We start from the raw sequence: 174,160 nt of genomic DNA on the forward strand, positions 1-174,160 counted from the left end.
TGAAATAAGGATAATTCCATTTGGATGGAAAGGATACAGGAGAACACGTATGCCAAACTTTACTTTGTAATGATCAATAAAATGGATAGCATACCCCTTAAAAAACAATGTTTTTTTCCAAGGGGGTAGTATGCCTATTTTTTCATTACAAAGGAACCGAGCAACCCTGTAGTCTCAATGTGTCAGGAGGTCCTTGTGCAGGATCTCCTTTTTTATTTATTTAAGAAATTTCACATTGTACAGCGAAATATCCAAATAGACGCTTGCGTACCTTTATCTTAAGAGGTGAAGGATTAATGTTAACTATTACGTTCCGCTGGAAGCTTTCTCAATTACCAGAACGAACTGTCAAGAAGCACTGTAAAATGTGTGGATCGATATCTGTTTTTACGGATACAACTGTACGAAGGCATAACGCAAATGGAAAAAATATTTATCAATATGCAATTTATAAATGCGAAAACAATCATACTTGGAATAAAAAGTTAGCTATTTATAAAACGTTCTCAGAGCATGTTGTTGAAATGGATGACCAGAAAGAGGAATTTCTAATTTTGTCAACGATTGCGATATCTAGCTTAGCAGAACAAGGAATAAAGATAATACACATTGTACTGGATGATGCGGTAGGAAAACATCGAATTGATAAAGTGCTTGCAAACCAAATTGAGGATTGGAGCCGATCACAGATCATCAAAAAAATTGAAAAAGGTGTGATTCAATTAAATGATCAAATCATTAAACCTAGTGCAAGATTGTCAAAGGGTGAATGTATTACTATTTTCATTGATTAAAAGATTAAGTACTCTGATTGGAATCTTAAAATAATTGCCTAATGAACAATGCCATTTCTAAGTGCAGAGGAATCTGTCCATAGGAATGGTTTTTTTAGCTGTAAAAAATTGTTTGAAAAATTCAGTCTCGTATCATTTTTAAAACCTAGAATGAAGACAAAGGAAAGGAGTGTTATAGATGAGGATGAAAAAAATTAGCCTTGTTGTAGTTCTTATATTAGCGGGTTTTGTTACAAATGACGTTGTCGTACATGCAGACGATCATAAACATGAAGATAAAAAACAAGAAAAGTATAAAAAATATAAGGACTATAAAGATGATGATGATGAGAACTATTACTATGACGATGAAGAAGAAGGTGAAACTTACTATTTTCAAGATGCTGTAAGTGCAAAAGGGACTTGGAATATTTGGACTCGAACAGTTGCAGCAGATAAAGAAGTATTACCTTTTACAAGCTCTCAAAAGGTTACGTTCAAGGTAGAAGGTACAAATAAGGAGCTGAGCTTTTTTATAATACCAAAAGACGGGGAATTCTTTGTGCCAGGAAAAGCAGTAGCTCAAGCTTTAGGAGCAAAAGCAACCTTTTACAAAGCAAGTAAGATTTTAAATATCCAACATCAAAAAAATGAATTGATTTACCGTGCTGGAACTAACGTTGTATATGATAACAATGTGAAAGTACCATCACCTGCACAAGCGTTTTATGTGAATGAAGAATTATATGTACCTATTAGTACAATAACGAATGGCTTAGGTTATATAGCTGAATGGCAAGAAAGTAACCAAACGTTTGTCTGCCAGCCAATTACGAATTAGGGGGAAAGCACTATGAAAGATCCGAAAAAAGCTAAATGGGTATTAGGGGCAACGGGGCTACTTTTATCAGCAGCCATACTATCCCAAATTAACAGCCCAGCAGAAGCCGATTCTACACGCACAAATAATGTTCAGGAAGTAGATCACGGAAGTATGACAAAAAAAGAAAAAGAACTAGTACAGCTAGATTGGACAAACTTTGAAGTGACAAGGCAACCTGCTGTCAAAAGCGAGCGCAAAACGAAAAGAACTTAATGGAGTGGGTCGTGTGGATACACTAACTTTACAAATAATGAATACTGAATTTTATATTGCTATGCCAAAAGGGGCTCATTTCGTATGGAAAGAAAAAGCAGAGAATTGGCTTCAATACGTAGCAAAAGAATGGTCAAGATTTCAATCAAATAATGAATTATCACAACTTAATAATTTAGAAATTGGAAAAACGCTCCGCATTAGTTCGTTCCTATATGATTGTTTAATGCAAGCGGATCGGTATTACCAATTTTCTAATGGTTTATTTTCTCCCTATCTTAAACGTCAATTAGAACATCATGGCTACTATCATTCTTTCCCATTTGATTCAACTAAAAGGAAGACATTTCAAAACAAACCGCTAATGGCAGAGCAACCATTTGAATTTCTAGGTGATGAGCACATACTGAGGGTGACACAGCAGGAAATTGATTTAGGTGGATTTGCTAAAGGGTATGCAATTGAAAAATTGGCGAATTGGCTTGAACAAGAGATATCGCCTGAGTTCGGACTAATAGACGGGGGAGGGGATATGAAAATGTGGTCTTCTGGGGAAAAGACCTGGACAATCGGTGTTGCAGATGCCTTGGATATCGACAAGGAAATTAGCTCGATTAAACTGAAAACAGGCGCCATTGCTACATCCAATCGGGTTTATCGAAGCTGGATGCAAGGAGCAATGAAGAAACATCATGTATTAAACGGACAAACAGGTGAAATCGCAAATACAGAAGTATTACAAGCTTCAGTCGTAACGTCCTCTTTATGTGATGCAGAGGTTGGGGCGAAACTTTGCTTTCTTATGGATGAGCGTGAATTGCAGCAATGGTTCGAAAATAATTGTCAACAAAGTGCCCGTTTCATTGTTAAAGAAGCGCAAGCAGGAAATTGGAAAATGACAGGGGTGAAATAAATGATCATAAGTACGTGGGAATGGATTCGATTATTAGGGTTGTTAGCGTATTTTTACTTTACAATTTCCATTATATTTGGTTTGTTGAGAAAATCCTCATTTATTAAATCACATAAAAATTTAATTTATCATATTCATCAAAATGCGGGGTGGCTAGGGTTAATTACCGTAATCGCTCATATGGTAGTGCTTTTAATCGATCGTTATGAGCCTTATAGTATAGCGGGGATTTTAATTCCTTTCTCAGCTAACTATAGGTCTCTACCATCGGCCCTTGGAACAATCGCATTTTATTTGTTTTTAATGGTCATCATGACATCAGATTTATGGATTCGAACTATGAATCGCTCCTTATGGAAAAAACTTCACTTTCTTGTGTTACCAGCATGGGTATTATCACTTGTTCACGGAGTGCTTATAGGAACGGATACAGAAAATACGTTGATTATAATGTTTTATGTAATTTCCGGAGGGATGACCATGTTAGTACTAGTTATAAGAACATTAAACGGGTTCATGAAAAAAGTAAATGTTTCAATGTTACACAATAATTAACTAAAATCGGGGCTGTTTAAAAAGCCCCGATTCCTTATTAAATAGGGAATTCAATATGAATTGTAGTGCTTTTATTTACTATACTTGTCGCGTGAATTTTCCCATCATGTTGCTCCACTATTGCTTTGGCTATGGCAAGACCTAAACCAGTGCCATTTCGTTGGCGAGCAGCATCACTTCGGTAGAATCGCTCGAATATTAAAGGTAATTCCTGTTCAGTAATACCGACTCCGCTATCTACAACAGTAATTTTTACAGCGTCTTGATTTTTGAAAAGGGTAAGTGTTATGGTTCCACTATTTGTATATCTAATGGCATTGTCTAAAAGAATATAAAGCAACTCTTGAACTTTTGAAGCATCGCCGAGCAGCTCGAGGTTTTCTTGGATATCAGTAGAAAACTGTATTTCAGGAGGCATAAGCCTTTGAAATTTCGAGCTAACTTTTTTGAGTAAAGTAGATAATGGAATGATTTCTTTTTGAACGGCAACCTGATGCTGATCGTGTCTTGCTAAGAACAACATTTTATCTATGAGTTCCTTCATTATTTCAGCCTCATCTTTTAAATCTGCAATCAATTCTTTTCCCAAAGGGCTTAATTGCCGTGCTCCCTCAATTTCTAAAATTTCAAGTGAACTATAAAAAATACTTAATGGTGTTCGTAATTCATGAGAGGCATCGGATACGAACTTTTTTTGTTTATCGAACGACCATTGAATCGGGACAATCGCTTTACCAGCTAGATAATAGGCCAGTAGACCGATTAAAATCGTTGAAATAAAAGTTAATACTATTAGTAAATACTTTGTCATCTGGAAAAAGTGATGCTGTGACGTCACAGATTTACCAACGATAATATAGCCTACTACAGTATCGTCGTTGAAAATGGGCTTTTTTAGAAGTAGAAAATGCTCTTCCTGCCATTCATAATGCTGTACGAGTTCCTCACTTGGATTCCTATTAGCAAATGCTTTTTCGATCTGATTCTTCAGTCCTTTGGAAGATTCATCACCATGGACAAACTTATGATTCTTTGTGTAAATATAGTAAAAGAAATTGCGATTTGGGTCATAACTTAAAGTTTTAGTGTTTGCATGAACATGTTCAAAGAAATCGTGCTCTTGCCTACCATAAAAGTCTTCCAACTCGTTTATTTGTTGATTTTCCATTAATTTTACGAGTGAAAAGTATAGAACAATAACGAATAGTGAAAATAATAAAAAGTAAAGCGTTGCATACAAATAGGATAATTTTTTTTTCGTTTTATGAAACATTAGCCTTCCCTCAGTTTATAGCCAATACCTCTGACATTTTGAATGCGTGATTTAGATTGACTATCATCAATTTTCTTCCGCACAAGCTTAACTAAAGCATCTAAAGAATTATTCGAAACATCGTAATCGTAGCCCCATATATAAATACAAATTTGTTCCCTAGTTAGTACACGTCCTTTATTGAAAAATAAATATTCTAACAGTAAAAATTCATTTTTAGTAAGATCCACTACTTCATTATTGTACAAAAACACTCGGGAATCTACATTCAGCTGTAATTGATTGATCTGGATGACCTGTTCTATCACTTTATCTTTTCTTCGTAGTAATGCGCGAATTCTTGCTAACAGTTCCTCTATTTTAAATGGCTTTACTATGTAATCGTCAGCACCACTATCAAGCCCTTTAATAATGTCCTCTGTGTCGTCCTTTGCTGTTAGCATTAAAATACTACCATTGAATCCAGTGTTTCGTAGCTCTTGACATAATTGAATACCACTAACGAGTGGCATCATCCAATCTAAAATAACAAGATCATATTTCTCAGTATGCGTATGGTCTAGCGCTTCCTGTCCATTTTCCGCTTCAGTGACATTATGAAATTCTTTCTTTAACATATGAACGATATTTCTTCTTAATCGTGCATCATCTTCTGCTAGTAATATTTTCAAGGCAGCTTCCTCCTAGTGATTATATTCAGCTAAGTATACGCTTGAAAAATGAAATGAAACTGAAAATGCTTCGTTTCACCATCTCTAATTTTAAAATTATGTAATTCATACTTCGATAAGAGTTGAAGTATTTCCTATCTATAATGTCCTTAGACATAGAAATAGGGGGACAACAATGTTTTATAAATTCATAGCATTATTAGTTTTGACAACATTTCTAATGGGGTCTTCATTTGCCGTTGTCAAATTGGGGTTGCCGTACGCATCTCCACTGTTATTGGCTGCACTCCGCTTTATACTAGCAGGGATGATAATGGGTGTCATCGTGATCGCTTTAAAAAGGCCTCATCCGACCTCAAAAGAAGGCTGGATTAAAATTCTAATAATAGGGGCATTTCAAACCGCTGGTGTAATGGGTTGTATTTTTTTAAGCTTACGTACAATTACGGCAAGTGAATCCTCTATTTTAACATTTACGAATCCTTTGCTTGTAGTCATATTTGCTACTATATTTACGAATGTGCGATACCGATTGTATCAATGGTGTGGTGTTTTGTTGGGGGCTATTGGTGTTATGATTACAATGGGTGCACAAGTTTCGTCACGATCCTTTCTGCATGCCACATTTCGATATTCATAAAAGTATTTATCGATTACAATAATACATATTTAGAAAGGAGTAAATAGTTATGGAAACATATTATGCTGTAATTTTTACATCACAACGAACAGACGAGGATGGAGAAGGCTATGCGAAGATGGCAGAAGTTATGGATGAATTAGCACAAAAACAGCCAGGTTTTCTTCGTATAGAAAGTGCAAGAAATACCGAAGGGAAGGGTATTACTGTATCGTATTGGGAATCACTAGAGGCTATTCAAGAATGGAAAGAAATTCAAAACATCTAGTTGCACAGCAATTTGGAAAAGAAAAATGGTACAAGCAATATAATGTGGAAATTTGTAAGGTTATAAAAGATTATTCTTTTATAATGTAATTCATCTTGCAATAAAAAGCTCAACTTAATCGTGATGTAATTTGAATGAATATATTATTTTTAACACAGCTCATTCGTGATGCAATAAGTAAGCTTAAAATCGAAGCATTGTTTTATCGGTGATCTTATTTTTTTGCATCACTGTTTTGGACAAATTATATCATTTAAAAGATAGCAGAGTCGAAAGGGCTGTCTAAAAACTACGAGATGTGATAAAGCATCGCGTAGTTTTTGCTTTTTTTAACAAACTTAATCATTAGTATTAAATTCAAAATATAACTTTAAAAATTTGTCTAGTATTTCCGAATTATTATCCTTTCGCCACGCAAGCGATGCTTCAATTGTATTATTTATATCCTCAACTTTCCTTTGTACTAAACCACTTAATGGATTAATTGATGACGGTAACAATGCAACTCCCATACCATTCGCGACCAATGCCGAAACAGTTTGAAGGTCATTTGCCTGGATTGTAATTTTCGGAGCGTATCCTACATTTTGGAACAGTTCCATAAACGTTTCATAATAAAATGGAGCAGCTGATTTAGTTGCCATTATAAATGATTCGTTTTCCAAATCACGAATATAAATTGATTGTTTGAAAGCAAGGGGGTGTTTCTCTGGAATAATTGCCTTTAAACTCACCTTTCGGACTGGTTTTACATAAATTTTTTTACAATTCACTGGTGCAGCTACTATACCAATGTCAATTCTTTTTTCATTTAAAGCTTTAACTTGAAGAGGTGTACTGAGTTGTTGTAATACTATTCCAACTTTAGGGTATCGTTCACGATAATTTCGAATTGTCGGAATAAGGTCTTGCACTGAGCCACTAAAGCCAATTATAAGTTCGCCTTCAGATCCTGTAGAGGTTAATCTCGTACTAATACACGCTTGTTCAACTTGATCAATGATTTGATAGGCTTTATTCTGAAACACCTTTCCGGCATTTGTTAATTCAACATGTCGCTTCGTCCTATTAAATAATCGTACCCCCATTTCCTCTTCTAATTCTCTGATTTGCTTACTTAGAGGTGGTTGTGCGATATGGAGTTTTTCTGCAGCTCTACTAAAGTTTAGTTCTTCTGCCAAAGTCAAAAAATATCTGATGTGCCTCAATTCCATTTCCTTTTTCTCCCTTTCAAACATTTATATCTAAAAGATATTAATAAGACGTTTTTTGAGTATTTCTCTTAATTATTATTATTGTTTAATATTAAGTCAAGGTAAAGAGATGGTTTTAACTTGGAGGAATGGAGAATTTCTTCTGATTGCTAAGTTAACAATTGTTGAATTTATAGGATTAATTCGAATTAAAAAAGATGAATCCGTAAATAATATTATTTATTGAAGGGCGGTAAAATATGTATCAGTTACTTGGAGTGATTGTTGGCTCTTTAATTACAGCACTTTCTTTTAATCTTTTCCTAATCCCCCATAATATTTTAAGCAGCGGGATTAGTGGGGTTGCAATTATCATTGGCATCTTAACACCTTTTAATACTGGATTAGTAAACTTTTTACTAAATTTACCTATTCTTATTTTGGGTTATGTCAAGCTTGGAAGACGATTTATTGGTTATACAATTGTATCAGTTATCACATTTTCGGCAGCGTTATATGCTATTCCCATAAATGCAGTGACAAGCGATTTTCTACTTTCTTCAATATTTGGTGGTGTAGTTGCCGGTGTCGGTATTGGATTGGTATTCAACTGCAAGGGCTCAACAGGTGGATTCGATATTATTGGGATGTTGCTTTCACAAAAAAAAGACATTCAGCTTGGCAGATTCTTAATCTTACTTAATGCAGTTGTTGTCATTGTTTCAGGATTATTCTTCGATTGGGACATTGCTTTAAACAGTTTATTATCCATTATTATTACAGGAAAAGTGATTGATACAATTCATAAAAAACATCGAAAAATAACACTAATGATTGTAACGAGCCAGGCAGGAAAAATGAAAGAAAAGCTATTATCAAATCTTGTACGTGGGATTACTTTATTGGATGGAGAAGGTGCATATACCAATGAGAAAAAACATGTATTAATGACCGTAATTTCTCGGGAAGAACTAACAAGAATAAAAAACTTAATTTCTGAAGCTGATCCACAAGCATTTGTAAATATTACGGAGTCAACAGAAGTATTAGGTTTATTTAGAAAAAGCTAAAATTGAGAGGGAATATATTAATGGAAGAGTTTAAAGAACAAAAATTTTAAAAAAGGTATAATTTAGATTTTCGTCAGTAACGGTACAACCTTTTTAAGTATAGATGTGACATCATTCGGTATTTCTGTTCGCTCATAGTACGATTATGTACTGAGTTATTTAATTTATCATAATTGTACGGTTTTTTATTTAATTGATTGAATGATAAATTTCTATTTAAATCGAGGAGGATAATGATATGAAAATGAAAACAGCATTAATTAATTGCACAGTTATAAACGGCGATATGGATCGGGAAATCGAAAAAGATATGATTATTCTCATAGATAATCAAGGCATTATTGAAAAAATTGAAAGCCGTCAAAATATAATAATTTCTAAAGAGTATGAACAAATTGATATTAATCATCAATATGTTATGCCAGGACTCATAAATGCACATGCACATTTATTTTCTGATGGAAACCCTACTGGACTATCTTTTAGTGAAGAAGTGCTGAATTTCGGAATAAAAATATTAGATACTAAATTGGGCAAGAAATTTATTTACAATAGAATGAAGAAAAATGCTTTAGTCGCATTTAAATCCGGCATAACTACATTACGCTCTGTGGGTGAATTCTTTTATCAAGATGTAAAACTGAGAGACGATATACAAAACAAAAAAGTTATTGGTCCAGATTTACTCGTCTCAGGTTTCTTTATTAGCGCTACTGGTGGTCATGGAGCCCCGTATTTAGCACTAGAGACTGACGGTCCCTGGGATGGTGTGAAAAATGTACGTAAAAATGTACGGCAAGGTGTAGATTGGATTAAAATTTGTGTAACAGGTGGCGTAACTGATGCAAAAACAATTGGTGAAGCCGGACGTATTCAATTAACCGAAGAAGAAGTACTTGCCATCTGTAAAGAAGCTCATAAAATTGGGATAATGGTTGCAGCACATGTAGAGAGTACTGAAGGTGTTAGGATTGCTTTAAAAGGTGGCGTAGATTCAATCGAACATGGAGCTCCAATGGATGAAGATATCATTTCTCTTTATAAACAAAACCCTAATGCCTTACGAGGATATACCTCACTGATTCCGACATTTCAAGCTGCTTATCCCTACGCATTACTAGATAGAAGCATAACAAATATTAATGATGTCCTGTTTGAAAATGCTAAAATTGTCTATGAAGATATGTTGATTAGTTTCCAGCAAGCAATCAAGAATAATATTAGTGTTGGAGTTGGAAATGATGCGGCAATGGCTTACGTATCACACTATGATTTATGGCGTGAGTTAGATCATATGATTCGTTTTGGTGGTATTACTGAAAAGAAAGCCATTCATTTGGTGACAAAAAGTAATGCGGAAATTTTAGGAGTTGATAAACAAATAGGTACAATCGATGAAGGGAAGAGAGCGAATTTATTGATATTACCAAATAATCCTATAGAAGATATCAAAAATCTTTCAAAGCTAAGTATGGTAATTAAAAATGGCGTTTTATTTGAAGATTTAATCATTGAAAAGAACGAAAGATTGGATCAGACATTGGATTCATTTTAATAAATCGGTTTGTTGTTACAAACTTTCTCACCTGTTTATGCAAAATAAAAGTGCAGACTTGTGCAACGTATTTGTACAGAGTCTCGCACTTTTTTAGTGCATAAAAAAGGACTTGCCAGCAAGCGAAGCCCTCTACAGCTAACCCCCAACAATTATTGTCTTTTCTAAGTTGTAACAATAACTCATTATTACTATTTACAAGAATTACACACGCCCCTGCCATAATTAGTGGACGACTGCCAACTATTTTTCTTAAATCCATAATGTATCCCATAACAATCTCCATTTATATTTATTCCTTAATGTTCCTCGTAACACCGCACACTTTACGACACAATTTAGCTGCACATCTAGCACAAAAGGGAATGCCAATCGAGGGTATTCAGACCTTGTTGGGACATGAAATATATCAAACTACCCGAGTATAAACCAAGTTGTTCGATCATGCTCGTAAGGAAATGTATGATGATTGGATGTAAAATAACCTTTTATATGAAGAGGGAGAATTGTTTAAAGAAGGCTGTGTTCTCAAAGATTGTTGCTGTTAAAACTAAAAAGACAGATTTAATCTACAAATGTAGAAAATCTGTCTTTTGGTTTGATTTTTCGTGACTCAAAAATTTAACTAAAGCACCAGGCAAAATGATTTGTTTGTCACTGAATGGTGCCAGCCTTTGTGAGCCTGGTCATTTTGTGTTTATTTATTAATTGTTTCTGTAAATGTTTTTCTTCCAGATTTTATTTTGTCTATTTCAACATTGATTTTACTAATTGATTCTTCAGTCAAGGGTATTTTTCCATTGATCTCTAATGTTTTCCATACTTTTACGTTGTTTCGATAAAGGTGTTCTGATAAACGATAAATATCAACGTCTAACTGTAACCCTGCTTTATAGGTTGTCTTTATTTCCTCTTTAACTTTTTTAATAACTCCCTTACGTATTTCATTTTCTGTTGCCTTTTTTTTGAAACCATTAAGTATAACATCGACTTTAATGTTAACCTCAAACTGTACTTGATTGCCTTTAATAACTGGTTTAACATCAAAATATTTTTCTTCCATATCTACTGTTATACTTTTATTGTTGTCTAATTTGAAGGTTAAGTCTCCTCTATTTTTTTTGTTATACATCCAGTTGATACCTCTTGCAGTATCACCTTTAATTACCCCTTCAAATCCATCTTTTGAAAGTATCCCAATCCCTTTAATTGTAGTTTCTTTTGAAGGGTGCTCCTTTGTTGTATCCCAATTTTTATCAATCGAAACGAGAGGTAAACTAACTTCATGACTAGGTTCATTTAAACCAATAACTAGATTTCTTAAATTTACAGGTTCCGTAAACACTTCTAATTTTCGGGCGTTTAATGGATGGCTTAATTTTGAATCAATTAGTGATTTATTCAAAATAGGTGTTATCAAAAGAATTTCTTTTAGTGAGTCTTGGGTAAAGTGAACATTCATCTGGTATCTTGTTTCTCTAAAGCGCAAAAAAGTATCGAAAACTGAATTAACTTCCTCGTGTTTTAAAGCCTCTTCTGTAAATATCAGATAGGTCATATGTCCCCAAAATACTTCTTGGTCAATGGAGCGATATAATTCATAAATTGCTTCCTCCATAGTTTCCCCTGTAGCATATCCAATCTCTGCAGGCGCTTCCGGAACAGAAGGTGTTTCAGATTTTGCTACGTCATTAAAGTTAATTAATTGTAGATAAATTTCGTATTGATTATCTTTAAAATCCACTCCGACCCCATTAACATAATACATTTTTTGGGGTTCTATCTCATCCCAACATCCGGATAGAAGAGGGAGTGTTACAGTTAATATAAATAAGCCCGTAATTATCCTATTCATCGCTCTCCACCTTAAATATCAATACATATTTTTTAGTTTGGCAAAAATGAAGAAAATTATAAATAAAAGGTTTTTTAAATTTTTTCTAGGGAGAGTTCATGGAATGGCAACAGAATTGGACAGCTTTTTTAAGGGGAATAAATAGCTCTTTTCAAGTATAAGGGGCGCATAAGTAGCTTCAAGGAGCCTCTATGGGCATGATTCTTTGCCCCGAAAAGCCAGCTGAATAGGGCTTGCTTCGCCAAACCAGGCCATCATGCCCACCTCTCCATATCAAGCTCTTCTTCGTTGGAATGATGGGTGATTGCCCCTTAGTCCCTATTAAATTTGTCCGAATAAGTATTGCTTATCCATCTATAAGCTCTGTCGATTGTGGGGCAAGTGGATCAGCATCTCCAACTGTCAAAAAAGTTTGAGGGTAGTTAGGTGTTATATGAACAACTTCAGGGTATATACTTTCATATTGTTTTGAGAAGAAATCATATTAATTGTATAGATTCCAAACACTACACTAAGAATAATAAATATCGGTGAGTAAAATCCAAATATCATTAAAAATGTAATCAATAGGAAAATATATACTGGATTTATTTTCTTGGTAATTGTATTGTTTATAAATGTAGACATTATAATCCTTAATAAATAAGGACCAACAACAATAAAAACACTAGTTAAAATGCCGTAAAATGTAAAACTGTAGAAAATCCCTATCAGAAATAAATAACATTTCCTAATCCAAGTAAAAAAGATTGTGCCTTTAATCTAATAGGTAATGATGAAGAAAGTTTATGGAAAAAACTTCCTTTTAATAAGCTCAAAAACATAAAAGCAATAAACGCTATAGATACAAGAAAGAAGAAGAATATAAATTCTTCATTATTAATATTACGACTTGCACGTACCACTACGAAATAGGAAGTATAACAGGTGGCCTTTCATTTGACGTTAGTATAAGTACTAATCAACAAAAGTGGCCGTTATGGGATGATAATGTATTAAACTGGTAAGTAGTTATTAAAGTAAGTTAAATTAATAAGTTAATTCAACCGTAATTGGTAATAGAAAGACAATAACCGATGCTTGAGCATTAAGTTATTGTTTTTCTTTTTAAGTAGGAGGGATATTTTGAACAAAAGTCGGTTCATAGTTGTTCTTTTGCTAGTCTTTTTAGTAGTCGGGGTAGGTACTTATACGTATTATCGCTTTAATCCAATAATTAATATTAATACTAAAATAATTGAGCTTGATGAAAAGACTCAGAAAAATTACAGTAATATAGATAAATCTCAGAAAAATAACTATAAAAAACTAGAATTTACATTAAATGTAGATTATTCCGATAATATCGATGATTTAGAAATAAACATACCCTATTCATTTCGTGAGTTATTAGGGGAAGACGTTTATTGGAACGGTTCTAGTTATCAAGATAAAGATTCAGAAAAAAATAAGATAGAATATAAAGACGAGATCATTATAAATTATAAGCAGCTTGAAAATAAGGATATCAAAGATTTATTGAGTAAAGGAACGATCACAATAACTTGGGATTTAGAGGGAAAGAAGAAAAGTAAAACATTTAATATTGGAGAAACCATTACATTTTCCAAGGCATAGTGTGTAGGTGATTGTATTAAAAACTTTGCGGAATTGAAGTGTACCCTTTGTAAGGGCATTTTGAAAAGAGCGGCAACCTTTTGAAGCTGCTGTCTGTACTTTGCAGGCGGCAGCTTTTTCAAGTTCCGTTCACTATGTGATGCACAATGGATCTCTGCGATACTTATGACGACGTTGTAATACCTTCAGTAATTTACCACAGAGTATCACCATTGACTGCTTTCCCCTTAAGGGATTTTGTTGTCTTGTTGTGTAATATTCATGAAGCTTTTTAAACGCTTCGTTTTGACGAATCAGCGGGACTATAATCTTGAATAGAGCATTTCTAAGCTTCTTTTGTCCTCGTTTAGAGATATGTTTTTGTCCCTTATGTTGACCAGACGAGCTTTCACGTAATGTTAATCCCGCTTGTTTTATAAGTTGGCGTGGATTTTCATAAAGTGAGAAGCTTCCAAAAGGTAGCACCGCATGAAAAGTCAGTCAAACTTTAGCTGATTGGGAAAAGGGAGGAATTGTATCGTTAGTTGCTACGCAAAACGTTGATGGTTTTCATAAGCTAGCAGGAAGTCAAAGGGTAGGGGAGTTACAGGGCTCAATACGCTCCATTTCGTTGTCATCGCTGCGAAAAAGCTGCTCCAATGGAAAGTTTTTTACACAAAGAGAGTTGTGTACATTGTAATGGCAATCTAAGGCCAAATGTAGTGCTTTTTGGAGAACACTTACCACAAATAAGCTGGAACAATGCAATGGAAGCAATCAAAGCAGCGGAGCTTGTTCTTGTTATCGGCACGAGCCTTGAAGTGTTTCCTGTCAATCAACTTCCAATGATGACAAAAGGAAAAACTGCTTATATTAATTTAGATATTGCGCATCATGCAGTTGAAGGAAAAGTAAAAGAAGTGTTGCAGCAATTGTCACTTTAAAAGGAGGCGCCCTTGAAACATCAAGAGGCGCCTAAAACATTTGTGGTAAAAATTCGGTCATAAAGCGTTGGTTTTTACGTAGCCATATTTTTAAAATCATACGGTGTGTTAAAAGTCGTTGTCTTTTTTGTGGTCTAGCTTTTGCCTCTATTAAACTTTGGAGTAGAGTGCATGTTTCTGTTGCTAATGCTTGAGGATCAACGAGGACGTCAAGTTTATAATCAATTAACTGAGCAGCCTGAACCTTTGCAAGTAATTGTGCAAAGCGGGTATTCATTTCTGGAAAGTTTTCTTCTAGCTCTAAGTCGATTAAAGTATATAATGTTTGTTCAATTTCAGCTTCGAGCACTTGTAATTGTTCAATGGATGGCTGTGTCAAAAAATCACCTCTAGTATGTCATAAATGCTGCTACACAAGGAAAAAGCCAAGTGTAGCGAAAAGTAAACCAAATAAAACGGTAGTACATATATAAATAATCACTTGTTTCCATTTCTTCTGTTCCAAGAGCTGCAAACATTCAAAACCAAATGTTGAAAATGTCGTATAGGCCCCTAAAAAACCAAGCCCTATAAACTGCCAAATCCAATCATTTGGCTGTAATGCAAATAGAAGGCCAAGTGCAAAAGAACCTGTTATATTAATAAAAAATGTTGCCCATGGGTATGGATGAGCAATCAATTTTCCAAGATAAAATCTGGTTAGTGCACCAAAAAATCCACCGATACCAATAACTATCATACGCTGCGCCCCTTCGCAAGTCTAAATCCTAGCCATGCACATGCTAAACCGCCAAAAACACTTATTAAAATATAAAGAATAGCTAGTAGCCACTTACTATCTTGCAAAAGTAATAGCGTTTCTAAAGAAAATGTCGAAAATGTCGTAAATGCACCTAAAAAACCAGTGCCAATTCCTAAAATAATAGGCGTACGCTTTGTAAACATAGTAAATAGCCATGCTAAACAAAAGCAACCAATTAAGTTCATACAAAGTGTTGCAATTGGAAAACCACCTGTATTTTGAAGTGCTTGACCAAGGTTATATCGACAGATGGCACCCAAAAACCCGCCGATTCCAACAGCTAAAAATGATTTCAAAGTAAAGACTCCTTACTAAAATATCTATATTGAAAAGTGTATCATGAGAGTATCAATTTAGATATATTTCTATAAGTTATATGGATTCAAATATATGAAAGAGAGCGCAAATTTAAAATGACATGATTTTGACCTCTTGAAGCGATAAAGTTTAAAAGTTAGGTGATAAATAAACAAAGTTAGGCGATGAATTTAAAAATTGTTCCGATAAAATGATTTGGACCTATCGTACTTTCTACTGCTACGTTAGCACGACGCTTTCGCGCAAAATCTGTTGGCCTAAAGCCCTCGAACGCAATTAGGTATCGCCATAATTGACATGTAGCAATTCATTGCTTTAAAGCGCTAATTATTTCCTGGAAAACGTAAAAAATAACAACGAGTTGGTTGACAAATATTTCTAAGATGTGATAATCTTCAAGAACACTATAACAAACTTAAGTAAAGGAGGGCATGACGATGTTAATTTTACCAGTATCATTTCAAATCACAACTGCATACATTGTCCATGTCCTCTAACATTTTATTTTACATTGCAATAAAAGGCATGGGTTACTCCTTGCCTTTTATTAAGAGACACATGCTCTTTTTTGGGTATGTGTCTTTTTTTGTTGCAAAAAAGGGTTGTAGTGAACATGAAAATAGGAGTGCATGTGTATGCGAAACAAAGTAGAAAAATTGATTTTCATCAAGGTATTTCTGGATAGTGGGTAGCAAAGCTTTAACAGCACTAGAGAAAGAAGGTTATAAAGTATGTTTGATGTTTTAAGTAAATTAAGCTGGTTTTTTAAGGAGTATTGGAAACAATATACAATAGCTGTCGTGCTATTAATGATTGCGAGTGGCTTAGAAGTTGTTCCACCGTATTTGCTAGGGTCAATTATCGATTTATTGACTGCTGGAGAAATGACACAAGCTCTTTTAACGAAGTATATTTTGATTTTCATATGTATCATTATTGGGGGTTATACCCTTAATTTTGTGTGGCAATTCAGATTATTTGAAGGGGCTATTAATTTAGAGAAAATTTTGCGTCGAAACCTTATGCAGCATTTTTTGCGCATGACGCCAACGTTTTATGAGAAAAATCGTACCGGAGATTTAATGGCCCGTGCGACGAATGATTTAAACGCAGTGTCGATGACTGCCGGGTTTGGGATTATGACACTGATCGATTCTACCATCTACATGGGCTTTATTATTTTTGCCATGGGTTATATGATTTCGTGGAAGCTTACTTTTTTTGCAATGCTACCAGTACCGATCATGGCCATTCTTATTCAATATTTAGGGAAAATAGTGCATGAACGCTATATGAAGGCGCAGGATGCTTTTGGTGAACTGAATGATAGTGTTCTAGAGTCGGTTGCAGGTGTGCGAGTTGTACGGGCATACGTACAAGAAAAAAAGGACGAAGCAAATTTTGCAGAGATGAGCGAGTTAGTGTATGAAAAAAATATGCATACCGCAAAAATTAATGCCTTATTTGGACCGATTACAAAGGTCGGTACTGGGATTAGTTATGTTGTAGCGCTTGGCTATGGTGCTCATTTAGTAGCAATTGAGGCTATGACAGTAGGGCAACTTGTAACGTTCAATGTTTACTTAGGGCTAGCAGTTTGGCCAATATTTGCAATTGGGGAACTTATAAACGTGATGCAGCAAGGTAATGCTTCTCTTGACCGCGTACAGGAAACACTATACTATGAGGCGGATGTTCGAAATATTGCGAATCCACAAACAATTGCGACACCAAATGCGATTGGCTTTGATGATTTAAGCTTCCAATATCCACTGAGTCAGGTGAAAAACCTTCAGCGAATTTCTTTGTCGTTGAAAAAGGGGCAAACACTAGGGATTGTTGGTAAAACGGGAGCGGGAAAAACGACCTTCCTGCGACAGCTATTACGTGAGTATCCAATCGGGGAGGGACAGCTATCGATTGATGGAGTAGATATTGCTGCACAAACGAAGGAGCAGTTACTCGATTGGATTGGTTATGTTCCACAAGATCATGTTCTATTCTCACGTACTATTCGTGAAAATATTTTATTTGGGAAAGAAGATGCTACACAGTCTGAATTGCACCAGGCGATTCGTTCTGCATACTTTGAAAAAGATTTAAAAAATTTACCGCTGGGCCTTGAGACACTTGTTGGTGAAAAGGGTGTATCTCTTTCGGGTGGTCAAAAGCAACGTGTTTCCATTGCGCGTGCTCTTATTAAAGACCCTGAAATTTTAATGCTTGATGACTCGCTTTCTGCTGTAGACGCCAAGACGGAGGCAAGAATTATTGAAAATATACAGCGAGAACGACAAGATAAAACGACGATTATTACAACGCATCGTTTATCAGGAATTCAGCATGCCGATTTAATTATCGTGCTAGATGAAGGCCAAATTGTAGAGCAGGGAACGCATGAGCAGCTTCTTTCACAACAAGGATGGTATAAAGAGCAATTTGACCGTCAGCAGCTTGAAGGAGGTGCCTCATGAGTACGAGTCAACGTTTAACACGCTATGCAATGTATTTTAAAAAGACGATTCTACTAGGATTATTTTTCTTAACAATCGCCGTCTTTACGGAGCTTGTTGGACCGTTTATTGCAAAGCATATTATTGATAATTACATGACAATTGGTCACATTGAATTAAAACCAATCACTTGGTTATTACTTGTGTATTTACTTTTAGCAATAGCTACTGCTGTTTTACGCTATTTTATGTATGTTTATTTACAGATGGGTGCCAACCGTGTTGTACAAAAATTACGTAAGGATGTATTTGAGCATATTCAAACATTGCCAATTCAGTACTTCGATACTTTACCAGCAGGGAAAATTGTAGCCCGTGTAACGAATGATACCGAGGCTGTTCGCAATTTATATGTTCAAGTACTGTCAAACTTCGTTACGAGTTTAATTTCTATTGTGGGTGTTTATATCGCACTCTTCATTTTAAATTGGAAAATGGCATTGTTAGCATTGACTATGATACCAGTCGTTTATTTATGGATGATTTTATACCGTAAAGTGGCCTCGAAATATAATGATGTCATCAGAACGAAAATTGCCGATATTAACGCGATGATTAACGAATCGATTCAAGGAATGACAATTATTCAAGCTTTCCGTCGTGAGCAGCAAATGACGAAGGAATTTGATGATATGAATAATGAGCATTATGCATATGAACGCAAGCTACTTTTCCTTGATTCTGCAACGTCCTTCAACCTTGTTAATACATTAAGACTAATTATGTTTACGGTCTTTATTTTCTACTTTAGTACACAGTCATTTACGGCCACGGAGGTAATTTCTGCGGGGACATTATATGCCTTTGTCGATTATTTAACGAGATTATTTAATCCAATCACGAATATCGTCAATCAATTTTCTCAGCTTGAGCGCTCACTCGTTGCAGGAAAGCGTGTCTTTGAAGTGTTAGATACGAACGGGGAGCCAGTGGCTGAAAAAAGTATGCCTAGATATAAAGGAAATGTGGTGTTCGAAGATGTTTCCTTTGCCTATAAAAATGATGATTACGTATTGAAAAATTTATCATTTGAAGCACACCAAGGTGAAACAATTGCCTTAGTAGGCCATACAGGGTCTGGGAAAAGCTCTATTATGAACTTATTGTTCCGTTTCTATGACCCATCTATAGGGAGAATTACGATTGATGGAATCGACATCACTTCGGTTCCTCGTCAAACAATGCGTGAACATATGGGTATTGTTTTACAGGACCCATACTTATTTACAGGTACTATTGCTTCGAACGTTAGCCTAAATAATCCTAAAATTTCACGAGAAAAAATAGAAGCCTCATTAAAGGCTGTTGGTGGGGAACGTGTTTTAGCGAACTTGCCAGATGGCTATGATGAGCCTGTTATTGAGAAGGGGAGCACACTGTCATCTGGGCAACGCCAGTTAATTTCCTTTGCGCGTGCCCTTGCCTTTGACCCGGCAATTTTAATTTTAGATGAGGCTACTTCTAATATAGATACGGAAACTGAGGAGATTATTCAGCATGCGATGGATGTACTGAAAAAAGGACGTACAACATTTATTATCGCTCACCGACTTTCTACTATTAAAAATGCCGATCGTATTCTTGTGTTAGATCGAGGCAAGATTATGGAACGTGGCACACATGATGAGCTATTAGCACAGGGTGGCATTTATGAAAAAATGTATCAAATGCAGGCGAATTCATTGCAATAATACTTAAACTCCGACAAGCTGAAAGCCTCACTTTGTGAAAAAGTGAGGCTTTCTATTTAAGATTTTACATTTTTAAAGACATTGACAAAAAAGAACAGTACTGAAATTGCTACTGCGATACCGCCACCAGATACAAAGAGCTCAAATAACCAGCGTGGTACATCTAGATGAACCATCATCATACCGACTAAGAGGAACGGCAATCCGAGATTGTAGAACCAAAATTGTGCTTTGGCCAGTCCTGTCTCGGCTGCATCTTTATATATTGAATAAATTAAACCGATTAAACCAGTAGTCAGCCAACCTACCACACCGATGTGTGCGTGTGTCGCCGTCCATTCGAGTTGAATTGTATAATGCATAAACAGTCCAAAAGCCAAAACAATCACTAAATATAAGACTGAAATCTTTATCCATTTAGCACCCATTTATAAACAACTCCTTTCCCGAAATGATTTAGCTAGCTATTACAGTTTATTCTTATCGAATAAAAAAGTTGACATATTATTTTTTTGTGAAAAATGCCGATTTTTCCTGCGGGATAAAGTGTTGAAAGTATAAAATTGCCAATTGGAGGATCTATGAAAAAGAAAATTATTTTTTTTATGATTATTTTAATGGTTTGTTGTTTGCCAATTACCTTTGTTGTGAAGGAAAGAGCTCGAAAGCAAATGATGACAACAAAAGTGAATAGCATCATAGCTGAAAATTGGAAGAACAATGAGTATAGTATTACTGTACGAGATATAGATACTGGGAAAGTACTTTACAATAGAAATGGAGATAAAATGATACGCCCTGCTTCTTCGCTCAAGCTTTTAGTTAGCGCCGCTGCTTTGGATTTATTAGGGCCAGATTATCGCTTTGCTACGAAGACATATGTCGATGGCACAATTGAAGATGGTGTTCTTCATGGTAATATTTATATACAAGGCGGGGGAGATCCAACGCTTTTACCTGTTCATTTAGAATCGTTTTCGAATGAAATGAAAAAGATAGGTATCTCGAAAATTACGGGTTCCTTAATCGGGGATGATACTTGGTTTGATGCAGATCGTTTACCAAAGGGAATTGTATCTGAAGAAGAGGATCAACCATATGCTTCGCGTATTTCGGCATTAACGATTTCGCCAAATGATCAATATGATATTGCAACTGTGCAAGTGAAAGTGACAGGCTCAAAGGTTGGTACTGCGGGTAATGTCCAGCTTGTGCCGTTTGCAAGTACTATTCCGGTTGTTAACAAAACAAAAGTTGTGAACAAGGACGAGAAAAGTACAGTGAAAATTACAAGAGAATACGGTACAGATCAAATCATTGTAACAGGTAACTTACCAGTAGATTCGCAGGAAAGTACAAATGTAGCTGTCTATCATCCAACGCTATATACACTTGACGTATTCCGAGAAAAATTAATAGCGAAAGGTATCCAAACAATGCCTATTGAAACAGGAAAGGTACCTGAGAATGCACAACAAGTAGGTATTTCATATTCAAAACCATTACAGGATATTAACTTTATGTATTTAAAGTTAAGCATTAATGGGATGGGTGATATGTTTACTAAACAACTCGGGCGAAAGTTACTTGACGAAGGAAGCTGGTCGGCTGGCATTAAAGCGATTCGTACGTATGGTAGTGATATTGGGCTTAATATGGAGCATTGGTATATTGAAGATGGTTCAGGTTTAAGTCATCAAAATCGAGTAAGCAGTATGCAAGTAAGTCTATTATTATATAACGTTCGCAATAAATCCTGGTATTCCTCATATTTAGATGCATTACCGCATGCAGGAAGAAAGGGCAGCCTTGTTGGTGCGACTTTAGAGAATCGCATGGAGGGCTATAGTGTATCTGCTAAAACAGGCTATATTTCTGGAACATATGCTTTGTGTGGCTATGTAAAAGGAAAGAGTGGCAAGTGGTATATCTTTAGTATTTTGACACAGGCCAATAAAACTTCAGCTATCCCAACTATTGATGAAATTGTCAAACAGATTGCAAATGAAATGTAAGAATGTTGAACAATATGGTTTAATTTCTTTCAGCAGGGTGTTTTTTTGGTAGCGAAAGCGAAGCGTCAGTTACAGGTGTAAAAGGGTCAGGACAATGTAAAGTTTTATTAAAAGTTAAGAGTTAAAGTAATTCGCTTGTTACATCAGTATTCTTTATAAAATGTGCAACTTTATAACGAGTTCTTTTTAAGCTGAACTAATGCAGAAATTAGTTCAGCTTTTATTTGTGATTAAAATTATATTTAGGAATATTTGTTAAAATTAATTGTAGTATAATTGTGGTGTAAAATCGTACCTTCTTCAACTAACGGGGCAGGTTAGCTGAAAGGAAAGTGTTATAAATCGAGAATTTATTCAGCAGAGAGAATTTTAAGAATAGAGGTTTTAAAATGTCAGTTGAAAGAGATAATATGGTTTCTTCTATAAAGAAAATAGTAATACCTATCCTTAGAGAGAAAGGGTTTAAAGGTTCATTTCCACATTTTCGTCGAATCAGAGAAAATAAAATTGACCTTCTAACGTTTCAATTTGACAGATATGGCGGGGGATTTGTTATCGAAGTGGCAGTTTGTCCTCCAGATGGAGTGATCCATCATTGGGGTGAGAAAGTTCCTCCGAATAAAGTTAAAGCACACGACTTAAACAACAGATCGAGACTTAATGGCGGAGAGTGGTTTAGGTATGATGCCCCTAGTGCTGATGAAAGTATTTTTGATGGTATTGCAAATGAAGTCTTGAATTGTATCCCAAAGGCAGAAAATTATTGGGATAAGATTAAAATCAAGGATTTGAAATAGTGGCGATATTCATCACATTTAAACTCGTTCTTATTCAACTAAACCAGCTAATAGAATGTCAAGAAAAACATTGATAATCAAAAAACACTTCATGTTATACTAAATAACCCTCCGAATTCGGTATGGAAGGTTTTTGTTTTATTTGAAAATTCTGTTATTAAATAGTTTCTTGGAATGGTGCTTTCGTTTTTAAAATTGCATAAATCCAGTGTAAAAGCTTATTAGCACAAGCGATAATGGCTACTTTATACGGCTTTCCTTCCTCACGTTTTAAATCGTAGAAGGCTCGTAATCGTTTGTTTCGGGCAATAGTTTCATCTGTCGTTTTCTTTTTACGGCTATCTCGAATGGAACAGCGAACGGCTGTATAAAGCATATGGCGAAGCCTAGCTGAGCCGCGTTTGGTAATGTGATTTTTCGTGCCTTTAAAGCGACCTGATTCAAACACACTGGGATCTAGTCCCGCAAAGGCTACTAACTTTTTTGGATGATTAAACCGCTCAATTTCCCCAATTTCTGAAAGTATCGTGGCCGCGATTTTTTCACCTACACCGGGAAGTGATTGGATTAATTCATATTCTTCGAGTTGTGCCGCCAATTGATCAATCTCACGCTCTAACGTAGAAAGTTGTTGGCGGTAAGCTTGAAGTAAATCAATATACATATTCAGACTGACGGGAAGGCTTTGATAAAGCGTTGACTGAAATGGGTTGCGTTCTGCAGCTACTATTAATACTTCAGCTCTTTCATGCGCCCAATTAAATGAACGTGCTTTACAATGCTTATCAATAAATTGTGCAATCTCTTCTACACCTGCGTCTAGTACTAATTCAGATGTAGGGTAGGACTGTAAAGTCCTTAATGAAATCTCTGCGTACAAATCACCAAAAACTCCTTTATACTCAGGGAAAACTTGATCAAATACAGCTTGAAATTGTAGCTTTGTTTGAACCATAATTCCCGTCATATTTTCGTGTTGCCTTGTCAGATGCCGAAAGTTTAAAAGCCGAATACCACGTTTTTTCTGAGGCTCTAAATCCTCTTTGTAATACAGTTCGCCTAAGTGATAGGCATCAATTACATCTGTTTTAGTTTTTCGTAAACTAGAGCTTTTAGCTCGGTATGAAACGAGCGGATTGATGATAATAACAATATATTCTCTAGCTTCTAAAAATTGTACAACTGGAGCATGATAGTGACCTGTTGATTCCAATACAACAGGTGGTTTTAACCCTGTTTGACGCTCTAAATCTAGTAAATAAGAGTGTAACTCTTCAAGTCCTCCCACCGTATGTTCAATCTTCACACTGCTTTTATAGGGCATTTTTTTATCCAAGAACATTTGAACCTGACTTTCACCTTTTGCGACATCCAGACCTACTACTGGATTCATAGTTTATCTCCTCCTAATGTAGTGTATTGACCGGTAACCTCTATCTAGCTTGTTATTCATATCTTCGCTTGTTATACGGGATCACTATGTCCCAACCAGCCTAATCATGTGTTAACAAGTAGAGGGCGAACAGTTTAGTTGTCGGGATCAAGTCCCACGGGTGCTTCCGTTCTACCCCGGCTACTATCAATCTATAAATTGAATAAAAAATAGTCAACCAGATTTCTCTGGCTGACCTTATAATACGAACAGGTGCTTTAGTTGAATAAGGAAAAAGAGTTACTGGAGAACAATTGCTTTAATATTGATGCCTTCTCCTACAATTAAAAATCTATTATGTTTATTTTTTTGAAATTACAGTAAACATCCCCGTCATGTTTGGTGAGTAGTCTTTAAAATCATATTTTTCATAGTACGATTCTTTACCTTGTGATGCAAACAAACCGACAAATGCCTTATCTGGGGCATTCCGATTTAAATATCCAACCAAAATATCCATTACTTTTTTTCCAATACCATTTTTCTGATAATCTGGATGAATCACTATATCTTGAATATAAAAATAGATAGCCCCATCGCCAACAATTCTCCCCATGCCCACAATTTGTTCATTATCTTTGACTGTGATGCAGTGAATAGAATTCTTTAGTGATGTTTCCACCTCTTCAAAATTCATAAAATTAGTCCATCCCACAGACTCGCACAGATATTTGTATTCTTCCAATGTTGGAATGTTATTTTTAAACTCACATTTCTTCAAAATGTATCCTCCAAGTCCTCTATTTCAACAAGTATTTAAATTCGACATTGCAACAGCTCGTACTCTCTCATTTTTCTCGGCAACTTTTAATATCAATTCCTTAATTTCTTTTTCTGTTCGCATATTTATACCTCCTAAATCTATATTATAAGTGCTTCTTCAACTAACCTCCCTCTATAAACATTGATGTATCAACTATTTCTACCACTTTGTGATGAAGTAAAAATATTTTTTTACTTGATTTATAAACAGTATTTTTAATTTATAGTTATAACTTACAATCTGAGTGTACGCTTCGCTAAAACTAATGGAAATCTCAGTAACTTGATTAATTTTATTATTCCATTTAAAATGCATAAAGGAGTCCTCCTTGTTTGATGATGGGTCAATGGTCGTTGACACTCATGCATCATACTAGAGGGCTCCTTTTCTTTCAAGACCTCGAACATCCTTCAAACAGGAATGCTGCACCGTTAGTTGAAGAAGGTACGATTTTACACCACAATTATACTACAATTAATTTTAACAAATATTCCTAAATATAATTTTAATCACAAATAAAAGCTGAACTAATTTCTGCATTAGTTCAGCTTAAAAAGAACTCGTTATAAAGTTGTACATTTTATAAAGAATACTGATGTAACAAGCGAATTACTTTAACTCTTGACTTTTAATAAAATGTAAAGGTGTCTTGACCTTTTTTCTATTCCTTTTTTGTAGTAGAAAGCAAAGGTCATTCTAATCTGCAATCTCAATAGATCATGAGATGAATGCGGATAAAGAGTGTCTAGTTTTGTAAAAAACATAGTGGCATCATATTAGTCCTTTTATCATAATGTTAGCTGACATTAAATAATCGGAATTTAATTTACAAATAAAGTAATATTGTGTGTTATTAGTAAATATTACTGTACGTCTTTTTTTCGTCCGATATGCATATAATTAGACTATATTAACTTTTTTCCAACTTAATACGTCAAAAAGTAGGGTAAATTTTTGCAAGAGAGGACTTATGTATGGAAAAAAACACAAAACGCACTAAAGAAAAAAAGAGCAAGAAGAAAATATGGCTTTGGATAGTAGGTGGCTTATTAACGATTTTTTTAATTTTTATAGGTACTGCTTATTACACTATCCAAAAAACAATGAATAAAATAAATACACCATTAATTGAAACAACGGATGAAAGTAAAGAACAAAAAATAGTGACGAAAAAAGACCCGTTTTCCGTGTTAATGCTTGGAGTAGATGAACGAAAAGATGACAGTGGACGTTCTGACACGATGATTGTCATTACCGTGAACCCTGAAAAACAAACGATGAAGATGCTCAGTATACCTCGAGACACTCGTACTGAAATTATTGGACATAATTCCGTCGATAAAATCAACCATGCCTATGCATTTGGCGGCGTCCCAATGGCAGTCGATACGGTGGAGCATTTTTTAGATATACCTATTGATTATTATGTGTTTGTTAATATGGATGGCTTCCTGCAAATTATTGACACGATTGGTGGGGTAACCATTGATAATGACATGGACTTAACCTTTGATTCCTATCATTATCCGAAAGGTGAGATAACTTTAGATGGTGATAATGCACTGATCTTCTCACGTATTCGTTATGAAGATCCTCGTGGTGATTTCGGTCGTCAAATTCGCCAACGACAAATTATTGAAGCGGTTTTGAAAAAAGCTTCATCGAAATCTTCTATATTATTAAAGGCTTCAGATATGCTTGATGTAGTAGGAGATAATGTTCGTATGAATTTTACGATGAAGGATTTAATTCAACTACAAAGTATTTATAAAAATATGGATGGGAATCTTGAGCAGTTGTCGTTTAAAGAGGGAGATGGCAAAAGAATTGATAACATATGGTATTTCATCCCTAAAGAGACCGAGCTAGAAAAAATAAAATCGGAATTAAAAGCTCATTTGCAATAAAAGAGTAACAATTTGAGTACGATAGTGGTAAACCTTTTGACAATGAGGGGAGGGAGATACATGAATGGAAGGACCCAGGTGCTTAGGTATACAGCTGTAAACAATTGCATGCAAAGCTATGTGCCTAAGCGTAAAGTTCAAAAAAATTCATTCAGTTCTGCTATGCGTCATCTACAACTATTGTGCTTAAAAATTTTCATGTGAAACATAAAAAATCATTCAGGTAGGGTGCATGCCTAGTTGAATGGTTTTTTTTATTTTATCTACTTTCAGTGGGTGTCTAAACACCTGTACCTGCCGCTACGCTTTCGGTACAAAGCCGATACCGGACACATTAGGCCTAAACATAATTGATTTATTATTTTATTTATTTGAAATATCAGAAAATTGATGTATAATTGTATTAGAAATGGTTGAAGGAGTGATTGTGATGATTATAGGTACATTTTTTTTAGCAGTTGCATTACATGTAGGTATTGTTTTAACAGTAGACTTATTAACTAATCAGCAACACTCTACTACTACGTAAAGTAACCACTCATAATCGAAAAATAAAAGAATAGAATGCATCTAGGCAAAGTTATAAAATAGCTTTGTCTATTTTTTATGAACATGAAACAATTTATGTGAAAATTCGTCCATATACTGTAGAAAATGTTATACTATAAAAAAACAGTATCGGGGAATGAGCATGCAAGAAGAGAAAACAAGTAGTTTCAAACAGGATATAATATCCTATCTTAAAATTATTGTAATTACTGCTATAGTTGTTTTAGGCTGTAAGCAATTTTTATTTGCACCGATTAAAGTACAAGGGGCTTCTATGTACCCAACTTATCATGATAAGGATATTATTATTGTAAGTAAAATGAGTAAAATTGAACGCTTTGATCAAATTGTCTTTCAATCACCAACAGAGGATGAGCTATATATTAAACGAGTGGTTGGCCTACCAGGTGATACAGTTGAAATGAAAGACGATGTTTTATATGTAAATGGAAAAGCTTATAAAGAGGATTATGTGAATCGTCAAACAAATGATCCTAAGCAATTACGAATTACAGAAAATTTCACGTTAGAGCAATTAGTAAATGAGAAAAAGGTACCTGAGGGTAAGTATCTTGTACTCGGGGACAACCGTTTAAGAAGTTCTGATAGCCGCCATTATGGCTTAATTTCTAAAGATGCCGTCTATGGTGAAGCTAAATTAACAATATATCCGTTTAATCGTTTCCATATTGGTTCAAAGTAAATTAAATAGGGACTTGCAGTGAAAAAGAGGCTACGTTAAGTAGCCTCTTTTTTTAGTCCGCTGATAAATCCTTGCAAACTTTATAAGTGGAATAATAGGAACAAACTGTTGAATTTTCAACCGTTTCTTTTATGGGGATTTGCTGTTCGCTCAGACTAGGAGAATTGATTGCTTGTTGATCGATTGAGAGCTCTTCTGTTATTGGTTCTACACCATAAAACAACAATAAAAAATAGCATACTAAACCTACTATACGCAAACAATCACCTCACAATGTTCTGTTATATTAGTATGTATGGTCAAACTTGAAAAAATATAAGTAAAATCTGAAATTTCTTTCTTTTAATATGGTTTTTTAGTAGGTAAGGGGTTGCACTTTAATGAATGAGAGTGCTATAGTGAACTAAGTTTATGGATGACAAGAAAGAAATAATAAAAAAGTGTTGTCATGCAAATTTCAATATGCTAATATAGCTAACGTAAATATTTGATATGTATAACCTCAATAATATGGATTGAGGGTCTCTACCAGGAACCATAAAATCCTGACTACAAAAATCGTGCTTCATTTTTGTAGTCAGGATTTTTTTTAACTTCTTTCATCAGTATCCAAACATTTGTAGCTGACGCTTCGCTTTCGCTACAAAAAACATTTGCTGAAAGAAGTTAAAGCCTCCGGCGGATGTCACGGAATCGGAAAGGAGTTCTTAGAGGATGTTAGCCATTATCGCATCCATGCGATAATGGCTAACTGACCTGCGTCGTGCAGGCCTATGCATAAAGCCGATTCCGGACGCAATTATGCCGAGGCATAATTCATATCTCCCTACAAAAATGAAAGTGTAACAGAAGGGTGATAATTATGAATTGGAGAGTTTACATTCTGGCCGTTACTACCTTTGCAGTAGGATTGGTGGAATTAATTGTAGGTGGTATATTACCAACAATTGCAAAAGATTTAAATGTGTCCTTATCAACAGCGGGACAATTAATTACAATATTTGCTCTCGTCTATGCGATATCTGCGCCTGTCCTTTTGTCATTAACCGCAAAAGTGGAACGGAAGCGCCTTTATCTTATTTCTTTATTTATTTTTACTTTAGGTAATCTTATGACGTATTTTAGTACGACATTCTTGATCGTCATGATTGCTAGAATTTTCACGGCGATGAGTACTGCATTGGTCATCGTCTTATCCTTAACAATTGCCACAAAAATTGTTGAACCAAGACATCGTGCAAAAGCGTTAGGGCTTGTTTTCATAGGTGTTAGTTCGGCACTTGTCATCGGTGTGCCAATTGGGATATTTGTTTCGGAAGCATTTGGATGGAGAGCTATATTTTTAGGAATTGCGCTTCTTTCAACTATATCTATGATTCTTATTGCGTTATTACTTGAAAAAATGCCAGTTGTAGAAATTGTCCCATTAAAGGCTCAAATTAAATCATTGGCGAATTTAAAAATCTTAAGTGCACAATTAACAACACTGTTTATGCTGGCTGGTCATTATATGCTTTATGCATATTTAACGCCATTTTTAGTAGAAGCATTTGATATGAATGCCTCTTGGATTAGTATCTGTTATCTAATCTTCGGAATAGCGTCTGTCAGTGGGAATGCTCTTGGTGGTTGGCTAAGTGACAAAATTGGTACTGGTAAAGCCATTCTAATTATTGTCTCTACATTTGCCGTTGTATTATTTAGTATTCCTTACACAATTATTGCTTTTCCACTCTTTTTAGTCGCGACAGTTTTATGGGGTGCACTTAGCTGGGCACTTACCCCTCCATTACAAAATTATTTAATAGAAACTGATCCAAAAACGTCTGATATTCAACAAAGCTTAAATACTGCTGCATTACAAATCGGTATATCTATCGGATCAGCTGTTGGTGGGGCTATGTTTGCTGTTACAGGATCTGCTAAGCATTTAGCGGGCTTCGGTGCCATTTTAGTTTTATGTGCTCTAGGCTGTGCCATTTTTTCTCTAAAAAGAGCGCCAGTTTCACATGGAGCTGAGTTAGGGATGAAATCGGCACATAACAACTCGTAATACACTCGATTACTTAATATCCGCAAATAAAGAAAGATAACTAAAATAAGATAATATTTGCAAGACTGGCCTATTGGGAGTCTATGCATGTGATGAAAGACATTTGGAATAGCTATATTCCAAATGTCTTTTTTTGTTCATATAGCTAGTAAGCGGAGGTTATTATGTTCGATATCGCTTCATTGTCATCGCGTTTTGTCTTGCATGAACTACCCGTAAAACCCTACTGATTCTAGTTTCACTTTATTTTATATGTTCAATATTAAACAAATATTTAATTTCTATATCGATTATTATCATACTGGAATAGGACAAGGAATAGATTGTTGTAGTTAAAGTATTTTAGGGGCTCAATAGATAGGGAGTCTGATGATTCAATACTATTTTTAGGATACATTATGTTCTCTCTGCCTAAGATAGATAATTCAAAGGGGTCTACTAATGGGAATCTAACTTGTTAACTAATAACAGCATTTTCTCAGGGATGCTGTGAGTTACTTAATTGGCATGATTGTCTAATAATTTCAAATGGAGGGGGAATCGAATGTCAGAATATCATCAACAATCATCAGCTGAAGTGATGAAAACTTTGAACGTGACAGATCAAGGATTGAGTGATTATGACGTTCAAAAGAGGCAGGAGGTATACGGCTATAATGTATTAGCGGAAGGAAAAAAAACAAGTGCATTCGCCGTTTTCTTTGGACAATTTAAAGATTTATTAGTCATTATTTTAATCATTGCTGCTTTCGTTTCATTTCTATTAGGAGAAGTAGGAAGCACCGTTGTCATTATGGTTGTCGTTATATTAAACGCTATCCTAGGTACTGTTCAGCATGTCAAGGCAGAACAGTCTTTGGATAATTTAAAAGCCTTAACCTCCCCAATTGCCAAAGTAATGCGAAATAATCAGCTAATAGAGATTGCTTCAGAAGATCTAGTCGTTGGAGATCTTCTTTATTTGGAGGCTGGCGATTATATCAATGCAGATGGGAGACTATTAGAAAGTCATAATTTGCATATCAATGAAAGCTCGCTGACCGGTGAATCAATCGCTGTGGGGAAAAGTATTGATGCTATTAAGGAAAGCAATGTAACAGTTGCTGATAAAAAGAACATGGTATACTCTGGAAGCTATGTGACAACTGGTCGTGGTATTGTCATGGTTACAGCTATCGGAATGCAGACTGAAATCGGCAAAATTGCAAATTTACTAGATACTGCGAAAGAGAAGAAAACACCGCTACAAGTAAGTTTAGATCATTTCGGAGAAAAATTAGCTTTAGGGATTACGTTAATCTGTCTAGCTATTTTCGTAATTGACCTTGTTAGAGGACGTGCGCTTGTAGAATCGTTTATGTTTGCTGTTTCACTTGCCGTCGCAGCAATTCCAGAAGCGTTAAGCTCGATCGTTACTATTGTGCTAGCTTTTGGGACACAGAAAATGGCAAAGGAAAATGCCATTATTCGAAAGCTCTATGCTGTTGAAAGTCTTGGAAGTGTATCTGTCATTTGTTCAGATAAAACAGGAACATTAACAGAAAATAAAATGGTTGTTCAAGAGGTTTATGTGGATGAAAAAGTGATTCCACATGATCAGCTATACACTGAAAATACAGTTGAGAAAGATCTTATGTTAAAGGCAATATTATGTAGTGATGCTGTGGAAAGGGACGGTAAGGAAATCGGTGACCCTACTGAGCTGGCACTCGTAAAATTAGGGAAGCAATATGATTTTGACGAATTATTAGTAAGAGATTATTATCCAAGAGTGGCCGAAATTCCTTTTGATTCAGATAGAAAGCTCATGAGTACTGTGAACACTATCAATCAGCAATCTATTATGATTACAAAAGGAGCATTAGATGTCCTTCTTCCTAAAATTGTAAAGGTTGAAACTTCAAAAGGTATATTTAATATTACAAAACAACAACGCGAAAAAATCGAAGCGGTAAATCGTGAATTTTCTATAAAGGGGTTAAGGGTACTAGCAGTTGCCTACAAAGAGGTAAATGGACATCGAGCAATCGATGTAAGAGCTGAAAAAGATTTAATCTTTGTTGGTTTAGTCGCGATGATGGATCCTCCAAGAAAAGAATCTGAAGGTGCGGTTGAAAAATGTATAAAAGCTGGTATCAAGCCGGTGATGATTACAGGTGATCATAAAATTACGGCAACGGCTATTGCCAATCAAATTGGGATTTTAAATGATCCTTCTGAAGCGATTGAAGGGCATGAAATAGAAGGCTTAACAGATCAGCAGCTTCAAGAAAAGGTTAACGATTTTTCTGTTTATGCCCGAGTAACACCGGCTCAAAAAATTCGTATCGTGAAAGCGTGGCAAGAAAAAGGGCATGTCGTCGCCATGACAGGAGATGGTGTTAATGATGGTCCTGCGCTAAAACAATCCGACATTGGTGTGGCAATGGGAGTTACCGGCACAGAGGTCGCGAAGGATGCCTCCTCTATGATACTAACGGATGATAATTTTTCAACGATTGTAAAGGCTATTGCAAACGGTAGAAGTATTTATACGAATATCAAAAACGCTATTTTGTTCTTATTATCTGGGAATGCGGGTGCCATTTTTGTTGTTTTATATGCAACAATATTAGGTTTGCCAGTTCCTTTTGCACCTGTGCATCTATTATTTATTAACTTACTAACGGATAGTTTACCGGCGATTGCAATCGGTTTAGAGCCGAATAATAAAAAAACAATGAAGGACAAGCCTCGAAATATTCATGCACCATTATTAAATAAAGCATTTACTACTCAAGTGGTGCTCGAAGGAATATTAATTGCCATTTCGACAACGGTTGCCTTTGAAATCGGATTGTCAACTGGAGATACTTTAACGGCGAGCACGATGGCATTTACAACATTATGCTTGTCACGATTAGTGCATGGCTTCAATTCTAGAGCTAAAGAATCTATCTTCGCCATTGGACTATTTTCGAATAAATATACTTGGCTTGCATTCTTAATCGGTTTTTTAAGTTTACACGCAGTATTGTTTATTCCAATGCTTACAGGTGTGTTTGAAGTTGCCACATTAAGCACCGCACAATTAGGCTTTATTTATAGCTTGTCTGTGTTACCGTTCATCGTGAATCAGTGGTACAAGCTGTTGTTTGTGAGAAGTCGATAATGAGTAATAAATATTGAAGCTCTCGTTTTGTTGAAACGAGAGCTTTTTAGTGTTAAAAACCAGAAATTTTTGTGAATGAGGCGCTTGTGTAATGAAATGAAGATATCTTACTTAAATAAGGTATAGTCTTGGACAAAATGAGGAGTTGATTTCCGTTCCGACTGGTCGCTTTGCTGCTGACGCTTTCCAAGGGAAAGCGAGTAACATAGAACAGGAACCTTCCTCATTAAAGAGAAACATTAAATTGTTGTAGGAGCTAGTAGCCAGCCTTTGTCGTTACTGAGCCGTATTAGATTTGCGCCAAGTATCGCATACCTCATATGAAGCTCACCGTATTTTGCAGTATGCTTCTTCTTCACAGACATTTCTAAAGCCTGACTGACTGAAATAACCGAAGAAGCTATATTCATCGATAAAATGGTGCTGATCTCTGTATCATTAATAGCTTTTTTCCCTCGTATATTTTTCATTTTCAATTTTCCATAGTCGATCGATGTAGTAGGGGCAAGTATCCCATTTTCCTTTAATAACGCTGTTAGTTGTTTATTTTCCTCTTTTAAACATTGCACAAAATTCACAATAATAGCCTTCAGTTTTTTATCAACAGCGTGCTTGAAAAATGCATGATTTGAAGCTATATAACCATTATTTACGCCAATCTGCGTCCAAATCTTAAAAATTTCCTTATAGCGTAAAGATGTTAGATTTCCATTTGCCAATTCCATAATTACACATCCTAACTCATGTTCTCGTTCATTTATTTGAGATTAGGATGTGTTAATAAATAAAATTCTAATCATTTTTTACAATAAAATGGGTAATCGCGATGACAACGTAAAAGGATTCACACACAGTTTTGTGTATGAATCCTTTTTTTGCTCTTTGGAAGGTGGATGTCGATAAAAATTAAAAGTTGGGTGATAAAATGTGAAAGTTGATCGATAATTTCTGAAAGTGTTCCGATAAAACTAAAGAGTTGGATGTCATTTTGTAAAAACGTTTGTCTAGGGATCAGTTTATTCGACGCCCCCAGTCGGAACGGAAATCAGCTCCACGTTATGAGCTAAGGTTTTATTCCTTTAATTTCTTTCTTTTATAGCTATTAATAGTTGTTTTTAATGCAGCAAAGTTTCCGATAGCTGCATAACCATAAAAAAAGCCCATAAATATTCCAGCAATAAGATTATGTCTATGGCTAATGAAGATAGAAATAATCAAGCCAATAACAAGGGCGACTGCAGGAACATATTTAGGCTTAACGCGCATAAATACCTTAATTAGCTGTGTAATAAGTAACACTGCTGGAACGGCTATTACAGCATCCCAAAAATTTGTATGGATCACTGGAAATAATTCCATCTTCTACACCTCTTTTAGTAATAACGAAGCTATGACTTAAAATATAGATTTTCCTTTTTATTTATTTTTATGCAATGAAAGGTGTAGAGCTTATGATGTCGAGTCATACACTCGTATGAACAATTATGATTTTTCGTTTTTTGATTAATAATATGAGCCATAAGGATTCATATAAGGATTCATATAAGGATTCATATAAGGATTCATATTTGGATAGCGATATGGCGGATATGGGTTCAAAGGCATATATTTATTTTTATGTTCATGATGAGGATCATTTTGTTGCTTTTGATCTTTTTGATTTTCAGCAGTTGATTTTACACGGTTACAATCTTTAGGTGGACCGATATATGTTGATGGTACAACAGGCGCAATTGTTTTCTTCCACTGAGTTTCATCTAAACAATACGCGTGAGCCATGACATTGGAAGGTGTAAATTTCAATATATCTGAACCTAAAATAACGTCAGGAGTTGGAGAATCAAAAATAGCCAGTAAATGCGTGTCATTCTCAGTAGCTATTTCATAATGCCACCATCCTTGCGGTACATTGGCGACTTGGCCAGGCTCGATCGGATAGTTTTTAATCTCTTTTGTAAAGGGATTAAATATAGAAACAATCGCAGCACCGGAAATACAATAAACAAGTTCTGCTGCATTTTGATGATAGTGTGGCTCTATCATCTTATTCTTACTTAGAAAAATATCAAGCAAAGATGTATTTTCTAACGTATTTAATTGTTCTACACCTAGAATGTTTATAAAATTCCGATCATCTCTTTTAAAAAGAGTGTTGTCATTGACATCAGAGGTGAACTGTGTTGACGGTGAAGTATAGTCAATATTTGAGCTAATACTTACATCCTTTCTCTAGTTAAGTTTCAATACATGTCTTAAGCACAGAATATGTACAAAGCTATTTTAGGCTTACGCGAACGCCCATTATCTGCTTTCTTACAAAAAACATGTTGGCCAAAGCCTTCGAAAGTGGGCTCCGGTTGATGAAAGAACCCTATTAGGCGCAGCCTCATTTTAAAGAACTTTATAATTTTATGTTAGCATTTTACATCCTTTAATTGGTTCTTTTGAAAAATAATGAAACTCATTGTAATGAATTCTCGTCTAATAATTAAATTATAATTTTAGGAGGTAAATAATGAATTGAAAAAAATCCTTAGTAGTTGTAACAATGTATTATTTTGCGGACCAGTTTCAGAATTAAATTTGACTGAGCCGCTATTAGAAACAGTAAGGTTCAAGAGTAAGTATTCACCCTTATAAGATAGGAGAAGATTCGACATCAAACAAATTCTCAATAATTGTTATTTTGATAAAACGCTTATAAAGAAGATTATGTGACTACTGACTATGCAAAAGTTGAAAAGAAAATTGGTGAATTTTCGAGAATAAATGTTTATAATAGCATTTACCTAACTAATTTAGTTAGGTAAATGAGTTCTATAACTGTAAGGTATATTTTAATACTCTTGGATTGGATTTTTTTAAAAAAATCCAATCTTATTCTCGTCTATTAACTGAATCGAATTTTAGGAGGTAAATAAATGAGTAGTAAAAAAATCTCATTAGTAGTAGCAACAACGTTAGTATTTTGCGGATCAGTTTCAGGATTAAATTTGACTAAACCGGCATTAGCAGCACACAGTAATGTACACGATGTAAATATTCTCCCTTATAAAATATCAGAAGAACTAACTCGAAAGATTGAGGGAGCTTCGACATCGGATGTATTCTCAGTAATTGTTAGTTTTAATAAAATGCTCGACAAAGAAGACTATGCGAAACTTGAAAAGGAAATTGGCGAATTTTCAATAAGATATACTTATGATAGCGTTATTAGTGGTTTTGCTGGAGATTTAACCAAAGAGCAAATTTTATTGTTAAACAAAAATGCGTTTGTCACACTTATTGATTTAGACCAGGTAGTAACGAATTACGATGATATCATTGTTGAATCAACTTTTAGCAAGGATAAAAATGGATGGATCGGTGGATTTTCTGACTATCCATATAAAGATAAACTTCGTTATAAGCTCCGATTTTCTCTTAAGTCACTACCTAAAGAGATAAACAATAAACAAAAAGGTCTTTACTTAAGTGGATATAATGGAAGTGACGATTTATTTATGTTTGTTAAGAAGAAATTGGATACAAATGATCGATTAAAACCAAATACAAAATATAGTGTGACGTTTGATTTCGATATTGCCACTAATGCTGGAGATAAAATAGGCGTAGGTGGATCGCCTGGTGAAAGTGTATATGTGAAAATTGGTGCAACCAATACGGAACCAATCCCAGTTTTAGATAACACGGGATTTTATTTGATGAATATTGATAAAGGGAATCAAAAAGAAGAAGGTAAAGATGCATTTATGATTGGTGACTTGGCAAAGACGACAATAGATAAGAAGTATGAGTTAAAGCCTTTTAATAATAAACAACGCCCGTTTATTGTTGAAACTGATAAAAAAGGAGAACTGTGGTTATTTATTGGCACAGATTCTGCGTTTGAAGGTGTTACGAGTATCTATTATCCTCGTATTAAAGTAACCCTAAAAGAAGTGAAAGAATAGATTAACCTGAAAAGAAACAAGTAACCTTTCACATTAAAGAACTCTAATTCCATTAGTGGTAGTAACAACGTCAGTATTTTGTGGTTTAGTTGATGACAAAGCTGTTCTTCGTTTAAGGCTTAAATAAGTTTGGTTTTCTAAAGGCAAAGAATAAGGAATACGTTATACTCGGTCAAAAGTTTAATGATTTGATGAAATGAATTAATGAGATTAAATAACAAAAAGTTTCAGTTGATTAAGGACAGGAAGAAAAAAATTAGGGGGCCAATGCCATGAAAAAAGTACTTTTTATCTCCATGCTTTTAAGTTTCAGTATAATAAGTGCATGCTCTGATAAAGAAGAAAAACCCAATGTGCCGAGCAAGCCACAAGAGGCGCAAGAATCTAACGTGCCGAGCAAGCCGCAAGAGGAACAAGAATCTAACGTGCCAAACAAGTCACAAGAAGAGCATCAATCAAACGAAAATCAGGAACCGTCCAAAACAAATAAGGGAAACACAGAAGCATCTCTTACACAGGCGGGTGTACTAAAAAATATTAAGAACCAGCTTAAAACTAATTTATCTATAACTTTACCAAAAGGGCTACCGATAACAGAAGGTACATTTTTAACTGCAACAACGAAGGCTGAAGCTAACCAAGTTGAAATACTATTTTTTGAAAGTAAAAAGTATTTGCCAATCAATGATCCGAAGCTTAAAAATTCACAGTCAGCTACTGCTATTGCAAGGCTGGTAGTAAAGCAATATCAGAATGCTAAAGAAGCAAATGAGCAAATTGCTTTTATGAACTTCAGTCAAAATGGTGGTCAAGAGGTTGATCTTGGCTATAAAATTAAAGGTTATCAGGATGCAGGAGCTGGTTCTTTATGGACTGGTTGGAATGAGGGTAGATGGGCAATTGCGACACATACACGAACAGTCAATTCAGAAGCAGGTGTAAAACTTGCAAAACAGGCAGTCCAATTTCTAGAAACACATATGCTCCCAATTCCAAAACAAAATGGTTTTGCGCGCTTAGATGTTTATGAATCAGGGAATTCAATTGTTTGGCAGGACGAAAAACTGGTCTATACGCTTGATTCAATCAAAGAGCCACTTAAAGCTCTTGAAATTGCCATAGCTTTTTACCATTAACGAATCTTAATAGAATGCTATAACCCACTTAATCTAACTAAATTAGTTAGGTAATGATGCTACGATAAAGCGCCTGTGGTTGAATCGACACAGGCGCATTTTATGTAAAAAGCTTATTTGGTATTGCCTATGAAATAGAACAACTTATAAATAGTTTCAGTACACCATTTTTGCTAATAGGTGAAGTTGCAGGGAAAATGATTTAAATTCCTAGTGCCATTACAGGAGTGGGTATTGCAGAACCAAGTTGGGATTTTGCAACATCAGAAAGTATGCTACAACACAAGATAATCCAACATATGTAAATATGAAGTAGTTTATTATACAGTAACGAATATGTATGTAAGGGGCAGTACGACGTAAGCATACATAAGATTGGAGTAAATAAATGAATACAGATGAAACTAAAAAAGGTACGATTAAATTTAGAAAAAGTCTAATTTTTAAAATGATTTTAGCTGTAGCTATCAGTTTATATATCAGTTCTCATATCTCAAATTTTATTAATGATCAAATTGATAAAGTAGATAAAATCAATGGTAGTCTTGAAGTTACCATCAATACTTTTGTATCCTTATTTATTGGAACATTCATTATTTCTTTATGTACACGATTTATAGTTATTAAGCGAATTGACAAGGTATTAAATGCGATGACATTTGCTGCTAAAGGTGACCTAACGATACGCCTTGAGGATAAATCTAAAGATGAAATTGGACAGTTATCCTATTATTTTAATAATATGATTGATAACATAGAAACAGTGATTCAAAAGGCGAAGAAAGCTTCTTTGAAAGTATCGTCTTATACAGAGGAGTTTACATCAATTGCTGATCAAAATAGTTCCTCAGTTGAGAAAATAGCCAATTTCAATAAGGGAATCGTATCTGGATCAGATGTTCAGGTGAATAATATCAGAATCGTTTCAAGCTATTAATGAAGAAATGAGAAATGTATCACATGCAGTACAAGCAGTTTCAGATGTAGCGGGTGAGACTAATTTAAAAGCTGATTTAGGGTTGTCATTAATTGAAATATCAATTGATAAAATGAACACAATTAACGCTTCTGTAAAAGAATCAACGGATGTTGTCAATGCTTTAGGGGAAAAATCACAAGAAATTAGAACGATTTTAGAGCTTATAACACGTATTACTTATCAAACAAACTTACTAGCAATAAATGCTTCTATTGAAGCAGCTCAAGCTGGTGAAGCAGGAAAAGGTTTTGCAGTGGTAGCTGATAGGGTTAGAAAATTAGCAGAAGAAGCAGGGAAGGCTACGTATGATATCAAAATATTAATTGATGACATTCTAAGCAAAACATCTAGTGCTGTTAAATCGATTAATAATGGTTCGCAATTTGTTGATGAAGGTAGAGAAGTAGTAGAACAATCAGGTGAAGCATTTAAAGACATTGTAGAGTATATTTATCAAATTAGCGTTGCTACAGATGAAGTCAAAAGTATTGTGCTAAATGTAAATAAACAAGCAAATAAAACCAATGAAGCAATTGTTGAAATTGCTGAAGTTGCAGAGGATACATCTTCAAGCTTACAAATTATTGCATTATCGATTGAGCAACAAACAGCTTCTAATGAAGAAATAGCTAGTTATGCAAGCGTATTAGATAAAATGTCAAGTGAAATAATTGACGAAATCAGTAGGTTTAAAATTAAACATAACTAAAGGTAGTATAGTATTGCTTCAAAATACATATCAAATGATATTTAAAAAAACTGAATGCTAGATTCAAGGGCACTGAAAAAGTCCATATCCTCTCACATTGCGAGGTATTCAACGATTTAATCGTTGAATACCTCGCTTTTTTCATTTGGCACTGTGATTCTACTGTTGTTTTCCGAAGCATTCCGCTCGCTTTCCGCGGACGGGCGATGAGCCTCCTCCTACGCTTCGCTTCGTGCGGGGTCTCGTCTGTCTCGCTTTCCCGCAGGAGTCGAGCGATGCTTCTCCAAACAACGCAATGTATCATACTATTATTTTAGAAGTAAATTGCCATTTCCTAACATATGGAAAAGTATCTATTCTTACAATTGAGTAAGAATAGAGAATAAATAGTTAGATAACAGTTATTCAAATATAAAGAATATCTAGTCTATAATTTAGACATCTAGTAAAAAGGAGAAAGAAAATGAAAAAAATTATAAGTTTATTTTAGTTATCGCTATTTTTATAGGTATAGGATTCGGAGTAAAACGTTATATTCAAGGACCACCACAACCGGCCAATGGAATTTTAGTTATCAGTACAGAAGAAGATGTAAATAAAGTTAAGCAGGGATATAAAAATAAAACCAAACAAACTGATGATTACAAAGCGAAGTTCATAGTAACAAAAAAAGGTGAATCAGAACGTGAGTATATGGTTATTAACAAAACTACTGCTGAACAAGTAGTTAAGAAAGGAATTATTAGAGCAAGATAAGAACCAGACAGTGTGTCTACCATTTCAGACCCTGTTAATGAAATTAAAGATTTACCTGGTTCACTAAATTTGTTCTATTCTATAAGTGATTATGATTTGATAGATAGCCAGATAGATTTGAATGGACAAATGATACTTGTAAGTTATATTAAGAATCAAATATGGGTCGGATATATGGCTATGGATTTTGTTATTCTAAATGACAAAACTTACATAAAAGATTGAGTTTTAATGATGAAAGGATGGGTCATATGGAAGTTGTACGTATGGAGAATATAGTGAAAAGTTATGGGGAAGGCAATAACAGGGTAGATGCATTAAAAGGAATTAATCTTTCTATTCAGCAAGGCGAGTTTGTCTCAATCGTCGGTGCTTCTGGTTCTGGTAAAAGTACTCTACTTCATATTTTAGGTGGTTTGGACCACCCTAGTTCTGGGAAGGTATTCATTGGGGATAATGATATTTATAAATATTCAGATAATGAGCTGTCAGTATTCAGAAGAAGAAAAGTTGGGTTCATTTTTCAATTCTTTAATTTGCTACCGGTATTAAATGTCCAAGAAAATATTGCTTTACCTACGTTATTGGATAGTGAATCTATAGATATGGAGTATTTAAATGAAATCATTAATATCCTGGGGCTTCAAGAACGTAAGGATCACTTACCTTCCGAACTATCTGGAGGGCAACAGCAACGGGTTTCAATCGGCAGGGCGCTTATTAATCGTCCGCATTTGATACTTGCTGATGAGCCTACAGGTAATCTAGATACTCGAAATACGAAAGAAGTGATGGATTTATTTAGATTCACTGCAAAGAAATACAATCAAACCATTGTAATGATTACTCATGATCTAACGATAGCATCAGCTTCGGATCGGATTATCACTATACAAGATGGTGAAATCATTTCTGACCAACGACTGACTGCGAAAGAGTCACTGACCGGAGGGAATGATTTTGATCAATAGTTATAAGCAACTAGGTACTAAGTATTTAAAAGGGAATATGAAACGAACAATTTTGACCTTGGTTGGAATCGTTCTCTCTGTAGCGTTAATTTCAACTATTGGCCTGTATATGAAAGGATCTCAACTCTCTCGAATTGAGAACATGAAGAAATTAAACGGTGTTTCTTTTCATGTTGGTATTTCAGATTACGATGAAGAAATATTAAATAAAATCAGATTTAATCCCCAAGTTGAATCGTTTGGTTTAATGTCTGAAGGGCACATCTTTCCACTTGGAGAGGTTTCTGCGCAAATGAATTTCGCGGATCATCACGCCTTAAACTTTCTAACCTACAGTCTTCTGGATGGAAAATTACCAACCAATGCTCATGAAGCAGCTATCGATTCCTGGTTAATTCCTTCTATAAAAAAAGATCTCCGATTAGGTGATTCATTCGAACTGGATGGACAATCATATAAACTGGTCGGTTTACTAAATAATAGCGAGTTTGCACAAAAAAATAAACAGGGGAGAATATTAACGTATAAAAGCGAGTTTGCTATTGGAGAGGGAAGGATATTAATAGAAATTAACGAGAAGGCAGATTTTAATGAGGTTTTAGACGAATTAAACTCAATTACTGAAGACAATAACATTGCTATTAATACTGATTTGATTCGAGCTTTGAAACCGGAATCGGATCAATCGATATTGGCTATTCTAATAGTTGTAGTTAGCATTGTTGTAATTACGACAATTGTTGTTATTTATAACGCTTTCCAAATCAGTATCGTAGAGCGAATGAAGCAGTTCGGCTTGTTGAGAAGCATCGGTGCTACACGAAAACAAATTCGACAAATTGTCATGAAAGAAGCTGCGGTGCTTGCTTTCATAGCCATACCAATTGGGATTGTATGCAGCTTATTAGCGCTTGCTATTCTCCAAGCTTTTTTCTGGATTTTATTAGACAAAGGTTCATATTCCTTTTTCAATATTGATTGGAAGATAGTATTTACTAGTTCGATTCTTACTCTGATAGCTGTATTAGTGTCCAGTTACTACCCCGCCTTTTTCGCAGGAAGAATATCACCATTGTTGGCAATTAGCAGTAGATTGTCAATAAAAAAAGAGAGAATCAAAAAACAAAATAATAAAGTGCTAAGAAAGCCTTTTTCGTTCCCATTAAGTATGGCCATTAAAAATGTAAAAAGAAATAAAAATCGTTATATCGTTACTATTTTATCAATCATTATAAGTAGTGTATTGTTTATTACTTTTTCATCTTTAATGAACATCGCATTATCATCCAAACTTGTGAACGATCCGTCCGAATCGGATCTTACAATCTATTTACAAGCAGAAAATAATGTTTCTTCTGAAAATCTGGAAGTTTTAGAACAATTAAAGTTGATTAAAAATGTATCCGAGGTTTCCGAACAAGACTTAAGTATTAAGATTGAATTGAAGGATACAAATCAATCGATCGCGACTGTTGAAGACATCCAGAAGACTATTGGAAAAAAACACGATATTGCAGTGGTCAATAACTTTGAAGAGAATAAAGCCAAAAATGAAGAAGCTCTCACCATCAAAGTTCTTGTATATGCTTTTATTGTGGTCGTCTCTTTAATTGGCAGTTTAAATATACTTAATACAATTACTATAAGTATCATGATTAGACGGAAAGAGCTGGCTGCATTAAAATCCATAGGCATGTCCCAAAGAGATTTGAAAAAAATGATTATTTATGAAGCATTGATTTACGGTTTTTCTGGAAGCTTGCAAGGTATTTTTTACGGTTGTATACTTTCATATGTTATATACACGGCTGCATCGGGTCACTTTCATGTTGAATGGTCGATTCCCTATAATGCTTGTATCATTACGTTTGCTGCAGCTTTGTTAATCAGTTATTTATCTGTTCTGCTACCGCTGAGAAGAGTCCAACAGGATAATATTATAGATACGATAAGAGAAGAGTAATACCTATGACCTGGCTACTTATAGCCAGGTTATTCTGATTCGGTGGTAAATGTTAATATGGAGTGAAAGGAAGGAGAAGATATATTTGAATAAAATACTACTTGTAGAAGACGATGAAGCTCTCGGTCTAGCCATTGAATTTTCATTAAGAAATGAAGGGTATGAGGTGATTAGAGCCACTAGTGTAAAAGAAGCGAAAAGCCAATTTAATGATAATACTTTTGACTTGGCTATTTTAGATATCAACCTTCCAGATGGAAATGGTTATGACTTATGCTTACACTTCAAAAACCAAAATAATGCAACAGCTATTATTTTTTTAACGGCTCTTGATGAAGAAGCAAATGTGGTAATGGGGCTAGATATAGGCGGAGATGATTATATAACAAAACCTTTTCGAGTTAGAGAACTTATGTCGAGAGTAAGAGTGCAATTACGCAAACAAGCTAGGGTGGAAGAAATCTCAATGATTTTAATATCTGAAAATATAAAAGTGGATATGAACCAAGTAAAGGTATATAAAAATCAAGGAATTGTTTCATTAACAAGCTTAGAATATAAGCTTTTGTTAACTTTTATGAAAAACGCTCACAAAATATTAGAAAGAGATGAAATCCTACTGAAAATAACAGATGATGTTTTTTTTGGTGAAAATACGTTATCTGTATACATAATGCGTTTAAGAGAAAAAATTGAAGATGACCCCAAAAATCCTCAGTTTATCATTACTAAAAGAGGATTAGGATATCATTGGGATAAGGATGTGAACCGAGAATAGATGATGAAAAATACCGAATTGAAAGGTTATATGATAATACTGGTGGTTTTATTTTCTCTATTTATGGTTTATCAGTTAATTTCACATCAAATATTTTACAATCATTTAAAAACGGATTCTATTACAGCCTGGGGAGAAATATCCGCCAAATTGATTGAACAAAACCCTGAGAATGAAGTAGAAATTATGAAAGTTTTAACAAGTAATTCTTCTGATTCAAGTGAGTATCAGGAGAAAGGGAGAGAAATCTTTAGGCAGTATGGATTATACGAAGATTTGGAAACGAAATTTTTTCCACTTTTAAATAACCATATTTCTAGCTTTAATCAAACAATATTATGGGGAATGATTTGTTTCGGATTAATACTGTTTCTAGCAAACTATATACAATACAAGATTATTTTCAATAAAATTAAGCAACTTACTTCAACTGCTAAGAAAATAATTGATGGAGATTACTCAGTTACAATAAATGAAAATAAAGAAGGAGAAATCGCCAAATTAGCTGTTTCATTTCGCTCTATGAAAGACATAATTAGAAAAAATATGAAGGATTTACTTGGTGAGAAGGAATTTTTAGGACAAATGTTGCAAGACATATCCCATCAATTAAAAACGCCACTTTCAACTATATCAATCTATAATGAAATGTTATTGAATGAAGACTTGCCCCGTCAGCAACAAGTTCAATTATTGCAAAATAATGAAATTCAAATCTCCAGAATGAATGTCTTGATTCAAAACTTGTTAAAAGTAGCGAAAATTGATGCCAAAGCTGTTTCATTTGATAAAGAATCTTTAAACTTGGTGGAGACCATTCATGAAGTTTTGAATCGTTTGGAAAATATAATCAATGAAAGGAATTTGTCAATTGACTGGGACGGGACGGAGGAAGTGGTGGTTACCTACGATAAATTATGGATGCAAGAAGCTTTGATGAACTTGCTAAAGAATGCGATTGAGCATTCCAAACCTGGTGATACAATCACAATTCAAGTTAATGATACACCGATTTATACAGAGCTCATAATTCAAGATTTTGGAGAAGGGATTGCTGCTGAAGACTTACCACATATCTTTAATCGGTTCCACAAAGCAAGCACTTCTAAAAAACATGACTCGACTGGGATTGGCTTGGCTTTAACTAAAGCGATTATTGAAGCGCATCATGCCTTGATTAAAGTTGAAAGTGAGAAAAATGTTTATACAAAGTTTACAATTACCTTTATAAAATTCTAAATTTTTTTAAATTACATCATATCGAGGAGTCGCTCCCTTTGATAGAATCCATATCACCTTGTCTGATACTCCAGAAAAGGATATTTCTGAAAAAAACGTACGCAATGTAGACGGTAGAGTTAGTTTTTTGTTCAACTAACAGGTGGTTAGTTGAAGAAGGTTCATTTAATTGATCAAACTTTTTAAGGAATGTTCATTCAAAAAGAAAAGAATCCATTTTGATTAATCTCTTTATTAAAATGGATTTTTTATTTACTGTAAAATCTGTGTTTGCTTTTTTGTAAAAATTTAGAAAAATGTACATTCAATGGCTTGATAATTTGTATAAAATGGTTTATATTGATATCAAATGATACATTTATCTATCAAAAATAATCACTTTATACAAATGAGGGAGAGATTGACAATGGAAAAAGGCTTGTCAGCGTTGAAGGAAGCGAGATTTAATGCAATTCTTGATGCGGCTACTATATTGCTTGTTGAAAATCCTACTGCTTCGATGAATGAAATTGCGGAATATGCGGGAATTGGCATTGCTACACTTCATCGCTACGTCGAAAGCAGAGAGAAATTGATGCTGTTCTTGGGCCATCGGGCTATACAACTGGTAAGTGATACCGTAAACCAGATTCCACTGGATGAGGAAAGAAGCGAAAACTATATCCCGGAACTCATTGAAGCGTTAATCCCCATAGGTGACAAAATCTATTTTCTAGGTCATGATGCATCTGTATTTAACAACAAAGAATTAGGTGAAGCCGAAGAGAAGCTGAGGGAACCCATACGACGCGTTATTGAGCTGTTGCAACAAAGAGGTTACTTTCAGCAAACGGTTAGCAGCGAATGGATTTTGAATACGCTTTATGCCCTACTTTTCCATACATGGGAACAGGTACATGAAGGTAATGTGCCTAAAAAATCCGCTGCAGAGCTTTTTTTAAATACGTTTTATTATGGTTTCAAAGCTAAGGATGATAATTAACATCAATAATATAAAAAGAGAAAAGGAGTGCTAGGAAATGAATCAAATCTCAATTGTAAAGGCTGATCATCAATCCATGGTCAGCGCTAAGCTAAATGTAATGGCATTGGAATACATGGCGTTTTCACTTGCAGGATCTGAGGAGGAGAACACGATCGAAGGGACATTTCGTACGCTATGGCAGCAGGAGAACAACCGCTTTAGTCATCAATATGCTTACGAAGCTCAAATGGATGGGAAAACTTTAGGGATGATTACTTGCTATCCCATACCTGTTTTAAATCGTCTTGCATGGCCCACTTTTAAACAGCTGCTTTCATTCCGAAAGCTAGACCTTGTTGCTTATAATATTCTGAATATCAAAATGTTTTATTCCATGATCACCATGAAGGAGGGAGAAGATGACGAGTTTCACATCGGAACAATCGCTTTATTGCCCGAAAGCCGGGGACTGGGGGTAGGTACCAAGCTGCTTGAGTTTGCCGAGGAACAGGCCTGCCTGCAAGGCTTTGCCAAATGCTCGCTGACGGTAAAGAAAGAGAACCATCTTGCCATTAAATTGTATCAGAGGATAGGCTACCAGATTACAGGTGAAATCAATAAACCAAAGTTATCGTTGTACAGAATGGTCAAAAATGTAGAACCTTGCAACCGTTTATAAAAAAAGTTGTACCGTATTACCCCTTTGATTAAAGATTAAGTGAAAGAAACCGGGAAGAAATGAGTGAGATTTATAATAACAATCACCTAACTAATTTAGTTAGGTAAACCAAAATTCTTCACCATCTTACTCTTAATGCAAATAAGCAAATGATTTTCATGGTATTTATTCGAGATTTAGTTTTTCATGATTCGGAAAAATATTAAAGGAACTTCTATAGTTACAATTTAGTAAGATTATATTTCAAATTGTAAGGGAACAGTTATTCATTTAAATAAAGAAAATGTTTATCTTTAAGGTAATAATAAACAATTAGACAAAAGTGAGGTAAATAATATGACTTTTGAAGAAAAATTACAAGCGTATGCAGAACTTGCGGTAAAAGTCGGTGTCAATATTCAACCAGGGCAATATTTATTAGTCAATACATCAGTGGATGCATTGGATTTCGCCCGTTTAGTTGTGAAAGAAGCTTATAAGGCTGGGGCGGGACGTGTTCATGTTAATTTATCAGATGATGAAATGGATCGAGCTTACTTTGAACATGCCTCAGATGAAGAATTTAATCGTTTCCCAGAATGGATAGTCAAAATGAATGATGAGCTGATCGAACGTAAAGGAGCACTATTAATGATAGATGCTGCAGACCCTGATAAATTTACAGGTATTTCAGCCGATCGTCTAGCTACCTATCAAAAGGTATCAGGAGCGGCTCTGAGCAACAATCGCAACGCAGTAATGAAGGATTTAATAGCTTGGTCGATGATAGCAGTTCCTTCATCAAAGTGGGCATCGAAGGTGTTCCCGAACTTAGCAGCTGAGGAACAAGTACCTGCATTATGGGAGGCTATTTTTAAAACTGTTCATATCGGTGAAGGTAATGTTGTTGAAAACTGGCGTGAACATGTAACAAATTTAGAATCTCGTGCGGCCCTACTGAACAATAAAAAATATGCGAAGCTTCACTATACAGCGCCAGGTACTGATTTAACAATTGCATTAGCACCACAGCATAAATGGATTACTGGAGGTGGTAAAACGCCAGATGATACGATCTTTATGGCTAATATGCCGACAGAAGAAGTTTATACGTTACCGATGAAACAAGGTGTAAATGGCTATGTCAGCAATACAAAACCATTAGTTTATCAGGGGAATATTATCGATGGCTTTAAACTGACATTCGAAGAAGGAAAAATTGTTAAAGCTGAAGCACAGATAGGACATGATTTATTACAGGAGCTTATGAATGTGGATGAAGGCTCTTGCTATTTAGGTGAGGTAGCACTTGTACCACATGGATCGCCAATTTCAGCATCGGGGATTTTATACTTTAATACATTGTTTGATGAAAATGCATCGAACCATTTAGCAATTGGTAAAGCTTATCCAACTTGCTTAGAGGGTGGAAGAGATTTAGAAAACAATCAGCTTGAAGCGTTAGGTGCAAATATTTCAGTAACACATGAGGACTTTATGATTGGCAGCAGTGAGATGGACATCGACGGTATTCTACCAGATGGAACTGTAGAGCCAATTTTCCGTAAAGGTAGCTGGGCATTTTAAGTTTTTGATAGGAAAAAAGGAGTGGGGCGGATGAAACGATACCTGAGTTGCACTAGTAGCAATACTCACAAAGGTATTTAGGTTTCATCTGCTTTAGCTCAGACTGAAAACTACCTGTCAATTGGAGATACCTTGGCTATCCACGATAAATTATGGATGCAAGAAGCTTTGATGAACTTGCTAAAGACATTCGTGGTGTTCGTTATGTGGAAAAATTATACGAAACATTAGCAGATTTAGAATTATCGATACATACTTTAGAAGCTATCGGCGAATTAAAAATTGCAAGGTTGTATCCGTAGCACACAATTAATAATGTTATAAATATATATTTTAGGAGAATTGAAATGAATAAACTAAATTCGTATCCACGAATAGATATTATGGATTACTTACGAGGATATGCTTTGCTGGGGGTACTTCTTGTGAATAGTTACCAGGTTTTGGGTTATTTTTCTTATAGCGAGTTACACGCTAAATTTTATGATATATTCAACGGGACATTTTACCCTATTTTATTCTTTTTATTTGGATTTGGGTGTTATCTTTTTATGAATCGATCCAATCAAAGAGTAAACAATAGATATCCTTTGTTTTTACGCAGAATCTCTTTTTTATTTGTATTAGGACTTATCCATACATTTTATGCACCGCAAGGAATTCAAGATGTTTTAATGGTTTATGCTGTACTTGGCCTGTTTATTGTAATATTTTTCAAAAGAAATAAGTGGACTAAATTAATAGTAACGGTTACGCTAATAGCCTTATCTATAGTTACAGCTTTATCTCAACCGTATTATGGTGAGAGAATAGTATGGCTAGAATTACTATCCGTCATAAGTAAGTGGCTTTCATTTATGATGCTAGGTTTTACGATGGGGCAATTTAAATTTTTTGAAAATGTCTATGGAAAATTAAAGTATATTTCGATTTTTTTAATCGTTAATATTTGTACTTATGTATCTTCATTTTATTTAAGGGGGTCAGAGTTATCAGAGTTATTTAACATTCCCCCTTCAGGATTTGAAATGCTAGAAGATTATAGTGTTGCCTTTATGATGACTAGCAGTCTTCTTATTATTTTACAATGGGACAAGGCAAAAGTGATATTAACTCCATTAAAGTTCTATGGACAAATGTCTTTAACAAATTATCTTGCACAAAGTGTTTTACTAATTGTGTTTAGTATCATAATTGGTTTTACACCTATTAATTCATTAATTGTGTGCTTCATAATCCACGCTATTTTAATTACTTTTAGTATTGTTTGGTTAAGGTATTTTAAAATGGGACCAGTTGAATGGATATTAAGATATTTCACATATTGGAGTAAAATTCCGAATAGGAAGAAGAAATCTGTTTTTAGAAACGATTTAGAAAGTGTTTAGATGTTTAATCACTATATTTAGAAGTAAAATGCATTCTAAGGAGACAGGCCAATGAATTTCTGGGAAATTGTTTTGATAATTGTAAATTTTAGTCTATTGAGTTGGATACTGTTAGTAGGTAAGGAAACAAAAAAGTGGTCTAAATTAGCATCTTTGGTTGCTATTGGAATGGTTATAATACAGCTATTGGCAGAAGGTTTTAGATGGCAGATGATTCCAGCCTATTTAACCCCAGTTATCTTGATTATATGCTATTTATCAGCTGATCGGAAAAAGGGGTTCAGAAACAGGAGTATATTCATTGTTAAGTCTTTGTTGTTGTTCATCTATATTTCTGTAGCAGTTACGTTACCCTTACTTATGCCGATATTTTCATTTGAAGAACCAACTGGCCCACATATGGTCGGTACGAAACTATATCATTGGGTCGATCAGCAGAGAAGTGAACCATATTCAAAAAATCCAACCGACCGACGTGAACTGATGGTGCAAATTTGGTATCCTGCAGCTGAAAAAAGCAAAGGGGATCGAGAACCTTATATTCGTAACATAAATGAGCTCTCCAAGGGATTGGAAAAAACATTGTCCATTCCTGCATTTGCATTCAGCCACCTGGACTTGGTAAAATCTCATTCGTTTATGGATTTACAACTCTCAGACTCAGAGAATCATTATCCCATATTACTTTTCTCTCATGGGTTTAATGGTTTTCGTAATCAAAACACGTTTGAAGTTGAGGAGTTGGCTAGTCAAGGATATATTGTTCTAGGTATCGATCATACATTTGATGCTGCAGCTACCGTCTTTCCAGATGGTCGAACTGCTTACGTACAGCCCTTCAATTTAACTGATTTTAACGAACGCGATCGCCACATCAAATTATGGAAAGAAGATGTCACTTTTGTACTTGACCAGTTAGAGAAGCTTAATCAAAACGATGAGACCGGCTTCTTTACAGGAAAGATTGATACCTCGCGTATTGGAATGTTTGGGCACTCTTACGGTGGGGCTACCGCAGCACAAATACTTGCAGAAGACTCTCGTGTCAAAGCAGCCATCGATATGGATGGCACATTGCATGGGGAAGTTTTACCTGAAAGTGGGATTGGAAAACCATTTCTGCTCATGAGTGCAGAAATAAATGAAGATTCTGATGAAGATTCCTATAAAGACAAGGTTCGCAGTGAACGTGGGTTAGCTGGCGGTGGCATGTCAATGGTCATTCCCCACACGGATCATTCAAGCTTCACTGATTTTCATTTGTTCTCCCCTCTGTTGCGGAGCCCAGGTGAAAATCCAAAGGAAGTCCATCGCATTATCAACGAATTCAGCCTGGCATTTTTTGACCAGTATATAAAACAGACGGACGATGGCTCAACCCTTAAAAGGCTGAAGACCAAATACCCGGAAGTGAATTTTAAAGTAAACCGATAACCTTATGCAGTCCAATCCATTTAGGGTGTAGTATCTCATACCAAATAAGTTTCTGTGACCTCAGAAGAAATGTCCGCATTTTCAGAGGAGATTACGACAGGTGTAATGAAAACAATGAATAAGGCTGCAAAGGCAACAGAAAGTGTTGTAGCGTACGATGGTGCTACAATCAAGATAACCTTGAAAAAGCTATTTCAAAGTTTGAGTAAATTCTACCATTATGTAATTTTGCTATCGATTATCTTTTTGAGGATGGGATTAGAAGAACACTTTTCAATGTTCTTTGTAAATCCCATTCCAATAAATGTTCCAAACTTGCTCGGCGCGCCTTCTAAATTTTTCTTCCGTATAAAAAAGTAATTCCAAAAAGAGTCCATCCATCAAACAATTAAACGAGGCTATTAAGTCATCAACCGGTTGATCCTTTATTATGCCTTGCTCTATTCCTTCTGAAAAGATTGTTTCAAGCACCTCAAAAAGCATTTCTTCCATCTCATTAAAAATGTTTTTCACTTTATCATTTAAAGTTGGAGGAAGGTAAAAAGCTAATTTTGTATATGCTGCTGTTTTTTCAGGTTGACTTAAATAGTAATTACAAAGTTCTTTCACTATTTGGTAGAGCTTTTCTTTAGCCGACCCATTTTTTAAATTGGTAATTGATCGTTTTATGTGAAGGTAATACTCTTCGAGCAGATCTTTATATACAGCCATAAACAGGTCCTCTTTGTTTTTAAAAAAAGCATATATCGATGGTGTTTTAATGCCAACTTCTTTAGCAATACTAGAAAGAGTTGCCTGATCGTAGCCTTTTTCAGCCAATTGTTTATAAGCAACTTCTTTAATCTTATTTTTTGTCATAAATATCACTTCTAACTTATTTTTTATTGTTAACCTTACTATCTGTATTTAAAAACAAGGCGCAAAAACTTATTATAAAAATACTCCTCTAACTATAATACAAAACATTTGAGTAAAACAAAAATAAAAATCAGGAATATTGTTAAGCAATAAGTTATAGAGAATACTAAATATGAGGTATTTTCTATAAAAATTTCTTATATTTATTTTTGCTTTTTCTCTTTTTGCCGTTTGGTACTCCGAGTATCTGTCAGACATATACGTAACCCACAGGCAAGGGAAAGTCCCATAGCAGAAGATTTAATTTCTATTTGGTTTTGATTAAACTAGTATTATCCCCTTTTAAGTTAAATGTTAAAAAACTTACAGTACGCTGTTAATAACATTTAACTTAAAAGGGATTTTTGGTGTGTTGTAAAAAAACGAATGATGATACAACGCCTCCAAAGATAGCTCACTGGCACCGATAGAATATCGATATCATATGGCTGCTTAGTATTTTTTACAGCTATTTACTTGACGGGAATAAGTCCAGCACTCATTTGAGTACCTGGTCTTTTTTATTTCCAAAAATTTAATCTTGCCAAAAAACAAACGTTTGTTCTAATATGTATACAAACAAGTGTTCTTACGTATGATAGGTAAAGGGGAAAATCATTGTGCCCAATAATAAATAACTGTAGTAGGAGATATCTTGGTTTAAATTGGATATAAAAGGTTTAAAAGTCCAGGCGCGATTCAATTTATGGAAGTTGATCCTTTACCAGTAGGCACATCGGCAGAAATTGAAAGTACAGATATAGTGATTAGCCAATTTTAAAAATTGCGAGAGGTAAGGAGGAAACTACGATGAGAGAGCAACTGATTAAAGCTATGCAGCGCAAACAATTAGTGAACATGATGTATGTAGCAAAAGATGGTTCCATAACAAAAAGGCGTGTAAAAGTCATTAAAATTGTTGGTGATTCATTTCAAGCATTTTGTTTTACAAGACATGCAAAACGTACTTTTTTGATCAGTAACGTTCTAGCCGTTATTCCTTTTGTTAGTAGGGGACGTGAAGTTGTATGAATTATGAGAGTATGCCCAATAGACCTATTATGTGTATCGATATGAAATGCTTTTACGCCAGTATCGTAGCGATGTTACATGGGCTAGATATTTTAAAAACTCCAGTTGCAGTAGTAGCAAATTTTGACCAGCCAGGTAGCGTAGTGCTTGCTGCATCTCCCTTAATGAAAGAAAAATTTAGTATCAAAACTGGTAGTAGGCGTTATGAAATACCTCAACATCCTGACATTAGATTGTTTGAGCCTAAAATGAGTTTCTTTATTCAAATGTCGATGACGATTACAAAATTGATTTCTAATTACGTACCAGTTGATGCAATACATGTGTATAGTGTGGACGAAAGCTTTGTTGATTTAACAGGAACTGAAAAGCTTTGGGGTTCACCTGAAGAAACGGCTAAGGAAATACAAAGGGCTATTCTTGACCAATTTAATGTACCTAGCGCAGTAGGTATGGGACCAAATATGTTAATAGCCAAATTAGCTTTAGACCTTGAAGCAAAGAAAACAGGCTTTGCTAGATGGACTTATGAGGATATTCCAAAGAAATTATGGCCTGTACGACCCCTATCCGAAATGTGGGGCATAGGAAAACGAATGGAAGCAAATTTAAATGCTATGGGAATACAAACAGTTGGTGGTTTGGCTAATACAGATCTAAAAGAATTAGAAAAGCGCTTTGGTGTCATGGGCAATCAACTCTATTACCATGCATGGGGAATAGATCTATCCAAATTAGGGGAGCCGTTAATAACAAACGGAGCTTTAAGTTTTGGGAAGGGACAAATGCTGATGAGGGATTACCATACACGAAAAGAAATCTCTGTAGTGCTCCTTGAAATGTGTGAGGACGTAATGAAGCGAACGCGGAATGCAGGTTATGTGGGTCGTACAATTAGTATTGGTCTTTCTTATAGTCGAAACGCCATGACCAAAGGGTTCCATCGATCTAAAACAATTGCAGTGCCAACAAGTGAAACTCTTGTGATGTATAAAACTTGTCTTGAATTACTGGATGAACACTTTGCAGGGGAGCCAGCTCGTCAATTATCTGTCCGAATAACGAACCTCGAAAGAGAGCATAGTATCCAATTAGATTTATTTGACGAACGCAAACCACAGCGTCAAATTATAGGACCTACTATGGATGCCATACGCCATCGGTTTGGAGCAACATCAATATTAAGAGCAGTTTCTTTCACAAAAGCTGGTACAGCTATTAATCGAGATCGCCTAGTTGGTGGTCATTTGGCATAGGAGTGATTTATTAATGATACAAGACAGAGGTAATATTAAATGGGCATCGATGATGTTGCCGGAGCATTTGGAGCTTCTTAGAGAGTACAAACAAGAGTGCACAGAACAGCCGAGAGAATTGACTGAATGGGAGCTGGAAGAACTACAGAAAACAATTGATCAAGCTTTTAATCAGCAATTGGACATAAAATTAGAAGTGTGGAAGGACTACAAAATTACACAATGGACTGGAATAATTAAATCGATGAATACTAATGAACTCATATTTGAAACACTACTTAACACGAAAAGTATTCCAATCCAAAGTATTCAATCAGCCCAACTGGATGCTGATTATTATGATTAAAGCCGATGAAAGACAGTTACTTCATAAGTATCTTTTGTTAGAGCTAGCTGTTAAATCATTGCAGGTTGACTATTGTAAATTAGAGCAGTTTAAAATGAAAACGGTATTTCTTCCAATGATGGATTCATTGCTAAAGGATCTAAGACAAGAATATTTTAGCCTAAAACGAGAACTTGCACAGCAACGTATACGAGTAGTAGGTTGGCAGTCAGTAGATGAATACTTTAGTGACGTGCAAGTTGCCACTGCAGGTAATGATGTAGTACTCCGTTATGCTAATCAAGCTCTTAAATCACAGGTGGAAAAGTTGTTGGCTAATCATATACGTGTAGCTTTAGAATAAAGACTGTTTCCTTCAACCTTTATTTATCAGCAAACGCAAAAACACTCCATTTCGAAAAAAGATTGATCAAATATACTGTGACAAGGTGTTTTTTGTTTGGAAGGGATTTGTAACTTTTTAATAGAAGATCAGATAATAAATTTTTACACATAAGGAGATAAGACTATGGCTGAAAACAAATTACTAAGAATGGACAATGTCGGCATCGTTGTAGAATCCCTTGATGATGCAATCGCTTTTTTCGAAGAGATTGGCTTGAACCTTGAAGGGCGAGCCACTGTCGAAGGGGAATGGGCTGGTCGCGTAACCGGATTGGGTTCTCAGTGTGTAGAGATTGCTATGATGGCTACTCCAGATGGTCACAGTCGACTTGAACTTTCGCAATTTCTCAGCCCACCTACTATATCAGATCACCGGACTGCTCCTGTAAACGCCCTCGGTTATCTACGCGTCATGTTCGCCGTTGAAGACATTGACGAAATGGTATCCAGACTCACTAAGCATGGTGCTCAGCTTGTTGGCGAAGTGGTTCAGTACGAGGACTCGTATCGGCTCTGCTACATTCGTGGAATCGAAGGGCTTCTAATCGGTTTGGCGGAACAACCCGGTAACAAATAAGTAAATGGCGTTTTATAAAAAGCCTTCACAATATTTGAAGAAAATTCTTATACAATAAAGGGTGCATTTGTTGGTTTTAAACGACTTTATTGTCACAACTACGAGTTCTTATTCGGCAATTGTACCAAAAATTATACGACTTTATTTTACACCGTCCGCAAATGTGGACGGTGTTATGTGTTTTTCAAACAACAGAATTGTCATTACTTATTTAACGAAAGCTCCCAGTAACCGTCTATTATACATAAGAAAAAAAGAGCTGCAAATTCCGATTCCCCTCCAATCACTCCTCTTACTGCTCTCCTAATTTTCTATAAGAAACTACACCACCGAATATACCTACAACTGCTTCCTTGGTAGGATTAATTGGAAAAAACAACGAATTATTATAGGTCATTTCTCATTTGGGTTCGCCTTTTTTATTAAATTACTAGGAAGATAGATTCAATCTCCCTTTAATAAACTGGTGCTAATTACCAATATTTGAAAATACTTAAATATTCAGATATTCGTATTAGTTTATTTGTGATAAATTGGAAATATCACACTAAACTGAAGAGTGTGACAATTGAAAATAAAGGGGGAAATGAGATTTGAAAAAGTTTAAGTTTACGAAGTTCTTAAGTAGTATTCTAGCTTTCGTTATGGTGCTTTATCTATTGGTTCCATTGTCGAGTGCTAGTGCTGAAGAATCGAAGCCATTCAAGCAGGATGGTCAAAGTGAAAGTATAATGCAACTAAAGGCGGCTATTGCTGAACAGCTAAGCTTGTCCAAAGATGGTCCAACTCTTCACGAAAGCTTACAAAATGTATCAGGCAATCAAAAAGTTGCAGTCATCGTTCATTTATCTGAAAAGCCTGTGGCACTAGAGCAAGGAATGAGCGAAGTCAAAGGCGAAGAATTCTCTAAAGCCCAAGCAAATGAAGTCCGTTCAAATGTAAAAGAACAACAAGCAGAAGTTAAAGAAGAGTTAGCTGCTAAAAATGTTCAGATGACTCAAGGATACTCATTTGATACTGTTTTAAACGGTTTTGCAGCAACTGTGAAAGCAAATGATCTCCCGAAACTGCTTACAGTAGAAGGAATTACATTAATCGAACCTGATGCAATTGTTTCCGCATCAGAAGATAATACGATGAAATCGTCGGAACTTATTAAGGAAGATCAATTAGAAGCTCAAATGAATACAAGTAATTCTTTCCTTGGTATCGAACAGCTTTGGAAGGAAGGACTTGAAGGACAAGGAATAAAAGTAGCGGTATTAGATACTGGTATTGATGTAGATCATCCTGAGTTTGCTGGAGTTTATAAAGGTGGAAAAAACTTCATTCCGAATTCAGCAACTTACACGAAGCCTCGAGCAGATAACGATGCATCGGAAACATTGCCTTCGGAGCGTCCAGCCGGGACACCTGAATTTAATGAAAAGGGAAGCGCGTTCTATACTTCTCACGGTACACATGTTGCTGGAACAATTGCAGCAATCGGAGCTAACGAATTCGGTATTAAAGGAATTGCTCCCAAAGTAGACCTTTATGCTTACCGTGTTCTTGGGGCATATGGAAGTGGAGCTACATCTGGTATTGTTAAAGCAATTGAAACGGCTGTAAAAGAAAAAATGGACGTTATCAACCTTTCACTTGGCGGGGGAGCTAACTCTGAAACGGATGCTGGTTCATTTGCTATTAATAATGCTATGATGGCTGGAACAATTGGAGTAGTTGCAACAGGAAACGAAGGTCCAAATCGTGGAACAATAGGTACGCCTGCAACTGCTCGTTTAGGAATTGCTGTTGGTAACACAACAAATCCAGAAGCAATGTATAACGGGGAAGTGAATGTTAAAGTTGGCAACTACAACTTAACAAAACAACTTCCATTAATGGGAACGACTTTCGGGAAAAATTTAGCAACACAGCTTCAAGGAGAATTTGACTTAGTTGCTGTTCCTGGAAACGGGGAAGTAAAAGACTTTGAAGGAATTGATGTGAAAGGTAAAGTGGCATTGATTTCTCGTGGCAGTATCGCATTCGTTGATAAAATTGCGAATGCAAAGGCAAAAGGAGCAGTCGCAACAATTATTCATAACTTTGCTGGTGGAACGAATGCCCCGAACATTTCAGGTACATTCCTGGGTGATTCATTTGAGTTTCTGCCAACATTTGATATGTCACAAACGGATGGCGCTGCAATTCGCGCTGCATTAGCAGGCGGAACTGGAAAAGTAAGCTTTAGTAAATTTGCTTCCACAAAGACACTGGGAGATGATGTAAACGATTCAAGTTCACGTGGGCCATCTACACCAAACTTTGATATTAAACCGGATGTAAGTGCACCTGGAACAAACATTATGTCAACGATTCCAAAGTATAAAAAAGATTTCCCTAATGCAGATTATGGGGAAGCATATGGTCGTAAAACAGGAACTTCTATGGCAACACCGCATATTGCAGGAATTGCTGCATTAGTTAAACAAGCAAATCCGGATTGGAACGCGTTCGATGTAAAAGTGGCGCTTTCTAATACAGCAAAGGTTATAGATAAAACAAAATACGATGTGTTTTCTCAAGGTGCAGGGCGTGTAGATCCTTATGCAGCAGCTCATCCGGAAATTCTTGCTTATGCACTTGATAGCGCAATTTTAGATGGAACTGGTGTAGTTACAGAAAACTTGAAAGGTACAGTTACTTTCGGTCCACAATCACTTAAAGACCGAGATATTTCTGTAACGAAACAAGTTTTAGTAAAAGATATTAAAGGGAACGGCGGCAATTATAACGTATCAATTGATGTAACAAAAACATTTGGTGATGCAACTGTTACAGTAGATCAGCCGACATTTAATCTAAATGGTGAGCAAGTTTTAAATATTACATTAACTGCTTCACAAGCTACGGCGCCAAACGGCTCTGAAATACTAGGGTATATTTACATTAGCGGTGGAGATACAGAAATTTCATTGCCATTCGCAGCTGACCTTGGCGGCGCGGCAGCAACTGCAATTAAAGATTTTAAGATTACAGAAACAGACCTATCCTTTAACGGAGATGGAGTGAAAGACTCAGCTGTACTTTCATTCACATTAACTGGAGATGTAACAACTAACTATATTGAGCTTTGGGATATTATGAATCCTGAAGGTGGAGAATACGGAGACGGCTACATTGGTTATCTACATGCAGGTACTGCGCTAGGAAAAGGCTCTTATACGCTGAATATTGGTGGGCAGTACAAACCATGGGGAACAGCGCCAGCCACAAAGATTCCAGATGGTCTGTATACAATTGACTTCACCGGTCTTGCAGCATCAGGAGTAGTTTCCGATTATGTTGGACCAATTATCGTGAAAACGACTAAACCAGAAATTACTGGTTCAGTAGCTAAAGGTGTCGCTACAGGACAAGTAACAGATAAGTATATCGACTACAATGAAGAGTTATATTTATACGATTTAGATTACAATTTAAATGACAAATTAAAAGCTTCCTATGTTTCGACGGTAAATGGCAAAGTACAAGCGCCAGTTGCCTTTGAATTAAATCAAGACGGTAGCTTCACATTCCCAGTAACAGCAGAAACAAATGCTGTATCAGTAATAATTAAAGACGCTGCCGGGAATGTTGGTGAAGCAAAGATATATGAAAAAGAAGTAGTAGAACCAGTAGTAGAGCTTTCTGTAAATCCAACTAAGCTAGACCTAACAGCTGGAGAAACTGCACAACTTACGGTAACAGAAACGTCAACGCCTGCAGAAGGTGCTGCAACAGAGGAAGACGTAACTTCAAAAGCTACTTATGTTGTTGGAGATGAAAACGTTGCAACAATAGTAAATGGATTAGTAACTGCAGTAGGTGAGGGCACGACTACAATTACTATTTCATACGGTGATAATGAAGTTACTTTAAATGTTACAGTTAAAGCACCTGTTATAGAACAACCAATAGTAACACTAGAAATTGATCAAGCTCAGGTTGAAACTAGAATAGGTAAAGAAGTTCCAGTTAAGATTACTGAAGTAACTACTTTTGATGGTAAAACAACAGAAAAAGATGTTACAAAGCTTGCAACCTACGAAGTAACGAATGATAAAATAGCTACTGTAAAAGAGGGGGCCGTAAAAGGAAAAGGTCAAGGTAATACGACGATTACGGTAACGTATGGTGAGCACACACTAACATTTGATGTGTTGGTTGTAAAGCCAGGGAATGACAACGGAAACGGTAATGGAAACGGAAACGGAAACGGTAATGGAAATGGAAATGGAAACGGAAATGGTAATAAAAATAATAATGAAGTTACCGAGGAAGAGTTATAATTAATTTAAGTTCAAGCAAAAAGAGAAATTGCACAGCGCAATTTCTCTTTTTAGTATTGCTTGGTTAGTTCGTCTTAGGTAAATTGAAATCAGTCCTGTTATTTTGATTAACAAAGTTAATAAGCAACTCTTCACCTGTAAGCTCTGTTAATATACATTTAATCAAGTGCATATAGTGATTCCCGGTCTCTAGCAACGAATTTGGCACCGTGATCGATACAGTTGAGATTGTTTTACTTCCTATAAGTAATTAAATAACCTCATGAGATTTCTCTTTTTAAAAATAAGTATGTAAATGTTTAAAAAGATTAAAAATTCGCAATAAATATAGGATTTAATAATGTAACAATATTACGATCATGTATATTTCCGCTTACTTTAACCTTTAATGATTCTGCTTTATTTAAATTAATTTCGACAGGTATAACAGAATCAGATGGTGATAAGGAGAATGCTTTTACAATACTACCATCTGAATTCATCATAGGTGAGGATCACGACATGAAGTTATCCTAACAGATACATAGGGACTCTTTAAAATTTTACGTCAATAATCGACAATTGATTGGTCTCGTTGCAAAACTTTGTAAATTAATAGTGAATATTGTTACTACCTTGTGAATATAATAGCCACATGCAGTTTAAGCTTTTAATTAATTTATTAAGGAATTAGGATGAAACAAAGGAGTGTAAAATTGTCGATTTCAAATCCTCAATACGCATTTTTAGAGGTTGATTTTCATAATCCTAATTTAACTAAAGTAGAACTAAAGGTTGAGAATATTTCCGAAGGAGTACGGGAAAATAATGAACTCGTAGGAAATACAAAAATAGCATCGAAAATAATACCACCTAATGTATATATAAAATTAAACTGGATAATAGGATTGCTCTTATTGATACCAATAGATATTTATTGTATTACGGCTTTAGTGGTATCTGAATTCTTATCAAAATAAAAAGTTAAAACTACCATTGTCTTAGGTTATTCTTAAGATCGAATGCGAAAGCGAAACAGTGTGTCATGAAGGAAAAAAGTAAGTGGTAATCAGCCCGGAATTATTTCCGTTTTTTTTGTACTTTAAGAAATCGAAAGAGATGGATCTAGGTGATGTTTACACAATAAGAAAAGCCCCAATACACACCTATTTCTAAGGTGAATATTGGGATTTTGTTTATCACTATTAACGTTTATTTTCATTTTGAATATTACTGAAATCTACTTCTTCAGCGAACTCTTCTCTGTTTTCATTTTTACGTTCTCTGTTAGCATTTTGATTTTGATTCTGCTGTTTTTTGTTGTCTTGAGTTTTATTATTTTTATGTTTATTATTACCCATGTCATCTCACCTCCACCATTAGTGTGAGAGAAAGATGATTTTTTATCCGCATAACTTACAATTAATTAGTGAAATATTTGTGATGAAACAAAAGGTATGGATATAGTAACATTTTCACCTCCACTTTCTGAGAACGCAGCCGGTAATGTTAAATCACTTGTTAGTGGTTACTTGTCTCATCTTAGAAAGTTTAATTCTTAGATTCTGATGGAACTGCAGATCCATCTGCTCAAGCAGAAAAAGACTACTAATCGTGTATATACTCGTAAGAAGAAAATGGAAGTTGATGTTCCTTATCCATCGATCGAGCGGGTTGAGTTTTATCTTGTAAAGTGGGACGGCCTTAAGATCTACCAAAGAAATGATAAAAGAACTAATTTCCAGTAATGGATTCTTTTGTTGTGCAAAGGATTGAAGATATTTTCGAAGAGATTATATAATGAAGCATGTGTTAAAATTTTTATGGAGGTGGACTATGAAGACGGAAATGATTATGACCGTAGTTTTAATTTTAGGAATGGTAATCTTAATAGACAAAATATACGGAAAAATTAATATAGAAAATTATTCTCCTATTTGGGAGTATTTTTCTAAAGCAATTCTCTATGGGTTTATTGCTAGCGTTACACTATTCTATGGAAAGGAATCGCTAAGAGATGTTAATCCACTAGAATGGGCCATCATTGCAGTTTCAGCAATAGAAGGAACAGGAAACTATATTAATTATGTAAAAGAATCAAAAAGAAGAAAAGAAGAAAAGAAGAAAAGAAGAAAAAAGAAAGACTTGAGTTAATCAAACTTAGATACATAATGGAAAATAATTCTTCAACTTAATAGAGTTGCTTATCAAAAAGGGATTGCCTATTAGCGAAGGTGGTTGTGCTGCTGCTGCGACCTTTTATTACTGTTTTATATCATGATATTTTTAGTAGCGTAGAAGTAAATGTATATGCTCAATAAAACGGAATATAATTTTAGAGGTGCCTTACTTATAGCTGGTAATATAAGTAGGGCATTTTTGTGTATTAATAGACTACTTAATTAGAAGCTTGTTTTTCTGAGAAGTTTTTTACTATGTGTTAGATGATTTTTTTCTATAGGACAAAAATTTTTTAAAAAAATTGCGTGGGGGGTAAACCTCCCTCTTCGAACAATTGTTTACGGCGTTAGTCGGAATCCACTATGATTTGGGTAATGCTAAATATGGTAGCCCAAAATATTCCTAAAGGGGTGGATGCCGTGCAAACTCGGCAAAATAATCAAAATTATCGCTGGGGTAATTTATGAATTATATTGTGAATCGTGAGCGTTAATAAGGGAACGGTTTATAGGTAATGAAAAATCAAGAGGTGAATAATTAAATGCTTATACAATTGTTGATGTATTGTGGTATTTATTGTAAATAGTTATTATTTAAACTGTTTTGATTGTCATTTTTTTGTGGTTGTGCGCGATAAATCTTATAAAATATAGTAGATTTTAAAGTTGACATATAAAAAACGCAATAATATAATTATTTAAAATAATCAAATAATTCACACTTTTCTGATAGTTAGGTAGAGGCGCGGCAGTTAACAGTACCTAATGGAGTCCGAGAAGATGAAGAAGTTAGATAGAAGGAAGTGTCGCCGAAGTATGTGATGAGTTCTCGCCATCATATACTGGGGCTGTAGCGAATAGTTGCAGGACTGTCTTCGTAAACATACGTGTTTATGAAGTTGTGCTATCTCTGTTTAGACAAACAGTGGGAATTTTAAATGGTCGATTCATTTTAAGTTTCTAGAAATGAGTAGGTCATTTTTGTGTTAGACAGATTCTTTTACACAAAGAGTCTATATTTTATTTGTCTATACATTTTGGAATCAGAGGTATTTTGGAGGGGATTTTATGGATAATACATCAACATTATATTATGAATTTTTACCGACTGACGGTCAAAAAATAAACGTGAACCCTTATAAAACAGCATTACTAATAGTAGACATGCAACATCAGTTTATTAGCCGAGACGGATTAGACGCGCAGGTTGCAAGAGAAAAGGGCATGTTTGATCAGTGGGAATACTTTTTTGATCGTATCGACAATTTAACGATCCCGAACAATAAAAAGCTTTTAGATTTTTTCCGTACTAATAAATTAGAAGTAACATTTGGTCGCATTGCTTGCCATCATAAAGATGGACGAGATCGTTCTCCTGTACAACGCCGGACAGGGTGGAACAATATTTTATTGCCAATCGGTGACCCAGGAGCGGAGATGGTGGATGAATTAAAGCCTCTTGATGACGAAATTGTTGTAAATAAAACGACAGATAGCGTATTAAGTGGTACGAATTATGAATTTTTACTGCGTAATATGGGCATTGAAACAGTAGTTTGTACAGGTGTTGTAACAGATCAATGTGTTGCTTCAACAGTTCGAAGTTTAGCTGACGCAGGATTTGAAGTTATTTTAGTGGAAGATGCATGTGCAGCTGCAACGCAACAGCTTCATGATGCTGAAATTATGATTATGAATCAAATTTATTGCCAAGTGATGAGTACAGATGAAGTAATTGATTTAGTAACGGAAGAACTATCAAAACGCGAACCAATGAATCTGTGAGAGGAAATGGACTATGAGTCAAACACCAAATGATCATACACCACAGTTAAAGCGTGTTTTAACATTAAAAGATTTAGTCATTTATGGTATTGCTTTTATGACACCGATTGCGCCAGCTTATATTTATGGCTTTGCAGCAGAGTCTACAAGTGGAATGTTGCCATTAGCCTACTTGATTGCGATGGTTGCAATGATGTTTTCTGCATATAGTTACGGTCGAATGGCTGCTGTTTTTCCAAATGGAGGGTCGACTTATACATATACCCAACGTGCTATCAATCCGCATTTAGGTTTTTTTGCAGGTTGGGCAATGTTTATGGATTATGTCTTAGTGCCACTCATTGTATTCATGGTAGGTGCTTCATATGCGAATGCATTAATACCATCTGTTCCGTATTGGGTATGGGTGTTATTAATTGCAGGTATTATAACTACTGTCAATATTCTAGGTATTGGCATCGCAGCAAAAACAAATCAAACCCTCGTTATGTTTATGGGAATTGTAGTCGTTATTTTTGTGATTTTTTGTGTAAAGACAATTGTCGGTGCGGAAAGTGATACGTCGCTCTTTACTGTTGCACCGTTTTTCAACGATGAAAAATTCGTTATGTCTGCAATTATTTCTGGTGCAACAATGGCCTGCTTCTCGTTTTTAGGGTTCGATTCGATTACAACACTTTCAGAAGAGGCAGTCAATCCAAAAGAGGATATTTGGAAGGCAGCTATTTTAGCTTGTTTAATCGGAGGACTTATTTTTATTGTGCAAGCATATGTAGCTCAGCTTGTATGGCCTGATGTTACAAACTTTAGTTCAGCTGATACGGCTTTATTTGATGTAGCGGAAAAAGCAGGTGGTGCAGTTCTTGCAACTCTTTATACGGTTGCGATTATTGTATCAACAGTGACAGCTGGTTTAACAGGACAAGCAAGTGCATCTCGTTTAATGTTTAGTATGGGGCGTGATGAGGTACTTTCGAAAAAGTTTTTCACACATTTACATCCAAAATATCAAACACCGGTATACAATATTTTATTGATGTGTGTGATTAGTGTTTTAGGAGCGCTGTTTTTATCAGCAAATTTTATAGCAGAATTAATGAACTTTGGAGGTCTGACAGGATTTATGTTTGTCAATTTGTCAGTGATCGTGTATTACTTCTTCCGTAAAAAAGAAATGAAAATAATTCGATACTTATTAATTCCAGGGCTAGGATTTGGTATTTGTTTCTACTTATTTATTAATTTATCACCGATGACATTGAAGGTAGGCTTTATCTGGCTTGCAATCGGTTTTATCTATGCTTTCATTACGACGAAAGGCTTCAAAAAGAAACCACCAACATTTACGGATTTATAAAATACCGAAAGAGCTTAGAGTAAATTTCTAAGATAAGTCAGTTATCTAGTATTGGTAATTTTTATCGATGTTAGGTACCTGATTTATTTTTATACAGGAATATCTTATACGAAAGTAAAATACTCGCAGTATAAAATATCTTTACTTACGGGTATACCCTTAACAATCCCCCACATCCTTCCTCGATGAGCTGTGTTTAGAGGAGCAACTCCACAATTCATAAGCCAGTTTGCTGCATTATCTCTCTGAGCTTTTGTTAGGTACTCCACAGCATTCAGATAGACGATCAACAAGGCCGTATGTTGTAAGGGGAGAACAAAAAAATCACCCATGTCTTGAAGAGTGATTTTTGAAAATCTATTAAAGGTATAGGTTCATAACAAACTGCTCGCCAATACGTCCCATTCTTCTTTCACCGTTATCGACAAAGCCAGCTTTTAAATACAAATTTTGAGCCGGAGTATTTTTATGATTAACGACTAAAACGACTTCATTACAATCTTTAAATTTTCTTTTAATAAATTCAGGCAGTGCAAGCATCCCTTTTTTTGCATACCCATTTCCTTGCTGTTTATGGTCAATAGATAATGCAGTAAGCAGCATAGCTTTTGGATTAGTAGAGTACTCTTTCACTCTATCAGTTGCGTGCAGGACAAAAAATCCTACAGGAACATGGTCACTCAAAATAACAATCGGATATTGACCAACCATTTCTATAGAAATCTCTTTTGGAAGGGCAGTAAATTGACTTTGTTCTTCCGTAAGGTCAAAGTCATTCAAACTATCCACATACTCTTCAGAGAAATGTACTAATTCGAGGGTGTTCGTTTTTTGCATAAAATTGCCTCCTTTTTTTATTATTCTAATACCAGAACGAATGTTCGTCAAGAGACTTGGTTTATAAACGCTTTAATTTGATGGTGAAATATAGGAAGCAATACACATATATATTTAAGGGAATGACAAACAAATTGGGGGAATGAACAATGGTTTTACTTACATATAAAGTAGAGAAAAACGAGCTAATAATGTTAAAAGAAGTTTATCAATCGGTAGGATGGAGGAACATGACGAAAACATAATAAGGAAAGTTTTTAATGCAAGTACACATCAAGTTTTCGCAGTAAAAGATCATCAAATTATAGGGTTTGCGAGAGCTCTTTCAGACGGTGTCTTTAATGCTGCTATTTATGATGTTGTAGTACATAAAGATTATCAGGAAAGAGGGATTGCCAGAACTCTTTTAGAGGACATTATTCAGCAATTAGAGGATGTTTCTTGTATTCAGTTAATTGCAACAACAGGAAATGAACCTTTTTACGAAAAGGTTGGCTTTAAAAAGTTGAAAACTGGTATGGCCATTTACAAAAATCCGCAACTAGCCGAGGAGTACTTGGAAAGTAATAATCCTTGATGAGGAAAATGTTTTTAGTAAGTCTATATTCATTACAAAAAAAGCTGTAGCGTACGGCACCGCTACAGCTTAATATTGTCTTGCTTAGGTTAGTCAGTAAATGAATTATATCATACAATACGAAAAACTAAAAATAACAACAGCTATTTATTACATATGAATTATTTAATGAAATTGTCCTTGAATCTCTAGTAGCGTCACCTTTTATGATGAATTTAGTTACTCAATTCAAAAGGTAACAATCAAATAAGCTATTGGAGGAATCTGCACAATGAAAAAAGAGCGTTTATTAAATAGAGGATTGGCAAGTTTAATGCATCTGCTCTCACTAATATTAACCTTTATTTTACCAATATTGGTATACTTAGTATCGAGGAATAATAATAAATATTTTGCTGACCATGCAAAAGAAGGGATGAACCTTCATTTTACTTTCTTCCCGGTTTTTTTATTATTAACATTTATTTCTAAAAAATGGAGCGCAGTTTCAATGATTTCTTTTGCACTTATTATTCTTGAAACAATACTAATTTTAGTTGCTGCAATTTATACTTTATATGGAAAAAAGTTTTCTTATCCCGTTATACGTTACTTTAAAGTCAATCATTAAGGAGAGAATAATTTGTGGGGAAAGGTATATTTACGATAGGTGAGCTTGTGAAAAAGTCAGGTGTTAGTATTAGAACACTACGCTATTATGACAGTATAGACCTACTGAAACCAAGTGATTATACAGAAGGTGGACATAGACTATATTCTACAGAGGACCTATCTACTTTACAAAACATTAAGTCATTACAGTTTCTAGGCTTATCGCTAAAGGAAATTAAAGATATGCTGCAAAAAAACAAGATTAAAGGTGAAATTATCTTAAAATCTTTAAACAATCAAAAACAGTTATTTGAAGCTAAAAAACTTGAAATCATAAATATATTATCCGATTTAAACCATCTTATTGAAACAGTGAAAGATGAAGAAATTATCAATATCGAGATATTTTGTGCTATGCTACAAAAATTAATGTTTGCTGAAAACACCGAAACATGGTTTAAAGAACACTTTTCAAAAGATATAACTGATGAATTATTTAGTATAAATAAATCTGAGGAAATCGATTTAGATAGAAAATGGACTAAAATTTTATCAGAAATTAAACATTTAACGTTTACAGACGCTATACCTTCTTCAAAAGAAGCTCAAGAAACTGTTAGAACACTTATACAGCTTATGAATGAAACCTTGAAAGGGAATTTAGATTTAGTTGAAGAAAAGCTACCATTTACAGAAACATTCAAATTTCCAAATCCTTTTACAGAACAGGAGCAACTATTTTTAAAAGAAGCAATAAGTATATATCAAAATAATTGTCAGGAAACGGTGGAGAATTAAAGGATAATCAAGCATGAAAACGCAGATTAAAAAAATGGATAGCATGGGAATTGCACCCTACTTGTGACTAACAAATGGGGTGCAGACCATTATTAGTTATCTGCTTTACTCTTTCTTCAGTTATCTAATAAACAATTAGCTCCCAAACTTTCATCACACTCTTCTACAATCACATTTAACATCATATCCTCTCGTACATACATATACCCAAGTACTCAGTGACACACATAAAAATACGATTCAAAACATATAAATAAAGGTGGTTTAAAAAACTCTAAAAGCATTTGTGGAAAATTAAGAAAATATTCAGTTTTTACTAAGAAAAAATATAGTATCATATTATATACTTATAAAAAAAGGAAATTAATGAAACCGATTGAATATTTAAAACGTATTGGAAGTAGGAAAGAATATTGAAGTAGGTGAGGAAATGGTACACACCATTTACATAGTATTAACAAAAACAGGTACATTATTATCAAAAGCTATAGGTATGTATACTGGAAAAGAGATGAATCATGCGTCCATTGCTTTTGATGAGGAGCTCTTTGAAATGTATAGCTTTGGACGTCGACAATTAAACAATCCTTTAAGTGGGGGATTTTTACGAGAAGATGCAGTCAGAGGGCTATTTGAAACAGCTGATTGTGTCATTTATCGTTGTAGAATATCCCATGACCAATACTTAGCCATGATGAAGATCGTACATTATATGTATTGGCATCGCGATCGTTATAAATATAATTTTATTGGGCTCTTTGGCGTTATGATGCAAAGGGAGGTTCGAAGAGAGCGCGCCTATTTTTGTTCGCAATTTGTGGCGATGCTTTTAAAGGTAGGTGGGCTGAGTGTTTATCAAAACCCAGCATTAATGACACCCCATTGCATCTCACAATTACCTTATTTAGAACAAGTATATGCAGGGAAGCTTGCAGATTATTTACAAAGTGTGCGTTCACCAGCAATGTTATACGGTTAAGGACAAACCTCGAATCACTCTAATTATTTTTTACCTTCGCTATTGATAACGCCTCGGCATATTTAGATATCGTCGAGGCTTCATTTGATGGCCACTCTAGGCCAAGGTCGATATAGATTGTCATTGGATATGATTCTTTAGTCCCGATAATTTACTCGGCATTCTTCGTCAATCAATGAACATAAAACTATTCTGTTATAAAATTAAAGGTCTTCAAGTTGGGTATTATTCTCATTGTAGTATATTATATACTTTAAAGTGGAAGCTGAAGGTTATATTTTAGTAATAAAAGTAAAATGTCAGTTATAGAAATCTACCGTCTCAATAGTTGGGAGATGAATAGAGTTTAAGCTACTTTTCAGCGGGTGTCCTAACATCCACTAAAAGGAAGTTGAAAAATACATAAGGGGGCGTTATGGATGAGTGAAGAATTAAATACATCTGGCTGGGATGCGATTGATGAGGAGTTATTAAAAATTTATGGGGAGCAAGAGCCGAAGCATTATGGAACCGTTATTCCCTATTTATTAGGGGGCGAAGATCCGCTTGAAGGAATTAGTGCATATAAGAGTGAGACACCGGTTCCGCACTGGCATTTTGTCACTTATGGATTTTCCGAGTTATATGAGAAAGAATCTGAAAATGCTGAATACAGCGGATATGGGTTTGAGTTAACATTTCGTCTTGCCCGAAAGGAAGATGAGGAGGAACCACCTGCGTGGGCGTTAAATTTGCTACAAAACATGGGAAGATATGTGTTTAATAGTGGCAATGTTTTCAGATCAGGTGATTACTTGGATGCTAATGGTCCAATCTGCGAAGGCGAGGACACGCTTTTAACGGCACTTGCCTTTACGATAGATCCCGAGTTGCCTGCTATTGAGACACCAAATGGACAAGTGGAGTTTATTCAAATGGTCGGTATTGCAGGTGATGAGCTTGAGGCGATGCAAACGTGGAATACAATGGGCGTGCTAAATGCAGGACTTGAGTATATTCCGAGCTATGTTACTGATTTATCTCGTGCATCTCTTTTACAGATTCCATCCATTGCAGAAGCGGTAGCAAAAGGAATGGAGGAAGGGGGTTCTAGTACCGGCTTTTTATTCGTAGACCAATTAGCTTGGGAGCAGGGCAAAAAGGGATTGTTCAGCAAACAATCTAATAAGTTAACACTGGGGGCAAAGCAAGCGGGAATAATCGGCAAGCTATTACGCGGACGGGTTTTAAAAGAGAGAAGTCTGACCTTAGTTAGTCAAGAATTCCGTGTTGTATTTGAGCCGGGTGAAAAATGTGGGTATAACGTGGAGGAAACGGATGTTACCATTACTTTAAATGACAAGGCAGTTAAAGAACTCACTCAAAGCTTGATGCCGCAAGAACAAGAGTTTGAAGTATCCTCTATACCGGGGCTTTCCATCCAAATTGCAAAAACATATATTAAAGATCAGCAAGGAAACGTTGTGGAAACAATCGGATGATAAAATATAGTCTCCCGCTAAAACGAACTGAAATCCAAATGATGTGCTTTGGGTTCGTAGTGGGAGATTTTTTTATTAATAGTAACGTGGAACAATCGAATCTAATGCTCCAAAAGATAAGTTTGAATGAACTAGAAAAAGAGAATTTATTATTCGCATGAAAAGACGAAGTACTACTTTAACTCCTATCTGTAAGGGGAATATCTTAAATGAAGAAACAGACAAAAAGAGCATTGAAAATCGTTGATATTGCCGAAGAGCCTTTAGAGAAATTACCATACATTACAGCTGTATCAAAGGGAGTGGGTATTTCTTATGAATGGCTTCCTGTTTATTGGGGAGAGATGCTTGAACTGCCAGAAGAGCTGGATGCGATAATTATTGCTTCTGATTTACAAGGAATCGCAGGTCATAATCGAGAAACGATAGAAGAAGCTCCAAAGCTACTGGGTGAGGAACTTGCGGAGGTGCTCTCCCTTTTGTTTCAAATCCATTTACCAGATTTGGACCCAGCCAAGGTGATGGTTTGCTTATGTGGAGATTTATACACTGATCTAACGAAAAGAGGTGCTAGCGGTAATCCTCTGTCTGTATGGAGAGCTTTTCAGAGTCAATTTGGATTTGTCACAGGCATTGCAGGAAATCACGACCTATTGACGAATAAGGAAAAAGTTGAATTGGATTCTACCTCAGGTATACATTACTTCTCGGATGGGGGCACGATCACGTATGCAAATCTTGCAGTTGCAGGGCTTGGAGGAATCATAGGTAGGTCAGATAAACCGAATCGTATGGGAGAAGCTGATTATTTAGCGATACTCAGAGACATTTTAAGACATGTTCCCGACATCCTGCTACTTCATGAAAGTCCGAAGATTAGCTCACAATGTCTACCTGGGAATCCACATATTTGGAATGAACTACAGAATGCTGCTGAGCTTCTGGTATGCTGTGGCCATGTTCATTGGGGTACACCACTAGTTGAAACGAATGATAGGTTACAGATTTTAAATGCGGATGGACGTGCTTTTATTTTCACTGCTGCGACATTAAATTAGAAAAGATTTACTTAATGGGAGAAGCTTCTCAAGCAAAAGGGTAAGACATTTGTAAGAAGTATAATATTTAAAATATGAAAGGAGTCTTAATATGGGGGCATGGGGATATAAGCCATTAGCAAGCGATGAAGGCTTGGATGTAGTAGATTTTTTAGAGGACTATATCCATAGTAATTTAGAATCAAATCATTTAGAGCTATCTGAGGTTATCAATGCGATGAAACGAAAGGGGTTTTTCGGAGAGAGCTTCGATGATATTGATTTCCTTTTCGATATAAGTGCGATGGCGCTTGCAGAGCTTTATATAATGTATCTTGATACAGGGAAATTAAATGATGCAGAAGACAAATTTGAAAAAATACACTCAATAAATGCGGATGAGGAATCATTGAAGTTTATATTAAGATATTTAACTGATATTAGAGCTGAAGTTCCAGATGCTGATGGTATTAGGGAAATCGTTGAATTATGGCGTGAATCAGAATGCTGGATTGAATGGAAATCTAATTTTCTATTCAGTAGAGTTGAAAAAGAAATTGTCCATTCTTTAAAGTGATATTGGAATGGGCATTTCATCTTTATGTAAAGAGCTTTTTTCTCTTTTGAAATCTGGTAGTTATCAAGAGAGTACAAGCTCTTTACTTTTACTACAAGGGAACAGAGCTACGCGATAGCTTATTTCTTCAGAAATGATTTTATTTCCCTCGTATACGATGTCATAATGAAATCCCCATTCAACGCAATAAGATGGTGGCGTTCATTTTTCTTTTTGATGAGAGCCCATGTTCCTATACCTATTTCTTTATTTACGCGAAGATAAGTAATCCAAATACTCTAACCTAGTAAGCCCACCTGTTTGACGGTTGAATTCATCATATGTAATATCCTCTGGTAAGCCAAATTCCGCAAATGCCTGCTTGCGGTCTTTAGCATATAACGGATGCTCCAGTGAATGTAACATTGCTTGTTCTCTGGTAGTATCAAACCATTCGACGTTGATGCCTGCATATACGCCATAATTAGAAAAACGACTTGCTGCTTTAAAAGAAGTTTCTTTTTCTGACTTACTAATTGTTCCTGTTCCCCAGGAAAGGCGGTAGCGTTTTTCTTTTCCATAATCAATGGTTATACCGTAACCAAGTGGCAACAGAATATCTGTTTCGGTTAGCGTTTTGTGTCCAATTTTTTCGTAGCCACCTCGCATAAAATGATCGTCCATGACAATCAATGTTTGTTCAGCTAATGGAGCAGATGTAATATGCTCTATATTTGGTAAGCGATTTCTTGTTTTGAATAGATAAGGTCGAATGAAAAGCGGCATCGTCATTACATTATTCCATAGGCTTTCTTCCGAAAACAAACCATCTTTTTGCATTTTGCGTAAATCCCCGACGACAAGCACATAGTCATCTGTGAATAAATCAATTTCAACTCGGAAAATATCTCCTGGAACAGCTTTATAGCGCAAGCTTTTTTTTCTTGAGAGTTTTTCCAATTTCTCATTATAATCTGGTGGTAAATTGGATGGATACTGTTGTAGCCACTCGATCAATTCCTCTTTAGTTGTTAAATTTTCCATGTTTGTTAGTGGCAATTCGAAAAGGGTTTTCGCATTGCGAGCGACGATGTAACTAGATGGCTCATTCCCTGTCCCCACGCCAGCAGAGAAAACAACCCCATTCGCTTTAACACTGGAAATATGGGTGTAATTCATTTTCTTCTCTTTACCGCGTGCAGTTTTAGGGAGAATGACTTCACGATTTCGTGTCGATATCTCCACATCCGATTCCTGATAAACCTGCTCACTAACCGAGATACGTTTTCGAATGATATCACCATCCATGCAGATGAAATAGCCACTTCGTATTTCAATCGTATCCCAATGCTCTTCTATTTGATGTAGTCCAAAAGAAGGACGGAGCGTATTTGTTAGCCAACTGTTGATATGTGCCATGAGCTTGCCTCCCATTCATGTGATAAAATTGATTAATGGATTATGTCAAGTATACTGAATGCTTTTAGCTACGAAAATATTTTATATAAAAATATCCATGAAATAGTTAATATTAATTATTTAAATTGATTGCACTGGGGAAGAAGGTAACCCTTGTATAAAGGTCGCCATGAGTTTTCTTCAACTTTGAATCTTGTCCTGAAAACTAACGATAATGCAATGTTCAACATTATCGTAAAACCTTTTTCTGCTATAATTAATGACAGTTGAGATAAGGATGATAAAGATGCAGATTGTTACAATTGAAGGCGTTCCCTATGATTGGTTGAAGCGATTGCAGGAAATTCATGCACATGTATTTGATGGAGCCAATTTACCATTAGAAAAACTTGAAAGTAAAGAGGGGCTCATTTGTTTATTAGCAGTAAAAAATGAGAATATCATAGGTTTTAAACTAGGTTACACATATCCAGATGGTGTTTTTTATAGCTGGTTAGGTGGTGTCCATGAAAAGAAACTTGGTCAAGGGATTGCCAGTCAATTAATGAAACAGCAACATGAACATCTGCAGGCACTGGACTTTAAAAAAGTTCGTACATATGGTAGGAATGAGCGAAAGGCGATGCTCATCACAAATCTTAAACACGGATTTGATATTGTCTCAACTTTTGTGGATAAAAAAGATCGACATAAAATAGTGTTTGAAAAAATATTGGAATAGGAGTTTTAACATGAAGGCATACTTAGCAAATGGATTATTTTCTTTAGGAGATCGTTTAGTTAACGAACAGCTCGCTGCGGCAATTAGAGAGGCAGTACCCGGTATCGAATTATATGTACCACAGGAGAATGATGCGATAAACGATAAAACGGCCTATGCGGATAGTTTGGCGATTGCACAAGCAGATTTAGAAATGTTGCAAAATAGCGATGTATTAGTAGCTGTTTTAGATGGTGTTGAGATTGATTCAGGTGTAGCAGCAGAAATAGGTGCATTTGCGATGCTGGATCGTCCAATCGTAGGTGTCTTTACAGATGTTCGTCAACAAGGTCGGGACAATATGATGAAAATAGAGGCACTTGTACGGGACGGAATTGAAAATCAGTTTGTTTATCGTAATTTATTTGTTATTGGTTTGATTAAGCGCACAGGAGTAATTACTACTTCCATCGTTGAAGCTGTTCAAGCTGTTCAAAAATATAAAAAATAGAAGGAGACCTGTATGCTATTATCAACAACAGATATTGTGGCGGGAAAAGAGATTGTAGAAACGATAGGTTTAGTAAAAGGTAATTCAGTACAATCAAGAAATGTTGGTCGTGATATGATAGCTGGACTTCGCAATATTGTCGGAGGAGAAATGAAGGAGTATGCAGAAATGCTCGTTCGATCCCGAGAAATTGCCACGCACGCTATGGAGGAAGAAGCAAGACGACTAGGGGCAAATGCCATTGTTGGCGTAAGATTTTCCACATCATCTGTGATGGATGGTACATCAGAGGTATTAGCATACGGAACAGCAGTAAAAGTAAAGGAATAACTGCTAAGGGCTTCAATCAACAAGGTTGGAGCTCTTTTTTATTTGCTGCTTCGGAATTCATTGGTAAAAATAAAGTTAATTCTAACAAAAGTATAGTATGTTTAGTCTGTTTAATGGTTTTTGTTGTTAATTAATATATATCAATTATACCAATATTGTAGAAAATTTATAGTTAAAAGGACTAATAGTGTCCATCTAATTTTGTATAATAGAGTTGTAACTATGAAGAAAGAGTGGGATATACGGTGGATTCACAACAAAACAAAGGCTATCGTGTCATTTCGATGTTTGACAGACTAATAGATGGTCAAGGAATTAACAAAAAACAAGAAGCATTTACACATAATGTTGGTGAAAAAACAATACAACGGGATTTGAATGAAATTCGAGCGTATTTGGAAAAAGCTAAATTGGATAGCCATTTACAATATGTTCGGACAGAAAATGTGTACAGGTTGACAAATACAGGGGAAAGTAATTTATCGAAGGAGCAAGTTTTAGCGATTGTTAAAATTCTGATCGAATCAAGAGCGCTGTTAAAATCAGAAATGAGCGATATTATAGATAAGCTTATTTCGATTGTTGCAGCTGATAAGCAGGAGTTTATTCGCAATATTATTTTAAATGAAAAGCATTTGTATGTAGATTTACATCATAAAAAGTCTCTATTGCGTTTAATTTGGGATCTGTCAGAGGCGATTCAAAAAAAGAAAATCATTAAAATTGATTATTTACGTGAAGGCGAAGCAATTCCGACAGAAAAGATTTTAAAACCACTCGCCGTTATTTTCTCAGAATACTACTTTTATTTAATTGCTTACGATAATAAGTACGAAAAGGATTTGCCCATTGTCTATAGAGTCGACCGTATACAACATTTACAAGAACTCGAACAAAAATTTCAAATACCCTATACCGAACGCTTTCAAGAAGGAGAGTTCCGTAAGCGTATTCAGTTTATGCATGCTGGCGAGCTGTTGCGTATGAAATTTATCTTTAAGGGAACATCCCCGCAAGCGGTTTTAGATCGCTTACCAACAGCAAACATAGTATCTAAAAAAGATGAGCAATATTTATTTGAAGCAGAAGTTTTTGGACATGGTATTAAAATGTGGCTATTGAGCCAAGGGGCAAACATTGAAGTGCTAGAGCCAATTGAGCTTAGAGAAGAGATCATTGAAACGATTCAATCGATGCAGGAAAACTATCGCTATATATAATAAATAAAAGCTATCCACAAATAAACGATAAAAATCCGCGTAGAATCTAATCGAAGCGGATTTTTATCGTTTAAGAGTCAATATATTTAAAAAAGATCCTCAAAAAAGGCCATATTAAAATGATCTAAAAGCTTGTAATCTTTCATATAGTTTTCCTCATACAAATAAACGAATAAATGCTTTGAGTCATCTAATCGAAGGCCTATTTCTCTTTTATCATTAATACGTAATGTTAGCCAATAAGCCTCGTCATAATCTGAATTGGAAAAATAGACTTTTCGAAGCGGCTGATTTTCAAATTGCTGCATTATTTGATTGATTGTAGCTACATCTGTAATAGTGATTGTTTTATTATCAGAGGAACGGATCAATTCAATTTCATTAATTTGTTCGATATCAAATAGTTCAATAACCTCCTTATCAAATGTTGAATCGCGAGTTAAAAATATGGTTGAAGCATATAAGATGAGAAGAGGTAATAGGATGCCGAATAATATTTTGTATCGTTTTTTCATGTTAAACTCCTTAAATTCTGAAAATTTGTACATATGTATTCTTTCCCACGCTATAATTGAGCATATACTGAATGGATAAAGGATGGCAACCAAATGACGCATAATCATGAAGAAAAAGAGATATTGTATCCAGATGGTACATTAATGTATCGTGGCGGTGTGAAGAAAAATGACTTTGGTCATGACATTTATGATGGGAAGGGTACGCTATTTGACCAAAAAGGCGAGCTTTTATTCGAGGGAGAATTCGTCAATCATATGAAGCAAGGTAACGGCATCATGTATTTAAAAGGCCAAATAATATACCAGGGCGAATTTATTCAAAATAAAAAGCAAGGTAATGGTATTTTATATAAGGGCGGTCACGTATATTACGAGGGGCATTTTCGTAATGATTTGATGGAAGGTTACGGGGTTTTATATTATGAGGAAGATGGTATTGCCCCATTTAAAGACCTTCGTGAACAGAATCCACATTTAAATCAGCCACAATATGAGGGTGATTTTGTTCATGGCATGAAGAAAGGCAAGGGAAAGCAATATTATCCAAGTGGTTTTTTACAATATGAAGGTGATTTCATATGGAATCATATGCAAGGGGCAGGAAAGCTGTATTATGGACCAGAATCGCCAAGTGCTGAGGAGCTTGCAAAGGGCATAACATCCCTTCTGTACGATGGCTATTTCTTTGAGAATATGAAGCATGGAAAAGGTAAGAACTATTCCAGACAAGGTGTACTTGAATCGGAGGGGCAATTTAAAGAGGATGCGATGACAGGACAGGGTATTCTTTATTATGCTAATGGGCAGGCTTCTTATATTGGGGAACTTGTAAATGGAGCAAAGCATGGCCGAGGAGATTATTTTAATAAAGAAGGAAAAAATATTTATAGTGGTGAATTCATTAACGATGAACGTTTACGAATAACACCAGAAATAGAACGAGAGATTGAAAAATTACAGAAGCAGCTTGATGGACTTGTAGGACTTCCTAATGCCAAGAAGGAGTTACATAATTTAATCAATTTCATAAAAATTCAAAGCTTACGTGTCGACCATGGTTTAACAAGCTTCCCAATCACCTATCATCTAGTGTTCTCCGGAAATCCAGGTACAGGAAAAACAACAGTGGCGCGTATTATAGGCCAAATATATAAGCATCTTGGTGTACTCTCTAGCGGTCATTTTGTGGAAACGGATCGTGCAGGCTTAGTAGCAGGGTATGTTGGTCAGACAGCTTTGAAGGTACAGGAAGTTGTGAATAAAGCAAAGGGTGGCGTACTCTTTATAGATGAAGCCTATTCACTAATCAATGATAGACAGGACGCATTTGGGAAAGAAGCGATAGATAGCCTTTTAAAGGCGATGGAGGATTTACGCGATGATTTAGTTATTATCGTTGCTGGTTATACAGAGCTCATGGAAGAATTTTTGCTTGCTAATCCTGGGTTTAAATCGCGTTTCAATCATTTTGTGCAGTTTGATAATTTTAGCACAGATGAGCTTTATGATATTTTTGCCATGCTATGTAAAAATAATGATTACCAGTATGAGGACGTATTTGCACACCATATGAAGGAGCAATTGCATCAAATTCCAGTCGAATTCATTCCAAACTTTTCGAACGGTCGTTATATACGAAACTTATTTGAAAAGCTCGTGACTATTCAGTCAAACCGTCTTATTCAACAGAAAGACATTACAAGAGAAGCATTAATGGAATTTACAGAGAAAGATATTTTGCTTGGTATAGCAGAAAATTTATTTGATAATACATTTTAACTCTTTCAGCGGATTCCGGACGCAATTATACAGAAGCATGATGAAAAGATGTCATTGAGGCCAAAGATTAATAAAATTTGGCCTCAGCTAAGTATAAATTTGAAAAAAGGAGAGTAAGATGAAAAAACTTTTTGCTTTTATATTAATATGCGCTTGTATTTTACCAAGGGTGATGAATATAAATATTACGATCAACAATAATATTAAAGTACATAAAAAGAATGAATAATTGACAAAAAATGAAAGTAATAGTAATCTAACTAAAAAAACATACGCAACCGTATCTTATTGGAGAGATAACATGCAATTAACGAGGGAAGATTGGATAAAAGCAGGGTTACAACAATTAGCTGATGAAGGAATACATAAAGTTCGCATCGAAGCACTTGCTCGATTGCTAAAAATAAGTAAAGGGAGCTTTTATCACTATTTTCGTGACCATCAAGAGCTGTTGGATTCTATGCTTGACTATTGGGAAGTACATGCAACAAAGCTTATTGTTCAAAGTATGGAGCACCCGGATGCCTCATTAGAACAGCTGTTACAAATTAGTTTTAATCGAGATAAAAAGATGGAGATTGGCATTTATACTTGGGCAAAATATGATCCTGTTGTTGCAGAACGCTTAGTGAATATTGAAGAACAAAGAATTTCGTGTGTTGCGAAATTGTATCAAAAAATAGGCTTAAAAGAAACTGAATCAATGAATCGAGCGAGGCTTGCTTATTTGACGTATGTAGGATGGATGACAAGGTTTGAAGAAAATCCTAATTTTGAAATTGAAAAAATGGTTGAGCTTTTAACTTCTTTCAGCGGGTATCCAAACAACCGATGAAATAGAGGGATTCAGTCTAAAAACGCCCCGTCCTGTGGGCAAAAAACATCATGCCGAGGCATAACTGATTATTCGATAATAAATGTCCCTAATAGGATTATGAAACCTGAAGGGACAAAATTTTTACTATAAACATACGCTTGTGTATGTTTTGAATTGAAACATTGGAGGCGAAAAAATGAAATTACTTTTAATAGTAGCTATAGGTCTTCTGTGGTTTATTAGTTTGTTGCATATTTATTGGGCTTTTGGAGGTCGTTGGGGTTCTACCGCTGCTATCCCTGTAAAAGAGGGTGAGCAAAAGCCTGCTTTTACTCCTAAAAAATGGGGAACATTATTCGTAGCTATTCTAATTATACTGGCTAGTGTCATTATTGTTGTTCAAGGAGGTTATTTGCAGCGGTTCCAATCAAATGTTTTATCTAAACTCGGAAGTATTGTTTGTACTTTCGTTTTCATTATTAGGGCACTTGGTGATTTTAAGTATGTTGGATTTTTTAAAAAAATAAAACACTCTCAGTTTGCTAGATACGATACTTGGTTTTACAGTCCATTATGTTTATTCTTTGGAATAGTCTATATTATTCTGTTGTTTTAAAATATAAGTTTTATATGGCAGAGAGCTTGTTTTTCGATAAAAGCCCAAAAAGTTTCGGTAAAATGAGGTTTTGTTTCGATAAAAGCTCAAATAGTTTCGATAAAGAGCGATTTTGTTTCGATAAATTTTCAAAGTGTTCAATTTGAGATTCCTAAATGTGAAAGAGTCATCCTTTAACCTGCAATAGAATATTTATGGAATAAATTGTAGGTAGGAGGATTAAAAAATTGGACGTAATAAAAAGGAAACTCAAATATTTTGTTAGAAAGCTATACACAAATCAAAAGCGTATTGAGCCATTGTCATTAGGTTGGAAAGGTGCCGCTACCGCTTTAAGTACGATGGCATTTCTAATGATTTTGATTCAAGGTAAGTTTTTATTAGATCAGCGTAGTTTTTTAGATTTCACTATTGGAATGCTCATATTTATTTTATCCGTAGTGCTAATAAGTGGTTTTATCACTCTTCTATTTAATGGAGTGAAAAAAATTCCTAGTCGATTTATATGGATACTCTTTAGTTCGCTAATATTTCTGTTGTTCTGCTTTTTCTCTTCTTCTTTGGAAGTAACTATCCTATTTATTCTATTAGTAGCGGTTGTTGTTTCTTTGTGGGGTGCATTATTATACAAATGGTTAAAGGGTAGCTATAAAAATGCAAAAAAATATCAAAAAGTTAGCGTCCTCACATGTTTATTTATATTGACTATTGGGATTGGAGCATGGAGTTATTGGTTGATTCATCCCGGGGATGCGAACACCCCAGTAGTTGTATTAAAGCAGCTGAAAACATCGAAACGGTATGACAATACTTTGCTTAAAAATCCAGCGAAACCGGGCAACTATCCAATTAGAAAGCTCACATACGGCAATCCGAATACTTATCGGGAAGTCTTTAACCAAAAAAATTCTTTGGCAACTAAAACAATAGACGCTTCCGATTTTATAGAAAAGTGGTCTTCCGTTCGCACGAAAACACTTGGTTTTGGACCTGATGAAATGCCGTTAAATGGTCATGTGTGGTATCCAGAAGGAAAAGGAGACTTTCCGTTAGTAATGATTGTTCATGGAAACCATGTGATGACTGACTATTCTGATACAGGTTACGAATATTTAGGTAACCTTCTTGCGAGTAGGGGCTATATAGTTGTATCCGTAGATGAAAACTTTCTTAATGTATCTCCCTATGATGATATGTTTTTGGTCAGTCCGCTAAAGAATGAGAATCCAGCGAGAGGATTAATATTGCTAGAGCATTTAAAGGTGTGGGAAGAATGGAACAATACTGAAAGTAATCCATTTTATAAAAAAGTGGATATGGAACACATTGCACTGATTGGGCATTCCAGAGGCGGAGAAGCTATCGCGATTGCAGCTGCTTTTAACGAAATGCAACACCCACCTAGTAACGGAAATATTCAATTTGATTATAATTTCTCAATCCGCTCGCTTATTTCTATTGCTGGGGTAGACGGTCAATATATGCCTGCAGGGAAACCACTTCCGTTAAAAAACGTAAACTATTTGGCACTACAAGGGGCGCATGATATGGACGTAAATAGCTTTGATAGCTCTAATCAGCAATATCGGATTTCTTATACGAATAAAGATGATAATATGAATGCGTCGGTCTATATTTATGGAGCCAATCATGGGCAATTTAATGAAGGGTGGGGACGAGGCGATGTAGCCGGCACGGCTAACCAACTCTTTAACCTAAAACAAATTATGCCTCGCGAACAGCAAGAAACCGTCACGAAAGTATTGATTTCTGCTTTTTTAGATAGTACGTTGAAAGAAAAGAAACGATACAAGGAGATTTTTAAAGATTTAGGTTATGCTAAAGAATGGCTTCCTGACACGCTGTATATCAATAATTACTACGATTCGCAAACTTCTTTAATTGCTACGTTCAATGAAGATATTGATCTAAACACGACCACTGTCCCAGGCGGCAAACTGTTCGGCAAGAACTTGAAGGAATGGAAAGAGGAAAAAGTCAAAATGAAAAATGACGGAGCAGATTATAGTGCCGTTCGTTTAGGTTGGGATTCAAAAGACAAATTTTCTTCAGCTTTTTATACATTAAGCCTTCCTGAGAATGGATTAGAGATAGGGCCGAACAGTTCTATCGTATTTTCACTTGCAGATAATAGAGAAGAAGAAAGAGAGAACAATCAGGAGGAACTAATTGATTTTACAGTCACTGTAGAAGACAGCAATGGTAAACGGGCGAGCCTGCCTCTTAGCTATATAGCCAAATTGACACCTGCCATAAAAGGAAAGTTACTGAAAAAACCTTTTTCCAATGTAGGTAATACGACGGAACCAGTGTTTCAATATTATGGATTTTCATTGAACGATTTTAAAGAAGTAAATCCACAGTTTGATCCATTGAAGCTAAATAAGATCCATTTCCAATTTAATTTAACCGAACAAGGGACAATACTAATGAATAATATTGGGATTAGAAATGAAAATATATGAAAATATTAGTAATAACTAGGGAGAAAGTATGGGGGGACAATATTGAAGAACCAAACGATTTACTTACTTCGTCATGGGGAAACGGAATTAATACACAAGGACGATACCAAGGAGAGCTCGATTCTCCATTAACAGAAGTGGGTGTACAACAAGTACAACAAAACGCACAAATACTGAAAAGTTTAATTGGAAATCCTAATGAATGGAAAATTGTGTCGAGTCCATTAGGAAGAGCCATGCAAAGTACTGAAATCATTTGTGAAACAATAGGATATGATGTGAAAAATGTTGAAAAAGATGAACGATTAACTGAGGTTGCTGTGGGACAATGGGCTGGGTTAACGACGAAAGAAATTGAAAGTTCTTGGCCAAATCTTTTTCAAAATACAGATGTGTATAACTGGTATTTTAATGCGCCTAATGGAGAAGCGTATGACTCGGTAGTGTGCAGACTAAGTGCTTGGTTAAAAGGCATGCAACATGTACCAAATGTGATTGCTATTTCACATGGTCTAACAGGTCGTATTTTACGAGGGATTTATGCTGATTTAAAAAAGGAAGATGCACTGAAGCTAGAAGTGTCTCAAAATATATTTTTTAAATTAACGAATAAAACAATCACAAGAATATGTTCGGATTTTGATGATGTTTATCTTCATTTATAATGTTTTTTCACGAAAGTGTAGCGACAGGTACAGAAGACTCCTACCTTTGAAGGTGAAGATGAATGACGGTAAAGTCTCCTGACGCAATTACGCCAAGACGAAATTAATTAAAGAACCTTAAGAATTTCTTCATAAATTTCCTACAGGAATATTCATAAAAGCCTCCTATTATAATGAGTGGGGGGCGTTTTTTTATGAAGAAATTTGTCGTGTTTTGTTTTATATGTGCGGTTGCATTCTTTTTTTATTATACAAATAACTTAACGGAACAAACCGAAATTGAGCTACCTTCGTTGCATAGTAAAAATGCGTTGTTGCTGAATGAAAAAGGAGATATATTATTCGAAAAAAGTGCAGATGCCATTATCTATCCTGCATCATTAACGAAAATTATGACAGCGATTGTTGCCATTGAAATGACTACTGATCTGCAGAAGCAAACAATCGTTGAACCACAAACAATTTCTAAATTTACTGCTCAAAATGCGTCCATGGCTGGCTTTAAGGCAGGAGATTTTGTGACGATAGAGGATTTATTATATGGTACATTGCTTGCTTCTGGGGCGGATGCTACAGGAACACTTGCGGATGCGATTGCAGGAAGTGAAGAATCATTTGTGACATTAATGAATAATAAAGCACATGAATTAGGGCTGAATGATACTCACTTTGTGAATGCCAGCGGATTACATGATCCTGCTCATGTCTCCAGTGTACGAGATATTAGCAAGCTGTTTCGTTATGCTATTGAAAATCCTATCTTTTATCAAATTTTGACTTCAAAAAGCTATAGTACTCATGTGCCTAATGAATTAACGATAACAAGCTCACTTTTGACGAAAATACCAGGCGGAGAAGGTGCGATATTGGGAGGGAAAACGGGATATACACCTGAAGCGGGTCTTTGCTTAGCGTCAATAATCGAAAAAGATGGAAAACGATATATATTCGTGACGACGAATGCAGATGGGCAGGCCTGGACACCACCATTCCATATTGAAGATGCTCTGACAGCGTACGATTCGCTGTAGGGAAAAATATGAAAAAATAACAACTTTTTAATTGTTTCAACCGTCTTCTTTTATAGGGAGCACGCATAAACACTTGAAAAAAGGCGTCTTGGGAGCCTTTTTTCGGGAATACATTCGATCAGTTTGATTTATAAGGGGAGGTGTATTGTAATCATTGAAAGTTTTTTAGAAAAGAATAAGCAAACAATTCAACAATATGCCGTATTTATTACTTGATTAGAGTGGAGGTTGGGCGACTCTAGGAAAAAGCCCAGCCGAAACAGAAATCAATCCTACGTTATGGCGTGTTCCATTTTTATTCACAAAAAGTAGTTGATTCCTACTATTTCCTGGCACAATCTATTAATCTATAATTAGAGTCGAATTCTATACTTTAATAGAAAAAGCACATGAGAAAAGACATCTGTGATGAAAAGGGCGGTGTAGAACAATGAAAAAAATTTTACCCTTTGCAATTATTTTGACATTTTTAATTAGTTTTGTGTTTGTAGATAATGAAGCTGCAAATGCTGGGGGTACATCTGTTATTCAATCAGTAGCTAAAGACACAGCAATTTATGAAGATCCTTCCGTAGAAAGTACCGAAATTGGTCAAATAACGAAAGGTAGTTATGTAACAGCTACACCTGTAAGTAAGAAATGGACTCAAATTAAAGTGCAACAGCTAGAGGGATATGTTGAGACGGCAGCATTAGTAAGCACGACACCTGAAATTTATTTAGTGACGCAAAAAGGCGGAACATCTTTATTTACATATCCAAGTCCAAATGCACAAAAAACGGGACTGCTTAATGAAAACAGTATTATCTTTGTATATGGATCAGCACCTGGAGGTTGGTCATTTGTTCAATATGGTCATCAAACAGGCTATGTTGCAACAAATTCTTTAAAGAAACCAGTTGCGACAACAAAACGAGTAAATGCTGCTAATGGTGCTATGCTTCGTTTAACTGCTAGCCCAAATGGCGAGATTCTTGGCACGATTGCTAATAAAACAGTCGTTCAACAGTACACAACGCTAGTTGGCTGGGCCTATGTAGAAGCTGGTGAACAAAAGGGCTATGTGAAAGCTTCTGAGCTGGCGAATATCCAAATACCTGGTAATAAAATATATAATAAAGGTGTACCAGTAGCGAAAGGGGAAAAGAAGCGTGTGGCTTTAACATTCGATGATGGGCCAGATGCAAAAGTTACCCCACAAATTTTAGCGACTTTAAAGAAATATAATGCAAAAGCAACATTTTTTATGGTTGGGCCAAACGCCTCTAAAAACTCAGCAATCGTAAAGAACGTTTATGAGGCTGGTCATGAATTAGGCAATCATACATGGAACCATCCAAAGTTAACAGGCTTATCGCCAGCAAATGTTAAACAAGAGGTTGATCGAACTAGCAATGCTATTTATGCATCCATCGGTCAATATCCAACGGTTTTCCGTCCACCATATGGCGCAGTGAATGATAAAGTTCGTTCTGTCATTACAATGCCTTCTATTCTATGGTCAATCGATACATTAGATTGGAAGCATCACAATGCTGATAAAATATTAGCGTCTGTGAAAGCATCAGTGAAAGATGGCAGCATTGTTTTAATGCATGATATTCATCAAACGACAGCAAATGGTTTGGAAAGTGTAATTCTTTACTTGCAAAAGCAAGGCTATGAATTTGTAACTGTTAGTGAAATATTACAATAAACTATAGGCAATAAAATAAGGCCGTGCAACTGTCTAATAAAGACAATTGCACGGCCTTATTGATTATTTAAATAGATTAATAGTCGTGATAATAATTGGAATACCGAATACGTCGATTAAAAACGCTCCTACAATTGGTACGACAAGAAATGCTTTTTTCGATGGACCGAAGCGTTGGACAACTGCTGACATATTAGCCATCGCATTTGGCGTTGCCCCTAAGCCGTGTCCTGCAAAACCGGCAACCATAACTGCAGCATCGTAGTTTTTACCAAGAATCTTAAATAATACAAAGATACTAAATACGACAATGAAGAATACTTGCGCGAAAACAATAATGAATAATGGAAGTGCTAAATCAGCGATTTCCCATAATTTAATACTCATTAGTGCCATAGAAAGGAAGATCCCTAATGTTACATCGCCAATTAAAGAAATGCTTTTCATGTTAATCGCTTCAGGGTTTATTTTATCCATAATATTGCGCACTAATACAGCTACAAACATTGCACCAACATAGCCAGGTAGTACGAAGCCAGTAGCTTCTGAGAATAATGTTCCAACATATGTACCTACTGCCATACAGAACGTGATGAATAATACTTGTGTAAAGAATGAATCAGATGTAATTTGTTCATTTTTATTTTCAAAATCAACTTCTTCAGTTTCTTGTTCATCTGGCGTTAAATTGTATTTACCAACTAAGTACTTTACAATAGGACCACCGATTAAGCCACCAGCAACTAAACCACATGTAGCTGCTGCCGCACCGATTGTCATGGCTGAAGAAATACCTAAGTCTTCTAATGTTTGTCCAAATGCTGCAGCGGCACCATGACCGCCTTCCATAGAAACAGCGCCAGCCATCATCCCGATTAATGGATGAATCCCCATTAGTGATGCAAGTGACACACCAATAACATTTTGCATTAAAGCTAAGAAACCACAAGCTAACCAATAAATAACTAATAATTTTCCACCAAGCTTCACAAGTTTAAAGCTTGCCCCTAAACCAATTGTTGTGAAGAAAGTAATCATAAATAAGCTTTGTAACGACGTATCAAGCGAAATTTCTATGACGTCAGTTGTCTTTAGAATAGTTGCTAATGCGGCGAACAGTAAGCCACCAACAACTGGCGCCGGTATACAAAACCTTTTTAAAAACCCGATTTTATTGATAAGCCAGCTGCCCAATGCGAATAGGGCAACTGCTAGAAATACTGTTGTAATTTGATTGAATTCGATCATTAACCATGTCTCCTAAGTAAGTGATTTAGTGCTTCATAAACAAAATAAGCACCTAATTTAATTGTGTGTCCGTTCTCATCCAGTGAAGGGTTTACCTCACAAATATCAAAAGAATGTGTATTTGGGTGCGAAGTTACTGTTTGAAGTATTGTGCGAACAGTTTTTGGATCTAGTCCAAACGGTGATGGAGCACTAACTCCTGGTGCAAATGCAGCGTTTAGCACATCCATACATAACGTTAAAAGAATATAATCATGACTATCCATAAATTGCTGAAGATCATTTAAGGTTTGCGCCATATTTTCTGGCGTCAGGTTATCTTCTAACACATAATTTACATTCAACTCATTGGCTTTATCAAATAGCTCTTTTGTATTACCGTAACGTTGTATGCCTAGAACAAAGTAATCGGCATGTGGATCCTGCTCTAAAATCTGACGGAACATTGTGCCGGACGATGGCTGTTCATCATATGGTCGTAAATCGAAATGAGCGTCGATATTGACGATCCCTATTTCTGCATCTTTAGGTAAAGCTGAGCGAACGCCTAAGTAATGTCCGTATAGTGTTTCGTGTCCTCCGCCAAGCACGACACATTGTAATTTTTTGTTTAGCAATGTTTTGACAATTTCACCGAGCTCACGCTGTGCTTCTTCTAATGCATGATTTAGACAAATAACGTTACCGACATCTATAATTTGCTGTTCATCATCAAATGTCCAAGGTAGGCTAGATAATGCCTCACGCAGAGCATTAGGTGCACTTGCTGCGCCTATACGTCCTTGATTACGACGTACACCTTCCTCACAAATAAAGCCAACAATTCCGGCATGGTGATTATCTGAAGCATTGACATCATTAATAGGAATTCTTTTTACTTTTTGATGTAAACGAAAACTACTCGTATTAGTAGTTGAATCTATACGACCTTTCCATTGTTTTTGATCTGTCATTGTATACATATCAGTATCAACTCCGTTTCCAATATTATTGTAGTGAAAATATTGTTATGAATAAATTATATATTCGCATAATTATAATATCTAATATATAATTATTATTAATCTATAGCTTTAAACTATAAATGGGAAGGGATGTTGTTGTGGATATTAAACAATTGCAATATTTTATAGCAGTTGCGGGGCAAATGAATTTCTCGAAGGCTGCTGAAAAACTGCATATTTCTCAGCCTTCTCTAAGTAATGCTATTAAAAAATTAGAGCAAGAAATTGGTTCACCGTTGCTTGAAAGGAATACGAGAAATCTTCAATTAACAGAGGCAGGTGAGCTTTTATATGAACGAGCAAAAGTTATATTGAAAAACATGGAAGTTTTAAAAATTGAAATGGATGAGGTCATTGTACGTGGTACGAGCGAAATAACGATTGGCATAATGGAATCGATTAAGCATTGGCTCCCAAAAGTTATTACAGAGTATAAAAAAGAGTACCCAGAAATGATGATTCATCTAGTAGATATTTTAGGGAGTAAGCGTGTTGAAAAATCGCTTAAAAGCTATAAAACACATTTAATTATTACAAATCAAATCATGGATGATGAGGATCTCGAAGTTAAATGCTTATATGAAGAGCGACTTGTAGCCGTTTTACCATTAAATCACCCATTAGCAGAGAAGGAAAGGTTGACGATCGCCGATTTAAGTGAGGAGCCATTTATTATTAGTACAGAGGGCTTTCAAACGAGACAAGACATTTTGGATGCATTCGCAAGGGCTGACAAAAACATTAATATACAATTTGAGATTGAACGTTTTGAGACAGCTGTGTCTCTTGTTCGTGAAAATTTAGGGATTACCATTCTACCTGAAAATTATTTAAAAGGTCCTACCGCTAACACGATTGTACAAAAAGAAATTGATTGTCCTAATTTGCGACGAAATGTGTATGTAGTGTATTTAAAAAATCGCCATCTACCTTTAGCTATTCGTCAATTGCTTACAGATATTATGGCAGTAGGCAAAACGCTTTAAAATGTGAAAGACTAATGTAATTAAGAAGAGTAACTTCTTTGAATGAGAAGTTACTCTTTTTTATCTTCACGTACTGATATTAAAAGAAGCTATTACGATTTGAATATACATATTATGATAAAATAGTTTTTGGCTTGTGTTTTATTATCGTAATGTGATGACTTATTCGCTTGAAATATTGTCTTAAGTATGAATTTTCTCTATAATTCAAATTTTTGATTAATAGACATTGATTTACAATAAATATAGCGGTAACATTTAATGTAAGAATAAAAATGAATATTCATTCATTTGTCATTTTGAGTTCAAACAAAGGGGGCTTTTTTATGAACTTTTCTTATAGCAAAAAAGTAGTAGAACTGCAAGAGAAGCTGACAAATTTTATGGAGCAATACATTTATCCGAACGAGGCAGTGTATGCTGCACAAGTAGAGGCAATGGAGGATCGTTGGGGAGCGATTCCACCAATTATGGAGGAGTTAAAGCAAAAGGCAAAAGAAGCGGGCTTATGGAATTTATTTTTGCCAGATAGCGAATATGGAGCAGGTTTGACGAATTTAGAATATGCACCATTATGTGAAATAATGGGACGCTCTTTACTTGCGCCAGAAGTGTTTAATTGTAATGCACCAGATACGGGAAATATGGAGGTACTTGTGCGTTACGGCTCAGAACAGCAGAAAAAGCAATGGCTAGAGCCGCTATTACGTGGAGAAATACGTTCCTGCTTTGCAATGACTGAGCCAGCAGTTGCCTCTAGTGATGCAACAAATATCGAGGCAAGCATTGAACGTGATGGCGATTATTATATTTTAAATGGACATAAGTGGTGGACAACAGGAGCTGGGGATCCACGCTGTAAAATCGCCATTTTTATGGGGAAACATAAAGATACTACAGCACCTATTCATGAGCAACAGTCGATGATCTTAGTGCCGATGGATACTCCTGGAGTGAAAATTGAGCGTATGCTTACTGCATTTGGCTATGATCACGCACCTGAAGGACACGGTGAGGTGACGTTTACGAATGTTCGAGTACCTGTTGAAAATATATTGTGGGGAGAAGGCAAAGGCTTTGCGATTGCGCAAGGTCGTTTAGGGCCAGGTCGTATCCATCACTGTATGCGCCTGATTGGAGCCGCTGAACGTGCATTAGAAGAAATGTGTGTGCGTGTAAGTGAGCGACACGCTTTCCATCGAGCGCTCGCAGACCAAGGTGTGATGCGCGAGCGTATTGCGGAGTCCCGTATTGATATTGAGCAGGCAAGGCTCTTAACGTTAAAGGCGGCGTATATGATGGACACAGTAGGGAATAAAGAAGCGAAAGCAGAAATTGCTATGATTAAAGTAGTGGCGCCAAATATGGCATTAAGAGTGATTGACCGAGCGATTCAAGCATTCGGTGCTGCTGGAGTAGGACCTGATACGACGCTTGCTGCACAATGGGCAAATTCTCGTACATTACGATTAGCAGATGGACCGGATGAAGTGCATCGTAACACAGTTGCTAAGCTGGAGCTTAAGAAGCATGCCAAAAAACAAGAGGAGCTGGTGAAATGACGGTACTAGATTTATTTAGCTTAAAAGGGAAAACGGCCATCGTAACTGGCGGAGGTCGTGGTCTTGGAGCTCAAATCGCACAAGGCTTTGCAGAAGCAGGTGCCAACGTTGTACTTTGCTCAAGAAAGGTTGAGGCATGCGAAGAGGTTGCGGCAGAATTAGCTGATTTAGGTGTACAAACATTAGCGCTTGACTGTGATGTAACAAAGCCAGAAGATATAGCGAATGTAGTGACAAAAACGCTTGAAACATTCGGCCAAATTGATATTTTAGTTAATAACAGTGGGGCGTCTTGGGGTACTCCTGCCGTTGAAATGCCATATAAAGCTTGGCAAAAAGTCTTCGATGTTAACGTCAATGGTACATTTTTAATGAGCCAAGCTGTTGGCAAAATAATGCTAGAACAAAAGAGTGGAAAAATCATCAATATCGCTTCGGTTGCAGGGCTTGGCGGTACACTACCTGAATTCATGGATACAATTGGTTATAACGCAAGTAAAGGCGCGGTCATTACGCTAACAAAAGATTTAGCCGTAAAATGGGGACCATATGGCGTTAATGTGAATGCGATTGCCCCAGGATTTTTCCCAACAAAAATGTCAAAGGTTTTAATTGAGCGCGGACAAGATTATTTAATGGGCGTGACGCCTTTAAAACGATTAGGAACTGAAAATGACCTAAAAGGCGTTGCATTATTTTTAGCCGCGGCTGCCTCAGATTATATTACGGGGGATGTCATAGTTGTGGATGGCGGTATGAGCTCAATCATTTAAGGGAGGGGTATAATGGATACGATACAAGTAAGGGCAAGTGAACGTATAGATGAAGTGAAATTACACTCATTTTTAAAGAGTCAATTTCCGGAATTACCAGAGGGGAAACTAGAAATTTCACAGTTTAGTGCAGGACATTCAAATTTGACTTATTGCCTAAAAGTAGGCGAATTTGAAGTGGTTCTGCGACGGCCTCCACATGGACCAGTCGCCAAAAAAGCGCATGATATGAAACGTGAGTTTACGATTATATCGGCATTACATCCATTTTTATCTGCAGTACCTAAACCGTATGTGTACGTGGACGACCGAGATATAATCGGCAGTGATTTCTTTCTAATGGAACGCAAAAAGGGTATCGTACTAGATACTCATTTTCCATCTGGCACTGATAATACGGAGGAATTAGGACGTCTCGTTTCGGAAAAGATGGTTGATTCACTTGTAGCTCTTCATGCAATACCATATAAGGAAACGCAATTAAAAGATATGGTGAAGCCAGAAGGATTTATGGAACGACAAGTACATGGGTGGATTGAGCGCTATGACAAAGCGAAAACGGCAGAACATGCTGAAGTAGCAGCGTTGACTAAGTGGTTAGAGGACCATGTACCTTCTAATGGTGAAGCAACTATTATTCATTATGATTACAAGCTTAATAACGCTATGTTTTCCAGCGATTATTCTGAAATGATGGGTCTTTTTGATTTGGAGATGACAACTGTAGGGGACCCATTAGCAGATTTAGGGGTAGCTATGAGCTATTGGATGCATGCAGATGATCCAAAAATGCTGCTATACGCATTTGGAGAACCACCAATAACGACTTTAACAGGGTTTTATACGCGTAAGGAATTCATAAACCGCTATGCTGAGAAAAGCGGACGTGATGTTTCGGCCATCGATTATTATATTACATTTGCCTACTTTAAATTAGCTGTAATTTGTCAGCAAATCTATTATCGATACGTCAACGGTCAAACAAAAGACGATCGTTTTGCACAAATGGATAAAATGGTAGCTGCTCTAATTCATCAGGCTTCCAAAGCACTATAACTATAAAAAATAACGGTTGCTTGTCCGAGCAGCCGTTTTATTATTGTCAAAACAACAGATTATCCGACATTAGTTTTTATATTATTAAGATGTATTCTCGCACCCAATTTATTTTTATAATAAAATATTCCCGTGAAAAAAATTAAGGGAGTGCGAATATATGTTCTTATTTTATCATATTTCATTAATCTAGCAAGCATTTTGGCTAAAAAGGGGAAGGTATATGCAGTTACAATAATTATTTATTGTTTTACGATAAATAATTATTGACTTGGAATGAATGACAAGATAATATGTCATTAGCAAGTTATGAACAAAGATAATTATCAAGATGGTTAAAATTGATAATTGTATTATTGTTCGGTATTTATATAGGGCCACAAACAGGCAAGGAAGATTTACTAGACAAAGAAGAACTACAAGCACTATATAATCCATTTATTGCATTTGGATAACGTGGATTCCATTTTTATTGGCTCTAATCAAGATATTACGGACTCGAACGCAGATTAATTAAAAATACTAAGTGTGTTAGCCATGATCTAAGGTGTCTTATATGTAGCTGCGTTACTTTATATTTTTTCGGTTGGTAGCTATCACGCGAATGTCCTAGATTTTATTCTTTGCAATCGTCATCTCAGTCTTTACTTCAATGCTTTCTTATTTAGTAAGAAAAGCAAGTGAGATAAAGCAGGATAATGATCTAACGATTGAGGTGTGTAAACGATGGTTATCATAGTAAATCTCGATGTCATGCTGGCCAAAAGAAAAATGGTGTGTTACAGAATTATCAGAAAAACTAGGCAATACAATGGCGAATGTTTCTAACTTGAAAAATGGAAAGGCAAAAGCCGTTAAATTTCCTACATTAGAAAAAATATGCGAAGTTTTAGACTGCTAACCAGGTGACATTTTGGAATATAGAAAAAATGAGGATAATGAATAATAGGAGAAGAATGATGAAAAAATATATACTTGCAACTTTACCGATTTTAATAGGAATTTTATGTTTATTTACGAAGGGAATTATCGGGGATGAAATACTGCCAGATGGAACACTCATAGAAAGAAACTTCTTTTTAATTCCTTTAAGTTATTTATTTTTCTTTAGCGGTATAATTTCATTAGTATTTGTTGCAATTATTTCTACCGATAAAAAGACAAATATTGTGAAGTAATATGAAAAGATCAGGTTACCAAATAGGAGCCTGGTCTTTTCTGCGTGTATTTTGTTATTCCCACGTTTGATCAAGTTTATCACTGTAAAACTTTATGGCTTTACGATAGTCTTTTATACCTTCATCATTAGTAGTGTCAACTACTGTATTTAACAAAGTTTCCATAGCCTTTGAATGTTCCCTAAGATTATAGAGAGTCATTGCATAAAATACCTTTACATGTTCGGCTTCGGGAAACTCACTTATGGCTTGTTCAAAAATACGTTTTGCCTGTTCATATTGCCCTAACGTACGATAAGTACTTCCTAACCCTACATAAGTATCTAGTAAAATTCCTGATTCGAGCCCTAGTTGAATCGCTTTTTCATAGTGGGGAACAGCGTCATTTTCTTTTCCTAATGAATCATATGTCCATGCACATTGAAATTGGTAATATCCATTTTCAGGCTCTTCTTTAACTAGTGCTACCATTAATTGATTTGCTTCTTCCAATCGCCCATTCTCCCGCAAGGTTATGATGTGTTGTAACTGTTTATCCATGTTCTTGTATCCTCTAACTTTCTATATTTTTCTAATATTTAATAATTTTAAACTACTAAATTTTTATTGTATACTTGATTCACATTTTTAAAAATTTTACTTTTCTATATTATCAGGCATTTTGGTAGAGAAAAATAGAAATAGTATTGTTCGATAAAAGGCTTTTTAAATTACATATAAAATAATAATGAGAGGTGAGGTAGGATGCTGGAGCGTTCTATGGAGAAAACACGGGAACGTAAAATAGAAAGGGAGTGATAAAGAGAAGAGCATTAAAATATGGCTCTTCGATATAAAAAGAAAAGAGGACGATTATAATGAATAGTTATCAAAGCATTTTAAATGAAGGTTTTGAATTGAAATATTGTGTGAAGGGACAAGGTAAGCCAATATTGGTAGTGGGTAGCAGTGTATATTATCCACGCTTGTTCTCGGAAAATTTATATAAACAATTTCGATTTATCTTTTTGGATCATAGAGGGTTTGTGAAGCCACCACGTGCTTTAAAGAAAGAAGATTATACTTTGGATAAAATTGTCGAGGATATCGAAGCAGCAAGACAATTATTAAAGCTTGAGGATTTTATCATTTTAGGACATTCTGGACATGCATTTATGGCGATTGCGTATGCCGAAAAATATCCTCAAAATGTTCAGAAGGTCATTTTATTAAATTCAGCACCGACAAACAGTCAGGAGAGACAGCAGCAAAGTTTTTCATTTTTTAATGAGACGGCTAATGCTGAACGAACAAAACAATTTGAGCATGATATTGCTTTGTTAGAGAATGATATTCACAATGATCCAGAGAGAAGATTTGTGCATATGTGTATTCGTATGGGAGCGCATAGCTTTTATGACTACACGTTCGATGCTGCTTATATGTGGGAAGGCGTCTATACAAATATGGATGTTATTGATTATCTTTGGGGTGTAGCTTTTGCTGAACGAAATCTAATCCAATCTACGGCTCATTTAGATAAACCTATTTTGGTAGGGTTAGGAAAGTATGATTATTTAGTCGCTCCTGTTTCACTTTGGGATGTAATTAATGATTCATTTGAAAACGTGAAGAAGCTCATTTTTGAAAAAAGCGGCCATAACCCAATGTTTGAAGAACCGGATATTTTTGATAAAGAATTAATCAATTGGATTAATGAATAGATGATGACCATTCCTCATATAGGTTTGTAATAAAGATTGATCATTTAAAATATGGTTTATTAATTTAACCCAAAATATAAAATCGCTAGAGACTTAATATAATTCTCTAGCGATTTTCCATGTAACTTCGAAGCCTTAATTTAATTGCCGCTGTATCCAAAACAGTAGCGATTATGATCCCCGCTGTATATCGAACCAAATCCTCTACAAGAAAGCCTTTGCCAAGTATCAAAGCCCCGAGCGTAGTCCCACGAATCTGATTAATCCAGTCTTCCTGATATAACTGGCTAAATTCAATGCCGAAGCTAAACAAAAGACTGAGCCAAATAGCTGTGAGGACGCTTTTACCCACTAGCAACAATCGAAATCCGAAATAGACCATCATAGCCCATAGTATGTCTCCTGCGTTCTGCGCTACAAATGACGGGAGTAGGGTACTCCAATTTCTTGAAGCTAAGCCGAGTGAAATGGTGATAACAATAGCTATCAAATAAGTTACTCGTATTTTATGGTATTGCAAGTTGATAGGTTTATGCCCATTAGTCAATAGAACCACTCTTTCGGTTGTTAATATTAATCCATTATCTCATAAATGATGTCCGAAAGAATTATCTGTATAAGCACCTTTGACGAAAGAGTACCTAATTATTTAGTTCACCATGTAATCTTCTTTAAGCAAACTGTATACTTCTAAATCTACAACACCTTTACCAGACCATACTTTAGCTTGTCTCAAAAGTCCTTCTTTTAGAAAACTATTTTTTAGGAGAATCTTTTTAGATGCTTCATTTAACGGCATTACTTCGGCCTGTATTCGATTTATATTAACTTCCTCAAATAAAAATTTGACAAGTATGTTAACCGCATCAGATGCAAGGCCTTTACCCCAATAGTCCTCTGCTAAATAGTAACCAATCGTCACCATATTCACTTTTTGATTAAATTCCATTGCTTCTATAATACCTACTAATTGATCGCTATGAGATTTTTGAAAAATGCCCCATTTAACTATGCTTTCCTTCTTGTAATCTCTATCAAAATGCCCAATCATTTTATTCACTGTTTGGATATTATGTTTAGGGATTATCCCGCAGTATTCAAATACTTTTTCATTATCATAAATTGCAAATAGTTCCTGTAAATGTGCATTTTCAATTTTTTTAGTACTAGCTTTTCGGAGTTTAATAATGGGAACTCTGCAAACACTTTTTCTTTATTCATAGCATTCTCTCCTTATTTTTTAATGAGCACAAGAACAGCAGTAAGGTTCTTCTTACTATTATTCAGTTCTTTTGGGAATTAAGAAAATATTTGTAAAAAATAAAGTAATTATGTATAATTTTACTATATTCTTTAAGAAAGTGAGTGATTAATTATGAAAGTCAGCTCTATTTTTTCATCAAACATAAATAAGGTGTGGAAGAACTAAGTATAATAGATTCTTCTGCAAAAAAATCGGAGGAATTACTTTGTATAGTTATTACGGTCCATTATGTACAGAACTTTATGATTTGACAAAACCAGTAGGATATTCTATTGGTGGGGATATTGAATATTATCTTGAACGACTAAAGGGAACTAAGGGAAAAGTGCTTGAAGCGGGGGTTGGTTCTGGACGCTTCTTAATTCCTTTACTTGAAAAGGGATATAAAGTTGAGGGAATTGATTACTCACCTGAAATGTTAGATTTATGCAGAAAACGTTGTGAAGAAAGAGGATTCATGCCAAATCTATATGAAGGTAACTTGAGCAACTTTTCAATAGACTCGAAATTTGAAGCGATTGTTATGCCTACAGGTTCTTTATGCTTAATAGAGAATTCAAAAGATGCGATGGATGCATTAAAATGTATGTATAATCATTTGATACCTGGAGGACGCTTAATTGTAGACTTGCTTTTACCTACAGACTGGCGAACAGGGGAAACTTCTTCATCTTACTATGAAATTTCGAAAGAGGAAGGAATTGCATTAGAAAGAAAAGCCGTTGAAATGAACTGGATTGATCAATATACGCTAACCGTTTTGAAATATGAAAAATGGAGAAATGGTAAATTAATAGATTCAGAATTACAAAGATTTCCGTTGCGATGGTACGGAATAGAAGAATTCCAGCACATTTTAACAAGCTTAGGTTTTTCTGATATTACTTGTTCAGCTGAATATATTTATAATAAAAAGCCTTCAAAAGAGCATTCATTAATTACATTTGAAGCTGTTCGTAAATAAGTAAACCTGCTAGATTTTAGCTAAGAAAGTAGCTAAATATCTAGCAGGTTTTTGTTTTAATCATCATTTATTTCTTTGTACTCTAAATAGAATACACTCTTGGACCTTGTCCAATGTTAAGTTTTAGACTTTTTGTACCGCTGATCGATTAATACTAAATTCATTCCAAATCGAGCCATCTTCTTTTAGCAATTCTTTTCCACTCCAAATGATGTCGTAAATGTCACCCTCGTAAGCAATGGCACGACCAAATGCAAATGAAATAAAATAGTCATTCCATGATTGGAAGAAATGGCTGCCGGCATCAGCTGCTCTCGCAATATAGCCCCATGCCTGTTCTTCGGTTAAATAACCAACTATGTAGCTCCATCTTGCAATATTTACAGCTCGGTCAAAATCCCATGCGGCAATAGTGTCCACACGGTCATAGTCTGATTTTGCAAAGGAAAGCTGCTTCATCATTACTTCTTGCGCAGATTCATAGCATTTCTGTGATTTGCCCACTTCTTCCTCTGTAAAAGTCTGGCCAGCTTTCAACGCCATAAAGAGCTCGTCATACCTTGCACGATGTCCTTCCATAAGAAGCCATTCTAAGGTTTCTACAGCCTCCTCTGGATTACTAACGTCCCAGTATGAAGAAAGACCTTCTTTCAATGTCTCGTGATCTACCTTCACTGGCAGTATCCGAGGAGACTCAGACCGGTAAAGAGCTATATTGGCACCGTAGGCAAGCAAATGCTGTTTCTCTTTCGGTAAAGGGTTAGCCGCCTCCATTTCTAACTGTGATTTTTTTGCGTTTTTCACAATTCGTTTGCTCGCAATAATTAAACCAACAATAAGTAAAACCACAACAGCTACAATAATTCCTACAATCTTCAAACTACACATTCCTTTCCGTGTTTTTATTTGGCGAAGTTTAAACAAGAATCATTTACTTCGAACAAAATACAGTAAAATTATACATTTATAGGTAGAGATATACAATGAAACTATTTTATTACTTATAGGTGAAAGTGAGGATGATATTTGTAGGTGTAAAGAATATGGCACGAGTGATTGAAAGGCACTAAAGATAGGGACATGAAGCAGAAGGTAGCTCTTAACGTTTTTTACTAGGTGAAATGGATGCGGATTTAAGCTACTTTTCAGCGAGTACTCAAACAGTCGCTGAAAGAAATTAATGCTTTAGGAAAATATAAAACCCATTTTTTTCTTGCTATATCTTTACTGTATAAAGGAAAAATATGATTGTCTACAATTCAATGAGGAAGTAGGGATTTCCATGCATGAAAATATGCACTATGGTAGCGACTTTAAATATATTCCTGCGACATCAATTTGGAGTGGTGATGGTGTAGAAGTTTTGCCTGATTTATACCAACATACGATTCAAATTGTTAATATTGTACTCTTCGGTGAACCTCATAAGAGAGAGTTCGTATTAATTGATGCAGGCATGCCAAAAAGTGCAAAGGAAATTATTTCGATAGCCGAGGAGAGATTTGGATCAAATAGCCGACCTAAAGCGCTAATTTTGACGCACGGTCATTTTGATCATGTTGGGGCGATAATTGATTTAATTGAACACTGGGGTATGCCGGTTTATGCACATTCTTTAGAATTACCTTATTTAACAGATATAAAAAATTACCCTAAACCTGATCCTAGTGTAAATGGTGGCCTACTAGCAAAAGTTTCATCCATTTTTCCGAATGAAGCGATTAACTTAGGAAACAGAGTTGAGGCACTTCCTTCGGATGGTAGTATTCCATTTATGGATGGTTTTCGTTGGATTCATACGCCGGGTCATACGCCAGGACATATATCATTATTTCGTGAAGAGGATCGAGCATTAATTGTTGGAGATGCATTTGTTACGGTTAAACAAGAGTCGCTCTACAAAGTGTTGCTACAAAAAAAGGAAATTAGCGGGCCGCCGCGATACTTTACGGCGGATTGGCAAGCAGCTTGGGATTCTGTAAAAAAATTAGAGGCTCTAAAACCTTCAGTAGCTATTGCAGGACATGGATTACCAATGAAGGGGGAAGAGCTTACGAGAAATTTGCATAAGTTAGCTAGTGAATTCGAGCAGATTGCTTTACCTAATCACAGCAAATTTCTGAATTAACATAGTAAAGGTCACTTTGCATGATGGAAGAAAAACTAGGGATGTCATGATGCCGAAGAAATTCTTTATGAAAATACTTTTTGATATTCATAAAAAAACTGCATCTCCAATTGTTAGATGTGTTTAACTTTTGGAGTGCAGCTTACATTGAGTTTGTGTGAAATTGGTATTTTCTATAAATGTTCACTTGTAAATTGTTGTATTTTTTTTGTTCATCTCAATGTTATTTTCGGGAATAATAAGCGTGAAACCTACAATAACGACGAGTCCAGTAATTAAACCATAAATAATTGGTAGTGTAGAAGTAATGCCAAAAATTATAAATGAAATAAAGATAACTAGTGAACTAGCAATTATAGAGTAGAAAGCAGCTTTACTTGTTACACGTTTCCAATAAAGGCCGACGATAAGAGGTACGAAGATAGCACCTGATAAAATTGCGTAGGCCATGTCTAATGCCACTAGTATGTTTTGAATCCATACAGAGAAAATGATGGCTAAGACACCTAAGCCAAGGATGACCATTCGCGATGTATTGATGATATCTCTATCAGTCATATCTTTTTTTACGTACACCTTAATAATATCGTTGGTGATAAGTGTCGCAGAGGCAAAAATAGCTCCTGAAGCATTTGACATAAGTGCAGAACAAACACTAGCAAGAACAAGTCCCAACAAGCCTGGTGGAAGAATTTCTAATGCAAGACTAGTAAAAGCAGATTGAGTTTCCCCTAGATTTGGAAGTAGGACAAGTGCACACATACCCACTATACTTAGTACTAGACCATATAAAACACTGTATACACCAGCTGAAATAGCACTGCTTTTCGCTACCTTTTGACTTCTCGCTGTAAATACACGCTGCCAGATGTCTTGAGAAACCATTAAACCAAAGAAGTACAATAAAAAGTATTGGAAGATTCGGTCCCAGCCGATATTTGTAAGGCTTAGATGCGCTTCTGGCACACTACTAAATAGAACTGTTAATCCTCCGACACTGTTTACGCTAAACGGGAACATAATGAAAAATACACCGATAGTCATGACAATAAATTGTATAATATCGGTTAAGGTAATACTCCACATACCCCCTAAGATAGTATAAAAGAGCACGATCCCTCCGCCAATAATCATAGAAGGAATAAGGGCCCAGCCTAGTAATACGTGAATAACATTTCCCATACCAATTACTTGTGTTACGACTACCATCAGGGTATAGATTGCAGTAACAATCGCACTAATAAGCTGAGTTCCTTCACCAAAGCGCTTTCCTAGTAACTGACTAATAGTAAAAACCTCATACCCACCAATTTTATTAACGACGAAAAGACCCAAGGCAGCTATACCAAAGCCCATCATCGAAACAAACCAAAGACCAGAAACCCCATAATCATAACCTAATGTCGTTGAACCCATCGTAGCTGCACCACCAATAATAACAGCTGCTAAACAACCAACGTGGCTGTAATACCCTAGACGACTTCCTGCGAGGACAAAATCTTTTTCTGATTTCGCTTTTTTAATTCCGATTATTCCTACAATTATTAAGGCACCAAAATAAAGAACAAGAACGAAAGTATCCAATATATTCATTAATACACCCCCGAACTTAATTCTAATTCGTATTCAGTAATTGCTTCGTCTAGCAAGGAAATTCCTAAGTCTAAATGTTCTTTATCAATATTTAATGGGGGCATCATTCGAATTACTTCTCCTTTATTACCGCTTAAATAGTAAATAACCCCTTTATGCAGACATTTCTCTAGGATATTCATTAACCCCTTACCATTGGGTTCTTGGGTTTCTGGATGAATAATTTCAATTCCTAACATCAAACCAATTCCACGAACTTCACCAATCGTGTGATGTTTTTCTTTTAAGAGTATTAATTTATTTAATGCATAGTCACCTAATATTCTTGCATTTTCTACTAAACCTTCATCTTCAAGAACGTCAATTGTAGCGCATGCGGCCGCACATGCGATAGGATTTCCACCAAATGTAGTACTATGACTTCCAATTGTCCATTGTTCCATTAATTCCCTTGAAGCTACTGTTGCGCTAAGGGGTAGTCCGCTGGCAATTCCCTTTGCAATCGCCATAATATCAGGGATCACATCAAATCGATTTGCTGCAAACCAGTCACCAGTTCGACCAAAACCAGTTTGAACTTCATCAAAGATTAATAATATTCCGTAGCGGTCACAGATTGCTTTTATTTTTTGTAACCATGCTTTTGGAGGGATAACATAACCGCCTTCTCCTAGAACAGGCTCTAAAATAACAGCTGCCACTTCATCTGGAGACACTTGATGATTAAATAAACGTTCAAAATCTTTTTCAACGCGTTCTGACCAATATTCATCATGGTTTAAACCTGCTGGTGTTTCCGTTAATTGAGCATATGGTAATTGATATGTCATGTTCGCTCCGACTGGTAAACTCTTTCTGTATTTACTTTTTGATGTAGTGAGGCTTAAGGCTCCCATCGTTCTTCCATGGAATCCTCCAAGGAAAGAAACAACGTAAGGTCTCCTAGTTACATGTCTTGCTAATTTTACGGCACCTTCAATTGCCTCTGCTCCACTATTTCCGAAGAAAAAACAATCTAATGACTGTGGAAGAATCTTTCTCAATTTCTTAGCTAATAGAATAATTGAATCGTAATTTATAATACCAATAGGACCATGAACTAAATAATCAACTTGATTTTTAATCGCAGTAATGACCTTGGGATGTCTGTGCCCTGTATTTTCTGTAGCTATACCAGAAGTAAAGTCTAGATACTTTTTACCGTCGACCCCTATATAAAATAATCCCTCCGATTTAACTACCTGTAAATTTGGAAAATCCTTCGCCATTGTGGGCGCTAATAAGCCTTCTTCATTTATGTTTTTCCAATCAATCATAAACTCATCCCCATTCCGTTGGTGTTGAAAGAATTTTCTCTTAATTCAGAAAATACGTCAAATGCCTACTATAAGAAATATTAATAGTTAAAAGATTGTTGATAAATATTATTTGAAATGGGATTCCTAAAATTGTAAATAGCTAAAGTGGAAATTAATTGGAGTTAAATACATCTCATTTTCTTAAATGGAAGTAGGAGAATTATTACTTTATAATGGAAATACATCTTTGGAGAAAATTCATTTTGTGGGAATAAGGGGAAAGTAGACGGTGATATAGATGGAACTAAGGAATTTAAAAACCTTTCAAGTAGTCGCAGAAGAATTAAATATCACAAAGGCTGCCAAAAGATTAGGATATACACAGCCAACTATTACGTTACAAATACAGTCTTTAGAAAAAGAACTGAATCACACTCTATTAACAAGAGTTGGTAAAAAGACGTTGCTAACAGCTGCTGGAAAAAAGTTAAAAGACCATGTCGATAGCTTATTTATCTTTATAGATAAGTTAGAAAAAGACATGGAAGAACTACATGGACCTTCTGGCATTCTGACGATTGCTGCCTCAGAATATTATTGTACGCAACACCTTTCGCCGATTGTAAACGCTTATTTGGAAATATACCCGACTGTGAAAATAAGCCTTCTACCACTAAACAGTGTACATGCTATCAAAAGTGTACGAGACCATGTGGCAGATATCGCCATTATTGCGAATGAGTGTAATGATATCGATATCAGTAAAACTTTTTTAGAAGAGGAAAAGGCTTTTTTAGTTGCTTCGTCTGAAATTTGCAAAGAAAGAAGTTTTCATGAAATTATAAGAGAAGCTACTTTTATCTCCTATGACTATCATTGTAGTTTCAGCAATATTATAGAACAATACTTCAAAAAAGCAGATTTTCAACCTCAGTCCACTATTATGGTTGGGGGAAGTGATGAGATGATTAAGCGTGCCGTGTTGAACGGGACAGGCTATGCGATTTTAGGTCAAAATGCTATTGAAAATGAAATACAGGACGGTTCGATAACGATCCTCCAACATGTTTCAGAATCAATAATTACATCAGCTATAAATTTAAAAGTTCGCTCAGATGAACCGAATATACTAACGTTTCATGAATTTTTACAATACGCCTGGCCAGTTAGCGATAACCTTAAAGAATCATTAGGTTAATTTGCAAAAAAAGGGAATTAGAAAATAGGAAATAAATTTTTTTAAAAAAAGAGCTGTAGCAAATAAATTTGCTACAGCTTGAATTGGTACATGCCCCTTTGATGGCGCAATATGATATATTCTATCATAAAATAATTTATTATAGCGAATTTAGATTTTTCCGACATTAAAAAAGAATTATAAAGATAATTGACAAAAAAATCAAAAAACGGTATATTCAACTTATTCAACGTTGAATATAAAAAGGTGATTATTATGACAAGGCTATTAGTTCTTGCAATGTTGGGGCTAAAACCAATGACTGGCTATGATATTAAAGTAATGCTTGAATTAAATGACGCTGAACGATGGGGTGGTGTGCTAATCGGCTCTATCTATAATGCTTTAAAGAAGCTTGAAAAAGATGGCTACATAGAGGTGGCTAGCATTGAATCCACAGGTCATAGACAAAAAGCAATTTACCAAATTACCGAAAAGGGCAGGGAGCATGAGCAAGAATTAATTATCGAGGCTCTGGAAAAATCCTCTGTAGTTTACCCTACAACTTTGTATTCTGGTGTATCCTTTGCATTTAAACTGCCAAAAGCTAAAGCTGTGGAAGCATTAGAAAAGCAGAAAAAAATTTTAGAGCAAGAAGAGCAGGCTATCAATGCTGGCTATGAGGCGAAATTGATTGCTATGCAAGGAGAACTGCCAGCATTAACACAACTGGCATTTGATAATATGCTAGAAATTGTGAAAGTGCAGACAAAATTTGTACATCAAGCTATTGATATTATGAAAAAAAATAACTCCCTCGAATGAGGGAGTTAAAAAATACCTACATGATCAACGTTGAATATACAACAATAAGTAAAGGAGAGAAAAAGTGAAAAAATTAATTAGCGCTAGTCAATTAATGAAAAGTTATAAAACTAGATGTGTCGTTGATCATATAGATGTTGATATTAATGAGGGGGAGATAGTAGCTTTAGTGGGCACAAATGGTGCTGGTAAAACAACAACTATCGGTATGCTTCTTGGCATTATTCCTCAGGACAGTGGAGCAATTAAATACTGGACATCTGAATACAAAAAGGAAATAGGTACGCAGCTTCAAACAACACCTTTTTTCGAAGGCTATTCTGTAGAGGATAATCTGAAATTATTTGCTGCATTTTATGGAGTTTCGCTAACAAAAATGCTGATAGATGAAAAACTTGCAGCTTTTGATTTATTGCAGGTGAAAAAAATGCCTGCTATTAAACTGTCATTAGGACAGCAAAAGCGCCTGGCAATTATCGTGACAACTTTGCATAATCCTAAACTTGTGATTTTGGATGAACCTTCTGCAGGATTAGATCCAAGAGGACAACGAGAAATTCAACATATCATTAAACGTTTAAAAGATAGCGGGGTTTCCGTCTTATTTTCTTCCCACGATATGTTGGAGGTAATGAATGTGGCTGACAGAGTGTTGATGATGCATCATGGAAAAATAATTGCAAATGGTTCACCTGATAGTTTAATGGAGCACTACCAAACTCAAAATTTAGAAGAATTATTTTTTGAATTGACAATGTGAGGAGTGAGAAAATGAAGGCTGTTTTCGTATTAAATTTGAAATCGAGTATTAAAGATATGTATTTACTATTTTGGTCAATATTAATGCCATTTGCTGCGATTATTGCGCTAAGGTTATTTGTACCGAGCTATGCAGGAAATTATGTAGAAGGAATCATTGCTGTGAGTGTATTTTTTTATTCGTTTATGACCACTGCTTTTATAGCGTTATCGCAAAGAAAAAGAGGTGTCTATAATTTACTTCACGCTACACCTATGCCTTTATGGAAATATATCATTAGTATTTCGAGTTCGTGGGCAATAGTTGCCATTATTTTATCTTATATCGTGCTTTTATTTTCTATCGTTATCAATCGTCTAGATATATCTTTTAATACATTCTTATATATGACACCGATTATTTTAATAGCCTCATTAAGTTTTGTTTTTTTAAGCTTTTTTTTATCAAGTCTCGTGAAGAACGAGGGACATTTAAGTATGACTGCCAATGTACTGATGATACCAATGTTACTTTGTAGCAATGCATTTTTTACAATGGAAAAGGCGCCAAACTTTATACAATATATTAGTCTGATAAATCCATTCGAATGGTTTTTAAATGGGATTAAAGCTGCATTTATAAATAACTTTAGTACATGGGGAGCATCTTTATTCCTTTTAATAGGATGCCTAGCATTGACACTTATTATTTCATTAAAAACATTCAAGTATAGTGACCAATAATTGTTCAAAGCAAATTATAGTTAAAAAACGTAAAAAAAGTAATGACCAGAACTCGAGATGGAGTCTGGTCATTTTGTTATTTGCTCCAGCATGCACAACAACTCGGTGGTGGAGTCCACTACAGGCAGGTTATTTCATTACGTTTTTTGCTTAACAGGGGTGCTCTTTTAGATGTCAACTTTATCTACAATTTTTTCTGTAGCATGTTATTTGTTATATTTCTGAAGGAATGTCTTGAGCTTCTCGAACGTAATTTGGGTATTCAAACTACCTAGTACTCCATCATAAACATGTTCAGCTTTCGGAAGATAATAGATCTCATGAGGGACATGATTCATTGAAAGTTCCTTGCCCAATATTTTAGCTTGTTCTGTTGGGACAAGACTGTCGCTCGTGCCTAAAAACATAATGGTAGGTGGTGTGTGTTCTCCAATATAATTGATAGGAGAAAGCTTTTGATAACGATCAGGAAATTGTGAAGGTGTGCCCCTTATATACTCTTTCATAACATTTTGCACATAGCCCGGACTCGGGTTATTCTCATAAAATTTTGTCATATCTGACGGTCCATAAAAATTTATCACAGTATTAATAGGTACTGATGGTACATTGGTGGACGGTAGTAAAGTTGTGTCTCCTATACTATAAGCAGCGAGCATAGCTAGATTTCCACCTGCTGAATCACCCATTAAGTTTATTTTTTTAGGATCAATTTTGTAAGTATCCGCATATTCTACTACCCATCCTATTGCTGATTTCACATCAGCTACCTCATCTTTCCATCCTGCTTGGGGTGGCATGCGATAGTCTATATCAAAAACAGTAAATCCTAATTCACTTAACCATTGTTTCAAATAAGGGGCACTCGCTTTACTACCCTCAACCCATCCGCCTCCATGTACCTTTATAACAGCTGGAGTACGTGTGTTTTTCAATTTTTCATTAGCAGGCCACATATCAAGCTTTAACTCAACGCCATCTGTAGTTTTTCCGTATACGATATCTTTTGTAAACTTTGATGATATTTCTGTTTTGTAAAAAAAGTGAGAGTAAAGTGAAACGTGAACATTTTCTTTTTTAGCATAGTTCTTCATTTCCATAATTGGCTCCACATTTAGAAATACATTTATTATCAATAGCGGAATCAACATGAATTGAGCGATTTTAGCTTTCTTCCATAAAGCAAGTATTAATAGCACTATGATAAAAAAGGTTAAGATTAATAAAAACCATGGAGAGTACAATGCAAGCGTTCCAAGGAAACCAATTACACTAAGAATATTAGTTGTATGAAAAATGGCATACGTAATCATGGCAGTAAGAAGTGTTAGTACTACTGAAATGCCTGTTAATAGCCACTGCAAAAAACCTTTAGGGCGCCATAAGGTTAATTGTTTTTGTTCCATATTTCAAAATTCCTCCATACTAAAGAATAAATTTTATCTTCGACAGCACACATCTTTCTATGAATCAAATACACTTGGATATTAAAGTGCCTTATACAATTCTCTTTCTATATAATATATATAGAGAATCAATTTTATATTTGTAAAGAGTTAATCTACAGAAGAGGGAATACTCATTCGAGTTAATGTATGGGGAGAATCTTTACTGTTTTTATTGGGTTGCCTAACTTTGACACTTAGCATTTCATAATGACCAGAACTCGAAATTGGGTCTGGTCGTTTTAGACTGTAGACAAACACAACTTCAAATCAAACTTAGCATTTTGTAAGGATGAAATTGTAGCACAGGCGTAAAAGGATATAAAGGTAGAATGTGGGATAATTTACCGGATAGATTCAAGAGGGCGAGTAGATGGGTGAAAAGTTAATTAGAATAGGAACTTCATATATTCCAGTAGCAATGTAGAACGGTCATGTGAATGGTATGTAAGTAACTGGGGGCAGAACGCTGTTACCAGAATAGTGATAAGGCAATTGATAATTTTGCCAATCAACGTTTTTTTCTTGTGAAATCCATGAACAATCAAAGCTCAAATTTTATTGACGATTAAGTGCATTAGAGACTATTCGTAAACGTTTTAACTTCTTTCAGCAGGTGTTCAAACACCTGCTGAAAGAAGTTAAAACCTCCGGCAGATATCACGGAATTGGAAAGGAGTTTTTTGTGCAAGCACAAAGCCGATTCCGGACGCAATTATGCCGAGACAGAATTGATCGATAAAGGAATTAAAGTTGAAGGAATTGAAAATAGGGGCCATGCGGGAAGAAATTTTGTTTTTTATGATGTAGACGGAAATAAGTTTGATGTGTGGAGTGAGCTGAGCCGTATTTTTAAAGAAAATTATAAGGGGGTAAAGTATGAGTAAACCTATATTAAAAGGAGTAGAAGCAATATTTATTCCAATTAAGAACCCCGAACTATCTGCAAAATGGTACGAGGAGAAACTAGGATTTTCTCTTTTATACTTAGAGGAAGGTGCTGCAGTAATGAAAATTGATGCAGAATCTCAAACTGTTGTTTGTTTAGTAAAAGTAAAAAATCATTTACCACTAAATTTCCCAGAAAATTATTTTGGGGTAGAGAAGTTCTTTAATTTTATTACACAAGACATTGAAGAAACATACCAATCATTAATTGAAAAGAATGTTAAAGTTAATGAAATAGATGGAGAAGGTGAGACGAAATCTTTTACCTTTTATGATCCAGACGGAAATCCACTGGGAGTTTGTCAATAAACTATAGAGAAACACTATTAATTGAATAGTAAATTTAAAGAGGGTCACCTATAATAAGTGACCCTTAGTAACAAAGCTTGGGAGGTGTAAGACTAAACCATCTTACATTACTAAAATATGATAAGATGTTATTCTTGCATAGTTAATTGCCTGAGAAATATTCAGAAAATATCGACAACCAACTTTAGAGGCATGAAAGATGCGGGATTTAAGTGTTCAGATTCTATCACGATGCCAGTTAATCCTTTATCCGATTTTGTTTCATGCCATTCGTCCTTCTCCCAAAAAATTGCGTCACCAGGCTGGACTTAAAAATATTGCTCTTGTTCATTTTTTACAAATCCTTCTCCCTCTATAATTAAAAGAAGCTGGGGAACTACTGCTTGATGATAGCCAATTACACCGTTTTCTTCTAAATGCATACATCCGATACTAGCTGATGCTTCAGTGTTGATAATTCGAGACATAATAAAATTTGACTTAAATTGTGTTATATTTTTGCCGTTTTCTTTAGACAATTGATAAATTTTCATTTGATGACTCCTCCAAACTTCAATTTACTTTTTCACAGCATGAATGTAGTGAATTGTTTCAAAGGCTGTTAAATAATCTTCTCGATTGTCAAAATAAAGTTCATTAATTGTATTTGGAGATAAATGCTCATAAATTAGAAAGTCTAAGTTTTCTAACATTTTTTCCATTTCTTTATAAGTAAAACATGATTTCATTGGTTCACCACTAGCTGCAGCCATTTTCACCATATTATCTACTCGATTTGAAATTCCTTTTTCAGTAAATAATTTTTCATCTGCATAATCTAATACGATGGAACTTCCAGACGGTACATTGGCAAACAAATGTTTAAGTAAGCTTGACGTTTCCTCTTTCGGTAAATAATAGGAAACACCTAGTAGACTAAAGAACGTTTTTTTATTGTCGAAGCCGTTATCCGTTAGATGTTGATAGGAAAACTTTTTGGTGAAATCCATGGAAATGTAATGTACATTACTTGGCAGCGTTATTTCAACTTCAGTCAATCTTTTCTTTTTAAACTCCTGTGTTGCAGGATGATCAATTTCAAAGATTTCTAAAATGTTTTCAAATTCAGGGTGTCTTAAGCTAAATGTGTCTAATCCTGCTCCGAGTATGACATATTGCTGTAAACCTAACATGACTTCATTGTGCACAACTTTTTCGCAATATGCTGCACGTGCCAAGGGCGTAGGGGAGAGGTGAGTTTGCACTATCCATTTTAATAACTCTTCAGTTTGTCCATTTAGTTTTTCTGCGATTTCTTTGTTAAAAAACTGGATGCCTTGAATCATATTTGTTTGAATGTCAAGGAACTCTTTTTGTGTGATTAACTCTTTTGCTAGATAGTCATCAAAAATTTTAGGGGTATCGAATTGACTATGATAAGCTCTACTAAAAGCTGAGATTAATGAAGTTAAACTGGATTCACCTTTGTTCATGCAAATACACTCCTTCAAAAAAAAATAGGATTCCCCTGGCCAGGAGAATCCTATTGTACAAATAAATATAATAAAAGTAAATTATTTCATAAAAAAACTTTTTTGTCAAGTTTTAGGTTCTTGGAAGCAACTGAATAAGAAAATCATCTTATTCAATTTTTTGGATAAATATGTTGCCGTCTGGTTGAATTTCTGCATATAAAACTTCTTGGATTGTTTTAACATTTGCCTTTTTTAATTCGTTATCTAGCCATTCTCTACTTTTTCCAACTTCCAGTAAATTTCGTGGCAATAGCTTCCCATCTGTGATGATTTCAATTGGGATAAAAGACGGAGCTGAAGGATAGATACTTAAATCAGTCTTTTGAGTGCTTTGAAATTCAGGCTTTCTCAGAATACTAAGCATGCCATTTGGTTCTAAAATAGCATAGTCAATTTCTGTAATCGAGAAAACTTGATATTGTCTAATCATCATCGTAAGGTCATCAAGATTAATTTTAGTGTTAGCTAAAGCTTTTCTATCTATTTTTCCTTTTTTAATAACAATTGTCGGTTGACCGTCAAGTAATGTTCTTGCTTTACCTGATTTTAGAGCGATGTAACTAATTAAAGTTGTAAGCGCACACCAAACAATTAAGCTAATTAAAAATTTTATGAATACAATTGTTTTTAATATTACCATATTGGCTGCAATGGAACCGATTGTAATACCAGTTACGTAGTTAAAGAAGGTTAAGTGACTTAATTGTTTTTTACCTAAAAACCTCGTAAGTGTCAGAAGAACAAAAAAGGTAATAACCGTTTGAACAACTACTTGTAAATACCCTGTGTACAAATTCCCCCACTCCTTATCTAATTCCTAGAATACCCAATGAATTTTTATAAGATACACTATATTAGCTCTTCATCATAATGTAGGGTTGATTTCCGGTCCGGCAGCATGCTTTTCTAAGGCGTCCAGTCTTATCGAAAATCAAACGGAAATTGGTTTGAAAAAATTGCTTCTCTGATTTAAGGTTTAATCACATTATTATCAATAATTGTAAATTAGTCAGACGTTTTGGTAATATAAGTATTATTTGATGAAAAGGAGAGTTTATATGGATTCTAGAATTCCTATTCCGGTTCAAACAGTTTTAAATGAATATTTAAGCCTATTTCAAAATAAAATACCGAATATACTTGAAGGGTTTTATTTACATGGTTCAATTGCTCTGAACGCTTACATAAACGGCTCTAGTGATATCGATTTTGTAACAGTTGTAAACAGAACATTAACAGAAGAAGATGCGAAAGTAATATCCGACCTTCACAAAGAATTAAATCGAAAATATAAGGAAATAGGGATGGATGGAAGTTATATACAAGTTGGAGATGTCGGAAAGAAACAGAGTGAGGTAAAGGGCTGTCTAAAGGTAAATGAAGGCAAAACAAATTGGGGTAATGATGATATTAACCCAATCACTTGGTGGGTTTTAAAAAATAAAGGGATTACCGTTTTAGGGCCGGATATAGCTACGTATAACTTCAGTGTAGATGAAAGAGTGCTGGTTAATTATGTTTTGCAAAACATGAACAGTTATTGGGCGAATAGATTGAAAACGATGGAAAAATATAAAACTATGGCATTTGTGATACCAAATAAATTAGTTGATGAAGAAGTAGAATGGTCTATTACTGGGATGTTACGACAATTTTATACATTAACAGAAAATGATATTGTTTCAAAAGTAGATGCTTGTAAATTTGCGATACATCATTTACCTGAAGAATTTCATAAAGTTATTAACGAAGCTATTGCTATTCGAGAAGGTTCAAATATACGTTATTATAATTCGAAAAAACAACGCATTGATGATACGGTTCAATGTATGGCATACATACTTAATCATAGTAATAGTATCAAGGACATGTGTCATCATGATTAAAGTTGGAGGATGACATTTGATAAAACTGATTAGAGTGGAGACCGACGCCTTCAGTTGGATCAACCACATGTTTTAGTGATAAGCATGAAAAGTTCCATTTTATCAGCTATTATCTTTTTGGAATAAATGGTAAAATTAATTAGTCTTAAATGACAATTTCATTTAGGGGGTAGATAGTATGAATAAAAAATATGTTAGCGTGATAAACAAAAAGGGGAAACCGTCTAACTACTAGTTTCCTCAAATTGGAGGGGGAAAATTATTTGAATCAGGCATTACTTATTATTGATGCTCAGCAAGAATTATTGGATGGCAATGAGAAAGAAAAAGCTGTTTTTAATAAAGAACTACTTATTAGGAATATCAATTTAGTCATTGATAAAGCAAGGAATTCCAATGTTCCAGTTGCATTTGTAAGAGATCTTGATGTTGCGGAAGGTAAAGGGAAAGGATTCGAAATTCATAATGGTATTAATGTTCCTCATGAAGCAAAGATTTTCGATAAGAAAGCAACGAATTGTTTCCATGGGACTGAACTTCTAAATCATTTGCAATCACAAGAAATTACACATGTAGTTGTGATGGGCTGTTCGACGCAGCACTGCATTGATAGTGCAGTAAGAACGGCGACTATTAGTGGTTTTGATGTCACGTTAGTTGGTGATGGGCATTCAACTGCGGACAGTGATGTTTTAAGTGCAGAACATATTATCAAGCATCATAATCATACACTGCATGGTCATTACAATGTCGAACACTTTTCTGTTGTTAGAAATTCAGAAGAAGACTTGTTTCAACCTACTCATGATTCATATAGGTAAGAAAATTATCTAAAGGCACTCATCTGGGTGTCTTTTCTTTTTATTACCTTTTTTCATATCGTAATATTCTTATTCTGCTATTTCTAAATGAATTTGTAATCCAACAGAAAGAGCAAATTTTAGTTGAGTGAAAAGAGCGATATGTTTGTAAGACAAAGTAGGAGGATATTTTATGCCAAAAGTTAATGCGAACAATATCAATATACATTATGAAATTAGAGGACAAGGGACGCCCATATTGTTTTTGCATGGGAGCGGAGCATCATGGAAAATGTGGGAGCCTCAATTTGAAGCATTTTCTTCACACTATCAAATGATTCTGCCAGATTATAGAGGACACGGTGATACAACAAAGGAATTCCCGAATAATAAATATGATCATCATATAATTGTGGAGGATATCAAATGTTTTTTGGATGTACTAGGAATTAGCAAAATTCATGTTGTCGGTGTATCACAAGGTGGTCAATTGGCTACGCTACTTGCAATAAAATACCCGACTTACGTGGATAAGCTTGTAGTTTCTAATAGTTATAGTGAGATGCCCACAATCGCGGCTAGCTGGGTACTGTCACTATCAAACTTTATATTTAGTCTACTTCCATACCACACAATTATAAATATCATGATGAAATTTTATAAAGAGGAGCCTTATACTCAACAGATTTTAAAAAAGTCTTTTTCGATTGATAAAAAGATGTTGCTTGCAATGAAAAAAGCACCATTCCCAACTCATACAGATCAATTGTATAGGATACAGTCACCTACGCTTGTAATGGGAGGCGAAGGGAAAGTTATAACAGGCGTTGATGAAGGGAAGGGATCCCGAACTATTTTTAAACATATTCACAATGCAAAATTAGCATTATTCAAAAATGCATTTGATCCATTAAGTACAATGCGCCGAGATATTTTTAATGAGATGATTATTGATTTTCTCGAGGATAAGCCTACGAAGCAATATAAGGATGTAGCTATTAGTAGTAAATAAAATATAAATGGAAAGGCGGATAGTATGACCATATATACAGTATTACTTAGAGGAATTAATGTAGGCGGGCATAATAAAATAATTATGGCAGAATTAAGAAATTCTCTTGAGCAATTAGGATTACATAATGTGAAGACATATATCCAAAGTGGAAACATCCTTTTTGAATCAGATGAAACTGAGGAGCTTTTACAAACGAAAATTCACGATAAAATTAAAGATGATTTTGGGGTATCGAGTGTAGTTGTCATTAGGACAGCAGAGGAAATACGGCAAATTATTAGTCAATTACCTTTTTTAGATGAGGTGATTTCAGAAGCGCAACTTTTATGTAAAGGGGAATGTTTGCATGTTGCTTTGCTGCCGTCAGCTCCTTCGAAAGTCAATAGTGATAAGTTTTTATCCTATGCAAACGAAAGAGAACTCTGTGTCATAAATGGAAGGGATGTGTATCTTTTATTTTATGATAGCATTCGAAATTCCAAACTAGGCAATAATCTAAAAAAGCTTGAGATTCCAGCAACTGTCCGTAATTGGAAAACGCTCATAAAGCTCTCGAGTATGGTCGAAGAAATCAAACATATGAAGAGTGAATAAAAAAGCTCTTTAGTATGCATTCGTATATTAGGATTTACAAAAATGTATAAAATCAAAAAAAGACTAGGTATTCAATTATTTTTTGAATTGACAGCTTAATAATGAGTACCCATAAATCAAAAGATTCGACATTAATAAGAATAATATGGTAAACTAGTAATGTCATGGTTAACAAATGAACACGCATAAAGAAAGCTAGGTATTCACAATTTTTTTGTGAGCCTAGCTTTTTTGTGTTGATGAATTGTAAATATAAAAATCAATAAGCTAATCTGAACTACATCTCAAATATATCATTTAATGACTCGTACATTCTGATAGATAAGATAAAATTATGTATTTGTATAAAAGAACATAATTTTCTTTTATGTTGTATATCTGTTAATGTTAAAGAAAGGGGGCGGTAAGATGAGAATTTTTGATGCACACTTTCACATTATTGATTTTGATTTTCCGATTACTGAAAATCAAGGATATGTACCACCTAGCTATGTTGTAGAAGATTATCAAAAAGAAACTGCGACTTATCCTATTGTAGGTGGGGCAATTGTATCCGGTTCTTTTCAAGGTTTTGATCAAGCATATTTAGTGAATGCTTTAGAGAAAATGGGATCTGCATTTTGTGGTGTTACACAGCTTCCATTTTCGGTGACCGATGATGAGATTATCGATTTACATAATAAAGGTGTACGCGCACTCCGATTCAATGTGAAGCGCGGCGGCTCGGAAGATTTATCGAAGCTCGATTACTTTGCGAGACGTGTATATGATTTAGCTGGCTGGCATAGTGAATTATATATTGACGCAAAAAGTTTGCCAGAAATTGCACCAACGATTGAAAAATTACCGGCGATTTCAATTGATCATTTAGGACTCTCTGAGGAAGGCTTACCTCATTTGCTGCGACTCGTAGAAAAAGGTGTACGAGTAAAGGCGACAGGTTTTGGTCGTGTAGAGCTCAATGTAGAACATGCGTTGAAATCAATTTACGCTGTCAATTCAGAAGCGTTAATGTTCGGTACAGACTTGCCGTCCACACGAGCAAAAAGACCTTTTTCTTATGCAGATATTGAACTGATTCAAGAGTTGTTTGATCCAATTTCAGCGGAAAAAATTCTTTATCAAAACGCGATGAATTTTTATTTCAAGTGAGTTTTTTTGAAACGCTTAAGAAATCGCTAATTGCCTTTCACATCAATTGTGGAAGGTTTTTATTATGCGCTTTGACAGCAATTGAGATGGACAAACAACTAAATGCCTAATGATTGTCGAAGTTTCTGATAGTTAAATAGAGTAAAAAGCTGTTATTAATGCAATATGTTCCAACGAATAGTTCATCTACAATATATTAGCAATTGTTACGTAAAAAGATTGAAAAAAGGACAACAGGTATAGAACTACACTAATTCCTGTTGTCAACAGGCTGTAAAGAGCAATGAAGCAATTATACAATCGAGATAGTTAGTTTAAACTCTGAGCATTGTTATTTTCTTTTATACAATCTTCTTTCTTTATGTTTGCAATAAATACACCTATTAAAGTAATCAAGCCGCCTGTTAGGGCCGAAAAATGTGGAACCTCACCAAGCCAGATCAACGCAATAAGAAATGCAAAAACAGAAGTTAAATAAAGTGTACTCGTTGCTTCAGCTGCTCCTGTTCGTGATGTAACAAAGGCTAGCATAAAATAGGGAATGATTGTTGGAAAAATGCCGAGATACAAAGTGACGAATGTTGCATTTAACGGCGCGTCCATAATGGCTTCACTCAAGCCAGATGAGAATAGCAACATAAAGATAGTACCTGACCAAATTGCGTACATCGTGAATGGAAGAGCCCCGTATTTTTCTACATAACGACGTTGAAAAACAAAGTATATACTTTCTGAAAGGGATGCTATTAAAACTAGGATGATCCCCGTATTAAAAACAAAGTTTCCGGTTGAACCTCCTACAGAAATAAATGCTACACCACAAAAACCAACAAGTGAACCAAGCCATCCCGATAACCCAAGCTTCTCTCGATAAAAGAATACAGCTAACAAGGCGGTGAATATTGGGGTTGTTGAAACAAGTAAACTTGCAACGCCAGCACTAATCGTTTGCTCCCCATAATTAAGCGCTACTTGATATACAGTGAATCCTAAAAAGCCAAGTAATAAAATAATTGGGATATCTTTTTGTGCAGGTAAAGGCGTTTTTGTAATAACTGCGATGATGATTAATACGAATGAGCCGACTAATAATCGTAATAGTGATATATGTTCGGGTGAATAAGCCGTCAATGCGACTCGGATTCCTGGGAAAGCTGATGCCCATAAAAGGATCATTAAGAAATGAGCAGATATAATTTTTAAATTGAATGTTTTAAACATAATTACACCTCGTTCTACTTTTATCATCCAACCGGTTAAATTGATGATTTTAATGTTAATAGGACTTTGGTAAAATTTCTTCAACCGGTTAAAATAAAAATAACCAACCAGTTCATTAAAGGGAGTACATATGAAAAAGCCAAAATACCAATTAATTATTGATTTTATTAAAGAGAAAATTGCGAAAGGGGAGTGGGCGATCGGCAGTCCTATACCAAGTCAACGTAATCTGGCCAAACAGTTTGAGGTTAATCGGAGTACAGTCATAACAGCCTTAGAGGAACTAATGGCAGAAGGACTCATTGAAGGAAAAGCAGGAAAGGAAACTGTCGTCACCAATAATACTTGGACTTTGATGGGGGCAAAATCCTCGACGAACTGGAGTGGAAATATCACTTTAGGAACGCATAAACCAAGCGTTTCTATGGTGCAGGAAATTAACGAAGCGGAATCGAATGCGAATCTTATTCAGTTGAGTAAAGGGGAGTTATCACCAGAGATGTTCCCTTTAGAAGAGATGAAAGCCGTTGTTCAAAAAGTTTCGAATCAATTGACCACTTTTGGCTATGAAGAGCCGAAAGGAAATATAAAATTACGCCAAGCCATTAGTGATTATTTAAAAGTAAGAGGAATTGAAGCTTCACCGTCGTCCATTCTTGTCGTTTCTGGTGCGCTCCAAGCTTTACATCTAATTTCAATTGGTCTCCTAAAAAGAGGTTCATCGGTATTGTTAGAAATGCCGTCCTACCTTTACTCATTGACTGTTTTTGAGTCTGCTGGGATGGCGTTGCAAGGATTAACGATGGACAGTGAGGGGATTATTATAGATTCCATTTATCCGACTAATGAAAAAGGCAAGAATATTTTATATACAATCCCAACCTTCCACAACCCAACAGGCGCATTAATGCAAGAAGAGAGGCGACAGGAATTAATGGCCTACTGTGAAAGAGAGCAACTGCCAGTTATAGAAGATGATGTGTACCGTGATTTATGGATTGACAATCCACCACCTAAACCACTAAAAGCGATGGACCATTACGGGGATGTATTGTATGTTGGAAGTTTATCCAAAACCCTTAGTCCAGGATTACGAATTGGGTGGGTAGTAGGTTCGGAGTCAGTCATTAATCGATTAGCAGATTTAAAAATGCAATCCGATTATGGATCAAGTACTCTTTCTCAGCTCGTAGCAGCAGAGTGGCTATCAAGTAATCTATATGAGGATCATCTTGATAAAGTAAGAGAACAACTTAACATTCGTAGAAAAGTTGCTTTAAATGCACTAGATAAATATTTGAGTCCTTACGCTACGTGGGACATCCCAAAAGGTGGATTGTTCATATGGGTTAAAATAAATCCAGAATATAAAGTAAAAAGGCTGTTTGAGAAAGCGTTATCCAACAATATTCTTCTGAATCCTGGTAGTATTTATGCCGAAAAATCAGGATTATTTATACGAATCTCCTACGGGTATGCTCCACTCAAAACAATTAGAGAAGGCATTTTAAAATTAAGTGAAATTATTAAACATCAATAGATTGTAATGGAGGGGTAAAATGAAATTACGAAACAAATTACCGCAAAGTGACCCGAATTTACATGTAGAACTAATTAATAATGGCTGGATTCCACTGAAAGAACCTAAAAATTTAATAAGTGCTATTTTGTTATCGACCCCTTTAATGATTGTCGCCTCAATGATTTCTATTGGGGTAATAAATATTTTCTCCAGTATTTTTTTGAGCGATTTTGGATTTTCATCTGGTGTAATCACTATAACAATTAACTTTAGTATTATTTTGTGGCTAGCCTTACTAATGATCATTCATGAATTACTTCATTTGATGTTCATTCCTAATTTTTTGAAATCAGAAAAAATATCTGTAGGGTTTACTCTGTTCGGGGCTTTTGTTATTACGGAAGAAGAGATTTCAAAATCAAGATATATCTTCATTACGGTTGCTCCTTTTATAATACTGTCAATAATTTTGCCACTAATTTTAAGTGTAGTTGGACTCTTGACAACGACATTAAAGTTCTTGGTCATACTAAACGCAATGGGATCGTCAGTTGATTTACTAAATCTTCTTCTTATAATGAAACAGGTACCGAAAAACGCAACATTAACATGTAATGGACCAAATACTTATTGGAAAAAAGCTAAGTCTGGGTAAGTCACCTTAATAGGAATAATACCGTTATAGAAAACATAAGAAAGAGGAGGAGGCAATGATAATACGTTTTTTAAAATTTCTGTTCTTTTGACATACAGCTGACACACTTCATCGATATAGTGTAGATACAGCTTGGTTAAATCTAAGCTTAGGGGCAAACACCCCGTTACACTAATTCAAGGAGTGAATAAGAATGAAAATAAGAAGTAAGATTTCGATTTATGCTATGACAGGAGCTTTATCAATAGGGATAATTGGCGGTACAACTGTTCCAACTCTTGCAGCTACAAATCAAAAGGAAACAGTAAATGTAGATAAATACAAAAATTTGGATGCTGAAACACAACAAAAAGTTGATGAAATTTTAAACAACCTAAAGACTGAACTAGCTAATTTAGGGGTGTCATTATCTTCAAAATATAATGGAAAAGGCGATAAATTCGCTAATTTAGACGACGAAACAAGAACACAAGTACAAGAGATTATGAAACAGCTTAAAGAAGGTGCCTTAACTCAAGAGGAAGCGAATACAAAACTGAAAGATCTTGGAGTAACCCTTCCAACCCATATTGGAAAAGGCGAACAATTCGCCAATTTAGATGGTGAAACAAAAACACAGGCACAAGAAATTATGAAGCAAGTTAAAGAAGGTGCCTTAACTCAGGAAGAAGCGGATACAAAACTGAAAGACCTAGGAGTAACCCTTCCAACCCATATTGGAAAAGGCGAACAATTCGCCAATTTAGATGATGAAACAAAAACAAAGATACAAGAAATTATGAAGCAAGTTAAAGGGGGTTCTTTAACTCAAGAGGAAGCGAATAAAAAACTAAAAGACCTAGGAGTAACCCTTCCAACCCATAAAGAAAAAGGCGGAAGATTCGCGAATTTGGATGATGAAACTAAAAAAGAAGCAACAAAATTAATTGAGAATGCAAAAAAACAAATGGAAGAACTAGGGGTTGATTTCCCTACAGAAAAGTATAATCAATTAATTGATTAACAATTTTCACGAGCAATAAAAAGGTCCTAAAACCCCTGTTTTACTAGGATTTTAGGACTCCTTTTTATTTAGGCTAGATCTTTCATATATTTCGTAACATTCCCTAAACAACAACTACCTTGAGGATTGTTTATCTCGCAGCCACAACGGTTTTCTTTAATATTTGCACGAATATGATCTAATGGATTTGGCGTCAATTCATTTTCTACATAGTGTTTAATTTTGTCTTTAGTCCAATCAAAACAATAACAAACAGGTGTACTTAATGAGTCATCCTTTTGATGCACAGTTATCTTTATATCAGGAAGAGTGTACTCCTTATTACTCGTATCAAAATAAACGACATGACAATCTACCGTAGAACAAAAATAGTGATTTTCCATAGCATTTATTGTTCCTAATACAGATGGTTTAAGCAATGATTTTATTGTTATTAGTTGTATATTTTTAGCTTTATTTTTACAAGACGGACAAATAATAGTGTTATTAATATTATTTTTTTTAGGGCTACTACAACAATTTCCCATCTTTGATTCACCTCGTACGATTTATTTTCTGCTACTAAAGTTTTAATAGCAAGATGTTGGTTAAAACTCTTAATATACCTTAAAGTATAAACCATATAAGAAGGTATAGGGGTAAAGGAATTGCTTCTTTATCAACAAGACAGTGAACACGAGATTATTGAAAAAATAGAAGAAATTTGAAATAATTAGTTAAAAATTGATTTTTATCAGGAGAGTGAAAAATGCGAAACTTTATAAGCGGTAGTTTGTTTATAATTTTTACTTTGTTGTTAACGGGGTGCGTGGGTGTAGAAAAAGAAAACGAAAAATCAATATCAAATACGAAATTAACCATTGAGCCATATAAGATGAGTGAAAAAGAAGAATTACTCATTAGTAAAACAGGTGTAGAGCAAATTGCATTTTTTAAGTTGGAAGGCAATTTGAAGGAAGATGATGATTTACAATTTACCGTAGAGGTGTATGAAAACGGTAAACTTAAAGAAGAGTCGCTAAGTACTTCGAATGAACCACAAACAAAGTTTGAAGATTGCATCGTTTCTTTTGGAATAAATAACATTAATGACAAGGACCATTCTTTACAACTGATAAGTGGTATACCTTCTGGGTTTGCTACAACTAATTATTCTAATAACATGACATCTTCATCTTTCAGTAAGCTAGTAAGTGAAAAAGTTACTTTAGAGAAAAATAAACCTATTTATTTAGCGGCGTGGGTAGGTACTACAAAAGATAAATTGAGGTTTGTTGGAAGCGAAAATGGTGAATTACCCGCGGGTATTGAAGAAGCTGAGTTTGCACTTTTATACAGAATTTTATGGACCAATAATGTAAAGAAATAACTTCTGTTTTTATATCTTCTTAAAAAGACAAATACTATAATATTAAAAGGAACCAAGTTATTCTACAAAATGTGTAGAATCAACTTAGTCTTAATGTAATAGTCTATATGAAAATAACATTCTTATAAAAGAAAATACTAAAAGGTGATAAATTATATGTTATTAGGATTTGAATGGTTCCCTAAAAGATGGGGGAAAAGAAAAGTTTCGGAACGTTTTCTTCAAGCAAAATTTACTGAAGAAGGTAAAGGGATTACGATTATTACATATGCTGTAGATTTATATGTACTATCTATTCCTTTACAAGTGAAAAAATATAATTCATTGTAATTTATGAGTGTCAACATATTTTGTTGACATTTTTTTATTTGAAAGGCATGTATTCAAATTGGTTGTGTTTGACTTAAAATGTGAAAATAAATAACATCCTAAAATAACAATCAACCCTCCAATCCCTTGAGTCCAAGAAATGCTTTCTCCTAAAAATAAAAACGCTAAAAGTGCCGTGAAAATCGGATTGAAATTAAGGAAAACACCGGATGTTGTAGCCCCTAATTTTTGAATACCAATACTCCAAAGTACCATACAAACAACCGTGGAGATAAGCCCAGTATATAAAAGAGAAAGAATAAATGAATGATTAACATTGGAAATGGTAAAATCCTTAAGGTTAAACGGTAATAGTACAAGAAGTCCGAATATTCCTGAATACAAAGTAGACATTAGTGGCGAAGTAGTCTTCATTGCCCATTTACTACAAACGGAATAAATTCCCCATACACATACAGCTGCAATCATCCATAAATCACCCAAATTAAAATGAAAAGACAATAAAAAATCGATATTCCCCTTTGAAAGTACGAGATGCACACCAAACAACGAAACTAGCATTGAAAGTGCTTGAAGTTTATTCATTTTTTCATTTAGAAAAATAAATGAAAAAAACGCAATAGAAATTGTATTTAATGTTGAAATGAGACCAACATTTGTCGACGTAGTTCTTTCTAATGCTAAAAATTGAAAGATATTGAACAATACCACACCTGAAATGCCCATTAAAAATAAAGGGAGAAGGGCAGCTCGAGAGGGAAGAAGTTTTTTCTCTTTCCACCATACCATTGGAAGAAGGGCTGCAATGGCAATGAGCCACCTTAAGCTCGTCAATGTTAAGGGGGAGGCATGTTCCACAAGAGATTTGCCCACTACAAAATTGCCGCCCCAAAGCAAACTGGTTAAAAGCATTAATAAAACATAGATATTCATCAAATCACTATCTCTCCTTTGATTGTTTTACGTACAATCAACTTACATATTTAATAAAAGAATCATAACACTTTTACTGTTTTAACAGTATAATATTTTGTAAGAATGCTAAAAATCAAAACAATAAAAAGAAAAATGAAATTTTGCAGAATAAAATTAAAAATAGATGTCGAATATGGTTGAAATTTCGAATAAAAAAAGGAGAGAAAAAAGTATGAGAGATGTGGAAAGAAAATTATTAGATCGTGTTGATACTCAAATACTAGATATTTTGCAGAAAGAGGTTCAGATAAGTAATGCAGAGATAGCGAGACGGGTGAATTTGTCTCCGCCGGCAACCCACACAAGGATAAAACGTTTAGAAAGTGAAGGATTTATTGACAAACAAGTTGCCATTTTAAATCCTGAGAAACTTGGATTCGATTTACTGTGCTATGTTTTCATGAGTACTAATATTCACCAAGCTAAGGAATTAGAAGATTTGGAAAATACCTTGAAAACAATGACCGAAATATTAGAATGTCATTGTTTAACAGGAGAGTATGATTATCTTTTAAAGGTCATTGTTAGAGACCGAAAAGAATTAGATAGCTTTATTAGAAAATTAAATAGAATGGGCATATCCCGTATTCAAACTAACTTATCATTAAGAGAAATTAAATATTCTACAGTCTTACCGATATCAGAAGATAAACAGTAGAAGTTCTTCAGAACAATATGTATATTTAGCTTCGTCCCAAAAATGATTTAGGTCAAAACTCAATTTTAGGAGGCATTATGAAAACATTCATATATATGGTGCGACATGGAGATTCACCAAAAGACGGGAATGAGAGAACGAGAGAATTGACTGAAAAAGGTAGGTTAGACGCTCGACGAATAACTGATATTTTACAAAAAGAAGGCATTGATACTGTTATTTCAAGCCCGTATAGTCGTTCAATCCAAACTGTTCAGGAAGTAGCTAATCAAATAGAAAAAGAGGTTATTATATTTGAAGATCTAAAAGAGCAACTATTTATTGCAGGAGATAAGCGAATCTCTGACGAGGAATTATTCCCTTTTTTACAAAAGTCATTTTCTGACCCAACCTATGCTTTAGAGGGAGGCGAGTCAAATGCTGACTGTCAGAAACGTGCTATTAAAATTTTAGAAGAAATAGTAAACGTATATCCAGGTCAGAAAGTAGTAATTGGCACACATGGGGCTGTAATGACGTTAATGATGGGGTTTTATGATAGTAGATATGATTTGAACTTTTTATTACAGACAACAAAGCCAGACATATACAGAATGGAATTCAATGGGCAAGAATTGGTCGATGTAAAAAGGTTATGGGAGATATAGGGAGAGGTTGTTGAAGTAATTCACCTTATAAAGTTAGGAAATCAGTAAGTATAGCTTTGGTAGTAGAGATAATGTTTATTACTCTAAAAGAGAAGAATGATTAAAATAACTGAAGACTAAACAATGTTAGTAGGGGTGAAAATTAAATGGATGACAAACTAAATCAGAAGTTTGAAATAAAAAATTATATGAACAAACAAATAAATAAAAATAAATATATTTTAGGTGTTGCAGCAGGTTCTGGAATGACAGCTAAATATGCAGAACAAGGTGGCGCTGATTTTATTCTTGCGCTAAATTCAGGGCGGTTTAGATTAATGGGGGTAAGCTCATTAGCAGGTTTTTTACCGTATGCCAATAGTAATGATGTTGTAATGGATTTTGCATGCAAAGAGATTATTCCTACGATTAAAAAAATTCCAGTTTGTTTTGGTTTATGTGCAACAGATCCAACAATTGAATTAGATAGCTATATCGATTTGATTCAGAAGAAAGGATTTGCAGGTATTAATAATTATCCAAGTATTGGTCTGATAGATGGGCTTTTTAGGGAAGCTTTAGAAGAACAAGGAATTACATATGAAAAAGAGATAGAAGCAATTCGCATCGCTAGTGAAAAAGGTTTGTTTACAGTAGCTTTTGTATTTAACGAGGAGCAAGCTATAAGTATGGTAGAAGCGGGGGCAGATATTATTTGTGTTCACTTAGGTTTAACGAATGGGGGATCACTAGGCGCTAAAAAGATTTTATCTTTACATGCTGCCAAAAGGATGGCTGTAACTATTATTAATAGATGTAATGAACTGAATCCAAACATTATTAACATGATTTATGGAGGTCCGGTTAATAAGCCAATAGATGTTCAGTATATGTACGATGATACTACTATTATGGGGTACATCGGAGGTTCCGTTTTTGAAAGGATTCCAAATGAACAAGCACTTATACATATTACGAAATCATTTAAGCAGACGAACGATTTTAAGTTGGATGAATTAATCAGTAAAATTACTGATGGTTTAGGAAGCCAAGAGGATTATATTAATTTTACAAAGAAGTATATCAGCTTACATTATATGGACGAAATTTCGTTGAATGAAGTGGCCGAAATATTAAGTTTGTCTCGCTCTTATTTAAGTACATTATTTAAAAAAGAAATGGGTATTTCATTTACTGAATATCTTATTAATTTTCGGCTTAATCGCGCTATCGAAATACTGAAATTTGAAAAAATACCGCTAAATAATATTGCTGAAATGGTAGGTTATCCGGATTACACTCAATTTAGTAAAATATTCAAAAAATATAAATGTGTGTCACCTAAAAACTATTTAACTTCTTTCAGTAGGTGTTTGGACACCCGCTGAAATAGAGGAACTCAGTCTAAGAACGCCACGTCCTATGGCATTACTGAAATGATCGACATCGTGTTGGCCCTCGTGCAGGCCTAAGCACAAAGCCGATTCCAGACGCGATTAAGCCAAAGCATAATTGATAATATAACAAAGAGACAATTTTATAGAACAAAAGCACATTAACTCTCCTAAAAGAAAACGTTATTATGGAATGGAGTAATAAATGTAATCGCTTTCTTATATGATTATTTTGACGATTTAAAGATCTAGAAGGGAGAGAGATGATATGAAAACAATTGCTTTGGCTGGAACATTTGATTCAAAAGGAAAAGAATATTTGTATGTAAAAGAGTTGATTGAATCTTTAGGTTTCAATACTTTTACGATTCATACTGGTGTTTTTAATCCAGCATTTGAGCCTGACGTATCAAATGTTGAAGTAGCAGCTGCAGCTGCAGAAGATATACAGGACATTGCGACAAAGAGAGATCGAGCAAATGCAACCGCAGTTCTTGCGAAGGGGATGGAAGTGCTTTTGCCGAAACTGTATGAAGAAGGTAAATTCGACGGTGTACTTTCCTTTGGAGGTACTGGAGGGTCATCTATCGTAACAACTGGTATGGGAGCACTACCAATAGGTGTTCCAAAAGTGATGGTTTCTACAGTTGCTTCTGGTAATACGGAGCCGTATGTAGGTACTAGTGACATCATTATGATTCCATCCGTAGTAGACGTTGCTGGTTTAAATATAATTTCGACAAAAATATTTACGAATGCAGTATTTGCGATTGCAGGTATGCTGAATTTTGACAATAAAACGATCGTGAAAAAAAAGCCACTGATTGCTGCAACTATGTTTGGACTAACAACACTTTGTATTAATCAGGCTAAAGATTTTTTGGAAGCTAAAGGATATGAAGTATTAATATTTCATGCAACAGGTGTTGGTGGTCGTACAATGGAGAATTTAATAGCTAATGGATTTATAGATGGTGTCCTTGACATAACGACCACTGAATGGGCTGATGAGTTAATTGGCGGTATATTAAAAGCTGGACCGAATCGTTTAGAAGCAGCTTCACGAAAACAAATTCCTCAAGTTGTATCGGTGGGTGCAATAGATATGGTTAACTTCGGTCCATTCGACTCTGTCCCTGATAAATTTAAAGGTCGAAAATTTTATAAGCATAATCCAACAGTTACTTTGATGCGCACATCCGTTGAAGAGAACAAACAAATAGGTGAAGTAATTGCAGAAAAATTAGCTTTAGCAAAAGGATACACAGCATTATTTTTACCGCTAGGAGGGCTATCTGGTCTAGATGTTGAAGGGCAACCTTTTTATGGTTTAGAAGAAGATAGAATGTTATTTGATACATTAAGAGAAAATGTTGACCAAAGTAAAGTGGAAATGATTGAAATCAATGCGGATATTAATAGTGAAGAGTTTGCACTAGCTGCAGCGGAAAAATTGATTGAATTAATAGAAAATAAAGAGAGGGATAGCAATAATGTCAAAGAGACAAGAACTATTGAATCGTTTTAAAGAAGAAATTAAAAAAGGTAATATTCTGTTAGGTGTTGGAGCTGGTACAGGAATTACAGCTAAAAGTAGTGAAGCCGGTGGAGCTGACATGTTAATTGTCTATAATTCTGGCCGTTATAGAATGGCTGGTCGTGGTTCCCTAGCTGGGTTATTATCTTATGGTGATGCCAATCAAATTGTTGTGGAAATGGGTAATGAAGTATTACCAGTTGTAAAAGATACTCCAGTACTAGCTGGTGTTAATGGAACAGATCCTTTTAAAGTGATGGAAGTTTTCTTAAAGCAGCTGAAAGAACAAGGGTTTAGTGGGGTTCAAAACTTTCCTACAGTCGGGTTAATTGACGGTGTATTTCGTCAAAATCTAGAGGAAACTGGGATGGGCTATGATTTAGAAGTAGATATGATTAGAAAGGCTAATGAATTAGACTTACTAACGACACCTTATGTCTTCGATGAAGAGCAAGCAAAGAAAATGGATGAAGCGGGTGCAGATATTTTAGTGGCCCATATGGGATTAACAACAAAAGGAACGATTGGTGCACAAACTGCATTAACTCTAGATGACTGTGTCGATCGAATTCAAAAAATTATTAATGCTGGTAAGTCTATAAATCCTGATATATTAGCAATTTGTCATGGAGGTCCAATTGCAGAACCAGAAGATGCTGCTTATGTTATTGAAAGAGTAGATGGGATTGTTGGATTCTTTGGTGCTTCTAGTATTGAGAGATTTGCTGCAGAAAAAGGAATAAAGGAACAAACTGAAGCTTTCAAAGGTTTATAATTGAAAGTATTTTCATATCAGAAGAAGATACAAAGTACCGGTTATGACATTGAAGCAAAGTTTGATTTAAATAATCTAAATAAATAAGACGAATCCAATTTGAAAAAAGATTGTTCAAATTGGATTCGTTTTTTGATCGCTTTTTATTTTAAATTTATTATTTTTTGGTATCTTTGTTGCGCTTTTTCTTAGCATAGTCTGCTTCAATGCGGATAGTTTTTAACTGTTTTGTCACGATTAATAATTATTGTTAGTGTATTTAATAGAATCGTGCTGATTAGTAAGATGGTTACAGCAAATACTGAACTACTAGTTGTATCCATAAGAGCATACCAATCCTCAATCTTAACAAGATGGTTATTATATAATAATTGGAAACTTATCGATATAGCACAAGCACTGAAACTTAAAGTGCAAAAGATTAATCTATAATTGTGGACTTTCTTATTAGTACTCAAAATACTACAAATTGGTAACAGTATTGCTATTACACCAAGTACTAGGCTTCCCAGATTAAGAAAACCGAACATAGAACATCTCCCCCTTATTATTAAAGGACGAAAGTAATTGGTAATTGTTTCTTGTTAATAATTCATGAATCATAAAGTTTGTTAGATACACTTTTTAATATTCGATTTATTTTTGAACAATATGAATAATGATTTTTAGAAAGAGGGTCTGCAAAAGTCAGCATTCTAGATGTGACTCTTGCAGCAATGATTAATGTACGATTTTAATGTAATCCATCTTTTAGCACAAAGTCTACAACAGATTTTTGTTGAGAAAGTTTGTAATAAGCATCAAAAATTTCTATAAGTGCTTTGGCTAAATTTTCATTTTTTACATCATGTTTCTCTAGTATTTGATTAATTAGAAATTCCATTGGTTCTAACATTAATCCCACCTACCTTTCTAATAGTAGGTTAACATTTAGGTATAAACATTTTCTGAACAAAATAGAAAATGCCGCACCGTCGTCACACGCTACAGCTCAGACATTAAGCAAAGGGATAATTGATCAGTTTGCAATTAATACATTATTTCATACACCATATACATATTGAGAAGAAAATATTATCGAGTGAACCAACAGGTTTTTTGAATATACTATTTGAAACTAAAACATTTAGGGAGATGGTGTTGTGAGCGAAATAGATAAACGAAACAGATTAAGCGAAGAACCATTTGCTTATCAAATAACGAAAAAAGGGACGGTAGTAATAGCATACGAAGGTAAACAAATAAAAATTGTAAAGGATAGGGAGGCTGAGCGTCTTATCGCAAGAATCAAAGAAGTTGAAGACAATCTAACAGCAGTACAGTTATTGTTAGCTAAAATTACAGGTAATTTTAAACGTGGTAACGAGAAAATTGGAAAAAATAAAAGAAAGTAACCTAAGACTTCTTAGTTTCACAATTCCGCTTACCAGTTTCTACACCTACTTCATAAATAAAGAGAATCATAATAAAGAAAAGAACAATTTTTTGAGTAGAGCTAGCTGACCAAAAGCCCAAATAATACATGAACACAAGAAAGATAGCTAAAAGAGTTTTAACAATCTTTAGCGTCATCCTGATACCTCCTATTAGTCGGATTGATAGAATTTAAAATGATCATATAGTCAGGCAGTCTTGCTGAACAATCCTTTAAATAGGCTGTTTTCTCAAAGATTGTTGCTATTAAAACAAAGAGACAGATCTAATCTACAAGATGTGTAGAATGAACTCTGTTTTTTGAAATTTTTCAAAATAAAGGGTTCTCATAAATGCGTGTAGAATATTCACAGTAATACTAAGGATAGGTGGGATGATATGGAGAATCAGGTTTGTATTATAAGTATTTACGTGCCCAATTTAAACAAAGCAATTGACTTTTATACTAATACTTTAGGTTTTGAATTAAATAAGCAGTATGGACCTAATATTGCATCACTTGTACACGGAGAGTTACCAATTATTTTAGAGGCAAACGATAATACAACCTTTAAGCAAGATAATAAAATTACAGGAGTTTTATTAGGATTGAGAACTGAAGATATTTATGAAACGGTTAAATTCTTAAAAGATAAAGATGTGGAATTTATTGTAGATGAACCAACTAATTGTCCTCCAGGAAAATATATTAGTTTCAGAGACCCCTTCGGAAATATTTTAGAGTATCTCCAATTTGAAAATATGTAACCATTTGACGAACTCGCTAGAGTTTACTCTGAAGATGTAAGTGATTATGAATGGGATTTTATAAATACAGGTGTATTTCGTTCAACGGAAACGTTAGAGTATACGGCATAAGGTGGAATAAAAGCGAAGGTAAGACCTAAAGAAGGAGCAAATCTCCGCACAGATTATGTATATTTAAGAGTAAAAAATGACTCTAATGAAAGAAGGTTATTTTAGTGGCAATAGAAGGTTTATTTGGTTTAATCATTGAACCACTCTTATGGTCATTAGTTGTTTTTTTTAGCTTGCAAACAATTATTGTTACCTTCAATAATGCTGATACAAAAGCAAAGAAATATGCCATCGTCACTAGTGTCTTAGTATTTTTATTAGTTATATCCGATGATATTATGAGAATGATTGATATTATGAGAATGTAGTAGACAAACCCAAAGAAATTTTTATTTAGATTTTCACTAATTAATTCTTCTAAGATTAAGAAACCTTGATTATCGAGGTTTGACCTAATAACGGTGCAGATTCCCATATCCCCATATCCCATCGAATATGGTGTTCCCTACAAGTGGATTATGGAAATTAGAAATATATTTTAATGATAAATTATTTGGGGAACTAGTTATAAACGTTAAAGAGAGTTAAATTATCTTCAACTAAGGTGCTTTAGTTTAATTTTTCGATTCTTCAAGACAATCTTTGAGAAAACAGCCTATAATATGATGGAAAATAATTTTACTAATCCAAAATGCAATGATAACCCAAATAATAATAAAAAGAATACCAACAAACCAATTCTTTGGTTTTCCAGATTGTTTTAACTTTTCTGCAGCTGCTTTATGATCATCAATCACATGTCGTGGAATTAATTTTAAAGCGAAGATAATTTCAAATGGTACAATTATCAAATCATCAAGAACCCTAGAATAGGAATAAAATCTGGAATTAAATCTATTGGGCAAAAGCATAAGCAACTATAAGCATAGCCACAAGGTTTGCATATCATGGGGTTCTTGGATCTTTATAAGACAAGTAAAGTACAAATGAATTTTGTTTTAATTTTTTAGCAAAGGCTTTAAACTTTGATAGTAAATTTCTTCTTATTGAAAAATCTTCTCCCATTGCTAGAAAGTATATATCATAAAAATACATCGGGAAGAGAAATACTTACTGTAGATCCAATGATAATATATAGGTTAGATTTCAGTATTTATAAATTCCATTAGCAAAGCACTTTCATTATTAATTGTTTTAACTTTTGTAAACCCGCATTTTTCGTAACATCTAATAGCTCTTTCGTTAGAAAATTCAGGGTCTACTATTATAATTTCAGCGTCTGTTATATTAATAATGAGTTCAATAAATTTACAAACCATAATTGTTCCATAGCCTTTATTAAATAGGTTAGGATTACCGATAAATTGATCAATTCCAAAAACCACTTCATTATTTAAATAGCCTAATTCTTTTAATTCTTCTGCTTGAAGTTTATAGTATTGCATAAATCCTATTGGGGAATCGTCTAACTCAACAATGAAGGGGAGAACTAGAATTTCACCACGAACGCGTGGTTCATATTTTTTCCTTACTTGTTCTATTGAAAATGGTGAATTAATATCCCCGTAAAATTCTAAAACTTCTCTCGTACTCAACCATTTAGCCATTAAACCATAATCATTATCAGTCATTTTTCTGATGTGTATTTTGTTAATATCCAAAATATGTACCCCTTTCAAAAATACTAGTATATCTTAAAATAGCAAAATTAGTCTAATACTTACTGAACTATATGATGAGATGTTAAAAATGATAAATTTGTTTAATGTGCCAATATAAAATGGTCCAAGTTTCTAAGTTTTTGTATAAAAAAAGTAAATAGACAAGTTTTTTTTCTGCCTAAATCAATCTCTTTATCTGTGGTCGGGAAGTTTCTGTATGATATCAGAATATATATTCATTTTTGTGTTAATTCCTACCCATTTATTTTTATCATCGATGTAACCTGCTGTAGCCGTACCATCATTATTTTCAGAAAAGAACACATTACCGTGGTTATATGGTTCTATGATCGGGTCTGTATCTAAATTCATTTCGGGTGAAACATTCCCTGCTGCTCGAGATGGCTCTCTTCGTTCTCGAAATAACTGTCCAATGGCTATTGCTTTCCCATCTTTGATTTGCACAAATGTAAAAATCCCATCATTTAAATAGTAAGTGTCTGCTCTTCCTAAAGGGAACGTATATTCATGTAAACGATAACCATCTAATGTACCAAGTGTTTTGAACTCAGTGTTGATTGGTGATGCGATAGCCGCTTTACGTGCTGCTTGAAGGTCATTCTGATTCAGTAATTTTGGATCAAACGCATAGTCCTTTGAGTTCACAAAAACAAATTTGCGAATGGATTCAAATTGAACGTTGTATCCCAAGGATTCAGAGACGAATCGTATAGGAACGAGAATGTGGCCATTGCTATTTTGAGCAGGTATATCCATTTGTATAGCTTTCCCATTTTTATAGGCGGTTTTGCTATTCGTATTTATTTTCAAATAATCTCCATCTTTATTTTGAACTGTGGCGACTTCAGTCTTAGGGTTATAACTATAGGAAAGACCAAGAGATGAAAGCACTCGGATCGGGACAAATAGATGGTTATTATCCATCAGAGGATGTACATCCATCTTGATAAATTCACCATTCGCAACAACTTCTATTGGTCTAACATTCTCTTCTGACTTAACTAGCGGTCCTGCACTTGCATGTGGATAATTGAATAACCCTAAACTTAAAGCCAGAAGTAAGCCTGACATAGATTTCTTCATTTTGTATTTCCCCAATCTTTTAGTATTTGCCAAATGTCATGTCGTTTTAATAGTTTTATCACAAGCACTCTGGATAGTACGAAAATCGTTAAGCCAATCGCTTATCTTTTTTGATTTTCTGCATTGTAAGAATTAGCCCTGTTAAACCAACAGTTAACGCAGGTGCAATACTAATTATAAAAAACCGCCATACACCTGTGTACAAGGATATTGTTAGAAAAATAGTAGGTAAACCAATTAATGCAAATAAAGAAGCGATTAAGGCGAATCTTTGATTTTCTTGCATTTATGAAACCCCCGTATAATTTACAAATTTATTCAATTGTATCACAAATAACCTATTTTTCGATTGTTAGAGGAATTGGAAATAGCCTCAGTGTCCGTTACACTCTACAGCTTAATGAGTATTCGCGATTCTATTTAATTCGGTTTTTATAGAGGAGGTCGAGTAACTGTTTCTTCCTTTAGTATTAATAAAATCTTAAATATTTGGGAATGACCGACCTTCGCGGCCAAGATTTCTTTGTAGTACTATATTCACATGAATTATTTTCGAATAGTTAATAATGGATAAAATACGTATAATAAGGATGCTATTAATATCAATTAATAGAATAATAATGAAAGATTGGAATGAGTGAAGTGTGGGTAAAATAAAAAGGTTAGTAGTTTGTTGTTTAATAGTAGTTATAGCAACATTCCACTTCGGTACAGGGAATAGTACTGTATATGCAAGTGAAAATAAATATGGGATTTATAATGGTAAAGTGGTAAACGGAAGACTTTACGCACCTATTCGAGCTGTTGGTGAAAAGATACAAGCGGAAGTAAGTTGGGATAAGGCAACAAAAACAGCCACTTTAATCAAAGACAAGAAAGTGATCAAACTGACACTTGGCTCTAAGATACTAAAAGTCAATAATGAGCAACTTCAAATGGATGTATCGTTACTTTTAGAAAATGGAAGCATTTTTTTACCGATAAGATATATAGGTGATGCATTAGGGGGTACAACATACTGGGATAAAAGTGAACGGTTGGCTTACTTATATTCAGACCCGTATGGGGTTTATGGGGTTACTGTTTATGCTCAACCACTGTTCTATAAGGACGGCTATAAGCTGCTGGATGAAGCCATTGCAAAAGTAAAAAATGTTTCAAACATCTCTCAAAAAAGGCAGTATTTAAAGCCATACTTCACGGATGAAATGATTAATTTAATTATTATGAGAAACTTAACCTTTACGGATATGTCCGAAAATGGAGGTTATTATTCTTATCCAAAAGACACGAATATGAGGATCAGTCGTAAGGTTTATGTATCTGGAGGAGAATTGGTACAGTATGTTTTACTTACAAAGAGAAATAATCAATGGCTAGTGGGTTCTCTTGAAGAAAAATTTGTTCCATACAGGCCATAGAATTTTGTTTACTAACTACGCTTTCATCTTAGGTCATTGACTGTCGTTTTTGAGACAGTAAGAAAACAACTTTTTACAGCCAGTTGTCGCTATATAGCAGGCGACTGGTTGTTTAGTTTCGTTTGAAGACGGATAATTTGTTAGTGTCATCGAGCAAATGATGGGGTAATTGATAAGGGGTTGAATTAGCAAAAGCTGCCGTACCTTATCTGCCCCTTACCGATAAAGAAAAGGAAACGACTTATTTTGATGGTATGAGGACGCAAGGAAATACGTATGACCTTTTGAAAAAATAAATGGCAACGACATACAACTTTATTTTAGATATGCAACAACTGAAATTCCAGAGGATTATAAACCTGAACCAGATATGCCAAGCGATGCAAGGGACGTAAAATTCCATTATGATATCACCTAATCACCAGTTTTGGATGAAAACGGGGAATTTGTTTTTAATTCTGATACATTCAAAACCGACCAATTTCTAGTTAGTTACAAAGCCGTGGGAATTGAAGCAATCGTTGCTCCGAATACTGCAGTGTTAGTGAACGAAATAAATTAAAATTAACTTTTATTCGACAATTCATTGCTAACTAATAAAACTGTAAATGTAACAGATGTATCAAAAGGAACAAATGTAAAACATGTAGCATCTTTTGCTATCAAAGAGTTGTCTATAGCTACAGGAATTTTAATCGGCATCAAACACACTTGAGAGATTTTGCGTGTGTCGAGGTCATTCAAATTCCGAATGCTTCAAGTAGCGAATAAATCAGTATGGTGTTCCAACAAATCATTTGCCGACTTATGTTGAAGAAGAATTAAAAGTGTCTTTACACATTACTAAAAGAACATGAAGTAAAAATGAGCGCCGCAAAAGCAAATACACGATTAAATTAATTAGGTCTACTAAAGATTAAAATGTCTCAAGAAAATAAAGCTTCTAGGCTGCAACTTAAACATGACATAAACTTGAATAGCGTCCACTCATTTCATTTATCAAAGTAAATTTTAACGTATAGTTTTGAGGTCGATGTTACTCTCAATAGGAGGGAGTACTATCGAAATACCCAAATGAAAAGTGTTTAAAAGCAATTTTAAACTTCTCCGAGTATTATAATCTTACTCCCCACAATCAATAATCTTGGCGAGTGGTGGAGTAGAGCAGTTAATGAAATGACAAAAAGAGATGTTCAATTATATTATTTTGCTATTCAAGGTGCATTAAACAATGAACTATATTCTCATAAAATAGTTTCTAAAATGTTTTCTGAGCTTGAACGACGTAAAAATCAGAGATAGAACATTCACATTACGTAATTTAATTATGTCTAACACCCCCATTCGGGGGGGTTCTTTCATTGGCAGGGGTGAGAAAAATGTAAAGGTATGAAAATAGTAATAGAAATCTCTCTATTATTTATGTATATTTATGGTTGAGGAGGAATATATAATGAAGAAATTTTTAGTGTTATTATGCATGTCTTTGTTCTTAGTTGCTTGCGGTAACTCAGAAGAAAAAAGTGCTTCTGAACCTGTCAAAAACCAAGAAGAAGATTCTGAAGAAGCAAATCAAAAAGTGTCTAAAAAAGAGGGAAATACAAAACCTGAAGAATCAAAAGCCCCAACCCAAATAAAATTAGGTGAAGTGATGGTTGTTAATGATTTTGCGGAAATCACTTTGAATAGCAATAATTTTGGTCAAGTTATTAATCCGCCAAATCCAGGTGATTTCTACACATACTATGAAAATAAAGAACCAAATCAAGTGTATTTAGACAGTGTTATTACCGTGAAAAGTTTACAAACTTCCGGGAAAGTTGCAAGTGATTTTGTAAGTCTAAAAATTATTTACGATGATAAATATGAATATACAACATTTTCTACGCTAGAAGAAAATGGGGGTAAAGACTTCACTTATTCAAATATTACTTATATTGAGCCATTACAAACTGGAGTGTTGCACTTTTTAGCATCTTTACCATCTGAAACAGAGAATGATGGCAAACCATTAAAAGCCGTTTTTACAATTAATGGTGAAACATTCGAACAAATAATTAGATAGATTCACCTTTTGAAGACACTCATCTCTGTTGTGTACCCCAATTTGTATCCCAAATAAGTAATGTATAACGGGTATTAAAGGATAACACTATTTTTTTAATATCTAAAATGCAAAAACCCCGCCAAATCAATATTTTTACGCTATAATGGTGGACGAGGTGAAGAAAATGTTTGTAAGTGAGAAACAAATTGAAATTCGATATGCTGAGACCGACCAAATGGGCGTGGTGTATCATGCGAACTATATTATTTGGATGGAGATAGGTCGTTCACAGTTAGTCAACGATGCAGGCTTTGAGTATGCAGAGTTAGAAAAAGATGGTTATGTATCGCCAGTGATGGATTTATCCATTTCTTATAAGGCAGCAATGCATTATGGACAAGTGGCAACGGTCCGTACATGGGTGGAAAAGCACGATCGTCTACGTACAACATATGGCTATGAAATTTTACATGAAGATGGCACGATTGCAGCTACTGCTCAGTCCGTACATATTCTAGCGCAAAAAGATACGTTACGTCCGGTGTCCTTAAGTAAAATTGATCCGGTATGGGATGCGAAATACAAAGAAATCGCACGCGAGACGAAATAGGAGAAACATATATGGAACTATTATTAGCGATAGGTGCAATTATGGCATGTCTTGGTGTCGTGCTAGGCGCTTTTGGAGCACATGCATTAAAAGATAAATTTGCGTCACCACACTACGCAGCCATTTGGGAAACTGCAGTGCAGTATCATATGTACCATTCATTAGGTTTACTGGGGCTTGGTATTTTATCGAGTGATGCTCTTTTAGGAGCTTCTAGTATGCTTTCTTGGGCAGGTTATTTAATGTTTGCAGGTATAGTGTTTTTCTCGGGTAGTTTATATGTATTAGCGGTTACAGGTGTGAAAAAGCTTGGTGCGATTACCCCAATCGGTGGTCTGCTATTTATCATTGCCTGGGTGCTTGTGGCTATTTCCGCATTTTCTTAGGCATATACACTATAAATAAGAGTGAGGTAGTTCCTATGGAGCTATCTCATTTTTTATAAAGAAGTAAAAAAATGAAACAAATTGGTCTATTTAAGCGTATTACATAATGATTAGATTATTTTAGCATTCTAGCTTATTTCAACGGTTGCTCAAACATCCGCTGAAATACAGGAATTCAGGTTGAGCACTTCACGTCTGAGAAAATACCTGAGTGACAAGCGTTGTGTGGGTATAAAGCCTGCAGACGCAATTATGTCGAGGCATATTTGATATGGTAAAATAAGTCTTAAGTATATAAGTTGAAGGTGGGAATAAATATGGGTTTATTAAAAGCAGGAGTTGGCGCATTAGCAGGTGTTTTAGAAGATCAATGGCGTGAATATTTCTATTGTGAATCACTGTCCGCTGATGTTCTTGTGGCAAAAGGTTTTAAACGTACTTCTAAACGAGGGTCAAATAAAGGTAATGACAATATTATTAGTAATGGCTCTATTATTGCTATAAATGAAGGGCAATGTATGATGATTGTCGAGCAAGGGAAAGTAGTGGAGTTCTCTGCTGAGTCTGGGGAGTATGTTTATGATACATCAACGGAGCCTTCGATTATGTATGGCAGTGATTTGTCTGAAGGTATTATGGAAACATTCAAGCAGATTGGTAAACGCTTCACTTTTGGAGGAGAACCTGCAAAGGATCAGCGTGTGTACTATTTCAATAAAAAAGAAATCGTAGGTAATAAATATGGGACACCAGCACCGGTTCCTTTCCGTGTGATCGACCGTAATATCGGCCTAGATATTGATATTGCTATTCGTTGTCATGGCGAATATTCATATAAAATTGTAGATCCATTATTATTCTATACGAATGTTTGTGGAAACGTAGAGCGTGAATTTACAAGAGATGCCATCGATAGTCAATTAAAAACGGAGCTGATGACTGCGTTACAGCCGGCTTTCGCACATATTTCAGCAAGCGGGGTTCGCTATAGCGAAATTCCGGCTCATACTGTAGCTCTAGCAGATGCCCTAAATAAAGTGTTATCAGAGAAATGGCTAGCAACACGTGGTTTAGCAGTTGTATCATTTGGCATAAGTTCTTTAAAAGCATCTGAAGAAGATGAAGCAATGATTAAACAACTACAAAGAAATGCAGTGATGCGTGATCCAGGTATGGCAGCGGCTCATTTAACGGGTGCTCAGGCGGAAGCAATGATTGCAGCATCTAAAAATGATGGCGGAGCTATGGCAGGATTTATGGGTATGAACATGGCAGCTCAAGCAGGTGGTGTTAATGCAGGACAGCTTTACCAAATGAATGAGCAAAATAAACAGGTAGCCCAGCAACAACAAACAGCGACGAACTCAGATGCATGGAAATGTGCATGTGGCAACGAAAACACTGGTAAATTCTGCTCAAATTGTGGGACACCAAAACCTGCAGAAGAAGGATGGGCTTGTACATGTGGTGCTGTCAACAAAGGCAAATTCTGTGGGGATTGTGGTGCTAAAAAACCTTCAGGAGCATTACAATACGTTTGCGATAAATGTGGGTGGCAGCCAGAAGACCCTGCGAACCCACCAAAGTTCTGTCCTGAGTGTGGCGATGTGTTTGATGAGAATGATGTTAAGTAAGGGGATGACTAATGATGCCAACGCAAGATGCTGAAAATATTAAACAAGTAAAGCTTGATTTTGACGCTGAGTGTCCATCATGCAGTGCATCTATTGAATTTAATCCCGCCTCTGGAAAGCTTACGTGTCCATATTGTGGCTATGAGACTGAAATTGCAGACCCAGAAAAGCAAGAGGAAAAAGTTGCCCAGGAAATGGATTTTGCAATGGCTGAAGAACTTGGAAATTTCAACTGGGGTGTTGAGAAAAAAACAGTTATTTGTAAATCCTGTGCGGCAGAAACAATTTATGATGCGTTACAGGTAGCCGATAGTTGCCCGTATTGTGGTTCTAATCAAGTTATGGAGGCAAGTGCTAAAAATACACTAGCACCGAACGGGGTATGTGCATTTGAAATAACAGATAAGCAAGCAGGAGAGAACTTTCAAAGTTGGATTAAGGGGAAATGGTTTACACCAAAAGCAGCAAAAGAAAGTGCTAAGCCTGATTCATTTAACGGAGTTTATCTTCCATATTGGACTTTTGATACTAAAACAAGCTCAAGGTATTCTGCAAGGTACGGTAGACATCGAACAGTTACAGATAAAGAGGGAAATACCCGAACTGAAACAGATTGGTATTCCACAAGTGGTTTTTATCAGGAATTTATTGATGATCATTTAATTAGTGCAACAGCCCGTTATGATCGAAATATGATGAGAAAAATAGAACCTTTTAATTTACTCAACAATAAAGCTTATAAACCAGAATATGTATCAGGCTTTTTATCAGAACGATACAGTATTGGTTTACAGGACGGATGGAGTCAAGCGAAGAGGGAAATTTCAGATCATCTGGAGGCACAAATTACTTCAAAAATACGTTGGGAACATAATGCGGACGTAGTATCTAGTTTACATTTCTCAACAACGCATGATGATATTACATATAAATATCTAATGTTACCAATTTGGCTTTCTTCATTCCGCTACAAAGAAAAGGTTTATCGATTTATGGTGAATGGACAGACAGGTCGAGTAGGTGGAGATGCCCCGATTTCACCACTTCGTGTAACAATTGCAGTTATCGTATCATTAATCACGATTGCGATTATTTGGTATTTCTTTATGTCAGAATAGTTATGAGCAGTATTCCTGTAGGGTTAATCCATACGTTGGAATGCTGCTTTTATCTACTTTCAGGAAATAATTGATTTAGTAGTGAATGCGTCAGCACAAAAAATAAATGGGTGAACGGCTGAATCGTTGTAGGAAATAGGATGAAAACTTCTAGTTATCACGGCTTTCACTTCCGATAGTTGCATAAATTATTATAGGAAGAAATTCTAAGGGATTTTACGCATTACTACATGAAAAAGGCGAATCCATATGTTTGTGTGGCGCCAAATAAAAATATATGTACTTAAGCAACCTATTTTATGGAAAAGTCGTTATGAAAGATGAAATGTCAAAAAAACGCAGGATTTAGAGTACGGCTGTGGTATGAAAAAGAAATGTTATATCGTCAAAGTAATAGTACTTTTATGATCTTTCTTGTTAAGAAGTGATGAACAGAACATGTGTGAAAAAAATTATTAAGCGCTAATTCATTTTATTAATACATTATCTTGGTAGGATCTTGTTAAACTTCAGGACAATTTATTCCATAAAATAACGTCATTTGAAGTTGCCAATTTACTTTAAACAAATTATTATACATTCAGAGAGCTTTTTTTATGAAATGAGCTGTGAATGTAATGTTATTCTTGGATAACATCATGTATGGAGGTTTCGACAATGGATGCAATTGAAGTGTTAACAAATTTAGATCAAATACATGGGTATTTTCAACCTATATTTAGCGCGGATGCGCATACGGTGATTGCCTACGAAATTTCCGGACAGTTACAAATTGAAGGTCAACAAATTAATTTAAAAGACTTTGTGGATAACGAAGATATTCCAGAAGAATATCGTATCGATATGGAACATAAAATTTTACACGCTGCATTAGCAAAAATAGACGAAATCGGACAGGATATTGATATTTATATTCCAAGTAACCCGAACTTACTGATGCAGGATTTCGGTGAAAGTCATTTTAATATAATTCAACAATACATTAGTGAAGAGGATTTACATCGTATTGTATTAGTTGTTTCAGAGCATCGTTTTTTAGGTGACATTAATAAGTTGCACCATGCAGTACGATACTTTACGACGTTTGGAGTCAAAATTGCTATTCAAGAAGTAGGAGCGGAGAGTCATCTAGAGCACATTGCTTTATTATCACCACAAATCTTAAAGGTCAATATTCGTGACTTAAATTATGATTCTTGGTCCGCGCAGTCAGATATGATATCAGCAATAGGTAGCCTAGCTTATAAAATTGGCGCAAATCTTTTATTTGAAGGAATCGAAACAGTTTATCAATTACAATTTGCCTGGAAAAATGGAGGCCGATTTTATCAGGGCCGATACTTGGCAAATTCTGCATTGACATTCGTTGAGAAGGATATTTTAAAAGAGCGTTTTAAGGAAGAATGCCAACAATTTATTACCTCTGAAAAGAAAATTTTGGAGGCACAATATTTTGAGTTGAAAAAGTTGAGGGAGGAGCTAGAAGCGATCGTCCATCGTGTTAAGCCTTCTAGTGACAACATCACACATTTAGAGTATCTAGCGCAGTTGTTGGATAGTTATTCGTTCCGAGTATATATTTGCAATGAAGATGGTTTCCAACTATCCCCAAACGTCATGCGTATAGATGGTCAGTGGGAATTGCAGCCTAGGGCGATCAATAAAAACTGGAGTTGGCGACCATACTTCCTACAAACAATCATTAAAATGCGCAACGATCAAAGCGGAGAAATTTCAGAGCTCTATCGAGATATCGAGACAGGAGAAATCACAAGAACATTTTCGATTGCAATTAACGAGCATGAGTACTTGTTCGTCGATCTTTCGTATGATTATCTATATGAGCATAACATTTTTAGATAGTGCTACAAATGCTTATATATCAGGGTTTCTAGGGTACAAGAATAACTTGTACCCTAATTTGTGTAAAGATGATCACTTGAATTATAATGGATAAATGAATTATTATTTTTGCAACTGTGTAACAGCAACAGCTTCTGCAAATCAATTTATGGGCAGGAAATCTTTTGATTGAATGCTTATTTTTTATGGTAAAAACATTTTTATGATGTAATTCTACCAAGGCATTTTAAAAGTATCGCTGTTAAGAGGCTGAGAAAAAAGCTAAATGTAGAGGAGAGCAAAGGAAAGAGAAAAAATTAGATATAGTAAATCTCCATCCGTTTATTTATATTTATGGAGGAGGGATTTTGAACAATGAAAAAATTATTTTTAGTACCACTAACATTGCTACTAGTTATTTTGTTAGTAGCATGTAACAAAGATAACGAAAGTGACAGTGGTAAGAAAGCCGAAAATGCTGATCAAACAGCAGAGGAAACACCATTAAAAGTCTGTGTTGGACAAGCCAATGAAAAAGTCGATTTATACCAAAATTTTCGGTATAAATCGACTTTTAATACTTAATATATAATTGAAAAACTTAATTAGTTACAATATCCAGTTTTCTAAAGTGGATTGAGAATGCTTGTGTTATTATTGTTCTTTTCCTTGAATTTCTTCATTGAAAAAGTGGATACCGGTATGTCCTCCACCTTCAGCAACCATTTCGTTTGAAGCTATTTTTGTTGGAGATGTTCCAGCTCGTGTCGCTGCTTGAGCAGTTATCCGCTCTGATATGTTTTTGTCCATTTCCGCAGTATTTAAATAGGATCCTAATTTAGTTTTTGCATTATTGAGCATACTTAATGCTTTATCACGGTTTTCTTTTTTACTAAAAAAAGATGCTATTAAAGCTAACGCTGTAATTACAACACCTGTTCTTCGTTTCGCCATTATTAACCCCTCCCCAAAATATTGTATCTGGTTCTATATTTTTTCTTTTCCCTATTTTAAGAGGACTAAACATAACGAATAGAGTACAACAACAAAATTCGCCGTGAATTTGAAACGAATCATGTCACTTTTAGAAGAAAAAGATAGTAGAGGAGAATAAAAAAACCAATTCATGTTCAATATCATTTGAGCAAGAATTGGTCTTTTTTTGCATTAAAAACGGGATGTTTTTCAGTCCCTTGTAATATATAGCATCTTTAAAAGACAATATTAAAAAGTTTTCCCATTATTGATATTGTGATTTATGAACTGTGTTTTCATTACATTCTACCTTACTAACATCCGCTGAAATATAGGAACTCAGTCTAAGAACGCCACGTCCTGTGGCAATTTTTCTGTGCGAAAGCGAAGCGACAGCAACAACACACGACTGAGTGACCAACATCACGTTGGCCCAAAGCCTCCGCGGATGTCACGGAAATTGAAAAGGAGTTCGTAAATGATGTTAGCCTAAATCATCGCATAATTGAAATAAATTATTTTAAAGGAATTCCAAGACCTAATGCAGAAGCGATCGAGACAATAGAGCTAATAACACCTAGTATACTAGTTAATTTCTCTAATGGTTTTTTAGCTTTCTCATTATCTCCATTTTCAATATGAGTTTTAAGGAGTTCAAAATGAGCTTCTGCAATTTCTCGTTGTTCATCTGCTAGGTGCTGAACTTCTTCTTGAAGCTGTTGTAAAGCATTGATAATGTCACTTGGTGGGCTAGCTATCCCTTGACTGAGTGTACCATTGTTTTCAATAGTTATATTACCTTTGTTTTCTCCAAAAGTTAGACCACCATATTTACTAGATTCACCCATATAACCATCTCCTAATATAATAGTAACTTTCCCAAGTTTTGATACTTTATCCAATACTTGATCAGAATTTTCTTTTGTTAAAATATCGATAATTTCTCTTAAACTCTCGGGTTTATTGTGTTTAGTTATCCCGACATTTTCCTTTTTATTAGCAATTTTTTTTTTGAAAAACTTTGTCTGAAATCCTCACTTAATTCAATGATTGGAATAGCGTTCAAAGGATCAAAACAATTCTCTGTACCACAATATTTGCATGTAATGGAATCGATATTTTCAAGTTCGGATTTACTAGCAGTTAAAATACTTCTACTACATTCCTCACATTGAAATTCTAATTTTATAACGAGTGCTTCTTGTTTTTCTAATTCAGATAATTGATCAATAACTAATCCAAGAGGCAAGTTAGTTATTTTTGCAATATAACTATGGTAAAATTTATCAATTTTACTGATAGCAATTACCTCAAGTGCATTATCTATTTTTTGAGAAATTTCCCATGGCTTTAAATTGCTCAATACTTTTACCTCGCAGAATAAATTTGGTAAATCAATTTTTCTCTAATATAATCCAATACAGGTTCAGACGCAAATACATTGAACTTAAATGTCTTTGTATTTACACCGATTCGAACAGAATATTCTTGTTTAACACCATCAACACTGTGTTCAAATAGTATAGATCCTTTTTGTTTGGAAAGATAAGGCTCTAAATAATTGTATAAGGGTAAACCTCTTAGTTCTCTAATACTACCTAATCCTATCGTTTCAAGACCACTTAACAGTAACAAAGTAAAAGGTGTTGTTTCTAAAATACCGGTGATATGTTCGCAATTTAAATTTTGCTCTAGAACTGATAATTCACCATTAGTATAGTATTCGTCAATTGCAGAAAGTATACTCACAATGGATTGACCCTGCGTTTCTTCAAATGTATTGACTAATCCTGCTGGTCTTCCTGTAGCATCAATCAGCCTTCCTTGAAGGGAATCCGCTAAAGTCGCAAGATTACCACCATAATTTTCTAATAAATCATACTGTTTGAATTCATATTGTTCATCAACTACTTTAGTTAACCAGGCAATTATTTTTTTTGCAACAGCTGAACTTGCTCGTACTTCAATTATTCCCTTAACTTCATCAATGTAAACTGTTGTAATTTCATGTTTAATGTATTCTCTACGGTTTGCTAAAAAGTAATCAACATTAACACCTGTTCTATGAATGAATCGCAAATAATATATTTGTGAACCTTCGATATCGGCAGCAGCAATAATGGTAGGATCAATAGGAACATTTTCGCTATTTGGTGTAACTACTGTTTCGAAAGGATTAAATGGCATTTTATTAATAATACTTTGTTTAAAACCTGTTAAATCAGTTTTATTTGTCGCCTGGTACCAAGCTAAGGAAACTGCTCCAGAGAAAATATTATCGCTAATTATTTTAAGAACATCGCTATTAGTATGCTCAAAAACATCCCATACTCTGCTAGCTAATTCATATACATTGCCATTGGTATCTAAAGTCATTTTATTACAAATCTCTTTAAGTAGAGTTTTGCTTAATCTATGCAAGTCTTGGGGGAAAATTAAAGATTTAATAGTGTTCATGTAACACCCTCCAGAATTATATTCTGTGTTCGATGAAAGTATGCATTTTGCTTAATAAATATAATAGTATATGTATTGAAAACCCAAAAAATGACAAAATAATGTTGGTTGACAAGAAAAGATGGACATATATAGACCAAGATAGATGTAATTAGAATAAAAATGTTAAAAAGTGGAATGTTTATATGGAACGTCAATTCAGTACTACACTCTAAATTAAAAAGTCACTCATTAAAAATTGAGTGACTTTACATAATTATTCAGCAAAATGAAATTAGGTTACAAAGGAGAAGCTTGTTCTCAAATGTACCCCAATTGAATTACCTTTAATTACTTTAAACGAAGAATGTTAGTCAAAGTTTTTTCCGAAAATTAAAGTATTTGTGTTAATTCTGCATTTACAAACCTTTGGGCAGTAATGAGAACCCCTGCAGCTGTTCTACCATAAACGCTATATATACCGCCAGTTTGGTTAGGAACGATTTCAACTTCATATTGAGCAGAAACACCTACACTTGGAGTTACGAATGTTGAACCGTTAGCAATTGCGGCAAATGGAGTTGTAGATAGTAATTGTCTTGCTCCGTCAAGTCTAAAAACTCTTACTACTCCAGTTAGTAAACCTCCAGTTAGATTGAGAATTTTGACACGAACGTTAGCTGCATTAGCTGGTTGATTCCCTGTATTTTCAATTGGTCCTGTAGTTAAAGGCAATTTAAATTCACCTCTTTCAAAAAATAGATTGATAATCCGCAGATTACATAATCATTGTATTCAGTTTCTATAGACATGCTCTAAACGTATTCATCAGTTTTCAATAAAAATGTAGAAATTGATATTTATATATTTCTTCTTTAGCTATCGAATGAGCTATGACTTTCTACCATTTTGGGTGTATTATATGAATAACTCAGATGAGTAACAGTACATAATAAGGCTTTTTGATAAGGCGGGGTGAGAATAATTTATTGATAGGAGTTCCTATTCTGGTATAATTAACTGCGAGAGAGGATGATCAATATGAGTAAAAACATCGTTGTTATAACAGGGGCAGGTAGTGGCTTAGGTGCAGCGCTTGCTAAAAAATATTCGACTTTAGGCTATCATATTTGTTTACTTGGTAGAACAAAATCAAAGCTTGAGAATACGGCTAAAGCGTTAACTAATGGCTATTCTATTTATGAGGTGGATGTTTCTTCAAAACAAATGGTTACTCAAATAATTCAATCTATACAAGATGATTTTGGATCCATTCCTTTATTAATTAATAATGCGGGTGTTGGCTATTTTGATAATGCTGAAAACTTGAGTGAGGATTCAGTTCATCAAATGATTGATATTAACTTAAAAGGAACAATTTTTTGCACACAAGCAGTATTAAAAGGTATGAAAGAACGTAATGAAGGAACAATCATCAATATTGTTTCAACAGCTGGTCTAGAAGGAAAAGTAACGGAATCTGTTTATTGTGCTAGTAAATTTGGTGTACGCGGATTTACCGAGAGTCTAGCATTAGAATTAAACGAAACAGCGATTAATGTATGTGCTGTATACATGGGTGGTATGAGAACAGAGTTTTGGGACGGGATATTTACTGAGGAAAAAACTAAAACATTAATGGATCCTAATGATATCGCGGATATTATTATGGACAATATAAAACCAAGAAAAGCGTTAGCTGTAACTGAGGTTGTCATTAAAAATAAACGATAACTACACAGTTTTTTCGTGCATCAGTTGCTGAAAGCTTTTGAGCAAAAATTTAAATCCTAATGGATATCATAAAAAAGATCAGTTCTTATTTTTTTGAATGAGAATCTGGTCTTTTTATGTCTATTCAAGATTTCAAGCTTATAAAGATTATCTATGCACTATACGTTACAAAACTGTCATGTTGTCATGTTTTTAGTCATGTAAAACGATTGTTGTAGTCCGAAATGCTTGATATAGTTAACGGTGCTGTTATGATAATTTATAACCTTATACCCAGCATTAATTGCTTAAAGGAGAAATGAAAATGAAAGCACTATTAAAAATCTATTTGTCTATAATTGTTACGATTGTGGCCTTTTATAGTTTAACGCCTACAATCGTAAACGCAGATGCAAATGAAAAAACTCAAATGATTGATCAATTTATTCAAGAGCAAAAGGCGATTAGTAAAATTCCAGGGATATCGCTAGTAATTGTTGAGAAGGGGAAAACGGTTTATGAAAAAGGTTTTGGATATGCCGATGTTCAGTCAAAAACACCAGTTACCTCCAATACATTATTTGAACTAGGATCTACATCGAAAGCCTTCACTGGACTTGCCATTTTAAAATTGGAAAAGGAAGGGTTACTAAAACGCTCTGATGATGTCCGAAAGTATATCCCGTGGTTGGAGTTGGAATATAATGGAGAACCTCGGACGATTACTATTAATCAGTTACTGTATCATACAAGTGGTATAGCTACGAACACAATAACAAATATTCCTAAAAGTAACGAAGAGAACGCACTTGGATTGACTGTGAAAAACTTGCTTGATCAGCCATTAAATAGACAGCCAGGTAGCTCATTTGAATACGCAACAGTCAATTATGATGTTTTAGGACTCGTTATTGAAAAGGTTTCAAAACAACCGTTTGATATGTATATCAAACAGCATATATTAGAGCCAATCAATATGAAAGATTCATTTGTTGGACTTCATCAAGTTGAATCTAATGAGATGGCGTCAGGATATAAAATAGGACTGATGAGAGAACAGGAATACACACCACCTATCTACCGTGGAAATATACCTGCTGGATATATTATTAGTAATACAAACGATATAGCAAACTGGTTAAAGCTTCAGTTAGGAAATAGCCAAATTAATGCGATTGAGAATAAAATTATTCAAGAATCGCATATTCCAGATCAATCTGTAGAGCCATTCGATAAGGATACATACTACGCAAGTGGATGGGGAGTTAGAGGAAAAGAAGATAAAAAACAATATATATTCCATGCTGGAGAAAACCCTACATTTTCATCTTATTTCATCATGCAGCCCGATGAACAAATAGGAGTAGCCGTATTATCCAATATGAACTCGAGCTATACAACTGCAATAGGGCAGGGTGTGATGGATTTATGGGAAGGGAAAACGGTAAATACTATTCATGCTGACAACTTTCAGAATTTGGATAAAACGCTGTCACTTATATGCGTTATTGTTGTAGGCTTTGGGATGTTTTTAAGCGTTTTATTGCTACAATCCTTGCAGAAGGTTATTAAAAAACAACGTATTATTGTAGCTTTAAATATGAAAAGGGCTTTATTATTAGTTTTTCATTCTTTAAGTGTTGCAATAATTATTGCACTGATCATGATGTTCCCGAAAGTATTACCTGGGGGATCAAATTGGGAATTTATTAAAGTATGGGGTCCAACGTCAATTACTGTGTTATTTTATAGTGTAATAGTGTCAAGTGTGATTTACTATTTAGTAGGTTTGATAAAAATCTTTACGAAAAAGGAAAAAAATTAAAAATGTAGAGATTTGATTGTTAAAGGAAATTATGGTAATGTGAAATTAATTTTAGGTGAGGGGGAGAATCCAAATGAAAAAAAGATCAATACGTTTTTTATCTATGGGTATCGGATTCTCAACGGCTGTTTTTTTCTAAAATGGAGTTTTTAGGGGCGAGTCTGCCCTTTTTTAGAAAAATATAAACCTAAAGGAGATTAACATGAATACTAAAATAACACGCAAAAATCCAATCCAAGTACCTAGCCCTGTTGGCAATTATAGCCATCTTACAATAATTCCTAAGGATGCAACAATGTATGCATTATCTGGACAGATTGGAGTAGGAGCTAGCGGTGAATTGCCATCGACACTATCAGAGCAGGTTAAAAATACATTAAAAAATATTCAATTAATATTAGAAGCAGAGGGACTTAACGCAAACAATGTGGTGAAGGCCAATATTTGGGCAACTGAAGAGATAGATTGGGATGACTTCGATCAACAATGGGAGATGATGTTTGGAAATCCTTATCCATCTATGACGATAGCTTATATTACTGCTTTAGGACTTCCTGACATTAAATTAGAAATTGATATTTGGGCTGCTAAATAAGCAGAGTACCGACAAAATCTTTAATGATTTTGTCGGTTTTTTATTAAAAGTGAATTTTTGGGGTAAATGATATGAAAAAAAGGCCACTTTTCCTAAGCGAAAAGTGACCAAAGAAAGATTTAATAATGATGGGGGTGTGTTTTTTGCCCAAGGTATGAGCAAGTTGGAAGCAAATTAGATACACTACCATCTTATGAAAAAGAAAAGAGGGCTGTTAGGCCTTTGTCTAAATCAACAACTGTTTTTTAGGTGTGTTTTTTAGAATTAGTAGAATTTTTAAGTAAGGAAGGTACTGTCCAATACGTACCCATGCGCCATAACCACTCAAATGGACCAAATTTAAAGAATTTTAACCAAATTTTACTGAAAATCAATTGGAAAATGTAAATGCCTATACAAATCCATAGAGATTGGATGAAACGAATATTGCCAATAAGGTGAAAAGCATTACCAATTATTAAAATCAGCGCAGTTTGTCCTAAATAATTTGTTAATGCCATTCGACCATAGTCTTTTAAAGGTGAAAGCAAAACTTGACATAAAGGACGTTGTAGTAAAAGCATTAATAATCCTACATAAAATGCTGATACAAATGGGCTAAATTGAAGCCCGATTAGTGTAAACTTTTCAATGTTTGTCACATGTACCTTAAGCTCATCTTCTGTCATTTGATCAAAGTTCACCATTGCCTCTGGGACATAATGCCATTGATACAGCAATCCCCCTACGCTAATAAAGAACATAATAACTGTCAAGATAGCTATTCTTTTACGATTGTCATGGATCTTTTCAAAAATTCGATACTGCCCAGCAGCTAATCCTAGTAAAATTAGAGGGAACGGCATAGCAATTTTGAAACCAAAATAAGCGGTTACCGCTAATAAAATAAGCCCTATAGTCAGGTTTATTTCTTTACGAACTTTGTAAAAAGGTAACGCTATTAGCCCGAATATTGCATAAATAGTTAATGCTTCTCCAGGTTGGAAATAAAAGTGTACAAGTCCGATTAACAATAAAATAATGATTCTTCTAATAAATAATAAGTAGGCATTTTCATTTTTAGCCATGGCACGGGAAATAAAAATATAAAAGCCTACACCAAATAAAAATGAAAAAATGGTGAAAAACTTACCTTCTACAAAAAGTGTTAAAAACCTATTATATGCAACATCCACAGATGTGTCTGGTAGATTAATCAACATTAATGCTGGAATATTGACTAAAATAATTCCTAATAAAGCAAATCCCCTTAAATAATCTAGTGTATCAATTCGTTTGTTTAATTCAATTGGTTTCATTTTTCTCACTCCTCATTGACAAAGTATACGGAAGTTATCCATAAAGTAGTAACGATGAATGTTACGCCAATCTTACAAAATCGTCATATAACTTTAGTCATTTTCTGGATACATAGATAAAATGTCTTTTGCTTGCTGTCGTAAAATATCGACCAATTCTTTCGGTTCTACGATTTGTGCATGCATGCCAAGTCGATAGAAAAGGGGACTAATAAAATTCAGCTCTCCTTTGTCTATAATGGAATTAATATAACCGGTGCCGTCTTCTTTGATCACGACCAATTCTTCAAGGTTTGGTGCGCTTTTGCATTGTCGCACACCTTCTTTTGATAATAGTACATGTAAACGGATAGGTTGTTTAGTTTCAAAATTGCTACTAAACCATTCCTTCAAATTTACAAATACCTTTTTGTTTTCTTCACTTTCTATAATGGAAAGTATGCGATCTACACGAAACAGTATTATTTTTTGTTTTGTGAAATCAAAGGCGGGCATATACCACAACCCATCATGAGCATACACACCAATTGGATGAGTATGTTTCGTAGTTGTACCTGATTTTGATTCATAGTGAAAATGTATATTTTTGTTTTCAATAGCTGCCTCTAAAACGTCTTTCAATAAAGGGGTTTCAATTGCCCGTTTAGGATTCCAAAACGCGATGTAAGATTGAAGTTGATCCACTTTCCTCTTTGCCTCTTCCTGAAGCGAGCCATATAGCTTATGAGAAGCGGATTGTATTTCCGTATTAAAGGGTAAATCACGGTAATAATGAAGAGATTGAAACGCAAAGAAAATCGAAACGGCTTCATCTTCTGTAAATAAAATAGGTGGAAGAAGTCTGCTCGATAGGACAGTATAGCCACCGTTCCGCCCTTGTTCTGCATAAATAGGCAAGCCCATATCACTTAAATCTAAAATATATCGATGAACCGTGCGAATCGATATATTGAATTCATCTGAAATTTCCTGAGCAGTAAATTTCTTTTTTGCACTCACAAACAGAAGGATATCTAATAGTCGTTTTGCTTTTGACATTTTCTCACCTTATTTTCATTTAATCATGCCAGTAGTTGTCATGTTTTTTGTTTAGTATAGATCTTGTTCAGTAGTTTTTCAAAAGTTTAAAGGAGATGATGTTATGTCACGAGAAATCATTTTATACATTGCAACTAGTTTGGATGGATATATTGCGAAAGAGAATGATGATTTACAATGGCTAGAAGAAGCAGAGGGGGAAGGGGATGCTGGATATTCAGACATGTATCAATCCATTGATACCATTATTATGGGTAAAAGAACGTATGATTGGGTTGTAGACCATATTGAGTCTTTTCCATATCCCGATAAGAAAAATTATGTATTTACAACGTCACTAAGTGGACAAAACGAACATGTTGAGTTTGTAAATGAAGATATTGTAACGTTTACTAAAAAGTTAAGGGAGCAGGAAGGCTCTAAAATTTGGATGGTAGGTGGAGCGGGAATTCTCGATCACTTTGTAAAGGAACAGTTAATAGATGAAATAATTATTACGGTTACACCGCACCTATTAGGTTCTGGCATTCCATTGTTCAAGGATAATAATCCATTTCAAGACCTGGAGTTAGTAAATACACAACGCTTTGGGCAAATGGTGCAAATGCATTATAAGGTGAAGAAAGAAGTTTGATCATTTATATTTAGGTGACAACCTTCAAACGTAAGTAAAAAAATAGACCAGACATATTCTATATATTTTATGTTTGGTTTATTTTTAATGTTTTTGATTGTAACGATTGTTGTTTTACCTTGTCTTCCTCAACTAACGGTACATGTTTGTTCATGTTCGATAAAAACTTGAGTAGTTTTTAATCCAATCTAATATTTCTTAAAAGCATATTCTATTAGAAATAGTGGGGTGAAATTATGTCTGAAAAAAAGAAAATTACTAGAATAAAACCTATTGGTTTTTGTCCTCCGGTTAAATTCACAGCGCTTAATAATTGTTGTCCTTCAGTCCCTTCATCTTCATGTCTTTGTGACTGTTGTGTTTCTCCACTTCAGTCAGTCTTACAACAACTTGTTGGGCAAACTGTAATTCTTGGTACTATTGCAGACGCACCTAATGTACCTCCTCTCCTTTTTTTATATACTATTGTTGAGGTGAATGATTTTTTAGTTACTGTTACAAATGGAACTCAAACTTTTGTGGTAAATATTTCTGATGTAACAGGGGTAGGTTTTTTCCCACCCGGACCTACTATCAACTTGTTACCGCCTGTTGATTCTGGATGTGAATGCAATTGTCGGGAACGGCCAATTAGACAATTGCTGAATTCACTTATTGGTTCCACAGTAAATCTTTTGGCAAATAACGGGTCTATTGCAGTAGATTTTAACGTGGAACAAACAGGTCTTGGTATTGTGTTAGGTACACTACCAATAAGTCCTAATCAACCAATTTTTAGATTTGCAATTTCAACTTGCAAAATTGTAGCTGTAGGGCAAACTAATTGAATAAAGAATGATATTTAGTGAGTCAGTAGTTATTAAAAATTAATAGTTTTATTTTTGAACTAACAGGCTGCATTAGTTTAGCAAAAGACAGCGATTCAGGAATTTCATCTTCCTCTGTCAATTGATGAACTTTACCATCAAGATCAAAGCTAAATAAGAAAGGAGGATAACTAGCCTTTATAAGACTAATTATCCTCTATTCTTATACTCTTACATAAGATCATCAGCCTCTTTTTCCATCATTAGGAAAGCGAACGGTAGATTTCTCCTATGATTCCCTTCATTTGATGCACACCTGTGTCAGTATTGGTCATCATAACAATCCCTTGTTCAAGGTAAGGGTAGGCGACTAGCATACATTGAAATCCAACACCCCAGCCAAGAGAGGAAAACTCAAGGTTTTCACCCATGCCATCTAGAAATACGCCGAGACCTGTCCATTCTTTACAGCCTTGTGTGCGGAATAGTTCTTTGACTTGTTTGGACGAAATGCCAATTTTACTTTGGCCTTTGATAGCATTCATAAAATCCAGTAATAATTTTGTTAAATCGCTCGGGGTAGTCCATATACCACAAGCTGCAATATAAGGATAAATAGAATATTTCCCTGGAATTAACGCTCCATTTTGATCATGACCACATGCAAAATTTTCTAAATTCGATGTTGAAAGAGAGGTAGAAAATGTACTGTTCGTCATACTCAGGGGTTTAAATATAAAAGTGTCCAGTAGATAAGAAAAAGGTTTTTGCGTTATATCTTCTAGTAATAGTTGAATAAGACAAAAGCCCGCATCAGAATAGTGAAATTCACTTTCAGGTTCATATGTCACTTCAATGGTAGTAGGGCAAAAAGCCGTTGTACCATTCAATATTTCTACCATGGACGGTATTTCGTTGAAAGATTCTAGTTCCATAAAACTGCCCTCAGGGTCCACAATACCAGATTGATGACAGAGTAAGTTGCGTAATGTAACTTTTTTATGCTTTGTCAAAGGATTGTCAGGAACCTTCCATGAAACTAGTTTTTTATTAACTTCTTCATCTAAATCTACAATCCCTTGTTCTACGAATTTCATTACTAAAATGCTTGTTAGAAACTTACTAATTGAGCAAGCGTTGAAAATGGAGTGCTCATTAACTATTTTATCGGTACCTGTTTCTAGAACACCAAAATGCTCCTTCTTACTGATTTTTCCCTTTTCGATAGCTACAATGCTTAAACCTGTTATACGGTAATGCTCCATGCGTTCACGAATGTTTATCATCTATTGAGCTCCTAGTTTTTTCTTCATTATAACAGAAAAGGAAACTTGTGTTCGTGAAGTAGTTTTTTTATTTTGGGCTATTTTCTCCAAGATTGTTGCTTCTAGTTTGCTATCATCATTTTAGTGCAATAAGAAAAGCTACCAAAATGACAGCTTGCATCTATAACTCTTGCACCCTTTAGTGGAGTAGGAATTAAACTATTTTATTGTAACGATAAAAGTTTATTTAATTAATCTAAGTATATTTTTTGAGTTTTTAATCATACCTAGCAACCCAAGTTCTTTTTTTACGTCTTCTGTTAATTTCTTCTCTACAATTTTTTTGATTTTTTCTTCTGCATTTGAAAAATTACCGGAATTAAAAATTGGTTGTGGATCATATTCAATAGTAAGCTGAATTGCTTTGGTTTGATCTTCACCAACTAGTTTATTAGATAAATGTAAAGCCATATCAATACCAGCAGATACCCCTGATGAAGTTATATATTTACCTTGTTCTATTACTCTTTCTCTTGTTGCAATTGCTCCAAAATTGCTAAGTAAATTGATAACTCTCCAATGCGATGTTGCTTTTAATCCATTGAGTAAACCTGCTGAGGCCAATAATAATGAACCTGTACATACAGAAGTTGTCCATTTTGTAGTTTTATCTACTTCCCTTATCCAATTCAATACGTTTGCATTTTTCATTTCCTGCATAAACCCTATAGTTGAACCTGGTATTATTAAAATATCTGCATCTTTTATATCATCGATGTTGTATTTCACATTGATGTCTATAAAACCTGAATCAGCTTTTATTTCTCCTGTTTTTTCTGCGACAAATAATACTTCAGTATCCTCCATATTCTTTAAAACTTCATAAGGCCCAATCGCATCCAACATAGTTACGCCATTGTATAAAAAGATGATTACCTTCATACTTACTTTATCGCTCCTCTCGTTCTACAAACTAACTGACAAATAACCAATATCCTTGTTAAACTAAACTGTTTCAATAGTTGAATAGCAACAATCTTTTCGAAAAAAGCCTTATTTTTTCAATTGTGCATGTACAATCATACAAATACTATCTTTTGTAAAGTCACTTTTGTTCCATGACCCATATAGATGTAACAAGTCGAATCCATTTTGGTCTAATAGCCTTTTCAATTCCATTGGATATGTATAGCGAATTCGAATTGAATCTTCGAAAGTTGAATGTTCTAGTTTATTGATAGAACGACCAGTTAAAATCTGTGTAATAGGGTCATATTCTTCATGGTGTTGAATGGTTAGTTTTTCTCCATTGCTAGTAACCAAGCTTTCCTCGTATTCATCTACAATAGATAGCTCGCTTAGAATAGGGTTCCGCGTATCGAATACAAATTCTCCTCCAGGATGTAGATGTTGTTTAACGGATTGGAATAAAGCATTTTGACTTTCATTACTTAAAAAATGTTGAAATGAATTACCTGTCATATAAATAAAATTTGAGGTGATTGGTAAATGAAGTTGTGTGCAGTCTTGCACAGTGAAATGTACATTAACATTCTCCTTTTTCGCTTTTTCAATAGCTTGCTGAATCATCCCTTCGTGAATATCAATTGCATAAACCTCATATCCTTGCTTGGCAAGAGGAATAGCTAATCGACCTGTCCCACAAGCTAATTCAATAATCGTAGCGTTCTTTGTTTTTAGGTGATCTTCAATATAATGTAAATCTACTTTGTGATTTTCATAAAGTGCATCATATTCAATAGGGTTATTATATTTCTCTAGATTTCCATTAAACTCATTTTGAAACATATATTTTAGCTCCTTCAACTTTTTCTTTAATTGTAAGAATATTGTATAATGTATCCAATATTCGTGCAAATTAGGTTCTTATAATGTAATGGTGTTTATAAATGAATGCCATGTATATAAGTTAATTGGAGTGAAGGCGGTGACTCCTTGTGGATCAGCGTCACAGTTGAAATCATGGAGCGAAGCGGCTCATCGGACGCCCCCAGGACGCTTTGCTATGTGCGAAAGCGAAGTGCCAGTGGCAAATGTTTTAACTGCACGAAAGCGAAGCGCCTAGGCGGAACAGAAATCAACCCACGCTATTGCGATGAGCCATAAATAATATTAATAGATGATTAGGAGGGTTTGTTTGAACAAAGAATTTTCGCGTAAAATACATATCATTGGTTCTGTTGGGAGTGGGAAGACAACTTTAGCGAAAGAATTATCTGAGAAATTAAATATACCTTATTATGAATTAGATAATGTTGTTTGGATAAGACAAAATTCTGGTGATATTAGAAGAACCGAGCAACAAAAAGTGGATTATTTGAATGATATTATTCTGACGAAATCTTGGATTATTGAGGGCGTTCATAATGAGGACTGGGTAGCACAAAGCTTTTCGAATGCTGACTTAATTATTTTCTTAGATACACATTATTTCATTAGAGTTTATCGAATAATAAAACGATTTATATTACAAAAACTAGGCTTAGAAAAGTCAAATTACAAGCCAATTTTTTCGATATTCATTAAAATGTTTCAATGGAATCGTTATTTTGAGGAGATTAGCAAACCTAATTTTTATAACAAATATGGAAAGTATAAAGACAAGCTATTGGTCGTAACAAGTAAAAGGGAGATTCTTAAAAAAAGCATATCCAATAAATAAAGGATACGCTTCTTATATGTGTATTTTAAGCATTTTTCTTCGTTTTCGTTGCTCGTTTTCTCGTTGCAGGCTTTTTCGTTTTTTCTAAGGAGGCTTGGAGCGCTGTCATTAAGTCTGTGACATTATCCGGGACTGGGCGTTTATCGTTAGCTGAAATAGTACTCGTAGCTTTTTTCTCCTCTATAAGCTCCATTAATGCATTGCGATAATCATCTGTATATTTTTCAGGATTAAATTCGGTCGTTAATTGATCAACGAGCATCAGTGCAGTTTCTAGCTCTTTTGGAACTATATTTTGTTCGCTTGGCACATTTGGAACATCCCCAACACTTCTTACTTCATCAGGGTAATGAATCGTTTCCATCACTAAAGCGTTTTGATAAACGCGGACGATCGCTAATTGCTCTTTTGAACGGATAATAATTTTAGCAACGCCTATTTTTCCGGATTGCTCTAAAGTTTGACGTAGAAGGGAATAAGCCTTTCCGCCAGTCGAATCAGGAGATAAAAAATAAGTACGTTCAAAATATATAGGGTCGATTTCAGTTAATTTCACAAAATCAATGATTTCAACGGCCTTATCTTCATTTTCCTTCCGCAAGCTCTCTAATTCTTCTTGATCTAATACGACAAACTTATTTTTGGCATATTCATACGCCTTCACAATATCCTCATCTTTTACCTCTTGATTACAGCCTTCACAAACCTTTTTATAGCTAATAGGGGTATGACATTCTTTATGGAGCTGTCGTAATTTAATGTCTTTATTTTCAGTAGCGGCATGAAGTTTTACCGGTATATTGACAAGACCAAATGAGATACTGCCTTTCCAAACTGTATGCATTTGTATCACCTCGTTTTTCTTACTATGATATATTTTACTTATTTTTATGTATCTTAAACTGAAATCGTCAAAAACTGAAGGTAAAAAGAAAAGTAGGTATTCTTATGAAACCGATGCTTTTAACGGAAGTGCTTGAAACGCCTATTGGTGAGGAATGGATGTACGAAACAAAATATGATGGATTTAGATGTATGTTAGTATGGGACGAACAGCCAATGTTAATAAGTAGAAATGGCAATAACTTAAATAACTTGTTTCCAGAGATACTCGATTTTTGTAAAAGTATATTTAATAAAGTTAAAAAGTATTTACCACTTACATTTGATGGTGAATTAGTTTGTCTCACGAATAACTTTAATAGTGATTTTTCGCTCGTCCAACAAAGGGGGAGAATGCAAAACAAAGATGTTATTGCTACACATGCAAAAACTTTTCCTTGTCACTATATAGCTTTTGATTTACTGAGCTTAAAAGGGGAGTCGCTAACAAGTAAGTATTTAAAAACACGCAAACAGCAAATTTCTAAGCTTTTTACGACTTTAAAGCTCCCGGTGACTGTCAATTATGAGGATCAGCGTCCTTTGCAGGTGATTAGTAGTGTGGAGCATAGTGACCCTCTTTGGGAGGCTATTAAGGTTTACAATGGAGAGGGCATGGTTGCGAAGAAGAAAACAAGTAAATGGGTTGGGGATACACGCTCGGCGCATTGGTTAAAAATAAAAAATTGGAGATATGTTACGGTCATCGTTACGAAATACGATCATAGCAATGGTTATTTTCATGGCAGTATTTATCAACAGGAGAAGTTAGTTGAAGTTGTTAGTTTTAAACATGGAATGTCAGAAGAAGAACGTAAAACACTTATTGCTTTTTTTCAAGCAAATGGGCAGAGAAATAATGAAACATGGGAATTGGAGCCATCTATCTGTGTTGATATAGCATGTATTGATTTTGATGGCAGCAAATGTCGAGAACCGCGTTTTCATACATTTCGACTGGAAATATTACCAGAGGATTGTCATTGGCATCATATGCAGCGTCAACTTTTTCCTATTCCAGACACTGTTCTGATAACGCATCCTGATAAGCCAGTTTGGCCTGAAGTTGGTATTACGAAGGATGGTTATTTGCATTATTTGCAAATGATTTCTCCGTATTTGCTACCTTTTTTGCGAGATCGACCACTTACGTTAATTCGATTTCCACATGGGGTGCCGGGTGAAAGCTTTTATCAAAAAAGTAGTCCCGAGAAAATACCTGCATTTGCTTCAACAGGTTGGATGGACGATATTCATTATCTTGTATGCAATAATCTAGAAACATTACTATGGTTAGGCAATCAGCTTGCATTAGAGCTGCACATACCTTTTCAAACATTACAAACAGATCATCCGACTGAAATTGTCTTCGATTTAGATCCACCTTCTGTCGATCAATTTTCGCTTGCCGTTTCTGGGGCACTGGATTTAAAGGAAATGCTCGATTATTTTAAGCTCCAATCTTTTGTCAAAACATCAGGGGGTAAAGGATTACAGCTATATATACCATTACCTGAAAACGCCTTTACTTACGATGAGGTGCGCGTATTTACTGAATTTATCTGTCGTTTTTTATGTGAGCAAAAACCGGAATTATATACGATTGAGCGTTTAAAGAAGAATAGACATCAAAAATTATATTTAGATTATGTGCAGCACGCAGAAGGCAAGACGATGATTGCGCCATATTCAACTCGTGGCAATGAGAAGGGATTAGTGGCAACGCCATTATACTGGGAGGAGGTTAATGAGCGTTTAACACCAGATCAATTTACGATTCCTGCTGTAGTGGAGCGTATGAAAAATGGGAGCAACCCATTTAAAAATTTCCGCGAAATAGGGGAGAGCCAGGATTTTCGATCGGCTTTAGAACGGTTAATGGAGCAATGAGGTGCTTATCCAGGATTTTGGACGTTCTATCCATCTTTTTAGGGATTCTATCCACGATTTTGGACGTTCTATTCATCTTTTTAGGGATTCTATCCACGACTTTGGACGTTCTATCCATCTTTTTAGGGATTCTATCCACGATTTAGAACGTCCTATCCATCTTTTCAGGGATTCTTCTAAGTATGAACAGGCAGATAGGAGCAAAACCGATAAAAGCAAAAAGCATCGGCTTTAGTGGCGATGCTTTTTAACAAGATTATAATTTTATTATGTAATCTAAGTCTTTTAAATAGATTTTAATTTCGTTTGCTATTTCAAAATTTAATGTTAAATTACTTACTAAAGTTGACTTTATATTTCTGTTCGTATTTGAAAGCCGGCGGCGCTGATCATGGGACGAAAATAGATGTGATTCGGTCGAGGGAAAGAATTTTTTAACAAGCTAATTTCAGAGAGTTTTGAAACATTCGGTATCCAAAGATCACCGGGGATGAAAGATGCCCTTATGACTACGCTGTGGCTGAAGAGACCTTTAAGGTATTTAATACAGATTTCGCTAACGGAGTCCATTTCTCTTTTCTCTTGAACAGCTTGCTTTTGAACTTGATGATTATGTTCATCGGTTCAATAACTTTCGAATTCAGGAACACTAAGTAAAAGCCCTTATAATTTTTGTACAGTTTAGTGTTGACATACTATAGTATCATTATCTTTTAAAGAGTACGTTTAGGAACGTACTCTTGTCGATTTGAAAAAAAGTTATACATGTGAAAACAAATATAATCCATAATTTTATTTTAATAAAAAATTTTCAAGGTATTGCTCTATTTCTTCAATTGAATTTATAGAGAATTTTTTATCTTTATAACTTATGACGCCCTCATTTATGCACTGAGCTATTGAACGATTTAAGCTTCTAATTGGTGCACAGACCTCATTTGATAAAATTTGCTTTGTAAGATTATCTAAATCACCGATTTTATAATGATTATGTATGCTTAATAAGATACGATCTTTAACTGTTAGCAATGATAATTTTGCTGTAGTATCTGAACTTAAAGTTAATTTTGAAGCAAGTTGTTTAATTATGTAAAAATTAAAATTAAAATCGGTTTTCATCCATTCATAAACCTTTGTTTTATGGATCGCTATCGTTTCACAATTTTCTTTTGCAATAACACCGAGTGTTTTAATTTTTTCATTAAAAATTTCTATTTCCCCAAAACAACTATATGAATCATAAATATATAGGGAAAGCATCACTCCTTCATAACTTTGTCTATACACTTCTGCTCTACCTGTAATTAGAATATAAAGATAATTATTTTGTTCATGTGGGTGAATAATAAGGCTACCTTTCTTATGTCTTCTATAAATAAATTCTTTCTTAATACTCGTTGATGCATCATTCACAATATCTTTAAAATCCATATTTTCGCCTTCTTTTCGCTTTTGGTCATTTGACCTATTTTCATTATAGATTGAATTATATAATCAGGACAAATAAGTATTGGAGGTCTTGTTATGAGGAAAATTATTATTGACACAGATACTGGAAGTGATGATGCTGTAGCGTTAATTATGTCATTAAAATCAACAAATCTTAAAGTAGAAGCGATAACAACTGTTTGTGGCAATGTCCCAGTTGAATTGGCAACAAAAAATGCACTAATGACTATCGAAGTTGTTAATGGTCAAAAGCCATCTCTTTATGTTGGAGCAGGCAAACCACTTATGCGTGATTTAGTTACAGCTGTTAATGTTCATGGTGAAGACGGAATGGGAGATTGTAATTTAATAAATCCTACTCTTTTGCCAGAAACCAAGCATGCCGTAGATGCTATCCTTGAAATTATTGAAAATAACCCTGGTGAAATCGAAATTGTAACCATTGGTCCTGTTACAAATATTGCCCTTGCTATTTTAAAAGCACCTGAGACAATGAAAAAGGTAAAGCATATTTACACAATGGGCACTTCTGGATTTGGCCCTGGAAATACTACGCCTGTTGCAGAATTTAATGTGTATGTAGATGCAGAGGCATATAGTATTATGCTCAACTCAGGTATACCTATTACCATTATTGGATTTGATGTATGTTTAGGCGAAGCAGCATTGAATAAGGACGATATGGATGTATTACTATCAAGTGGTAAAGAAGAAGCTGTGTTCTCTGTTAAATGTAACCGTTCCTTGCTTGAATATAATTTACAAAGAAGTAATGAGCATATTGTTGATTTACCAGATGCCGTGGCAATGGGTGTTGTATTATGGGATGAAATCGTCCTTGAAGACAAGTTATGTTACTGCTATGTGTGTACTACAGAAGCTGCTGCCTATGGTCAAGTGATAGTAAACGACGGTAGTAAACTTGCCATTTCTGATGGATTTGCAGGGCACACTCCTAACGCAAAAGTGTGTAAAACCATTGACAATCAGTTATTCAAGAAACGTCTATTAGAATTATTAGTAAGGTAACAATATTAGGAGAAGCGATTGTAAAAAAATCAGATCTAGACCTTATTGCGCTGTTTGAGTCCAAACTGAGTTCCGTTAAGTTGTCAGAATTTTAAAAAACTGCTGAAGAACTGTCTCAAAATTATCGTTCTCTAGTTCGTGGTGTTGGTATAGCTGTAGCATATTACGACGACACGGTTACCCCCTCAAATTATTACGAAAATGCATTTCTAAAGGAACTCTGTGTCTGTATGTATGGAGAGGATTTAGGAGAACGATTTGGTCCGTATAAACTTACATCGGAGATAGCAGTCTCTTTAATGGTGATATTTATGAAGCTCTTAAACGGACGTTAAAAAGGTTAGAAACAGCTTCTAAGGAAGATTTTGAAATATTTACACAAGGCTTCTCTCGTAAACTCATCCGAACATATTATTCAATGGTATTGGTAAGTTCTCAAATTTGGACGACACGACTTCATGAACAGTCTGAAGTCTTTATTCATCACTTCCCGAAAAAAGAATCTATTATTCGTACGCTACTAAATTGGATAGATGAACCGCCGCCGGATCGAGAAGCTGTGTATGGGTTGTTTAAGCGTGAGGGTGAATGGGCTAGTGCAAATTTTTCAAATGAAGCCAAAATTCCTTATGAAATGTAGTGTATTGCTTGAATTTAATTTCTTTTAGTAAATGTCTTTTGTAGCGAAAGCGAGGCGTCAGCTATAAGCGCTTCGCTTTCACACAATAAACATTTACTCCGGGTTCTAGTTACGGGGAGATAAATCAATTCTCTTTTGCCTGATTAATTTTCTTGAGTCCGATAATATTTCCTAGAATTGTGATAATAGCAGTTCCTACGAGAACGATCATTAATTCTTTGTTATCGAAATAATGATACGAAGTTAATGAATTATTAACATGTCTCATAAAAAGAACTATTGCGTAGGTTGTAAAGAAACTGATAGTTGCACCAAGTGTAAAACCACTGATATGCAACCAGTTGTTATATTTCTTTAATAAGAAATGAGATAAAAACACAAGAATGGTTGGCAATAACAGGATATAGAAGTCAATTGTGTTGCTAATAAAGAAGTTTGGTATGTAATCTTCGTCTGATTGATAATGATATGAGTTATATGAATCGTTAACTATTTCTATAACTTTAATTAACCAAAAGCCGATTATTGTTCCAAATAGTATCGGTTTGCAAGTAATTTTTTTAGTTAAAAAATAACAGATAATAAACGAAATAATCACGGTAATAGGTACCATGAAGAGAATACCAAGTAAATATTGCAAATCCATCTCAAAACCACTACCACTTAATTCATAATAAATGACTGCTAAAGAATAAAATGCGAGAACTGCGGCAATAGCAGTAACTAAATAAGTTGTTACATTTAAAAATAATTTCAATTGTGTTGCTCCTCTTTTTATGTTTGTTTAAGACTGTTTTCTGAAAGATTATTGCTGTAAACAGAAAGATATAATTCATCTATGTAATGCGTAGATCGCACTCAGTCTTTCTCTTTTGAGATTTCGTGAATCGAATAATGAGAGCACCCGCTAGTTGAACAAGCCAAATGTTTACCTCTTTCGCTTTTCTAACTAAGGTTGGATTGTATTCTCAAATAATTTTAAACCAATATAATCACTTGTTGGAGAAAAGTCATCTTTCCAATTTCATTCCATAGAATACTTTACCTATCAAATCTTAACAATTTTTTGCGTTATTTTATATATGTAATTTTTTCCACTTCTTACTTTCGACTTAAGAGGGAAGCAATGTGTTTATTTTGGAGCATTAAGTATTTTCTATAAGAAACAGCCTTTTTTTTATCGTGTTTCATAAGAGATCCTAGCTCACAGGATTTCTTTATCAGCCTCTATTAATTATTATCAATCTTTGTTTAAAACCACAAAAAAACCACCCCGTATGAGATGGTCACTACTGTCTTGCTATTAAACTCAAGTACCTCTGTTACTTGAGGAAGTAATTATAGATTAACAGGAAAGGACGAGCGAAATTTTTCAAGAGAAGTTGGCAGGTACTAGGCAAAGGGGCCGTCTACGGAATCCTCAAATAAATCATGTTCAAGAACAACATTCTATCCGTCGTTCTTTTCTAGATAATCAAGAATCCCCATTGCAGATACAATGGTATCGAACGGGATTGTTTGATAAACGGGATGATTTTCTGCGATACCGTTTTCCTGTAAATAGTTGTGTAATAATGCCTTCAAGCGACTATCTAAAAAATGTACTTGTTCTTTAAAATCACTAGATACCGTTAACGCTTTTTTTCCTTCAGCTAGAAATAGTGGCGTCCAATAGCGCACTTGTCTGTAAGCTTCAGCCGGATTTCTATATGCACCGAAATGACCGAAATACAATTCTGAAGCATTTAACTTTTCATAAAGCTGGATAGATTGCTCCATTGTATATGGGTCATACTGATTCGGTGAAGTGGAGGGAATAATTAAATCAATTGCTTCGCTCTCCATTTCTGGATAACGTACACCAGTAGTATCTCCAACAAACAATCCGTTCGTAGCAGAATAATGCATCGATACATGATGCTTTGCATGACCTTCTGTATGATAAAACGTTAGCTGATGCTGGCCTAAAGATAGTACCTCCTCATGGCCAATTTCGATAATGCGTTCAGCATCAATAGGTACAATTGGATCAAATAGACGATCGAATTCTGCTCCGTAAACACTCTTAGCACTTGCAATTAGACGACTTGGATCTACCATATGAGATACACCTCGCGGATGAACAACGAATGTGGCATTTGGACAGCTTTGTAAAAATAAACCTGCTCCTCCAGCGTGGTCTAAATGGATATGCGTAACAATTACATATTGAATATCCTCTAGATCAATATGTAATTCATCTAAACCTTCTACTATATATGGCATTGACGGACTAGCAGAAGTCTCGATTAAGGCAATTTTTTCATCAATCAACAAATAAGAGCTTGTACGCTGTTCTCGATTTAAATCGTGTGTATCAATACAATAAAAATTTGGTGCAAGTTGTTTGACTCTCCCCATAAAATGATCCCCCTTTATTTCTGTTGAGTGCGAAATATTCTCTAATATGCAATTTTTATCTATAAAAAGTAGTGGTTATACTTTATAATAATAGAAAATCATACTGAATGTCCATTCATTTTTAGGAGGATTTGTTAATGGAGAAAAATATTCGCTACGATACACAAAAGGTCCATCGAGTTAATTTAGCCATCATTGCAATTTTGGCTGCGCTAATTTGTGGACCGCTCATATTTTCAAAGGGCATTATGTTCTTATTTGTTGGACTTGCCGTTATTGCTTTAGCAATATGTAATTACTCTTTACCAATTAAAACGTATGTTAAAGGTTTTATTTTTGGAATAATTCCTTCAAGTGTTGTCTTTACGTTATTTTTAGTTGATAGCTTTTCATTAAATAAACATTATATTTTACTTTGTTCGGTGGCTATTATTGCTCTTTATTTTAAGAAAGAATTACTATTGTTTTTTGGCGTGCTAACAAACATCAGCTTCCTTATTCTTTATATTGTTAAGTCGGAATCATTATTAGGTCCATTTGATGATATAACGGTATTCATTACGCTTCTAGCGATTATGAATGGTGTTATTATTGCATTATATTTAATCGCAAAATGGGGCAATGAACTAATTGAGCATGCTGCAATTCAACAAAATGAAGTAAAAACGTCATTAAATCAACTTGAAAATACGTTTCAAGAAATTGAAAAAAGTAGTCAAGCATTGGATGAGCATGTTACACATTTCCAACAAACAATGCAGCGAATATCTGGGTCTAGTAAACAAATTCTTTTAGCTACTGAGGATATTTCTGCAAGTATTCAGCAGGAATCATCTAGCTTACAAATGATTCATGGCACGATGAAGGAATCTGTGCATTTTGTCAACGAAACATTCTCAATTTCAAAGGATACTGTTTCTAAATCTACTGATCTTCAGCAGGAGATTCTAATAGGGTGGAAGAAAATGCAGGATGCGATGGTGCAAATGGGCGTAATGAATCAAGCGATGAGTTCTACAGCCGAAACTGTGAATGAGTTACAGACTAGCTTGAAAACCGTAGATAGTTTATTAAAGGGCATACAGCATATTGCAGAACAGACGAATCTACTTGCTCTTAATGCTGCAATTGAAGCGGCAAGAGCGGGGGAGTATGGTAAAGGATTCGCCATCGTTGCTGATGAAGTGCGGAAATTAGCGGAAGAAAGTGCTGCTATTACGGTAAGTATTACGAGTGTAACGAGAACTTTGTTCGAAAAATCAACAGAAGCTCATCAACGCTCTGATGATGGTGAAAGAGCGTTACAACAAGGGGAAATGCTTTTACAAGATGTGAGCAACTTCTTCAATGTTCTAAAAGATTCATTTAATAATGCCAATATAGATTTAACTAGAGGGATGAATGAATTAAGCAGCGCCATTTCTCAGTTTGAAACAATCCAATTCCAGATTGAAAAACTTAATGACATGACCGAACAAAATGCAACTTCTACAGGAGAGATTGTGCACTCGGTGGAGGACGAACATAATATGCTTGAAATGATGATGAATACAACTAGTCGAATTCAAGAATTAAGCGATACATTAAAGTCGCTTGTTATGAAAAAAGAAAGAGAATCTTTTTATGATTGTAGTGGGAATTAGATTGACATAATTATTTTGATTATTTAGAAAGGGGGAAGAGATTAGAAGATAGGTTTTTTTAATTTCAGACTAAAGATGGATGTAAATGGAATGTGTTTTTTATATATTATTTCATAAATAAAGGTGAAATGGGAGAACGTTGAAATGATAAAAGGTTTATATGAAGCACATTTACCAGTTAGTAATTTAGAAAACTCGATTGTATTTTATCAAAAGTTAGGGTTAGAACTCGCATATTATAAAGGAAAGGTAGCTTTTTTCTGGATTGTTAAAGGAGAAAGCTGGTTAGGTTTATGGGAAAGTGATAGCGTTGAATTAAAATACCATCCATCTATCCGACATTTGGCATTCAAAATTGACGAAGAAGATCTTGAGCATGTAAAAGAGTGGTTGTCTTCAATTGGCATTAAAGTTCGCACTGAATTTGGCCTTACTTCCGAACATCAACCTTTAGTATTATCAAACTATCCTCATGCACATGCAGCAATTTACTTTTCAGACCCGGATGGTAATTCATTAGAATTAATTACACCATTGAGACTAGATGATATGGAGAGTTTTAATGAGATGTCTCTTGAAGAGTGGAGAAAACGTTATTCCGTTTAAGCTTTAGCGGATTTTGTGGAATTTTTAGTGGGAAATTCCATTACAGCAAAAGAGCCTTCTACCATGAACGGTAAGGCTCTTTCTTTTGTGGAAGTGATATTATCCATTTTTCAATGCGTTACTGTCGTGATTATATTTAAAAACGATAGCAAAAATGATGGCCAAAACGAACGTATAACCGCCAAAGAACAACCAAATATTTTGCCAATTTCTTACGCCCTCAACTGTGAAATAATCAACTACTTTGCCACTAATTATAGCTCCTAAATAGGCGCCAAAACCATTGACCATCGTACTAAATAATCCTTGAGCACTGCCTCGAATACGATGATCGACTTCTTTTTCAACAAAAATCGCTCCCGAAATATTAAAGAAATCAAAGGCACAACCGTAAACGATCATTGATAACAGCAATAGTAAAAATCCACCGCCAATTGGGGTTCCATACCCAAAGAAAACAAAACGTAATGTCCATCCAATCATACTGATTAGTATTACTTTTTTAATGCCATACTTACTTAAAAAAAACGGGATGGTGAGAATGAAGAATACTTCTGAAATTTGTGACACTGATAATAAAATAGCTGGATATTTAACAGCAAAGCTATTTTTATAATCAGGGTTCAATGCAAAGTCGTGTAAAAATGGATCACCGAATGTATTAGTAATTTGAAGCGCAACGCCTAATAGCATTGAAAAAATTAAAAACAAAGCCATTTTTTTATCTTTAAAAAGAACAAAAGCATCAAGCCCCAAAAGGCTTACCCACGACTTGTCCTTTATTTCGTTGGAAGTTGGGCATGCCGGAAGAGAAATTGTGTAAAGCGCAAGTACTAACGAAGAGCCGCTAGCAATAAATAATTGAATATTACTTAATTCAATTTTGGAAAGACTAATAATCCACATCGCAAGAATAAAACCAATTGTCCCATAGACACGAATAGGCGGGAAGTCCTTTACAATATCAAACCCTTTGTTCTCCAAACTAAAATAAGAAATCGTATTCGATAATGCAAGTGTTGGCATATATACGATTGAGTTAAAGAGCATTACCCAAAACATCATCGTAGGATCGGAAATTTGAGCCGCAATAAATAGGGTAATCGCACCGAGGAAATGCAATATTCCGTATAAAACATTGGCTTTTACCCAACGATCTGCAATGATACCTATAAGACTGGGCATAATAATGGCTGCAAGACCGTTAGAACTATATACGATTCCAACTTGCGCACCGGTAAAATGCAACGTATTAATCATATAAGAACCAAATGTAACGAGCCAAGACCCCCAAATAAAAAATTGAAGAAAAATCATTATTTTAAGCCGTAATTTTATATTCATTTTTTCCTCCTATAGAAGGTGATGTAGTTGTACTGAGGCAATAATGCCATTTAAAAAAGTTATTTCTTTCGTAATTCACTACTTTGGATTTTTGAACATAACTACAGCATTTGCTCCTTGTGTCCGAATCATACGAACTTTATTGGGGTTTCTTTTGAAGGATTGTCCTATATAAAGTAACAAAATTGTTTTAGTGAAAATTGCAATAATATAGAGATGCCCTCTACGGAAATAGGAAGGTCTAGAAAAAATATAACAAGAAGGATTTTAGTTTTTTGAAAAATTAGGAGGTGCGTGTTCTTTGGGACAAAATCTGGAATTTTTTGATAGGCAATTTAGTTACAAAATAATATAATTAGTAAGTGACGTTTTGTTTAAAGTTTAGGAGTAGCTACGTTGGAAATGTTTATTATGGCAATATTGGTTACATTAATTTTTGGCAGTTTTTCTTATATGCTGTTAAAGTTTCCTGATGATTTTTTAAAGATGAGTTCCTTTTCAGAAAAATTCATTAAGAAATCATTTTTTAAAAAATACGTTAAGTTTATCGGCTGGTGGTTTTTAATACTTGTGATAGGTGTATGGATTATAGCAATTCTCTCTTTATTTGAATGAAATTTTGAATTAGTTGAAAATAATGTATGTCCTTCTAAAATAGGATTGTCATTATTACACATAGACCGAGAAAATTAAGGGATAGCATTCCTATACATATCTTTTTTCAACAAAGTGAAGTTACTCATTTGAAAAATAATGAGTAACTTTTTTCTATTTTCAATTACTTCAATAAAGGACAATGGGGCAACAGGCATTTAATAGAAGGGCTCTCAGACGTATTGAAAATCCAGTCGACGGGTAATTCTCCGTCACGATTCGTCTGAGGGCTCTTTAATTGTATACGGAAGTCCAATCAATTATCTTTATGACTAATGTGTACATGTTTTATTAGCAATGCCTCTAATCTAAAACTATCTGTTCTTACGAAACATAATGTTTAGAATTATTTTAAAGATATTTCATAAAATGTATAACTATTTAAAAGGAGGTAATAAATGCCGCATAAAATGTTTGGTGCCGTTAGATTCTAATTAAATTATAATTCTTGGTTAATCAAGTAGGAGATGAAAAATCTTCATAAGAATCCTTCACCTCTATGTAAATTACTTTCTACTTGAAATTCTAATACTACAAAACATACTATTAAACCTTTCTTACCAAAACATTCTATACAGTTTCCTCGTTGTGCTTATAGATACTTCTTTCGAAACAATCTAGGAATGTGAAGGGAAATATGTTATGGAAAAGAACTCAAATCTATGGAAAATTGTATTTGTAGCTAGTTTTATAGGTTTAACAGTTGATGGTATGGACATCCAAATGTTGTCATTGGTGATGCCGAGCTTAATTGACGAATTCGTCTTAGATACTAAGGCTGCTGGTTGGATCAGTACATTTTCCCTATTAGGGATGGCGCTTGGTGGAATCCTAGGAGGTTGGTTATCTGACCGCTTTGGTCGCGTTAAAATGATGACTTATATGATGATATTATTTTCAGTGGGAACTGCTCTCTTAGCTTTTGTACAAACATATGAACAATTTATTATTGTTCGTTTTTTATCAGCAATTGGTATGGGGGCTGAATATTCGTTAGCCACAATGTTAATGGCTGAATATGTAAAAGTTAAACATAGAGCAACTATTATGGGGGTATTAGGTTCTTCCTATTCATTAGGATATTTAGTCGCTGTTTTATTAGCAGGCACGATTCTCCCTGAATATGGTTGGAGACCATTATTCTTAATTTCCATCATCCCGGTTGTTGTGGCGATCTATATTCGAGTAAAAGTACCCGAACCTACTGGTTGGAGATTGGCTAAAAAACAAGCTAAATCATCTAAAGTTAAGAAATCAAATGAATGGCTTGCGTTGTTTAGGGATAAGAAAGTTTTTACAATCTTTTTATTATGGGTAGTAACTTCTTCACTATTGCAATTTGGATATTACGGAGTAGGTACATGGCTACCCACGTATATAGTGAAAGAATTAGGCTTTAATTTCAAAGAAATGACAGGGTATTTAATTGGAACATATACGGCATCGATTCTTGGTAAAGCACTTGCTGGTTGGGTTGCCAATATAATTGGTCGTCGTGGGGTTTTCGTGATCGCAGGATTATCTACAGCGGTTATGTTACCAGTCATATATTTTTATCAATCACCAGGAAATATCATTATTTTAATGACGGTTCTAGGTTTCGTATATGGAGCGCCGTATGGTGTAAATGCTACTTATTTAAGTGAAAGCTTCCCGACTAATATTAGAGGAACTGCTGTAGGTGCGGCTTATAATACAGGAAGAATAGGTGCAGCCGTAGCTCCTATCCTTATTGGAATTATCGCTACTACACAATCAATTGGATTTGGACTAGCTGTATTAGGTATCTCTTATGCATTCATGGGATTAATTCCTGCACTATTCATTAAAGAGAAAATGTATGATACGTTTGAAAACGATACAAAAGGAGAAATAGAGGGGGAGGTATGAAAAGAAGGGGGATGAGCAAAAGAGATTCTGTACAAAAACCTCAAAACAAGAGATAAATAGACCGCAAAGTTTTCTTAAGAAAGCTTTGCGGTCTATTTGAGTCTATGTGTTGAATCTTATTTACTTATCCTTATCGTTCATACGACTAAAAATGGTTGCTATTATAGGACCTGATATATTATGCCATACACTGAAAATCGCACTTGGTACCGCGGCTAATGGAGAGAAATGTGCAACAGCTAAAGATGCACCTAGGCCCGAATTTTGCATTCCTACTTCAATAGCAATAGCCTTCTTTTTCGCTAAGTTCATACCGAAGATCTTTCCAAATAAATACCCGATAAAATAGCCTAAACAATTGTGTAAAACAACAACAGCGAAAATAATTAAACCAGTTTCAGCAATCTTTTGTTGATTGCCTGCAACTACAGCAGCCACAATAGCAACGATGGCTACTACAGAAACAAGTGGCATCACTTTCACACTTGCTTTGGCTTGCTTGTTAAAGAACTTTTGTACAATGAAGCCTAATGCAATCGGAATAATAATTACTTTGACGATCGACATAAAAAGTGCACTAGGTGCAACATCAATGTACTCACTTGCGAATAAATAAATAAGTCCAGGTGTGACGATCGGAGCTAATAAAGTTGTGATAGATGTAACTGTCACTGATAATGCCACATCCCCTTTGGAAAGGAATGTCATGACATTTGAAGATGTACCCCCTGGGCAGCAACCTACCAATATTACTCCAATTGCAATTTCCGGTTGAAGATTGAACAGTTTCACCAATAAAAAGGCTAAAGTTGGCATGATTAGAAATTGACCAACTACACCAACTGTCACATCTTTCGGTCTAGTTAAGACTTCTTTAAAGTCCGCAACCGTTATGGTTAATCCCATACCGAACATCACAATACCTAGTAATGTCGTGATATACGCCCCAATCCAAGAAAATCCACTAGGAATAAAAAAGGCAAGCGCTGCAAAAAGAAGCACCCAAATTGCAAATGTATTGCTAACAAACTGACTAAAACGTTCTAAAGCTTTCATGTAACACCTCGATGTAATATTTTACTAACATAGTAAACTATAAAATAATAACAGAATTTAATCAATAGTGGGAATAATCAGTTAACGAGATGAGTTCTATATTATTAATATTCAGGGAAATAAAGTTCTAATACCTTTTCTATTATTTTGAGTAGTTTATATGAATTAGGTATGGGAGTAATAAAGCCTATGATAGAAAAGAAAAAAGGTGGTCATCAAGAGAATTAGAACGATTGGCTGCGGATTTGACAGAGGGAGGTTGGAATGTAGCTAGTAGGATGAATTACATAGTCCAAGATCCGCGACCGTATCAATTGCTAATGGAATAAATACAGAAAATGAACGATTGAGTTTAAACAAATGCACTCTTCCGGCTGAAGGTATGAGGTTAAGCAATCAGGGGGACCACATAACTTTTCTAAAGTGTTAAAGGGTGCCGAAACGTAATGCCTATGACCCTGCAAAAAAAATTAGCGGTTGAAAGGTTTCAGGGAGCATTGAGCTTTAGGAAAGAGCTTGAGCAGATTAGTAATTTGCTTAGGTAGGCTAAGGACAATTTATTTTATTCATTTAAATAATCCTAGGATATCGTCTAATTTACAAAATTTTTTAAGAATAAATTATTAATGATACAGGAGGTGATTTTATGTCGTTTAGTTACTATCAAGCTAGATTAATTAGGGATAGTAACTATAGTAATAGATTCAAGTGTGATACATGCGTTAATCAATTTAGATATAAATGTAATGAGCGTGGTTGTATTGGATATCCATATACCCCAGATCCCCCTATAGGAAATGGGCCTACTGGAGCTACAGGAGCAACCGGCCCGCAAGGAATGATGGGAGCAACAGGAGCACAAGGATTGGTAGGAGCAACCGGTCAACAAGGGTTAATAGGAGCAACAGGAGCACAAGGATTAGTAGGAGCAACAGGAGCACAAGGATTAGTAGGAGCAACAGGAGCACAAGGATTAGTAGGAGCAACAGGAGCACAAGGATTAGTAGGAGCAACAGGAGCG

The 174,160-nt window shown here is 35.0% G+C and carries 169 protein-coding genes, 14 pseudogenes and 2 riboswitches; of the genes and pseudogenes, 122 read left to right on the forward strand and 61 right to left on the reverse strand.

Annotation, left to right across the window (positions count from 1 at the left end; all coding sequences use genetic code 11):
• The first annotated feature begins 296 nt into the window (after positions 1–296).
• The 5 genes from ACQKN4_RS03310 to ACQKN4_RS03330 all read left to right on the forward strand — a co-directional run bounded on the left by ACQKN4_RS03310 (position 297) and on the right by ACQKN4_RS03330 (position 3,337).
• Entirely contained in the window at positions 297–794 is a 498-nt protein-coding gene (locus tag ACQKN4_RS03310) for a cytoplasmic protein (RefSeq protein WP_427482277.1), read from the forward strand.
• Between the two features lie 178 nt (positions 795–972).
• Positions 973–1,614, forward strand: a complete 642-nt coding sequence (locus tag ACQKN4_RS03315) for a copper amine oxidase N-terminal domain-containing protein (RefSeq protein WP_427482279.1) — start codon at positions 973–975, stop codon at positions 1,612–1,614.
• A 12-nt stretch (positions 1,615–1,626) separates the two neighbouring features.
• Entirely contained in the window at positions 1,627–1,869 is a 243-nt protein-coding gene (locus tag ACQKN4_RS03320) for a hypothetical protein (RefSeq protein ID WP_427482281.1), read from the forward strand.
• A 13-nt stretch (positions 1,870–1,882) separates the two neighbouring features.
• Positions 1,883–2,782 (forward strand): FAD:protein FMN transferase, encoded by a 900-nt coding sequence (locus ACQKN4_RS03325; RefSeq protein ID WP_427482282.1) that lies wholly within the window; start codon positions 1,883–1,885, stop codon positions 2,780–2,782.
• Complete coding sequence (locus ACQKN4_RS03330; protein ID WP_427482284.1) at positions 2,783–3,337, forward strand: ferric reductase-like transmembrane domain-containing protein; 555 nt, start codon at positions 2,783–2,785, stop codon at positions 3,335–3,337.
• Between the two features lie 37 nt (positions 3,338–3,374).
• On the opposite strand, the gene ACQKN4_RS03335 is transcribed toward ACQKN4_RS03330, so the two are convergent.
• Together ACQKN4_RS03335 and ACQKN4_RS03340 are read right to left on the reverse strand one after the other, a co-directional pair.
• Complete coding sequence (locus tag ACQKN4_RS03335) at positions 3,375–4,610, reverse strand: sensor histidine kinase (RefSeq protein ID WP_427482286.1); 1,236 nt, start codon at positions 4,608–4,610, stop codon at positions 3,375–3,377.
• Complete coding sequence (locus tag ACQKN4_RS03340) at positions 4,610–5,281, reverse strand: response regulator transcription factor (protein WP_079561279.1); 672 nt, start codon at positions 5,279–5,281, stop codon at positions 4,610–4,612. The genes ACQKN4_RS03335 and ACQKN4_RS03340 overlap by 1 nt, the downstream gene beginning before the upstream one ends.
• Before the next feature lie 175 nt (positions 5,282–5,456).
• Here ACQKN4_RS03340 and ACQKN4_RS03345 point away from each other — a divergent pair.
• Positions 5,457–5,879, forward strand: a pseudogene (locus tag ACQKN4_RS03345) (DMT family transporter); the annotation flags it as partial.
• Positions 5,880–5,970: 91 nt separating this feature from the next.
• Positions 5,971–6,278, forward strand: a pseudogene (locus ACQKN4_RS03350) (antibiotic biosynthesis monooxygenase family protein).
• Between the two features lie 249 nt (positions 6,279–6,527).
• Here the strand turns inward: ACQKN4_RS03350 and ACQKN4_RS03355 are convergent.
• Complete coding sequence (locus tag ACQKN4_RS03355) at positions 6,528–7,427, reverse strand: LysR substrate-binding domain-containing protein (RefSeq protein WP_427482288.1); 900 nt, start codon at positions 7,425–7,427, stop codon at positions 6,528–6,530.
• 215 nt (positions 7,428–7,642) lie between these two features.
• Here ACQKN4_RS03355 and ACQKN4_RS03360 point away from each other — a divergent pair, with 215 nt between their 5' ends.
• Positions 7,643–8,452 carry a YitT family protein gene (locus tag ACQKN4_RS03360; RefSeq protein WP_427482290.1) on the forward strand — a complete coding sequence of 270 codons (810 nt, stop codon included), beginning with the start codon at positions 7,643–7,645 and terminating at the stop codon, positions 8,450–8,452.
• Positions 8,453–8,690: 238 nt separating this feature from the next.
• On the forward strand, positions 8,691–10,007 hold the full coding sequence (locus ACQKN4_RS03365; RefSeq protein WP_427482292.1) for an amidohydrolase family protein: 1,317 nt from the start codon (positions 8,691–8,693) through the stop codon (positions 10,005–10,007).
• A 139-nt stretch (positions 10,008–10,146) separates the two neighbouring features.
• On the opposite strand, the pseudogene ACQKN4_RS03370 reads toward ACQKN4_RS03365, so the two are convergent.
• Positions 10,147–10,281 (reverse strand): annotated as a pseudogene (locus ACQKN4_RS03370) (ADP-ribose pyrophosphatase); the annotation flags it as partial.
• A gap of 28 nt (positions 10,282–10,309) precedes the next feature.
• Here ACQKN4_RS03370 and ACQKN4_RS03375 point away from each other — a divergent pair.
• On the forward strand, positions 10,310–10,435 hold the full coding sequence (locus tag ACQKN4_RS03375) for a tyrosine-type recombinase/integrase (RefSeq protein ID WP_427482294.1): 126 nt from the start codon (positions 10,310–10,312) through the stop codon (positions 10,433–10,435).
• Between the two features lie 269 nt (positions 10,436–10,704).
• Here the strand turns inward: ACQKN4_RS03375 and ACQKN4_RS03380 are convergent, their stop codons facing one another.
• Entirely contained in the window at positions 10,705–11,862 is a 1,158-nt protein-coding gene (locus ACQKN4_RS03380) for a Ger(x)C family spore germination protein (RefSeq protein WP_427482295.1), read from the reverse strand.
• Between the two features lie 450 nt (positions 11,863–12,312).
• Positions 12,313–12,770 (reverse strand): annotated as a pseudogene (locus ACQKN4_RS03385) (hypothetical protein); the annotation flags it as partial.
• Between the two features lie 217 nt (positions 12,771–12,987).
• Here ACQKN4_RS03385 and ACQKN4_RS03390 point away from each other — a divergent pair.
• Positions 12,988–13,479, forward strand: coding sequence for a hypothetical protein (locus ACQKN4_RS03390; RefSeq protein WP_079561284.1), 492 nt, complete (start codon positions 12,988–12,990; stop codon positions 13,477–13,479).
• A 177-nt stretch (positions 13,480–13,656) separates the two neighbouring features.
• On the opposite strand, the pseudogene ACQKN4_RS03395 reads toward ACQKN4_RS03390, so the two are convergent.
• Positions 13,657–13,932 (reverse strand): annotated as a pseudogene (locus ACQKN4_RS03395) (transposase); the annotation flags it as partial.
• 58 nt (positions 13,933–13,990) lie between these two features.
• Here ACQKN4_RS03395 and ACQKN4_RS03400 point away from each other — a divergent pair.
• The gene (locus ACQKN4_RS03400; protein ID WP_427482501.1) at positions 13,991–14,158 is read left to right on the forward strand and encodes a Sir2 family NAD-dependent protein deacetylase; all 168 of its coding nucleotides are present in this window, start codon (positions 13,991–13,993) and stop codon (positions 14,156–14,158) included.
• Positions 14,118–14,402 (forward strand): Sir2 family NAD-dependent protein deacetylase, encoded by a 285-nt coding sequence (locus ACQKN4_RS03405; RefSeq protein WP_254864982.1) that lies wholly within the window; start codon positions 14,118–14,120, stop codon positions 14,400–14,402. The genes ACQKN4_RS03400 and ACQKN4_RS03405 overlap by 41 nt, the downstream gene beginning before the upstream one ends.
• Before the next feature lie 31 nt (positions 14,403–14,433).
• Here ACQKN4_RS03405 and ACQKN4_RS03410 read toward each other — a convergent pair whose 3' ends face one another.
• Genes ACQKN4_RS03410 through crcB (ACQKN4_RS03420) form a run of 3 tightly spaced genes read right to left on the reverse strand, consistent with a single transcriptional unit; the run spans position 14,434 to position 15,500 of the window.
• Positions 14,434–14,781 carry a hypothetical protein gene (locus ACQKN4_RS03410; RefSeq protein WP_079561285.1) on the reverse strand — a complete coding sequence of 116 codons (348 nt, stop codon included), beginning with the start codon at positions 14,779–14,781 and terminating at the stop codon, positions 14,434–14,436.
• Between the two features lie 30 nt (positions 14,782–14,811).
• Positions 14,812–15,141 carry a fluoride efflux transporter CrcB gene (crcB, locus tag ACQKN4_RS03415; protein ID WP_079561286.1) on the reverse strand — a complete coding sequence of 110 codons (330 nt, stop codon included), beginning with the start codon at positions 15,139–15,141 and terminating at the stop codon, positions 14,812–14,814.
• Complete coding sequence (gene crcB / locus ACQKN4_RS03420) at positions 15,138–15,500, reverse strand: fluoride efflux transporter CrcB (RefSeq protein WP_079561287.1); 363 nt, start codon at positions 15,498–15,500, stop codon at positions 15,138–15,140. The genes crcB (ACQKN4_RS03415) and crcB (ACQKN4_RS03420) overlap by 4 nt, the downstream gene beginning before the upstream one ends.
• Positions 15,501–16,253: 753 nt before the next feature.
• Between crcB (ACQKN4_RS03420) and ACQKN4_RS03425 the strand changes: the two genes are divergently transcribed.
• Together ACQKN4_RS03425 and ACQKN4_RS03430 are read left to right on the forward strand one after the other, a co-directional pair.
• A complete protein-coding gene (locus ACQKN4_RS03425; RefSeq protein ID WP_079561288.1) occupies positions 16,254–17,996 on the forward strand; it encodes an ABC transporter ATP-binding protein in 1,743 nt (580 codons plus the stop codon).
• Positions 17,993–19,726, forward strand: coding sequence for an ABC transporter ATP-binding protein (locus tag ACQKN4_RS03430; RefSeq protein ID WP_427482299.1), 1,734 nt, complete (start codon positions 17,993–17,995; stop codon positions 19,724–19,726). Before ACQKN4_RS03425 ends, ACQKN4_RS03430 begins: the two co-directional genes overlap by 4 nt.
• A 56-nt stretch (positions 19,727–19,782) precedes the next feature.
• On the opposite strand, the gene ACQKN4_RS03435 is transcribed toward ACQKN4_RS03430, so the two are convergent.
• Positions 19,783–20,154 (reverse strand): hypothetical protein, encoded by a 372-nt coding sequence (locus tag ACQKN4_RS03435; RefSeq protein WP_427482301.1) that lies wholly within the window; start codon positions 20,152–20,154, stop codon positions 19,783–19,785.
• Positions 20,155–20,307: 153 nt separating this feature from the next.
• Between ACQKN4_RS03435 and dacB the strand changes: the two genes are divergently transcribed.
• Positions 20,308–21,741, forward strand: a complete 1,434-nt coding sequence (gene dacB, locus ACQKN4_RS03440) for a D-alanyl-D-alanine carboxypeptidase/D-alanyl-D-alanine endopeptidase (protein WP_427482303.1) — start codon at positions 20,308–20,310, stop codon at positions 21,739–21,741.
• Positions 21,742–22,130: 389 nt separating this feature from the next.
• Positions 22,131–22,538: a DUF4304 domain-containing protein gene (locus tag ACQKN4_RS03445; protein ID WP_427482305.1), complete on the forward strand. Its 408-nt coding sequence runs from the start codon at positions 22,131–22,133 to the stop codon at positions 22,536–22,538.
• A 157-nt stretch (positions 22,539–22,695) separates the two neighbouring features.
• Here the strand turns inward: ACQKN4_RS03445 and ACQKN4_RS03450 are convergent, their stop codons facing one another.
• From ACQKN4_RS03450 to ACQKN4_RS03460, 3 genes are all read right to left on the reverse strand, one after another.
• Positions 22,696–23,931, reverse strand: a complete 1,236-nt coding sequence (locus ACQKN4_RS03450; protein ID WP_427482307.1) for an IS110 family transposase — start codon at positions 23,929–23,931, stop codon at positions 22,696–22,698.
• A 340-nt stretch (positions 23,932–24,271) separates the two neighbouring features.
• Positions 24,272–24,691 (reverse strand): GNAT family N-acetyltransferase, encoded by a 420-nt coding sequence (locus ACQKN4_RS03455; RefSeq protein ID WP_427482308.1) that lies wholly within the window; start codon positions 24,689–24,691, stop codon positions 24,272–24,274.
• A gap of 24 nt (positions 24,692–24,715) precedes the next feature.
• The gene (locus ACQKN4_RS03460) at positions 24,716–24,814 is read right to left on the reverse strand and encodes an aminoglycoside 6-adenylyltransferase (RefSeq protein WP_427482310.1); all 99 of its coding nucleotides are present in this window, start codon (positions 24,812–24,814) and stop codon (positions 24,716–24,718) included.
• 893 nt (positions 24,815–25,707) lie between these two features.
• Between ACQKN4_RS03460 and ACQKN4_RS03465 the strand changes: the two genes are divergently transcribed.
• The 3 genes from ACQKN4_RS03465 (at position 25,708) to lepB (ending at position 27,892) form a co-directional block, all read left to right on the forward strand.
• Positions 25,708–26,640: an LCP family protein gene (locus ACQKN4_RS03465; protein WP_079561292.1), complete on the forward strand. Its 933-nt coding sequence runs from the start codon at positions 25,708–25,710 to the stop codon at positions 26,638–26,640.
• 430 nt (positions 26,641–27,070) lie between these two features.
• Entirely contained in the window at positions 27,071–27,169 is a 99-nt protein-coding gene (locus ACQKN4_RS03470; RefSeq protein WP_386830290.1) for a transcriptional regulator, read from the forward strand.
• A 162-nt stretch (positions 27,170–27,331) separates the two neighbouring features.
• The gene (gene lepB, locus ACQKN4_RS03475; protein ID WP_079561293.1) at positions 27,332–27,892 is read left to right on the forward strand and encodes a signal peptidase I; all 561 of its coding nucleotides are present in this window, start codon (positions 27,332–27,334) and stop codon (positions 27,890–27,892) included.
• Positions 27,893–27,944: 52 nt separating this feature from the next.
• Here the strand turns inward: lepB and ACQKN4_RS03480 are convergent, their stop codons facing one another.
• Complete coding sequence (locus ACQKN4_RS03480; protein ID WP_139376964.1) at positions 27,945–28,151, reverse strand: hypothetical protein; 207 nt, start codon at positions 28,149–28,151, stop codon at positions 27,945–27,947.
• Between the two features lie 213 nt (positions 28,152–28,364).
• Positions 28,365–28,464, forward strand: a riboswitch (purine riboswitch).
• 290 nt (positions 28,465–28,754) lie between these two features.
• Here ACQKN4_RS03480 and ACQKN4_RS03485 point away from each other — a divergent pair.
• Positions 28,755–29,945, forward strand: coding sequence for an MFS transporter (locus tag ACQKN4_RS03485; RefSeq protein ID WP_079561294.1), 1,191 nt, complete (start codon positions 28,755–28,757; stop codon positions 29,943–29,945).
• A 544-nt stretch (positions 29,946–30,489) separates the two neighbouring features.
• Positions 30,490–33,096, forward strand: a complete 2,607-nt coding sequence (locus tag ACQKN4_RS03490) for a cation-translocating P-type ATPase (RefSeq protein ID WP_427482313.1) — start codon at positions 30,490–30,492, stop codon at positions 33,094–33,096.
• Between the two features lie 239 nt (positions 33,097–33,335).
• On the opposite strand, the gene ACQKN4_RS03495 is transcribed toward ACQKN4_RS03490, so the two are convergent.
• The 3 genes from ACQKN4_RS03495 to ACQKN4_RS03505 form a co-directional block, all read right to left on the reverse strand.
• Positions 33,336–33,821 carry a DUF3231 family protein gene (locus tag ACQKN4_RS03495; RefSeq protein WP_427482315.1) on the reverse strand — a complete coding sequence of 162 codons (486 nt, stop codon included), beginning with the start codon at positions 33,819–33,821 and terminating at the stop codon, positions 33,336–33,338.
• A 346-nt stretch (positions 33,822–34,167) separates the two neighbouring features.
• On the reverse strand, positions 34,168–34,455 hold the full coding sequence (locus ACQKN4_RS03500; protein ID WP_427482317.1) for a hypothetical protein: 288 nt from the start codon (positions 34,453–34,455) through the stop codon (positions 34,168–34,170).
• A gap of 144 nt (positions 34,456–34,599) precedes the next feature.
• Entirely contained in the window at positions 34,600–35,310 is a 711-nt protein-coding gene (locus ACQKN4_RS03505) for a cupin domain-containing protein (RefSeq protein ID WP_427482503.1), read from the reverse strand.
• Positions 35,311–36,017: 707 nt separating this feature from the next.
• Between ACQKN4_RS03505 and ACQKN4_RS03510 the strand changes: the two genes are divergently transcribed.
• The 15 genes from ACQKN4_RS03510 (at position 36,018) to ACQKN4_RS03580 (ending at position 51,611) form a co-directional block, all read left to right on the forward strand.
• Positions 36,018–37,049: a protease inhibitor I9 family protein gene (locus tag ACQKN4_RS03510; protein ID WP_427482319.1), complete on the forward strand. Its 1,032-nt coding sequence runs from the start codon at positions 36,018–36,020 to the stop codon at positions 37,047–37,049.
• Between the two features lie 272 nt (positions 37,050–37,321).
• Entirely contained in the window at positions 37,322–38,185 is an 864-nt protein-coding gene (locus ACQKN4_RS03515) for a hypothetical protein (RefSeq protein WP_427482321.1), read from the forward strand.
• A gap of 388 nt (positions 38,186–38,573) precedes the next feature.
• Positions 38,574–39,122 carry a HAMP domain-containing protein gene (locus ACQKN4_RS03520; RefSeq protein WP_427482323.1) on the forward strand — a complete coding sequence of 183 codons (549 nt, stop codon included), beginning with the start codon at positions 38,574–38,576 and terminating at the stop codon, positions 39,120–39,122.
• Positions 39,123–39,129: 7 nt separating this feature from the next.
• Positions 39,130–39,873 carry a methyl-accepting chemotaxis protein gene (locus tag ACQKN4_RS03525; protein WP_427482325.1) on the forward strand — a complete coding sequence of 248 codons (744 nt, stop codon included), beginning with the start codon at positions 39,130–39,132 and terminating at the stop codon, positions 39,871–39,873.
• A 573-nt stretch (positions 39,874–40,446) separates the two neighbouring features.
• Entirely contained in the window at positions 40,447–40,629 is a 183-nt protein-coding gene (locus ACQKN4_RS03530; RefSeq protein ID WP_368483748.1) for a lipoprotein BA_5634 family protein, read from the forward strand.
• A gap of 251 nt (positions 40,630–40,880) precedes the next feature.
• Positions 40,881–41,600, forward strand: coding sequence for an ABC transporter ATP-binding protein (locus ACQKN4_RS03535; RefSeq protein ID WP_079561302.1), 720 nt, complete (start codon positions 40,881–40,883; stop codon positions 41,598–41,600).
• Positions 41,590–43,563 (forward strand): ABC transporter permease, encoded by a 1,974-nt coding sequence (locus ACQKN4_RS03540; protein ID WP_427482327.1) that lies wholly within the window; start codon positions 41,590–41,592, stop codon positions 43,561–43,563. The genes ACQKN4_RS03535 and ACQKN4_RS03540 overlap by 11 nt, the downstream gene beginning before the upstream one ends.
• 85 nt (positions 43,564–43,648) lie before the next feature.
• On the forward strand, positions 43,649–44,341 hold the full coding sequence (locus ACQKN4_RS03545) for a response regulator transcription factor (RefSeq protein WP_427482329.1): 693 nt from the start codon (positions 43,649–43,651) through the stop codon (positions 44,339–44,341).
• A 3-nt stretch (positions 44,342–44,344) separates the two neighbouring features.
• Positions 44,345–45,580 (forward strand): ATP-binding protein, encoded by a 1,236-nt coding sequence (locus ACQKN4_RS03550; protein WP_427482505.1) that lies wholly within the window; start codon positions 44,345–44,347, stop codon positions 45,578–45,580.
• A gap of 406 nt (positions 45,581–45,986) precedes the next feature.
• Positions 45,987–46,562, forward strand: a complete 576-nt coding sequence (locus ACQKN4_RS03555) for a TetR/AcrR family transcriptional regulator (RefSeq protein WP_079561305.1) — start codon at positions 45,987–45,989, stop codon at positions 46,560–46,562.
• A 37-nt stretch (positions 46,563–46,599) separates the two neighbouring features.
• Positions 46,600–47,223, forward strand: coding sequence for a GNAT family N-acetyltransferase (locus ACQKN4_RS03560; RefSeq protein ID WP_427482332.1), 624 nt, complete (start codon positions 46,600–46,602; stop codon positions 47,221–47,223).
• Positions 47,224–47,559: 336 nt separating this feature from the next.
• The gene (locus ACQKN4_RS03565) at positions 47,560–48,789 is read left to right on the forward strand and encodes an aminopeptidase (RefSeq protein ID WP_427482334.1); all 1,230 of its coding nucleotides are present in this window, start codon (positions 47,560–47,562) and stop codon (positions 48,787–48,789) included.
• 152 nt (positions 48,790–48,941) lie between these two features.
• A complete protein-coding gene (locus ACQKN4_RS03570; RefSeq protein ID WP_170938953.1) occupies positions 48,942–49,091 on the forward strand; it encodes a hypothetical protein in 150 nt (49 codons plus the stop codon).
• Between the two features lie 45 nt (positions 49,092–49,136).
• Positions 49,137–50,177 (forward strand): DUF418 domain-containing protein, encoded by a 1,041-nt coding sequence (locus tag ACQKN4_RS03575; protein WP_427482336.1) that lies wholly within the window; start codon positions 49,137–49,139, stop codon positions 50,175–50,177.
• A 51-nt stretch (positions 50,178–50,228) separates the two neighbouring features.
• Complete coding sequence (locus ACQKN4_RS03580) at positions 50,229–51,611, forward strand: alpha/beta hydrolase family protein (protein WP_427482338.1); 1,383 nt, start codon at positions 50,229–50,231, stop codon at positions 51,609–51,611.
• A gap of 273 nt (positions 51,612–51,884) precedes the next feature.
• Here ACQKN4_RS03580 and ACQKN4_RS03585 read toward each other — a convergent pair whose 3' ends face one another.
• Complete coding sequence (locus ACQKN4_RS03585) at positions 51,885–52,469, reverse strand: TetR/AcrR family transcriptional regulator (RefSeq protein ID WP_079561310.1); 585 nt, start codon at positions 52,467–52,469, stop codon at positions 51,885–51,887.
• An 849-nt stretch (positions 52,470–53,318) separates the two neighbouring features.
• Between ACQKN4_RS03585 and ACQKN4_RS03590 the strand changes: the two genes are divergently transcribed.
• The 7 genes from ACQKN4_RS03590 to ACQKN4_RS03620 all read left to right on the forward strand — a co-directional run bounded on the left by ACQKN4_RS03590 (position 53,319) and on the right by ACQKN4_RS03620 (position 61,378).
• Complete coding sequence (locus ACQKN4_RS03590) at positions 53,319–53,540, forward strand: transcriptional regulator (protein ID WP_079561311.1); 222 nt, start codon at positions 53,319–53,321, stop codon at positions 53,538–53,540.
• On the forward strand, positions 53,537–54,796 hold the full coding sequence (locus ACQKN4_RS03595; RefSeq protein WP_427482341.1) for a DNA polymerase thumb domain-containing protein: 1,260 nt from the start codon (positions 53,537–53,539) through the stop codon (positions 54,794–54,796). The genes ACQKN4_RS03590 and ACQKN4_RS03595 overlap by 4 nt, the downstream gene beginning before the upstream one ends.
• A 13-nt stretch (positions 54,797–54,809) precedes the next feature.
• The gene (locus ACQKN4_RS03600; protein WP_079561313.1) at positions 54,810–55,142 is read left to right on the forward strand and encodes a YolD-like family protein; all 333 of its coding nucleotides are present in this window, start codon (positions 54,810–54,812) and stop codon (positions 55,140–55,142) included.
• Positions 55,135–55,485 carry an aconitate hydratase gene (locus ACQKN4_RS03605; protein WP_079561314.1) on the forward strand — a complete coding sequence of 117 codons (351 nt, stop codon included), beginning with the start codon at positions 55,135–55,137 and terminating at the stop codon, positions 55,483–55,485. The genes ACQKN4_RS03600 and ACQKN4_RS03605 overlap by 8 nt, the downstream gene beginning before the upstream one ends.
• Positions 55,486–55,650: 165 nt before the next feature.
• Positions 55,651–56,103, forward strand: a complete 453-nt coding sequence (locus ACQKN4_RS03610) for a VOC family protein (protein WP_427482344.1) — start codon at positions 55,651–55,653, stop codon at positions 56,101–56,103.
• A 593-nt stretch (positions 56,104–56,696) separates the two neighbouring features.
• Positions 56,697–60,419 (forward strand): S8 family serine peptidase, encoded by a 3,723-nt coding sequence (locus ACQKN4_RS03615; RefSeq protein WP_427482346.1) that lies wholly within the window; start codon positions 56,697–56,699, stop codon positions 60,417–60,419.
• A gap of 695 nt (positions 60,420–61,114) precedes the next feature.
• Positions 61,115–61,378 carry a hypothetical protein gene (locus ACQKN4_RS03620; protein WP_427482348.1) on the forward strand — a complete coding sequence of 88 codons (264 nt, stop codon included), beginning with the start codon at positions 61,115–61,117 and terminating at the stop codon, positions 61,376–61,378.
• A 225-nt stretch (positions 61,379–61,603) separates the two neighbouring features.
• On the opposite strand, the gene ACQKN4_RS03625 is transcribed toward ACQKN4_RS03620, so the two are convergent.
• Positions 61,604–61,759, reverse strand: a complete 156-nt coding sequence (locus ACQKN4_RS03625) for a hypothetical protein (protein WP_427482350.1) — start codon at positions 61,757–61,759, stop codon at positions 61,604–61,606.
• 475 nt (positions 61,760–62,234) lie between these two features.
• Here ACQKN4_RS03625 and ACQKN4_RS03630 point away from each other — a divergent pair, with 475 nt between their 5' ends.
• From ACQKN4_RS03630 to ACQKN4_RS03640, 3 genes are all read left to right on the forward strand, one after another.
• The gene (locus ACQKN4_RS03630; protein ID WP_427482351.1) at positions 62,235–62,552 is read left to right on the forward strand and encodes a hypothetical protein; all 318 of its coding nucleotides are present in this window, start codon (positions 62,235–62,237) and stop codon (positions 62,550–62,552) included.
• Positions 62,553–63,308: 756 nt separating this feature from the next.
• A riboswitch (Lysine riboswitch) is annotated at positions 63,309–63,493 on the forward strand.
• A 153-nt stretch (positions 63,494–63,646) separates the two neighbouring features.
• Positions 63,647–64,363 (forward strand): cysteine hydrolase family protein, encoded by a 717-nt coding sequence (locus ACQKN4_RS03635; protein WP_079561318.1) that lies wholly within the window; start codon positions 63,647–63,649, stop codon positions 64,361–64,363.
• A gap of 13 nt (positions 64,364–64,376) precedes the next feature.
• Entirely contained in the window at positions 64,377–65,720 is a 1,344-nt protein-coding gene (locus ACQKN4_RS03640) for an APC family permease (RefSeq protein ID WP_427482353.1), read from the forward strand.
• 360 nt (positions 65,721–66,080) lie between these two features.
• On the opposite strand, the gene ACQKN4_RS03645 is transcribed toward ACQKN4_RS03640, so the two are convergent.
• Positions 66,081–66,557 (reverse strand): GNAT family N-acetyltransferase, encoded by a 477-nt coding sequence (locus ACQKN4_RS03645; RefSeq protein ID WP_427482355.1) that lies wholly within the window; start codon positions 66,555–66,557, stop codon positions 66,081–66,083.
• A gap of 149 nt (positions 66,558–66,706) precedes the next feature.
• On the opposite strand from ACQKN4_RS03645, the pseudogene ACQKN4_RS03650 reads away from it, so the two are divergent.
• The 7 genes and pseudogenes from ACQKN4_RS03650 (at position 66,707) to ACQKN4_RS03680 (ending at position 72,597) form a co-directional block, all read left to right on the forward strand.
• Positions 66,707–67,134: pseudogene (locus tag ACQKN4_RS03650) on the forward strand (GNAT family N-acetyltransferase).
• A gap of 271 nt (positions 67,135–67,405) precedes the next feature.
• Positions 67,406–67,744 (forward strand): DUF4870 domain-containing protein, encoded by a 339-nt coding sequence (locus tag ACQKN4_RS03655; RefSeq protein ID WP_079561322.1) that lies wholly within the window; start codon positions 67,406–67,408, stop codon positions 67,742–67,744.
• A gap of 14 nt (positions 67,745–67,758) precedes the next feature.
• Positions 67,759–68,523 carry a MerR family transcriptional regulator gene (locus ACQKN4_RS03660; RefSeq protein ID WP_427482356.1) on the forward strand — a complete coding sequence of 255 codons (765 nt, stop codon included), beginning with the start codon at positions 67,759–67,761 and terminating at the stop codon, positions 68,521–68,523.
• A 394-nt stretch (positions 68,524–68,917) separates the two neighbouring features.
• Entirely contained in the window at positions 68,918–69,502 is a 585-nt protein-coding gene (locus tag ACQKN4_RS03665; protein WP_427482358.1) for a hypothetical protein, read from the forward strand.
• A 419-nt stretch (positions 69,503–69,921) separates the two neighbouring features.
• Entirely contained in the window at positions 69,922–70,983 is a 1,062-nt protein-coding gene (locus tag ACQKN4_RS03670; protein WP_427482360.1) for a suppressor of fused domain protein, read from the forward strand.
• A 209-nt stretch (positions 70,984–71,192) separates the two neighbouring features.
• Complete coding sequence (locus tag ACQKN4_RS03675) at positions 71,193–72,041, forward strand: metallophosphoesterase family protein (protein WP_427482362.1); 849 nt, start codon at positions 71,193–71,195, stop codon at positions 72,039–72,041.
• A gap of 91 nt (positions 72,042–72,132) precedes the next feature.
• Positions 72,133–72,597 (forward strand): DUF4259 domain-containing protein, encoded by a 465-nt coding sequence (locus ACQKN4_RS03680; RefSeq protein ID WP_427482363.1) that lies wholly within the window; start codon positions 72,133–72,135, stop codon positions 72,595–72,597.
• Positions 72,598–72,843: 246 nt separating this feature from the next.
• Here ACQKN4_RS03680 and ACQKN4_RS03685 read toward each other — a convergent pair whose 3' ends face one another.
• A complete protein-coding gene (locus ACQKN4_RS03685) occupies positions 72,844–73,995 on the reverse strand; it encodes an immunity 26/phosphotriesterase HocA family protein (protein WP_427482365.1) in 1,152 nt (383 codons plus the stop codon).
• 286 nt (positions 73,996–74,281) lie between these two features.
• Between ACQKN4_RS03685 and ACQKN4_RS03690 the strand changes: the two genes are divergently transcribed.
• The 4 genes from ACQKN4_RS03690 to ACQKN4_RS03705 all read left to right on the forward strand — a co-directional run bounded on the left by ACQKN4_RS03690 (position 74,282) and on the right by ACQKN4_RS03705 (position 76,756).
• Positions 74,282–74,716, forward strand: coding sequence for a GNAT family N-acetyltransferase (locus ACQKN4_RS03690; RefSeq protein WP_079561328.1), 435 nt, complete (start codon positions 74,282–74,284; stop codon positions 74,714–74,716).
• A 10-nt stretch (positions 74,717–74,726) separates the two neighbouring features.
• Positions 74,727–75,206, forward strand: a complete 480-nt coding sequence (locus tag ACQKN4_RS03695) for a nucleoside 2-deoxyribosyltransferase (RefSeq protein WP_079561329.1) — start codon at positions 74,727–74,729, stop codon at positions 75,204–75,206.
• A 12-nt stretch (positions 75,207–75,218) separates the two neighbouring features.
• On the forward strand, positions 75,219–75,536 hold the full coding sequence (locus ACQKN4_RS03700) for a YbjQ family protein (RefSeq protein WP_079561330.1): 318 nt from the start codon (positions 75,219–75,221) through the stop codon (positions 75,534–75,536).
• Between the two features lie 245 nt (positions 75,537–75,781).
• Entirely contained in the window at positions 75,782–76,756 is a 975-nt protein-coding gene (locus ACQKN4_RS03705; RefSeq protein WP_240518262.1) for a helix-turn-helix transcriptional regulator, read from the forward strand.
• An 86-nt stretch (positions 76,757–76,842) separates the two neighbouring features.
• On the opposite strand, the gene ACQKN4_RS03710 is transcribed toward ACQKN4_RS03705, so the two are convergent.
• Complete coding sequence (locus ACQKN4_RS03710) at positions 76,843–77,271, reverse strand: DUF5301 domain-containing protein (RefSeq protein WP_079561331.1); 429 nt, start codon at positions 77,269–77,271, stop codon at positions 76,843–76,845.
• 93 nt (positions 77,272–77,364) lie between these two features.
• On the opposite strand from ACQKN4_RS03710, the gene ACQKN4_RS03715 reads away from it, so the two are divergent.
• The 7 genes from ACQKN4_RS03715 (at position 77,365) to ACQKN4_RS03745 (ending at position 86,364) form a co-directional block, all read left to right on the forward strand.
• Positions 77,365–79,053 carry an AAA family ATPase gene (locus ACQKN4_RS03715; protein WP_079561332.1) on the forward strand — a complete coding sequence of 563 codons (1,689 nt, stop codon included), beginning with the start codon at positions 77,365–77,367 and terminating at the stop codon, positions 79,051–79,053.
• 301 nt (positions 79,054–79,354) lie between these two features.
• Positions 79,355–79,888 (forward strand): TetR/AcrR family transcriptional regulator, encoded by a 534-nt coding sequence (locus ACQKN4_RS03720; protein WP_079561333.1) that lies wholly within the window; start codon positions 79,355–79,357, stop codon positions 79,886–79,888.
• 178 nt (positions 79,889–80,066) lie between these two features.
• Positions 80,067–80,486 carry a DUF3995 domain-containing protein gene (locus ACQKN4_RS03725; RefSeq protein ID WP_079561334.1) on the forward strand — a complete coding sequence of 140 codons (420 nt, stop codon included), beginning with the start codon at positions 80,067–80,069 and terminating at the stop codon, positions 80,484–80,486.
• 227 nt (positions 80,487–80,713) lie between these two features.
• Positions 80,714–82,972, forward strand: coding sequence for a chlorophyllase/cutinase-like alpha/beta fold protein (locus tag ACQKN4_RS03730; RefSeq protein WP_240518263.1), 2,259 nt, complete (start codon positions 80,714–80,716; stop codon positions 82,970–82,972).
• The gene (locus ACQKN4_RS03735) at positions 82,969–83,637 is read left to right on the forward strand and encodes a histidine phosphatase family protein (protein ID WP_240518264.1); all 669 of its coding nucleotides are present in this window, start codon (positions 82,969–82,971) and stop codon (positions 83,635–83,637) included. Before ACQKN4_RS03730 ends, ACQKN4_RS03735 begins: the two co-directional genes overlap by 4 nt.
• 194 nt (positions 83,638–83,831) lie before the next feature.
• Entirely contained in the window at positions 83,832–84,668 is an 837-nt protein-coding gene (locus ACQKN4_RS03740) for a D-alanyl-D-alanine carboxypeptidase family protein (protein WP_079561335.1), read from the forward strand.
• A 430-nt stretch (positions 84,669–85,098) separates the two neighbouring features.
• The gene (locus ACQKN4_RS03745; RefSeq protein WP_079561336.1) at positions 85,099–86,364 is read left to right on the forward strand and encodes a polysaccharide deacetylase family protein; all 1,266 of its coding nucleotides are present in this window, start codon (positions 85,099–85,101) and stop codon (positions 86,362–86,364) included.
• A 63-nt stretch (positions 86,365–86,427) separates the two neighbouring features.
• On the opposite strand, the gene gltS is transcribed toward ACQKN4_RS03745, so the two are convergent.
• Together gltS and hutG are read right to left on the reverse strand one after the other, a co-directional pair.
• Positions 86,428–87,612, reverse strand: a complete 1,185-nt coding sequence (gene gltS, locus ACQKN4_RS03750) for a sodium/glutamate symporter (RefSeq protein ID WP_079561337.1) — start codon at positions 87,610–87,612, stop codon at positions 86,428–86,430.
• Positions 87,612–88,574, reverse strand: a complete 963-nt coding sequence (hutG, locus tag ACQKN4_RS03755; protein ID WP_427482370.1) for a formimidoylglutamase — start codon at positions 88,572–88,574, stop codon at positions 87,612–87,614. Before hutG ends, gltS begins: the two co-directional genes overlap by 1 nt.
• A gap of 140 nt (positions 88,575–88,714) precedes the next feature.
• Here hutG and ACQKN4_RS03760 point away from each other — a divergent pair, with 140 nt between their 5' ends.
• The 7 genes and pseudogenes from ACQKN4_RS03760 to ACQKN4_RS03790 all read left to right on the forward strand — a co-directional run bounded on the left by ACQKN4_RS03760 (position 88,715) and on the right by ACQKN4_RS03790 (position 94,171).
• Positions 88,715–89,602 carry a LysR family transcriptional regulator gene (locus ACQKN4_RS03760; protein ID WP_079561339.1) on the forward strand — a complete coding sequence of 296 codons (888 nt, stop codon included), beginning with the start codon at positions 88,715–88,717 and terminating at the stop codon, positions 89,600–89,602.
• A gap of 326 nt (positions 89,603–89,928) precedes the next feature.
• Entirely contained in the window at positions 89,929–91,164 is a 1,236-nt protein-coding gene (locus ACQKN4_RS03765; protein ID WP_079561340.1) for an acyl-CoA dehydrogenase family protein, read from the forward strand.
• The gene (locus tag ACQKN4_RS03770; RefSeq protein ID WP_079561341.1) at positions 91,161–91,937 is read left to right on the forward strand and encodes an SDR family oxidoreductase; all 777 of its coding nucleotides are present in this window, start codon (positions 91,161–91,163) and stop codon (positions 91,935–91,937) included. Before ACQKN4_RS03765 ends, ACQKN4_RS03770 begins: the two co-directional genes overlap by 4 nt.
• 12 nt (positions 91,938–91,949) lie before the next feature.
• Positions 91,950–92,993, forward strand: a complete 1,044-nt coding sequence (locus ACQKN4_RS03775; protein WP_079561342.1) for a phosphotransferase family protein — start codon at positions 91,950–91,952, stop codon at positions 92,991–92,993.
• Positions 92,994–93,358: 365 nt separating this feature from the next.
• Positions 93,359–93,732, forward strand: a pseudogene (locus ACQKN4_RS03780) (DUF2975 domain-containing protein).
• Positions 93,720–93,894 (forward strand): annotated as a pseudogene (locus ACQKN4_RS03785) (helix-turn-helix domain-containing protein). Before ACQKN4_RS03780 ends, ACQKN4_RS03785 begins: the two co-directional pseudogenes overlap by 13 nt.
• A 37-nt stretch (positions 93,895–93,931) precedes the next feature.
• Positions 93,932–94,171: a DUF3955 domain-containing protein gene (locus ACQKN4_RS03790; RefSeq protein WP_427482373.1), complete on the forward strand. Its 240-nt coding sequence runs from the start codon at positions 93,932–93,934 to the stop codon at positions 94,169–94,171.
• A gap of 54 nt (positions 94,172–94,225) precedes the next feature.
• On the opposite strand, the gene ACQKN4_RS03795 is transcribed toward ACQKN4_RS03790, so the two are convergent.
• On the reverse strand, positions 94,226–94,711 hold the full coding sequence (locus ACQKN4_RS03795; RefSeq protein WP_427482375.1) for a tetratricopeptide repeat protein: 486 nt from the start codon (positions 94,709–94,711) through the stop codon (positions 94,226–94,228).
• A 317-nt stretch (positions 94,712–95,028) separates the two neighbouring features.
• Between ACQKN4_RS03795 and ACQKN4_RS03800 the strand changes: the two genes are divergently transcribed.
• Positions 95,029–95,874, forward strand: a complete 846-nt coding sequence (locus ACQKN4_RS03800) for an alpha/beta hydrolase (RefSeq protein WP_427482377.1) — start codon at positions 95,029–95,031, stop codon at positions 95,872–95,874.
• 106 nt (positions 95,875–95,980) lie between these two features.
• Here ACQKN4_RS03800 and ACQKN4_RS03805 read toward each other — a convergent pair whose 3' ends face one another.
• Entirely contained in the window at positions 95,981–96,421 is a 441-nt protein-coding gene (locus ACQKN4_RS03805) for a DUF2809 domain-containing protein (RefSeq protein ID WP_427482379.1), read from the reverse strand.
• Positions 96,422–96,523: 102 nt separating this feature from the next.
• Positions 96,524–97,095 (reverse strand): annotated as a pseudogene (locus ACQKN4_RS03810) (GNAT family N-acetyltransferase).
• A gap of 248 nt (positions 97,096–97,343) precedes the next feature.
• Between ACQKN4_RS03810 and ACQKN4_RS03815 the strand changes: the two are divergent.
• Entirely contained in the window at positions 97,344–98,102 is a 759-nt protein-coding gene (locus ACQKN4_RS03815; protein ID WP_079561348.1) for a class I SAM-dependent methyltransferase, read from the forward strand.
• Positions 98,103–98,225: 123 nt separating this feature from the next.
• Here the strand turns inward: ACQKN4_RS03815 and ACQKN4_RS03820 are convergent, their stop codons facing one another.
• Positions 98,226–98,981: a DUF1266 domain-containing protein gene (locus ACQKN4_RS03820; protein WP_427482382.1), complete on the reverse strand. Its 756-nt coding sequence runs from the start codon at positions 98,979–98,981 to the stop codon at positions 98,226–98,228.
• A gap of 403 nt (positions 98,982–99,384) precedes the next feature.
• Here ACQKN4_RS03820 and ACQKN4_RS03825 point away from each other — a divergent pair, with 403 nt between their 5' ends.
• Complete coding sequence (locus tag ACQKN4_RS03825) at positions 99,385–100,230, forward strand: MBL fold metallo-hydrolase (RefSeq protein WP_427482384.1); 846 nt, start codon at positions 99,385–99,387, stop codon at positions 100,228–100,230.
• A 183-nt stretch (positions 100,231–100,413) separates the two neighbouring features.
• Here ACQKN4_RS03825 and ACQKN4_RS03830 read toward each other — a convergent pair whose 3' ends face one another.
• The gene (locus ACQKN4_RS03830; RefSeq protein WP_427482386.1) at positions 100,414–101,823 is read right to left on the reverse strand and encodes a sodium:solute symporter family transporter; all 1,410 of its coding nucleotides are present in this window, start codon (positions 101,821–101,823) and stop codon (positions 100,414–100,416) included.
• Positions 101,823–103,139 (reverse strand): aspartate aminotransferase family protein, encoded by a 1,317-nt coding sequence (locus ACQKN4_RS03835; RefSeq protein WP_427482388.1) that lies wholly within the window; start codon positions 103,137–103,139, stop codon positions 101,823–101,825. Before ACQKN4_RS03835 ends, ACQKN4_RS03830 begins: the two co-directional genes overlap by 1 nt.
• Positions 103,140–103,419: 280 nt before the next feature.
• Here ACQKN4_RS03835 and ACQKN4_RS03840 point away from each other — a divergent pair, with 280 nt between their 5' ends.
• From ACQKN4_RS03840 to ACQKN4_RS03855, 4 genes are all read left to right on the forward strand, one after another.
• Complete coding sequence (locus ACQKN4_RS03840; RefSeq protein WP_427482390.1) at positions 103,420–104,319, forward strand: LysR family transcriptional regulator; 900 nt, start codon at positions 103,420–103,422, stop codon at positions 104,317–104,319.
• A 255-nt stretch (positions 104,320–104,574) separates the two neighbouring features.
• Positions 104,575–105,123 (forward strand): PadR family transcriptional regulator, encoded by a 549-nt coding sequence (locus ACQKN4_RS03845; RefSeq protein ID WP_079561352.1) that lies wholly within the window; start codon positions 104,575–104,577, stop codon positions 105,121–105,123.
• Between the two features lie 64 nt (positions 105,124–105,187).
• On the forward strand, positions 105,188–105,883 hold the full coding sequence (locus ACQKN4_RS03850) for an ABC transporter ATP-binding protein (RefSeq protein ID WP_240518266.1): 696 nt from the start codon (positions 105,188–105,190) through the stop codon (positions 105,881–105,883).
• A gap of 11 nt (positions 105,884–105,894) precedes the next feature.
• Entirely contained in the window at positions 105,895–106,605 is a 711-nt protein-coding gene (locus tag ACQKN4_RS03855) for an ABC transporter permease (protein ID WP_079561353.1), read from the forward strand.
• Positions 106,606–106,811: 206 nt separating this feature from the next.
• Here the strand turns inward: ACQKN4_RS03855 and ACQKN4_RS03860 are convergent, their stop codons facing one another.
• Positions 106,812–108,011: an alpha/beta hydrolase fold domain-containing protein gene (locus ACQKN4_RS03860; protein WP_427482393.1), complete on the reverse strand. Its 1,200-nt coding sequence runs from the start codon at positions 108,009–108,011 to the stop codon at positions 106,812–106,814.
• Between the two features lie 412 nt (positions 108,012–108,423).
• On the opposite strand from ACQKN4_RS03860, the pseudogene ACQKN4_RS03865 reads away from it, so the two are divergent.
• Positions 108,424–108,937: pseudogene (locus tag ACQKN4_RS03865) on the forward strand (VOC family protein).
• Positions 108,930–109,307, forward strand: a complete 378-nt coding sequence (locus ACQKN4_RS03870) for a VOC family protein (RefSeq protein ID WP_427482394.1) — start codon at positions 108,930–108,932, stop codon at positions 109,305–109,307. The pseudogene ACQKN4_RS03865 and the gene ACQKN4_RS03870 overlap by 8 nt, the downstream one beginning before the upstream one ends.
• A gap of 161 nt (positions 109,308–109,468) precedes the next feature.
• Here the strand turns inward: ACQKN4_RS03870 and ACQKN4_RS03875 are convergent.
• The 3 genes and pseudogenes from ACQKN4_RS03875 to ACQKN4_RS03885 all read right to left on the reverse strand — a co-directional run bounded on the left by ACQKN4_RS03875 (position 109,469) and on the right by ACQKN4_RS03885 (position 111,614).
• Positions 109,469–109,840: pseudogene (locus ACQKN4_RS03875) on the reverse strand (cupin domain-containing protein).
• Positions 109,841–109,864: 24 nt separating this feature from the next.
• Entirely contained in the window at positions 109,865–110,779 is a 915-nt protein-coding gene (locus ACQKN4_RS03880) for a class I SAM-dependent methyltransferase (protein WP_427482396.1), read from the reverse strand.
• Positions 110,780–110,927: 148 nt separating this feature from the next.
• Positions 110,928–111,614, reverse strand: a complete 687-nt coding sequence (locus tag ACQKN4_RS03885; protein WP_427482398.1) for a DUF421 domain-containing protein — start codon at positions 111,612–111,614, stop codon at positions 110,928–110,930.
• Positions 111,615–111,879: 265 nt separating this feature from the next.
• On the opposite strand from ACQKN4_RS03885, the gene ACQKN4_RS03890 reads away from it, so the two are divergent.
• The 5 genes from ACQKN4_RS03890 to ACQKN4_RS03910 all read left to right on the forward strand — a co-directional run bounded on the left by ACQKN4_RS03890 (position 111,880) and on the right by ACQKN4_RS03910 (position 116,268).
• Positions 111,880–112,707: an aminoglycoside adenylyltransferase domain-containing protein gene (locus tag ACQKN4_RS03890; protein WP_427482400.1), complete on the forward strand. Its 828-nt coding sequence runs from the start codon at positions 111,880–111,882 to the stop codon at positions 112,705–112,707.
• A gap of 263 nt (positions 112,708–112,970) precedes the next feature.
• Positions 112,971–113,528, forward strand: a complete 558-nt coding sequence (locus tag ACQKN4_RS03895) for a cysteine hydrolase family protein (RefSeq protein ID WP_079561361.1) — start codon at positions 112,971–112,973, stop codon at positions 113,526–113,528.
• A 172-nt stretch (positions 113,529–113,700) separates the two neighbouring features.
• Positions 113,701–114,519, forward strand: coding sequence for an alpha/beta fold hydrolase (locus tag ACQKN4_RS03900; protein WP_079561362.1), 819 nt, complete (start codon positions 113,701–113,703; stop codon positions 114,517–114,519).
• A 24-nt stretch (positions 114,520–114,543) separates the two neighbouring features.
• Positions 114,544–115,116 (forward strand): DUF1697 domain-containing protein, encoded by a 573-nt coding sequence (locus ACQKN4_RS03905; protein WP_427482402.1) that lies wholly within the window; start codon positions 114,544–114,546, stop codon positions 115,114–115,116.
• A 408-nt stretch (positions 115,117–115,524) separates the two neighbouring features.
• Positions 115,525–116,268 (forward strand): amidohydrolase family protein, encoded by a 744-nt coding sequence (locus tag ACQKN4_RS03910; RefSeq protein WP_427482403.1) that lies wholly within the window; start codon positions 115,525–115,527, stop codon positions 116,266–116,268.
• 309 nt (positions 116,269–116,577) lie between these two features.
• On the opposite strand, the gene ACQKN4_RS03915 is transcribed toward ACQKN4_RS03910, so the two are convergent.
• Positions 116,578–117,489 (reverse strand): DMT family transporter, encoded by a 912-nt coding sequence (locus ACQKN4_RS03915; protein ID WP_427482507.1) that lies wholly within the window; start codon positions 117,487–117,489, stop codon positions 116,578–116,580.
• A gap of 130 nt (positions 117,490–117,619) precedes the next feature.
• On the opposite strand from ACQKN4_RS03915, the gene ACQKN4_RS03920 reads away from it, so the two are divergent.
• The 3 genes from ACQKN4_RS03920 to ACQKN4_RS03930 all read left to right on the forward strand — a co-directional run bounded on the left by ACQKN4_RS03920 (position 117,620) and on the right by ACQKN4_RS03930 (position 120,669).
• Positions 117,620–119,029 (forward strand): PLP-dependent aminotransferase family protein, encoded by a 1,410-nt coding sequence (locus tag ACQKN4_RS03920; protein ID WP_427482405.1) that lies wholly within the window; start codon positions 117,620–117,622, stop codon positions 119,027–119,029.
• A 19-nt stretch (positions 119,030–119,048) separates the two neighbouring features.
• Positions 119,049–119,666: a DUF3267 domain-containing protein gene (locus tag ACQKN4_RS03925; protein ID WP_427482407.1), complete on the forward strand. Its 618-nt coding sequence runs from the start codon at positions 119,049–119,051 to the stop codon at positions 119,664–119,666.
• Between the two features lie 193 nt (positions 119,667–119,859).
• Positions 119,860–120,669, forward strand: coding sequence for a hypothetical protein (locus ACQKN4_RS03930; protein ID WP_427482408.1), 810 nt, complete (start codon positions 119,860–119,862; stop codon positions 120,667–120,669).
• A gap of 68 nt (positions 120,670–120,737) precedes the next feature.
• Here the strand turns inward: ACQKN4_RS03930 and ACQKN4_RS03935 are convergent, their stop codons facing one another.
• Positions 120,738–121,196, reverse strand: coding sequence for a putative iron-sulfur cluster-binding metallochaperone (locus ACQKN4_RS03935; RefSeq protein WP_079563214.1), 459 nt, complete (start codon positions 121,194–121,196; stop codon positions 120,738–120,740).
• Positions 121,197–121,417: 221 nt separating this feature from the next.
• Between ACQKN4_RS03935 and ACQKN4_RS03940 the strand changes: the two genes are divergently transcribed.
• On the forward strand, positions 121,418–122,038 hold the full coding sequence (locus ACQKN4_RS03940) for a hypothetical protein (protein ID WP_079563215.1): 621 nt from the start codon (positions 121,418–121,420) through the stop codon (positions 122,036–122,038).
• Positions 122,039–122,194: 156 nt separating this feature from the next.
• Complete coding sequence (locus tag ACQKN4_RS03945; protein ID WP_170939041.1) at positions 122,195–122,368, forward strand: hypothetical protein; 174 nt, start codon at positions 122,195–122,197, stop codon at positions 122,366–122,368.
• On the opposite strand, the gene ACQKN4_RS03950 is transcribed toward ACQKN4_RS03945, so the two are convergent.
• Positions 122,360–123,301, reverse strand: coding sequence for a DMT family transporter (locus tag ACQKN4_RS03950; protein WP_079563273.1), 942 nt, complete (start codon positions 123,299–123,301; stop codon positions 122,360–122,362). The genes ACQKN4_RS03945 and ACQKN4_RS03950 overlap by 9 nt on opposite strands.
• Before the next feature lie 214 nt (positions 123,302–123,515).
• Between ACQKN4_RS03950 and ACQKN4_RS03955 the strand changes: the two genes are divergently transcribed.
• From ACQKN4_RS03955 to ACQKN4_RS03975, 5 genes are all read left to right on the forward strand, one after another.
• A complete protein-coding gene (locus ACQKN4_RS03955) occupies positions 123,516–124,001 on the forward strand; it encodes an Lrp/AsnC family transcriptional regulator (RefSeq protein ID WP_079563216.1) in 486 nt (161 codons plus the stop codon).
• 77 nt (positions 124,002–124,078) lie between these two features.
• On the forward strand, positions 124,079–124,648 hold the full coding sequence (locus ACQKN4_RS03960; RefSeq protein WP_079563217.1) for a histidine phosphatase family protein: 570 nt from the start codon (positions 124,079–124,081) through the stop codon (positions 124,646–124,648).
• A 146-nt stretch (positions 124,649–124,794) separates the two neighbouring features.
• The gene (locus ACQKN4_RS03965; RefSeq protein ID WP_427482411.1) at positions 124,795–126,015 is read left to right on the forward strand and encodes a phosphoenolpyruvate hydrolase family protein; all 1,221 of its coding nucleotides are present in this window, start codon (positions 124,795–124,797) and stop codon (positions 126,013–126,015) included.
• Between the two features lie 274 nt (positions 126,016–126,289).
• The gene (locus ACQKN4_RS03970) at positions 126,290–127,549 is read left to right on the forward strand and encodes a Tm-1-like ATP-binding domain-containing protein (protein ID WP_427482413.1); all 1,260 of its coding nucleotides are present in this window, start codon (positions 126,290–126,292) and stop codon (positions 127,547–127,549) included.
• Entirely contained in the window at positions 127,515–128,333 is an 819-nt protein-coding gene (locus ACQKN4_RS03975) for a phosphoenolpyruvate hydrolase family protein (protein WP_427482415.1), read from the forward strand. Before ACQKN4_RS03970 ends, ACQKN4_RS03975 begins: the two co-directional genes overlap by 35 nt.
• A 733-nt stretch (positions 128,334–129,066) precedes the next feature.
• On the opposite strand, the gene ACQKN4_RS03980 is transcribed toward ACQKN4_RS03975, so the two are convergent.
• On the reverse strand, positions 129,067–129,228 hold the full coding sequence (locus tag ACQKN4_RS03980; protein WP_170939042.1) for a hypothetical protein: 162 nt from the start codon (positions 129,226–129,228) through the stop codon (positions 129,067–129,069).
• A gap of 247 nt (positions 129,229–129,475) precedes the next feature.
• On the opposite strand from ACQKN4_RS03980, the gene ACQKN4_RS03985 reads away from it, so the two are divergent.
• Positions 129,476–129,727, forward strand: coding sequence for a hypothetical protein (locus ACQKN4_RS03985; RefSeq protein WP_427482417.1), 252 nt, complete (start codon positions 129,476–129,478; stop codon positions 129,725–129,727).
• A 1-nt stretch (position 129,728) separates the two neighbouring features.
• Here ACQKN4_RS03985 and ACQKN4_RS03990 read toward each other — a convergent pair whose 3' ends face one another.
• On the reverse strand, positions 129,729–129,905 hold the full coding sequence (locus tag ACQKN4_RS03990; RefSeq protein WP_427482419.1) for a hypothetical protein: 177 nt from the start codon (positions 129,903–129,905) through the stop codon (positions 129,729–129,731).
• A 240-nt stretch (positions 129,906–130,145) separates the two neighbouring features.
• On the opposite strand from ACQKN4_RS03990, the gene ACQKN4_RS03995 reads away from it, so the two are divergent.
• Together ACQKN4_RS03995 and ACQKN4_RS04000 are read left to right on the forward strand one after the other, a co-directional pair.
• Positions 130,146–130,514, forward strand: coding sequence for a VOC family protein (locus tag ACQKN4_RS03995; RefSeq protein WP_427482420.1), 369 nt, complete (start codon positions 130,146–130,148; stop codon positions 130,512–130,514).
• 215 nt (positions 130,515–130,729) lie between these two features.
• Positions 130,730–130,933 carry a hypothetical protein gene (locus ACQKN4_RS04000; RefSeq protein ID WP_079563224.1) on the forward strand — a complete coding sequence of 68 codons (204 nt, stop codon included), beginning with the start codon at positions 130,730–130,732 and terminating at the stop codon, positions 130,931–130,933.
• Between the two features lie 246 nt (positions 130,934–131,179).
• On the opposite strand, the gene ACQKN4_RS04005 is transcribed toward ACQKN4_RS04000, so the two are convergent.
• The 5 genes from ACQKN4_RS04005 to ACQKN4_RS04025 all read right to left on the reverse strand — a co-directional run bounded on the left by ACQKN4_RS04005 (position 131,180) and on the right by ACQKN4_RS04025 (position 133,616).
• Positions 131,180–131,362: a hypothetical protein gene (locus ACQKN4_RS04005; RefSeq protein WP_427482422.1), complete on the reverse strand. Its 183-nt coding sequence runs from the start codon at positions 131,360–131,362 to the stop codon at positions 131,180–131,182.
• 50 nt (positions 131,363–131,412) lie between these two features.
• Positions 131,413–131,514 carry a DUF1232 domain-containing protein gene (locus ACQKN4_RS04010; protein WP_368483758.1) on the reverse strand — a complete coding sequence of 34 codons (102 nt, stop codon included), beginning with the start codon at positions 131,512–131,514 and terminating at the stop codon, positions 131,413–131,415.
• 190 nt (positions 131,515–131,704) lie between these two features.
• Positions 131,705–132,226, reverse strand: a complete 522-nt coding sequence (locus ACQKN4_RS04015; protein WP_427482424.1) for a GNAT family N-acetyltransferase — start codon at positions 132,224–132,226, stop codon at positions 131,705–131,707.
• A gap of 192 nt (positions 132,227–132,418) precedes the next feature.
• Entirely contained in the window at positions 132,419–133,330 is a 912-nt protein-coding gene (locus tag ACQKN4_RS04020; protein WP_079563225.1) for a copper amine oxidase N-terminal domain-containing protein, read from the reverse strand.
• Between the two features lie 88 nt (positions 133,331–133,418).
• A complete protein-coding gene (locus ACQKN4_RS04025; protein WP_079563226.1) occupies positions 133,419–133,616 on the reverse strand; it encodes a hypothetical protein in 198 nt (65 codons plus the stop codon).
• A 358-nt stretch (positions 133,617–133,974) separates the two neighbouring features.
• Between ACQKN4_RS04025 and ACQKN4_RS04030 the strand changes: the two genes are divergently transcribed.
• The 8 genes from ACQKN4_RS04030 to ACQKN4_RS04065 all read left to right on the forward strand — a co-directional run bounded on the left by ACQKN4_RS04030 (position 133,975) and on the right by ACQKN4_RS04065 (position 142,973).
• Positions 133,975–134,751 (forward strand): copper amine oxidase N-terminal domain-containing protein, encoded by a 777-nt coding sequence (locus tag ACQKN4_RS04030; protein ID WP_079563227.1) that lies wholly within the window; start codon positions 133,975–133,977, stop codon positions 134,749–134,751.
• A gap of 1,453 nt (positions 134,752–136,204) precedes the next feature.
• Positions 136,205–136,816 (forward strand): hypothetical protein, encoded by a 612-nt coding sequence (locus ACQKN4_RS04035; protein WP_079563228.1) that lies wholly within the window; start codon positions 136,205–136,207, stop codon positions 136,814–136,816.
• Between the two features lie 166 nt (positions 136,817–136,982).
• Entirely contained in the window at positions 136,983–137,408 is a 426-nt protein-coding gene (locus ACQKN4_RS04040) for an acyl-CoA thioesterase (RefSeq protein ID WP_079563229.1), read from the forward strand.
• Between the two features lie 11 nt (positions 137,409–137,419).
• A complete protein-coding gene (locus ACQKN4_RS04045; protein ID WP_079563230.1) occupies positions 137,420–137,794 on the forward strand; it encodes a DUF423 domain-containing protein in 375 nt (124 codons plus the stop codon).
• Between the two features lie 317 nt (positions 137,795–138,111).
• Entirely contained in the window at positions 138,112–139,428 is a 1,317-nt protein-coding gene (locus ACQKN4_RS04050) for an SPFH domain-containing protein (protein ID WP_079563231.1), read from the forward strand.
• Positions 139,429–139,439: 11 nt separating this feature from the next.
• A complete protein-coding gene (locus ACQKN4_RS04055; RefSeq protein ID WP_427482427.1) occupies positions 139,440–140,546 on the forward strand; it encodes a hypothetical protein in 1,107 nt (368 codons plus the stop codon).
• A 657-nt stretch (positions 140,547–141,203) separates the two neighbouring features.
• Positions 141,204–142,409, forward strand: coding sequence for an EAL-associated domain-containing protein (locus tag ACQKN4_RS04060; RefSeq protein WP_427482429.1), 1,206 nt, complete (start codon positions 141,204–141,206; stop codon positions 142,407–142,409).
• Positions 142,410–142,763: 354 nt separating this feature from the next.
• Positions 142,764–142,973 carry a hypothetical protein gene (locus ACQKN4_RS04065; protein ID WP_079563234.1) on the forward strand — a complete coding sequence of 70 codons (210 nt, stop codon included), beginning with the start codon at positions 142,764–142,766 and terminating at the stop codon, positions 142,971–142,973.
• Between the two features lie 69 nt (positions 142,974–143,042).
• Here the strand turns inward: ACQKN4_RS04065 and ACQKN4_RS04070 are convergent, their stop codons facing one another.
• The 5 genes from ACQKN4_RS04070 to ACQKN4_RS04090 all read right to left on the reverse strand — a co-directional run bounded on the left by ACQKN4_RS04070 (position 143,043) and on the right by ACQKN4_RS04090 (position 146,534).
• Positions 143,043–143,342 (reverse strand): hypothetical protein, encoded by a 300-nt coding sequence (locus ACQKN4_RS04070; RefSeq protein WP_079563235.1) that lies wholly within the window; start codon positions 143,340–143,342, stop codon positions 143,043–143,045.
• 536 nt (positions 143,343–143,878) lie between these two features.
• The gene (locus ACQKN4_RS04075; protein ID WP_079563236.1) at positions 143,879–144,211 is read right to left on the reverse strand and encodes a hypothetical protein; all 333 of its coding nucleotides are present in this window, start codon (positions 144,209–144,211) and stop codon (positions 143,879–143,881) included.
• A 125-nt stretch (positions 144,212–144,336) separates the two neighbouring features.
• The gene (locus tag ACQKN4_RS04080; RefSeq protein ID WP_079563237.1) at positions 144,337–144,726 is read right to left on the reverse strand and encodes a hypothetical protein; all 390 of its coding nucleotides are present in this window, start codon (positions 144,724–144,726) and stop codon (positions 144,337–144,339) included.
• 5 nt (positions 144,727–144,731) lie between these two features.
• Positions 144,732–145,820 (reverse strand): hypothetical protein, encoded by a 1,089-nt coding sequence (locus tag ACQKN4_RS04085; protein WP_079563238.1) that lies wholly within the window; start codon positions 145,818–145,820, stop codon positions 144,732–144,734.
• 372 nt (positions 145,821–146,192) lie between these two features.
• Positions 146,193–146,534 carry an ATPase gene (locus ACQKN4_RS04090; protein WP_079563239.1) on the reverse strand — a complete coding sequence of 114 codons (342 nt, stop codon included), beginning with the start codon at positions 146,532–146,534 and terminating at the stop codon, positions 146,193–146,195.
• Positions 146,535–146,840: 306 nt separating this feature from the next.
• On the opposite strand from ACQKN4_RS04090, the gene ACQKN4_RS04095 reads away from it, so the two are divergent.
• The 3 genes from ACQKN4_RS04095 to ACQKN4_RS04105 all read left to right on the forward strand — a co-directional run bounded on the left by ACQKN4_RS04095 (position 146,841) and on the right by ACQKN4_RS04105 (position 149,932).
• The gene (locus tag ACQKN4_RS04095) at positions 146,841–147,533 is read left to right on the forward strand and encodes an SDR family oxidoreductase (protein WP_079563240.1); all 693 of its coding nucleotides are present in this window, start codon (positions 146,841–146,843) and stop codon (positions 147,531–147,533) included.
• Positions 147,534–147,831: 298 nt separating this feature from the next.
• Complete coding sequence (locus ACQKN4_RS04100) at positions 147,832–149,337, forward strand: serine hydrolase domain-containing protein (protein WP_427482433.1); 1,506 nt, start codon at positions 147,832–147,834, stop codon at positions 149,335–149,337.
• 202 nt (positions 149,338–149,539) lie between these two features.
• A complete protein-coding gene (locus ACQKN4_RS04105) occupies positions 149,540–149,932 on the forward strand; it encodes a RidA family protein (RefSeq protein ID WP_079563242.1) in 393 nt (130 codons plus the stop codon).
• Positions 149,933–150,177: 245 nt separating this feature from the next.
• Here the strand turns inward: ACQKN4_RS04105 and ACQKN4_RS04110 are convergent, their stop codons facing one another.
• Together ACQKN4_RS04110 and ACQKN4_RS04115 are read right to left on the reverse strand one after the other, a co-directional pair.
• Positions 150,178–151,230: a DUF418 domain-containing protein gene (locus ACQKN4_RS04110; protein ID WP_079563243.1), complete on the reverse strand. Its 1,053-nt coding sequence runs from the start codon at positions 151,228–151,230 to the stop codon at positions 150,178–150,180.
• 93 nt (positions 151,231–151,323) lie between these two features.
• On the reverse strand, positions 151,324–152,268 hold the full coding sequence (locus tag ACQKN4_RS04115; protein ID WP_427482435.1) for a helix-turn-helix transcriptional regulator: 945 nt from the start codon (positions 152,266–152,268) through the stop codon (positions 151,324–151,326).
• A 103-nt stretch (positions 152,269–152,371) separates the two neighbouring features.
• On the opposite strand from ACQKN4_RS04115, the gene ACQKN4_RS04120 reads away from it, so the two are divergent.
• Together ACQKN4_RS04120 and ACQKN4_RS04125 are read left to right on the forward strand one after the other, a co-directional pair.
• Positions 152,372–152,902: a dihydrofolate reductase family protein gene (locus tag ACQKN4_RS04120; protein ID WP_079563245.1), complete on the forward strand. Its 531-nt coding sequence runs from the start codon at positions 152,372–152,374 to the stop codon at positions 152,900–152,902.
• Between the two features lie 338 nt (positions 152,903–153,240).
• Positions 153,241–153,729, forward strand: a pseudogene (locus ACQKN4_RS04125) (bclA protein); the annotation flags it as partial.
• 242 nt (positions 153,730–153,971) lie between these two features.
• Here the strand turns inward: ACQKN4_RS04125 and ACQKN4_RS04130 are convergent.
• The 3 genes from ACQKN4_RS04130 to ACQKN4_RS04140 form a co-directional block, all read right to left on the reverse strand.
• The gene (locus ACQKN4_RS04130) at positions 153,972–154,994 is read right to left on the reverse strand and encodes a serine hydrolase domain-containing protein (RefSeq protein WP_427482437.1); all 1,023 of its coding nucleotides are present in this window, start codon (positions 154,992–154,994) and stop codon (positions 153,972–153,974) included.
• 222 nt (positions 154,995–155,216) lie between these two features.
• Positions 155,217–155,915: a DJ-1/PfpI family protein gene (locus ACQKN4_RS04135; protein WP_427482438.1), complete on the reverse strand. Its 699-nt coding sequence runs from the start codon at positions 155,913–155,915 to the stop codon at positions 155,217–155,219.
• 111 nt (positions 155,916–156,026) lie between these two features.
• Positions 156,027–156,782 (reverse strand): class I SAM-dependent methyltransferase, encoded by a 756-nt coding sequence (locus ACQKN4_RS04140; RefSeq protein WP_079563247.1) that lies wholly within the window; start codon positions 156,780–156,782, stop codon positions 156,027–156,029.
• A gap of 349 nt (positions 156,783–157,131) precedes the next feature.
• Between ACQKN4_RS04140 and ACQKN4_RS04145 the strand changes: the two genes are divergently transcribed.
• Positions 157,132–157,656, forward strand: a complete 525-nt coding sequence (locus ACQKN4_RS04145) for an AAA family ATPase (RefSeq protein ID WP_427482440.1) — start codon at positions 157,132–157,134, stop codon at positions 157,654–157,656.
• Positions 157,657–157,681: 25 nt separating this feature from the next.
• Here ACQKN4_RS04145 and ACQKN4_RS04150 read toward each other — a convergent pair whose 3' ends face one another.
• Complete coding sequence (locus tag ACQKN4_RS04150) at positions 157,682–158,500, reverse strand: Ku protein (RefSeq protein WP_079563249.1); 819 nt, start codon at positions 158,498–158,500, stop codon at positions 157,682–157,684.
• Positions 158,501–158,604: 104 nt separating this feature from the next.
• Here ACQKN4_RS04150 and ACQKN4_RS04155 point away from each other — a divergent pair, with 104 nt between their 5' ends.
• The gene (locus ACQKN4_RS04155) at positions 158,605–160,428 is read left to right on the forward strand and encodes a DNA ligase D (RefSeq protein ID WP_427482442.1); all 1,824 of its coding nucleotides are present in this window, start codon (positions 158,605–158,607) and stop codon (positions 160,426–160,428) included.
• Positions 160,429–161,012: 584 nt separating this feature from the next.
• A pseudogene (locus ACQKN4_RS04160) lies at positions 161,013–161,081 on the forward strand (IS3 family transposase); the annotation flags it as partial.
• Between the two features lie 139 nt (positions 161,082–161,220).
• Here the strand turns inward: ACQKN4_RS04160 and ACQKN4_RS04165 are convergent.
• Positions 161,221–161,859, reverse strand: a complete 639-nt coding sequence (locus ACQKN4_RS04165; protein WP_427482444.1) for a Crp/Fnr family transcriptional regulator — start codon at positions 161,857–161,859, stop codon at positions 161,221–161,223.
• Positions 161,860–161,952: 93 nt separating this feature from the next.
• Here ACQKN4_RS04165 and ACQKN4_RS04170 point away from each other — a divergent pair, with 93 nt between their 5' ends.
• Positions 161,953–162,906, forward strand: coding sequence for a nucleoside hydrolase (locus ACQKN4_RS04170; RefSeq protein WP_427482445.1), 954 nt, complete (start codon positions 161,953–161,955; stop codon positions 162,904–162,906).
• A gap of 418 nt (positions 162,907–163,324) precedes the next feature.
• Positions 163,325–163,546, forward strand: a complete 222-nt coding sequence (locus ACQKN4_RS04175) for a hypothetical protein (RefSeq protein WP_427482447.1) — start codon at positions 163,325–163,327, stop codon at positions 163,544–163,546.
• Between the two features lie 124 nt (positions 163,547–163,670).
• Here ACQKN4_RS04175 and ACQKN4_RS04180 read toward each other — a convergent pair whose 3' ends face one another.
• Both ACQKN4_RS04180 and ACQKN4_RS04185 read right to left on the reverse strand, forming a co-directional pair.
• A complete protein-coding gene (locus ACQKN4_RS04180; RefSeq protein ID WP_427482448.1) occupies positions 163,671–164,303 on the reverse strand; it encodes a hypothetical protein in 633 nt (210 codons plus the stop codon).
• Between the two features lie 692 nt (positions 164,304–164,995).
• Positions 164,996–165,946, reverse strand: a complete 951-nt coding sequence (locus ACQKN4_RS04185) for an MBL fold metallo-hydrolase (protein ID WP_427482450.1) — start codon at positions 165,944–165,946, stop codon at positions 164,996–164,998.
• Between the two features lie 137 nt (positions 165,947–166,083).
• On the opposite strand from ACQKN4_RS04185, the gene ACQKN4_RS04190 reads away from it, so the two are divergent.
• Together ACQKN4_RS04190 and ACQKN4_RS04195 are read left to right on the forward strand one after the other, a co-directional pair.
• Entirely contained in the window at positions 166,084–167,589 is a 1,506-nt protein-coding gene (locus tag ACQKN4_RS04190) for a methyl-accepting chemotaxis protein (protein ID WP_427482452.1), read from the forward strand.
• Positions 167,590–167,733: 144 nt separating this feature from the next.
• The gene (locus ACQKN4_RS04195) at positions 167,734–168,195 is read left to right on the forward strand and encodes a VOC family protein (RefSeq protein WP_427482454.1); all 462 of its coding nucleotides are present in this window, start codon (positions 167,734–167,736) and stop codon (positions 168,193–168,195) included.
• A 99-nt stretch (positions 168,196–168,294) separates the two neighbouring features.
• Here the strand turns inward: ACQKN4_RS04195 and ACQKN4_RS04200 are convergent, their stop codons facing one another.
• Positions 168,295–169,539, reverse strand: coding sequence for a nucleoside permease (locus ACQKN4_RS04200; RefSeq protein ID WP_079563258.1), 1,245 nt, complete (start codon positions 169,537–169,539; stop codon positions 168,295–168,297).
• A gap of 402 nt (positions 169,540–169,941) precedes the next feature.
• Between ACQKN4_RS04200 and ACQKN4_RS04205 the strand changes: the two genes are divergently transcribed.
• Together ACQKN4_RS04205 and ACQKN4_RS04210 are read left to right on the forward strand one after the other, a co-directional pair.
• On the forward strand, positions 169,942–170,154 hold the full coding sequence (locus ACQKN4_RS04205; RefSeq protein ID WP_427482509.1) for a hypothetical protein: 213 nt from the start codon (positions 169,942–169,944) through the stop codon (positions 170,152–170,154).
• A gap of 681 nt (positions 170,155–170,835) precedes the next feature.
• Positions 170,836–172,083 (forward strand): MFS transporter, encoded by a 1,248-nt coding sequence (locus ACQKN4_RS04210; RefSeq protein ID WP_427482456.1) that lies wholly within the window; start codon positions 170,836–170,838, stop codon positions 172,081–172,083.
• Positions 172,084–172,203: 120 nt separating this feature from the next.
• Here ACQKN4_RS04210 and ACQKN4_RS04215 read toward each other — a convergent pair whose 3' ends face one another.
• Positions 172,204–173,139, reverse strand: coding sequence for a bile acid:sodium symporter family protein (locus ACQKN4_RS04215; RefSeq protein ID WP_427482458.1), 936 nt, complete (start codon positions 173,137–173,139; stop codon positions 172,204–172,206).
• 646 nt (positions 173,140–173,785) lie between these two features.
• Between ACQKN4_RS04215 and ACQKN4_RS04220 the strand changes: the two are divergent.
• A pseudogene (locus ACQKN4_RS04220) lies at positions 173,786–174,160 on the forward strand (hypothetical protein); the annotation flags it as partial.

This window comes from Lysinibacillus sp. NPDC093692 (assembly GCF_050280125.1).
Classification (GTDB): domain Bacteria; phylum Bacillota; class Bacilli; order Bacillales_A; family Planococcaceae; genus Lysinibacillus.

What these genes read in the sequence shown, in the direction of transcription:
- ACQKN4_RS03365 (WP_427482292.1), top strand. Translation starts at nt 8,691, where the DNA reads ATGAAAATGAAAACAGCATTAATTAATTGCACAGTTATAAACGGCGAT.
- ACQKN4_RS03945 (WP_170939041.1), top strand. Translation starts at nt 122,195, where the DNA reads ATGTTATTAGGATTTGAATGGTTCCCTAAAAGATGGGGGAAAAGAAAA.
- hutG (WP_427482370.1), bottom strand. Translation starts at nt 88,574, where the DNA reads ATGTATACAATGACAGATCAAAAACAATGGAAAGGTCGTATAGATTCA.
- ACQKN4_RS03960 (WP_079563217.1), top strand. Translation starts at nt 124,079, where the DNA reads ATGAAAACATTCATATATATGGTGCGACATGGAGATTCACCAAAAGAC.
- ACQKN4_RS03510 (WP_427482319.1), top strand. Translation starts at nt 36,018, where the DNA reads ATGAGTAGTAAAAAAATCTCATTAGTAGTAGCAACAACGTTAGTATTT.
- ACQKN4_RS03720 (WP_079561333.1), top strand. Translation starts at nt 79,355, where the DNA reads ATGCAATTAACGAGGGAAGATTGGATAAAAGCAGGGTTACAACAATTA.
- ACQKN4_RS04205 (WP_427482509.1), top strand. Translation starts at nt 169,942, where the DNA reads ATGTTTATTATGGCAATATTGGTTACATTAATTTTTGGCAGTTTTTCT.
- ACQKN4_RS03925 (WP_427482407.1), top strand. Translation starts at nt 119,049, where the DNA reads ATGAAATTACGAAACAAATTACCGCAAAGTGACCCGAATTTACATGTA.
- ACQKN4_RS04210 (WP_427482456.1), top strand. Translation starts at nt 170,836, where the DNA reads ATGGAAAAGAACTCAAATCTATGGAAAATTGTATTTGTAGCTAGTTTT.
- ACQKN4_RS03980 (WP_170939042.1), bottom strand. Translation starts at nt 129,228, where the DNA reads ATGTTAGAACCAATGGAATTTCTAATTAATCAAATACTAGAGAAACAT.
- ACQKN4_RS03580 (WP_427482338.1), top strand. Translation starts at nt 50,229, where the DNA reads ATGAATTTCTGGGAAATTGTTTTGATAATTGTAAATTTTAGTCTATTG.
- ACQKN4_RS03590 (WP_079561311.1), top strand. Translation starts at nt 53,319, where the DNA reads ATGAGAGAGCAACTGATTAAAGCTATGCAGCGCAAACAATTAGTGAAC.
- ACQKN4_RS03585 (WP_079561310.1), bottom strand. Translation starts at nt 52,469, where the DNA reads ATGACAAAAAATAAGATTAAAGAAGTTGCTTATAAACAATTGGCTGAA.
- ACQKN4_RS03840 (WP_427482390.1), top strand. Translation starts at nt 103,420, where the DNA reads ATGGAACTAAGGAATTTAAAAACCTTTCAAGTAGTCGCAGAAGAATTA.
- ACQKN4_RS03710 (WP_079561331.1), bottom strand. Translation starts at nt 77,271, where the DNA reads ATGAAAAAACGATACAAAATATTATTCGGCATCCTATTACCTCTTCTC.
- ACQKN4_RS03610 (WP_427482344.1), top strand. Translation starts at nt 55,651, where the DNA reads ATGGCTGAAAACAAATTACTAAGAATGGACAATGTCGGCATCGTTGTA.
- ACQKN4_RS04035 (WP_079563228.1), top strand. Translation starts at nt 136,205, where the DNA reads ATGAAGAAATTTTTAGTGTTATTATGCATGTCTTTGTTCTTAGTTGCT.
- ACQKN4_RS03320 (WP_427482281.1), top strand. Translation starts at nt 1,627, where the DNA reads ATGAAAGATCCGAAAAAAGCTAAATGGGTATTAGGGGCAACGGGGCTA.
- ACQKN4_RS03485 (WP_079561294.1), top strand. Translation starts at nt 28,755, where the DNA reads ATGAATTGGAGAGTTTACATTCTGGCCGTTACTACCTTTGCAGTAGGA.
- ACQKN4_RS04025 (WP_079563226.1), bottom strand. Translation starts at nt 133,616, where the DNA reads ATGCAAGAAAATCAAAGATTCGCCTTAATCGCTTCTTTATTTGCATTA.
- ACQKN4_RS03995 (WP_427482420.1), top strand. Translation starts at nt 130,146, where the DNA reads ATGGAGAATCAGGTTTGTATTATAAGTATTTACGTGCCCAATTTAAAC.
- ACQKN4_RS03940 (WP_079563215.1), top strand. Translation starts at nt 121,418, where the DNA reads ATGCGAAACTTTATAAGCGGTAGTTTGTTTATAATTTTTACTTTGTTG.
- ACQKN4_RS04215 (WP_427482458.1), bottom strand. Translation starts at nt 173,139, where the DNA reads ATGAAAGCTTTAGAACGTTTTAGTCAGTTTGTTAGCAATACATTTGCA.
- ACQKN4_RS03950 (WP_079563273.1), bottom strand. Translation starts at nt 123,301, where the DNA reads ATGAATATCTATGTTTTATTAATGCTTTTAACCAGTTTGCTTTGGGGC.
- ACQKN4_RS03800 (WP_427482377.1), top strand. Translation starts at nt 95,029, where the DNA reads ATGAATAGTTATCAAAGCATTTTAAATGAAGGTTTTGAATTGAAATAT.
- ACQKN4_RS04045 (WP_079563230.1), top strand. Translation starts at nt 137,420, where the DNA reads ATGGAACTATTATTAGCGATAGGTGCAATTATGGCATGTCTTGGTGTC.
- ACQKN4_RS03975 (WP_427482415.1), top strand. Translation starts at nt 127,515, where the DNA reads ATGTCAAAGAGACAAGAACTATTGAATCGTTTTAAAGAAGAAATTAAA.
- ACQKN4_RS04190 (WP_427482452.1), top strand. Translation starts at nt 166,084, where the DNA reads ATGGAGAAAAATATTCGCTACGATACACAAAAGGTCCATCGAGTTAAT.
- ACQKN4_RS03560 (WP_427482332.1), top strand. Translation starts at nt 46,600, where the DNA reads ATGAATCAAATCTCAATTGTAAAGGCTGATCATCAATCCATGGTCAGC.
- lepB (WP_079561293.1), top strand. Translation starts at nt 27,332, where the DNA reads ATGCAAGAAGAGAAAACAAGTAGTTTCAAACAGGATATAATATCCTAT.
- ACQKN4_RS04165 (WP_427482444.1), bottom strand. Translation starts at nt 161,859, where the DNA reads ATGGATTTTAAAGATATTGTGAATGATGCATCAACGAGTATTAAGAAA.
- ACQKN4_RS03430 (WP_427482299.1), top strand. Translation starts at nt 17,993, where the DNA reads ATGAGTACGAGTCAACGTTTAACACGCTATGCAATGTATTTTAAAAAG.
- ACQKN4_RS03880 (WP_427482396.1), bottom strand. Translation starts at nt 110,779, where the DNA reads ATGAACAAAGGTGAATCCAGTTTAACTTCATTAATCTCAGCTTTTAGT.
- ACQKN4_RS03725 (WP_079561334.1), top strand. Translation starts at nt 80,067, where the DNA reads ATGAAATTACTTTTAATAGTAGCTATAGGTCTTCTGTGGTTTATTAGT.
- ACQKN4_RS03310 (WP_427482277.1), top strand. Translation starts at nt 297, where the DNA reads ATGTTAACTATTACGTTCCGCTGGAAGCTTTCTCAATTACCAGAACGA.
- ACQKN4_RS03715 (WP_079561332.1), top strand. Translation starts at nt 77,365, where the DNA reads ATGACGCATAATCATGAAGAAAAAGAGATATTGTATCCAGATGGTACA.
- ACQKN4_RS03640 (WP_427482353.1), top strand. Translation starts at nt 64,377, where the DNA reads ATGAGTCAAACACCAAATGATCATACACCACAGTTAAAGCGTGTTTTA.
- ACQKN4_RS04140 (WP_079563247.1), bottom strand. Translation starts at nt 156,782, where the DNA reads ATGTTTCAAAATGAGTTTAATGGAAATCTAGAGAAATATAATAACCCT.
- ACQKN4_RS03435 (WP_427482301.1), bottom strand. Translation starts at nt 20,154, where the DNA reads ATGGGTGCTAAATGGATAAAGATTTCAGTCTTATATTTAGTGATTGTT.
- ACQKN4_RS03930 (WP_427482408.1), top strand. Translation starts at nt 119,860, where the DNA reads ATGAAAATAAGAAGTAAGATTTCGATTTATGCTATGACAGGAGCTTTA.
- ACQKN4_RS03735 (WP_240518264.1), top strand. Translation starts at nt 82,969, where the DNA reads ATGAAAATATTAGTAATAACTAGGGAGAAAGTATGGGGGGACAATATT.
- ACQKN4_RS03445 (WP_427482305.1), top strand. Translation starts at nt 22,131, where the DNA reads ATGTCAGTTGAAAGAGATAATATGGTTTCTTCTATAAAGAAAATAGTA.
- ACQKN4_RS03470 (WP_386830290.1), top strand. Translation starts at nt 27,071, where the DNA reads ATGATTATAGGTACATTTTTTTTAGCAGTTGCATTACATGTAGGTATT.
- ACQKN4_RS03935 (WP_079563214.1), bottom strand. Translation starts at nt 121,196, where the DNA reads ATGGGAAATTGTTGTAGTAGCCCTAAAAAAAATAATATTAATAACACT.
- ACQKN4_RS03870 (WP_427482394.1), top strand. Translation starts at nt 108,930, where the DNA reads ATGAGTAAACCTATATTAAAAGGAGTAGAAGCAATATTTATTCCAATT.
- ACQKN4_RS03915 (WP_427482507.1), bottom strand. Translation starts at nt 117,489, where the DNA reads ATGTTTAAAACATTCAATTTAAAAATTATATCTGCTCATTTCTTAATG.
- ACQKN4_RS03700 (WP_079561330.1), top strand. Translation starts at nt 75,219, where the DNA reads ATGCTATTATCAACAACAGATATTGTGGCGGGAAAAGAGATTGTAGAA.
- ACQKN4_RS03830 (WP_427482386.1), bottom strand. Translation starts at nt 101,823, where the DNA reads ATGAATATATTGGATACTTTCGTTCTTGTTCTTTATTTTGGTGCCTTA.
- ACQKN4_RS04130 (WP_427482437.1), bottom strand. Translation starts at nt 154,994, where the DNA reads ATGATAAACATTCGTGAACGCATGGAGCATTACCGTATAACAGGTTTA.
- ACQKN4_RS04095 (WP_079563240.1), top strand. Translation starts at nt 146,841, where the DNA reads ATGAGTAAAAACATCGTTGTTATAACAGGGGCAGGTAGTGGCTTAGGT.
- ACQKN4_RS04065 (WP_079563234.1), top strand. Translation starts at nt 142,764, where the DNA reads ATGAAAAAATTATTTTTAGTACCACTAACATTGCTACTAGTTATTTTG.
- ACQKN4_RS03655 (WP_079561322.1), top strand. Translation starts at nt 67,406, where the DNA reads ATGAAAAAAGAGCGTTTATTAAATAGAGGATTGGCAAGTTTAATGCAT.
- ACQKN4_RS03525 (WP_427482325.1), top strand. Translation starts at nt 39,130, where the DNA reads ATGAGAAATGTATCACATGCAGTACAAGCAGTTTCAGATGTAGCGGGT.
- ACQKN4_RS03575 (WP_427482336.1), top strand. Translation starts at nt 49,137, where the DNA reads ATGAATAAACTAAATTCGTATCCACGAATAGATATTATGGATTACTTA.
- ACQKN4_RS03355 (WP_427482288.1), bottom strand. Translation starts at nt 7,427, where the DNA reads ATGTTTGAAAGGGAGAAAAAGGAAATGGAATTGAGGCACATCAGATAT.
- ACQKN4_RS03315 (WP_427482279.1), top strand. Translation starts at nt 973, where the DNA reads ATGAGGATGAAAAAAATTAGCCTTGTTGTAGTTCTTATATTAGCGGGT.
- ACQKN4_RS04100 (WP_427482433.1), top strand. Translation starts at nt 147,832, where the DNA reads ATGAAAATGAAAGCACTATTAAAAATCTATTTGTCTATAATTGTTACG.
- ACQKN4_RS03555 (WP_079561305.1), top strand. Translation starts at nt 45,987, where the DNA reads ATGGAAAAAGGCTTGTCAGCGTTGAAGGAAGCGAGATTTAATGCAATT.
- ACQKN4_RS03570 (WP_170938953.1), top strand. Translation starts at nt 48,942, where the DNA reads ATGGATGCAAGAAGCTTTGATGAACTTGCTAAAGACATTCGTGGTGTT.
- ACQKN4_RS03695 (WP_079561329.1), top strand. Translation starts at nt 74,727, where the DNA reads ATGAAGGCATACTTAGCAAATGGATTATTTTCTTTAGGAGATCGTTTA.
- ACQKN4_RS03835 (WP_427482388.1), bottom strand. Translation starts at nt 103,139, where the DNA reads ATGATTGATTGGAAAAACATAAATGAAGAAGGCTTATTAGCGCCCACA.
- ACQKN4_RS03565 (WP_427482334.1), top strand. Translation starts at nt 47,560, where the DNA reads ATGACTTTTGAAGAAAAATTACAAGCGTATGCAGAACTTGCGGTAAAA.
- ACQKN4_RS04170 (WP_427482445.1), top strand. Translation starts at nt 161,953, where the DNA reads ATGAGGAAAATTATTATTGACACAGATACTGGAAGTGATGATGCTGTA.
- ACQKN4_RS03775 (WP_079561342.1), top strand. Translation starts at nt 91,950, where the DNA reads ATGGATACGATACAAGTAAGGGCAAGTGAACGTATAGATGAAGTGAAA.
- ACQKN4_RS03845 (WP_079561352.1), top strand. Translation starts at nt 104,575, where the DNA reads ATGACAAGGCTATTAGTTCTTGCAATGTTGGGGCTAAAACCAATGACT.
- ACQKN4_RS04105 (WP_079563242.1), top strand. Translation starts at nt 149,540, where the DNA reads ATGAATACTAAAATAACACGCAAAAATCCAATCCAAGTACCTAGCCCT.
- ACQKN4_RS04020 (WP_079563225.1), bottom strand. Translation starts at nt 133,330, where the DNA reads ATGAAGAAATCTATGTCAGGCTTACTTCTGGCTTTAAGTTTAGGGTTA.
- ACQKN4_RS03465 (WP_079561292.1), top strand. Translation starts at nt 25,708, where the DNA reads ATGGAAAAAAACACAAAACGCACTAAAGAAAAAAAGAGCAAGAAGAAA.
- ACQKN4_RS03535 (WP_079561302.1), top strand. Translation starts at nt 40,881, where the DNA reads ATGGAAGTTGTACGTATGGAGAATATAGTGAAAAGTTATGGGGAAGGC.
- ACQKN4_RS03825 (WP_427482384.1), top strand. Translation starts at nt 99,385, where the DNA reads ATGCATGAAAATATGCACTATGGTAGCGACTTTAAATATATTCCTGCG.
- ACQKN4_RS03790 (WP_427482373.1), top strand. Translation starts at nt 93,932, where the DNA reads ATGAATAATAGGAGAAGAATGATGAAAAAATATATACTTGCAACTTTA.
- ACQKN4_RS04155 (WP_427482442.1), top strand. Translation starts at nt 158,605, where the DNA reads ATGAAACCGATGCTTTTAACGGAAGTGCTTGAAACGCCTATTGGTGAG.
- ACQKN4_RS03645 (WP_427482355.1), bottom strand. Translation starts at nt 66,557, where the DNA reads ATGCAAAAAACGAACACCCTCGAATTAGTACATTTCTCTGAAGAGTAT.
- ACQKN4_RS03740 (WP_079561335.1), top strand. Translation starts at nt 83,832, where the DNA reads ATGAAGAAATTTGTCGTGTTTTGTTTTATATGTGCGGTTGCATTCTTT.
- ACQKN4_RS03520 (WP_427482323.1), top strand. Translation starts at nt 38,574, where the DNA reads ATGAATACAGATGAAACTAAAAAAGGTACGATTAAATTTAGAAAAAGT.
- crcB (WP_079561286.1), bottom strand. Translation starts at nt 15,141, where the DNA reads ATGATAGTTATTGGTATCGGTGGATTTTTTGGTGCACTAACCAGATTT.
- ACQKN4_RS04200 (WP_079563258.1), bottom strand. Translation starts at nt 169,539, where the DNA reads ATGAATATAAAATTACGGCTTAAAATAATGATTTTTCTTCAATTTTTT.
- dacB (WP_427482303.1), top strand. Translation starts at nt 20,308, where the DNA reads ATGAAAAAGAAAATTATTTTTTTTATGATTATTTTAATGGTTTGTTGT.
- ACQKN4_RS03380 (WP_427482295.1), bottom strand. Translation starts at nt 11,862, where the DNA reads ATGAATAGGATAATTACGGGCTTATTTATATTAACTGTAACACTCCCT.
- ACQKN4_RS03970 (WP_427482413.1), top strand. Translation starts at nt 126,290, where the DNA reads ATGAAAACAATTGCTTTGGCTGGAACATTTGATTCAAAAGGAAAAGAA.
- ACQKN4_RS03375 (WP_427482294.1), top strand. Translation starts at nt 10,310, where the DNA reads ATGTTCCTCGTAACACCGCACACTTTACGACACAATTTAGCTGCACAT.
- ACQKN4_RS03405 (WP_254864982.1), top strand. Translation starts at nt 14,118, where the DNA reads ATGGAAAGTTTTTTACACAAAGAGAGTTGTGTACATTGTAATGGCAAT.
- ACQKN4_RS04150 (WP_079563249.1), bottom strand. Translation starts at nt 158,500, where the DNA reads ATGCATACAGTTTGGAAAGGCAGTATCTCATTTGGTCTTGTCAATATA.
- ACQKN4_RS03515 (WP_427482321.1), top strand. Translation starts at nt 37,322, where the DNA reads ATGAAAAAAGTACTTTTTATCTCCATGCTTTTAAGTTTCAGTATAATA.
- ACQKN4_RS03675 (WP_427482362.1), top strand. Translation starts at nt 71,193, where the DNA reads ATGAAGAAACAGACAAAAAGAGCATTGAAAATCGTTGATATTGCCGAA.
- ACQKN4_RS03965 (WP_427482411.1), top strand. Translation starts at nt 124,795, where the DNA reads ATGGATGACAAACTAAATCAGAAGTTTGAAATAAAAAATTATATGAAC.
- ACQKN4_RS03490 (WP_427482313.1), top strand. Translation starts at nt 30,490, where the DNA reads ATGTCAGAATATCATCAACAATCATCAGCTGAAGTGATGAAAACTTTG.
- ACQKN4_RS03635 (WP_079561318.1), top strand. Translation starts at nt 63,647, where the DNA reads ATGGATAATACATCAACATTATATTATGAATTTTTACCGACTGACGGT.
- ACQKN4_RS03360 (WP_427482290.1), top strand. Translation starts at nt 7,643, where the DNA reads ATGTATCAGTTACTTGGAGTGATTGTTGGCTCTTTAATTACAGCACTT.
- ACQKN4_RS03500 (WP_427482317.1), bottom strand. Translation starts at nt 34,455, where the DNA reads ATGGAATTATTTCCAGTGATCCATACAAATTTTTGGGATGCTGTAATA.
- ACQKN4_RS03990 (WP_427482419.1), bottom strand. Translation starts at nt 129,905, where the DNA reads ATGACGCTAAAGATTGTTAAAACTCTTTTAGCTATCTTTCTTGTGTTC.
- ACQKN4_RS03680 (WP_427482363.1), top strand. Translation starts at nt 72,133, where the DNA reads ATGGGGGCATGGGGATATAAGCCATTAGCAAGCGATGAAGGCTTGGAT.
- ACQKN4_RS03600 (WP_079561313.1), top strand. Translation starts at nt 54,810, where the DNA reads ATGATACAAGACAGAGGTAATATTAAATGGGCATCGATGATGTTGCCG.
- ACQKN4_RS03550 (WP_427482505.1), top strand. Translation starts at nt 44,345, where the DNA reads ATGAAAAATACCGAATTGAAAGGTTATATGATAATACTGGTGGTTTTA.
- ACQKN4_RS03910 (WP_427482403.1), top strand. Translation starts at nt 115,525, where the DNA reads ATGAGAATTTTTGATGCACACTTTCACATTATTGATTTTGATTTTCCG.
- ACQKN4_RS04135 (WP_427482438.1), bottom strand. Translation starts at nt 155,915, where the DNA reads ATGAAGGTAATCATCTTTTTATACAATGGCGTAACTATGTTGGATGCG.
- ACQKN4_RS03450 (WP_427482307.1), bottom strand. Translation starts at nt 23,931, where the DNA reads ATGAATCCAGTAGTAGGTCTGGATGTCGCAAAAGGTGAAAGTCAGGTT.
- ACQKN4_RS03630 (WP_427482351.1), top strand. Translation starts at nt 62,235, where the DNA reads ATGAAGACGGAAATGATTATGACCGTAGTTTTAATTTTAGGAATGGTA.
- ACQKN4_RS04050 (WP_079563231.1), top strand. Translation starts at nt 138,112, where the DNA reads ATGGGTTTATTAAAAGCAGGAGTTGGCGCATTAGCAGGTGTTTTAGAA.
- ACQKN4_RS03685 (WP_427482365.1), bottom strand. Translation starts at nt 73,995, where the DNA reads ATGGCACATATCAACAGTTGGCTAACAAATACGCTCCGTCCTTCTTTT.
- ACQKN4_RS04075 (WP_079563236.1), bottom strand. Translation starts at nt 144,211, where the DNA reads ATGGGTGAATCTAGTAAATATGGTGGTCTAACTTTTGGAGAAAACAAA.
- ACQKN4_RS03330 (WP_427482284.1), top strand. Translation starts at nt 2,783, where the DNA reads ATGATCATAAGTACGTGGGAATGGATTCGATTATTAGGGTTGTTAGCG.
- ACQKN4_RS04115 (WP_427482435.1), bottom strand. Translation starts at nt 152,268, where the DNA reads ATGTCAAAAGCAAAACGACTATTAGATATCCTTCTGTTTGTGAGTGCA.
- ACQKN4_RS04120 (WP_079563245.1), top strand. Translation starts at nt 152,372, where the DNA reads ATGTCACGAGAAATCATTTTATACATTGCAACTAGTTTGGATGGATAT.
- ACQKN4_RS04070 (WP_079563235.1), bottom strand. Translation starts at nt 143,342, where the DNA reads ATGGCGAAACGAAGAACAGGTGTTGTAATTACAGCGTTAGCTTTAATA.
- ACQKN4_RS03795 (WP_427482375.1), bottom strand. Translation starts at nt 94,711, where the DNA reads ATGGATAAACAGTTACAACACATCATAACCTTGCGGGAGAATGGGCGA.
- ACQKN4_RS03765 (WP_079561340.1), top strand. Translation starts at nt 89,929, where the DNA reads ATGAACTTTTCTTATAGCAAAAAAGTAGTAGAACTGCAAGAGAAGCTG.
- ACQKN4_RS03690 (WP_079561328.1), top strand. Translation starts at nt 74,282, where the DNA reads ATGCAGATTGTTACAATTGAAGGCGTTCCCTATGATTGGTTGAAGCGA.
- ACQKN4_RS04195 (WP_427482454.1), top strand. Translation starts at nt 167,734, where the DNA reads ATGATAAAAGGTTTATATGAAGCACATTTACCAGTTAGTAATTTAGAA.
- ACQKN4_RS03955 (WP_079563216.1), top strand. Translation starts at nt 123,516, where the DNA reads ATGAGAGATGTGGAAAGAAAATTATTAGATCGTGTTGATACTCAAATA.
- ACQKN4_RS04040 (WP_079563229.1), top strand. Translation starts at nt 136,983, where the DNA reads ATGTTTGTAAGTGAGAAACAAATTGAAATTCGATATGCTGAGACCGAC.
- ACQKN4_RS03625 (WP_427482350.1), bottom strand. Translation starts at nt 61,759, where the DNA reads ATGGGTAATAATAAACATAAAAATAATAAAACTCAAGACAACAAAAAA.
- ACQKN4_RS04185 (WP_427482450.1), bottom strand. Translation starts at nt 165,946, where the DNA reads ATGGGGAGAGTCAAACAACTTGCACCAAATTTTTATTGTATTGATACA.
- ACQKN4_RS03605 (WP_079561314.1), top strand. Translation starts at nt 55,135, where the DNA reads ATGATTAAAGCCGATGAAAGACAGTTACTTCATAAGTATCTTTTGTTA.
- ACQKN4_RS03670 (WP_427482360.1), top strand. Translation starts at nt 69,922, where the DNA reads ATGAGTGAAGAATTAAATACATCTGGCTGGGATGCGATTGATGAGGAG.
- ACQKN4_RS03460 (WP_427482310.1), bottom strand. Translation starts at nt 24,814, where the DNA reads ATGCGAACAGAAAAAGAAATTAAGGAATTGATATTAAAAGTTGCCGAG.
- ACQKN4_RS04055 (WP_427482427.1), top strand. Translation starts at nt 139,440, where the DNA reads ATGATGCCAACGCAAGATGCTGAAAATATTAAACAAGTAAAGCTTGAT.
- ACQKN4_RS03495 (WP_427482315.1), bottom strand. Translation starts at nt 33,821, where the DNA reads ATGGAATTGGCAAATGGAAATCTAACATCTTTACGCTATAAGGAAATT.
- ACQKN4_RS04010 (WP_368483758.1), bottom strand. Translation starts at nt 131,514, where the DNA reads ATGATATGCAAACCTTGTGGCTATGCTTATAGTTGCTTATGCTTTTGC.
- ACQKN4_RS03905 (WP_427482402.1), top strand. Translation starts at nt 114,544, where the DNA reads ATGACCATATATACAGTATTACTTAGAGGAATTAATGTAGGCGGGCAT.
- ACQKN4_RS03425 (WP_079561288.1), top strand. Translation starts at nt 16,254, where the DNA reads ATGTTTGATGTTTTAAGTAAATTAAGCTGGTTTTTTAAGGAGTATTGG.
- ACQKN4_RS03920 (WP_427482405.1), top strand. Translation starts at nt 117,620, where the DNA reads ATGAAAAAGCCAAAATACCAATTAATTATTGATTTTATTAAAGAGAAA.
- ACQKN4_RS03890 (WP_427482400.1), top strand. Translation starts at nt 111,880, where the DNA reads ATGGATTCTAGAATTCCTATTCCGGTTCAAACAGTTTTAAATGAATAT.
- ACQKN4_RS03770 (WP_079561341.1), top strand. Translation starts at nt 91,161, where the DNA reads ATGACGGTACTAGATTTATTTAGCTTAAAAGGGAAAACGGCCATCGTA.
- ACQKN4_RS03595 (WP_427482341.1), top strand. Translation starts at nt 53,537, where the DNA reads ATGAATTATGAGAGTATGCCCAATAGACCTATTATGTGTATCGATATG.
- ACQKN4_RS03745 (WP_079561336.1), top strand. Translation starts at nt 85,099, where the DNA reads ATGAAAAAAATTTTACCCTTTGCAATTATTTTGACATTTTTAATTAGT.
- ACQKN4_RS04085 (WP_079563238.1), bottom strand. Translation starts at nt 145,820, where the DNA reads ATGAACACTATTAAATCTTTAATTTTCCCCCAAGACTTGCATAGATTA.
- ACQKN4_RS03855 (WP_079561353.1), top strand. Translation starts at nt 105,895, where the DNA reads ATGAAGGCTGTTTTCGTATTAAATTTGAAATCGAGTATTAAAGATATG.
- ACQKN4_RS03900 (WP_079561362.1), top strand. Translation starts at nt 113,701, where the DNA reads ATGCCAAAAGTTAATGCGAACAATATCAATATACATTATGAAATTAGA.
- ACQKN4_RS04110 (WP_079563243.1), bottom strand. Translation starts at nt 151,230, where the DNA reads ATGAAACCAATTGAATTAAACAAACGAATTGATACACTAGATTATTTA.
- ACQKN4_RS03335 (WP_427482286.1), bottom strand. Translation starts at nt 4,610, where the DNA reads ATGTTTCATAAAACGAAAAAAAAATTATCCTATTTGTATGCAACGCTT.
- gltS (WP_079561337.1), bottom strand. Translation starts at nt 87,612, where the DNA reads ATGATCGAATTCAATCAAATTACAACAGTATTTCTAGCAGTTGCCCTA.
- ACQKN4_RS04175 (WP_427482447.1), top strand. Translation starts at nt 163,325, where the DNA reads ATGGTATTGGTAAGTTCTCAAATTTGGACGACACGACTTCATGAACAG.
- ACQKN4_RS03860 (WP_427482393.1), bottom strand. Translation starts at nt 108,011, where the DNA reads ATGGAACAAAAACAATTAACCTTATGGCGCCCTAAAGGTTTTTTGCAG.
- ACQKN4_RS04060 (WP_427482429.1), top strand. Translation starts at nt 141,204, where the DNA reads ATGGATGCAATTGAAGTGTTAACAAATTTAGATCAAATACATGGGTAT.